194 protein-coding genes, 3 pseudogenes and 1 riboswitch (2 of these 198 only partly in view) are annotated in these 230,686 nt (G+C 61.3%); of the genes and pseudogenes, 107 read left to right on the forward strand and 90 right to left on the reverse strand.

Annotated features, from left to right (window positions below):
• Together K3819_RS01615 and gpmI are read right to left on the reverse strand one after the other, a co-directional pair.
• Window positions 1-1,032, reverse strand: partial view of a murein hydrolase activator EnvC gene (locus K3819_RS01615; protein ID WP_039764683.1) — the 5' portion only. 255 nt of this gene lie to the left of the window's left edge; the window shows 1,032 of its 1,287 coding nt (coding positions 1-1,032); it begins with the start codon at window positions 1,030-1,032; its stop codon lies beyond the left edge, outside the window.
• A 136-nt stretch (window positions 1,033-1,168) separates the two neighbouring features.
• Complete coding sequence (gene gpmI / locus K3819_RS01620; RefSeq protein WP_064592833.1) at window positions 1,169-2,695, reverse strand: 2,3-bisphosphoglycerate-independent phosphoglycerate mutase; 1,527 nt, start codon at window positions 2,693-2,695, stop codon at window positions 1,169-1,171.
• 152 nt (window positions 2,696-2,847) lie between these two features.
• On the opposite strand from gpmI, the gene K3819_RS01625 reads away from it, so the two are divergent.
• Genes K3819_RS01625 through secB form a run of 3 tightly spaced genes read left to right on the forward strand, consistent with a single transcriptional unit; the run spans window position 2,848 to window position 4,060 of the window.
• The gene (locus K3819_RS01625; protein ID WP_007952524.1) at window positions 2,848-3,261 is read left to right on the forward strand and encodes a rhodanese-like domain-containing protein; all 414 of its coding nucleotides are present in this window, start codon (window positions 2,848-2,850) and stop codon (window positions 3,259-3,261) included.
• A gap of 1 nt (window position 3,262) precedes the next feature.
• Window positions 3,263-3,517 carry a glutaredoxin 3 gene (gene grxC / locus K3819_RS01630; protein ID WP_007952522.1) on the forward strand — a complete coding sequence of 85 codons (255 nt, stop codon included), beginning with the start codon at window positions 3,263-3,265 and terminating at the stop codon, window positions 3,515-3,517.
• Between the two features lie 57 nt (window positions 3,518-3,574).
• On the forward strand, window positions 3,575-4,060 hold the full coding sequence (gene secB / locus K3819_RS01635; protein ID WP_007909233.1) for a protein-export chaperone SecB: 486 nt from the start codon (window positions 3,575-3,577) through the stop codon (window positions 4,058-4,060).
• Window positions 4,061-4,191: 131 nt separating this feature from the next.
• On the opposite strand, the gene K3819_RS01640 is transcribed toward secB, so the two are convergent.
• Window positions 4,192-4,647, reverse strand: a complete 456-nt coding sequence (locus K3819_RS01640) for a tRNA (cytidine(34)-2'-O)-methyltransferase (protein WP_007952520.1) — start codon at window positions 4,645-4,647, stop codon at window positions 4,192-4,194.
• Here K3819_RS01640 and K3819_RS01645 point away from each other — a divergent pair.
• Window positions 4,646-5,086, forward strand: a complete 441-nt coding sequence (locus K3819_RS01645) for a hypothetical protein (RefSeq protein WP_064592837.1) — start codon at window positions 4,646-4,648, stop codon at window positions 5,084-5,086. The genes K3819_RS01640 and K3819_RS01645 overlap by 2 nt on opposite strands.
• Before the next feature lie 410 nt (window positions 5,087-5,496).
• On the opposite strand, the gene ntrC is transcribed toward K3819_RS01645, so the two are convergent.
• From ntrC to glnA, 5 genes are all read right to left on the reverse strand, one after another.
• Window positions 5,497-6,933: a nitrogen regulation protein NR(I) gene (ntrC, locus tag K3819_RS01650; protein WP_007952518.1), complete on the reverse strand. Its 1,437-nt coding sequence runs from the start codon at window positions 6,931-6,933 to the stop codon at window positions 5,497-5,499.
• A complete protein-coding gene (gene glnL / locus K3819_RS01655; protein WP_007952516.1) occupies window positions 6,930-8,015 on the reverse strand; it encodes a nitrogen regulation protein NR(II) in 1,086 nt (361 codons plus the stop codon). Before glnL ends, ntrC begins: the two co-directional genes overlap by 4 nt.
• 230 nt (window positions 8,016-8,245) lie before the next feature.
• Complete coding sequence (locus K3819_RS01660) at window positions 8,246-8,869, reverse strand: DUF4124 domain-containing protein (protein ID WP_221398507.1); 624 nt, start codon at window positions 8,867-8,869, stop codon at window positions 8,246-8,248.
• The gene (locus K3819_RS01665) at window positions 8,866-9,375 is read right to left on the reverse strand and encodes a DUF4124 domain-containing protein (RefSeq protein WP_221398508.1); all 510 of its coding nucleotides are present in this window, start codon (window positions 9,373-9,375) and stop codon (window positions 8,866-8,868) included. The genes K3819_RS01660 and K3819_RS01665 overlap by 4 nt, the downstream gene beginning before the upstream one ends.
• 205 nt (window positions 9,376-9,580) lie before the next feature.
• Window positions 9,581-10,987: a glutamate--ammonia ligase gene (glnA, locus tag K3819_RS01670; protein ID WP_011332032.1), complete on the reverse strand. Its 1,407-nt coding sequence runs from the start codon at window positions 10,985-10,987 to the stop codon at window positions 9,581-9,583.
• Between the two features lie 327 nt (window positions 10,988-11,314).
• On the opposite strand from glnA, the gene thiI reads away from it, so the two are divergent.
• Together thiI and typA are read left to right on the forward strand one after the other, a co-directional pair.
• Window positions 11,315-12,769, forward strand: coding sequence for a tRNA uracil 4-sulfurtransferase ThiI (thiI, locus tag K3819_RS01675; protein ID WP_011332034.1), 1,455 nt, complete (start codon window positions 11,315-11,317; stop codon window positions 12,767-12,769).
• A gap of 139 nt (window positions 12,770-12,908) precedes the next feature.
• Complete coding sequence (gene typA, locus K3819_RS01680) at window positions 12,909-14,729, forward strand: translational GTPase TypA (RefSeq protein WP_007952502.1); 1,821 nt, start codon at window positions 12,909-12,911, stop codon at window positions 14,727-14,729.
• A gap of 217 nt (window positions 14,730-14,946) precedes the next feature.
• Here typA and K3819_RS01685 read toward each other — a convergent pair whose 3' ends face one another.
• Complete coding sequence (locus K3819_RS01685) at window positions 14,947-15,384, reverse strand: YkgJ family cysteine cluster protein (RefSeq protein WP_007961740.1); 438 nt, start codon at window positions 15,382-15,384, stop codon at window positions 14,947-14,949.
• Window positions 15,385-15,641: 257 nt separating this feature from the next.
• On the opposite strand from K3819_RS01685, the gene K3819_RS01690 reads away from it, so the two are divergent.
• The 5 genes from K3819_RS01690 to K3819_RS01710 all read left to right on the forward strand — a co-directional run bounded on the left by K3819_RS01690 (window position 15,642) and on the right by K3819_RS01710 (window position 24,963).
• Window positions 15,642-18,092, forward strand: coding sequence for a glycogen/starch/alpha-glucan phosphorylase (locus tag K3819_RS01690; protein ID WP_039764697.1), 2,451 nt, complete (start codon window positions 15,642-15,644; stop codon window positions 18,090-18,092).
• A 102-nt stretch (window positions 18,093-18,194) separates the two neighbouring features.
• A complete protein-coding gene (locus tag K3819_RS01695; RefSeq protein ID WP_221398509.1) occupies window positions 18,195-21,791 on the forward strand; it encodes a DUF2339 domain-containing protein in 3,597 nt (1,198 codons plus the stop codon).
• Window positions 21,788-23,152 (forward strand): DUF3999 domain-containing protein, encoded by a 1,365-nt coding sequence (locus K3819_RS01700; protein ID WP_221398510.1) that lies wholly within the window; start codon window positions 21,788-21,790, stop codon window positions 23,150-23,152. The genes K3819_RS01695 and K3819_RS01700 overlap by 4 nt, the downstream gene beginning before the upstream one ends.
• A 194-nt stretch (window positions 23,153-23,346) precedes the next feature.
• Window positions 23,347-24,357, forward strand: coding sequence for a class 1 fructose-bisphosphatase (locus K3819_RS01705; RefSeq protein WP_007952492.1), 1,011 nt, complete (start codon window positions 23,347-23,349; stop codon window positions 24,355-24,357).
• Between the two features lie 3 nt (window positions 24,358-24,360).
• Window positions 24,361-24,963 carry a DUF924 family protein gene (locus tag K3819_RS01710; protein ID WP_221398511.1) on the forward strand — a complete coding sequence of 201 codons (603 nt, stop codon included), beginning with the start codon at window positions 24,361-24,363 and terminating at the stop codon, window positions 24,961-24,963.
• A 13-nt stretch (window positions 24,964-24,976) separates the two neighbouring features.
• Here K3819_RS01710 and K3819_RS01715 read toward each other — a convergent pair whose 3' ends face one another.
• The 3 genes from K3819_RS01715 to K3819_RS01725 form a co-directional block, all read right to left on the reverse strand.
• The gene (locus K3819_RS01715; RefSeq protein ID WP_039764706.1) at window positions 24,977-25,309 is read right to left on the reverse strand and encodes a type II toxin-antitoxin system RelE/ParE family toxin; all 333 of its coding nucleotides are present in this window, start codon (window positions 25,307-25,309) and stop codon (window positions 24,977-24,979) included.
• On the reverse strand, window positions 25,306-25,578 hold the full coding sequence (locus K3819_RS01720; RefSeq protein WP_039764708.1) for a type II toxin-antitoxin system Phd/YefM family antitoxin: 273 nt from the start codon (window positions 25,576-25,578) through the stop codon (window positions 25,306-25,308). Before K3819_RS01720 ends, K3819_RS01715 begins: the two co-directional genes overlap by 4 nt.
• Window positions 25,579-25,709: 131 nt before the next feature.
• Entirely contained in the window at window positions 25,710-27,602 is a 1,893-nt protein-coding gene (locus K3819_RS01725) for a methyl-accepting chemotaxis protein (RefSeq protein WP_221398512.1), read from the reverse strand.
• 282 nt (window positions 27,603-27,884) lie between these two features.
• On the opposite strand from K3819_RS01725, the gene K3819_RS01730 reads away from it, so the two are divergent.
• Complete coding sequence (locus tag K3819_RS01730) at window positions 27,885-28,139, forward strand: hypothetical protein (protein WP_016772095.1); 255 nt, start codon at window positions 27,885-27,887, stop codon at window positions 28,137-28,139.
• 31 nt (window positions 28,140-28,170) lie between these two features.
• Window positions 28,171-28,740, forward strand: a complete 570-nt coding sequence (locus K3819_RS01735) for a lipocalin family protein (RefSeq protein ID WP_064592853.1) — start codon at window positions 28,171-28,173, stop codon at window positions 28,738-28,740.
• A 48-nt stretch (window positions 28,741-28,788) separates the two neighbouring features.
• Here K3819_RS01735 and K3819_RS01740 read toward each other — a convergent pair whose 3' ends face one another.
• Complete coding sequence (locus tag K3819_RS01740; protein ID WP_221398513.1) at window positions 28,789-30,153, reverse strand: formimidoylglutamate deiminase; 1,365 nt, start codon at window positions 30,151-30,153, stop codon at window positions 28,789-28,791.
• 145 nt (window positions 30,154-30,298) lie between these two features.
• Between K3819_RS01740 and hutC the strand changes: the two genes are divergently transcribed.
• The 20 genes from hutC to K3819_RS01840 all read left to right on the forward strand — a co-directional run bounded on the left by hutC (window position 30,299) and on the right by K3819_RS01840 (window position 54,572).
• Window positions 30,299-31,009, forward strand: a complete 711-nt coding sequence (gene hutC / locus K3819_RS01745) for a histidine utilization repressor (protein ID WP_170844914.1) — start codon at window positions 30,299-30,301, stop codon at window positions 31,007-31,009.
• A 9-nt stretch (window positions 31,010-31,018) separates the two neighbouring features.
• Window positions 31,019-31,588 (forward strand): HutD family protein, encoded by a 570-nt coding sequence (locus tag K3819_RS01750; protein ID WP_085611158.1) that lies wholly within the window; start codon window positions 31,019-31,021, stop codon window positions 31,586-31,588.
• A 420-nt stretch (window positions 31,589-32,008) separates the two neighbouring features.
• Window positions 32,009-33,691, forward strand: coding sequence for a urocanate hydratase (gene hutU / locus K3819_RS01755; RefSeq protein WP_039764719.1), 1,683 nt, complete (start codon window positions 32,009-32,011; stop codon window positions 33,689-33,691).
• A gap of 144 nt (window positions 33,692-33,835) precedes the next feature.
• Window positions 33,836-35,308 (forward strand): cytosine permease, encoded by a 1,473-nt coding sequence (locus K3819_RS01760; RefSeq protein ID WP_221398514.1) that lies wholly within the window; start codon window positions 33,836-33,838, stop codon window positions 35,306-35,308.
• 70 nt (window positions 35,309-35,378) lie between these two features.
• The gene (locus K3819_RS01765; RefSeq protein ID WP_085611155.1) at window positions 35,379-36,347 is read left to right on the forward strand and encodes an ABC transporter substrate-binding protein; all 969 of its coding nucleotides are present in this window, start codon (window positions 35,379-35,381) and stop codon (window positions 36,345-36,347) included.
• An 84-nt stretch (window positions 36,348-36,431) separates the two neighbouring features.
• Window positions 36,432-37,283 (forward strand): proline/glycine betaine ABC transporter permease, encoded by an 852-nt coding sequence (locus K3819_RS01770; protein ID WP_007952475.1) that lies wholly within the window; start codon window positions 36,432-36,434, stop codon window positions 37,281-37,283.
• Window positions 37,280-38,110, forward strand: a complete 831-nt coding sequence (locus K3819_RS01775) for a glycine betaine/L-proline ABC transporter ATP-binding protein (RefSeq protein WP_011332047.1) — start codon at window positions 37,280-37,282, stop codon at window positions 38,108-38,110. Before K3819_RS01770 ends, K3819_RS01775 begins: the two co-directional genes overlap by 4 nt.
• 72 nt (window positions 38,111-38,182) lie before the next feature.
• The gene (hutH, locus tag K3819_RS01780; protein WP_221398515.1) at window positions 38,183-39,706 is read left to right on the forward strand and encodes a histidine ammonia-lyase; all 1,524 of its coding nucleotides are present in this window, start codon (window positions 38,183-38,185) and stop codon (window positions 39,704-39,706) included.
• A 118-nt stretch (window positions 39,707-39,824) separates the two neighbouring features.
• The gene (hutH, locus tag K3819_RS01785) at window positions 39,825-41,357 is read left to right on the forward strand and encodes a histidine ammonia-lyase (RefSeq protein WP_221398516.1); all 1,533 of its coding nucleotides are present in this window, start codon (window positions 39,825-39,827) and stop codon (window positions 41,355-41,357) included.
• Window positions 41,358-41,414: 57 nt separating this feature from the next.
• Window positions 41,415-42,620 carry an imidazolonepropionase gene (gene hutI / locus K3819_RS01790; protein ID WP_221398517.1) on the forward strand — a complete coding sequence of 402 codons (1,206 nt, stop codon included), beginning with the start codon at window positions 41,415-41,417 and terminating at the stop codon, window positions 42,618-42,620.
• A gap of 10 nt (window positions 42,621-42,630) precedes the next feature.
• A complete protein-coding gene (gene hutG, locus K3819_RS01795) occupies window positions 42,631-43,434 on the forward strand; it encodes an N-formylglutamate deformylase (protein WP_221398518.1) in 804 nt (267 codons plus the stop codon).
• A gap of 193 nt (window positions 43,435-43,627) precedes the next feature.
• Window positions 43,628-44,575, forward strand: coding sequence for a choline ABC transporter substrate-binding protein (locus K3819_RS01800; protein WP_221398519.1), 948 nt, complete (start codon window positions 43,628-43,630; stop codon window positions 44,573-44,575).
• Complete coding sequence (locus K3819_RS01805) at window positions 44,575-45,492, forward strand: alpha/beta hydrolase (RefSeq protein ID WP_221398520.1); 918 nt, start codon at window positions 44,575-44,577, stop codon at window positions 45,490-45,492. Before K3819_RS01800 ends, K3819_RS01805 begins: the two co-directional genes overlap by 1 nt.
• Before the next feature lie 104 nt (window positions 45,493-45,596).
• Window positions 45,597-46,568, forward strand: coding sequence for a prolyl aminopeptidase (pip, locus tag K3819_RS01810; protein ID WP_007952436.1), 972 nt, complete (start codon window positions 45,597-45,599; stop codon window positions 46,566-46,568).
• Window positions 46,565-47,002 (forward strand): D-aminoacyl-tRNA deacylase, encoded by a 438-nt coding sequence (dtd, locus tag K3819_RS01815; protein WP_221398521.1) that lies wholly within the window; start codon window positions 46,565-46,567, stop codon window positions 47,000-47,002. The genes pip and dtd overlap by 4 nt, the downstream gene beginning before the upstream one ends.
• A gap of 321 nt (window positions 47,003-47,323) precedes the next feature.
• Window positions 47,324-49,138, forward strand: a complete 1,815-nt coding sequence (locus K3819_RS01820; protein WP_085611241.1) for a glucan biosynthesis protein G — start codon at window positions 47,324-47,326, stop codon at window positions 49,136-49,138.
• Entirely contained in the window at window positions 49,131-51,701 is a 2,571-nt protein-coding gene (mdoH, locus tag K3819_RS01825) for a glucans biosynthesis glucosyltransferase MdoH (RefSeq protein ID WP_064592875.1), read from the forward strand. The genes K3819_RS01820 and mdoH overlap by 8 nt, the downstream gene beginning before the upstream one ends.
• Before the next feature lie 246 nt (window positions 51,702-51,947).
• Complete coding sequence (locus tag K3819_RS01830; protein ID WP_039772466.1) at window positions 51,948-52,745, forward strand: transporter substrate-binding domain-containing protein; 798 nt, start codon at window positions 51,948-51,950, stop codon at window positions 52,743-52,745.
• 140 nt (window positions 52,746-52,885) lie between these two features.
• Entirely contained in the window at window positions 52,886-53,845 is a 960-nt protein-coding gene (locus K3819_RS01835; RefSeq protein WP_007952431.1) for an amino acid ABC transporter permease, read from the forward strand.
• Window positions 53,838-54,572 (forward strand): amino acid ABC transporter ATP-binding protein, encoded by a 735-nt coding sequence (locus K3819_RS01840; RefSeq protein ID WP_085611147.1) that lies wholly within the window; start codon window positions 53,838-53,840, stop codon window positions 54,570-54,572. The genes K3819_RS01835 and K3819_RS01840 overlap by 8 nt, the downstream gene beginning before the upstream one ends.
• Window positions 54,573-54,719: 147 nt before the next feature.
• Here the strand turns inward: K3819_RS01840 and K3819_RS29605 are convergent, their stop codons facing one another.
• The 11 genes and pseudogenes from K3819_RS29605 to ubiE all read right to left on the reverse strand — a co-directional run bounded on the left by K3819_RS29605 (window position 54,720) and on the right by ubiE (window position 62,796).
• Window positions 54,720-55,592 carry a methyl-accepting chemotaxis protein gene (locus K3819_RS29605; RefSeq protein ID WP_371807397.1) on the reverse strand — a complete coding sequence of 291 codons (873 nt, stop codon included), beginning with the start codon at window positions 55,590-55,592 and terminating at the stop codon, window positions 54,720-54,722.
• A gap of 30 nt (window positions 55,593-55,622) precedes the next feature.
• Window positions 55,623-56,636: pseudogene (locus tag K3819_RS29610) on the reverse strand (methyl-accepting chemotaxis protein); the annotation flags it as partial.
• 90 nt (window positions 56,637-56,726) lie between these two features.
• Window positions 56,727-57,434 (reverse strand): 16S rRNA (uracil(1498)-N(3))-methyltransferase, encoded by a 708-nt coding sequence (locus tag K3819_RS01850; protein ID WP_085611145.1) that lies wholly within the window; start codon window positions 57,432-57,434, stop codon window positions 56,727-56,729.
• Window positions 57,431-58,219: a twin-arginine translocase subunit TatC gene (tatC, locus tag K3819_RS01855; RefSeq protein ID WP_085611144.1), complete on the reverse strand. Its 789-nt coding sequence runs from the start codon at window positions 58,217-58,219 to the stop codon at window positions 57,431-57,433. The genes K3819_RS01850 and tatC overlap by 4 nt, the downstream gene beginning before the upstream one ends.
• The gene (tatB, locus tag K3819_RS01860; protein ID WP_085611143.1) at window positions 58,216-58,680 is read right to left on the reverse strand and encodes a Sec-independent protein translocase protein TatB; all 465 of its coding nucleotides are present in this window, start codon (window positions 58,678-58,680) and stop codon (window positions 58,216-58,218) included. Before tatB ends, tatC begins: the two co-directional genes overlap by 4 nt.
• A gap of 10 nt (window positions 58,681-58,690) precedes the next feature.
• Window positions 58,691-58,969 carry a twin-arginine translocase TatA/TatE family subunit gene (locus tag K3819_RS01865; RefSeq protein WP_007952423.1) on the reverse strand — a complete coding sequence of 93 codons (279 nt, stop codon included), beginning with the start codon at window positions 58,967-58,969 and terminating at the stop codon, window positions 58,691-58,693.
• Window positions 58,970-58,994: 25 nt separating this feature from the next.
• Window positions 58,995-59,327 carry a phosphoribosyl-ATP diphosphatase gene (locus K3819_RS01870; RefSeq protein WP_007952422.1) on the reverse strand — a complete coding sequence of 111 codons (333 nt, stop codon included), beginning with the start codon at window positions 59,325-59,327 and terminating at the stop codon, window positions 58,995-58,997.
• A complete protein-coding gene (hisI, locus tag K3819_RS01875) occupies window positions 59,320-59,721 on the reverse strand; it encodes a phosphoribosyl-AMP cyclohydrolase (protein WP_007909357.1) in 402 nt (133 codons plus the stop codon). The genes K3819_RS01870 and hisI overlap by 8 nt, the downstream gene beginning before the upstream one ends.
• An 80-nt stretch (window positions 59,722-59,801) precedes the next feature.
• Window positions 59,802-61,406: a ubiquinone biosynthesis regulatory protein kinase UbiB gene (ubiB, locus tag K3819_RS01880; RefSeq protein ID WP_221398523.1), complete on the reverse strand. Its 1,605-nt coding sequence runs from the start codon at window positions 61,404-61,406 to the stop codon at window positions 59,802-59,804.
• Entirely contained in the window at window positions 61,403-62,026 is a 624-nt protein-coding gene (locus K3819_RS01885) for an SCP2 domain-containing protein (protein WP_221398524.1), read from the reverse strand. Before K3819_RS01885 ends, ubiB begins: the two co-directional genes overlap by 4 nt.
• Window positions 62,026-62,796 carry a bifunctional demethylmenaquinone methyltransferase/2-methoxy-6-polyprenyl-1,4-benzoquinol methylase UbiE gene (ubiE, locus tag K3819_RS01890; protein ID WP_221398525.1) on the reverse strand — a complete coding sequence of 257 codons (771 nt, stop codon included), beginning with the start codon at window positions 62,794-62,796 and terminating at the stop codon, window positions 62,026-62,028. The genes K3819_RS01885 and ubiE overlap by 1 nt, the downstream gene beginning before the upstream one ends.
• A 165-nt stretch (window positions 62,797-62,961) precedes the next feature.
• On the opposite strand from ubiE, the gene K3819_RS01895 reads away from it, so the two are divergent.
• The 3 genes from K3819_RS01895 to K3819_RS01905 all read left to right on the forward strand — a co-directional run bounded on the left by K3819_RS01895 (window position 62,962) and on the right by K3819_RS01905 (window position 64,792).
• Window positions 62,962-63,237: a polyhydroxyalkanoic acid system family protein gene (locus K3819_RS01895; RefSeq protein WP_007952417.1), complete on the forward strand. Its 276-nt coding sequence runs from the start codon at window positions 62,962-62,964 to the stop codon at window positions 63,235-63,237.
• A gap of 258 nt (window positions 63,238-63,495) precedes the next feature.
• The gene (locus K3819_RS01900) at window positions 63,496-63,918 is read left to right on the forward strand and encodes a phasin family protein (RefSeq protein WP_039772451.1); all 423 of its coding nucleotides are present in this window, start codon (window positions 63,496-63,498) and stop codon (window positions 63,916-63,918) included.
• A gap of 10 nt (window positions 63,919-63,928) precedes the next feature.
• On the forward strand, window positions 63,929-64,792 hold the full coding sequence (locus K3819_RS01905) for a phasin family protein (protein WP_221398526.1): 864 nt from the start codon (window positions 63,929-63,931) through the stop codon (window positions 64,790-64,792).
• A gap of 70 nt (window positions 64,793-64,862) precedes the next feature.
• On the opposite strand, the gene K3819_RS01910 is transcribed toward K3819_RS01905, so the two are convergent.
• The 10 genes from K3819_RS01910 to K3819_RS01955 all read right to left on the reverse strand — a co-directional run bounded on the left by K3819_RS01910 (window position 64,863) and on the right by K3819_RS01955 (window position 77,745).
• The gene (locus K3819_RS01910) at window positions 64,863-65,483 is read right to left on the reverse strand and encodes a TetR/AcrR family transcriptional regulator (protein ID WP_007952414.1); all 621 of its coding nucleotides are present in this window, start codon (window positions 65,481-65,483) and stop codon (window positions 64,863-64,865) included.
• Between the two features lie 28 nt (window positions 65,484-65,511).
• Window positions 65,512-67,194 carry a class II poly(R)-hydroxyalkanoic acid synthase gene (gene phaC / locus K3819_RS01915; protein WP_064592889.1) on the reverse strand — a complete coding sequence of 561 codons (1,683 nt, stop codon included), beginning with the start codon at window positions 67,192-67,194 and terminating at the stop codon, window positions 65,512-65,514.
• A 151-nt stretch (window positions 67,195-67,345) separates the two neighbouring features.
• Entirely contained in the window at window positions 67,346-68,200 is an 855-nt protein-coding gene (phaZ, locus tag K3819_RS01920; protein WP_007952412.1) for a poly(3-hydroxyalkanoate) depolymerase, read from the reverse strand.
• A 155-nt stretch (window positions 68,201-68,355) separates the two neighbouring features.
• On the reverse strand, window positions 68,356-70,035 hold the full coding sequence (phaC, locus tag K3819_RS01925; RefSeq protein ID WP_039772445.1) for a class II poly(R)-hydroxyalkanoic acid synthase: 1,680 nt from the start codon (window positions 70,033-70,035) through the stop codon (window positions 68,356-68,358).
• 258 nt (window positions 70,036-70,293) lie between these two features.
• On the reverse strand, window positions 70,294-70,671 hold the full coding sequence (locus K3819_RS01930) for a gamma-butyrobetaine hydroxylase-like domain-containing protein (RefSeq protein ID WP_085611140.1): 378 nt from the start codon (window positions 70,669-70,671) through the stop codon (window positions 70,294-70,296).
• Window positions 70,672-70,747: 76 nt separating this feature from the next.
• The gene (hslU, locus tag K3819_RS01935) at window positions 70,748-72,085 is read right to left on the reverse strand and encodes an ATP-dependent protease ATPase subunit HslU (RefSeq protein WP_221398527.1); all 1,338 of its coding nucleotides are present in this window, start codon (window positions 72,083-72,085) and stop codon (window positions 70,748-70,750) included.
• A gap of 55 nt (window positions 72,086-72,140) precedes the next feature.
• Entirely contained in the window at window positions 72,141-72,671 is a 531-nt protein-coding gene (hslV, locus tag K3819_RS01940) for an ATP-dependent protease subunit HslV (RefSeq protein WP_003196958.1), read from the reverse strand.
• Window positions 72,672-72,928: 257 nt separating this feature from the next.
• Window positions 72,929-73,645, reverse strand: a complete 717-nt coding sequence (locus K3819_RS01945; RefSeq protein ID WP_039772438.1) for an SPOR domain-containing protein — start codon at window positions 73,643-73,645, stop codon at window positions 72,929-72,931.
• 1 nt (window position 73,646) lies between these two features.
• Window positions 73,647-75,383: an arginine--tRNA ligase gene (gene argS, locus K3819_RS01950; RefSeq protein WP_085611138.1), complete on the reverse strand. Its 1,737-nt coding sequence runs from the start codon at window positions 75,381-75,383 to the stop codon at window positions 73,647-73,649.
• Between the two features lie 142 nt (window positions 75,384-75,525).
• Window positions 75,526-77,745: a primosomal protein N' gene (locus tag K3819_RS01955; protein WP_007952400.1), complete on the reverse strand. Its 2,220-nt coding sequence runs from the start codon at window positions 77,743-77,745 to the stop codon at window positions 75,526-75,528.
• Window positions 77,746-77,925: 180 nt separating this feature from the next.
• Between K3819_RS01955 and rpmE the strand changes: the two genes are divergently transcribed.
• From rpmE to K3819_RS01970, 3 genes are all read left to right on the forward strand, one after another.
• Complete coding sequence (gene rpmE, locus K3819_RS01960; protein ID WP_064585593.1) at window positions 77,926-78,147, forward strand: 50S ribosomal protein L31; 222 nt, start codon at window positions 77,926-77,928, stop codon at window positions 78,145-78,147.
• A 41-nt stretch (window positions 78,148-78,188) separates the two neighbouring features.
• A complete protein-coding gene (locus K3819_RS01965) occupies window positions 78,189-78,971 on the forward strand; it encodes a thermonuclease family protein (protein ID WP_221399652.1) in 783 nt (260 codons plus the stop codon).
• A 184-nt stretch (window positions 78,972-79,155) separates the two neighbouring features.
• A complete protein-coding gene (locus K3819_RS01970) occupies window positions 79,156-80,424 on the forward strand; it encodes a malic enzyme-like NAD(P)-binding protein (protein ID WP_007952395.1) in 1,269 nt (422 codons plus the stop codon).
• A gap of 270 nt (window positions 80,425-80,694) precedes the next feature.
• Here K3819_RS01970 and K3819_RS01975 read toward each other — a convergent pair whose 3' ends face one another.
• On the reverse strand, window positions 80,695-83,139 hold the full coding sequence (locus tag K3819_RS01975; RefSeq protein ID WP_371857705.1) for a penicillin-binding protein 1A: 2,445 nt from the start codon (window positions 83,137-83,139) through the stop codon (window positions 80,695-80,697).
• A 218-nt stretch (window positions 83,140-83,357) separates the two neighbouring features.
• On the opposite strand from K3819_RS01975, the gene K3819_RS01980 reads away from it, so the two are divergent.
• The 11 genes from K3819_RS01980 to hemE all read left to right on the forward strand — a co-directional run bounded on the left by K3819_RS01980 (window position 83,358) and on the right by hemE (window position 99,195).
• Window positions 83,358-84,422: a pilus assembly protein PilM gene (locus tag K3819_RS01980; protein ID WP_007952389.1), complete on the forward strand. Its 1,065-nt coding sequence runs from the start codon at window positions 83,358-83,360 to the stop codon at window positions 84,420-84,422.
• Window positions 84,422-84,988: a PilN domain-containing protein gene (locus K3819_RS01985; RefSeq protein WP_064592903.1), complete on the forward strand. Its 567-nt coding sequence runs from the start codon at window positions 84,422-84,424 to the stop codon at window positions 84,986-84,988. Before K3819_RS01980 ends, K3819_RS01985 begins: the two co-directional genes overlap by 1 nt.
• Window positions 84,985-85,608, forward strand: a complete 624-nt coding sequence (pilO, locus tag K3819_RS01990) for a type 4a pilus biogenesis protein PilO (protein ID WP_085611135.1) — start codon at window positions 84,985-84,987, stop codon at window positions 85,606-85,608. Before K3819_RS01985 ends, pilO begins: the two co-directional genes overlap by 4 nt.
• Complete coding sequence (locus K3819_RS01995; RefSeq protein ID WP_039766425.1) at window positions 85,605-86,129, forward strand: pilus assembly protein PilP; 525 nt, start codon at window positions 85,605-85,607, stop codon at window positions 86,127-86,129. Before pilO ends, K3819_RS01995 begins: the two co-directional genes overlap by 4 nt.
• A 14-nt stretch (window positions 86,130-86,143) precedes the next feature.
• Window positions 86,144-88,222, forward strand: coding sequence for a type IV pilus secretin PilQ (pilQ, locus tag K3819_RS02000; protein WP_221398528.1), 2,079 nt, complete (start codon window positions 86,144-86,146; stop codon window positions 88,220-88,222).
• A 4-nt stretch (window positions 88,223-88,226) separates the two neighbouring features.
• Entirely contained in the window at window positions 88,227-88,745 is a 519-nt protein-coding gene (aroK, locus tag K3819_RS02005; RefSeq protein ID WP_011332081.1) for a shikimate kinase AroK, read from the forward strand.
• Between the two features lie 152 nt (window positions 88,746-88,897).
• Window positions 88,898-89,998, forward strand: a complete 1,101-nt coding sequence (aroB, locus tag K3819_RS02010) for a 3-dehydroquinate synthase (RefSeq protein ID WP_011332082.1) — start codon at window positions 88,898-88,900, stop codon at window positions 89,996-89,998.
• A gap of 10 nt (window positions 89,999-90,008) precedes the next feature.
• Window positions 90,009-91,610: an AAA family ATPase gene (locus K3819_RS02015; protein ID WP_221398529.1), complete on the forward strand. Its 1,602-nt coding sequence runs from the start codon at window positions 90,009-90,011 to the stop codon at window positions 91,608-91,610.
• A 350-nt stretch (window positions 91,611-91,960) separates the two neighbouring features.
• Window positions 91,961-96,406 carry a glutamate synthase large subunit gene (gltB, locus tag K3819_RS02020; RefSeq protein ID WP_221398530.1) on the forward strand — a complete coding sequence of 1,482 codons (4,446 nt, stop codon included), beginning with the start codon at window positions 91,961-91,963 and terminating at the stop codon, window positions 96,404-96,406.
• Between the two features lie 33 nt (window positions 96,407-96,439).
• The gene (locus tag K3819_RS02025; protein ID WP_007909438.1) at window positions 96,440-97,858 is read left to right on the forward strand and encodes an FAD-dependent oxidoreductase; all 1,419 of its coding nucleotides are present in this window, start codon (window positions 96,440-96,442) and stop codon (window positions 97,856-97,858) included.
• Window positions 97,859-98,127: 269 nt separating this feature from the next.
• Window positions 98,128-99,195: a uroporphyrinogen decarboxylase gene (gene hemE / locus K3819_RS02030; protein ID WP_007968321.1), complete on the forward strand. Its 1,068-nt coding sequence runs from the start codon at window positions 98,128-98,130 to the stop codon at window positions 99,193-99,195.
• 71 nt (window positions 99,196-99,266) lie between these two features.
• On the opposite strand, the gene K3819_RS02035 is transcribed toward hemE, so the two are convergent.
• The 3 genes from K3819_RS02035 to K3819_RS02045 form a co-directional block, all read right to left on the reverse strand.
• Window positions 99,267-99,911 (reverse strand): retron system putative HNH endonuclease, encoded by a 645-nt coding sequence (locus K3819_RS02035; protein WP_085611131.1) that lies wholly within the window; start codon window positions 99,909-99,911, stop codon window positions 99,267-99,269.
• A complete protein-coding gene (locus K3819_RS02040; protein ID WP_221398531.1) occupies window positions 99,908-101,176 on the reverse strand; it encodes an AAA family ATPase in 1,269 nt (422 codons plus the stop codon). The genes K3819_RS02035 and K3819_RS02040 overlap by 4 nt, the downstream gene beginning before the upstream one ends.
• Window positions 101,177-101,253: 77 nt before the next feature.
• On the reverse strand, window positions 101,254-102,531 hold the full coding sequence (locus K3819_RS02045; RefSeq protein ID WP_085611129.1) for an MFS transporter: 1,278 nt from the start codon (window positions 102,529-102,531) through the stop codon (window positions 101,254-101,256).
• 118 nt (window positions 102,532-102,649) lie between these two features.
• Between K3819_RS02045 and K3819_RS02050 the strand changes: the two genes are divergently transcribed.
• A complete protein-coding gene (locus K3819_RS02050; protein WP_039766450.1) occupies window positions 102,650-103,546 on the forward strand; it encodes a LysR family transcriptional regulator in 897 nt (298 codons plus the stop codon).
• On the opposite strand, the gene K3819_RS02055 is transcribed toward K3819_RS02050, so the two are convergent.
• From K3819_RS02055 to K3819_RS02060, 3 genes are all read right to left on the reverse strand, one after another.
• Entirely contained in the window at window positions 103,547-103,984 is a 438-nt protein-coding gene (locus tag K3819_RS02055; RefSeq protein ID WP_221398532.1) for an excinuclease, read from the reverse strand. It abuts the gene before it with no gap.
• A gap of 599 nt (window positions 103,985-104,583) precedes the next feature.
• Window positions 104,584-104,838 carry a hypothetical protein gene (locus K3819_RS29340; protein ID WP_108559205.1) on the reverse strand — a complete coding sequence of 85 codons (255 nt, stop codon included), beginning with the start codon at window positions 104,836-104,838 and terminating at the stop codon, window positions 104,584-104,586.
• 73 nt (window positions 104,839-104,911) lie between these two features.
• A complete protein-coding gene (locus K3819_RS02060; protein WP_221398533.1) occupies window positions 104,912-105,241 on the reverse strand; it encodes a DUF6124 family protein in 330 nt (109 codons plus the stop codon).
• Between the two features lie 340 nt (window positions 105,242-105,581).
• Between K3819_RS02060 and K3819_RS02065 the strand changes: the two genes are divergently transcribed.
• Together K3819_RS02065 and K3819_RS02070 are read left to right on the forward strand one after the other, a co-directional pair.
• Entirely contained in the window at window positions 105,582-106,184 is a 603-nt protein-coding gene (locus K3819_RS02065) for a helix-turn-helix domain-containing protein (protein ID WP_221398534.1), read from the forward strand.
• Window positions 106,168-107,046 carry a queuosine precursor transporter gene (locus K3819_RS02070; RefSeq protein ID WP_221398535.1) on the forward strand — a complete coding sequence of 293 codons (879 nt, stop codon included), beginning with the start codon at window positions 106,168-106,170 and terminating at the stop codon, window positions 107,044-107,046. Before K3819_RS02065 ends, K3819_RS02070 begins: the two co-directional genes overlap by 17 nt.
• A 52-nt stretch (window positions 107,047-107,098) precedes the next feature.
• Here K3819_RS02070 and queC read toward each other — a convergent pair whose 3' ends face one another.
• The 22 genes from queC to K3819_RS02180 form a co-directional block, all read right to left on the reverse strand.
• Entirely contained in the window at window positions 107,099-107,803 is a 705-nt protein-coding gene (gene queC, locus K3819_RS02075; protein ID WP_221398536.1) for a 7-cyano-7-deazaguanine synthase QueC, read from the reverse strand.
• A 174-nt stretch (window positions 107,804-107,977) separates the two neighbouring features.
• On the reverse strand, window positions 107,978-108,418 hold the full coding sequence (locus K3819_RS02080) for an excinuclease (RefSeq protein WP_085648021.1): 441 nt from the start codon (window positions 108,416-108,418) through the stop codon (window positions 107,978-107,980).
• Window positions 108,419-108,438: 20 nt separating this feature from the next.
• A complete protein-coding gene (locus K3819_RS02085) occupies window positions 108,439-109,674 on the reverse strand; it encodes a beta-ketoacyl-ACP synthase (protein ID WP_085648022.1) in 1,236 nt (411 codons plus the stop codon).
• Window positions 109,674-110,402, reverse strand: a complete 729-nt coding sequence (gene fabG / locus K3819_RS02090; protein WP_221398537.1) for a 3-oxoacyl-ACP reductase FabG — start codon at window positions 110,400-110,402, stop codon at window positions 109,674-109,676. The genes K3819_RS02085 and fabG overlap by 1 nt, the downstream gene beginning before the upstream one ends.
• The gene (locus tag K3819_RS02095) at window positions 110,395-110,874 is read right to left on the reverse strand and encodes a hotdog family protein (protein WP_064592921.1); all 480 of its coding nucleotides are present in this window, start codon (window positions 110,872-110,874) and stop codon (window positions 110,395-110,397) included. Before K3819_RS02095 ends, fabG begins: the two co-directional genes overlap by 8 nt.
• On the reverse strand, window positions 110,871-112,067 hold the full coding sequence (locus K3819_RS02100) for a beta-ketoacyl-[acyl-carrier-protein] synthase family protein (protein ID WP_221398538.1): 1,197 nt from the start codon (window positions 112,065-112,067) through the stop codon (window positions 110,871-110,873). The genes K3819_RS02095 and K3819_RS02100 overlap by 4 nt, the downstream gene beginning before the upstream one ends.
• A complete protein-coding gene (locus tag K3819_RS02105; protein ID WP_085648026.1) occupies window positions 112,064-112,546 on the reverse strand; it encodes a hypothetical protein in 483 nt (160 codons plus the stop codon). Before K3819_RS02105 ends, K3819_RS02100 begins: the two co-directional genes overlap by 4 nt.
• Window positions 112,546-113,271: a class I SAM-dependent methyltransferase gene (locus K3819_RS02110; RefSeq protein WP_221398539.1), complete on the reverse strand. Its 726-nt coding sequence runs from the start codon at window positions 113,269-113,271 to the stop codon at window positions 112,546-112,548. Before K3819_RS02110 ends, K3819_RS02105 begins: the two co-directional genes overlap by 1 nt.
• Window positions 113,268-114,515 carry an NAD(P)/FAD-dependent oxidoreductase gene (locus K3819_RS02115; RefSeq protein ID WP_221398540.1) on the reverse strand — a complete coding sequence of 416 codons (1,248 nt, stop codon included), beginning with the start codon at window positions 114,513-114,515 and terminating at the stop codon, window positions 113,268-113,270. Before K3819_RS02115 ends, K3819_RS02110 begins: the two co-directional genes overlap by 4 nt.
• Window positions 114,502-115,662, reverse strand: coding sequence for a sodium:proton antiporter (locus K3819_RS02120; protein WP_221398541.1), 1,161 nt, complete (start codon window positions 115,660-115,662; stop codon window positions 114,502-114,504). The genes K3819_RS02115 and K3819_RS02120 overlap by 14 nt, the downstream gene beginning before the upstream one ends.
• The gene (locus K3819_RS02125; protein ID WP_221398542.1) at window positions 115,659-117,998 is read right to left on the reverse strand and encodes an MMPL family transporter; all 2,340 of its coding nucleotides are present in this window, start codon (window positions 117,996-117,998) and stop codon (window positions 115,659-115,661) included. The genes K3819_RS02120 and K3819_RS02125 overlap by 4 nt, the downstream gene beginning before the upstream one ends.
• Window positions 117,982-118,584: an outer membrane lipoprotein carrier protein LolA gene (locus tag K3819_RS02130; protein ID WP_221398543.1), complete on the reverse strand. Its 603-nt coding sequence runs from the start codon at window positions 118,582-118,584 to the stop codon at window positions 117,982-117,984. The genes K3819_RS02125 and K3819_RS02130 overlap by 17 nt, the downstream gene beginning before the upstream one ends.
• Window positions 118,581-119,006 (reverse strand): thioesterase family protein, encoded by a 426-nt coding sequence (locus K3819_RS02135; protein WP_064592936.1) that lies wholly within the window; start codon window positions 119,004-119,006, stop codon window positions 118,581-118,583. Before K3819_RS02135 ends, K3819_RS02130 begins: the two co-directional genes overlap by 4 nt.
• Entirely contained in the window at window positions 118,999-120,543 is a 1,545-nt protein-coding gene (gene hutH / locus K3819_RS02140; protein WP_163973891.1) for a histidine ammonia-lyase, read from the reverse strand. Before hutH (K3819_RS02140) ends, K3819_RS02135 begins: the two co-directional genes overlap by 8 nt.
• Complete coding sequence (locus tag K3819_RS02145; RefSeq protein ID WP_221398544.1) at window positions 120,524-121,471, reverse strand: glycosyl transferase; 948 nt, start codon at window positions 121,469-121,471, stop codon at window positions 120,524-120,526. The genes hutH (K3819_RS02140) and K3819_RS02145 overlap by 20 nt, the downstream gene beginning before the upstream one ends.
• Window positions 121,468-122,202 carry a glycosyltransferase family 2 protein gene (locus K3819_RS02150; protein WP_221398545.1) on the reverse strand — a complete coding sequence of 245 codons (735 nt, stop codon included), beginning with the start codon at window positions 122,200-122,202 and terminating at the stop codon, window positions 121,468-121,470. Before K3819_RS02150 ends, K3819_RS02145 begins: the two co-directional genes overlap by 4 nt.
• Complete coding sequence (locus tag K3819_RS02155; protein WP_221398546.1) at window positions 122,195-123,874, reverse strand: acyl-CoA synthetase family protein; 1,680 nt, start codon at window positions 123,872-123,874, stop codon at window positions 122,195-122,197. The genes K3819_RS02150 and K3819_RS02155 overlap by 8 nt, the downstream gene beginning before the upstream one ends.
• Window positions 123,871-124,416, reverse strand: a complete 546-nt coding sequence (locus K3819_RS02160; protein WP_011332105.1) for a membrane protein — start codon at window positions 124,414-124,416, stop codon at window positions 123,871-123,873. The genes K3819_RS02155 and K3819_RS02160 overlap by 4 nt, the downstream gene beginning before the upstream one ends.
• Window positions 124,413-124,667 (reverse strand): acyl carrier protein, encoded by a 255-nt coding sequence (locus K3819_RS02165; RefSeq protein WP_007947135.1) that lies wholly within the window; start codon window positions 124,665-124,667, stop codon window positions 124,413-124,415. The genes K3819_RS02160 and K3819_RS02165 overlap by 4 nt, the downstream gene beginning before the upstream one ends.
• A gap of 9 nt (window positions 124,668-124,676) precedes the next feature.
• Window positions 124,677-124,937: a phosphopantetheine-binding protein gene (locus tag K3819_RS02170; protein WP_064592948.1), complete on the reverse strand. Its 261-nt coding sequence runs from the start codon at window positions 124,935-124,937 to the stop codon at window positions 124,677-124,679.
• Entirely contained in the window at window positions 124,918-125,727 is an 810-nt protein-coding gene (locus K3819_RS02175) for a 1-acyl-sn-glycerol-3-phosphate acyltransferase (RefSeq protein WP_221398547.1), read from the reverse strand. The genes K3819_RS02170 and K3819_RS02175 overlap by 20 nt, the downstream gene beginning before the upstream one ends.
• Window positions 125,703-126,428, reverse strand: coding sequence for a beta-ketoacyl synthase chain length factor (locus K3819_RS02180; protein ID WP_064592952.1), 726 nt, complete (start codon window positions 126,426-126,428; stop codon window positions 125,703-125,705). The genes K3819_RS02175 and K3819_RS02180 overlap by 25 nt, the downstream gene beginning before the upstream one ends.
• A 369-nt stretch (window positions 126,429-126,797) precedes the next feature.
• On the opposite strand from K3819_RS02180, the gene K3819_RS02185 reads away from it, so the two are divergent.
• A complete protein-coding gene (locus tag K3819_RS02185) occupies window positions 126,798-127,568 on the forward strand; it encodes a ParA family protein (RefSeq protein WP_007952339.1) in 771 nt (256 codons plus the stop codon).
• Window positions 127,569-127,575: 7 nt separating this feature from the next.
• Here K3819_RS02185 and trxC read toward each other — a convergent pair whose 3' ends face one another.
• From trxC to K3819_RS29620, 6 genes and pseudogenes are all read right to left on the reverse strand, one after another.
• Window positions 127,576-128,010, reverse strand: coding sequence for a thioredoxin TrxC (gene trxC, locus K3819_RS02190; RefSeq protein ID WP_221398548.1), 435 nt, complete (start codon window positions 128,008-128,010; stop codon window positions 127,576-127,578).
• A gap of 81 nt (window positions 128,011-128,091) precedes the next feature.
• On the reverse strand, window positions 128,092-129,555 hold the full coding sequence (gene selO, locus K3819_RS02195; RefSeq protein WP_221398549.1) for a protein adenylyltransferase SelO: 1,464 nt from the start codon (window positions 129,553-129,555) through the stop codon (window positions 128,092-128,094).
• 48 nt (window positions 129,556-129,603) lie between these two features.
• Window positions 129,604-132,957, reverse strand: coding sequence for a mechanosensitive channel MscK (mscK, locus tag K3819_RS02200; protein ID WP_085611112.1), 3,354 nt, complete (start codon window positions 132,955-132,957; stop codon window positions 129,604-129,606).
• Window positions 132,958-132,991: 34 nt separating this feature from the next.
• Window positions 132,992-134,734: a potassium/proton antiporter gene (locus tag K3819_RS02205; RefSeq protein WP_085611111.1), complete on the reverse strand. Its 1,743-nt coding sequence runs from the start codon at window positions 134,732-134,734 to the stop codon at window positions 132,992-132,994.
• 157 nt (window positions 134,735-134,891) lie between these two features.
• On the reverse strand, window positions 134,892-135,764 hold the full coding sequence (locus tag K3819_RS29615) for a methyl-accepting chemotaxis protein (RefSeq protein WP_371850982.1): 873 nt from the start codon (window positions 135,762-135,764) through the stop codon (window positions 134,892-134,894).
• A gap of 30 nt (window positions 135,765-135,794) precedes the next feature.
• A pseudogene (locus K3819_RS29620) lies at window positions 135,795-136,625 on the reverse strand (MCP four helix bundle domain-containing protein); the annotation flags it as partial.
• A 171-nt stretch (window positions 136,626-136,796) separates the two neighbouring features.
• On the opposite strand from K3819_RS29620, the gene K3819_RS02215 reads away from it, so the two are divergent.
• From K3819_RS02215 to K3819_RS02225, 3 genes are all read left to right on the forward strand, one after another.
• Window positions 136,797-137,027: a hypothetical protein gene (locus tag K3819_RS02215; protein ID WP_064592964.1), complete on the forward strand. Its 231-nt coding sequence runs from the start codon at window positions 136,797-136,799 to the stop codon at window positions 137,025-137,027.
• Window positions 137,024-137,326 (forward strand): cell division protein ZapA, encoded by a 303-nt coding sequence (locus tag K3819_RS02220; RefSeq protein WP_064592966.1) that lies wholly within the window; start codon window positions 137,024-137,026, stop codon window positions 137,324-137,326. The genes K3819_RS02215 and K3819_RS02220 overlap by 4 nt, the downstream gene beginning before the upstream one ends.
• A 99-nt stretch (window positions 137,327-137,425) precedes the next feature.
• Window positions 137,426-139,363, forward strand: a complete 1,938-nt coding sequence (locus K3819_RS02225; protein WP_221398550.1) for a methyl-accepting chemotaxis protein — start codon at window positions 137,426-137,428, stop codon at window positions 139,361-139,363.
• 129 nt (window positions 139,364-139,492) lie between these two features.
• On the opposite strand, the gene K3819_RS02230 is transcribed toward K3819_RS02225, so the two are convergent.
• Together K3819_RS02230 and putA are read right to left on the reverse strand one after the other, a co-directional pair.
• Complete coding sequence (locus K3819_RS02230) at window positions 139,493-141,295, reverse strand: acyl-CoA dehydrogenase (RefSeq protein WP_221398551.1); 1,803 nt, start codon at window positions 141,293-141,295, stop codon at window positions 139,493-139,495.
• A 259-nt stretch (window positions 141,296-141,554) separates the two neighbouring features.
• Window positions 141,555-145,508 carry a trifunctional transcriptional regulator/proline dehydrogenase/L-glutamate gamma-semialdehyde dehydrogenase gene (gene putA, locus K3819_RS02235; RefSeq protein ID WP_064592972.1) on the reverse strand — a complete coding sequence of 1,318 codons (3,954 nt, stop codon included), beginning with the start codon at window positions 145,506-145,508 and terminating at the stop codon, window positions 141,555-141,557.
• 456 nt (window positions 145,509-145,964) lie between these two features.
• On the opposite strand from putA, the gene putP reads away from it, so the two are divergent.
• The 5 genes from putP to K3819_RS02260 all read left to right on the forward strand — a co-directional run bounded on the left by putP (window position 145,965) and on the right by K3819_RS02260 (window position 152,241).
• Window positions 145,965-147,449 carry a sodium/proline symporter PutP gene (gene putP / locus K3819_RS02240; RefSeq protein WP_064592974.1) on the forward strand — a complete coding sequence of 495 codons (1,485 nt, stop codon included), beginning with the start codon at window positions 145,965-145,967 and terminating at the stop codon, window positions 147,447-147,449.
• Window positions 147,450-147,739: 290 nt separating this feature from the next.
• Window positions 147,740-149,755: a type VI secretion system tip protein VgrG gene (locus tag K3819_RS02245; protein ID WP_221398552.1), complete on the forward strand. Its 2,016-nt coding sequence runs from the start codon at window positions 147,740-147,742 to the stop codon at window positions 149,753-149,755.
• The gene (locus K3819_RS02250; RefSeq protein WP_221399653.1) at window positions 149,700-150,452 is read left to right on the forward strand and encodes a DUF4123 domain-containing protein; all 753 of its coding nucleotides are present in this window, start codon (window positions 149,700-149,702) and stop codon (window positions 150,450-150,452) included. Before K3819_RS02245 ends, K3819_RS02250 begins: the two co-directional genes overlap by 56 nt.
• Before the next feature lie 328 nt (window positions 150,453-150,780).
• Window positions 150,781-151,098, forward strand: coding sequence for a hypothetical protein (locus K3819_RS02255; RefSeq protein WP_221398553.1), 318 nt, complete (start codon window positions 150,781-150,783; stop codon window positions 151,096-151,098).
• Between the two features lie 303 nt (window positions 151,099-151,401).
• Window positions 151,402-152,241 carry a 23S rRNA (adenine(2030)-N(6))-methyltransferase RlmJ gene (locus tag K3819_RS02260; RefSeq protein ID WP_221398554.1) on the forward strand — a complete coding sequence of 280 codons (840 nt, stop codon included), beginning with the start codon at window positions 151,402-151,404 and terminating at the stop codon, window positions 152,239-152,241.
• 49 nt (window positions 152,242-152,290) lie between these two features.
• On the opposite strand, the gene msrA is transcribed toward K3819_RS02260, so the two are convergent.
• The 5 genes from msrA to aceE all read right to left on the reverse strand — a co-directional run bounded on the left by msrA (window position 152,291) and on the right by aceE (window position 162,294).
• Entirely contained in the window at window positions 152,291-152,956 is a 666-nt protein-coding gene (msrA, locus tag K3819_RS02265; protein WP_074689601.1) for a peptide-methionine (S)-S-oxide reductase MsrA, read from the reverse strand.
• A gap of 105 nt (window positions 152,957-153,061) precedes the next feature.
• Window positions 153,062-155,758, reverse strand: a complete 2,697-nt coding sequence (locus tag K3819_RS02270) for a bifunctional diguanylate cyclase/phosphodiesterase (protein WP_039766525.1) — start codon at window positions 155,756-155,758, stop codon at window positions 153,062-153,064.
• Window positions 155,759-155,996: 238 nt separating this feature from the next.
• Entirely contained in the window at window positions 155,997-157,394 is a 1,398-nt protein-coding gene (locus K3819_RS02275) for an alkaline phosphatase D family protein (RefSeq protein ID WP_221398555.1), read from the reverse strand.
• Between the two features lie 278 nt (window positions 157,395-157,672).
• Window positions 157,673-159,637, reverse strand: a complete 1,965-nt coding sequence (aceF, locus tag K3819_RS02280) for a dihydrolipoyllysine-residue acetyltransferase (RefSeq protein WP_221398556.1) — start codon at window positions 159,635-159,637, stop codon at window positions 157,673-157,675.
• An 11-nt stretch (window positions 159,638-159,648) separates the two neighbouring features.
• Complete coding sequence (gene aceE / locus K3819_RS02285) at window positions 159,649-162,294, reverse strand: pyruvate dehydrogenase (acetyl-transferring), homodimeric type (protein ID WP_064592997.1); 2,646 nt, start codon at window positions 162,292-162,294, stop codon at window positions 159,649-159,651.
• Window positions 162,295-162,556: 262 nt separating this feature from the next.
• Here aceE and K3819_RS29345 point away from each other — a divergent pair, with 262 nt between their 5' ends.
• The 16 genes from K3819_RS29345 to K3819_RS02360 all read left to right on the forward strand — a co-directional run bounded on the left by K3819_RS29345 (window position 162,557) and on the right by K3819_RS02360 (window position 180,685).
• Window positions 162,557-162,682 (forward strand): hypothetical protein, encoded by a 126-nt coding sequence (locus K3819_RS29345; protein ID WP_256574488.1) that lies wholly within the window; start codon window positions 162,557-162,559, stop codon window positions 162,680-162,682.
• The gene (gene glnE / locus K3819_RS02290) at window positions 162,679-165,618 is read left to right on the forward strand and encodes a bifunctional [glutamate--ammonia ligase]-adenylyl-L-tyrosine phosphorylase/[glutamate--ammonia-ligase] adenylyltransferase (protein WP_221398557.1); all 2,940 of its coding nucleotides are present in this window, start codon (window positions 162,679-162,681) and stop codon (window positions 165,616-165,618) included. Before K3819_RS29345 ends, glnE begins: the two co-directional genes overlap by 4 nt.
• A gap of 51 nt (window positions 165,619-165,669) precedes the next feature.
• Window positions 165,670-166,704, forward strand: coding sequence for a lipopolysaccharide heptosyltransferase II (gene waaF, locus K3819_RS02295; RefSeq protein WP_039766536.1), 1,035 nt, complete (start codon window positions 165,670-165,672; stop codon window positions 166,702-166,704).
• A 1-nt stretch (window position 166,705) separates the two neighbouring features.
• The gene (waaC, locus tag K3819_RS02300; RefSeq protein WP_074689605.1) at window positions 166,706-167,767 is read left to right on the forward strand and encodes a lipopolysaccharide heptosyltransferase I; all 1,062 of its coding nucleotides are present in this window, start codon (window positions 166,706-166,708) and stop codon (window positions 167,765-167,767) included.
• On the forward strand, window positions 167,767-168,888 hold the full coding sequence (locus K3819_RS02305) for a glycosyltransferase family 4 protein (RefSeq protein WP_064593003.1): 1,122 nt from the start codon (window positions 167,767-167,769) through the stop codon (window positions 168,886-168,888). The genes waaC and K3819_RS02305 overlap by 1 nt, the downstream gene beginning before the upstream one ends.
• Window positions 168,889-169,695: a lipopolysaccharide core heptose(I) kinase RfaP gene (rfaP, locus tag K3819_RS02310; protein ID WP_085654401.1), complete on the forward strand. Its 807-nt coding sequence runs from the start codon at window positions 168,889-168,891 to the stop codon at window positions 169,693-169,695.
• The gene (locus K3819_RS02315) at window positions 169,695-170,429 is read left to right on the forward strand and encodes a lipopolysaccharide kinase InaA family protein (protein ID WP_039766546.1); all 735 of its coding nucleotides are present in this window, start codon (window positions 169,695-169,697) and stop codon (window positions 170,427-170,429) included. The genes rfaP and K3819_RS02315 overlap by 1 nt, the downstream gene beginning before the upstream one ends.
• Window positions 170,426-171,178 (forward strand): lipopolysaccharide kinase InaA family protein, encoded by a 753-nt coding sequence (locus tag K3819_RS02320; protein WP_064593014.1) that lies wholly within the window; start codon window positions 170,426-170,428, stop codon window positions 171,176-171,178. The genes K3819_RS02315 and K3819_RS02320 overlap by 4 nt, the downstream gene beginning before the upstream one ends.
• Window positions 171,178-172,629 carry a lipopolysaccharide kinase InaA family protein gene (locus K3819_RS02325; protein WP_221398558.1) on the forward strand — a complete coding sequence of 484 codons (1,452 nt, stop codon included), beginning with the start codon at window positions 171,178-171,180 and terminating at the stop codon, window positions 172,627-172,629. Before K3819_RS02320 ends, K3819_RS02325 begins: the two co-directional genes overlap by 1 nt.
• 159 nt (window positions 172,630-172,788) lie before the next feature.
• Window positions 172,789-173,124 carry a YceK/YidQ family lipoprotein gene (locus K3819_RS02330; protein WP_221398559.1) on the forward strand — a complete coding sequence of 112 codons (336 nt, stop codon included), beginning with the start codon at window positions 172,789-172,791 and terminating at the stop codon, window positions 173,122-173,124.
• 271 nt (window positions 173,125-173,395) lie between these two features.
• A complete protein-coding gene (locus K3819_RS02335; protein ID WP_007952261.1) occupies window positions 173,396-175,153 on the forward strand; it encodes a carbamoyltransferase in 1,758 nt (585 codons plus the stop codon).
• The gene (locus K3819_RS02340) at window positions 175,137-176,267 is read left to right on the forward strand and encodes a glycosyltransferase (protein WP_221398560.1); all 1,131 of its coding nucleotides are present in this window, start codon (window positions 175,137-175,139) and stop codon (window positions 176,265-176,267) included. Before K3819_RS02335 ends, K3819_RS02340 begins: the two co-directional genes overlap by 17 nt.
• On the forward strand, window positions 176,267-177,163 hold the full coding sequence (locus K3819_RS02345; RefSeq protein ID WP_085611095.1) for an antimicrobial resistance protein Mig-14: 897 nt from the start codon (window positions 176,267-176,269) through the stop codon (window positions 177,161-177,163). Before K3819_RS02340 ends, K3819_RS02345 begins: the two co-directional genes overlap by 1 nt.
• Before the next feature lie 8 nt (window positions 177,164-177,171).
• On the forward strand, window positions 177,172-178,617 hold the full coding sequence (locus K3819_RS02350) for a PIG-L family deacetylase (RefSeq protein ID WP_221398561.1): 1,446 nt from the start codon (window positions 177,172-177,174) through the stop codon (window positions 178,615-178,617).
• Window positions 178,614-179,768, forward strand: a complete 1,155-nt coding sequence (locus tag K3819_RS02355; protein ID WP_085611093.1) for a glycosyltransferase family 4 protein — start codon at window positions 178,614-178,616, stop codon at window positions 179,766-179,768. Before K3819_RS02350 ends, K3819_RS02355 begins: the two co-directional genes overlap by 4 nt.
• Before the next feature lie 32 nt (window positions 179,769-179,800).
• Window positions 179,801-180,685: a glycosyltransferase gene (locus K3819_RS02360; RefSeq protein WP_085611240.1), complete on the forward strand. Its 885-nt coding sequence runs from the start codon at window positions 179,801-179,803 to the stop codon at window positions 180,683-180,685.
• 49 nt (window positions 180,686-180,734) lie between these two features.
• On the opposite strand, the pseudogene K3819_RS29350 reads toward K3819_RS02360, so the two are convergent.
• Window positions 180,735-180,863 (reverse strand): annotated as a pseudogene (locus K3819_RS29350) (acyltransferase); the annotation flags it as partial.
• A 58-nt stretch (window positions 180,864-180,921) separates the two neighbouring features.
• Complete coding sequence (locus K3819_RS02365; protein WP_085611091.1) at window positions 180,922-182,784, reverse strand: bifunctional O-antigen ligase/aminoglycoside phosphotransferase family protein; 1,863 nt, start codon at window positions 182,782-182,784, stop codon at window positions 180,922-180,924.
• A gap of 154 nt (window positions 182,785-182,938) precedes the next feature.
• Here K3819_RS02365 and msbA point away from each other — a divergent pair, with 154 nt between their 5' ends.
• The 5 genes from msbA to K3819_RS02390 all read left to right on the forward strand — a co-directional run bounded on the left by msbA (window position 182,939) and on the right by K3819_RS02390 (window position 188,968).
• Window positions 182,939-184,741, forward strand: coding sequence for a lipid A export permease/ATP-binding protein MsbA (gene msbA / locus K3819_RS02370; protein WP_064593039.1), 1,803 nt, complete (start codon window positions 182,939-182,941; stop codon window positions 184,739-184,741).
• Between the two features lie 200 nt (window positions 184,742-184,941).
• Window positions 184,942-186,363, forward strand: coding sequence for a bifunctional D-glycero-beta-D-manno-heptose-7-phosphate kinase/D-glycero-beta-D-manno-heptose 1-phosphate adenylyltransferase HldE (gene hldE, locus K3819_RS02375; RefSeq protein ID WP_064593041.1), 1,422 nt, complete (start codon window positions 184,942-184,944; stop codon window positions 186,361-186,363).
• A 129-nt stretch (window positions 186,364-186,492) separates the two neighbouring features.
• Complete coding sequence (locus K3819_RS02380) at window positions 186,493-187,467, forward strand: glycosyltransferase (protein ID WP_085611090.1); 975 nt, start codon at window positions 186,493-186,495, stop codon at window positions 187,465-187,467.
• A 15-nt stretch (window positions 187,468-187,482) separates the two neighbouring features.
• A complete protein-coding gene (locus K3819_RS02385) occupies window positions 187,483-188,154 on the forward strand; it encodes a hypothetical protein (RefSeq protein WP_256575317.1) in 672 nt (223 codons plus the stop codon).
• 13 nt (window positions 188,155-188,167) lie between these two features.
• Entirely contained in the window at window positions 188,168-188,968 is an 801-nt protein-coding gene (locus K3819_RS02390) for a hypothetical protein (RefSeq protein WP_221398562.1), read from the forward strand.
• Window positions 188,969-188,972: 4 nt separating this feature from the next.
• On the opposite strand, the gene K3819_RS02395 is transcribed toward K3819_RS02390, so the two are convergent.
• From K3819_RS02395 to K3819_RS02410, 4 genes are all read right to left on the reverse strand, one after another.
• A complete protein-coding gene (locus K3819_RS02395) occupies window positions 188,973-189,938 on the reverse strand; it encodes a metal ABC transporter ATPase (RefSeq protein WP_085611087.1) in 966 nt (321 codons plus the stop codon).
• A 31-nt stretch (window positions 189,939-189,969) separates the two neighbouring features.
• Window positions 189,970-190,782, reverse strand: coding sequence for an aldo/keto reductase (locus K3819_RS02400; RefSeq protein WP_103386579.1), 813 nt, complete (start codon window positions 190,780-190,782; stop codon window positions 189,970-189,972).
• Window positions 190,779-191,954 carry an FAD-binding oxidoreductase gene (locus tag K3819_RS02405; protein WP_085611085.1) on the reverse strand — a complete coding sequence of 392 codons (1,176 nt, stop codon included), beginning with the start codon at window positions 191,952-191,954 and terminating at the stop codon, window positions 190,779-190,781. Before K3819_RS02405 ends, K3819_RS02400 begins: the two co-directional genes overlap by 4 nt.
• 204 nt (window positions 191,955-192,158) lie before the next feature.
• Complete coding sequence (locus K3819_RS02410) at window positions 192,159-192,491, reverse strand: multidrug efflux SMR transporter (protein ID WP_085611084.1); 333 nt, start codon at window positions 192,489-192,491, stop codon at window positions 192,159-192,161.
• Window positions 192,492-192,594: 103 nt separating this feature from the next.
• On the opposite strand from K3819_RS02410, the gene K3819_RS02415 reads away from it, so the two are divergent.
• Window positions 192,595-193,497, forward strand: a complete 903-nt coding sequence (locus K3819_RS02415) for a LysR family transcriptional regulator (RefSeq protein WP_085611083.1) — start codon at window positions 192,595-192,597, stop codon at window positions 193,495-193,497.
• Window positions 193,498-193,508: 11 nt separating this feature from the next.
• Window positions 193,509-194,789, forward strand: a complete 1,281-nt coding sequence (gene waaA / locus K3819_RS02420; RefSeq protein WP_221398563.1) for a lipid IV(A) 3-deoxy-D-manno-octulosonic acid transferase — start codon at window positions 193,509-193,511, stop codon at window positions 194,787-194,789.
• Window positions 194,790-194,819: 30 nt separating this feature from the next.
• Here the strand turns inward: waaA and K3819_RS02425 are convergent, their stop codons facing one another.
• Window positions 194,820-196,253 carry a TolC family outer membrane protein gene (locus K3819_RS02425; RefSeq protein WP_039766588.1) on the reverse strand — a complete coding sequence of 478 codons (1,434 nt, stop codon included), beginning with the start codon at window positions 196,251-196,253 and terminating at the stop codon, window positions 194,820-194,822.
• A 196-nt stretch (window positions 196,254-196,449) separates the two neighbouring features.
• Window positions 196,450-196,555, forward strand: a riboswitch (TPP riboswitch).
• A gap of 146 nt (window positions 196,556-196,701) precedes the next feature.
• Between K3819_RS02425 and thiC the strand changes: the two genes are divergently transcribed.
• Together thiC and cytX are read left to right on the forward strand one after the other, a co-directional pair.
• Entirely contained in the window at window positions 196,702-198,591 is a 1,890-nt protein-coding gene (gene thiC / locus K3819_RS02430) for a phosphomethylpyrimidine synthase ThiC (RefSeq protein WP_221398564.1), read from the forward strand.
• Window positions 198,592-198,761: 170 nt separating this feature from the next.
• Window positions 198,762-200,054, forward strand: coding sequence for a putative hydroxymethylpyrimidine transporter CytX (gene cytX, locus K3819_RS02435; RefSeq protein WP_221398565.1), 1,293 nt, complete (start codon window positions 198,762-198,764; stop codon window positions 200,052-200,054).
• Here the strand turns inward: cytX and K3819_RS02440 are convergent.
• Window positions 200,023-200,769 carry an RsiV family protein gene (locus tag K3819_RS02440; RefSeq protein ID WP_221398566.1) on the reverse strand — a complete coding sequence of 249 codons (747 nt, stop codon included), beginning with the start codon at window positions 200,767-200,769 and terminating at the stop codon, window positions 200,023-200,025. The genes cytX and K3819_RS02440 overlap by 32 nt on opposite strands.
• Window positions 200,770-200,989: 220 nt before the next feature.
• Between K3819_RS02440 and K3819_RS02445 the strand changes: the two genes are divergently transcribed.
• The 10 genes from K3819_RS02445 (at window position 200,990) to K3819_RS02490 (ending at window position 211,674) form a co-directional block, all read left to right on the forward strand.
• Window positions 200,990-201,607, forward strand: coding sequence for an NUDIX domain-containing protein (locus K3819_RS02445; protein WP_064593070.1), 618 nt, complete (start codon window positions 200,990-200,992; stop codon window positions 201,605-201,607).
• Window positions 201,598-202,050, forward strand: coding sequence for a DUF1249 domain-containing protein (locus tag K3819_RS02450; RefSeq protein ID WP_085611078.1), 453 nt, complete (start codon window positions 201,598-201,600; stop codon window positions 202,048-202,050). Before K3819_RS02445 ends, K3819_RS02450 begins: the two co-directional genes overlap by 10 nt.
• Window positions 202,051-202,154: 104 nt before the next feature.
• Window positions 202,155-202,970, forward strand: a complete 816-nt coding sequence (cpdA, locus tag K3819_RS02455; RefSeq protein WP_221398567.1) for a 3',5'-cyclic-AMP phosphodiesterase — start codon at window positions 202,155-202,157, stop codon at window positions 202,968-202,970.
• Between the two features lie 95 nt (window positions 202,971-203,065).
• Window positions 203,066-203,674 carry a YqiA/YcfP family alpha/beta fold hydrolase gene (locus tag K3819_RS02460; RefSeq protein WP_064382909.1) on the forward strand — a complete coding sequence of 203 codons (609 nt, stop codon included), beginning with the start codon at window positions 203,066-203,068 and terminating at the stop codon, window positions 203,672-203,674.
• Between the two features lie 42 nt (window positions 203,675-203,716).
• On the forward strand, window positions 203,717-205,624 hold the full coding sequence (gene parE, locus K3819_RS02465; RefSeq protein WP_039766602.1) for a DNA topoisomerase IV subunit B: 1,908 nt from the start codon (window positions 203,717-203,719) through the stop codon (window positions 205,622-205,624).
• A complete protein-coding gene (locus K3819_RS02470) occupies window positions 205,624-206,613 on the forward strand; it encodes an esterase-like activity of phytase family protein (RefSeq protein ID WP_085611076.1) in 990 nt (329 codons plus the stop codon). The genes parE and K3819_RS02470 overlap by 1 nt, the downstream gene beginning before the upstream one ends.
• Before the next feature lie 324 nt (window positions 206,614-206,937).
• A complete protein-coding gene (locus tag K3819_RS02475; protein WP_221399654.1) occupies window positions 206,938-207,939 on the forward strand; it encodes an esterase-like activity of phytase family protein in 1,002 nt (333 codons plus the stop codon).
• Window positions 207,936-208,460: a TIGR02281 family clan AA aspartic protease gene (locus tag K3819_RS02480; protein ID WP_221398568.1), complete on the forward strand. Its 525-nt coding sequence runs from the start codon at window positions 207,936-207,938 to the stop codon at window positions 208,458-208,460. The genes K3819_RS02475 and K3819_RS02480 overlap by 4 nt, the downstream gene beginning before the upstream one ends.
• A 7-nt stretch (window positions 208,461-208,467) precedes the next feature.
• A complete protein-coding gene (gene parC / locus K3819_RS02485; protein ID WP_085611074.1) occupies window positions 208,468-210,732 on the forward strand; it encodes a DNA topoisomerase IV subunit A in 2,265 nt (754 codons plus the stop codon).
• Between the two features lie 231 nt (window positions 210,733-210,963).
• Entirely contained in the window at window positions 210,964-211,674 is a 711-nt protein-coding gene (locus K3819_RS02490; RefSeq protein ID WP_039766610.1) for a membrane integrity-associated transporter subunit PqiC, read from the forward strand.
• Between the two features lie 231 nt (window positions 211,675-211,905).
• On the opposite strand, the gene K3819_RS02495 is transcribed toward K3819_RS02490, so the two are convergent.
• On the reverse strand, window positions 211,906-213,414 hold the full coding sequence (locus K3819_RS02495) for an AhpA/YtjB family protein (RefSeq protein WP_074689624.1): 1,509 nt from the start codon (window positions 213,412-213,414) through the stop codon (window positions 211,906-211,908).
• A 134-nt stretch (window positions 213,415-213,548) separates the two neighbouring features.
• Here K3819_RS02495 and serB point away from each other — a divergent pair, with 134 nt between their 5' ends.
• On the forward strand, window positions 213,549-214,763 hold the full coding sequence (gene serB, locus K3819_RS02500; RefSeq protein WP_221398569.1) for a phosphoserine phosphatase SerB: 1,215 nt from the start codon (window positions 213,549-213,551) through the stop codon (window positions 214,761-214,763).
• Window positions 214,764-214,881: 118 nt separating this feature from the next.
• Here the strand turns inward: serB and K3819_RS02505 are convergent, their stop codons facing one another.
• Window positions 214,882-216,636: a molecular chaperone gene (locus K3819_RS02505; protein ID WP_085611073.1), complete on the reverse strand. Its 1,755-nt coding sequence runs from the start codon at window positions 216,634-216,636 to the stop codon at window positions 214,882-214,884.
• A gap of 222 nt (window positions 216,637-216,858) precedes the next feature.
• Between K3819_RS02505 and K3819_RS02510 the strand changes: the two genes are divergently transcribed.
• On the forward strand, window positions 216,859-217,260 hold the full coding sequence (locus K3819_RS02510; RefSeq protein WP_039766619.1) for a hypothetical protein: 402 nt from the start codon (window positions 216,859-216,861) through the stop codon (window positions 217,258-217,260).
• Between the two features lie 60 nt (window positions 217,261-217,320).
• Here the strand turns inward: K3819_RS02510 and asd are convergent, their stop codons facing one another.
• The 3 genes from asd to K3819_RS02525 are packed head-to-tail and all read right to left on the reverse strand — an operon-like array spanning window position 217,321 to window position 220,593.
• Window positions 217,321-218,181 carry an archaetidylserine decarboxylase gene (gene asd, locus K3819_RS02515; protein ID WP_007952166.1) on the reverse strand — a complete coding sequence of 287 codons (861 nt, stop codon included), beginning with the start codon at window positions 218,179-218,181 and terminating at the stop codon, window positions 217,321-217,323.
• An 18-nt stretch (window positions 218,182-218,199) separates the two neighbouring features.
• Window positions 218,200-219,015 carry a rhodanese-like domain-containing protein gene (locus tag K3819_RS02520; RefSeq protein WP_039766622.1) on the reverse strand — a complete coding sequence of 272 codons (816 nt, stop codon included), beginning with the start codon at window positions 219,013-219,015 and terminating at the stop codon, window positions 218,200-218,202.
• A gap of 39 nt (window positions 219,016-219,054) precedes the next feature.
• Window positions 219,055-220,593 carry an HDOD domain-containing protein gene (locus K3819_RS02525; RefSeq protein WP_085611071.1) on the reverse strand — a complete coding sequence of 513 codons (1,539 nt, stop codon included), beginning with the start codon at window positions 220,591-220,593 and terminating at the stop codon, window positions 219,055-219,057.
• A 167-nt stretch (window positions 220,594-220,760) separates the two neighbouring features.
• Between K3819_RS02525 and motA the strand changes: the two genes are divergently transcribed.
• Window positions 220,761-221,612, forward strand: a complete 852-nt coding sequence (gene motA / locus K3819_RS02530; protein ID WP_007952169.1) for a flagellar motor stator protein MotA — start codon at window positions 220,761-220,763, stop codon at window positions 221,610-221,612.
• A gap of 3 nt (window positions 221,613-221,615) precedes the next feature.
• A complete protein-coding gene (gene motB, locus K3819_RS02535; RefSeq protein ID WP_221398570.1) occupies window positions 221,616-222,680 on the forward strand; it encodes a flagellar motor protein MotB in 1,065 nt (354 codons plus the stop codon).
• Window positions 222,681-222,736: 56 nt separating this feature from the next.
• Here motB and rsgA read toward each other — a convergent pair whose 3' ends face one another.
• The gene (gene rsgA, locus K3819_RS02540) at window positions 222,737-223,768 is read right to left on the reverse strand and encodes a small ribosomal subunit biogenesis GTPase RsgA (RefSeq protein WP_085611069.1); all 1,032 of its coding nucleotides are present in this window, start codon (window positions 223,766-223,768) and stop codon (window positions 222,737-222,739) included.
• Window positions 223,769-223,875: 107 nt separating this feature from the next.
• Here rsgA and orn point away from each other — a divergent pair, with 107 nt between their 5' ends.
• The 6 genes from orn to K3819_RS02570 all read left to right on the forward strand — a co-directional run.
• Entirely contained in the window at window positions 223,876-224,418 is a 543-nt protein-coding gene (gene orn, locus K3819_RS02545) for an oligoribonuclease (RefSeq protein WP_085611068.1), read from the forward strand.
• An 83-nt stretch (window positions 224,419-224,501) separates the two neighbouring features.
• A complete protein-coding gene (locus tag K3819_RS02550) occupies window positions 224,502-225,113 on the forward strand; it encodes a trimeric intracellular cation channel family protein (RefSeq protein WP_085611067.1) in 612 nt (203 codons plus the stop codon).
• A gap of 169 nt (window positions 225,114-225,282) precedes the next feature.
• The gene (locus K3819_RS02555; RefSeq protein ID WP_085611066.1) at window positions 225,283-226,317 is read left to right on the forward strand and encodes a hypothetical protein; all 1,035 of its coding nucleotides are present in this window, start codon (window positions 225,283-225,285) and stop codon (window positions 226,315-226,317) included.
• A gap of 389 nt (window positions 226,318-226,706) precedes the next feature.
• The gene (locus K3819_RS02560) at window positions 226,707-229,022 is read left to right on the forward strand and encodes a DUF6543 domain-containing protein (RefSeq protein ID WP_221398571.1); all 2,316 of its coding nucleotides are present in this window, start codon (window positions 226,707-226,709) and stop codon (window positions 229,020-229,022) included.
• A gap of 343 nt (window positions 229,023-229,365) precedes the next feature.
• Window positions 229,366-230,352, forward strand: coding sequence for a hypothetical protein (locus K3819_RS02565; protein WP_221398572.1), 987 nt, complete (start codon window positions 229,366-229,368; stop codon window positions 230,350-230,352).
• Window positions 230,353-230,432: 80 nt separating this feature from the next.
• Window positions 230,433-230,686, forward strand: partial view of an RHS repeat domain-containing protein gene (locus K3819_RS02570; RefSeq protein ID WP_221398573.1) — the beginning only. Its footprint extends 4,510 nt past the window's final position; only the first 254 of its 4,764 coding nucleotides appear in the window; it begins with the start codon at window positions 230,433-230,435; the stop codon falls past the right edge of the window.

The following is a 230,686-nucleotide window of genomic DNA, read 5'->3' on the forward strand; positions in this document are numbered from 1 at the left end:
GTGTACGGCATGCACCTGGCTGCCGGCGGAGGCGCTGATCATCACGCCGTCCCACTTGGTGCGGGCATCGTCGCCACGGGTTTCGCCGAAGCGTGCCAGCAGTCGACCATCAACCGGCCATGGAAGTTTTCCCCGACTTGATGCAAAAGGGCCACCGAAGGTCTCGCCGCCGCTGGACACCAGAGCGCCGGGTGTCGATCTGACCGGTTTGCGTGGGGCGTCGGAGTTTTCCGCCTCGGCCTCACGCAAGCGCTTTTTTTCGGCTTCCTGCTGGGCGATGAGCGCTTTCTGCCGCGCTTCTTCTGCCTCACGAGCCTGGCGGGCCAGGGTTTCTTCAATGGTTTTAAGGACTTTAGACAGGTCTGCCTGATCCTGCTCGCGGGCGGCCAGTTTCTGGTCCCGGGCTTTCACGTCGTCATTGAGCTTGGCAAGGGCCTGCTGGCGCTCCTTGCGGACCTTGTCGAGCGCTTCGCGCCGAGTGTCGAGATCGCTTTGCTGCGCCAGCAACTGCGCCTGCTGCACGCCGATGTCTTTTTCGACGTTGGCCAGTTGGCGCAGGGTTTCGTTGAAGCTTTTAAGCTGCTCCAAGCGAGCCTGGCTCAGGTAGTCGTAATAGGTGAGGGTGCGGGCGAATTTCTCGGGATTCTGCTGGTTGAGCAGCAGCTTGAGGTATTCCTGGCGACCGTTCTGGTAGGCGGCGCGGGCCTGGATGGCGATCAGTCGCTGCTGTTCAGTGCGCGCGCTCTGGAGTTTTTTTTTCTCCGCATCGAGCCGCTGCAGCTCGGACTCGCTCTTCTTGAGCTCTTTCTGCAGGGCTTCGACCTGCTTCTCGAGCTTGCCCATCTCGGTTTCGGTGCCCTTGAGCTCCTTTTGTACCCCGGATTTTTCCTCCTGAAGCTTGCCCAGCAGTTTTTTCAGCTCGGCAATGTCCTGGCGCGTGGCGTCCAGTTGCTGTTGGGTTTGCGCGCGCTCATCCGCGAAGGCCGGTTGGAGCAGGCATGTCAGAGCGAGGGCGATCAGGACGCGAAGCATAGAGGCGGGCGGCACCAGGGTAAGGGACGGCCTAGTATGCCCGCCCGACGCGGCAAAAAAAACGCCTCAAAGCCAACTGCTTTGAGGCGTTCGTCATAAAAAGCCGTTTCAGGCTGATTACAGGGCGTTTTTGATATCAGACCAGAATCGAAGTGCCAGTCATTTCCGCCGGTTTTTCCAGGCCCAGCAGTTTCAGCATGGTCGGCGCCACGTCCGCCAGCACGCCGCCTTCGCGGACTTTCAGGTCACGCTTGCCGACATAGATGAACGGCACCGGTTCGGTGGTGTGCGCGGTGTGCGCCTGGCCGGTGGATTCGTCGGCCATCTGCTCGACGTTGCCGTGGTCGGCGGTGATCAGCGCTTCGCCGCCGACTTTTTCCAGGGCTTCGACGATGCGGCCGACGCAGGTGTCCAGGCATTCCACGGCTTTCACTGCGGCTTCGAACACGCCGCTGTGGCCGACCATGTCGCCGTTGGCGTAGTTGACCACGATCACGTCGTAGCGCTGGTTCTCGATGGCCTCGACGATGCGATCAGTGACTTCCGGCGCGCTCATTTCCGGCTGCAAGTCGTAGGTAGCGACTTTCGGCGACGGGATCAGGATGCGTTCTTCGCCCGGGAACGGTTCTTCGCGGCCGCCGGAGAAGAAGAAGGTCACGTGGGCGTACTTCTCGGTTTCGGCGATGCGCAGCTGGGTCTTGCCGTTTTTCGCCAGATAGTCGCCGAGCACGTTTTCCAGGCTGCCGGGGGCAAAGGCTGCGGGTGCCGGGATGCTGGCGGCGTACTGGGTCAGGCCCACGTACTGCACTTTTGGCTGGCGTGCGCGCTCGAATTCCTTGAAACCGTCTTCGACAAACACGCGGCTCAGCTCGCGGGCGCGGTCGGCGCGGAAGTTCATGAACACCACGGCATCGCCGTCTTCGACTTTCACCGGCTCACCGATGCTGGTGGCCTTGACGAATTCGTCGCTCTCGCCACGGGCGTAAGCGGCTTCCAGCCCTTCCTGGGCGGTGGCGGCGTTGAATTCGCCCTTGCCGTCAACGATCAGATTGTAGGCCTGGGCCACGCGATCCCAGCGGTTGTCGCGGTCCATGGCGTAGTAGCGGCCGATCAGGCTGGCGATGCGGCCCTTGCCGAGGGCCTGGAAGGTCGCGTCGAGCAGTTCGATCGACGAGGCGGCGCTTTTCGGCGGCGTGTCACGGCCGTCGAGGAAGGCGTGCAGGTAGATCTTTTCGGCGCCGCGCTTGAAGGCCAGTTCGGCCATGGCGATCAGGTGATCCTGGTGGCTGTGAACGCCGCCATCCGACAGCAGGCCCATGAAGTGCACGGCCTTGCCGGCAGCCACGGCCTTGTCCACGGCGGCGCAGATGGTCGGGTTCTCGAAGAACTCGCCGTCGCGGATCGCTTTGGTCACACGGGTGAAGTCCTGATACACCACGCGGCCGGCGCCGAGGTTCATGTGGCCGACTTCAGAGTTGCCCATCTGGCCGTCCGGCAGACCGACGTCCATGCCGCTGCCCGAGATCAAGCCATTCGGCACGGTGGCCCACAGGCGATCCAGCACAGGCTTTTTGGCCGCATAGACGGCGTTGGATTCGGGGCTGTCGCTGTGACCGAAGCCGTCGAGAATCATCAGGACCAAAGGTTTAGGCGTGGTAGTCATGGAATCCACTCGTGGCTAATAAGAAGAGGGCGATGGAAAAGGGAGTTGGAGTTTAAAGCGAAGTTCCGGCGGCGTCACCGCCGGACGGGGTTTGGCCGACCATAGTGGCTGTGTATACTGGCCGACATTTTAACGCCCTGGAACCTCCTTCGATGGTTGCTCACCTGATTGAATTTGCCACTAACCACTACATTCTTGTCGGTATCTTCGTCGTACTGCTGGCTTTGCTGCTGGCGCATACGGTGCAGGGCGGCGGTAAAAGCCTGAGCACGGGCGAGCTGACCGCACTGGTCAACAAGGAAGCCGGCGTGGTGGTGGATATCCGTCCGAGCAAGGACTACGCCGCCGGTCACATCGTTGGCGCGGTGAACATTCCCCAGGACAAACTGGCCGCCCGCATCGGCGAGCTGGAAAAACACAAGGCCAAGACCATCATTCTGGTCGACGCCCTGGGCCAGACCGCCGGCACCCACGCCCGCGAGCTGATGAAGGCCGGCTTCACCGCCGCCAAGCTGTCCGGCGGGATTTCCAGCTGGAAAGGCGACAACCTGCCGTTGGTGAAGTGACATGAGCGACGTCATCGTCTACTCCAGCGATTACTGCCCTTACTGCTCGCGCGCCAAGTACCTGCTCGCGAACAAAGGCGTGGCCTTCGAAGAGATCAAGGTCGATGGCAAGCCGCAGGTGCGCGCCGCCATGGCCCAGAAGGCCGGACGCACGTCCGTGCCGCAGATCTGGATCGGCGACACCCACGTCGGCGGATGTGATGATTTGTATGCCCTGGAGCGCGCCGGCAAGCTCGACGCGCTGCTCAAGGCCTGAACTGCTGCACCTGCAAACCAAGAACCCTAAAAGACCCAAGATCAGAAAGGATCTGAGATGACTGACCAACAGAACACTGCAGCCAGCGAAGAAGAAACCGCACCGCAATTCTCCTTGCAGCGCATCTACGTACGCGACCTGTCCTTCGAAGCCCCGAAAAGCCCTGCGATCTTCCGCCAGCAGTGGGACCCGGCGGTCGCTCTGGATCTGAACACCCGCCAGAAAGCCCTGGAAGGTGATTTCTACGAAGTCGTGCTGACCCTGTCCGTCACCGTGAAAAACGGTGAAGAAGTGGCCTTCATCGCTGAAGTGCAACAGGCCGGCATCTTCCTGATCAAAAACCTGGACGCGGCTTCCATGAGCCACACCCTGGGTGCGTTCTGCCCGAACATCCTGTTCCCGTACGCGCGCGAAACCCTGGACAGCCTGGTGACCCGCGGTTCGTTCCCGGCCCTGATGCTGGCCCCGGTGAACTTCGACGCCCTGTACGCGCAAGAGCTGCAGCGCATGCAGGAATCCGGCGAGACCCCGACCGTTCAGTAAATGATCTGAGCGTTGACGCAAGTCCAATGTGGGAGCGGGCTTGCTCGCGAAAGCGGTGTGTCAGGTGGCATAAATGTCATCTGATGCGGCCCCTTCGCGAGCAAGCCCGCTCCCACATTTGTTATGCGGTGTTATTTGAAGTCGTTCTGCCGCCACGCTTCGTACACGGCCACTGCCACGGTGTTGGACAGGTTCAGGCTGCGGCAGCCTTCGCGCATCGGCAGGCGCAGGCGCTGTTCGCCGGGCAGGGCGTCGAGCACTTCCGGCGGCAGGCCACGGCTTTCCGGGCCGAAGATGAATGCATCGCCGGGGACGAACGCGGCATCGTGAAACGGCCGCGAACCCTTGGTGGTGAAGGCGAACAGCCGTGGATGACCGAGGCTTTCCAGGCAACTGGCGAGGTCGGCATGGCGCTGCAAGGTGGCATACTCGTGGTAGTCGAGACCGGCGCGGCGCAAGCGCTTGTCGTCCATCTCGAAACCCAGCGGTTCGATCAAATGCAGGTGGCAGCCGCTGTTGGCGCACAGCCTGATAACGTTGCCGGTGTTCGGCGGAATTTCCGGTTGAAAAAGGATGACGTGAAACATGCACGGCTCCGAAGGTAAAGATGACGCGCATTCTACGCCGCAAGCGGATCCGCGTTCGAAACTATTCCCGCGGGTGATGGCCTCACTGGCGATCGTCGGTGTGATGGTCGGGATGATGATCGGCCGTTTGACCACGCCTGACCCGACCGTTTTGCAGCAGGTCGAGGTGATCGATGGCGGGCTGGCGGTCTGGTTCAACAACGAGCCGAAGCTGCATGGCGAGATCGTCGATGGCAGCGTTGCGCTGTTGTTCGAGGCCGAAGGCCAGGCGCAGAAAGGCCAGCTCAAGTTCAACGGCAAGGACGTGAACTGGCGGACGCGGTTGAGTGACGGGGGATTGTTGCTGACGCTGGTGGCGGCGCGGCCGCTGCAGGGCGATTGGGCCGGCCAGGCGGTCGATGACCGCTGGCGGCTGGAGATCCATCTCCGGGAGCAATAAAAGAGGGAATCCCCGGCCTGCCTGTACCAAGGTTCCCGAAACGGGCGGGCTCATCGCATCGCGTTCTGAGCCGGTGTAAAGAAGGAACCCCTGACCTGCCTGTATCAAGGGCCCCAAAAGGGTGGACTCGATGAGTCCGGTGTAAAGAGGGGAATCCCCGGCCTGCCTGTACCAAGGCCCCCGAAAGGGTGGGTGAATCGAATCACCTGATAGAGTTATTGCAGGGGGCGTGCCAGTTTTTCTCGTTTTGAAACAAAAAAGCCCGACATGACGACGAAGGCCCCGTAATACGGGGCCTTCGTCTTTTCACAGGATAGGATTTTCAGCTGTTTACAGTGCAAGCCTGGGCCAATGACCGTGCCCGATTAAGGGTCACGGTGCCTTGCGGCGGTGCAGGCTGGCGCTGAGTCTCAGCCTTCATCGCCCTCATCGTCATCCCCGCCATCGACCTTCATGCCGAGCTCCTTGATCTTGCGGGTCAGGGTGTTCCGGCCCCAGCCCAGCAGCACGGCAGCGTCGCGACGACGCCCGGCGGTGTGCTTCAGAGCCGTTTCGATCATGATTCGCTCGAACGCCGGCACCGCGCTGTCGAGCAGGCTCGACTGCCCGCGTGCCAGGGCCTGATCGGCCCATTGGCGCAGCGCCTGTTCCCAGTTGGTCACTGGCGCCGAGTCCTGCGGCAGGCTCAGCAGTTCCGGCGGCAGGTCGCTGATGTGCACCTCGCGCCCGGACGCCATCACGGTGATCCAGCGGCAGGTGTTTTCCAGCTGGCGCACGTTGCCAGGCCACGGCAGGTTCTTCAGGTATTCCTCGGTCTCGCTTTTCAGCAGCTTCGGCTCCACCGCCAGTTCTTGCGCGGCGCGGCTGAGGAAGTGCTTGGCCAGGGTCGGGATGTCTTCGCGACGGTCCGACAGGCGCGGGATGTGGATGCGGATCACGTTGAGGCGGTGGAACAAGTCCTCACGGAATTTCCCGGCGTGAACCAGGGTTTCCAGATTCTGGTGGGTCGCCGCGATGATCCGCACATCGACTTTGACCGGCACGTGCCCGCCAACGCGATAGAACTCGCCATCGGCCAGTACCCGTAGCAGGCGAGTCTGGGTGTCCGCCGGCATGTCGCCGATTTCATCGAGGAACAGCGTGCCGCCGTCGGCCTGTTCGAAGCGGCCGCGACGCAGGTTGGCCGCACCGGTGAACGCGCCTTTTTCGTGGCCGAACAGTTCGGATTCCATCAGGTCTTTTGGGATCGCCGCCATGTTGAGCGCGATGAACGGCGAGGCCGCGCGCGGGCTGTGGCGGTGCAGGGCGTGAGCCACCAGTTCTTTGCCGGTGCCGGATTCGCCGTTGATCAGCACGGTGATGTTGGAGTGGCTCAAGCGCCCGATGGCGCGAAACACTTCCTGCATCGCCGGCGCTTCGCCGATGATTTCCGGGGTGCGAGTCAGGGTCGGGGCGACTTCCAGGCCTTGCTGCTCCTGGGCGTGCTGATTGGCACGTTTGACCAGCGACACGGCTTCGTCGACATCGAACGGCTTGGGCAGGTATTCGAACGCGCCACCCTGATAGGAGGCGACAGCGCTGTCCAGATCGGAATGAGCGGTCATGATGATCACCGGCAACCGCGGGTGCTGCTCGCGGATCCGTGCCAGCAGGTCCAGGCCACTGGCGCCGGGCATGCGGATGTCGGAGATGATCACGTCCGGCTGCTGGCGCGCGAGGCGGCTCATCACGCCATCGGCGCTGTCGAAGCTCTGGGTGGTCATGCCTTCCTGTTGCAGGGCTTTTTCCAGAACCCAACGGATAGAACGGTCGTCATCGACGATCCACACGGTTTCACTACGGCTCATGTCGATGTGGCTCCTTGTTCCAGTGGCAGAAAGATCGAGAACGTGGTGTGGCCTGGATGGCTGTCACACTCGATCAGGCCCTGGTGCTGGCTGATGATGTTCTGGGTGATGGCCAGGCCGAGCCCGGTACCGTCCGGACGGCCGCTGACCATGGGAAAGAAGATGGTTTCCTGCAGTTCCGCCGGAATGCCCGGACCGTTGTCGATGATCTCGATCTTGGTCACCAGGCGATGACGGACGTGGCCGATGGTGAACTGGCGCATGGCGCGGGTGCGCAGGCTGATGCGGCCCAGGCGCAGCTCGTTCTGGCTGCTGATGGCCTGCATCGCGTTGCGCACGATGTTCAGCACCGCCTGAATCATTTGTTCGCGGTCGATCAGGACATCGGGGATGCTCGGGTCGTAATCGCGCACCAGCGTGATGCAGCCCTGGCTTTCGGCCTCGACCAGTTGGCAGACCCGCTCCAGCACTTCGTGGACGTTGCACAGGGCCAGCGACGGCAGTTTGTTCGAACCGAGCATGCGGTCGACCAGATTGCGCAGGCGGTCGGCCTCTTCGATGATCACGTTGGTGTAGTCGCGCAGGCTGTCTTCCGGCAGTTCCCGGGCCAGCAGTTGCGCGGCGCCACGAATGCCGCCGAGCGGGTTCTTGATCTCGTGGGCCAGGCCGCGCACCAGCATCTTGCTGGTTTCCTGTTTCGACAGTTGCGCCTCTTCCTTGGTGATGCGCAACAGGCGGTCACGGGGATGGACCTCCAGCAGGAGCAGGGTCGCGCCGTTGCTGAGGATCGGCGTCACCGCGTAATCCACGGTCAGGGTCTGGCCGGTGAGGGCAGTGAGCATCGCTTCGCGCTTGGTGAACGGGTGCGCCTGCTCCACCGCCTGACGCAACGAGTTGAGCGCCTCGGTGGACTCGGTGAACAGCTCGCTGATGAACTGCCCATGGCTGCGCTGGCCGCTGATGGCCAGCAGCATCTCCGCCGCCGGGTTCATGTACTCGAGGCGCAATTCGCTATCGAGCAGGATGGTGGCGGTGGTCAGGTTGTCGAGTAGCAAGCGATGCAGTGCGTCACTGATGGTCATGAGGACCTCTTTTGGAGCATGGCGCGCGCAGGGATACAGCGCTGATGCGAGGAAAATGCAAAAACCAAACCAAGGCTCCGAAAAGAAGCGTTCAACCCCTGAAACGGGCGTTTGACGCTCGTTTGCGTGGCAGTCAAACCGCTCTGGCGGGTACTTTCGAACCAAAATGGGTTGGAATGTGAGTACGGTGCAATGTATTGCACCAATATAGTGCGCAAAGCTGAACGGCGTCAGAAGAAACGCAGGAAAGGATTTTTCGGTTCGGCGGGTTTGTCTTTCAGCGGGCATTCCGGGCGCACGCCGTAGTCGGCGCTGACGCAGGGTTTGACCTGACGCTTCTGTGCCAGGGAAATGCGCTGCATGTGGAACGGCTGGTTGGCGGTTTTCTCCACCGTTCGACCCTGAGCATCGAGGATCTCCACCGACAGTTTGTGGCTGCCACGATCGATGTTGCTCAGCGGGAACACCGGGCTTGGGCCGGGTTCGCCGACGGCCTGGCCATCCAGCAGCAGGCGATACCGATGACCTTTTTGCAGGCCTGGCTCGCTGGTGACGCTGACGATCAGTTCGCCGGCGCTGCTGCGAATGGTCGCGTCCGGCTCGGGGATCAGCACCCGCAGCATGTCGTAGCGAAACAGCGTCGGCTCCCCTGATTGCTTCGACGGCGTGACCGGTGCAGCGGCGGTCGGGTTCGAGGCCATGCGATTGCTGGTGGCCAGCGGCACACGCTTGGCGTTGCCCCGTGGTTGATCGGTGTAGACCCGATTGCCCTGTGCGTCGACGTAAGTGAACACCTCGGCCGATGCGCCAAACGCGATCAGCGACAGGCACAAGGCAATCAATCCTCGCATCATGGCCTGTGCACCCGCTGCACGGTGAACACCACCGCCGGACTCTGCTGAATGATCGCCTCGCCATTGATTACCTGCACCGCGAGCCGATGCTCGCCCCGGTCAACGTTCACCAGTTGCAGGATCGGTACATTGCTCGGCTGGCCATAAGGCGCATCATCCAGCAGCAGACGCAATTGATGCGGCGGTTGCAGGCGCGGCTTGATCAGCACGCTGACCGTGAAGGTGCCGTTGTTGGCGCGCAGGGCTTCTTCGGTGGGCAGGCCGGTCAGCTCCAGCGCTTCGTAGGCATTGCGTGCTGGCGCCGGACTGGGGGTGACTGAAGAGGGCGGGCTCGGTGCCTGGGGCTGGACGCTGTTGAGTGGCGGCAACTCCACCGGCTGCGCCTGCACGCCGTCCGGCGCGTGATCGCTGTACACCCTGTTGCCGCTGGCGTCGGTGTACTTGTAGATCTGCGCGGCGGCGGGCAGGGCGATCAGCAGAAAAATACAGAGAAGGGTGCGACCCATGAAATCGACCGGAAACGAAAACGATGGGTTGCAGCATAGGCCAGTCGCCGCGGTTGGCCCAACTCGCTGCACATCCAGAAATGTATTCAAGCACCACAAGCCCGCTCCCACAGGGTGGTGCATCGCCAACAAATTCCGGCCAATAAAAAAGGCCTCCCGAAGGAGGCCTCTCTTTTGTCACGCCGCGTGGCGCGGCGCTACCGGATCAGCAGCTGTAGTACAGCTCATATTCCAGTGGGTGTACGAAGGTGCGGACCTTGATTTCTTCTTCGGATTTCAGCGCGATGTAAGCGTCGATGAAGTCGTCGGAGAACACGCCGCCCTTGGTCAGGAACGCACGGCCCTTGTCCAGCTCTTCCAGAGCTTCTTTCAGGCTGCCGCAAACTTGCGGGATCTCTTTCGCCTCTTCAGGCGGCAGGTCGTACAGGTTCTTGTCGGCAGCATCGCCTGGGTGGATCTTGTTCTGGATGCCGTCCAGACCGGCCATCAGCAGCGCTGCGAAGGCCAGGTAAGGGTTGGCAGCCGGATCCGGGAAGCGGGCTTCGATACGACGGCCTTTAGGGCTGTTGACGTAAGGAATACGGATCGAGGCGGAACGGTTGCGAGCCGAGTAGGCCAGCATCACTGGAGCTTCGAAGCCTGGCACCAGACGCTTGTAGGAGTTGGTGGCCGGGTTGGTGAAGCCGTTCAGGGCCTTACCGTGCTTGATGATGCCGCCGATGAAGTACAGGGCGGTGTCGGACAGGCCGGCATAACCTTCACCCGCGAAGGTGTTCTTGCCATCTTTGGAGATGGACATGTGAACGTGCATGCCCGAACCGTTGTCGCCGTACAGCGGCTTCGGCATGAAGGTCGCGGTGCGGCCGTAAGCGTCGGCAACGTTGTGCACAACGTATTTCAGGGTCTGGGTTTCGTCGGCTTTCTTCACCAGGGTGTTGAACTTGACGCCGATTTCGTTCTGGCCGGCAGTTGCCACTTCGTGGTGGTGAACTTCAACGGTCAGGCCCATTTCTTCCAGTGCGTTGCACATGGAGGTGCGGATTTCGTGGTCGTGGTCGAACGGCGGAACCGGGAAGTAGCCGCCTTTCACGCCTGGACGGTGGCCTTTGTTGCCGCCTTCCACGTCCTGGTCGGACATCCACGAGCCTTGCTCGGAGTAGATCTTGAACATCGAACCGGAGATGTCGGACTTGAACTTCACTTCGTCGAAGATGAAGAACTCTGGCTCTGGACCGGCGAATACGGTGTCACCGATACCGGTGGTCTTCAGGTATTCCTCGGCGCGGCGGGCGATGGCGCGCGGGTCGCGATCGTAACCTTGCATGGTCGAAGGTTCGATGATGTCGCAGACCAGGATCAGGGTCGGCTCTTCGGTGAACGGGTCCAGAACGGCGGTTTCGTCGTCCGGCAGCAGGATCATGTCGGAGGCTTCGATGCCTTTCCAGCCAGCGATGGAGGAACCGTCGAACATCTTGCCAACTTCGAAGAAGTCGTCTTCCAGCGCATCGCGAGCCGGCATGGTCACGTGGTGCTGAGTGCCTTTGGTGTCCGTGAAGCGCAGATCAATCCACTTGACGTCATGATCTTTGATGAGTTGAACCGACTTCGACATAGTGTCCTCCGGGTGAATTAGGGCGGGTAGTGGATGCCCTTAATAGTGGTGATGCCGGCGCGAATACTCTGCCAAGGCAACCTGCCTCACAAGGGAGCAAATTGCATGCCAGTGCCCCAGCATGGGTTTTTTGCCCCAAATTCACGCTTCTAAAGGTCGAAAGCGCCTTAAAGACGAAAATCTCGCCCTTTAATGTAGCGCTCAAATCGAAAAATGATCCGTTTTGGTGCGTGCAAAACCTTCTGCACATTAACTGGTTAAACCTTGAGCAATTTCCGCTATAATCCGCGCCCCCCTTTTTCGGCTGGCCCTGCGCGCGCTGTTTTCATGAAACTAATCGTAAAAGTCTTCCCCGAGATCACCATCAAAAGCCGACCTGTCCGGACGAAATTCATCCGCCAGCTGGCCAAGAACATCCGCACCGTGCTCCGCGACCTGGACCCGGCCGTGGTGGTGAACGGTGTGTGGGACAACCTCGAGCTGGAAACCCGCGTCACTGACCCCAAGGCCCTGAAAGAGATGGGCGAGCGCCTGACCTGCATGCCGGGCATTGCGCACTTTCTGCAGATCGACGAGTACCCGCTGGGCGACTTCGACGACATCACCGAAAAGTGCAAGCAGCACTACGGCGATGCATTGGCCGGGAAGATCTTTTCGGTGCGCTGCAAGCGTGCGGGCAAGCATGCGTTCAGCTCGATGGACGTCGAAAAATACGTCGGCAGCAAGCTGCGCCGTGAGTGCGGCGCTGCCGGAATCGACCTGAAACAGCCGGAAATCGAAGTCCGCATCGAAGTTCGCGACAAACGGTTGTTCGTGATTCACAGCCAGCACAATGGCATCGGCGGCTACCCGCTCGGTGCGCTGGAGCAGACGCTGGTATTGATGTCCGGCGGCTTTGACTCGACGGTGGCCGCGTACCAGATCCTTCGTCGCGGCCTGATGACGCACTTCTGCTTCTTCAATCTGGGCGGCCGTGCCCACGAATTGGGCGTGATGGAAGTCGCGCATTTCATCTGGAAGAAGTACGGCAGCTCGCAACGCGTGCTATTTGTCAGTGTTCCGTTCGAAGAAGTCTTGGGCGAAATTCTCGGCAAGGTCGACGACAGTCATATGGGCGTCGTATTGAAGCGTATGATGTTGCGTGCAGCGTCGAGCATTGCCGAACGCCTGCACATCGATGCGCTGGTCACCGGCGAAGCGATTTCCCAGGTGTCGAGCCAGACGCTGCCGAACCTGTCGGTCATCGATTGCGTCACCGACAAACTGGTCCTGCGGCCGCTGATCGTCGCCCACAAGCAGGACATCATCGACACGGCCGACCAGATCGGTACCGGTGATTTCGCCCGGCACATGCCGGAATACTGCGGCGTCATCTCGGTCAACCCGAAGACCGCCGCCAAGCGTGGCCGGGTCGAGCACGAAGAGCAGGAATTCGACATGGCGGTGCTTGAGCGTGCGCTCGCAAACGCCAGACTGGTGCCGATCGATCGGGTGATCGACGAATTGGGCCAGGATTTGCAGATCGAAGAAGTCAGCGAAGCGCTGGCCGGTCAGATCGTCATCGACATCCGCCACCCGGATGCCGCCGAGGATGACCCGCTGGAGCTCGCCGGCATAGAGGTACAGACGATGCCGTTCTACGCAGTGAACGCTCGTTTCAAGGAACTGGACCCTACTCGCCAGTACCTGCTGTATTGCGACAAAGGCGTGATGAGTCGCCTGCATGCCCACCATTTGCTCAGTGAGGGGCATGCCAATGTGCGCGTTTATCGACCGAGCTAAGTGCCCGGGGCTGTTTGCCTGTGGCCTGCGTCACCGGCCCCCCGACACCGCCGTCAAGCTGTAACGGCCATGCCGGACACTACTGTCAATCGCTGCCAAGACTTGTCAGCAAACCGAATCCTCTGATCGAGATACACAAGTGATCGAAAATCTACGCAACATCGCCATCATTGCCCACGTTGACCATGGTAAGACCACCCTGGTAGACAAACTCCTGCGTCAATCCGGCACCCTGGAGCGCAACGAGCTCAACGACGAGCGCGTGATGGACTCCAACGACCAGGAAAAAGAGCGCGGCATTACCATTCTGGCGAAAAACACCGCCATCAACTGGAACGGCTACCACATCAACATCGTGGACACCCCGGGCCACGCCGACTTCGGCGGCGAAGTTGAGCGCGTTATGTCCATGGTTGACTCCGTGCTGCTGCTGGTCGACGCCCAGGACGGCCCTATGCCGCAAACCCGTTTCGTGACCAAGAAGGCTTTCGAAGCCGGCCTGCGTCCGATCGTGGTCATCAACAAGGTTGACCGTCCGGGCGCGCGTCCTGACTGGGTTCTGGACCAGATCTTCGATCTGTTCGACAACCTGGGCGCCACCGAAGAACAACTGGACTTCCAGGTTGTTTACGCTTCGGCCCTGAACGGCATCGCCGGTCTGGACCACACCGCCATGGGCGAAGACATGACCGCGCTGTACCAGGCGGTAGTCGACCACGTTCCGCCTCCGGCTGTTGACCGTGACGGTCCGTTCCAGATGCAGATCTCCGCTCTGGACTACAACAGCTTCCTGGGTGTTATCGGTGTTGGCCGTATCGCTCGTGGTCGCGTCAAGCCGAACACTCCGGTTGTCGCTATCAGCGCCGACGGCAAGCGCCGCAACGGTCGTATCCTGAAGCTGATGGGTCACCACGGTCTGCACCGCGTTGACGTTGAAGAAGCAGCGGCCGGCGACATCGTCTGCATCAGCGGTTTCGACGAGCTGTTCATCTCCGACACCCTGTGCGACATCAACAACGTCGAGGCGATGAAGCCACTGACCGTTGACGAGCCAACCGTTTCCATGACCTTCCAGGTAAACGACTCGCCATTCTGCGGTAAAGAAGGCAAGTTCGTGACCTCCCGTAACATCAAGGATCGTCTGGACAAAGAGCTGCTGTACAACGTTGCACTGCGCGTTGAAGAAGGCGACTCGGCTGACAAGTTCAAGGTTTCCGGCCGTGGTGAGCTGCACCTCTCGGTACTGATCGAAACCATGCGTCGCGAAGGCTTCGAGCTGGCCCTGGGCCGTCCTGAAGTGATCATCCGTGAAGTTGACGGCGTGAAGCAGGAACCGTTCGAAAACGTGACCATCGACATCCCTGAAGAATCCCAGGGCAAGGTCATGGAAGAGATGGGTCTGCGTAAAGGCGACCTGAGCAACATGGTGCCGGATGGCAAGGGCCGTGTTCGTCTGGAATACAACATCCCTGCTCGCGGTCTGATCGGTTTCCGTAACCAGTTCCTGACCCTGACCAACGGTGCTGGCATCCTGACCTCGATCTTCGACCGTTATGCTCCAGTGAAGTCGGGCCACATGTCCGGCCGTCAGAACGGCGTTCTGGTTTCGGTTGAAACCGGCAAGGCGCTGACCTACTCCCTGGAAACCCTGCAGGCTCGTGGCAAGCTGTTCGTAGAACACGGCCAGGAGATCTACAACGGTCAGATCGTTGGTCAGAACTCCCGCGACAACGACCTGGGTGTGAACCCGACCAAAGGCAAGAAGCTCGACAACATGCGTGCTTCGGGTAAAGACGAAACCATCGCTCTGGTCCCACCTGTTCGCTTCACCCTGGAGCAGGCTCTGGAATACATCCAGGAAGACGAGCTGTGCGAAGTCACTCCTAAATCCATCCGTCTTCGCAAGAAGATCCTGGACGAAAGCGAGCGTACCCGCGCTGCCAAGAAAGCCAAGGCATAAGATTTAGCCAAGGCTGAAAAAAACGCCCCCGGTCGAGAGACCGGGGGCGTTTTTGTTTGTCCGGGATTTATGCAGTGTCTGTTCCGTCGCTATCGCGGGCAAGCCCGCTCCCACAGTGTTTTGAGTCGTACCTAAAGTTTGTGTACAGCAAAAAAACCTGTGGGAGCTGGCTTGCCAGCGAAGGCGGCCGATCAGCCGCCGAACATCTCAGGGCAGATCAGAATTTCTCGATCGAACGGGAGTTCTGCACCCGTTCCACTTCCTTCGGCTTGTACGCGCAATAACCCGGGCGCGGGCCGATCTTCGGGTGGTTGCGGCAAGTGTCCGGGCGCTTGTCATAAATGGTGCACAGGCGGCTCTTACGATCCAGGTAGTAGCAATCGTTGTTGCTCATGCGCTGCAGGGTGAAAATCCCCGACTTCTGGTTGAAGCGCTCGACCAGACCTTCCTTTTGCAGGCGCTTGGCGATGTTCTTCGGCGGGTCGCCCAGTTCGAACTCGTCGACCACGCCGATGCGCACCAGGTCCTTGATCTTGACCTCGACCGGCAGCGTGCAGCAGCTGGAAACGCACGAGCCGCACATCGGGGCCGAATATTTGGCCCAGGTATCGAGACGGTCGATCTCGGCTGCGGCGATCAGGTTGGGCTTCATCATCGGTGTTTACCAGGCGTGTGCATCAGGGCGCGCGATCATACCGGGACGGGTGGAATTTTGAACAACCTTTCGCCAGATTTTTTCTTCGCGCGTTTGCAGGGGCGACAATTCGGCACGGCCCCTGCATTCATTGAGGCATATAACAAAGTAATGCCGGTCGATCTCACACTCTCGGTAAAAACTGCCGAACCAGAGCCCTTACCGTCGGTCAGACCGTCTAGGCTCTGACAACTCCCCGCTCGCTCGAGGTCCTATCGATGACTCAAGAACCACTAGTTCGCGAAGCAGAGGTGGCCGCATTCCGCGACGCCGTCCTGACCAAACTCACCTATGCGGTGGGCAAAGACCCGGATCACGCCTTCGACCATGACTGGTTCGAAGCCATCGCCCTGGCGGCGCGCGATCACATGGTCGAGCACTGGATGGACCACACCCGGCAGATTTACCGCAAAGGCCAGAAGCGGGTGTATTACCTCTCGCTGGAATTTCTCATCGGCCGTTTGCTGTACGACAGTCTGAGCAACCTCGGTCTGCTGGATGTTGCCCGTGAAGCCTTGACCGAACTGGGCGTCGATCTCGAGCGCATCCGCATCCTGGAGCCGGATGCGGCGCTGGGCAACGGTGGTCTCGGACGGCTGGCGGCGTGCTTCATGGAAAGCATGTCGACCCTCGGTATTGCCGGCCACGGCTACGGCATTCGTTATGAGCACGGGTTGTTCCGGCAGGCCATCGTCGATGGCTGGCAACAGGAGCAGACCGAGCACTGGCTGGATTTCGGCAACCCCTGGGAGTTCGAGCGGCCGGAGGTGGTCTATCCGATCGGCTTTGGCGGCAGCGTCGAGACCGTCACCGACGCCAGCGGCAAATCCCGGCAAGTCTGGCACCCGGCGGAAACCGTCCGGGCCATTGCCTACGACACCCCGGTGGTCGGCTGGCGCGGGGCGAGCGTCAACACCTTGCGCCTGTGGCGGGCGCGGGCGATGGAAGACCTGCACCTGGAGCGCTTCAACGCCGGTGACCACCTGGGCGCCGTCGCCGAAGTAGCCCGGGCCGAAAGTATCTCCCGCGTCCTCTACCCGGCGGACAGCACTGAAGCCGGGCAGGAACTGCGCCTGCGTCAGGAATACTTCTTCGTCGCTGCGTCGCTTCAGGACTTGCTGCGCCGTCATCGCAACATGCACACCTCGGTGCTGACCCTCGGCGATCACGCGGCGATCCAGCTCAACGACACCCACCCTTCGATTGCCGTTGCCGAATTGATGCGTCAACTGGTCGACGTCTACGACGTGGCCTGGGACGCGGCGTGGCAAGTCACCGTCGACACGCTGTCGTACACCAACCACACGCTGTTGCCCGAAGCCCTGGAGACCTGGCCGGTGGGGCTGATGGAGCGCATGCTGCCGCGGCACATGCAGATCATTTACCTGATCAACGCCCAGCACATCGATTCGTTGCGGGCCAAGGGCATCCACGATTTCGACGTGCTGCGCGCGGTGTCGCTGATCGAGGAAGACAACGGCCGCCGAGTGCGCATGGGCAACCTCGCGTTCCTCGGCTCGCACAGCGTCAACGGCGTGTCCGGGCTGCACACGCAACTGATGCGCAAAACCGTATTTGCCGAGCTGCACAAGCTGTATCCGGAGCGGATCAACAACAAGACCAACGGCATCACCTTCCGCCGCTGGCTGTATCAGGCCAACCCGGAACTGACGTCGATGTTGGTCGATGCCCTTGGCGCCGACGTGCTGGACAACCCTGAAGAGCGTCTGCTCGATCTTGAGCCGTTCGCCGAAAAACCCGCCTTCCGCAAAGCCTTCGCCGAGCAGCGGCTGCACAGCAAAAAAGCCCTCGCTTACCTGATCCATGAACGGCTGGGGATCGCGGTCAATCCGGCGGCGATGTTCGACGTGCAGGTCAAACGGATCCACGAATACAAGCGCCAGTTGCTCAACCTGATGCACACCGTCGCGTTGTATCAGGCGATCCGCGCCGAGCCGGAAATCGACTGGGTGCCGCGGGTGAAAATCTTCGCCGGCAAAGCCGCGGCGAGTTATCACCAGGCCAAGCTGATCATCAAGCTGACCAACGACATCGCCCGGGTGGTGAACAACGACCCGACCGTGCGCGGCCTGCTCAAAGTGGTGTTCCTGCCCAACTACAACGTCAGCCTGGCGGAGAGCATCATTCCGGCGGCGGACCTGTCGGAGCAGATCTCCACCGCCGGTTTCGAAGCCTCGGGCACCAGCAACATGAAGTTCGGCCTCAACGGCGCGCTGACCATCGGCACCCTCGACGGCGCCAACGTGGAAATGTGCGAGAGCATCGGCGCCGAGCACATGTTTATCTTTGGCCTGAGCGCTCAACAGGTCGAAGCGCGCAAGCAGAACCACGAGTTCAGCGCGGTGCCGGACATTGCCGCGTCCCATCGCCTCAATGATGTGTTGCAGGCGATCCGCAGCGGGGTGTTCTCGCCGGACGACACGTCGCGCTACACCGGGCTGATCGATTCGCTGGTGGATTACGACCGGTTCTTCGTCTGCGCCGATTTCGACTCCTACTGGGAGGCGCAGATGCGCGTCGATGCGCTCTGGCACGACGCCAATAACTGGTGGCGTTCGGCGGTGCTGAATACTTCGCGCATGGGCTGGTTCTCCTCCGACCGGACGATCCGCGAGTACGCTACGGATATCTGGAAGGCACTGGAGTAACTTTTAGCGACAAATGTGCGCCCGGCCCCACGATTGTTGGGCCGGGCCGATATACTGAGCCTTGGTTCCGCCCCGCTACGGGGCTGCTCAGGGATATCGACCATGCAATGGATGTTCATGTTGATCGGGCTGCTGCTCGGCTGGCTGCTCGACGAGTCGTTCAGCGATGCGCTGTTGGGCGCGTTGCTGGGGCTCGCCATCGGCCAGGCGATGCGTATCGCGCGGCTCGGTTCACAGGCTGCCGAGCAACAGCGTCAGCTGGATCACGCGAAGATCGCGTTGCAGGGCGTCGAGCAGCGACTGTTTCTGCTGGAGGGTGCTCCGGCGTATTCGCCAGCGCCGCCGAGTGTCGCCCCGGCCAGCGCAACGGTCGTTGAGCCCGTCACGGTAGTTGAACAACCCTCTGCCGCAGAACCCGAGCTGGTCTGGGAACTGCCACCCGAACTCGAACCTGTTGCCGTCGCCGCCAGCGAATCCAGCCAGCCGCTGCCGGTCGATGTCTGGCGTCTGGACGCCGTTACGCCTGAACCTGAACCCCGACAACCCGCCGAGCCCCGTGGCCCGAACCTCATCGAACGCGGTATCAGCGCTGCGCGAAACTGGCTGTTCGGGGGCAACACTGTGCTGCGTGTCGGCGTGGTGCTGTTGTTCTTCGGTCTGGCGTTCCTGCTGCGCTACGCCACCGAAGGCATGGTGGTGCCGATCGAATTGCGTTACGCCGGAGTTGCGGCAGCAGCGTTGGGCTTGCTGGCGCTGGGCTGGTGGTTGCGCCATCGCAACAACAGCTACGCCTTGATGCTCCAAGGCACCGGGATCGCGGTGCTATACCTGACGGTGTTTGCGGCGATGCGTCTGCATCCGCTGCTCGATCCGTCTGCCGCGCTGGGCTTGCTGGTGGCGGTGACGGTGTTTTCGGCCATTCTGGCCATCACCCAGGATTCCCTGGCCCTGGCCTGCGTCGCCGCACTGGGCGGTTTCGCCGCGCCGATCCTGACCTCCACCGGGGCCGGCAACCACGTCGCGCTGTTCAGTTATTTCGCGCTGCTCAACGCCGGTATTCTGGCCATCGCCTGGTTCAAGGCCTGGCGCCTGCTCAACCTGATCGGCTTCGTGGGCACCTTCGGCATCGGTTTCGCCTGGGGCTTGCGTTTGTACACGCCGGAACTGCTGTGGAGCACCGAACCGTTCCTGCTTCTGTTCTTCCTGATGTACCTGGCCATCGGTCTGCTGTTCGCCCGGCGCAAGTTGCTGGACATGCCGGATGCCCCGGCGGACGGTGACCGCGAGGCGCTGCTGCACTGGTCGGCGCGCAAGGGCGATTACGTCGACGGGACGATGCTGTTCGGTCCGCCGCTGGTGGGTTTCGGCCTGCAATTCGCGCTGGTCCAGCATCTGGAATTCGCTGCCGCGTTCAGTGCGCTGGCGCTGGGCATGATCTACATGGCCCTCGCCAGAATGCTGATAGGCGGTCGGGCGATGTTGCTGGGCGAGACTTGCCTGGCGCTCGGGGTGATTTTCGCCAGCCTGGCGATTCCGCTGGGGCTGGATGCACGCTGGACGTCCGCGGCCTGGGCGGTGGAGGGCGCGGGGATTTTCTGGCTCGGTTTGCGTCAGCAACGGCCGTTGGCCCGGGCTTTCGCATTGCTGCTGCAACTGGGTTCGGCGCTGGCGTTTCTCAGTCAGTTGCGGGTTGGCGAAAGCAGCCTGCTCGACGCTGCGCCGCTGGGCGCATTGATGCTCGGCGCGGCCTTGTTGTTCAGCTTCTATCAATTGCGCAAGGCGTCGCCGGAGCAAACCTCGCTGTGGGAGCGTCAGGGCTTGCCGGTGCTGGCGTGCCTGGGGCTGACCTTCCTGTATTTGCTGGCGCCGCTGTTCTTCTTCATTCAGGGCACGGCGATCAGTTGGGCATTGGCCGGGCTGGCGACCTTGTTCGTCGGCTTGCGCCTGCAATCGCGCACGTTCCTGTTCACCGCGTTTGCCGTGCAACTGCTCGGCGGGGCGTTGTTCCTGTTGCGCCTGCAAGGGGCGGGCGAGGATTCGGCGGCGGTGTTCAGCGCTGGCTGGAGCGGTCTGTTCAGAGCCTCATTGATCGGTCTGGCGTTGATCGCCGGCATGCTGCTGGCGGCGCGCGACGAGATGGTGCGCAGCGATGTTCGTCTGCTGCGCGGGTTGTCGGTGGTGCTGCTGGCGGGTCTGGTGCTGATCAATCTGGCGGTGTTGTTCGTGCTGCCATGGCAGACCGCGAGCGCGGTATGGGCGGCCAGTGGCTTGCTGATCATCTGGCTCAGTCTGTACCTCAAGCAGCGCGTGAGTTTTGTCTTCGGTCTGCTGTTGCAACTGATCGGCGGCGCGGCGTTTCTGCTCGCCGGCCCCGAGTTGTTGGGGCCGTTGTCCAGCGAGGGGCTGCGACCGCTGGCCCATGGCGGATTCTGGACGCCGCTGGTGCTGGGTCTGGCGGCGATGATCGGGGCGTGGCGCCTGCAATTGGGCAATCACGCCTCGGCGTTTGACGTGCTGAGTCTGCAGCGCCTGTCCGACGTGTTGCTGGTGTGGGGCGCTGGTTGGTGGGCGCTGGCGTGGGTCAGCGAAGTGCTGCGGTTTGCGCCGCTGAATCTGCAGGGGCCGCTGTTGCTGCTGGTCGCTGCGCTGAGCGCCGCGTTGTGGGCGCTGCTGGCCTTGCGCCTGAAATGGCCGTCGCTCGGGTTGCTCTGCACCTTGCTGATTCCGGCGGCCGGGCTGGTGTTGCTGGCCGCGTGGCATTCGCGTTATCACCCGGCGGCGGATTTCGGCTGGCTGGCGTGGGCGGCGGTGTTCGTTGTGCATTTCATCAGCCTGCGACGTCTGGCACCGATGCTGCCGGCGCGGGCCTTGAGCACGGCCCATGTGCTCGGTTGCTGGCTGCTGATCGGCGTGCTGGCGCTGGAGTTGCGCTACGGCCTGCTGCTGTTGTCCGAGCAATACAACGCCTGGCGCTGGCTGGGCTGGGCGATTCTGCCGAGTGTGTATCTGTTGCTGATGGCCGCGCCGCGTCAGTGGCCATGGCCGGTGGCGGCGTTCCCTCGCGAATACCGTTTGTATGCGGCGGCGCCGCTGGCGGTGCTGATGCTGATCTGGTTCTGGCTGGCCAATGGCATCAGCGATGGCAATGCCGAGCCGCTGCCTTATGTGCCGCTGCTCAACCCGCTGGAATTGGGTCTGCTGTTTGCGCTGTTCGGTGTCTACGTCTGGTCGCGCAGCGCCGTTGCCGAGCTGTCGATCCGCCAGGATTACGCGGCATACGCGACGCAACTGATTGCTGGCGTTTCCCTGTTCGCGTTCTGCACCGCGCTGGTGACCCGCGCCGCGCACCATTGGGCGGGCATTCCGTTCGAGCTGGATCTGTTGCTCGACTCGATGCTGGTGCAGGCCGGCTTGTCCATCGTCTGGACGCTGATGGCGCTCGGGCTGATGATCGGCGGGCACCTGCGCCATCGCCGCGAAGTGTGGCTGATCGGCGCGGCGCTGATTGCGCTGGTGGTGGCCAAACTGATTTTTGTCGAATTGAGCAACCGTGGCGGACTGGCCCGGATTGTCTCGTTCATCGGCGTTGGTGTGTTGTTGCTGGTGGTGGGTTATTTTGCGCCGCTGCCGCCCAAACGCGTTGAAGCTGCACCGGTGTCGGACCAACCGGCCCCGGAAACCGAAGGAGTGTCGTCTTGAGTCGCAAGCTTAATCTCGGGTGGCTGTTGCTGGGCGTGGCCATGGCGGCCGGCGCCCAGGAAAAACCGGCGGACTTCGCCGCGCAGGTACCGTTGTCGGTCAGCGGTTCCGGCCCGTGGTATCGCCTCGAACTGCCGCTGAGCGTGCAGTTGCAGGCGCGCCAGACTGATCTCAGCGATCTGCGAGTGTTCAACGCCGCCGGAGAACCGCAGGCCTATGCGCTGGCCCGGGAATCAGCGCAGACCCGCGACGACGGTCAGTTGCATGAGGTGAAGTGGTTCCCCCTGTACAACTCGGCGGATGCCACCGAGCGCGCGCCGAGCGTACGCGTGCAATCCACCACCACCGGTACGCTGGTGGAAGTGCAGCCGTCCAGCCAGCTCGAAGCCGGGGAAGAAGTGCTGCGCGGCTGGCTGCTCGACGCCAGCGCGATCAAGGCGCCGTTGCAGCAACTGATCCTCGACTGGACCAGCGAGCGCGACGGCTTCCAGCGTTTCAGCATCGAGGCCAGCGACGACTTGCAGCACTGGCAAGCCTGGGGCGAAGGTCAGGTCGCGCGCCTGACCTTTGCCGACGAACGGGTCGAGCAACATGAAGTGGCGCTGCCCGGGCAATCGGCTCGCTATCTGCGTCTGCTGTGGGATTCGCCGGCCTCGGCGCCGGTCCTGACGTCGGCGCAACTGAAAAGCAGCGACCCGCGCAACCTGCCGCTGCCATTGGTCTGGTCGCCGGCACTGGCCGGCAGCAGCGGCAAGCCCGGGGAATACACCTGGCAGTTGCCGATGGGGCTGAACATCGAGCGGGTGCAGGTCGAACTGAAACAGGCCAACAGCCTCGCACCGGTGACGTTGTCGGGGCGTCGCGAAAGCAGCCTGCCGTGGCAACCGCTGAGCAGCGGCTTGCTCTATCGTCTGACCCAGAACGGCCAGGATGTGGTGCAGAACGAATTGCAGCTCTACGGCCAAACCGTGCAGCAGTTGAAACTGACGGTCGACGAACGCGGTGGCGGTCTCGGCGAGCAGGCGCCGAGCTTGAAATACGCGGTGCGCGCCACTCAGGTCATTTTCCTCGCGCGCGGCGACGGACCGTACAGCCTGGCGCTGGGCAATCCGACCGTGAAGACGGCGAACCTGCCGCTGACCACGCTGATCCCCGATTTCAAACCGGAGAAACTGGCCACACTGGGCAAGGCCACGGTGCAGGGTAAAGCGCTGGCGACTCAGACCTCGACGGCCACCACGGCTGCGACCACCGATATCAACTGGAAGAAATTCGGCCTGTGGGCGGTGTTGCTGCTCAGTGTGCTGTTTCTGGCGGCGATGGCCTTCAGTCTGCTGCGCAAGCCGTCGGCCAAGTCGTGAATATGACGGGTGTGACCTCCACACCCGTCGGGTTTGCATCTACGCTGAATCCGGTGCCTGAACTCTCTCGGTTCGATCACGTCTGATAGCAGGAATTGCCCCCGACGCACGTTACCGGCGTCATTGCTCGCTACGGTTTCAGACTCCCTGTAAACTGCGCGGGTTTTTAGCCCCCCATTCCACCGGAGCCGTCCATGTCCCGCGTTACCCTGAGTCGCTATTTGATTGAGCAGACCCGCAGCAACAACACTCCTGCCGATCTGCGTTTCCTGATCGAAGTGGTGGCGCGCGCCTGTAAAGAGATCAGCCACGCCGTGTCCAAAGGCGCCCTGGGCGGTGTTCTGGGCAGCATGGGCACGGAAAACGTGCAAGGCGAAGTGCAGAAGAAGCTCGACGTGCTGTCGAACGAAATCCTGCTCGAAGCCAACGAGTGGGGCGGTCACCTGGCCGGCATGGCGTCCGAAGAAATGGACAATGCCTACCAGATCCCGGGCAAATACCCGAAAGGCGCCTACCTGCTGGTATTCGACCCGCTGGACGGTTCGTCGAACATCGACATCAACGCCCCGGTCGGCACTATCTTCTCCGTGCTGCGTTGCCCGAACGAATACCTGAGCCAGAACGAAGCGCTGGATGAAAAGGCCTTCCTGCAGCCAGGCACTCAGCAGGTTGCCGCCGGTTATGCGATCTACGGCCCGCAAACCATGCTGGTGCTGACCCTGGGCCACGGCGTCAAAGGCTTCACCCTGGACCGCGAAATGGGCAGCTTCGTCCTGACTCACGAAGACATCACCATTCCTGAATCCACCCAGGAATTCGCCATCAACATGTCCAACCAGCGTCACTGGGAAGCTCCGGTACAGCGTTACGTTTCGGAACTGCTGGCCGGTGAAGAAGGTCCGCTGAAAAAGAACTACAACATGCGTTGGGTCGCGGCGATGGTTGCCGACGTACACCGCATCCTGACCCGTGGCGGTCTGTTCATGTACCCGCGCGACAGCCGCGAGCCGTCCAAGCCGGGCAAACTGCGCCTGATGTACGAAGCCAACCCGATGTCGTTCCTGGTGGAACAGGCGGGCGGCGCTTCCACCGACGGCCACCAGCGCATTCTCGACATCAAGCCTGAAGGCCTGCACCAGCGTGTAGCGGTGTTCCTCGGCTCGAAAGAAGAAGTCGCCCGCGCCACGGCTTACCACAAGGAATAAACCATGAACGCGCCCTGGCTGCCGTTGCTCGATTGGTGGTTCGGTCATGCCGAATCAGCCACTGAAGTTTCGGCGCAACAGGGCAAGTTGTGGTTCGGCAAGAAAGACAGCCAGGACCTCGAAGCGCGTGAGCGTTTCGGGGTCTTTGTCGATCAGGCCCTCGCTGGCGAATTGACCGAGTGGACGCAACATCCCGAAGGTTGGCTGGCGCTGGTGCTGCTGCTCGACCAACTCCCGCGAATGATCTTTCGCGACACACCCAAGGCTTTTTCCGGTGATCTACGGGCACAGAAACTGGTGGCTCAGGGGATTGCCGCAGACTTCGATCGGCAGTTGAAACCGATCCAGCGACTCTTCATCTACCTCGTCTTCGAACACTGCGAAAACCTCGCGGTGCAGAATGAAGCGGTCTCGCGATTCATCGAACTGGTGGCTGAACAGCCGGAAGCGGAGCGTGGGGTGTTTGCCGACAACCTGGATTATGCCGAGCGGCATCAGAAGGTGATTGCGCGGTTTGGACGGTTTCCGCATCGCAATGTGGTGTTGGGGCGGGAGTCTACGGTTGAGGAGCTGGAGTTTCTTTCGCAGCCGGGGTCGAGTTTCTGAAGCTGCATCAGACTCACGGATTGCCTTGAAGCAAACGCTTCATCAAGAGTGCAGGCAGGTTTTTTCTCGTATCGGCGATGATATGGATATAGATGGTTTGCTCTCGGACTTCATAAATGATGCGATTCAAGCCAGAGATGACTTGTCGATATTGACCAAGGTTCAGCCTTTCTATTTCTTCGGGAATGGAACCTGAATAGGGTAAGGATGCGAGACTGCGAATAGCGATCTTCAAGCTGGCATAAGTGCTATGCCAGGTTTGAGGTGAGAACTGTTTGATGAGGTAGGTGCGAAGATCTTTGAGATCTGTTTCGGCGGACTGAAGAATAACGACCTTCAAACTCATTGGGGGTCGATCCTGTCCAACTCTGCGAAAACGTCTTCAACGTCCCTGTACTTGCCTTCCTCAATTTCTCGATTTCCCATGGCAAGCAGTTTGAGCAGAGCCATTGTTTCTTCCTGCTCTTCAAAACTTTTGACGTCCATGACTACAAGCTTCGCTTCGCCGTTCTGGGTAATCACCAGCGGCTCACGGCTTTCGCTAATCGTTTTGACGATTTCGGCGGTATGGCTTTTCAGGTAGCTGATGGGTTTGATCTGGGATGAAAGCTTCACGGGCTGCGCCTCGCTGAGTGGACTAGGACTGAGTTTAGTCTTAATTCAGTCCTGAGTCAGTCCGAGGTGACAAGCGTGTCTAGCGTTGTTCCGTCTTCGCGGGTTCAAGCGCGAAGAAGGCTTCGAACGACTCAGATCCGGAAGCTGCCAACCAACTGCTTCAACCGCGCCGCCTGCTGCTCCAGATCCGCACAAGCCCGCAACGTCGCCTGCAAGTTCTCCACACCTTCCTGGTTCAGCGTGTTGATCTCGTTGATATCAACGTTGATCGACTCGACCACCGCCGTCTGCTCTTCCGTCGCCGTCGCCACCGACTGGTTCATGCCGTCGATCTCGCCGATGCGCTGGGTCACGCTGCCCAGGCGTTCGCCGGCCTGGTTGGCGATGCCGACGCTGCTTTCGCTCTCGCGCTGGCTCTCGGTCATGATGCCGACCGCCTGACGCGCGCCGACTTGCAGCTCTTCGATCATCTTCTGCACTTGCTGCGCCGAATCCTGGGTGCGGTGCGCCAGGTTGCGGACTTCGTCGGCGACCACCGCGAAACCACGACCGGCCTCACCGGCACGGGCCGCTTCGATCGCGGCGTTGAGCGCCAGCAGGTTGGTCTGCTGGGAGATGCTGGTGATCACTTCCAGAATCTGCCCGATGTTCACGGTGTTGCTGTTCAGGGTTTCGATGTTGCCGCAGGAGTCGCTGATCTTCGCCGACAGCTGCTGCATCGCGTGGATGGTTTTATCCACCACCTGCTGGCCGTCTTCGGCCAGGCTGCGTGCATCACTGGAGTGCTGCGAGGCGAGGGCGGCGTTCTGGGCGATTTCCTGGGCGGCGGCGCCGAGCTGGTTGATCGCGGCGGCCACGCTGTTGGTGCGCGAGGCCTGCTGGTCGGAGTTGAACATCGACGAGTTCGACGCCGCGACCACGCGCAGCGCGACTTCGTTGACCTGGCCGGTGGCCGAGGAGACTTCGCGGATCGAGGTGTGGATGCGCTCGACGAAACGGTTGAACGACAGCCCCAGCGCACCGAATTCATCGTGACCGTGGATGGTCAGGCGTTTGGTCAGGTCACCTTCGCCTTCGGCGATGTCGTGCATGGCACGGCCCATGGTCAGCAGCGGCTGCATCAGGACGCGGATCAGCATGCCGAGCAGGGCGATGATGATCACTACGGCAATGACCATGGCGATCAGCGCCGAGGTGCGGAATTCGCTGAGCATCGAGAACGCGGTGTCCTTGTCCAGCACCAGCGCGACGTACCAGTCGGCCGACGGCACGCCGTTGACGCGGGTGAAGGAGATCAGTTGGGTCTTGCCGTCGAACTCGACTTCTTTCAGACCCGGGCTGACTTTCGGCGCACCGTTGGGATAGGCCTCGGCGAGGGTCTTGAGCACCAGCTTGCTGTCCGGGTGGATCAGGATTTTGCCGTCGGCGCTGACGATGAACGCGTGACCGTGGCCGCCGAAGTTCAGCGAGTTGATGATCGCGCTGACGCTGGACAGATCAATGTCGGCGCCGGCCACACCGATCATCTGGCCCTGGCGCTGCACCGGGGTGGCGACCGTGATGACCAGTTTGCCCGACGAGGCGGCGATGTACGGTTCGGTGACGATGGTCTGTTGCGCAGCGTTGGCGGCCTTGTACCAGCCACGGGCGCGCGGGTCGTAATCCGGCGCGCGGTTGCCGGCCGGGACCGAGAACATCACGCCGTCGGCGCCACCGAAGTAGCTGAGCTGGAAATTGCCGGTGTAGGCGGGCAGGTCGATGATGCGTTTCAGGCTGGCCGGGGCGTTGCCGTCGGCGACAACCTGTTGCGCCATCGATTGCAGCAACTGGATGCGGCTTTCCAGCCAGGTCTGGATGTTGCTGGTGGTCAGGCTGCCCAGTTCCTGCATCGACGCTTCGGTGCTGCTTTGCAGGGCTTCGCGCTGGCGATAGTCGTTGAAAAAAATGAAACAGGCGAATGCAACGGCCACCACGAGGGCGGCAGCCAACAAGATCTTGTGGCTGAACTTCATGTTTCTGGTCATTAAGAGAGCTACCGCGAAGGGGCTGGTCAACAAAGGGCGGCAATTTGCCACACTATCGGGCTTTGCGCTGCTCTTATTTCGACCGCGGCGCGCCAAAGATTAGGCGGCTTTTGTGAAAGTCGACGAAATGCTCAATAGCCCCACAAAGTGTCTGATTTACCGATGAATGCCGGACGAGCGGGCGAACAAATAGCCGGTCTGCCAGGGAACCAGACGGGGGTTTTCTCTTCTAAGCTTCTGGTTGGCGCCATGCCATCCCCCTTCCGCTCCAGGAGTTACACCATGTCGCTGCGATCTATCGCCCTGCTGTCGTTTTGCGTGCTGTTGGCCGCATGCAGCAAGGTCAATCAGGAAAACTATTCGAAGCTCTCGGCCGGCATGGCCAAGTCCGAAGTCGAGACGCTGCTTGGCAAGCCCACCGATTGCTCGGGCGCGCTGGGCATGTCCAGTTGCACCTGGGGCGACAAGAACAGCTTTATCAGCGTGCAGTACGCCGGTGACAAAGTGCTGATGTTTTCCGGCCAAGGCCTGAAGTAAACCGGGGCCACGCGCCCACGGGAGAAAAACAATGAAGCGGTTATTGCTTGTCCTTTTGGCCGGCCTGGTATTGGCTGGCTGCGCCACATCCGGTGAAGATCCGCTGGCGCCGAAGACGGTCAACAGTGTCAATCTCAAGCGTTACCAAGGCACCTGGTACGAGCTGGCGCGTCTGCCGATGTATTTCCAGCGCAATTGCGCGCAATCAGAAGCCCGTTACTCGCTCAAGCCCGACGGCAATATCGCGGTGTACAACCGCTGTCTGACGGCAGACTGGAAGTGGGAAGAGGTCAAAGGCACGGCTTATCCACAGGTGCCGGGCAAGACCGACAAGCTGTGGGTCGAGTTCGATACCTGGTTCTCGCGCCTGATTCCAGGTGTGGCGAAGGGTCAATACTGGGTGCTGTACGTCAGCGATGACTACAAGACCGCGCTCGTGGGCGACCCGAGTCGTCGTTACCTGTGGTTGTTGTCCCGCACGCCGACCGTCAACGGTGTGGTGCGTGAGGAACTGCTGAGCAAGGCGCGTCAGCAGGGTTACGACACCACGCGCCTGATCTGGCGGGCGTCGGATCAGCAGATGGCCAAGACGTCCAACTGACGCGCAACAAAAAACCTGTGGAGGTCGCCCTCCACAGGTTTTTTTATGTCAGCCCAAAAGCTCCCGCAGAACCTGGGTGAAGGCGCGATTGCTGTCCTCTTCCCCGGCATGGCGCCCCTCCCGCACGACCCACTGACCATTGACCAGCACATCGCGCACCTGACGGTCGCCGCCGGCAAACAGCCAGCGATTGAGAATCCCGTCACCGCTGGCCGTGGCCAGATACGGATCGCTGCCATCGAGCACAATCCAGTCGGCACGCTTGCCGACCTCCAGCGCACCGATCGGCTGGCCCAGCGCCTGAGCACCTCCATCCAGCGCCGCGTCATACAACGTGCGGCCGACCATCGGCTGATCCGCGCCATACAAGCGATTGCGCCGCTGATCGCGCAGGCGCTGGCCGTATTCCAGCCAGCGCAGTTCTTCCACCACGCTCAACGACACATGGCTGTCGGAGCCGATGCCCATGCGCCCGCCCTGAGCGAGGAAATCCACCGCCGGAAAAATCCCGTCGCCGAGGTTGGCCTCGGTGGTCAGGCACAGGCCGGCGATGGCGCGACTCTTGGCCATCAGCGTGACTTCTTCCGGATTGGCGTGGGTCGCGTGGACCAGGCACCAGCGCTGATCGACTTCGGTGTTTTCGTACAGCCATTGCAGCGGGCGACGTCCGCTCCAGCTCAGGCAGTCGTCGACTTCCTTCTGCTGTTCGGCGATGTGGATGTGCACCGGGCATTGCTGGTTGCTGGCCGCCAGCACTTCGCTGATCTGCTGCGGCGTGACCGCGCGCAACGAGTGGAAGCACAAGCCCAGCGACTGCGCCTTTTGCTGTGCCAGCAACGGTTGCAGACGCGATTGCAGCTTCAGGTAACTTTCGGTGCTGTTGATGAAGCGGCGCTGGCCTTCGTTCGGCGTCTGGCCGCCGAAACCGCTGTGGCTGTAGAGCACGGGAAGTAACGTCAGACCGATGCCGGCCGAGCTGGCCGCCTGGCTGATACGCAGGGCCAGCTCGGCCGGATCGGCGTAAGGCTGGCCGTTGTTATCGTGGTGGACGTAATGGAATTCGGCGACCGAGGTGTAACCGGCCTTGAGCATTTCGATGTACAGCTGACGGGCGATCACACCGAGCTGGTCGGGGCTGATTTTTCCGACGAGCCGATACATCAGATCGCGCCAGGTCCAGAAACTGTCGTTGGGATTGCCGGCCACTTCCGCCAGTCCCGCCATCGCTCGCTGGAACGCGTGGGAGTGCAGATTCGGCATCCCCGGCAGCAGCGGACCGCTCAGTCGTTCGGCGCCGTCTGCAGTGGAATCGGCCTGGATTCGGGTCAACACGCCATCGGCGCTGACCTCGAGACGTACATTGTTGGCCCATCCGTTAGGCAGCAGCGCGCGTTCGGCAAAGAAGGCGGACATGGTTCAGCACCCCATCGTGTGTTATTTGTATATACATATACAGACGTTTGCCTGCCCGGTAAACTCCGGCAAGCTAGCCACTTTCACCAATGAACAGGGATCCACCGTGCCGACTCCGCCTCCAGTCTCCCCGTTGGCCGCGAACATGGGCGACAGTCCGGCGCCCTTGTACGCCCGCGTCAAACAGATGATCACCCAGCAGATCGACAGCGGTAACTGGCCGCCGCATTACCGCGTGCCGTCGGAAAGCGAGCTGGTCAGCCAGCTGGGTTTCAGCCGCATGACCATCAACCGCGCACTGCGGGAAATGACCGCCGACGGTCTGCTGGTACGCATGCAAGGCGTCGGCACGTTTGTCGCCGAACCGAAGAGCCAGTCCGCGCTGTTCGAGGTGCACAACATCGCCGACGAAATCGCCTCCCGTGGCCATCGCCACACCTGCCAGGTGATCACCCTGGAAGAAGAGGCCGCCGGCTCCGAGCGCGCGCTGGCGCTGGATATGCGCGAAGGGCAAAAGGTCTTTCACTCGCTGATCGTGCACTACGAAAACGATATTCCTGTGCAAATCGAAGACCGCTTCGTCAATGCGTTGGTCGCCCCGGAATACCTCAAGCAGGACTTCACCCTGCAAACGCCTTACGCCTACCTGAACCAGGTCGCGCCGCTGACCGAAGGTGAGCACGTGGTCGAAGCGATTCTTGCCGAAGCGTCCGAATGCAAATTGCTGCAGATCGAAAAAGGCGAGCCGTGCCTGCTGATCCGCCGTCGTACCTGGTCGGGCCGTCAGCCGGTCACGGCGGCACGCCTGATTCACCCCGGTTCCCGTCATCGTCTGGAAGGACGGTTCCATAAATAGAGAGCATAAATGAATGGTTTGAAGGTTTTACGCGCCGAAGGCTACCCGCGCATGCCGTGGAAAAACGGCGGCGGCAGCACCGAGGAAATCACCCGTGACGCCGGCGCCGGCCTCGACGGTTTTGGCTGGCGTCTGTCGATTGCCGACATCGCCGAATCCGGCGGCTTTTCGACCTTCGCCGGTTACCAGCGGGTCATCACGGTGTTGCAGGGCGACGGCATGACCCTGTGTGTCGACGGCGACGATACCCAACCGTTGTTACCCCTCGACCCGTTTGCCTTCAGCGGCGAAAGCCAGGTGTCCTGCACCTTGCTCGGCGGCGCGATCCGTGACTTCAACCTGATCTACTCGCCCCAGCGTTATAGCGCACGCCTGCAATGGCTGGACGGCGAACAGCGGTTTTTCAGTTCGGCGAGCACCGTGCTGGTCTTCAGCGTCAGCGAATTGCTGGAGGTCACGGTCGGTGACAGTGCGTCGCAACTCGGCCGCCATGACTGTCTGCAACTGGACGGTAACACCGGGCTGACCGAGATCGCCGTCAATGCCGGCTGCTGCGTGATCGAACTGTCCCCGCGCTGATCCTTCACACGCTCTTCGTGGGAAACGATCAAAAACCGCTGCTTTGAAAGCAGCGGTTTTTTTTCGTCCCGACGTTCCCGAAATGCGCACCAACTTGTTACCGAACGCCCCAGCGTGGCGCAGAACCACGCTTCCGTAACAACCTCTCGTCACCCTCAATCCACCCCGCGAAAAATTTCATGGACGCCAGAGCCCTTGATTCAGGCGCTCTGCAGCCCTGTTCGGAATTTTTATTGAACAGCCCTCCAACAAGTTGGCCGCTTGATTGCATATGCTTGTATGTACAAGTAAAGACGTATGCGTATGAGTCGATCGAGACTCTCCGCAGCGTCCACTGATTCGCTTGTCGCGCACTGAGGCGCACAGGCTGCTTGCCCACTGCCAGGGTTGGTTTGAATAGATCGCTGAGGAGTCTTTTTCGTGACTGACAACAAAACCACTAAGTTTCGTGACGTCGAAATCCGTGCCGCCCGCGGCAACAAGCTGACCGCCAAGAGCTGGCTGACCGAAGCGCCGCTGCGCATGTTGATGAACAACCTCGACCCGGAAGTCGCCGAGAACCCGAAAGAGCTGGTGGTCTACGGTGGCATCGGTCGCGCTGCGCGTAACTGGGAGTGCTACGACAAGATCGTCGAGAGCCTCACCAACCTCAACGAAGACGAAACCCTGCTGGTGCAATCGGGCAAGCCGGTCGGCGTGTTCAAGACCCACAGCAACGCCCCGCGCGTACTGATCGCCAACTCCAACCTGGTGCCGCACTGGGCGACCTGGGAACACTTCAACGAACTCGACGCCAAAGGCCTGGCCATGTACGGCCAGATGACCGCCGGCAGCTGGATCTACATCGGCAGCCAGGGCATCGTCCAGGGCACCTACGAAACCTTCGTTGAAGCCGGTCGCCAGCACTACAACGACAACCTCACCGGCAAGTGGGTCCTGACCGCCGGCCTCGGCGGCATGGGCGGTGCCCAGCCACTGGCCGCAACCCTCGCCGGTGCCTGCTCGCTGAACATCGAATGCCAGCAGATCAGCATCGATTTCCGCCTCAAGACCCGCTACGTCGACGAGCAGGCCAAAGACCTCGACGACGCGCTGGCCCGCATCGCCAAATACACTTCCGAAGGCAAGGCGGTTTCCATCGCCCTGTGCGGCAACGCCGCTGAAATCCTTCCGGAACTGGTCAAGCGCGGCGTGCGCCCGGACATGGTCACCGACCAGACCAGCGCCCACGACCCGCTCAACGGTTACCTGCCGGCCGGCTGGACCTGGGACGAATACCGCGCCCGCGCCAAGACCGAGCCGGCCGCTGTGGTCAAGGCCGCCAAGCAATCGATGGCCGTCCACGTCAAAGCCATGCTCGACTTCCAGAAGATGGGCGTGCCGACTTTCGACTACGGCAACAACATCCGTCAGATGGCTCAGGAAGAAGGCGTCGAAAACGCATTCGATTTCCCAGGCTTCGTACCGGCCTACATCCGTCCGCTGTTCTGCCGTGGCATCGGCCCGTTCCGCTGGGCTGCGCTGTCGGGTGATCCGCAGGACATCTACAAGACCGACGCCAAGGTCAAGGAACTGATCCCGGACGACGCCCACCTGCACAACTGGCTGGACATGGCCCGTGAGCGCATCAGCTTCCAGGGTCTGCCGGCGCGTATCTGCTGGGTCGGCCTGGGCCTGCGCGCCAAGCTCGGTCTGGCGTTCAACGAAATGGTGCGCAGCGGCGAGCTGTCGGCACCGATCGTGATCGGTCGCGACCACCTCGACTCCGGCTCGGTTTCCAGCCCGAACCGTGAAACCGAATCGATGCAGGACGGCTCCGATGCCGTTTCCGACTGGCCACTGCTGAATGCTCTGTTGAACACCGCGAGCGGTGCGACCTGGGTGTCCCTGCACCACGGCGGTGGCGTCGGCATGGGCTTCTCCCAGCACTCGGGCATGGTGATTGTCTGCGACGGTACTGACGAAGCGGCCGAGCGTATCGCTCGCGTGCTGCACAACGACCCGGGCACCGGCGTCATGCGTCACGCCGATGCCGGTTACCAGATCGCCATCGACTGCGCCAAGGAACAAGGGCTGAACCTGCCGATGATCACCGGCAAGTAGTGCTTGCCCTGTAGGAGCGAGCCTGCTCGCGATAGCGGTTTGTCAGTCAACGAAAATGTTGCATGAACCGCCCTCATCGCGAGCAGGCTCACTCCCACAGGAACCAAAACAGCAAAATCCAGAACAATCCACAGAGGTTGAATCATGGCGGGCAACACCGATCGTGCAGGCAGTAAACCGTTGATCGAAAGGCGTTCGATCGACTACATCCCGGAAGCGGAAAGACACGGTCGTCTGTTCAGTCAGTTCACCCTGTGGATGGGTGCCAACCTGCAAATCACCGCGATTGTCACCGGGGCCCTGGCCGTGGTGCTGGGCGGCGATGTGTTCTGGTCGTTGATCGGTCTGCTGATCGGTCAACTGCTGGGCGGCGGGGTGATGGCGCTGCACGCGGCGCAAGGGCCGAAGCTTGGCCTGCCGCAGATGATTTCCAGCCGGGTGCAGTTCGGCGTCTACGGGGCGGCGATTCCGATCGTGCTGGTGTGCCTGATGTACCTGGGCTTCACCGCCACCGGGACCGTGCTGTCCGGTCAGGCGCTGGGCCAGTTGTTCGGGGTCAGCGACACCGTCGGCATCCTGCTTTTCGCCAGCGTCATCGTCGTGGTCACGGTGCTCGGCTATCGGGTGATCCACTGGATCGGCCGCATCGCCAGTGTCATTGGCGTGATCGCTTTCGTGTACCTGTTCAGCCGTCTGATGAGTCAGGTGGACGTCGGCGCACTTCTGGAAATCCGCCACTTCAGCTGGAGCAGTTTCCTGCTGGCGGTGTCGCTCGCGGCCTCCTGGCAGATCGCTTTCGGCCCGTACGTGGCGGACTACTCGCGTTACCTGCCGAGCAAGGTGTCTTCGGTGAAAACCTTTTTCGCCGCCGGTGCCGGTTCGGTGATTGGTGCGCAGGTGGCGATGATCCTCGGTGTGTTCGCGGCCGCTTCGGCCAACGGGCAATTCGCCGGTCATGAAGTCGCCTACATCGTCGGTCTGGGCGGGACCGGTGCCACCGCCGCGCTGCTGTATTTCAGCATCGCGTTCGGCAAGGTCACCATCTCCACCCTGAACTCCTACGGCAGCTTCATGTGCATCGCGACCATCATCAGCGGCTTCCGTGGTCACCTGATGGTTACCCGGATGCAGCGTCTGGTGTTCGTGCTGGGGATCGTCGGCGCGGCGACCCTGATCGCGCTGCTCGGCCAGCACTCGTTCCTCGGTGCGTTCAAGTCCTTCATCCTGTTCCTGCTGGCGTTCTTCACGCCGTGGAGCGCGATCAATCTGGTGGACTACTACTGCATTACCCGCGAGCGCTACGACGTACCGGCGCTGGCGGATCCGAACGGTCGCTACGGCCGCTGGAACATCCTCGGTATCAGCGTTTACGTGTTCGGGGTGCTGGTGCAACTGCCGTTCATTTCCACCAAGTTCTATACCGGTCCATTGGTAGCGGCCCTGGGGGATGTGGATATTTCCTGGATCATCGGTCTCGTGCTGCCCGCAGCGCTGTATTACGTCTGCGCGAAAAAATGGCACGGCACCGTACCCGATCAACTGATTCTGCCCGTCGAGCAGGACAGCGTTGTACAACCTAAAACAAGCGGGGCCGGTCGCGCTGCGGCGCAGGCCTGATTTGGACGTGGACAGGGCTGGATGCCTCTTGACTGCCGTAAGCCAATTCATGATTAGGAGCGTCACAACAATGAAATCGAACAAGACCCTGCTGACCACATTGCTTTCCATGGGCCTGCTGGCCAGCGCCGGCGCGACCCAGGCCGCCGGCTGGTGCGAGTCCGGCAAACCGGTGAAATTCGCCGGCCTGAACTGGGAAAGCGGCATGCTGCTGACCGACCTTCTGCAAGTGGTGCTGGAAAAAGGTTACGACTGCAAGACCGACAGCCTGCCGGGCAACTCCATCACCATGGAAAACGCCCTGAGCAGCAACGACATCCAGATCTTCGCCGAAGAATGGGTCGGCCGCAGCGAGGTCTGGAACAAGGCCGAGAAGGCCGGCAAGGTCGTCGGTGTCGGCGCGCCGGTGGTCGGTGCGGTGGAAGGCTGGTACGTGCCGCGCTACGTGATCGAAGGCGATGCCAAGCGCAAGATCGAAGCGAAGGCACCGGACCTGAAAAACATCGCCGATCTGGGCAAATACGCCGCCGTCTTCAAGGACGCCGAAGAACCGTCCAAGGGCCGCTTCTACAACTGCCCGGCCGGCTGGACCTGCGAGCTGGACAACAGCGAAATGCTGAAAAGCTACGGCCTGGAAAACAGCTACACCAACTTCCGCCCGGGCACTGGTCCGGCGTTGGATGCGGCCGTGCTGTCGAGCTACAAACGTGGCGAGCCGATCCTGTTCTACTACTGGACGCCAACCCCGCTGATGGGCCAGATCGACGCAGTCAAACTGGAAGAGAAACCGGGCGTCGACAAGACCGTGACCATCAAGGTCGGTCTGTCCAAGACCTTCCACGAACAAGCGCCGGAGCTGGTGGCCGTGCTGGAAAAGGTCAACCTGCCGATCGACCTGCTGAACCAGAACCTGGGCCGCATGGCGAAGGAACGTATCGAGTCGCCAAAACTGGCGAAAATCTTCCTCAAGGAACATCCTGAGGTCTGGCATGCGTGGGTCAGTGAAGACGCTGCCAAGAAAATCGACGCGGCGCTGTAGGTCGAATTCCTCCCGGCCAACCGAGAGGCTGGCCGGGGTGTTCGCCGCAATCGCTTGATTGAGTTTCCTGATTGAGAGCCGCTTATGTTTCCCGAAAGCTTTACCTTTTCCATCGCCGACTGGGTCAACGGTTGGGTCGATGCGCTGGTCACCAACTATGGCGATGTGTTCCGCCACATCTCCGACACCCTGCTGTGGGCCATCGTCAATCTTGAAGGCCTGCTGCGCGCCGCACCGTGGTGGTTGATGCTGGCCATCGTCGGCGTCGTGGCCTGGCACGCAACGCGCAAAGTCGTGACCACCGCCGTGATCGTCGGTCTGTTGTTCCTGGTCGGCGCCGTCGGTCTGTGGGACAAGTTGATGCAGACCCTCGCGCTGATGATGGTGGCGACGGTCATTTCGGTGCTGATCGGCGTACCGCTGGGGATTCTCTCGGCGCGCAGCAATCGCCTGCGTTCGGTGCTGATGCCGCTGCTCGACATCATGCAGACCATGCCGAGCTTCGTGTACCTGATTCCGGTGCTGATGCTGTTCGGCCTGGGCAAGGTGCCGGCGATTTTCGCCACCGTGATCTACGCCGCGCCGCCGCTGATCCGTCTGACCGATCTGGGCATCCGCCAGGTCGACGGCGAAGTGATGGAAGCGATCAACGCCTTCGGTGCCAACCGCTGGCAGCAACTGTTCGGCGTGCAACTGCCGCTGGCCCTGCCGAGCATCATGGCCGGGATCAACCAGACCACCATGATGGCCCTGTCGATGGTGGTAATCGCCTCGATGATCGGCGCCCGTGGCTTGGGTGAAGATGTGCTGGTGGGCATTCAGACCCTTAACGTCGGACGCGGTCTCGAGGCCGGTCTGGCGATCGTGATTCTCGCAGTGGTCATCGACCGCATTACCCAGGCGTATGGTCGGCCACGGCATGAGGTGAGCAAATGAGCAACGCAACCGTGAGCAAGATCGAAGTCAAAAACGTCTTCAAGATTTTCGGCAACCGCGCCAAGGACGCTCTGGCGATGGTCGGCCAGGGCAAGACCAAGGATCAGGTGCTGAACGAAACCGGTTGCGTGGTCGGGGTCAACGACTTGTCCCTGAGCATCGGCACCGGCGAGATCTTCGTGATCATGGGCCTGTCCGGCTCCGGCAAATCGACCCTGGTGCGCCACTTCAACCGTCTGATCGACCCGACCAGCGGCGCGATCCTGGTGGATGGCGTGGACATCCTGCAATACGACATGGACGCCTTGCGCGAATTTCGCCGGCACAAGATCAGCATGGTGTTCCAGAGCTTCGGTCTGCTGCCGCACAAGACCGTGCTCGACAACGTCGCCTACGGCCTGAAAGTGCGCGGCGAGAGCAAGCAACTGTGCGCCGAGCGCGCGCTGCACTGGATCAACACCGTGGGCCTAAAGGGCTACGAAAACAAATACCCGCACCAGCTCTCCGGCGGCATGCGCCAGCGTGTAGGTCTGGCCCGGGCATTGGCGGCGGACACCGACATCATCCTGATGGACGAAGCGTTCAGCGCGCTGGATCCGCTGATCCGCGCCGAGATGCAGGACCAGTTGCTGGAGCTGCAAAAAACCCTGCACAAGACCATCGTCTTCATCACCCACGACCTCGACGAGGCCGTGCGCATCGGCAACCGCATCGCGATCCTCAAGGACGGCCGCCTGATCCAGGTCGGTACGCCGAAAGAGATCCTGCATTCGCCGGCGGACGAGTATGTCGACCGCTTCGTGCAGCGGCGGGCGGCGGTGGTTTAAACAGATTTGTGTTGGCTGGGCCGGCCCCGAAAGCGTCGGCAAAGCTGCATCAATGTTCGGATGAGGTTTTAGATGTCCCAGGCTGAAAAAATCGTTATCGCCGACGCCCCGATGCGTTGGCAGGATGTGGTCGCAGTCGCTCGTCATGGCGCGCAGCTCGAGCTGTCGGCCCAGACCTGGGCGCGCATTGAAAACGCGCAGGGCATCGTCCAGCGCATTGTTGTCAGCGGCGAACGCGCCTACGGCGTGAACACCGGGCTCGGTGCGCTGTGCAACGTTTCACTGAAAGACGAACAGCTCAGCCAGCTGTCGCGCAACACCTTGCTCAGCCATGCCTGCGGCGTCGGTCCGGTGCTGGCCGATGAGCAGACCCGCGCCATCCTGTGCGCTGCGATCCGCAACTACAGCCACGGCAAATCCGGCATTCATCGCCGGGTGGTCGAAGCGCTGCTGGCGCTGCTCAATCGCGGTATCACCCCGCAAGTACCGTCCCAGGGTTCGGTGGGTTACCTGACCCACATGGCGCACATCGGCATCGCGCTGCTGGGCGTGGGCAATGTCAGCTATCGCGGGCAGATCGTGTCTGCACAGCAGGCGCTGGCCGAAGAGGGCCTGCAACCGGTGCAGCTCGGGGCGAAGGACGGTCTGTGCCTGGTCAACGGTACGCCGTGCATGACCGGTCTCGGTTGCCTGGCGATTGCCGACGCCACGCGTCTGCTGCAGTGGGCCGACGTGATCGGCGCCATGAGTTTCGAAGCCCAGCGCGGCCAGATCGCCGCGTTCGATGCCGAAATCATTGCGCTCAAACCGCATCCGGGCATGCAGCAGGTCGGCGTCAATCTGCGCGCCTTGCTCGATGGCAGCGAAGTGATCGCCGCGAGCAAAGGCATTCGCACCCAGGATGCCTTGAGCATCCGCTCGATCCCGCAGGTGCACGGCGCCGCCCGCGATCAACTGGAACACGCGATCAAACAGATCGAAACCGAACTCAATGGCTGCACCGACAACCCGTTGCTGCTGGGCACGCCGGACGACTTCCGGGTGATGTCCCAGGCCAACCCGCACGGGCAATCGGTAGCGCTGGCGACGGATTTGCTGGCCATTGCAATGGCCGAAATCGGCTCGATTGCCGAGCGGCGTCTGGATCGTCTGATCAACCCGCACGTCAGCGGTCTGCCGGCGTTTCTGGTGGCCAATCCGGGGGTGAACTCCGGGATGATGATCGTGCAATACGTCGCCGCGTCGCTGTGCGCGGAAAACCGCCAGTTGGCGCAACCGGCGGTGCTCGACAATTACGTCACTTCGGGCCTGCAGGAAGATCACTTGAGCATGGGCACCAACGCCGCGCTGAAGCTGCACCGCGCGCTGGAAAACTGCACGCAGATCCTCGCCATCGAATACCTGCTGGCGGCCCAAGCGTTTGAATTCCTCAAGGAGCAACGCTTCGGCGCGGGCACCGATACCGCCTGGCGACTGCTGCGCGAAAAGGTCCCGGCCTACGATCAGGACCGCTGGCTGGCGCCGGATATCGCCGCTGCCGCAAGCGTTCTGAAAGACCCGGATCTGCTGCACAACGCATTACCGAATTTGCACTGAAAAACTACCCATACCAGCGTGCCAAGGCGCGGATCGTCCAAAAGACGAGAGGCGACGGATAACGGAATGCTCCGGAGCGACTGGTAGTTAATAACAATGCCTCAAAAGGAGCATTTAAATGACTGCGCTGAACCTGATCCCCGGCCAACTGAGCCTGGCCCAACTGCGTGACGTTTATCAGAACCCGGTCAAGCTGACCCTCGACAACAGCGCCAGCGCGCAGATCGAGGCCAGCGTGGCCTGCGTCGAGCAGATCCTTGCGGAAAATCGCACCGCCTACGGCATCAACACCGGTTTCGGCCTGCTGGCCTCGACCCGCATCGCCAGCGAAGACCTGGAAAACCTCCAGCGTTCGCTGGTGCTGTCCCACGCCGCCGGTGTCGGCCAGCCGATCAGCGATGAGCTGGTGCGCCTGATCATGGTGCTCAAGGTCAACAGCCTCAGCCGTGGTTTCTCCGGCATCCGTCGCGTGGTGATCGATGCGCTGATCGCGTTGATCAACGCCGAGGTCTATCCGCACATTCCGTTGAAAGGTTCGGTCGGTGCCTCCGGCGACCTGGCACCGCTGGCGCACATGTCGCTGGTGCTGCTGGGCGAGGGCAAGGCGCGCTACAAGGGCGAGTGGATGGAAGCGACCGAAGCGCTGAAAGCCGCCGGTCTGACCCCGCTGACGCTGGCGGCGAAAGAAGGTCTGGCGCTGCTCAACGGTACTCAGGTTTCCACCGCATTCGCGCTGCGCGGCCTGTTCGAAGGTGAAGACCTGTTCGCCGGCGCGCTGGCGCTGGGCGGTCTGACGGTGGAGGCGGTGCTCGGTTCGCGTTCGCCGTTCGACGCACGCATCCACGCTGCCCGTGGCCAGAAAGGCCAGATCGACGCCGCTGCCGCTTACCGCGATCTGCTGGGCGAGCGCAGCGAAGTCTCCGACTCGCACCAGAACTGCGAGAAGGTGCAGGATCCGTACTCGCTGCGTTGCCAGCCGCAAGTCATGGGCGCGTGCCTGACCCAGTTCCGCCAGGCCGCCGAAGTGCTGGCCATCGAAGCCAACGCCGTGTCTGACAACCCGCTGGTGTTCGCGGCCGAAGGCGACGTGATTTCCGGCGGCAACTTCCACGCCGAGCCCGTCGCCATGGCCGCTGACAACATGGCGCTGGCCATTGCCGAAATCGGTTCCCTGAGCGAGCGCCGCATCTCGTTGATGATGGACAAGCACATGTCGCAGCTGCCGCCGTTCCTCGTCGCCAACGGAGGCGTGAATTCCGGCTTCATGATCGCCCAGGTGACCGCTGCGGCCCTGGCCAGCGAAAACAAGGCGCTGTCCCATCCGCATTCGGTGGACAGTCTGCCGACTTCTGCCAACCAGGAAGACCACGTGTCGATGGCCCCGGCTGCCGGCAAGCGCCTGTGGGAAATGGCCGAGAACACGCGCGGGATTCTTGCGGTGGAATGGCTGGCGGCGGTGCAGGGCCTGGACCTGCGCAACGGCCTGAAGACCTCGACCAAACTGGAGCAGGCCCGCGGGATTCTGCGTCGCGAAGTGCCGTTCTACGAGAAGGACCGCTTCTTTGCGCCGGACATCAATGCGGCGACCGAACTGCTGGCTTCGCGGGTGCTGACTGAGCTGGTTCCGGCGAAACTGCTGCCGAGCCTTTAACCACCACTGATCGTTCCCACGCAGAGCGTGGGAACGATCGCAAGACGAGGACTTGGGATGAAAACCCTCTGGCAACACTGCCACGTCGCAACCATGGCGCAAGGCATCTACTCGATCATCGAGGATGCGGCCATCGTGACGTCCGGTGCACTCATCGAGTGGATCGGCCCGCGCAGCCAATTGCCGTCAGGCGAATACCCGGCGGTCAATGACCTGCAAGGCGCGTGGGTCACTCCCGGCCTGATCGACTGCCACACCCACACTGTGTTCGGCGGCAACCGCAGCGGCGAATTCGAGAAGCGCCTGCAAGGCGTCAGCTACGCCGAGATCGCAGCGGCCGGCGGCGGCATCGCCAGCACTGTGCGGGCCACGCGCGAAGCCTCGGAAGACGAGCTGTTCGCCAGCGCCGCCAAACGCCTGAAAAGCCTGATGCGCGACGGCGTGACCACGGTCGAAATGAAATCCGGCTACGGCCTCGATCTGGCCAGCGAGCGCAAGATTTTGCGGGTCATCAGTCGCCTCGCCGCCGAGCTACCGATCAGCGTGCGCAGCACCTGCCTGGCCGCCCATGCCTTGCCGCCGGAATACCAGGATCGCGCCGACGATTACATCGATCACATCTGCGCCGAGATGCTGCCCGCGCTGGCCGCCGAAGGCCTGGTCGATGCGGTGGATGCGTTCTGCGAATACCTGGCGTTCTCCCCGGAACAAGTCGAGCGGGTGTTCATCGCCGCGCAAAAACTCGGTCTGCCGGTGAAGCTGCACGCCGAGCAATTGTCGTCGCTGCACGGCTCCAGCCTCGCTGCGCGCTACCACGCACTTTCTGCCGATCACCTGGAGTTCATGGACGAAGCCGACGCCATCGCCATGGCCGAGTCCGACACCGTCGCGGTGTTGTTGCCGGGCGCGTTCTACTTCCTGCGCGAAACCCGGTTGCCGCCGATGGACGCCCTGCGCAAACACAAGGTGAAAATCGCCATCGCCAGCGACCTCAACCCCGGCACCTCGCCGGCGCTGTCGTTGCGCCTGATGCTGAACATGGCCTGCACCTGTTTCCGCATGACTCCGGAAGAGGCATTGGCCGGCGCCACGATTCACGCGGCGCAAGCCTTGGGCATGGCCGAGACCCACGGTTCGCTGGAAGTCGGCAAGGTCGCCGATTTTGTCGCCTGGCAGATCGACCGCCCGGCGGACCTGGCGTACTGGCTGGGTGGTGAACTGGACAAACGCGTCGTGCGTCACGGCGTTGAATCAAGTCTGTAGGAGAGCGGTTGTGGATAAGGTTCTGAACTTCAAACAAGGTCGCGTGCCGCTGCTGATCAGCATGCCCCACGCCGGTGTGCGCCTGACCCCGGCGGTCGAGGCCGGGTTGATCCCGGACGCGAAAAGCCTGCCGGACACCGACTGGCACATTCCGCAGCTCTACGATTTCGCCGCCGAACTGGGCGCCAGCACCCTGGCGGCCGAGTACTCGCGATTCGTCATCGACCTGAACCGGCCGTCCGACGACAAACCGCTGTACGCCGGCGCCACCACCGGACTGTACCCGGCGACGCTGTTCGATGGCATTCCGTTGTTCAAGGCAGGCCAGGAACCGTCGAAAGAAGAGCGTGCCACGTACCTGGAGCAGATCTGGACGCCGTATCACCGCACCTTGCGGGAAGAGCTGGCGCGGCTAAAAGCCGAGTTCGGTTACGCACTGCTGTTCGATGCGCATTCGATCCGCTCGATCATCCCGCACCTGTTCGATGGCAAGCTGCCGGACTTCAATCTCGGCACTTTCAACGGCGCCAGTTGCGATCCGCAGTTGGCCACGCAACTGGAAGCGATCTGCGCCCGCCATGGCGATTACAGCCATGTGCTGAACGGACGCTTCAAGGGCGGCCACATCACCCGTCACTACGGCAACCCGGCGGAAAACATCCACGCCGTGCAACTGGAGCTGGGCCAGTGCACCTACATGGAAGAGTTCGAACCGTTCCGCTACCGCGCCGATCTGGCGGAGCCGACGCGGGTGGTGCTGAAGGAATTGCTGCAAGGGCTGCTTGCCTGGGGCAAATCCCGCTATACCGCATAACTTTGTGGGAGCAAGCCCGCTCCCACAAGGGTTTTGGGTTTTCACGGGTTCCGCGTTCCAACGGGGTCGCCACCGTGCAAATCCCGGTCGCCACAGTTCGCTTTTCCCGCTCGTCTGCTGCGTAATGTTTCGGCAACGGTGCAAGAAGACACCGATCCGAACAATAACCCGCTGCCGCACGAGACGATCCCACATGAAAAGACTGTTCACTCGTTGTGCGTTAATCCTGACCGGCAGTGCGCTGCTCAGCGCCGGTGCCATGGCTTCCGATGATGCTTCCTGCAAAACCGTGCGCATGGGCGTGGTCAACTGGACCGATGTGATCGCCACCAGCGGCATGGCCGACGTGCTGCTCAACGGCCTCGGCTACGAAAGCAAGCAGACCAGCGCGGTGCAGCAAATCATCTTCGCCGGCATCCGCGACAAGCGTCTGGATATCTTCCTCGGCTACTGGAAACCGGCGATGGACAAGAACATCGCGCCATTCCTCGCCGCCAATCAGGTCAAGGTCATGGACAAACCCAGCCTGGCCGACGCCCAGGCGACGTTGGCGGTTCCGGATTACGTGGCGGCCGCAGGGCTGAAGACCTTCGGCGACATCGCGAAATTCAAGGATCAACTCGGCGCCAAGATCTACGGCATCGAGCCCGGCAGCGGCGCCAACACCACGATCAAGACGATGATCGAAACCAATCATTTCGGCCTGAAGGATTTCAAGATCATCGAATCCGGTGAGGCCGGCATGCTCGCCGCCGTGCAGCGGGCGGTGAGCCGCAAGGAATTCGTGGTGTTCGTCGGCTGGACCCCGCACCCGATGAACATCAACATGAAAATCACCTACCTGACCGGCAGTGAAGACGTCTACGGCCCCAACGAAGGCGCCGCCACCGTTTCCACCGTCACCGCGCCGGATTACGCCGAGCGCTGCCCGAACGTTCATCGACTGCTGGAAAACCTGACCTTCACCGCCGCCCAGGAAAGCCAGTTGATGGTGCCGATCATGGAGCGCAAGACCCCTCAGGAAGTGGCGAAGACCTGGCTGCGTGAGCATCCCGAAGACCTGCAACGCTGGCTGGCGGGTGTCAGCAGTTTCGACGGCAAGGACGGCGTGGCCACGGTTCAGGCCAGCCTGAAAAACTGATGGGCACTTATCCACTCTCGCCGTCAATGGCAGCCTTCGTTTCCAGAACCGAAGGCTTTGCCAGCGAGGACAGCAGCCTCGGCGGATTGCGCAAATCCTATGACGACATGTGCCGCGCCTTCACGCCCGAACGGCCGGCGGGTCTGGAGGTGGTGGATTTCCAGTTGAGCGGGGTGGCGGTGCGTTCGTATCGCCCGCCTGTCCGGCCATCGGCCAGTGGCTGGCCGTGCGTGTTGTACCTGCACGGCGGCGGTTGGGTGGTCGGCGGGCTGGATTCCCATGACTTCATCTGTTGCGAGCTGGCCATGGCGCTCGGGGCAATGGTGGTGGCGGTGGATTACCGGCTGGCGCCGGAGCATCCGTTCCCCGCCGGTTTCGAGGATTGCCTGAGCGTGTGGCGCGCGTTGCGCAGCGGGCCGTTCTGGTTCGATCCCGGACGGATGCTGGTGGCGGGCGACAGCGCCGGGGGCAATCTGGCGGCGGCGCTGTGCCTGGCGCTGCGCGATGCCGGCGAGCCGCTGCCGGGTGCGCAGGTCTTGATCTATCCGGGGCTGGGAGGCGACGAGCAGTTAGCGTCACGCAGCGAATGCGCCGATGCGCCGTTGCTCGCCAGCAGCGATGTCGATTGCTATCACGCCCTGTACCTGCGCGGCACCGTGAAGCCGAACGCTTATGCGATGCCGTTGCTGGCCGGGGACTTCAGTGGCTTGCCCCCGGCCTGGATCGCCGTGGCCCAGTTCGATCCGCTGCGGGACGACGGCGTGTGTTACGCCGAACGGCTGAACGCGGCGGGCGTCGACGCGGCGCTGTACTACGGCGAAGGGCTGGTTCATGGCTGCCTGCGAGCGCGGCATCAGGTCGCCGAGGTCGATCGTCTCTTTGAGAACCTGCTGGGGTTCATGGCTGACAAAATGTGACAGCGCACGGGCATGCTCATTGACGTAAATCGGGTTTATGATGCCGGACGGCAGAATAATAGAAGTCCCCCCAGGGATGACCTCGACCCCTTACGGAGCGCGCAATGCAGACTTTGTTTCCGCAGATCAAACCTCACGCACGGCACGATCTGGCCGTCGATGACACCCATACGCTGTACGTCGACGAAAGCGGTTCGCCGGAAGGTTTGCCGGTGGTGTTCATCCACGGCGGTCCCGGCGCCGGGTGCGACGCCCAGAGTCGCCGCTACTTCGATCCGAACCTGTATCGCATTGTCACCTTCGACCAGCGCGGTTGCGGTCGCTCCACGCCCCACGCCAGTCTGGAAAACAACACCACCTGGGATCTGGTCGAAGACCTTGAGCGTATTCGTAAACACCTGGGTATCGACAAATGGGTGCTGTTCGGCGGCTCCTGGGGTTCGACCCTGGCGCTGGCCTACGCGCAGACCCATCCGGAGCGCGTACATGGCCTGATCCTGCGCGGGATCTTTCTCTGCCGTCCGCAGGAAATCGAATGGTTCTACCAGGCCGGCGCCAGCCGTCTGTTCCCCGATTACTGGCAGGACTACCTCGCGCCGATCCCGCTGGACGAGCGCGACGACCTGCTCAGCGCTTTCCACAAACGGCTGACCGGCAACGACCAGATCGCCCAGATGCACGCAGCCAAGGCCTGGTCGACCTGGGAAGGGCGCACCGCGACCCTGCGTCCGAATCCGCTGGTGGTCGACCGTTTCTCCGAGCCGCAGCGCGCCTTGTCGATCGCGCGGATCGAATGCCACTACTTCACCAACAATGCCTTCCTTGAGCCAAACCAACTGATCCGCGACATGGGCAAGATCGCCCATCTGCCGGGCGTGATCATCCACGGCCGCTACGACGTGATCTGCCCGCTCGACAACGCCTGGGAACTGCATCAGGCCTGGCCGAACAGCGAGCTGCAGGTGATCCGCGATGCCGGCCACGCTGCCTCGGAACCGGGCATCACCGATGCATTGGTGCGCGCCGCCAGCAAAATGGCCCGTCGTCTGCTCGACCTGCCGCCCGAAGAAGCATGAAGGGGCTGTTGCAGCGCGTGAAAGGCGCGCGGGTCGAAGTGGCGGGCGAGGTGGTTGGCAGTGTCGATCAGGGTTTGCTGGTGCTGGTGGCGGTAGAACCCGACGACTCGCCGGCCAGCGCCGACAAACTTCTGCATAAGCTGCTTAACTATCGAGTGTTCAGTGACGCCGAGGGCAAGATGAATCTGTCCCTGGCGGATGTGGGCGGCGGGTTGCTGCTGGTCTCTCAGTTCACCCTCGCTGCCGACACCAAAAGCGGGTTGCGCCCGAGTTTCTCGACCGCCGCCCCTCCGGCGCTGGGCGAAGAATTATTCGACTATCTATTAAGCAAAGCGAAACAGATGCATGGCACAGTGGCATCAGGTAGATTCGGCGCGGATATGCAGGTGCACCTGGTCAACGATGGCCCGGTAACCTTCCTGTTACAGACATGAAAGTGCTTGAAACAACTTTTTAAGGGCTTTTCGACTGAAAACAGGGAATTTTCGCGATAAATACTTTGTTACCCCTGATGCGTTGTCACGCGGGCTACTAGATAATCGCGCGCTACGGGGATCAGCGTTCGTTGGTCCATTTTGACTTAGGTAGAGACTTGTCCGGATCCGATTGGGGAATCATTTTGACCCAGCGGAGTCGGAACAATGCTCGCCAACTTGGCAAGGGTGTCCTGCAAGGTCGGTTTTTTTGTACCGAATCCCTCACAGGCACTTCATCTGGCCGTTGGTTTATTGATCTGTTTTCGGCGAGGGTTGCTCGTGATTGTTAGTCCCTGTAATGCAGCAAAATTGTCTGCCAAACGCTTGCGCAGCGCTCTGGTAGCGGGCTCGGCAGTACTCTGCCTGCTCAGCGCCGGCCAGCTTTGGGCATTCAATCTTGACGATGTGTCGGCCAAGGCCAAAGAGCTGGCCGGGCAGAAGTTCGAAGCCCCGCGCAGCAACCTGCCGAACGAATTCCGTGAAATGAAATTCGCGGACTATCAGAAGATTCGTTTCCGCACCGAAAAAGCCGAATGGGCCGACCAGAAGACCCCGTTCAAGCTGTCCTTCTATCACCAGGGCATGCACTTCGATACGCCGGTGAAAATCAACGAAATCACCGCTAACACCGTCGAAGAGATCAAATACGATCCGAGCCGTTTCGATTTCGGCGACCTGCAGTTCGATCCGAAGGCCACCGAACAACTGGGCTACGCCGGTTTCCGTGTGCTGTACCCGATCAACAAGGCGGACAAGCAAGACGAAATCATGACCATGCTGGGCGCGAGCTACTTCCGCGTCGTCGGCAAGGGTCACACCTACGGTCTGTCGGCCCGTGGCCTGGCGATCGATACCGCTCTGCCGTCCGGCGAAGAATTCCCGCGTTTTCGCGAGTTCTGGATTCAGCAGCCGAAGCCGGGCGACAAGCACCTGGTGATCTTCGCCCTGCTGGATTCGCCTCGTGCGACCGGCGCCTACCGTCTGATCCTGCGTCCGGGCAGCGACACCATTGTCGACGTGAAGGGCCAGATGTACCTGCGTGACAAGGTTGGCAAGCTCGGCATCGCGCCGCTGACCAGCATGTTCCTGTTCGGCGCCAACCAGCCGTCGAAGGTGCTCAACTACCGTCGTGAACTGCACGACTCCAGCGGTCTGTCGATCCATGCCGGCAACGGCGAGTGGATCTGGCGTCCGCTGAACAACCCGAAACACTTGGCTGTCAGCCAGTTCAGCGTCGAGAACCCGCGTGGTTTCGGTCTGCTGCAACGTGGCCGTGACTTCAGCCACTACGAAGACCTCGACGACCGCTACGACAAGCGCCCAAGCGCCTGGATCGAGCCGAAGGGCGACTGGGGCAAGGGCACCGTTGATCTGGTCGAGATCCCGACTGCGGACGAAACCAACGACAACATCGTTGCGTTCTGGAACCCGGAAAAACTGCCGGAGCCTGGCCAGCCGCTGGACTTCGCCTACCGCATGCACTGGACCATCGACGAAGCCGCGCTGCACGCCCCGGACAGCGCCTGGGTCAACCAGACCCTGCGTTCGACCGGTGACGTCAAGCAATCGAACCTGATCCGTCAGCCGGATGGCAGCGTTGCCTACCTGGTCGATTTCGAAGGCCCGTCCTTGGCCGCTTTGGCCCCGGATGCGGACGTTCGCAGCCAGGTCAGCGTCGGCGACAACGCCGAGCTGGTCGAAAACAGCGTGCGCTACAACCCGGAAACCAAGGGCTGGCGCCTGACCCTGCGGATGAAGATCAAGGACGCGAGCAAGTCCACCGAGATGCGCGCAGCCCTGGTGCAGCCAGTGGTCACCGCTGATCTGGCCAAGTCTTCGGTACCGACGTCCAATTCGTCGGTAGCCAAGGCCGACAAGGTTGCCGCCAAGCAACAAGAGAAAGCCGACAAGGAAGCCAAGGCCGCCGAGGCCAAACAGGCCGACGCCAAGCCGGTTGCAGATGCCAAGGACAAGGCCAACAAAGACGCCAAGCAGCCAGCCGCTGCGGACGCGGCCCCAGCCACACCGGAATCGGCACCGACTGAAGAAGTCCTGACCGAGACCTGGAGCTATCAGTTGCCTGCCGATGAGTAACTCTCAAGTACAGCCAGAGACTCTGTCCGAGTACCTGGCGCATCTGCCGATGACCGACGAGCAGCGCGCGGAACTCGCGGGCTGCCAGTCCTTCAGCGAATTGCATGAACGCCTGTCGTCCAAGACCTTTGACGCACCGACCGAAGCCGCCCAGGCTTCGGTGGGCAAGCGCCTGATCCTGAGCACCGCCGAAGAGCTGCAAGACGCGGAAATGCTGGTGCTCGACGCCAGCGGCCGGGTCAGCATGAAGGCCACGCCGCCGATCCGTCGGACCAAGGTCGTGCCGGAGCCGTGGCGCACCAACATTCTGGTGCGTGGCTGGCGTCGCCTGACCGGCCGGACCAACCCGCCGCAACCGCCGAAGGACGCCAACGTGCTGCCGGCGGCGCGCTGGCGTACGGTCGGTTCGATCCGTCGCTACATTCTGCTGGTGCTGATGCTGGGTCAGACCATCGTCGCCGGCTGGTACATGAAAGGCATCATGCCGTACCAGGGCTGGTCGTTCGTCGATCTGGAAGAAGTCCTGCATCAACCGCTGCTGCAAACCGCCACGCAAGTGCTGCCGTATGCGCTGCAAACCAGCATTCTGATCATGTTCGGGATTCTGTTCTGCTGGGTGTCGGCCGGTTTCTGGACCGCGCTGATGGGCTTCCTCGAATTGCTCACCGGCCACGATAAATACCGGATCTCCGGTAAAAGTGCCGGCAACGAGCCGATTCCGAAAGACGCGCGCACCGCACTGGTGATGCCGATCTGCAACGAAGACGTGCCTCGGGTGTTCGCCGGTCTGCGCGCGACGTTCGAGTCGGTCGCCGCTACCGGTGACCTGGACCGTTTTGACTTCTTCGTCCTCAGCGACAGTAACGACACCGACATCTGCGTGGCCGAGCAGCAGGCCTGGCTGGACGTCTGCCGCGAAGCCAAGGGTTTCGGCAAGATCTTCTATCGCCGCCGTCGCCGTCGCGTCAAACGCAAGAGCGGCAACCTCGACGACTTCTGCCGTCGCTGGGGCGGTGACTACAAGTACATGGTCGTACTCGACGCCGACTCGGTCATGAGCGGCGAGTGCCTGACCAGTCTGGTGCGCCTGATGGAGGCCACGCCGGACGCCGGCATCATCCAGACCGCGCCGCGCGCTTCGGGCATGGACACGCTGTATGCGCGCATGCAGCAGTTCGCCACTCGCGTGTACGGTCCGCTGTTCACCGCCGGCCTGCACTTCTGGCAGCTGGGTGAATCCCACTACTGGGGTCACAACGCGATCATCCGCATGAAGCCGTTCATCGACCACTGCGCCCTGGCGCCGTTGCCGGGCAAGGGTGCGTTCTCCGGTGCGATTCTCTCTCACGACTTCGTTGAAGCTGCGCTGATGCGCCGTGCCGGCTGGGGCGTGTGGATTGCCTACGATCTGCCGGGCAGCTACGAAGAACTGCCGCCGAACCTGCTCGACGAACTCAAGCGTGACCGTCGCTGGTGCCACGGCAACCTGATGAACTTCCGTCTGTTCCTGGTCAAAGGCATGCACCCGGTGCACCGCGCGGTGTTCCTGACCGGCGTGATGTCTTACCTGTCGGCGCCGCTGTGGTTCTTCTTCCTGGTGCTATCGACCGCGCTGCTGGCGGTGAACACGCTGATGGAGCCGCAGTACTTCCTCGAACCGCGTCAGCTCTATCCGCTGTGGCCGCAATGGCACCCGGACAAGGCGATCGCGCTGTTCTCGACGACCATCGTGCTGCTGTTCCTGCCGAAGCTGTTGAGCATCATCCTGATCTGGGCCAAGGGCGCGAAAGAGTTCGGCGGCAAGTTCAAGGTGACCGTGTCGATGCTGCTGGAGATGCTGTTCTCCATGCTGCTGGCGCCGGTGCGGATGATTTTCCACACCCGTTTCGTTCTGGCCGCGTTCCTCGGCTGGGCCGCGACCTGGAACTCGCCGCAGCGTGACGACGACTCCACGCCGTGGAGCGAAGCGGTCAAGCGTCACGGTCCGCAGACCCTGCTGGGCTTCTTCTGGGCGCTGCTGGTGATCTGGCTGAACCCGAGCTTCCTGTGGTGGCTGGTGCCGATCGTCGGTTCGCTGATGCTGTCGATTCCGGTGTCGGTGATTTCCAGCCGCGTCGGTCTGGGCCTCAAGTCTCGTGACGAGAGCCTGTTCCTCATCCCCGAGGAATACAATCCGCCACAGGCGCTGCTGGCCACCGATCAGTACACCCACGAAAACCGCTGGCACGCACTGAATGACGGCTTCATCCGCGCGGTGGTCGATCCACAGCAGAACGCCCTGGCGTGCTCGCTGGCGACCTCGCGTCACGGTCAGGCCGAGCCGATCGAATGGCTGCGCCAGGAACGTGTGCGTCACGCGATCAAGGTCGGCCCGGCCGGGCTGAACAACCATGATCGCCTGCAATTGCTGAGCGATCCGGTGGCCCTGGCCCGTCTGCACGAGCAGGTGTGGGCCGAAGGTCACGCCGAGTGGCTGGACGCATGGCGGGCCTCGGTGAAAGCCGATCCCCATGCGCCGCTGCTGCCGCTCAAGCCGGTGAGCTTGCAGGCGCAACCGGCCTGATGAAGAAACCCCGCGAAAGCGGGGTTTTTTTTGCCTGCCGATTACCGTCTCGGATCACTCGTTCCCACGCTCTGCGTGGGAATGCAGCCCGGGACGCTCTGCGTCCCATCCGGCACCAACCGATCAAAAAACCTTGTGCAAACGGACGAGTGCGTTAGCATCCGTCCCCGAATTGGCGCACCCGGACAATCTTGTCCATTTCTGTCGGTTTTCGCGCCGCAAACGCAATGTTTTGGGGACTTGAAGATGAAGAAGTATCTGTCGATGCTGCTGGTCGGCGTCACGGCACTGGTTGCAGTCAATGCGGCGCAGGCCGGCGCAATCGACGACGCGGTCAAGCGTGGCTCGTTGAAGGTCGGCATGGATCCGACCTACATGCCGTTCGAAATGACCAACAAGCGCGGCGAAATCATCGGTTTCGAAGTCGACATCCTCAAAGCCATGACCAAGGCCATGGGCGTCAAACTGGAGCTGGTCTCCACCGGTTACGACGGGATCATCCCGGCGTTGATGACCGACAAGTTCGACATGATCGGCAGCGGCATGACCCTGACCCAGGAACGCAACCTGCGCCTGAACTTCAGCGAACCGTTCATCGTGGTCGGCCAGACCCTGCTGATCCGCAAGGAGCTGGAAGGCACCATCAAGTCCTATAAAGACCTGAACACCGCCGACTACCGCATCACCTCCAAGCTCGGCACCACCGGCGAGATGGTCGCCAAGAAGCTGATCTCCAAAGCCAAGTACCACGGCTATGACAACGAGCAGGAAGCCGTGCTCGATGTGGTCAACGGCAAGGCTGACGCCTTCATCTACGACGCGCCGTACAACGTGGTCGCGGTGAACAAGGTCGGCGCCGGCAAACTGGTGTTCCTCGACAAGCCGTTTACCTACGAGCCACTGGCCTTCGGTCTGAAGAAGGGTGACTACGACAGCATCAACTTCATCAACAACTTCCTGCACCAGATCCACGAAGACGGCACCTACGATCGCATCCATGACAAGTGGTTCAAGAGCACCGAGTGGCTCAAGGACATGGAATAAGCCCGGTCAGATAGACCGAGTCGCCCCATTCGCGAGCAAGCCCGCTCCCACAGAGATTGTGTGAACACCACAAATCCACTGTGGGAGCGGGCTTGCTCGCGAAGAGGGCCTCCAGAGCAACACAGAATCCGGAACCTGTAATGAAACAGAAAAAAGCCCAATGGCCCTGGCACGTTCTGACCGTGCTGGTGCTGGTCGGCCTGGCCGGCGCGCTGTATTACGCCACGTCGCTGATGTCCTACGAATGGCGCTGGAACCGTGTGCCGCAGTACTTCGCCTATCAGGCCGAGGAAACCCAGCGCGCGACCGACATTTCCACCGTCAGCGAACTGGTGCGCAAGGGCGGCAGCGCGCAGGTCACCCTGCGCAACGATGCCGGTGACGAGCAGCACCTGACCGTCGACGAAAACAGCCTGCAATTCGCTCAGGGCGACGATGTGGCCGAAGGCGACGTCGTGGGCGTGACGCGGCATTGGGCGGCGGGTCCGCTGTTGTGGGGGCTGTGGACCACGCTTTGGCTGTCGGTGGTGTCCGGCGTGCTGGGTCTGCTGATCGGTCTGGCCACCGGGCTGTGCCGGCTGTCGAGCAACCCGACCCTGCGCGACCTGTCGACGATCTATGTCGAACTGGTGCGCGGCACGCCGCTGCTGGTGCAGATCTTCATTTTCTATTTCTTCATCGGCACGGTGATGAACCTGTCCCGGGAGTTCGCCGGGATTGCCGCGCTGTCGCTGTTCACCGGCGCCTACGTGGCGGAAATCATCCGTTCCGGTGTGCAGTCGATTGCCCGCGGCCAGAACGAAGCGGCGCGTTCGCTGGGTCTGAGTGCCGGCCAGTCGATGCGTCATGTGGTGTTGCCGCAGGCGTTCAAACGCGTGCTGCCGCCGCTGGCCGGGCAGTTCATCAGTCTGGTCAAAGACACTTCGCTGGTGTCGGTGATCGCCATCACCGAGTTGCTGAAAAGCGGCCGGGAAGTCATCACCACGTCGTTCTCGCCGTTCGAGATCCTGTTCTGCGTCGCCGGCCTGTACCTGTTGATCAACCTGCCGCTGTCGAAAATCGCCAGCCGGCTTGAGCGGAGGCTCGCGCAAAGTGATTGAAGTCCGCGATCTGGTAAAAGTCTTCGACACCCGTGGGCAAGTGGTGCGCGCGGTGGATAACGTCAGCACGTCCGTGGCCAAGGGCGAAGTGCTGGTAGTGATCGGCCCGTCCGGTTCCGGCAAGTCGACCTTCCTGCGTTGCCTCAATGGTCTGGAAGAATTCGATTCGGGTTCGGTGAGCATCGACGGCCTGCAACTGGCTGACCCGAAAACCGACGTCAACGCCTACCGCCGCGAAGTCGGCATGGTGTTCCAGCATTTCAATCTGTTCCCGCACATGACCGTGCTGGAAAACCTGTGCCTGGCACAGAAAGTCGTACGCAAGCGCGGCCAGAAGGAAAGCGAGGCCAAGGCTTTGGCATTGCTGGAGAAGGTCGGCATCGCCCAGAAGGCCCGCGAATATCCGTCGCGCCTGTCCGGCGGTCAGCAGCAGCGCGTGGCGATTGCTCGGGCGCTGGCGATGGACCCCAAGGTCATGCTGTTCGACGAGCCGACCTCGGCGCTCGACCCGGAAATGGTCGGCGAAGTGCTGGATGTGATGAAGAACCTGGCCGTGGAAGGCATGACCATGGTCTGCGTCACCCACGAAATGGGCTTCGCCCGGGAAGTGGCGGATCGGGTGTTGTTCTTCGATCACGGTAAGTTGCTGGAAGATGCGTCGCCGGCGGCGTTCTTTGATGCGCCGAAGGATCCACGGGCTCAGGCGTTCCTGCGGCAAGTCCTGTAACTGCGGCGTCTCCCGGGACGCCTTCGCGAGCAGGCTCGCTCCCACATTGGACCGCGTCCGCTCGGACAACTCGGTCGACTGTGGGAGCGAGCCTGCTCGCGAATGGCCTCACCTCGGTTCACAGTGAACCGAGGCCAATGAATCACTTCAAACCTTGAACCGGCCCACCAGCGTTTGCAGGTGAGTGCCCAAACGCGCCAGTTCGACGCTGGAGGCCGCCGTCTCTTCACTGGCCGCCGAGGTCTGGTCCGAGACATCCCGCACGTTCAGCACGCTGCGGTTGATCTCTTCAGCCACGGCGCTCTGTTGCTCGGCCGCTGCGGCGATCTGCTGGTTCATCGCCTGAATCGCCGAAACGGTGCGAGTGATGCTCTCCAGCGAGCCACCGGCACGCCGGGTCAGCTCGACACTGCTGTCGGTCAAGGTGCGGCTGTTGTCCATGATCGTCGCCACTTGCTGGGTGCCGTTCTGCAGGCCGACGATCAGCTCTTCGATCTCTTCGGTGGACTTCTGAGTGCGCTGGGCCAGGCTGCGGACTTCGTCGGCAACCACCGCAAAGCCGCGACCGGCTTCACCGGCACGGGCGGCTTCGATGGCGGCGTTGAGAGCCAGCAGGTTGGTTTGCTGGGCCACGGACTTGATCACGTCGAGCACGCTGCCGATCTTGTCGCTTTCGCGCTTGAGCTCGCCCATGGCCTCGGTGGAATGGCCGACTTCGGCGGCCAGACGTTCGATCTGGGCGATGGCCTCGCCAACCACCTTGTCACCTTCACGGGCCTGCTGGTCGGCGGCGACCGCTGCTTCCGAAGCTTCCTCGGCGTTACGCGCGACTTCCTGCACGGTGGCGGCCATTTCGTTCATGGCGGTGGCGACCTGGTCGGTTTCGACTTTCTGATTGTTGACCCCGGCGCTGGTCTGCTCGGTCACCGCGGACAACTCTTCGGCGGCGCTGGCGATCTGGGTCACGCCGTCGCTGATGCCGCCGATCAATTCGCGCAGGCCTTGGGTCATGCTCTGCATCGAGCGCTGCAATTGACCGAGTTCGTCACGGCGCAGGGACACCAGATTGTGGGTCAGGTCACCGGCGGCCACGCGTTCGGCGACTTTCAGGGTCTGCTCCAGCGGAATGATGATCTGCCGGGTGATCGCCCAGGCCGCGAGCAGACCGAAGGCCAGGGCCAGCAGGGTGGCGATCATCAGCATGTTTTTGGCGTGCGCGGCATCGGTGTCGCGGACGATGGTCTGGGATTCGGTGAGTTTCTTGCTGACGTCGAGCAGGATGTCGCCCTGGGCCGACATGCGAGCCAGCGCCTTGGCGTTGTTCACCTGGGAGTCGCGGAACTGGCTGACGGCGGCGCGGTAAGCCTTCAGCGATTCGGTGGCCTGCTGCAGGTTGGCAATGTGTTGCTCGGGCAGTTTGCTCGGCAGGCTTTCCAGATTGTTCAGGGCGGCGGCGATGGCATCCAGCGCCGGTTGTTCGGCTTCGGCCTTGCCGCTGTAGGTGTAGCCGCGCACCTGATAGCGCGCCTGCTGCAGCAGTTTGCTCAGCTCGATCACGCTGTTGAATTGCGCGACGCTGTCGCCTTGCAGCAGGGATTTCTCGACTTCGCTGACCTTGGCCACCGCGTTATCGGCGCTGGCGCCGAGTTTGCTGCGAGCGTCTTCACGCTGCACGGTGGCCTGGGTCATGTCGCCAAAGGCGCGTTTGTACTCGGCAACCGCCGCCAGTTGCTGATCGATCATGGCCACGTCGGACGGTTGCTCGATCATGCCGCGGGCGCTTTGCAGGCCGGCGTCGAGTTTGCCGAGCAGGTCGTTGACCGCGCCGGGGCCCTGTTCGCCACGGCGGGCTTCATAGTCCAGACGCGCCAGACGCAGGTCCTTGGTCAGCTCGTTGAGGCTGGAGATGAAGCCGAGCTTGTCGCCCCGGCTGATGATCCCGCTCATTCCGGTCCAGCCGGTGAAGGTGATCAACAGGGTCAGCAGCAGCACCAGGCCGAAACCGATTCCAAGCTTACGTTTGACGCTGACGTTTCCAAGACTCTCGGCTAACCAACGGTACATGCGACGACTCCCTCGGACCACTAATTGGACTTATGGGGAGGGTATCGGCCGCATGATGGCAATCTGTAACGCCTTTTGTCCGGAGAGACTTCAGAACAGCCGGGCGAGCAGCGCGGTGACTGCGGTTTCGACCCGCAGGATTCGCTCGCCCAGTTGCACCGGTTGCAGCCCGGCCTTGGCCAACAGATCGATTTCGTAGGGAATCCAGCCACCCTCGGGGCCGATGGCCAGGGTTACCGGTTCGCTGAGGGCGCGGGGGCAGGGCGGGAAGTTGCCCGGATGACCGACCAGACCGAGGGTGCCGTCGGTGATGGCCGGCAGGCGATCTTCGACGAACGGCTTGAAGCGCTTCTCGATGATGATCTCCGGCAACACCGTATCCCGAGCCTGTTCGAGGCCGAGGATCAGTTGTTCGCGAATCGCTTCCGGCTCCAGGAACGGCGTTTGCCAGAAGCTTTTCTCGACCCGGTAGCTGTTGACCAGAATCACCTTCGACACGCCCATGGTCGCCACGGTCTGGAACACCCGGCGCAGCATCTTCGGGCGGGGCAGGGCGAGTACCAGGGTCAGCGGCAGTTTGGCCGGCGGCGGTTGATCGAGGGTGACCCGCAGCTCGGCTTCGCCCGCGTCAAGGCGCAAAAGCTCGGCCGAGCCCATCAGCCCGCCAGTGCGCCCGACCCGCAGGCTGTCGCCGACTTCCGAGCGGTGGACTTCCTGCATGTGGGTCAGGCGCCGATCACGCAGCACGACGCGGTCGGCCGCAATGAAGTCGGCCTCTTCGAGCAGCAGCAGGTTCATGGCTGAGTCGCTGGCGGCTGGTCGTTGTGATCGTCGGCGGTTTCTTCCGGGCGTTCGCGCTTGCTGACCAGACTGCCGAACAGGATGCCGACTTCGAACAGCATCCACATCGGCACGGCCAGCAGGGTCTGGGAGAAGATGTCCGGCGGGGTCAGGATCATGCCGACCACGAAGCAGCCGATGATCACGTACGGACGGATCTTCTTCAGGTATTTGACGTCGACCACGCCGATCCACACCAGCAGCACCACGGCCACCGGGATTTCGAACGCCACGCCGAAGGCGAAGAACAGCGTCATGACGAAATCGAGGTAACTGGTGATGTCGGTCATCATTTCCACACCGGCCGGGGTGGCCGAGGCGAAGAACTTGAAGATCAGCGGGAACACGAAGAAGTAGGCGAACGCCATGCCGGTGTAGAACAGCAGGATGCTGGAGATCAGCAACGGCACTGCGACACGCTTCTCGTGCTTGTACAGGCCCGGTGCGATGAAGCCCCAGATCTGATGCAGGATCACCGGGATCGCCAGGAACAGCGAGACCATCATCGTCAGCTTCAACGGCGTCAGGAACGGCGACGACACGTCGGTGGCAATCATCGTCGCGCCCACCGGCAGGTATTCGCGCAGCGGCGTCGAAACGAAGGTGTAGATCTGCTGGGTAAAGGCAAACAGCCCGGCGAAGATGATGAAGATCGCCGCCACGCAACGCAGCAGGCGGGTGCGCAACTCGGTGAGGTGCGAAACCAGCGGCATGTGCTGGTCGTTTTCGGGGAGATCGCTCATGGGGCTCGCGGCGGCAATGTTGGGTCGTGAGGGGCCGGCGTTGTTGGCGCGGCAGCTGGAGCAATGGGTTCGACAGGCTTCATGATCGGCGCAGTTTCAGCGGCTGCGGCAGAGACGTGCTCGACGCTCGCCGTCGGCGCATGAATTGTTTGTTCCACAACCGGAGGCACTGGCGTCTGATCTGCCACCGGCTGTACCGGCGTCGGCTCCTGCTGAACCGGCGTGAAAATCTTCCGCGCCTCCTGTTCCAGCGACAGGATGTGCTCGTTGTGCAGTTGCCGACGGATTTCGTCGGCACCGATTTCACGCTCAACTTCCTGTTTGATCGCGTTGAAGCTGCGCTTCAGCCGTCCGACCCACAGGCCGGCGGTGCGTGCAGCGCCCGGCAGACGCTCGGGGCCCAGCACCAGCAGGGCGACGAGGCCGACGAGCAGCAGTTCAGAGAAGCTGATACCAAACATTAGTCAGTGCTCACACGTCTTTGCGGATCGGCTCTTCGACTTTCTGCGCCTGCACGTCGATGGTGTGCGGCGGGTTGGCCTGAGCGGTGGCTTGCGGCTGTACCGGCGGTACCGGTTGCGCAGGCGTGACGGTCGGATCGGCCGGTTTTTCGTCGTCGTTCATGGCTTTACGGAAGCCCTTGATCGACTCGCCAACGTCGGTGCCGAGGTTCTTCAGTTTCTTGGTACCGAACACCAGTACCACGACCACCAGGATGACGATCCAGTGTTTCCAGTCAAAAATGCCCATGTTGCTGTTCCTCTTTTGAAGTTGTTCAGGCGGACGGGCGCGAGGCTTTCTCGACGTGTCCGGACAGGCCGAAACGGCGATCCAGTTCATCCAGCACCGCCTGCGGATGCTGCCCCAGCTGGGCAAGCATGACCATGCTGTGGAACCACAGGTCGGCGGTCTCGTAGATCACGTCGCTGCAGTCGCCGCTGACGGCGGCGTCCTTGGCGGCAATGATCGTTTCGACCGATTCTTCGCCGACCTTTTCCAGAATCTTGTTCAAGCCCTTGTGATACAGACTAGCCACATACGAACTGTCGGCAGCAGCGCCCTTGCGCTCTTCCAGCACCTGAGCGAGGCGGGTCAGGGTGTCACTCATGTTTGTGTCCTGCGGAGTAAATAGCGTGCGGGTCTTTCAGGACCGGGTCGACCGTTTTCCAGTCGCCGTTTTCGAAGACGCGGTAGAAGCAGCTTTGACGGCCGGTATGGCAAGCGATGTCGCCGATCTGTTCGACCATCAGGATGATGACGTCGGCGTCGCAGTCCAGACGCATTTCATGCAGCGTCTGTACGTGGCCGGACTCTTCGCCCTTGCGCCACAGCTTGCCACGGGAACGTGACCAATAGATGGCACGGTTTTCCGCCGCGGTCAGCTCCAGGGCTTCGCGGTTCATCCAGGCCATCATCAATACGCGTCCGGTCTTGTGATCCTGGGCAATCGCCGGCACCAGGCCATCGGCGTCCCACTTGATCTCGTCCAGCCAGTTTTTCATCTTCGACTCCGACAGCGAACCCACACTTCAATAGTCGGGTTCAGGCGTTGAAACAGTGTGCCAGCCGATCACGGAACTGGCTATCGGCGAACGACCAGATACAAGCCGACTGCCACCATGATCCCGGCGGGCCAATGCCCCAGTTCGTGCATCGGGCCCCCGGCGGCGAGGATCGTACCACCCGCCAGATGGGCGCTGCCGAGCAGGCGCAGGAACCAGTCGTCCTTGCGTTTTTTCCACGGTGGCGGCGGGTCGTTGGCGTGGGGCTGGGACATGCGTTCGAGCAGATCGCGGGCCATGTTGGCCAGGTGCGGCAGTTGTTCGAACTGGCTCTGGACGTTGCCGAGCAAGGCTTTCGGGCTGACGCGCTCGCGCATCCAGCGTTCGAGGAACGGCTGCGCGGTGTTCCACAGATCCAGATCCGGGTACAGCTGACGGCCCAGGCCTTCGATGTTCAGCAGGGTCTTTTGCAGCAATACGAGTTGCGGCTGCACTTCCATGTTGAAGCGGCGCGCGGTCTGGAACAGGCGCATCAGCACCTGGCCAAATGAAATATCTTTTAATGGTTTTTCGAAGATCGGCTCGCACACGGTACGGATCGCCGCTTCGAATTCATTCAATTTGGTTTCCGCCGGCACCCAGCCCGAATCGATGTGCAATTGCGCCACGCGGCGGTAGTCGCGCTTGAAGAAGGCGAACAGGTTGCGCGCCAGATAATCCTGGTCTTCCGGGGTCAGGCTGCCGACGATGCCGCAGTCGATCGCGATGTACTGCGGGCTCCACGGGTTGACGGTGCTGACGAAGATGTTGCCCGGGTGCATGTCGGCGTGGAAGAAACTGTCGCGAAACACCTGGGTGAAGAAGATCTCCACGCCGCGTTCGGCGAGCAGCTTCATGTCGGTGCGCTGGTCGGCGAGGGTCGCCAGATCCGTCACCTGAATCCCGTAGATGCGCTCCATCACCAGCACTTTCGGCCGGCACCAGTCCCAATAGACTTGTGGTACATACAACAGCGGCGAGCCTTCGAAGTTGCGCTTCAACTGGCTGGCGTTGGCCGCCTCGCGCAACAGGTCGAGTTCGTCGTAGATGGTTTTTTCGTAGTCGCTGACCACGTCCACCGGGTGCAGCAGACGGGCGTCGGCGGAGACTTTTTCGGCGGCGCGGGCGAGGATGAACAGCCACGCCAGATCCTGAGCGATGATCGGTATCAGGCCCGGGCGGATCACCTTGACCACCACTTCTTCACCGGTCTTCAGTTGCGCGGCGTGCACCTGCGCCACCGAGGCCGAGGCCAGCGGTTCGACGTCGAAGCGGCTGAACACTTCGCTGATCTTCTTGCCCAGTTGCTCTTCGATCAATTTGACCGACAGCTGCGAATCGAACGGCGGCACGCGGTCCTGCAACCGCATCAGCTCATCGGCGATGTCTTCCGGCAGCAGGTCGCGGCGGGTCGAAAGGATCTGCCCGAACTTGATGAAGATCGGCCCCAGGTCCTGCAACGCCAGGCGCAGGCGTGCGCCACGGCTCAGGTCCAGCGGCTTGCGCGGGAACCAGCGCCAAGGCAGGACATAGCGCAGCGCCAGCAGGAACCACGGCAAAGGCAGGTCGAACAGCAGGTCATCGAGGCGGTAGCGGATCACGACGCGCTGGATGCGCAACAGACGGCGGACGGCGAGCAGCTTCATGCGTTATCGCTTGGGTCGAGGGATCGGGAAAGGCGCTCGAATCGCGCCTCGAGACGTTCCAGATCGAGTTTGATCCGGTCCAGTTCGCTGAAACGGGCTTCGGCTTCGCGCTGCCCGACGAGGGTGCGCGATTCTTCGGCCAGGTATTCGGCGAGGTTCTGGTTGAGGCTGGCAAATCCTTGTTGATACCAGCGGGCGCGGCTGCGCAGGTGGCCGCCGACCAGTTGCGTGGCGACAGGTCCCAGCCAGCGCGAGAGTTCGTACTCCCAGTCCAGCTCCAGGTCCTGCAGCACGCCGGCCAGTTCCAGCAGCACGCCGCTGTCGCCGTCGAGTTCGACTTCCGGTGCGTGCAGCACCGCCGTCTTGTCCTTGCTCAGGGCCAGTTTCACCAGGCTCGAAGCCGGGGCGCGCAGGATGCAGTCGACGCCGGTTTCCCACTGGGACGCCAGCATCAGGCCTTCGTCGCTCGGCAGGATGAACAGTTGCAGCGCCGGGCTGCGGCAATCCACGGCAATCACTTTGCCGGTCAGGTGCGCCAGTCGCGGCAGCGCCGTGCTGTCGAGACGCAGCACACGGTTGAGGCCGAGTTCGACGCTGGCGAGCAGCCCGGTCAGCAGCATCAGGGCTTGATGCCGCGGTGCAGGGCGACGATGCCTGCGGTCATGTTGTGATAGGTCACGCGGTCGAAACCGGCGTCGACCATCATCGACTTCAGGGTTTCCTGATTCGGGTGCATGCGGATCGATTCGGCCAGGTAACGATAGCTTTCCGAGTCGTTGGTGATCAGCTTGCCCATCAGCGGCATGAAGGCGAACGAGTAGGCGTCGTAGGCCTTGGACATCAGCGCGTTGGTCGGCTTGGAGAATTCCAGCACCAGCAGGCGGCCGCCCGGCTTGAGTACGCGCAGCATCGAACGCAGGGCGTCTTCCTTGTGCGTCACGTTGCGCAGGCCGAAGGCGATGGTCACGCAGTCGAAGTGGTTGTCCGGGAACGGCAGTTTTTCAGCGTCGGCCTGGACGAACTCGACGTTGCCCGACACGCCGACGTCCAGCAGGCGGTCACGACCGACCTTGAGCATGGATTCGTTGATGTCGGCCAGCACCACCTGACCGGTCGGGCCGACCAGGTGCGAGAATTTCCTGGTCAGGTCACCCGTACCGCCGGCGATGTCCAGCACGCGGTTGCCGGCGCGTACGCCAGACAATTCGATCGCGAAACGCTTCCACAGACGGTGCATGCCGCCCGACAGAAGGTCGTTCATCAGGTCGTACTTGGCGGCCACGGAGTGGAACACCTCAGCGACTTTTTCCGCTTTCTGGCTTTCCGGAACGTTTTTGAAGCCGAAGTGAGTGGTGGGTTCGGCATCGCTGCCTTTGCGCTGATCAGTCATATCGCTGTCACCAAAAGAGAATGCGCGACATTCTAATCCCCAAGCCATGCTTTGTCTTGGAATGGCTAAAGGTAAGATGGGCAACCTTCGGGACGATTTGCCGCAGTGGCGGTCAAGATTCGTTGCAGGCATTCATAGCCCCATTCAAAAAGCAGGAGTCATTCAATGGCCCATATCAGTGTTGAGCGTGCCCACAGCCTGGGCAAGGAAGCGGCCCGCGAGAAAGCCGACAAACTGGCGCAGAAACTCTCCGATCAATATGGTCTGGAGCCGCAGTGGTCGGGCGATGTCCTGAACCTCAAGCGTTCGGGCGTGAAGGGCGCGGTGCATGTGGCCGAGGATTCGATCCGGGTCGACGTGGAACTGGGCCTGATGATGTCGGCCATGAGCGGCATGATCAAAGCCGAGATCGAAAAGGCGCTGGATAAAGCGCTGGTCTGATTTCTGTCTGAAATGAAATCCCCCTGTGGGAGCGGGCTTGCTCCGGGCGGCGATCCGACGAATGCGTTGTATCAGCCGGCATTTCCGTGACTGACACACCGCATTCGCGAGCAAGCCCGCTCCCACATTTGTTTTGTGGTGTGCCCACCTGTTTATGTCAGTTGTTAGGGTGCCGTTTCTAATTTTTCTCCCTACTTTGTGCCTGAGCCCGACACTCGTCAGGGCAGTTCCTCAAACCTTCTGCGCGTGAGGTGCACCATGGCCAAAGTCATTTTGAAGAAAAAAATCGACGCTTCGACTTCCGCTCTGAGCGACGTCAAATCCTATGCCCGCAAGATCTGGCTGGCAGGCCTGGGTGCCTACACCAAGGTCGGTCAGGAGGGCAGCGAGTACTTTCAGGAGTTGATCAAGGCTGGTCAAACTGTTGAAAAGAAAGGCAAAAAAGCCGTCACCGAAAAACTCGAAGCGGCCAACGCCGAGATCGATGAAGCCAAGAGCGAAGTCAGCTCTTTCAAAGGCCGGGTCGAAGTTCAGCTCGACAAGGTCGAGAAGGCGTTCGACACGCGTGTGGCCAGTGCCTTGAATCGTATCGGCATTCCGTCTAAACATGACGTTGAGACACTCTCTGCTAAGCTCGATGAGCTGACGGCATTGCTCGAACGCGTCGCGCGTAAATCTTAAGGAGAACGGGATGGCTGGTAAAAAGAACACCGATAAAGAAGGCAGCTCGTGGATCGGAAAAGTCGAAGACTATTCCCGCAAGATCTGGCTGGCTGGTTTAGGCGTGTACTCGAAGATCGACACTGACGGCAGCAAGCTCTTCGATACATTGGTCAAAGACGGCGAGAAAGCCGAGAAGCTCACCAAGGCTGCAGTCGGCAAGAAAGTCGATGCTGCCAAGGATTCTGCAAGCTCGGCAAAATCGCGCATCAGCGGCGTGAAAGATCGCGCACTGGGCACCTGGGATCAGCTGGAAGGGGCTTTCGACAAGCGCCTGAACAGTGCGATTTCGCGCCTGGGCGTACCGAGCCGCAACGAGGTGAAGGATCTGCACAAGAAGGTCGATACCCTGACCAGGCAGATCGAAAAACTCACCGGCCTGAAAGCTCAGCCTGTCGCGGCGAAAACCGCAGCAGCCAAGCCTGCGGCCAAAACCGCTGCCAAGCCACTGGCTAAAGCCGCCGCCAAACCGGCCGCAAAACCAGCAGCCAAAACTGCTGCCGCCAAGCCTGCAGCGAAAGCCGCGGCCAAACCGGTTGCTGCCAAGGCCGCCGCCAAGCCGGCTGCAAAATCAGCCGCTAAACCTGCGGCCAAGCCAGCAGCCAAACCAGCAGCGAAAACCGCAGCAGCCAAACCCGCTGCCAAGCCTGCCGCCAAATCGGCTGCGGCGAAAAAACCGGCAGTGAAAAAACCGGCCGCGCCGAAAGCTGCTGCTCCAAAACCGGTGACCACACCGCAAGCACTGGCAAGCACGTCGAACTCCGCCTCGGCTCCAACCCCGGCGCCTGCTCCGACTGCTGCATCGACTCCGTCGACGCCAACCAGTCAGTCCTGATTCTTCAGGGCTCAAAAAAACGCCCGGCCTGTGAAGGTCGGGCGTTTTTGTTTGGGTAAAAGCCGTCGGATTACTCGTGATCTTCGAGGTACTGCAAAGCCATCCTCTCCGTCGCCACCTTCACCGGCGGCAACAGATGCGGCGCCACCAGCATCATGATCTGGTATACCACCAGCCGCACTTCTCCTTCGCGATCAAGAATCCGTTGATAGTCCAGCGAGAACAGCAGCGTCATGGTGATCTGCTCCACCAGTTGCCCCAGCGCCTGGGTGTCGCTGACCAACTGCCCCGACGCCTTCAGCCGCGCCAGCAATGACGCCAGCGTACGCTTGAGCACGTTGAGGAACTGGCGAATGCCCTTGGCCAGTTTCGGCAGGCGGCCGGCCAGGTTCGACAGATCCTGGAACAGGAAGCGGTACTGCGCCAGCCGTTCGACGATCAGGTGCAGGAACAGCCAGTAATCCTCCGGCGCCAGTTCGACATCGGCGGGCGGGTCGAGCAGCGGGGCGAGGTCGTTCTGGAAGCGCTCGAACAGTCCGAGAATCAGCGGTTCCTTGCCGTGGAAGTGGTAGTAAAGGTTGCCGGGGCTGATCCCCATTTCATTGGCAACCTCCATGGTGGAGACGTTCGGCTCGCCCTTTTCATTGAACAACTGCAGGGCACATTCGAGGATCCGTTCGCTTGTTTTCATCCAGTCTTCTTAAAAGGGCTTGAGTCAGTCAGCGCACACGCACATAGGTGCCGGGTGCCGCTTCCATCGGTGGATAATTGGCGTTGCCGAGGGTCATCTGGGTTTCGTGCAGGGTGCCGGAGCGCTGCTGCACCCACTCCAGCCATTGTGGCCACCAACTGCCGTCGACTTTCTTGGCGTCGTAGTACCAGGCGCGCGGATCGCCGCTGAGCTTTCCGTTCTCGACGTAATGGGCTTTCGGGTTGCCCGGCGGGTTGAGGATGCTCTGCACGTGGCCGCTGTTGGACAGCACGAAGCGCCGCTCGCCGCCCAGCAACAGTGTCGAGCGATACACCGCGTCCCACGGCGTGATGTGGTCGTTCATGCCGGCTACGCTGAAGCTGTCGACCGTGACCTTCTGCAGATCGATCGGCGTGCCGCACACTTCCAGGCCCCCCGGATGGGTCAACGGGTTGTGCTTGAAGAAGTCCAGAATGTCGCCGTGAAACGCGGCGGGCAGGCGGGTGCTGTCGTTGTTCCAGTAGAGGATGTCGAACGCCGGCGGCTCCTTGCCCAGCAGGTAGTTGTTGACGAAATAACTCCAGATCAGATCGTTGGGGCGCATCCAGGCGAACACCTTGGCCATGTCGCGACCGTCCAGCACGCCTTTCTGATAGGAGCGCCGCTTGGCCGCTTCGAGCGTTTGCTCATCGGCGAACAGGGTGGCCGGGGTGTTCATTTCACTGTCGAGCAGGCTCACCAGATAGGTGGCGCTGGAGACCCGCCGCAACTGCCGCTTGGCCTGCAGATGCCCTTGCAGCGCGGCGATGGTCAGCCCGCCGGCGCAGGCGCCCATCAGGTTGACCTCACGGGCGCCGGTGATCGCCCGGCAGATGTTCATCGCTTCTTCCACGGCTTCGACGTAGGTCGACAGGCCCCATTCGCGATGCCGCACATCCGGGTTGCGCCAGCTGATCATGAAGGTCTGCAAGCCGTTCTTCAGGGCGAACTGGACGAAGCTGTTGCTCGGGCTGAGGTCGAAAATGTAGTACTTGTTGATTTGCGGCGGCACCACCAGCAGCGGTTTCGAATACTGTTTTTCGCTCATCGGCCGGTACTGGATCAGCTCGAGCATTTCGTTGCGAAACACCACTGACCCTGTGGTGGTGGCGACGGTCTTGCCGACTTCGAAAGCCTGTTTGGTGACCTGGCGTGGCAGGCCGTCGTTGTGCAGCAGGTCGTCGATCAGATGGCTGAGGCCGCGCACCAGACTGTGGCCGCCGGAGTTGAACAGCTCCTTCACAGCCAGCGGATTGAGCAGGGTGTTGGAAGGCGCCACGGCGTCGTTGAGCAGGGTGAAGGCGAAGTGCGCGCGGGCGCGGTCGTCGTCGCTCATGCTGCTCTCGTCGATCCAGCTCTTGACCTGTTTCTGCCAGGCCAGATAGGCCTGAAGGCTGCGCCGATAAAACGGATTGAGGCTCCACGCCGGATCGGCGAAGCGGCTGTCCTGCGGATTGGTCGGGTGCAGGGTTTCGCCGAGCAGCACGCGTCCGAGCGCGCCCCCCAGCTTCAAGGCGTGTTTTGCACTGTGGATCGGGTTGCGCAGACCGTGGGCCGCGACGCTGCGCAAGGTCGAGATCAGGTCCCGGCCGCGCAGACCGGTCATGGCACTCTGTGCATTGATGAACACGGCGGGGCTGGGCACGACGCCCGTCGCTGGTTTGTCACGCATGACTCAACACTCCTTCGTCTTCAGGCCAAAAACAAACACACCGAACCAGAACACCATAGACGCTGTTGCGGGTTGTTGCCCGCGTGGCTTCCTGCCACGCACCTGTGCGGACACGTTGCAAGACGCTGTCCAGAAATCCGTGCCAGGACGGTTATCCGCCCAGCGGTGTCGGGTGCGGATGCATCACCGCACGCTGACGTTCCTCCTGGAGGAATTTCATGATGATCGGCGCCACCGCCTCGGCCCGGGTAATCAGGAACAGATGCCCGTCGTCGATGATGTGCAGCTGCGCGTTGGGGATTCGCCAGGCGAGCATGCGCATGTTGATCAGCGGGATCAGCGGATCGTCATCACCGGCCAGCACCAGCGTCGGCTGATGGATCTTGTGCAGCCAGTGAATGCTGGTCCAGCCCAGGCCCGCGAACAGTTGCCAGTAGTAGCCGAGTTTGCCCGCCGAACGCACCTTGGCCGCATGGCTGGCGGCGAGTGTCGGGTCGCGGCGGAACGAGCCGCCGTAGATCATCGGGGCGATGCGGATCACATGGGACGGCTGGATGTAGCGCCTTGGGCTGGCCATCATCCACAGCACCTTCGGCTTGCCCGGCACCATCACCGCACCGGCGGCGGTCGCCGCCAGCACCAGCTTCTTGCAGCGCTCGGGATAGTCGTAGGCGAACTGCTGCGCCAGCGCGCCACCCCAGGACACGCCGATCACGTTGACCTGTCCGTAGTCGAGGTAATCGAGCATCCGCGCGGTGAGCTTCGCCAGCCCGGGAAAGCGATACGGACGGCTCGGCGTCGAGGAACCACCGACACCGGGCACGTCGAAGGCGATCACTTCCAGGTCCGGATCCAGCGCCGCGACAAAAGGAAACACCAGCTCCAGGTTGGCGCCGATGCCGTTGAATATCAGCAAGGGCGTCAAGTGAGGCTTGCCGGGGCGGACCGCCGTGCGGATGGTCTGGCCATCCAGCTCGACGGTTCGAAAGATGAACGGGTGCGGCATGCTTCAAGGCCCTGTGGGTCAATCTCAATGTCACCTCGTACCCGTTGTGGGAGCGGGCTTGCTCGCGAAGGCGTCGTGTCAGTCGCCATTGATGTTGGCTGATCAACCGCTTTCGCGAGCAAGCCCGCTCCCACAGGGGGAATGAGGTGTGTCGGTTACCGCTCGTGAACGTAAGTGCCCGGTGAAGCTTCGCCTGCCGGATACGCTTTGTTGCCCAGCTTGGTCGGCGCCTTTTTCAGCTCGCCCGACCGCGCGGCCTGCCACGCCTGCCAGTACAGCCACCAGGAGTCGGCGTGCTTGGTCGAATTTTCCTGCCAGTCATCGGCATTGGCGGTCATTTCGTCGCTGGTCATGTAGCGCGACTTCGGGTTGCCCGGCGGGTTCAGGATGCTCTGGATATGCCCGCTGCTGGACAGCACGAATTCGACCTTGCCACCGAACAGCTGCGCCGACTTGTAGCAGGACTTCCACGGCGTGATGTGGTCGTTGGTGCCGGCCAGCGAGAAGATGTCGGCGGTCACCTGCTTGAGGTCGATCGGCGTGCCGCACACTTCCAGTGCATTGGGGCGGATCAGTGGGTTGTTTTTGAACATCTCGATCAGGTCGCCGTGGAACGCGGCCGGCAGTCGAGTCGTATCGTTGTTCCAGAACAGGATGTCGAACACCGGCGGCTCGTTGCCGAGCAGGTAGTTGTTGACCCAGTAGTTCCAGATCAGGTCATTCGGGCGCATCCAGGCGAAGACCTTGGCCATGTCTTTGCCTTCGAGCACGCCGGCCTGATACGAATGGCGCTTGGCGGTCTCCAGTGTCTGCTCGTCGACGAACAGGGCGACGTCGCTGTCCAGCGTTGTATCGAGCACGCTGACCAGCAGGGTCAGGGCGTTGACCTTGTTCTCGCCGATTGCCGCGTAGTGGCCGAGCAGGGCAGTGCAGGTGATGCCGCCGGAGCAGGCGCCGAGCATGTTGACGTCCTTGCTGCCGGTGATCGCAGTGACCACGTCGACCGCTTCCTTCAGGGCTTCGATGTAGGTCGAGAGTCCCCACTCGCGCTGTTCCTTGGTCGGGTTGCGCCAGCTGACGATGAAGGTCTGCACATTGTTGCGCAGGCAAAAACGCGCCAGGCTCTTGTCCGGGCTCAGGTCGAATACATAGAACTTGTTGATCTGCGGCGGCACCACCAGCAGCGGGCGCTCGTGCACTTGTTCGGTGATCGGCTTGTACTGGATCAGCTCCAGCACGTCGTTGCGAAACACCACCGCGCCTTCGGTCACGCCCAGGCTCTTGCCGACCTCGAACGCGCCCATGTTGACCTGGCTCGGCATGCCGCCGTTGTGCACCAGATCCTTGGCCAGGTGCGAGAGGCCGTCGAGCAGGCTCTTGCCACCGGTCTCGAAGAAGCGTTTGACCGCCGCCGGGTTGGCCGCCGTGTTGGTCGGCGCCATGGCCTCGGTCATCAGGTTGATCACGAAGTGGCCGCGCGCGATGTCCTTGGGCGAGAGGCTGCTGTCGTCGATCCAGGCATGGAGTTCCTTGCGCCATGCCAGGTAGGTTTGCAGATAACGTTTGTACAGCGGGTTCTGACTCCACGCCGGATCGACAAAGCGACGGTCATCGCCCGCCGGTTGCAGGTCGGATTTGCCGAACAGCACGTTCTTCAGTTCAAGGCCGAACTGGGTGACGTGTTTGACACTATGGATCGGTTGTTTGATGGCCTGGGTCAGCACCATTCGAGCAGAGGCCAGCAGATCCTTTCCGCGTAGCCCAACGACAGGATTCAGCCCCAGGGTGTTCTCCGAGGCCTGGTACTTCAAATCATCGTTATTCTTGTTACTCATCTACGACGCTCCATTGTCCTGAGACGAGTACCCGGTTTTCTGCTGTGCAGTTCCACAGCCAATGCCAGGTACTACTGCTCGGGTGACCGTTGATTCTGCATAGCTGCTTTACAGTCGTAGAGCATTGCAGGGAACTTGCCAGTTCCATTGGTTACCCGAGATTGATTTTTTTCGCAAGCAGCCGATCCCGGGCCGCTTTAGCGGAGCATTCAAACAGATGAATCTAGAAAATGCCCTCTAAACAGTCCGAGGCGCGGACTAGAGCATCAGCTTGACGACGGACTGGTCCGGGTCGCGGGTTTTGCCGGCGGCTTTGAGTTCGGCCAGATAATCCGCCCAGAGTGCGTCATGACGTCGCCCCAGCTCGTAGAGGTAATCCCAGGTGAACAGACCGCTGTCGTGACCGTCGTCGAAGGTCAGTTTCAGTGCGTACTGACCGGCCGGTTCTACCTTGGTCAGGCCGACGTGCAGCTTGCCGAATTGCAGGATCGGTTTGCCGTGGCCCTGGACCTCGGCGGAGGGGGAATGCACGCGCAGGAATTCGGCGGGCAGGGTGTATTCCTCGCCGGTCGCGTATTTGAGCGACAGGGTTTTCGAGGCTTTGTGCAGTTTGATGTCGGTGGGGAGTTGGGTCATCGCCGGCGTTCCGTCAGGTGGAAAAAATTGTGGGAGCCGATGGCTCCCACAGTTTCACGACCACTGTAAGTATGGCTTACAGGATATAACGGGACAGGTCTTCGTTCTGCGCCAATTCGCCCAGGTGGCTGTTGACGTACTCGGCGTCGATCTCGATCGCCTTGTCGTCGTGGGCGCTGGCCAGATCGCCGGCACTGAACGACACCTCTTCCAGCAGACGCTCGAGCAGCGTGTGCAGGCGACGGGCACCGATGTTCTCGGTCTTCTCGTTGACCTGCCAGGCGATCTCCGCCAGACGCTTGATGCCTTCCGGCTGGAACTGGATGTTCAGGCCCTCGGTTTTCAGCAGTGCGCAGTACTGCTCGGTGAGCGAGGCGTGCGGTTCGCTGAGGATGCGTTCGAAGTCCTGCGGGCTCAGGGCCTTGAGTTCCACACGGATCGGCAGACGGCCTTGCAGCTCCGGCACCAGATCGCTCGGCTTGCTCAGGTGGAACGCACCGGAGGCGATGAACAGGATGTGGTCGGTCTTGACCATGCCCAGCTTGGTGTTGACGGTGCAGCCTTCGATCAGCGGCAGCAGGTCACGTTGCACGCCTTCGCGGGACACATCAGCGCCGCCGACATTGCCGCGCTTGGCGACCTTGTCGATCTCATCGATGAACACGATGCCGTGCTGCTCGACGGCTTCCAGGGCCTTGGCCTTCAACTCTTCTTCGTTGACCAGGCGACCGGCTTCTTCGTCGCGTACCAGTTTCAGCGCTTCCTTGACCTTGAGCTTGCGGGCCTTCTTCTTGCCCTTGCCCATGTTGGCGAACAGGTTCTGCAACTGGTTGGTCATTTCTTCCATGCCCGGAGGCGTGGCGATTTCGATGCCGGCCATCTCGGCGACTTCGATCTCGATTTCCTTGTCGTCCAGCTGACCTTCGCGCAGGCGCTTGCGGAACAGTTGGCGAGTGTTGGAATCCTGGGTCGGCGCTTCTTCGTTGCTGAAGCCCATGCGTACCGGCGGCAGCAGGGCGTCGAGGATACGGTCCTCGGCGGCGTCTTCGGCGCGGTGGCGAACGCGGGTCATTTCCTGCTCGCGCAGCATCTTGATCGCAGCATCGGCCAGATCACGGATGATCGATTCGACGTCACGGCCGACGTAGCCGACTTCGGTGAACTTGGTCGCTTCGACCTTGATGAACGGCGCGTTGGCCAGTTTGGCCAGGCGACGGGCGATCTCGGTTTTACCGACGCCGGTTGGGCCAATCATCAGAATGTTCTTCGGGGTCACTTCAACGCGCAGCTCTTCAGGCAGCTGCATGCGGCGCCAGCGGTTGCGCAGGGCAATCGCGACAGCGCGCTTGGCATCGTCCTGGCCGATGATGTGGCGGTTGAGTTCGTGGACGATTTCGCGGGGAGTCATGGACATAATAATTGACGGTCCTCAAGCAGAAACAAGCCGTGGCACAGGGGCCGCGTCAGGCTCATTCAGCGAGATCCTGCTCCTCAATGGTCTGGGTGTGGTTGGTGAATACACAGATGTCGCCGGCGATGCCGAGAGCGGTCTCGACGATTTCGCGGGCCGACAGGTCGGTCTTCTTCAGCAGGGCGCTGGCGGCGGCTTGCGCATAGGCGCCACCGGAACCCATGGCGATCAGGCCGTCTTCGGGTTCGACCACGTCACCGTTGCCGGTGATGATCAAGGATGCGTCCTTGTTGGCGACCGCAAGCATCGCTTCGAGGCGGCTCAGGGAGCGGTCGGTGCGCCATTCTTTGGCGAGTTCGACGGCGGCGCGAACCAGGTGACCCTGGTGTTTTTCAAGCTGGCCTTCGAAGCGTTCGAACAGGGTGAAGGCGTCGGCGGTGGCACCGGCGAAACCGGCGATGACTTCGCCGTGGTACAGGCGACGAACTTTCTTCGCGTTGCCTTTCATCACGGTGTTGCCGAGAGAAACCTGGCCGTCGCCGCCCATGACGACTTTGCCGTGGCGGCGGACTGAAACGATGGTGGTCAAGGGAAGAGTCTCCACACTGCGGGGCGAAAATGCCTTATGCCCATTCATATGGGGGTGGTGGAGAGGATTTCAACTGCGGGGCGGGAGAGGGGACGAGCGGTGATTTGTGCATGATCGTTCCCACGCAGAACGACATGATCGTTCCCACGCTCCGCGTGGGAATGCCTCAATGGATGCTCCGCGTCCCCGCGGCAAGGGACGCGGAGCGTCCCGGGCTGCATTCCCACGCAGAGCGTGGGAACGACCGGTGAGGAGGATCAGCGGCTCTGGCGTTGTTGTAACAGCAGGTTGCTGAAGCCCGCGCCCGCCAGTTGTTTCTGGGCGGTGGTCAGTTGTTCGCGGTTGCTGAACGGGCCGACCAGTACGCGATACCAGGTTTCGTCCTTGACCGTCCCGGATTCAACCGCGACTGCCTGGCCGAGCAGAATGATCTGCGCGCGGACCTTGTCGGCATCCGTCTCTTTGCGGAACGAGCCGGCCTGCAGGAAGAACTTGGTCACCGGTGCAGCCTTGGTCACCGGTGGCGCTGGCGGCGGGGTGATTCCGGCCAGCGCAGCCTGCGCCCGTGCGGTGTCGATCTTCGCCGCTTCGGCCGGGGTCACCGGCGTGGTCGGGATTGCCGGCACCTGTGGCGTCGGCAGGGTTTTCTCCGGCACGGCATCAGGCGGCACGATCACTTCCGATTCCGGCAGCAGGGTGTAGAAGTCGTACTTCGGCTTCACCGGTTGCGTCGGGCTCGGTGGGGTCTTGTTGGCCTCGGCGATCTTGGAGGCTTTCTGTTGCTGCTGTTGCTCGACCTTCTCGCGCTTGACCGTGTCGCTGCCCTTGCCCGGCTCCAGTTTCATCAGGAACACGATGAACGCGCCGACCGTCAGGCCGATGGCCATCCACAGCCAGCCCGGAATCGGCTGCTTCGCTGGAGCTTGGTAACGGCTGGCGCCACGCTTGGGTGCAGGTTTTTTCTTGGCAGCCAACTTACATGCGCTCCAGGGTTTCCAGGCCGAGCAGTTCCAGGCCTTGCTTGAGGGTACGGCCGGTCAGCGCGGCAAGGCGCAGACGGCTTTGCATTTGTGCCGGGGTGTCGGCGGCGAGGATCGGGCAGTTCTCGTAGAAGCTGGAGAACAGACCGGCCACGTCGTACAGGTAGGTGCAGAGAGTGTGTGGCGTGCCCTTTTCCGCAACGTTGTTCAGCACTTCACCGAACTGCGCCAGTTTGGCTGCCAGTTCCTGCTCGTGCGCCGCTTCGAGGACGATCTGGCCGTCGACTTCGCTGAAATCCTTGCCCAGTTTGCGGAACACGCCGGCCACGCGGGTGTAGGCGTACAGCAGGTACGGCGCGGTGTTGCCTTCGAAGTTGAGCATCAGGTCGAAGTTGAAGCTGTAGTCGCTGGTGCGGTGTTTCGACAGGTCGGCGTATTTCACCGCGCCGATGCCGACTACTTTGGCGATGGCGCGCAGTTCGTCTTCGGCCAGTGTCGGGTTCTTTTCCTTCACCAGGCTGTAGGCACGTTCCTGCGCTTCGGTCAGCAGGTCGATCAGCTTCACGGTGCCGCCGTCACGGGTCTTGAACGGACGGCCGTCGGCGCCGTTCATGGTGCCGAAGCCCATGTGCTCCATTTCCATCGGATGGGTCACGAAACCGGCCTTGCGTGCCACGGCAAACACTTGCTGGAAGTGCAGGGCCTGACGCTGGTCGACGAAGTACAACGCGCGGTCGGCCTTCAGTTTGCCGCTGCGATAGCGCACGGCCGCCAGGTCGGTGGTGGCGTACAGGTAGCCGCCGTCAGCCTTGACGATGATCACCGGCAGCGGCTCGCCTTCGGCGTTCTTGAATTCGTCGAGGAACACGCACTGGGCGCCGTTGCTTTCGACCAGCATGCCGGCGGCTTTCAGGTCGTTGACCACGTTGATCAGGTCGTCGTTGTAGGCGCTTTCGCCCATCACGTCGGCCATGGTCAGTTTGACGTTGAGCAGTTCATAGATCTTCTGGCAGTGCGACAGCGAGATGTCCTTGAACTTGGTCCACAGCGCCAGACATTCAGCGTCGCCGGCCTGCAACTTGACCACCAGACCACGGGCGCGGTCGGCGAATTCCGGGGATTCGTCGAAGCGTTGCTTGGCGGCGCGGTAGAAGTTTTCCAGGTCCGACAGCTCGTCGCTGGTGATCGGGTTTTCCTGCAGGTACGCCATCAGCATGCCGAACTGGGTGCCCCAGTCACCCACATGGTTCTGGCGGATGACATCGTCGCCGAGGAATTCGAGGACTCGGGCCACACCGTCGCCAATGATGGTCGAGCGCAGGTGGCCGACGTGCATCTCTTTGGCCAGGTTCGGCGCCGACAGATCGACCACGGTGCGTTGCGCCGGGCCGGCCTTGCGCACGCCAATGTGATCGTCGGCCAGGGCGGCGTCGAGGCGCGAGGCCAGCGCTTGAGTGTTCTGGAAGAAGTTGATGAAACCGGGGCCGGCGATTTCGGCCTTGGTGACGTTTTCGTCAGCCGGCAGGGCGGCGATGATTTTTTCCGCCAGATCGCGCGGCTTCATGCCCGCAGGCTTGGCCAGCATCATGGCGATGTTGCTGGCAAAGTCGCCGTGGGTCTTGTCCCGGGCGTTTTCCACCTGGATCGCCGGCGTCAGGCCTTCAGGCAACACACCTTCGTTGACGAGTTGGGTGAGGGCTTGTTGGATCAGCTGGCGAATGGTGTCTTTCATGGTCTTCTCTTTCGACCGCAAGCGCGGCGGCGCATCGATGCGCGGGTGGAAAAACTGGGCATTATCCGTTGCGAAGACGGGCTTGCCAACCTTAGCAGGCAGGATGTGGATGTGTGGTGACAATTCGGCCGGTTTTGCCCGGTCAGTACAGATCCACCGGGTCGACATCCAGCGACCAGCGCACCGCCCGGCCGCTTGGCATCTGTTCTAGCACCAGCAGCCAGCTCGCCAGCAATCGGTGCAGCGGCGCCCGGGCCGTGGCCTGCAACAGCAGCTGCGCGCGGAAGCGCCCGGCCCGGCGTTCCATCGGCGCCGGCACCGGCCCCAGCAGTTCAATGCCGGTCAGATTCTGTTCGGCCAGCAAGCGCTCGGCCTCGCTGCAGGCTTCATCAAGAAAGCCTTCGGCCTGCCCCGGCTTGTGCGCTTCGGCGCGCAGCAGGGCGAGATGGGCGAACGGCGGCAGGCCGGCGGCGCGGCGTTCGCTCAGGGCCTGTTCGGCGAAGGCGAAGTAACCCTGCTCGGTCAGTTGCACCAATAAAGGATGGTCGGCGAGGTGGGTCTGGATGATCACCTTGCCTGGCTCTTCTGCACGCCCGGCGCGCCCGGCGACCTGCACGATAAGTTGCGCCATGCGCTCGCTGGCGCGGAAGTCGCCGGAGAACAGCCCACCGTCGGCATCGAGGATCGACACCAGCGTCACCCGAGGGAAGTGGTGTCCCTTGGCCAACATCTGGGTGCCGACCAGAATGCACGGCTGGCCTTTCTGGATCGTGGCGAACAACTGATTCATCGCATCCTTGCGTGACGTGCTGTCACGGTCGACGCGCAACACCGGATAGTCCGGGAACAGAATCGCCAGTCGTTCTTCGGCCCGCTCGGTGCCGGCGCCCACAGGCCGGAGATCGACCTTGTTGCACTTCGGGCACTGGCGCGGCACGCGCTCGACGTAACCGCAGTGGTGGCAGCGCAGTTCGCCGTAACGCTGGTGCACGGTCATCCGCGCATCGCAGCGCTGGCACTCGGACATCCAGCCGCAGTCATGGCACAGCAGCGTCGGGGCAAACCCCCGGCGGTTGAGGAACACCAATACTTGCTGGCCGGCGGCGAGGGTCTGGCCGATGGCTTGCTGCATCGGCCCGGAAATGCCGCTGTCCAGTGGACGGCTTTTCACATCCAGGCGCAGGAAACGTGGCTGCTTGGCGCCACCGGCCCGCTCGTTCAGTCGCAGGAGTCCGTAGCGACCGGTGTAGGCGTTGTGCAGGCTTTCCAGGGATGGCGTCGCGGAACCGAGCACGATCGGGATGTTTTCCTGCCGCGCCCGCACCAGCGCCAGATCCCGCGCGTGGTAGCGCAGGCCTTCCTGCTGTTTATAGGAGCCGTCGTGTTCTTCATCGATGATGATCAGCCCCGGATTCTTCATCGGGGTGAACAGCGCCGAGCGGGTGCCGATAATAATGTCGGCCTCGCCGTCACGGGCGGCGAGCCAGGCGTCCAGACGATCGCGGTCATTGACCGCCGAGTGCAGCAGGGCGATCCGGGCGTTGAAGCGTTGTTCGAAACGGGCCAGGGTCTGCGGGCCGAGGTTGATCTCCGGGATCAGCACCAGCGCCTGCTTGCCGGCCTCGAGGGTTTCGCGGATCAACTGCAAATAGACTTCGGTCTTGCCGCTGCCGGTGACCCCGGCCAGCAAGAACGCATGATAACTGTCGAACCCGGCGCGAATTGCCTCATACGCGGCGCGCTGTTCGCTGTTGAGCGGCAGTTCGGGCTGGGCCAGCCAGTGTTCATGGCGCGCGCCGGGGGCGTGACGGCGCACTTCGACCTGCACCAGATCCTTGGCCAGCAACAGGTCGAGGCTGTCCTTGCTCAGCATCAGTTTGCTCAGCAACTGATGGGCGACGCCGTGAGGGTGCTGGGCTAAAGTCGCCAGGGCTTCACGCTGGCGCGGGGCGCGGGCGATGCGCGGGTCGTCGAGGCTGGCGCCGGGAGCCGCCGACCAGAACCGTTCCTGACGGGCTTCGGCCAGTTCGCCCTGGCGCAGCAGCACCGGCAGCGCCCAGCTCAGGGTGTCGCCGAGGCTGTGCTGATAATACTGGGCGGTCCACAGGCACAGCTTGAACAGCGCCGGCGGCAGCGGTGCGGTGGCGTCGAGCAAAGCCAGCGCCGGTTTGAGCTTTTCCACCGGCACTTCACTGGTGTCGGTGACCTCCACCAGAATCCCGATCATCTCCCGCCGGCCGAACGGTACCCGCAGGCGCATGCCCGGTTGCAACTGCGAACGCAGCACGCCGGCCGGGGCCCGATAGTCGAACAGGCGGCGCAGGGGCGATGGCAGGGCGAGGCGCAGAATGGCGTCGGGCACGCGGGATCTCGATAAGAAGCTAACAAGCAGCGGGGATGATGTTTGGGCCGGGAGCCTAGCAGACGGTCGGTCTCAGTGACAGCTTGCGTGATCGGGATTGTCTGGTAGAATCCGCGGCCTAATTACGTGCGGTATTCAACAATCGTGTTGGATGGCGGCACGCCAGCTGAGGAATACACCATGAAAGCCGATATCCACCCGAATTACCCAGAAATCGCTGTTACCTGCTCGTGCGGTAACAAGTTCGAAACTCGTTCGACCTTCGGCAAAGCCCTGGCGATCGACGTTTGCAACGAATGCCACCCGTTCTACACCGGTAAGCAGAAGACTCTGGACACCGGCGGCCGCGTGCAGAAGTTCGCAGACCGTTTCGCTACTTTCGGCGTTGGCAAAAAAGCCTGAGGCTGATCATTTTGGAAGGTCGTTTCGACTTCTCCAGACTGATGAAAAAGGCGTCCCTTGCGGGCGCCTTTTTTGTGTCCGCGATTTGGTTCTCCTCCGCTCAGGCCTTCTGCCCGGCGCCGGCCGGGCTGGACAGCGCCACGGTGCAGCGGGTGGTCGACGGCGACACCCTGCGCCTGAATGACGGGCGCAATGTGCGGATGATCGGCCTCAATACGCCCGAGCTCGGCAAGCAGGGCCGCAGCGACGAGCCGTTTGCAGTGGCCGCGCGCAAGCGTCTCGAAGCCCTGGTCGCCGAGAGCGACGGGCGGGTCGGCCTGCAACTCGGCGCCGAGTCCAAGGACCGTTACGGCCGCACCCTGGCCCATGTTTTCAGCGCCAAGGGTGAGAATCTCGAAGCGCAAATGCTCGCCGATGGCCTCGGTTTCCAGGTCGCGGTGGCGCCGAATGTCGATCTGGTCGATTGCCAGCAAGCCGCGGAACGCCGCGCACGACAGTCCGGGCTGGGCCTGTGGAAGCGCTCGCCTGTACTGAAAGCGGAGCAGATCGAGCGCTCGGGTTTCGCGCTGGTCAGCGGTCGTGTGAGCAAGGTGCAACGCAATCGCGGCGGAATCTGGATCGAGTTGCAGGACAAGCTTGTACTGCGCGTTGCACCCAATCTGCTGGAAAGCTTCGATAGCGCCGCTCTGCAGGCGTTGAAAGGCAAGCAGATCGAGGCCCGTGGCTGGGTGGTCGACCGTTCCCGGCGCGGTGGACTGAAATCAGGTCAGGCGCGCTGGCTGTTGCCGCTGACCGATCCTTCGATGCTCCAGTCGTCCCGCTGAAGAAAAAGTTGTAGACATTTTTTCTGTCGATTGTGAACAGTCTAGCCCTTGTGTGCCGTGGCTCTTGGCCCAAAGTCTTAGGGCAGGGCGCTTGACAGGGGTGACCGGGCAGTCTTGTGGGGACTTTGCGAGGCGCGTATCCTCGCTGACCAGTCTGTCCAACAGTAAAAAGCGGAATGCCAAAATGTCTGATCTGAAAACTGCCGCTCTCGAATATCATGCCAATCCTCGTCCAGGAAAGCTGAGTGTCGAGCTCACCAAGGCCACTGCTACCGCCCGCGACCTGTCGCTGGCCTACAGCCCCGGCGTAGCTGAACCAGTGCGTGAGATCGCCCGCGATCCTGAACTGGCCTACAAGTACACCGGCAAGGGCAACCTGGTTGCAGTCATTTCCGATGGCACCGCGATTCTGGGCCTGGGTAACCTCGGCCCACTGGCTTCCAAGCCTGTGATGGAAGGTAAAGGCGTGCTGTTCAAGCGCTTCGCCGGCATCGACGTCTTCGACATCGAAGTCGACTCCGAAAGCCCGCAAGCCTTCATCGACACCGTAAAACGCATTTCCATCACCTTCGGTGGCATCAACCTGGAAGACATCAAGGCACCTGAGTGCTTTGAGATCGAACGTGCTCTGATCGAGCAGTGCGACATTCCGGTCTTCCACGATGACCAGCACGGCACCGCGATCGTGACCGCTGCGGGCATGATCAACGCCCTGGAAATCGCTGGCAAAACCCTGGCCGACGCCAAGATCGTCTGCCTGGGCGCCGGCGCAGCCGCCATCTCCTGCATGAAACTGCTGGTGAGCATGGGCGCCAAGGTCGAGAACATCTTCATGGTTGACCGTACTGGCGTGATCCACGCTGGCCGTGACGACCTGAACCAGTACAAGGCTGTGTTCGCTCACCCTACCGAGAAGCGCACCCTGGACGACGCCATCGAAGGCGCTGACGTATTCGTCGGCCTGTCGGGCCCGAACCTGCTGAGCGCCGAGCAACTCAAGCGCATGGCGGCCAACCCGATCGTTTTCGCCTGCTCCAACCCTGATCCGGAAATCTCCCCGGAACTGGCTCACGCCACCCGTAACGACGTGATCATGGCCACCGGCCGTTCGGACTATCCGAACCAGGTCAACAACGTGCTGGGCTTCCCGTTCATCTTCCGTGGTGCCCTGGACGTTCGCGCCAAGCGCATCAACGAAGAAATGAAGATCGCTGCCGCCAACGCCCTGCGCGAACTGGCCAAGCTGCCGGTTCCTCAGGAAGTCTGCGACGCCTACGGCGGTATCTCGCTGGAATTCGGTCGTGAGTACATCATTCCGAAGCCAATGGACAAGCGCCTGATCACCGTGATCTCCGACGCCGTGGCCAAGGCCGCGATCGAGACTGGTGTGGCGACCCTGCCGTATCCGAAGAACTACCCGCTGAAAAGCGTGGATGACGTGTTCAACGGCTAAGTCGTTGTAGCGCTTCAGCCGAAAGCCCCGGTTCGCGAGAGTCGGGGCTTTTTTGTGCCTGTTGATTTTGGGGTGATCTTAAGGGCCTCTTCGCGGGCAAGCCCGCGCCCACAGGGTTTTGTGGCGTTCACAAATGGAGCGTACACCCGGTTACTGTGGGAGCGGGCTTGCCCGCGAAGAGGCCGGCCCAGACAACACAAAAATGAACAGGTAATAAAAAGCCCCGCACTTCAATCGAAGGCGGGGCTTTTTAGCGGTTCAGGATCGGGATCAGAACAAATCGATCGGCGCCTGTTCATCCGCCGGCAGCGGACTGCCCGGCACGGTGCCATTGCCGATCTCGTTGACCGACGGTGGCGTGTCTTCGGCCTTGAACAGCTCGAAATAGGCGCCTGGCGTGCTCGGCGATGCCGCGCGACCGCTGACCGGATCCACCCGCAGGCTGAGGATGCCTTCCGGCTCCGGCTGGACATGCGGTGGCTTGTCCTTGAGCGCGGCGGCCATGTAGTTCATCCAGATCGGCAGTGCCACGGTGCCGCCGAACTCCCGGCGACCGAGGCTTTCCGGCTGGTCGAAACCGGTCCACACGGTGGTCACGTAATCGGCGTTGTAGCCAGAGAACCACGCATCCTTGGATTCGTTGGTGGTACCGGTCTTGCCGGCGATGTCGCTGCGGCCCAGGGCCAGTGCGCGACGGCCGGTGCCGAGCTTGATCACGTCCTGCAACATGCTGTTGAGGATGTAAGTAGTACGGCCATCGACGATGCGCTCGGCAACTGCGGGGGCTTGCGGTACAGCGGCGTTGCCTGGCGCCTCCCCTGGAACCGGCGCTGCGTCGACGGTGATCGATTGCGTTGCCGGTGCCGCGATACCGTCGGTGGCCGCGCCGCCCTGCGGTACGGTCGGCGGGTTGGCGACGAACAGCGTGTCGCCGTTGCGGCTTTCGATCTTGTCGATGATGTACGGGGTGATCTTGTAGCCGCCGTTGGCGAAGGTGCTCCAGCCGGTGGCGATCTCCATCGGCGTCAGGGTCGCGGTGCCCAGCGCCAGGGACAGGTTTGGCGGCAGGTCCTGCTTGTTGAAGCCGAAGCGGGTGATGTAATCGATGGTCTTGCCCACGCCCATCGCCTGCAACAGGCGGATCGACACCAGGTTGCGCGACTTGTACAGCGCCTCACGCAGACGGATCGGGCCGAGGAAGGTGTTGGTGTCGTTCTTCGGACGCCAGACCTTGTCCAGGTACTCGTCGACGAACACGATCGGCGCGTCGTTGACCAGGCTCGCGGCGGTGTAGCCGTTATCCAGTGCGGCGCTGTAGACGAACGGCTTGAAGCTCGAGCCCGGCTGACGCTTGGCCTGCATCGCACGGTTGTAGTTGCTCTGCTCGAAGGCGAAACCGCCGACCAGCGAACGGATTGCACCGTTCTGCGGATCCAGCGACACCAGCGCGCCTTGCGCCTGCGGAATCTGGCTGAACTTCAGCGAATTGTTCGGCTGGCGCTGCACGCGAATCAGATCGCCGACCTGTGCCACATCCGACGGCTGACGCGGGTTGGCGCCCATGCTGTTGGTATTGAGGAACGGGCGCGCCCATTTCATGGTGTCCCACGCCACATGTTCTTCGCCGGTGCGGGTCAGTACTTGCAGGCCGTTCTTGTCGACCTGGGTGACGATGGCCGGTTCGAGGCTGCTGATGGTGCGCTGCTTGGTCAGTTCAGTGGCCCAGGCTTCGCGGGTCTTGCCCGGCAGACGTGATTCAGGGCCACGGTAGCCGTGGCGCTGATCGTAGGTCATCAGGCCTTCATGCAGCGCGGTATTTGCCATTTCCTGGAGGTTGCTCGGCACCGTGGTGGTGACGCGGAAACCTTCGGTGTAGGCGTCGCTGCCGTAGCGACCGACCATTTCGGCACGGGCCATTTCGGCGATGTACGGCGCGTTCACTTCCGGGGTCGGCACGTGATAGCTGGCGTTCAGCGGCTCGTTGATCGCAGCGGTGTAGTCGGCCTCGGTGATCTTGCCGAGCTTGTACATGCGCCCGAGGATCCAGTCGCGACGCTCCTTGCTGCGCGCCGGGTTGGCCAGCGGGTTGAAGCGCGACGGGGCTTTCGGCAGGCCGGCGATCATCGCCATCTGCGCCAGGCTGACTTCGCGGATCGACTTGCCGTAATACACCTGCGCCGCCGCCTCGATGCCGTAGGCGCGGTTGCCCAGATAGATCTTGTTCACGTACAGCTCAAGGATCTCGTCCTTGGTCAGCTGGCGTTCGATCTGCAGGGCCAGAAGGATTTCCGTGGTTTTGCGCGAGAAGCTGCGTTCGCTGGTCAGGAAGAAGTTCTTCGCCACCTGCATGGTGATGGTGCTGCCGCCGGACTGGATGTGCCCGCTCTTGACCAGTTGAGTCGCGGCACGCATCAGGCTGCTCGGATCGACGCCATAGTGATTGGCGAAGTTGTCGTCTTCAGCACTTAGTAACGCATTGATGAAATTGGGGGGAATGTCGGCGAAACGGATCGGTGTGCGGCGCATTTCGCCAAATTCTGCGATCAACTTGTTGTCGCTGCTGTACACCCGCAGTGGAATCTGCAACTGAATGCTTCTCAGCGCCTCCACAGATGGCAAACCCGGACTAAGGTAAAGAAACGCGCCGCTGAGACCTAAAAGCAGTCCGCAGAAAACGGCGACGATGGACCAACCGAAAAATTTCAGCAGACGAATCAAGGCTTTTGGACATCCACGGCAAAGAATGAATTGGGCGACAGGGTTCCGGGTAACACAGAACAACCCGCGCCGGCAGTAAAAGGCGGAAAAAATCGCTGGGCATTATAAGCACTTTTCCGCAGGGGGCGTCATTTGCGCTTCTGTCAAGACGGGGCGAGGGAACGCAATGCGCATTACAGAGTCCGTAACTCACGGAAAGTCATAGGGAATTGGTAGTGCTAGGACTCTTCAATAAAAAGGCCAATACGTTACTGGGGATCGACATCAGCTCCACGTCGGTGAAGCTGCTGGAGCTGAGCCGTCAGGGTGAACGCTACCGGGTCGAGGCGTATGCGGTGGAGCCGTTGCCGGCGAGTGCCGTGGTCGAAAAGAACATCGCCGAACTCGAGGGCGTCGGCCAGGCCCTGTCCCGGGTGCTGGTCAAGGCGCGTACCGGGTTGAAAACCGTGGCGGTGGCCGTGGCCGGCTCGGCGGTGATCACCAAGGTCATCGAGATGGACGCCGGGCTGTCCGACGATGAACTGGAAAACCAGCTCAAGATCGAGGCCGATCAATACATTCCCTACCCGCTGGACGAGGTCGCCATTGACTTCGAAGTCCAGGGCGTTTCGCCGCGCAACCCTGAGCGGGTCAACGTACTGCTGGCCGCCTGTCGCAAGGAAAACGTCGAAGTCCGCGAAGCGGCGCTCGCTCTCGCCGGGCTGACCGCACGGGTGGTAGATGTAGAGGCGTATGCGCTGGAGCGCTCGTTCGGCCTGCTGGCCACGCAACTGGCCGCGTCCCAGGATCGGTTGACGGTGGCGGTGGTCGACATCGGTGCCACCATGACCACCCTCAGCGTCCTGCACAACGGCCGGATCATCTATACCCGCGAACAGCTGTTCGGCGGTCGACAGCTGACCGAGGAAATCCAGCGCCGTTATGGCCTCACCCTTGAACAGGCGGGACTTGCCAAGAAGCAGGGCGGCCTGCCGGACGATTACGTCAGCGAGGTGCTGCAGCCATTTCGCGAGGCGCTGGTGCAGCAGGTGTCGCGCTCCCTGCAGTTCTTTTTCGCCTCCGGCCAGTACAACGCTGTCGACCACATTCTGCTGGCCGGCGGCACGGCGTCGGTGCCCGGCCTCGACCGGCTGATCGAAGAGCGCCTGAACACCCCGACCCAGGTTGCCAACCCGTTTTCCGACATGGCCTTGAGCAGTAAGGTCAACGCCGGGGCTTTGGCGAGCGATGCGCCGGCCCTGATGATTGCCTGCGGGCTCGCGCTCAGGAGTTTCGACTGATGGCGCGGATCAACCTTTTACCCTGGCGCGAGGAGCGTCGCGAGGAGCGGCGCAAACGCTTCCTGCTGGTCTTGATCGGTGTGGTGGTCGGTTCGGTGGGGGCGGTGCTCATCGCTGATCAGATCATCAGCGGCGCCATTGCCCGGCAGGTTGCGCGCAATGACTACATCGGCAAGCAGATCGCCGTGGTCGACGAGAGGATCAAGCAGATCAGCGACCTCAAGGCCCATCGCCAGCAACTGGTGGAGCGCATGCGCATCATCCAGGACTTGCAGGGCAACCGGCAGATCAGCGGGCGGATCTTCGATCAGCTGGCGCGCACCTTGCCCGATGGGGTGTATTTCACCGACGTGAAAATGGTCGGCAAGACCCTTTCGATCAGCGGCGCGGCGGAGTCGAACAATCGAGTGTCCGACCTGATGCGCAATCTCGACGCCTCCGACTGGTTCGATGCGCCCAACCTCAATGAAGTGAAAGCCACCACTGCCGGACAAGTGGATCAGGCCAACGTCTTTCAGCTGACCGTTCGCCAGACTCGACCCCGGCTCGAGGAGGACGACCAATGAAGCCGTCCGAGTGGCTGGAAAGCCTGCGCAATGTCGATTTCAACGACCTCGACACCAGCAACATCGGCTCTTGGCCGCCAGTGGTCAAAAGCCTGGCCGGCGGGCTGTTGATGGTGCTGGTCCTGGCGCTTGGCTATAACTTTTTCATCAGTGACCTGGAGAACCAGCTCGAACTCAAACGTGAGGAGGAAATCACCCTCAAGGAGCAGTTCGCGAGCAAGGCGCGCATGGCGGCCAATCTGGAGCTGTACACCCAGCAGATGAAAGAGATGGAAAACTCGTTCGGCGTGCTGTTGCGACAACTGCCCAGTGACACCGAAGTGCCGGGGTTGCTGGAAGACATCACCCGCACCGGACTGGGCAGCGGCCTTGAGTTCGAAGAGATCAAACTGCTGCCGGAGGTTACCCAGCAGTTCTACATCGAGTTGCCCATCCAGATCACCGTGACCGGGGCCTATCACGACCTCGCGACCTTCGTCAGTGGCGTGGCCGGGCTGCCCCGCATCGTCACCCTGCACGATTTCGAGCTGGCGCCAGCCAATCCTGAAGGCGGGCCGAAGCTGCGCATGAGCATCCTCGCCAAGACCTACCGCTATAACGACAAGGGGCTGCAGAAATGAGCCCGATCCGTTTTATCGCCCTGTCGGCATTGTTATTGGTGCTCGGTGGCTGTGGCGGCGATGACTTCAGCGACCTCGACGCCTACATGAATGAAGTGCGCCTGCGTCCGCCGGGCAAGATCGAGCCGACTCCGACCTTCCGCTCCTACCCGACGTTCACCTACAGCGCCGCCAATCTGCGCAGTCCGTTTTCGCGCCAGCTGCGGGTCGATCTGGCCGGACAGAAACACGGCTCGCGCGACGTGAAACCCGATCCCAACCGGGTCAAGCAATACCTCGAAGGCTTCAACATCGAGCAGTTTGAAATGGTCGGCACGATTGCCAACGCCTCCGGTTCCTTCGCCCTGCTGCGAGGCGCGGGCGGCGTCCATCGGCTCAAGGTCGGCGACTATCTGGGGCGCAACGACGGGCGCATCGTCGCCATCAGCGCTTCACAGGTCGAAGTGGTGGAAATCGTTCCCGATGGCCAGGGCGCCTGGCTTGAGCGGCCGCGCACCATTCCTTTGAAAGAGCATTCATAAGTGGAAGTCGAACAATGAACAGGATTTTCTCCACCCTCGGTTTTTCGCTATGGATAGCGCTGCTTTCGCCGATGGTACAGGCAGCCAATCTGAAGGCGCTGGACGTCGCGGCACTGCCGGGGGACCGGGTCGAGCTGAAGCTGTCGTTCGACGGCCCGCCCCCGCAGCCCAAGGGCTACACCACCGACTCGCCGGCACGGATCGCACTCGATCTGCCGGGGGTCGCCAGTCAGTTGGCAAGCAAGACCCGTGACCTGGGCAGTGGCAATGCCCGCACGGCCACGGTGGTCGAGGCCAATAACCGGACGCGGCTGATCATCAGCCTGACGCAACTGGCGCCGTACGACACCCGGGTCGAAGGCAATACGGTGTTCGTGGTGGTCGGGCAAGGCAGCAAAGCCGCTGCCCCACGTACGGCGGCTCGTGCCCCGCGTGCAGCACCGGCGGCAGCGCCGGTCCGCACGTTTGCGCCGACCGCCAGAGCCATTCGCGGCGTGGATTTCCAGCGTGGCACGGCGGGCGAGGGCAACGTGGTCATCGACTTGTCCGACCCGGCTATCGCCCCGGACATCCAGGAGCACGACGGCAAGATCATCCTCAATTTCGCCCGTACCCAATTGCCAGAACCGCTGCGGGTACGCCTCGACGTCAAGGACTTCGCCACCCCGGTGCAGTTCGTCAATGCCGGGGTCAGCGGTGATCGGGCGACGATCACCGTCGAACCCAGCGGTACTTTCGACTATTCCACTTACCAGACCGACAACAAGCTGACCGTCAGCATCCGGCCGATGACCGTCGATGACCTGCAAAAACGCAACGCCGATCGCAACAGCTATAACGGCGAAAAGCTCTCGCTGAATTTCCAGGACATCGATGTCCGTTCGGTGCTGCAACTGATCGCCGACTTCACCAACCTCAATCTGGTGGCCAGCGATACGGTGCAGGGCGGGATCACCTTGCGCCTGCAGAACGTGCCGTGGGATCAGGCGCTGGATCTGGTGCTCAAGACCAAAGGCCTGGACAAGCGCAAGGTCGGCAACGTGTTGCTGGTGGCGCCGGCGGATGAAATTGCTGCGCGCGAGCGGCAGGAACTGGAATCGCAGAAACAGATCGCCGAACTGGCGCCGCTGCGTCGTGAGCTATTGCAAGTGAACTACGCCAAAGCCGCCGACATCGCCAAGCTGTTCCAGTCTGTCACCAGCGCCGAGGCGAAGGTCGACGAGCGGGGTTCTATCACCGTCGATGAGCGCACCAACAACATCATTGCCTACCAGACCCAGGATCGCCTCGACGAGCTGCGGCGGATTGTGGCGCAGCTGGATATTCCGGTGCGTCAGGTGATGATCGAGGCACGGATCGTCGAGGCCAACGTCGACTACGACAAGAGTCTGGGCGTGCGCTGGGGCGGTTCGATTCAGAACAAGGGCAACTGGAACACTTCCGGGGTCAGCAACGGTTCGTCGACCACCATTGGCACGCCGGGCAGCACCAGCACCAACTCGCCGTTCGTCGACATGGGCACGGTCAACAACACGTCCGGGATCGGCATCGCGTTCATCACCGATAACGTCTTGCTCGACCTTGAGCTGACCGCGATGGAGAAGACCGGCAACGGCGAAATCGTCTCGCAGCCCAAGGTGGTCACCTCCGACAAGGAAACCGCGAAGATCCTCAAGGGCACCGAGATTCCGTACCAGGAAGCCAGCTCCAGCGGCGCTACGTCGGTGTCCTTCAAGGAGGCCTCGCTGTCACTGGAAGTGACGCCGCAGATCACCCCGGACAATCGCATCATCATGGAGGTCAAGGTCACCAAGGACGAACCGGACTACCTGAACAAAGTGCAGGATGTACCGCCGATCAAGAAAAACGAGGTCAACGCCAAGGTGCTGGTGAACGACGGCGAGACCATCGTGATCGGGGGCGTTTTCTCAAATACTCAGAGCAAGGTCGTAGATAAGGTGCCATTTCTTGGCGATGTGCCGTATCTTGGCCGCCTTTTCCGGCGTGATGTGGTTTCGGAGAAAAAATCCGAGCTGCTGGTATTTCTCACTCCGCGTATCATGAATAACCAGGCGATTGCTGTGAGTCGTTGATTCTGTGCGAAATTTGATTCTTGTAGGACCGATGGGGGCTGGAAAAAGCACCATCGGCCGATTACTGGCCAAAGAGCTGCGCCTGCCGTTCAAGGATTCCGACAAGGAAATTGAACTGCGTACGGGCGCCAATATTCCGTGGATCTTCGACAAGGAAGGCGAGCCCGGCTTTCGTGACCGTGAGCAGGCGATGATCGCCGAGCTGTGCGCGTTCGACGGCGTGGTGCTGGCGACCGGCGGCGGCGCGGTGATGCGCGATGCCAACCGCAAGGCCCTGCACGAGGGCGGGCGGGTGGTGTATCTGCACGCCTCCGTCGAACAGCAAGTCGGCCGCACCTCTCGCGATCGCAACCGGCCGTTGTTGCGCACTGCCAATCCGGAGAAAACCTTGCGCGATCTGCTGGCGATCCGTGATCCGCTCTACCGGGAAATCGCCGATCTGGTGGTGGAAACCGACGAGCGGCCACCGCGCATGGTCGTACTCGATATTCTCGACCGCCTGGCGCAGCTTCCGCCCCGTTAAAGCATCGCTCGAAATGCGCTATCCTCGGCGTCCTGTCACAGCCCGCCGAGGTTGTGGCGGATGGCGTGCGAGCGGCGTCATACCCGCTACAGGCTGCAGACAACCAATAATTCAGGGCAGGACGCCTGCTTCCATCTTCACTGTGGGGACACATGCAGACACTCAAGGTCGACCTAGGCGAGCGCAGCTACCCGATTCACATTGGCGAGGGACTGCTGGACCAGCCTGAGCTGCTGGCCCCGCATATCCACGGGCGGCAGGTGGCAATCATCTCCAACGAGACCGTTGCGCCGCTCTATCTCGAGCGTCTGACCCGCAGCCTGGCGCAGTTTTCAGTGGTTTCCGTGGTGTTGCCCGACGGCGAAGCCTTCAAGAACTGGGAAACCCTGCAGTTGATTTTCGACGGACTGCTGACCGCCCGTCATGACCGCCGCACCACAGTGATCGCCCTCGGTGGCGGCGTGATCGGCGACATGGCCGGTTTCGCGGCCGCCTGCTACCAGCGCGGCGTCGATTTCATCCAGATCCCTACCACGCTGCTGTCCCAGGTCGATTCGTCGGTGGGCGGCAAGACCGGGATCAACCATCCGCTGGGCAAGAACATGGTCGGCGCGTTCTATCAGCCGAATGTGGTGCTGATCGATACCGCGTCCCTGAAAACCCTGCCGGCGCGCGAGCTGTCGGCCGGTCTGGCGGAAGTCATCAAGTACGGTCTGATCTGTGACGAGCCGTTCCTGACCTGGCTCGAAGACAACGTCGATGCCCTGCGTGCGCTGGATCAAACGGCCCTGACCTATGCCATCGAACGTTCCTGCGCCGCCAAGGCGGCGGTGGTCGGAGCCGACGAGAAGGAAACCGGCGTACGGGCCACCCTCAATCTTGGCCACACCTTTGGCCACGCCATCGAAACCCACATGGGCTATGGTGTCTGGTTGCATGGCGAAGCGGTCGCCGCCGGCACCGTGATGGCGCTGGAAATGTCCGCGCGCCTGGGCTGGATCAGCGAGCAGGAGCGTGATCGCGGCATCCGGCTGTTCCAGCGTGCCGGTCTGCCGGTGATCCCGCCGGAAGAGATGACCGAAGCCGATTTTCTTGAACACATGGCAATTGACAAAAAAGTGATCGACGGTCGCTTGCGCCTGGTGCTGCTGCGCCGGATGGGCGAAGCGGTGGTGACCGACGATTATCCGAAAGAGGTTCTACAGGCCACGCTGGGAGCGGATTACCGCGCTCTGGCTCAGCTTAAAGGTTAATAAGATTCCGATGACTAGTTTGCATGCCGACGAGGCGTTCCTCGGCCATTTCCAGTTAAGTCACGACCCTTTCGCGCCGCGGGTGCCGGGCTTCAAATTCTTCCCGGCCCAGCGCAAGCCGGTGCTGGGTCAACTGCATCATCTGGCCCGTTACAGTCAGTTGCTGCTGGTGGTCACTGGCCCGCAGGGCAGCGGCAAGACCCTGCTGCGTCAGGCGCTGGTGGCCAGCACCAACAAGCAATCGGTGCAGAGCGTCGTCGTTTCCGCCCGTGGCGCCGGCGATGCCGCCGGTGTGCTGCGCCAGATCGCCCAGGCGCTGGACGTGGCGCAGGCCGAGGTCGGGGCGATCCTCGATCAGGTCGTTCAATTGGCGCTGACGGGGCAGGAAGTCTATCTGCTGGTGGATGATGCCGAGCAGCTCGACGAGTCCGCCCTTGAAGCCCTGATGGCGCTGGGCGCCGGCGCGCCGGAAGGTCGCCCGCACGTGTTCCTGTTCGGTGAGTCGTCGCTGATCGCGCAGCTCGAGGCCTTGCACCTTGAGGAAGAGCGCTTTCACGTCATCGAACTGCAGCCGTACACCGAAGAAGAAACCCGCGAGTATCTTGACCAGCGGCTCGAAGGCGCGGGCCGGGGTGTCGAACTTTTCACCGCGGATCAGATCTCTGATATTCACGAAAGCTCCGAGGGCTGGCCGGGCAATATCAACCAGGTCGCTCGCGATGCTCTGATCGAAGTCATGATTGCCAGCCGCTCTGCGGTCAAGCGTCCAAGTATGGGGTTCAACATGCCGAAGAAACACGTATTGGCGATTTCCGCCGTCGTTGTGGTCGCGGTCGCTGCCGCCTGGCTGATGCCGGGTCGCAACAAGGCACCGACCACCGGTGCGCCGGCCAACGAGCAGGCGCAACTGCCATTGGGCCAGGGTACACCGCAGGCGGGTGGCGCGCCGTCCGTCGAATTCAACGGCAATACCCAGCCGATGCCGCTACCGCTGGTCGGCAACTCGCAACCGGTGATGCGTGGCCCGTTGGCTGAAGCCGCGGGTGGCATCACTGAAGGCGACGACGGCGTGCCGGTCGAAGGCTCCAGCAACACGCCACCGACCGTGACCACTACCGCGCCACCCGCGGGCGTTCAGGCCGGCCCTGCGCCGACCCCGGTTCCGGTTCCGACCCCGGCGGCCAAACCGACCCCGGCACCGACCCAGGTCGCTACCGCCAAGCCTGCTCCGGCCGCTCCAGTGGCCAAACCGGCTCCGGTCCCTGCCAAGCCCGTTGCCGCCGCCAAACCTGCCGAGAAGCCGGTCACCGTCGCCAAGGCCGCCGGTGGCAGCTGGTACGCCGGTCAGCCGACCAGCAACTACGTGGTGCAGATCCTCGGCACCAGCTCCGAAGCGACCGCGCAAAACTTCGTCAAGGAGCAGGGCGGCGAGTACCGTTATTTCAAGAAAGTCCTCAACGGCAAGCCTCTCTACGTGATCACCTACGGCAACTTCGCCAATCGTGATGCAGCCGTTTCTGCCATCAAGGCCTTGCCAGCGAAGGTTCAGGCTGGTAAACCTTGGCCTCGCACTGTCGCCAGCGTCCAACAGGAACTGGCAACAACTCGCTGAAGATTCGGCGGCCTTACCCAGGCCGCCTCTCCAAGCACCTCAAAATCTCTACAAGTGCGCGCCGTCTCTACAGACCGCGTGCCTTGTGGTGTCTGCGTCACAGTAGTCTTTGAGTCGTTGCGGTCAAAATTAAAAAAGTTTTGACTAGCACAGCAGATCGCTTTAAACCTTTCACAAATGCGACATGAATTTGCGACATTTCGTCGTCAAATTTGTGAGCCTCTGTGTCGCTGTGTACAATGACCACCCTTTTGCCCCCGCTAAGCCGGCGTACGTTCGGCGCGAGATGCAAGTGGTTGAATTGAAAAGAAATTTGCCTCGAAAAGAGGCAGCCTGGTGAGAAAGTGTCTATGAAAGCAGGTCTGTACCAACCAGATGAATTCAAGGATAACTGCGGTTTCGGCCTGATAGCCCATATGCAGGGCGAACCCAGTCATACCCTTTTGCAAACGGCCATCGAGGCCCTGACCTGCATGACCCACCGCGGTGGGATTAATGCCGACGGCAAGACCGGTGACGGTTGCGGTCTGCTGATTCAAAAACCCGACGCCTTCCTGCGTGCCATTGCCCAGGAAGCCTTCAGCGTCGAGCTGCCCAAGCAATATGCCGTGGGCATGGTCTTCTTCAATCAGGATCCGGCCAAGGCCGAAGCCGCTCGCGAGAACATGAACCGCGAGATCCTGGCCGAAGGCCTGCAACTGATCGGCTGGCGCAAAGTGCCGATCGACACCAGCGTCCTCGGCCGCCTGGCCCTTGAGCGCCTGCCGCAGATCGAGCAGGTGTACATCGGCGGCGAAGGCCTGAGCGATCAGGACATGGCGGTCAAGCTGTTCAGCGCCCGTCGTCGCTCGTCCGTGGCCAATGCCGCCGACACCGACCACTACATCTGCAGCTTTTCCCACAAGACCATCATCTATAAAGGCCTGATGATGCCGGCCGACCTGGCCGCGTTCTATCCGGACCTGGGTGACCAGCGCCTGCAAACCGCAATCTGCGTGTTCCACCAGCGCTTCTCCACCAACACCCTGCCGAAATGGCCGCTGGCTCAGCCATTCCGCTTCCTCGCCCACAACGGCGAGATCAACACCATCACCGGCAACCGCAACTGGGCGCAGGCCCGTCGGACCAAGTTCACCAACGATCTGATGGATCTGGAAGAACTCGGCCCGCTGGTCAACCGTGTCGGTTCCGATTCCTCGAGCATGGACAACATGCTCGAACTGATGGTCACCGGCGGCATCGACCTGTTCCGTGGCGTGCGGATGATCATTCCGCCAGCGTGGCAGAACGTCGAAACCATGGATCCGGATCTGCGTGCGTTCTACGAGTACAACTCGATGCACATGGAACCGTGGGACGGCCCGGCCGGCGTGGTCATGACCGACGGTCGCTACGCGGTGTGCCTGCTCGACCGTAACGGTCTGCGCCCGGCGCGCTGGGTCACCACCAAGAACGGTTTCATCACCCTGGCTTCGGAAATCGGCGTCTGGAACTACCAGCCTGAAGACGTGCTCGCCAAGGGCCGTGTCGGCCCGGGCCAGATCTTCGCCGTGGACACCGAAACCGGGCAGATCCTCGACACCGATGCGATCGACAACCGTCTCAAATCCCGTCATCCGTACAAGCAATGGTTGCGCAAGAATGCCCTGCGTATCCAGGCGACCATGGAAGACAACGATCACGGTTCGGCTTTCTACGACGTCGATCAGCTCAAGCAATACATGAAGATGTATCAGGTCACGTTCGAAGAGCGCGATCAGGTACTGCGTCCGCTTGGCGAGCAAGGCTATGAAGCCGTCGGCTCGATGGGCGACGACACGCCGATGGCCGTGCTGTCCCAGCGCGTGCGCACGCCGTACGACTATTTCCGCCAGCAGTTCGCCCAGGTGACCAACCCGCCGATCGACCCGCTGCGTGAAGCGATCGTGATGTCGCTTGAAATCTGCCTCGGTGCCGAGCGCAACATCTTCCAGGAATCGCCGGAACACGCCTCGCGCGTGATCCTCAGCTCGCCGGTCATTTCCCCGGCCAAGTGGCGTTCGCTGATGAACCTCGACCGTCCGGGTTTCGAGCGGCAGATCATCGACCTCAACTACGACGAAAGCGTCGGCCTCGAAGCGGCGATCCGTAACGTCGCGGATCAGGCTGAAGAAGCCGTGCGTGCCGGTCGTACCCAGATCGTTCTGAGCGACCGTCATATCGCTCCGGGCAAGCTGCCGATCCACGCCTCGCTGGCCACCGGCGCGGTGCACCACCGCCTGACCGAAAAAGGCCTGCGCTGCGACTCCAACATCCTGGTGGAGACCGCCACCGCACGGGATCCGCACCACTTCGCGGTGCTGATCGGTTTCGGCGCCTCGGCGGTCTATCCGTTCCTGGCGTACGAAGTGCTGGGCGACCTGATCCGGACCGGTGAAGTGCTGGGCGACCTCTACGAGGTGTTCAAGAACTACCGCAAAGGCATCACAAAAGGTCTGTTGAAGATCCTGTCGAAGATGGGCATCTCGACCATCGCCTCGTACCGCGGTGCGCAGCTGTTCGAAGCCATCGGCCTGTCCGAGGAAGTTTGCGAGCTGAGCTTCCGTGGCGTGCCGAGCCGCATCAAGGGGGCGCGTTTCGTCGACATCGAAGCCGAGCAGAAAGCCTTGGCCGCCGAAGCCTGGAGTCCGCGCAAGCCGATCCAGCAGGGCGGTCTGCTGAAGTTTGTCCACGGTGGCGAATATCACGCGTACAACCCGGACGTGGTCAACACCCTGCAAGCCGCCGTGCAGCAGGGCGACTACGCCAAATTCAAGGAATACACCTCGCTGGTGGACAACCGTCCGGTGTCGATGATCCGCGACCTGTTCAAGGTCAAGACCCTCGACACGCCGCTGGACATCAGTGAAATCGAACCACTGGAATCGGTGCTCAAGCGCTTCGACTCCGCCGGTATCTCGCTGGGCGCGCTGTCGCCGGAAGCCCACGAAGCCCTGGCCGAAGCCATGAACCGCCTCGGTGCGCGTTCCAACTCCGGCGAAGGCGGCGAAGACCCGGCGCGCTACGGCACCATCAAGAGCTCGAAAATCAAACAGGTCGCGACCGGCCGTTTCGGGGTGACCCCGGAATACCTGGTCAACGCCGAAGTGCTGCAGATCAAGGTCGCCCAGGGCGCCAAGCCGGGCGAGGGCGGGCAACTGCCGGGCGGCAAAGTGAACGGGCTGATCGCCAAGCTGCGTTACGCAGTGCCGGGCGTGACCCTGATTTCGCCACCACCGCACCACGACATCTATTCGATTGAAGACTTGTCGCAGCTGATCTTCGACCTGAAACAGGTCAACCCGAAGGCGCTGGTCTCGGTGAAACTGGTGGCTGAAGCGGGCGTCGGCACCATCGCTGCCGGTGTGGCCAAGGCCTACGCGGACTTGATCACCATCTCCGGCTACGACGGCGGTACCGGTGCATCGCCGCTGACCTCGATCAAATACGCTGGCGCTCCGTGGGAACTCGGCCTGGCCGAAACCCACCAGACCCTGCGCGGCAACGACCTGCGCGGCAAGGTTCGGGTACAGACCGACGGCGGCCTGAAAACCGGCCTCGATGTGATCAAGGCTGCGATCCTCGGTGCCGAAAGCTTCGGCTTCGGTACTGCGCCGATGATCGCGCTGGGCTGCAAATACCTGCGCATCTGCCACCTGAACAACTGCGCCACCGGCGTCGCGACTCAGAACGAGAAGCTGCGCAAGGATCACTACATCGGCACCGTCGACATGGTGGTGAACTTCTTCACCTACGTCGCCGAAGAAACCCGTGAGTGGCTGGCCAAGCTGGGCGTGCGTTCCCTCGAAGAGCTGATCGGCCGTACCGATCTGCTGGAAATTCTCGAAGGCCAGACCGCCAAGCAGCATCACCTGGATCTGACTCCGCTGCTGGGCAGCGATCACATCCCGGCGGACAAGCCTCAGTTCTGCGGCGTCGAGCGCAACCCACCGTTCGACCAGGGCCTGCTGGCCGAGAAAATGGTCGAGATGGCGACGTCGGCGATCAACGACCTCAGCGGCGCCGAGTTCGATCTGGATATCTGCAACTGCGACCGTTCGATCGGCGCACGGATCTCCGGCGAAATCGCGCGCAAGCATGGCAACCAGGGTATGGCGAAAGCGCCAATCACCTTCCGCTTCAAGGGCACTGCAGGTCAGAGCTTCGGCGTGTGGAACGCCGGCGGTCTGAACATGTACCTGGAAGGCGACGCCAACGACTACGTCGGCAAAGGCATGACCGGTGGCAAGCTGACCATCGTGCCGCCGAAGGGCAGCGTTTATAAGACTCAGGAAAGCGCCATCATCGGCAACACCTGCCTGTACGGCGCCACGGGCGGCAAGCTGTTCGCCGCCGGCACCGCAGGCGAGCGTTTCGCCGTGCGCAACTCCGGTGCCCACACGGTTGTGGAAGGCACTGGCGATCACTGCTGTGAGTACATGACCGGTGGTTTTGTCTGCGTTCTGGGCAAGACCGGTTACAACTTCGGCTCTGGCATGACCGGCGGTTTCGCCTACGTGCTCGACCAGGACAACACCTTCGTTGACCGGGTCAACCACGAACTGGTGGAAATCCAGCGGATCAGCGGCGAGGCGATGGAAGCCTATCGCAGCCACCTGCAGAACGTGCTGAACGAGTACGTCGCGGAAACCGACAGCGAGTGGGGTCGTGAACTCGCCGAGAACCTCGATGACTACTTGCGCCGTTTCTGGTTGGTCAAGCCGAAGGCTGCCAACCTGAAGTCGTTGCTTTCCAGCACCCGTGCCAACCCGCAGTGATATGCGCCTGAAGAGTTTGATGAGGTTTTAACAATGGCTGAACGTCTGAATAACGACTTCCAGTTCATCGATGTCGGGCGCAAGGATCCGAAGAAGAAACTGTTGCGTCAACGCAAGAAAGAGTTCGTGGAAATCTACGAACCGTTCAAACCCCAGCAGTCGGCCGACCAGGCCCACCGCTGCCTGGGTTGCGGCAACCCGTATTGCGAATGGAAGTGCCCGGTGCACAACTTCATTCCGAACTGGCTGAAGCTGGTGGCCGAGGGCAACATCCTCCAGGCCGCCGAGCTGTCGCACCAGACCAACACCCTGCCGGAAGTCTGCGGCCGGGTGTGCCCGCAGGATCGTTTGTGCGAGGGTGCCTGCACCCTTAACGACGGCTTCGGCGCGGTGACCATCGGTTCGGTCGAGAAGTACATCACCGACACTGCGTTCGCCATGGGCTGGCGCCCGGACATGTCCAAGGTCAAGCCGACCGGCAAGCGTGTCGCGATCATCGGCGCGGGCCCGGCGGGTCTGGGTTGTGCCGACGTGCTGGTGCGTGGCGGCGTGACGCCGGTGGTGTTCGACAAGAACCCGGAAATCGGCGGTCTGCTGACCTTCGGCATCCCCGAGTTCAAGCTCGAGAAGACCGTGCTGAGCAATCGCCGCGAAGTCTTCACCGGCATGGGCATCGAATTCCGCCTCAACACCGAGGTCGGCAAGGACGTGACCATGGAGCAACTGCTCGCCGAATACGATGCCGTGTTCATGGGCATGGGCACCTACACCTACATGAAGGGCGGTTTTGCCGGTGAGGATCTGCCGGGCGTTTATGACGCACTGGATTTCCTGATCGCCAACGTCAACCGCAACCTGGGCTTTGAAAAGTCGCCGGAAGATTTCGTCGACATGAAAGGCAAGAAGGTCGTGGTGCTGGGCGGCGGCGACACGGCGATGGACTGCAACCGCACGTCGATCCGCCAGGGCGCCAAATCGGTGACCTGCGCCTATCGTCGTGACGAAGCAAACATGCCCGGCTCGCGCAAAGAGGTGAAGAACGCCAAGGAAGAAGGCGTGAAATTCCTCTACAACCGTCAGCCGATCGCCATCGTTGGCGAGGACAAGGTCGAAGGCGTGAAAGTGGTCGAGACCCGTCTCGGCGAGCCGGACGCCCGTGGCCGTCGCAGCCCCGAGCCGATCCCGGGCTCCGAAGAGATCATCCCGGCCGACGCCGTGGTCATCGCTTTCGGTTTCCGTCCAAGCCCGGCGCCGTGGTTCGAGCAGTTCGAGATCCAGACCGACAGCCAGGGCCGCGTCGTTGCGCCCGAGCAAGGTCAGTACAAGCACCAGACCAGCAACCCGAAAATCTTCGCCGGTGGCGACATGGTGCGCGGTTCCGACCTGGTGGTGACGGCGATCTTCGAAGGCCGCAATGCGGCTGAAGGGATCCTGGATTACCTGGGCGTCTGATTACATTTCAACCTGAAATGCGATCAAAAATGTGGGAGCGGCGGTGCGACGATTCGACTTGCTCGCGAATGCTTTGTATCAGTTACCTGATGTATTGACTGACACACCGCTTTCGCGAGCAAGACCGCTCCCACATTGGTTTCCGGGTGTTGCTGAAATCCGCCAAATCATTGCGACAAATTGACCCGATAGACAAAAGGCTGACCTGCATCCGTGCCTTTTGCGTCGCGCTCTGAGAAAATGCCCGCACTTTTTTTCCGGATGCCGACATGACTGCCCTGAAGAACGACCGTTTCCTCCGCGCCCTGCTCAAGCAACCCGTAGACGTCACCCCTGTGTGGATGATGCGCCAGGCCGGCCGCTACCTGCCGGAATACCGCGCCAGTCGAGCCCAGGCCGGTGATTTCATGAGCCTGTGCATGAATCCGGAATTCGCCTGCGAAGTCACGCTGCAACCGCTGGACCGCTATCCGCAACTGGACGCGGCGATCCTGTTCTCCGACATCCTCACCATTCCCGATGCCATGGGCCAGGGCCTGTACTTCGAGACCGGTGAAGGTCCGCGCTTCAAGAAAGTCGTCAGCACCCTGGCCGACATCGAAGCCCTGCCGATCCCCGATCCGCACAAAGACCTCGGTTACGTGATGGACGCGGTCAGCACCATCCGCCGCGAACTGAACGGCCGCGTGCCGCTGATCGGTTTCTCCGGCAGCCCGTGGACCCTCGCCACGTACATGGTCGAAGGCGGCTCGTCGAAAGACTTCCGCAAGACCAAGGCGATGCTCTACGACAACCCGCAAGCCATGCACCTGCTGCTGGACAAGCTGGCGCAGTCGGTGACCTCGTACCTGAACGGCCAGATCCAGGCCGGCGCGCAAGCGGTGCAGATCTTCGATACCTGGGGCGGCAACCTGTCGGCGGCGGCGTATCAGGAGTTCTCCCTGGCCTACATGAAGAAAATCGTCAGCGGCCTGATCCGCGAGCACGACGGTCGCAAAGTGCCGGTGATCCTGTTCACCAAGAACGGCGGCCTGTGGCTGGAAAGCATCGCCGAGGCCGGTGCTGATGCGCTGGGCCTGGACTGGACCTGCGACATCGGCAACGCCCGCGCCCGCGTGGGTGACAAGGTCGCGCTGCAAGGCAACATGGACCCGACCGTGCTCTACGCCAAGCCGGAAGCGATCCGCACCGAAGTCGGGCGCATCCTCGCCAGTTACGGCAAAGGCAGCGGCCACGTGTTCAACCTCGGCCACGGCATCACGCCGGAAGTCGATCCGGAGCACGCTGGCGCGTTCCTGCGTGCGGTGCACGAGTTGTCGGCGCAGTATCACGAGTAATCGGCGCTCAGCTCTAATAGTAGAAAACAAAAACGCCCGGCTTATGCCGGGCGTTTTTGTTTGCGATGGGTTTAGCGACCGAGGAGTTGTTCGGCGTAGCGGGCGATGATGTGGTCGAAGGGTTTTTGATTGGGAATCGCGGTATTTCTGATCGCCGTCACCAACCGCTCAAGCTCTTCCTCGCTGACGTGCATGACGAACTCATCATCGAAGAGGCGGCGGATTGTGTCCTGACGTCGATTTTTGAGATAGGCGATGTCTAACGCCAGCACTTCAATCATCTTGGCAGCAGGAGGGTCTTCAGCGTTTTTCGGTTGGATTTCGCCGGTTCGCAGATATCGGAAACGCTGTTCACAATTCTCGTCGGTGGGAGAAATGTGTTGGTTTTCGTCGAACCAGTTGCCTTTCTTATGGCCGCAGTGCAACGGGTTGCCGGGTTTGGTTTCTCGCAGGCAGGAGGCATGAAGGTTGTGAAAATCCAACGCTAGCTCTTCAAAATGCTCTTGTGGTCTGAAGTGCTCGATATGGCTGGTCGAGGCATCTATTTCCCGGCCGCAATAACAGCAGAAGAAGCCTTGCTCCTTAAGCAGAGCATTATGCAAATCCCGCTTTTGCGGGTTTTGTAGCGTTGGGTAAGTTGGACTCCACTCGTCGTTCGCCGAGTTTTTCCAATCTGTAAATGAAGCTGGTTCAGTTCCTTTGAGCACTCGCTTCATTTGCCGAGAATCTCCTTGCGCCTGATGAGTGCTTCGGCGCCGGCGAATTCCGGTAGGTCGGGGGCTTTCTTTTTCAGCGCCTCAAGTTGTGATTTTGCCTTTTTGAGGTCGTTGTCTTCCAACGTGGAAAAAAGCTCGGACAGCAGATCTTCGATTTCTGGTTCGCGCTGCGTAACGCCCATTACCTCTTCAAGCACGCTGCTGGAATCCAGACCGTAGGTGACCCGCGGATGAGTCGGATCTCCGTTCTGCAACACGATCACTTCCTCAGGTTTCAGGCTGCCGATGATTTGCGGGGAGTGGCTTGCAGCGATGAACTGGACTTTGGGGAATGCCTGTCTCAGCGATGGCACGATGCTGCGTTGCCAGGCCGGGTGAAGGTGGATGTCCAGTTCGTCGATGATGACCACCCCGGAGGTGTTCTTCAAAACGTCTTTGCCCATTTGGGGGTTGAGGATGCACATGCGGCGGGCGATATCTGCGAACAACGCAATCATCCCGCGTTGACCGTCGCTAAGCTCATTGAAAGGAATGGTTTTTCCATCCAAGTCGATTAACAAGCTTTGCAGCCTGAGGTCGTAGCGCAAATTTTGTGCGTGGGGTATAGCGCGCTCAATCGCAGTGTTTACCCAGTAAAGTTCGTCGTCGAACTCAAGTGACTGAGTATTGGAGTCAAGAAGGTTCTGCATCCGCTCCAGCGTTCTGCCGATTAACCAGCTTTCAAAATCTCTGAGATCCGCAACCGCATCGAACCAGTTAACGTAGGCATCGAAGCGCGAGACGCGCTGTTTTGCGGCGAACTCAGCAGATACTCCCACCCCCTGCCAGCGGCGATTGGATCGGTAGAAAGCAAGCACAGGCAAATCGACCTGAATGGCCAAATTTATTTTCTGTTGTAGTTTTTCTATCTCTGCGTCGAATACTGAATCTACAAGATGGGGCAAGTCTTCTGCATCTCGTTTCAGAACCCAGTCTGTAGCTCCGAAGAAGCTGCCTATGCCATGTACCAGTAATGGGAACTTGCGCTCGAAGCGGCTTCTGTTTTCAAAACGATCTATGACAAAACGAATGTCTTCATTTTTTATAGAGGTCTGACTTGGCTTCATAGCATTGCCAAGTTCGATGAACGAAACGGCAACCGCCTGCAACAACGACGTCTTCCCGCTCCCATTAACTCCCACCACCAGATTGAATCCCGGCTGAAAGTCGAACGTGGCATCTTCGTAGCAACGAAAATTCTGAATGTGGAGACGGTCCAGGCGCATTCTGGCTTCCTTTACCAAAGCAGGTGAATGCCGTCAGTGTACCTTGGCCCGTGATTACCGCTAGGGCGCAGTTGTGGCTAAACCTTTTCGCCACCCCCCAGCGGCGGCAACTTCGCCAGCTTCAACGCCACCAACAGTGCCACCAGCAACAGCGCGCCGATAAACAGCCCAATCCCGTTCCACCCGGCCATGTGCCAGAACACCCCGCCCGCTGTCCCGGCGATGCTCGACCCGGCGTAATAGCTGAACAGGTACAACGACGACGCCTGGCCCTTGGCCTTGAGCGCCCGGCGGCCGATCCAGCTGCTGGCGACCGAGTGGGCGCCGAAGAAGCCGAAGGTGAAGATCAGCATGCCGATGATCACCAGCGGCAGCGGTGTGAACATCGTCAGGGCGAGGCCGGCGAACATCAGGGCGATGGTCGCCCACAGCACTTTGCGGCGGCCCAGTTTGTCGGCCAGCGAACCGATTTTTGCCGAGCTGTAGATGCCCGACAGATACACCACCGACAACAGCCCCACGAACACTTGATCCATGTGATACGGCTCGGCCAGCAGGCGGTAACCGATGTAGTTGAACAGGGTGACGAACGCGCCCATCAGCACGAACGCTTCGAGGAACAGCAGCGGCAGGCCGGCATCGCGAAAGTGCATGGTGAAGCCGTCGAGCAGGCTACGCGGATGCAGCGAGCGGGAGCGGAAGTTGCGCGACTCCGGCAGGATCTTCCAGAACACTGCTGCGGCGATCAACGCCAGGCCGCCGATCACCATCATTGCCGTGTGCCAGCTGACGAAGTCGATCAGCACCCCGGTGATCAACCGCCCGCTCATACCGCCAATCGCGTTGCCGCCGATGTACAGACCCATCGCCAGACCGATGTGCTGCGGATGGATTTCCTCGCTCAGGTAAGTCATGGCCACCGCCGCCAGGCCACTCAATGACAGCCCGATTAGCGCACGCATGATCAGCACGCCATGCCAGCTCGGCATCATCGAACTGGCGATGGTGCACAGCGCCGCGGCAAACAGCGCGGCGACCATCACCGGTTTGCGCCCGACCCGATCGGAAATCGGGCCGGTGATCAGCAGACCGAACGCCAGCATGCCGGTGGCCACCGACAGGATCAGGCTGCTCTGCGCGGCGTTGATCGAATATTCGTGGGACAGCAGCGGCATCATCGGCTGCACGCAGTACAGCAGGGCGAAGGTGGCGAAGCCGCCGCTGAACAGCGCGAGTACCGTGCGCATGAACGCGGGCGTACCTTTCTCGATGTAGATCTCTTGCAGTTCGGTCAGTACATCGTCCGCCGCAGCGGGCGGAACTTCATGGGCCAGTGGAGCGACGGCGGTTTTCACATCAGACCTCGGAGGGCGCGGGCAGGCAGGCAATGAAAAAATCATATAGCTGGCTAATGTTTCTATCCAATATATTGTTCGACCTGTTTGATAGCTTTAACGACCTAATGGGGTGTTCATGGAATTGCGTCATCTGCGCTACTTCATCGCCGTCGCCGAAGAACTGCACTTCGGTCGCGCCGCACAGGTGCTGGGGATCTCCCAGCCACCGCTGAGCCAGCAGATTCAGGCGCTGGAACAGGAAGTCGGCGCGCGACTGTTCGAGCGTACCAATCGTCGGGTCGAGCTCAGCGAGGCCGGGCGGTTGTTTCTGGAGGAAGCGCGGCTGGTGCTGGCTCAGGTCGATAAAGCGGCGGACGTGGCCCGCCGCGCGCAGCTTGGAGAACTGGGGGAGCTGAAGATTGGCTTCACCTCATCGGCGCCGTTCAACTCGACCATTCCCCAAGCGATTTTTTCCTTCCGCCAACGCTTCCCGGCGGTGCATCTGAACCTGCGGGAGATGAGCAGCACCATGGTGGCCGACGCGTTGGTGGACGAATCGATCGAGGTCGGCATCATGCGACCGCTGGGCCTGCCGGATTCGCTGAGCGTGGTCGAACTCATGCGCGAGCCATTGGTGGCCGTGCTCAGCTCCAAACATCCGCTGGCGCAGGGCTCTGAAGAGGGGCTGTTCCTCTCGGCGCTGGCCCTTGAGCCGTTCGTGTTCTTCCCGCGCAGTTACGGCAGCGGACTGTATTCGCAACTGATCAGCCTGGCCCGCGATGCGGGGTTCAGTCCGCACTTCGCCCAGGAGGCCGGCGAAGCCATGACCATCATCGGGCTGGTGGCAGCCGGTCTGGGCGTGTCAGTGATGCCGGCGTCGTATCAGCGGATGCGCATCGACGGCGTGGTCTATCGACCGCTGCTCGATCCCGAGGCCGTGACGGCGGTGTGGCTGGTGCAGCGCAAGGACCAGAAATCGCCGATGGCCAAGGCGTTTGTCGAACTGCTCACGCGCAAGGTCGAAGCCGGTTGATCAGGGCAGCCGCACCAGATCACCCTTCAAGGCCACCCGCGTCACAAACACCCCGGCCCGACATTCGTAAGTGTTCAGATCCTTACGCACATGCTGGTCGTAGTAGCTGACGATATTGGTCACCGCATTCGCCCCGACACGCTTGGCCTCGGCTTGCAGCGCAATCAGATTCGACTGCAACACCCACTCGCAGGAGTCGTGATCGCTCTTGTTGAAGCCGTTGGTCTTCAAGTCACTGATCACTCCGCGCTGCAACAACCGCTGAGTGCCTTGAGGCCCGTTGCCGACCAGATAAAACTTCACACTGCCATCCAGCCGCCCGGCGCGCATCGCATCCGACACGACGGTTTCGAACGGCATGTACATCAGATTGGTGGCGTGGCTGGCGCTGGGGAGCAGGCTGAAAAGGGTGGCGGTGATCAGGGCTTTCGCTTGCATGGTTGTCTCCTGTGCCAGGGTGGGTCCTCTAAAACGAGAAATCGCACCCTTCGACCACGTAGTACTTCACCTTAGCCAGATCTTTGTTTAACGCAACGTGACGATCATCCCCATCTGAATTTTAGAAACTGACTCTGAGAGGTGTTGAACCAAGGAGTGGGAACTACAAAATCTCGCGTTATTGCCTACAGGTTTTTCGGAAAACGCTGACTGGCGGGACTTTACAATGAACGTTAATTTTTCTCACTTCGTTCGGCCGCACATAAGGAAGCAAAATCGAACAGTTTTCGCACTGGGACTCTGCCGATTACTTAACAACCGTTGAAGACATTGAGTACTACATGGCAGTTTGTCTGGAGGAAGGAAAAGGGGAGTTCAGATTCTTGAATCAGGCAGTTGCGACAGTTGTACGCGCCTGGCATCGGAACATCGGATTGGAAATCGAAAATTCTCCCCAAAGTGTTTTGTGAGACTCTGAGGATCCTGGGCATCCAGCCATCGCAGAGCCAGACAGGTGACAGGCGATGACAAGCCAACCTGTTTGTGAAAGGGCGCCGAGGCGCCCTTCGTCGTTTCTGAAGGTTTGATTGCATTAACTCCTAAGCCGAAACCTCATCCTGCAATCTGCGCCCGATCACATCCAACAAGTCGCAGCCATCGCGCAACGATGTGACCAATACCTTCGCCAACTCACTGTAAATGCCCTCACTGAACGCCAGGTTTTCGAGAAACTGTGTCGCTGTGCGTATGCGATAAACGGCTATTTCGTGAAGTACGTCAAGTGGTGCTTCAGTGTCGATGAGCAGTGAAGGTATTTCGCAGTCAATTCCGGTGATAGGTCTGTATCGATCCATGACAGAAGAACTCCATTAGGTAAAAGGCGCCAGTATTCGGTGATCAGTGTTTACTGAAATTGCAGGCTCATTTTCAAGGCGGATCAAGATTGTCCAGCACGCGATTGACCGGCAACTCGCTCAGTACGGTGAGCTGCTGAATAGCCAGCGTTACGTTCCGCTGCGGCCCTTCCACCTCGCCCGCGAGATTCGTAGCCATGACATTGAGCGAAGCGAGGTTTTCGCATGCATGGCAAAGCAATGACTCAGTGTCGACATCCGGCAGGATCGTGAAAATGTGGCTGACCGGCTCCGATTTACGCGAGCGGCGGGAGGTAACGGGGACATTAGTTCGGGTTTGGTCGGGCGTGTCTGGATTACGTATGCCTAGGGATTGCGGGTGGTCGGAATCAACTTTTTTCATTTCGGAACTCCCTCTGATTTTTAGTGAATAGCGATATCCATTTCAAGCTATTCATAGGTGCTCGGCGAAGTGCGTGGATAATGAATGTATTTATAACTAATAATTTCGTTTCTATTAATCATATAATTGAACGTTTGTGTAATTAAATGATTCTTTGTAGGTGTCTGTAAGTAAGCTCTCTTAATGTTGTGGGATTTGTCCTATGCATGATGTTTGGTATTCAACGTCGAATTAAACATGCTGCTGTGGATGTACAATTCATTCGCGTATGTCAGCGTTCTGCATGGCTCCGACGAGTAGTGGATGCGTTTCAACCTATCAAGTGATTGGCAGATATTTAATGCATAAGAAAGAAAGGACAGAAAAGCTAAAAAGGAATATTAAGTACCTGATAGAAAGCCGAGGTGAGACAAGAATTTCGCTTTGTAACTCCAGCGGGTTAACCAGGACAACCATCTACAATATTCTGGAAGGTAGAGTAGTTAACGTGCAGCAATCTACAATCCGCAAGATCTCGGATTTTTTCGGGGTGTCTTACAAAGAGATTGAAACTGTTGATTTTGAAGAGCGGGAGATAATTGAATCCACTGTTTCTTTGCACGGGAATATGAATCCAGCCGCCGTGCCGGTCATCAAGGAAAGCTTGTTGCTTCAGAGTTTGGAGAAAAGGATTGGCGAATTGGCTATATCGCACCCTTTGACCTATTACTTCGGAGCGGCGAGTAATCTGATAGGTGTGCTTTTGGAGAGTGAGATAGTCGGTGCCAATGAAGTGGGTGACCTTCTGATAGTTAGGAAAGGCGTATCGATTAGTAGGGGTGAAAAGCTTGTATATGACAAGCGTACTAGAAAACTCACCATCGTCGCCGACTCGGAGTTTGATGCTGATGTACTTGTCATAGGGGAATTGATAGAGGAAAGGTTTAATGTCGGAAAATATTGAGGCTGTAAGCAGCAAATATAAGCTGCTGGGGTTTGAGCCGGATAAGAAGCTCGCTGTAGTAATGGTTGTCTCAACCGGGAAGCTGATTAAGCTGAAATTGGCAGAGCTGATAAAAAGTGATTTGATAGATAATCTCAGCAGAGCCGAAGTCAAAAGTATATACAGGAAATATTATTCTACGAGTACAGCCGTGACCGCCTATGATATGACCGATCGGCATGAGCGATCCTGGATGGTCTACGTTGTATTAAACCTGTTGCTCTTGGTGTTGTATGTGTTCTCGAATATTGGTGCCACGAAGCTGATATATATCGAGCAATTTGACGTCGTTTTAACTCCAGGAGTTTTTCTCTATCCTCTGACCTTTCTTGTTGTCGATATGCTGAATGAGTTGTATGGGTTCAAGCTGGCAAGAAGGGCAATTTTTTTTGGATTTCTGAGCAATGCGCTGATTATTTTATTGTTGAGCGCGGCGAAAATGATGCCGGGAGTGCCGGATTGGAAACTTGATGCACCTTATGGTGAGGTGGTATCGCATGTTTCCTCGGTGTTGTTGGCCTCATCGGTTTCGTTTCTGTTTTCCGAATATATTAATTCATACCTCTTGTGCAAAATTAAGCAGTTGACAAACTCCAGGTATCTCTTTTTGCGTGTTTTTTTTAGTACGTTTTTTGCAGTATTGATCGATAGTGTACTTTTTTGCTTTATAGCTTTTTATGGTGTGCTGGAGAGTGATGAAATATTGTCAATCGTGATGGTGCAAATCACCATCAAGATGTTTTTTGCATTTTTCAATGTTTTTCCCGCGTACGGAGCAAGGTCGCTTTTTAGAAGGTTTGTTGCGGAGAGTAAGGTCGCGTAATAGGCATCAGGGGAGGGGCGTTATTACGCTCCTCCTCCTGTTCTTTGGGGAGTTAGCTTAAGCTTAAGCTCAATCGATATCTCAAACTGTTTGTGAATTTTTTCTTGTTTTTCAGGAAGTCGTCTAGCCCCTTCGAGCGAAGGCTACAAGCATCACATTCCTCACAGCCACTAGCCTTTATTCCGTTATAGCAAGACAGTGTGTGTTCGCGAACGAAATCGAGTTGGCCATGATAGTTGGCCAGCGCCCAGATTTCGGCCTTGGTCAGCCACATCAATGGCGTTTCAAGCTGCAGTTCATATTCCATGCCTAAGTTGATAGCTTCATTTAGCGTTTTAACGAAATCATCACGACAATCCGGGTAGCCAGAAAAATCTGTTTCGCAGACACCTGTAATCACAGTCTGAGCCCGAATTTGATACGCATAAACCGACGCCAGCGTTAAAAACAGAATGTTTCTTCCAGGTACGAACGTGTTGGGCAAATCGTTGCCGGATGAATTGGCGGACGGTACGGGGATGTTGGCACGCGTCAGGCTGCTGACGGTCAAGTCGTTGAGTACCTTCACGTCCAGCACGCTGTGCGCAGTCACACCCAGCTCTTTCGCTAGTCGACGTGCCACGTCGATTTCTGCGCGATGGCGTTGGCCATAATCAAACGTAATACAGTGAATTTCGTCGTACCTCGGCAAGGCATGGATCAAGCAGGTGGTTGAATCCTGACCGCCGCTGAAAACGATAACCGCTTTTTTACGCATTTTTTCGTCCTTGAGGTGTGCCGCTTGATCGCGGCACCACTGACCTTACAGAGTAGAAAATGCGCTGAATGTGGGACGTTTCCGAAAAGAAACGCTGAGCTTTCCTTGTGTGCAGTTTTTTGTGCAATAGATGAAAAAAAGGGCGCCGAGAGGCGCCCTTTGTCGTTCTAGCCGTTACTGAACCGTCGCCAGATCGCCCTTCAACGCTACGCCGGCCATGATGGCGCCCGCGTGGCATTCGTAGGTTTTCGCATCCTTGCGCTCGTTGCTCTTGTAGAAGCTGACGATGTTGGTCACGGCGTTGGCGCCGGCATTTTTTGCGGCCTGGTGCAGGCTGATGATCGCCGATTGCACGACCCACTCGCAGGCTTCCTGGTCGGTCTTGTTGAAGGCGTTGGTCTTTTTGTTGGTCACGGCGCCGGGGCTGACGACGGTAACTTTGCCGGCCGGGGCGTTGCCCGCCAGATAGAACTTCACGCTGCCGTCGATCTTGCCGGTGCGGGTCGCTTCGGCGACGGCCTTGTCGAACGGCAGATAGACCGCCGTGTCACGGGCCTGACTGACGGCCGGCAAGGCGCAGATGAGCAGGGTGGCAGCGAGTTTCTTGAAGTGCATGAAGGTCTCCTTGACCTGGATTAATTCGGTTGGGGCCAGCGGCGGAAGATCAGCGAGGTGTTGACCCCGCCGAAAGCGAAGTTGTTGTTCATCACGTATTCGTGGCTCATCTGGCGGAACTCGCCGCGCAGGTAGTCGAGCTTGCCGCAGTGCGGATCGACCTCGTCGAGGTTGAGCGTGTGCACGTACAGGTCGCGGTTGAGCATCTCGATGCTGAACCACGATTCCAGCGCCCCACAGGCGCCGAGGGTGTGGCCCAGGAAGCTCTTTTGCGAACTGATCGGCATGCGTTCGCCGAACAGAGCACTGGTGGCCAGGGTTTCGGCGACATCGCCCTGTTCGGTGGCGGTGCCGTGGCCGTTGACATAGCCGATGGCGTCCGGCGCAAGGCCTGCGTCTTCCAGCGCCAGTTCCATCGCCCGGCGCATGGTGATCTGTTCCGGGCGGGTGGTGTGCTGGCCGTCGGCGTTGCTGCCAAAGCCGACGATCTCGGCGTGAATGTGCGCGCCGCGCGCGAGGGCGTGTTCCAGTTCTTCAAGTACCAGCATGCCGCCGCCCTCGCCGATCACCAGACCGTCGCGGCCCTTGTCGTACGGGCGTGGCGAGGTGTGCGGTGCATCGTTTTTCAGGCTGGTGGCGTACAGCGCGTCGAACACCATGGCTTCGGTTGGGCACAGCTCTTCGGCGCCGCCGGCGAGCATCAGCGGCAGGCGTCCGAACTTGATCGCCTCGTAGGCGTAGCCGATGCCTTGGCTACCGCTGGTGCAGGCGCTGGAGGTCGGGATCAAGCGGCCGGTGAGGCCGAAGAAGATGCTGATGTTCGCCGCCGTGGTGTGCGGCATCATCCGCACGTAGGAGTTGGCGTTGAGACCTTCGGCCACCGAGTTGAGCAGCATGTTGCCGAACGCCTTGATTTCGTCGGTGCTGCCGGTGGAAGAACCACAGGCCACGCCCATGCGCCCGTCCTTGATCGACTCGTCGCCGAGCAGACCGGCATCGGCCAGCGCTTTTTCCGCCGCGCCGACGGCCAGCCGCGAAACACGGCCCATGCTGCGCAACTGTTTGCGGGTCCAGTGCGCCGGCACCTGGAAATCATCGATGGGCCCGGCCAGGCGGGTATTGAGCTCGCTGAAGCGATCCCACTCGTCCATCCGGCGAATGCCGCTGCGGTTGGCGGCGAAATTGCCAGCGATGGTGTCCCAGTCGCTGCCCAGCGAGGTAATGCCGGCCATGCCGGTGACGACGACGCGCTTCATCAACACAAGCCTCCGTTGACCGCCAGCACCTGGCGGGTGATGTACGACGCTTCCGCCGACATCAGGAAATTCACCGCACCGGCCACCTCTTCAGGCGTGCCCATGCGCTGTGCGGGGATCATTTTCAACAGTTCTTCCACCGGCACGTTTTCATCGAGCATCGCCGTATCGATCAGGCCCGGCGCAACGCAGTTGACCGTGATCTTGCGCTTGGCCAGTTCGATCGCCAAGGCTTTCGCGGCGCCGATCACGCCGGCCTTCGAGGCGCTGTAATTGACCTGACCACGGTTGCCGATCAGCCCCGACACCGAGGTAATGCACACGATGCGACCAGCGGCGCGGCGGCGGATCATCGGCATCATCACCGGGTGCAGGACGTTGTAGAAACCGTCGAGGTTGGTGCGCAACACCACGTCCCAGTCATCGTCGCTCAGGGCCGGAAACGCGCCGTCGCGGGTCAGGCCGGCATTGAGCACCACCCCGTAATAGGCGCCGTGGGCTTCAACGTCGGCTTCGAGGATGACTTTGCAGGTTTCGCGATCCGCCACGTCGAATTGCAGGATGCGCGCTTGGCGGCCCAGGGCCTGGATTTCAGCCTGCACCGCCTGCGCGTCGCTCAGACCACTGCGGCAATGCACGACGATGTCATGCCCGGCCTGAGCCAGACGCAGGGCGATGGCGCGGCCGATGCCACGGCTGGAGCCGGTGACCAGGATGGATTCAGTCATCGTTCGACTCCTTGTTGGTTGCGTCGCGGGATTGTTCCAGATAGTCCGCCGCCTGCGGCGGGCGGAACACGTTCAGCCGGGCGCTGGCCTCGATGCCGGGCGCGTTGATATGGCATTCGAATACGCCCATGCCGTTGTCGTCTTCCAGCGAGCGCAAGCCATGGATGGTCAGTTCGCTGCCGACCGGAAAGGCTGCGACATTGCATTCGAACTTGCGTGTGCCGAGCAGAAAGCCCAGCTCCACCGGGTTGCCTTTCTGCCGCGCATGGCAGCCGGCGAACGCGGCGACGCTTTGCGCCATCAGCTCGACGCCGACCCAGGCTGGCAGGCTGCCGTCGGGCAGGCTGAACAGGCCGCCGGTGCGGACGGTGAGGGTGGTGTGGATCTGTTCGTCGTCAAAGCTCAGGATCCGGTCGATCAGGATCATGTCGCCAGCGTGGGGCAGCAGTTCGGCGAGCGGCCAGTGGCTCATGGGGCGTCTCCGATAATCAGGCTGACGTTATTGCCACCGAAGGCAAACGAGTTGCTCATCAGGTAGCGGGGTGCAATGGACGCCAGGCGTTCGCTTGCGGTCACCCACTTCAGCGCTGGCAGGTCGGGATCGGCCTGGCCATCCCAGACGTGCGGCGGCAAGGCGTGGTCGGGGTTGTCGGCAGTGAGGCTCAACCAGCAGAACGCCGCTTCCAGTGCGCCGGCGGCGCCGAGGGTGTGGCCGGTCATCGGTTTGGTCGAGGAACACGGCACGCCTTCGGGAAACAGGGTGGCGACGGCCAGACTTTCCATCGCGTCGTTGTGCTGGGTCGCGGTGCCGTGCAGGTTCAGGTAGCTGATATCGCCGGCTTGCAGATGGGCTTGATCGAGCGCCTTCTGCATCGATTGCAGGGCGCCACGGCCGCTCGGTTCCGGTGCGGAAATATGGTGCGCGTCGGAGCTGGCGCCAGCGCCGAGCAGGGCGATGCCCGGCCCAGCACCGCGCTGTTTGCTCATCACGAACAGCACCGCCGCTTCGCCGATGTTGATGCCGTTGCGGTTGGCGGAAAACGGATTGCAGCGCTGGTCCGACACCGCTTCCAGCGCACTGAAACCGTTGAGCGTCAGTTTGCACAGACTGTCGACACCGCCGCACAGCACCGCGTCGCACAGGCCCAGATCGAGCAGGCGTCGGGCGCTCATCAGCGCGCGTGCGCTGGAGGTGCAGGCAGTGGAAATCACATAGGTCGGGCCGCTCAGTTGCAGCCAGTCGGCGAGGAAATTCGCCGGGGCGCCGAGTTCCTGTTGCCGGTAGTCGTAATCGGCCGGGAACTGTTGGTCGCGAATGTAGTGCGCAAGGCCTCGGCTGGCTTCGTCGATGCCCGAAGTGCTGGTGCCGAGCACCACGCCGATGCGCTCGCGGCCGTAAGTCTGGATCGCCTGCTCGATGTCATCGCGAATCTGCAACGCCGCTTCCAGCAACAGTTGATTGTTGCGGCTGCGCTGGTCGACCAGCGCCTCGGGAATGGGCGCCAGATCGCCGTGTACGGCGGCCACCGGCAGCTCGCGCTCCGGCACCCAGCCGGACTCGCGGCGCATGCCTGAACAGTCGCCGGCAAACAGGTTACGTGCCACGGCTGGCTTGTCGCGCCCCAGGGCGCAGATCACGCCGAGGGCATTGAGGTAGGCGGTCATGACGTCGGTTCACCGAGTGGCGTTACGCGATAGTGCGGGCCTTGTGGCAGGTTCAATTCGAAGCTCAAGGGTTGGGTGTAACGGATGTCCCAGCGCGCCGGCAGGGAACGTTGGCCGCCCTGTTGCTGCGCCTCGGGGTAGTTGCGCGACAGCTCGCCCGCCGGGGTCAGGGCGAACAGCAGCGCGGCGAACAGCTCCCGTGCTTCCGGGTTGGGCGGCAGCAGGCCGTCGGCCTGCCAGTGCCCGTCGATCAACTGCTGACGGGCCTGGGGAATGCCCAGCGGATCCATCATCGACCAGCGGATGCCGGGCCCTTCGCGCTGAATTACCAGCAACCAGTCTTGCTGTTGCCCGGCCAGGTGACGTTCGATATGCAGTTGCATCGGCAGCGGCAGGCTCGGGTTGCCGGCCGGCAGCGGCGCCTGACTGGCGCAGGCACCGAGCAGCAGGACGCAGGCGAGCAGCAGAACACGCAACATCAGACAGCCTCGTTCAAGGGTTTGCGGGCCACCACGTTGACCAGGGTTTCTTCCCGCTGTCCGAATGGTTTTGGTTTGTGCAATCCAAGCCGTTCGAGCAGACCGAAATCCTTCGACCGGCTCCACCACAGATACGGGTACGAAACGTTCTGTTCGGCGAACTCGAAACCCTGCTGGCGAATCATCTCCAGGTACTGCGCCGCGCTCTTTTGCACGTGCATCGGATGCCGGAACAGCCAGCGAATCACCCACGTATCAATGTAAGCCTCGGTGGACTCGGCGAACAGCAGGTAACCGCCCGGCTTGAGCACCCGATAGAACTCGGCGAGGGCTTTTTCCTGCTCCACCAGATGATGGAAGGTCTGGTGACAGAACAGCAGGTCGACGCTGGCGTCCGGCACATTGAGGGTCGCGCAGTCGCTGCCGATCAGCTCGACGTCGAAGCCCAGACGCGCGGCCTCGGCGGCGCTCAGTTCAAGGCTGTGCGGGTCGGCATCGACGCCGATCAGGCGCTGTGGCGCGAAGGTCTGGCGCAGGTGACCGAACGACTTGCCCTGACCGCAGCCGGCATCCAGCAGCACCGGACTGGCCGGCAACGATTCGCTGAACAGCCCGCGCAGATCGTTGATCGCCACGCGCAACACATGGTGCTGCCAGGTGTGGCTGCGCAGGAACCAGAAGCCGAAGCGGGTTTCCTCGACGTAGTTGTCGCTCAAGTAATTCATGTGTCGTCCCTTGCACAGAGTTCGGAGATCGTCTTCAGCCGACGGCGTGCTTCACTGACGAACGGGTTGCGTTCGTCCCAAGCGTAACCGGCGAGGATCGAGCAGATCATGCGGCGGATTTCCGGCGAGCCTTGCTCGTGGAAAATCACGTCCTGGAAAGTGCCGGCGTACCAGCCTTCGACGTAGCAGCGGAACGTGTCGACCCCGCGTTTCAGCGGCTCGGCGAATTCCCGTTGCCAGTCCACCGTTTCGCCCTGCAACTGTCGATGCAGCACAGCGGCGGCCATGCTCGCCGAACGCATGGCAATGGTCACGCCCGAGGAGAACACCGGGTCGAGAAATTCCGCCGCGTTGCCCAGCAGCGCAAAGCCCGGGCCGTGCAGGGTTTTGACGTTGGCCGCATAGCCACCGAGAGTGCGCGCCGGGGTGTCCCACACGGCGTTGCTCAGAACCTTGGCCAGGCTCGGGGTTTCGGCGATGAACCCGCGCAAACAGGCGTCGAGGTCGGCATCACGACCTGCGAAATGTTCAGCGGCAGCCACCACGCCGACGGAGCAGCGACCGTTGCTGAACGGGATCGACCAGAACCAGATATCGCGGTGCTGCGGATGGGTGGTGATGAGGATTTTTTCACGGTCGAAGCCGGGGTAATCAATGTGGTCTTCAACGTGAGTGAAGACGGCCTGGCGAACCGGGAAGTTCGACGGCGCTTCCAGGTCGAGCAGGCGTGACAGCACGCGGCCGTAGCCGCTGGCATCGAGGACAAAATCGGCTTCGACGCGGTACTCGCTGGCGTCTTCGCGGCGCACATTCAACTGCGGTCGCGGACGTTCGAAATCGACGCTGACAATCGCGTCGCCATAGCGGATTTCCGCGCCCTGCAATGCCGCCTGATCGGCCAGCAACTTGTCGAAGTCGGCGCGTTGCACCTGCAGAGTCGTGGGCTTGCCGGCGGTGAAGGTGTCGCCAAAATCGAAGGCGCTGTAGCGCTCGCCCCAGGCGAATGCCGCGCCGTTCTTGCGCTGGAACCCGGCGGCATTCACCGCCTCGAGCATGCCGGCTTCTTCGACGAAATCCAGGCAATGGCAGAGCAGGCTTTCACCGATGGAGAACCTCGGGAAATGCTGGCGTTCGATCACCAGCACGTCGTGCCCCTTGCGCTTGAGCAATGCGGCGGCGATGGCGCCGGAGGGGCCGGCGCCGATGATCACGACCTGACGGGATTCCATTTCAACGATTGGCACGTGAGCTCCTGGGTACGGCAATAGGGTTCAGCGACGCCCGGTGCAGGCCGATGAAGGCCGGCAGCAGCGTCGCGATCAGACCCATCAGCATCAGCGCAAAGTACAGCGCCGGGCTGATGAGCTGTTGTTGCAACAGCAGGTTGAGAAAAACGATTTCGCTCAAGCCGCGAATATTCAGCAGCACGCTTTCGCGCCAGCGGCTGGCGCCTGCGAACGACGCGCCGGCCCAGCCGAGGCCGAGCCAGTTGCCCAGGATTTTGCTGGCGACCGGCAACAGCAGCAGCGCCGCCCATTGCACGGCGCCGAGGCTGGCGAGGGCGCTGTGCACGTCGATCTGGACGATGCCGAAAGTCAGGATCAGCGGAATCGCGACCCATGTCTGCAAGCGGTTCATCCAGTGCGCCGGGATCGGCAATACCAGTGGCACCTTGAGCGCGGCCATGCACAGCAGATAGCCGATGCCAAAAATCAGCGCGTTGAGTTTGTAGTGTTCGGCCAGCACCAACAGCGCAAAAAAACCGAGGCTGTAGGTCAATGGCCGGCGGATGCCGAACATCCGCAGCAGCACCGGCACGCAGGCCAGCCCCAGCGGCAGCAACAGACTGCTCAGGTGCAGGCTGCCCTGGGCGAGGCCGAACAGCGTCCAGCAGGTCAGGTCGATCAGGATCGCGGTCTGCACCAGACGCCGGGTGGCGGCGGGCGGGTAGTCGATGTGGCGCAGGTACAGGTACAACACCGGGATCGCGGTGATGGCGAACACCAGACCGATGGCCAGCGAGTTGATCCACGGTTGTGTCGGCAGCAGCCAGTACGCCGTCGCCAGGCCGCAGGCGAACGGTACGGCGAAACTCGGCAGGGCGATCTTCACGCTCTGACGGTCCAGGCGCAGGTCGATCACGTCGCTGAGGATGTGCCCCAGCAACAGGGCGAAGCTCAGGCTGTAGAGATTTTTCAACCAGTCCGGCGCGATCAGTGCGGCGCCGTTGAGTTGCCAGCCCGGTTCGATCCAGAAGTACATCAGCAGCGGCAGGCCGAAGCTGGCCAGCAGCAATTGACTGACGATCGGGATCAGCCCGAAATGCCGGCCGACCCGGGTGGCGACGAAGAACAGCGCCAGGGCCATCAGCCAGAAAATCACCACCATCATGCTGCAGGCTCCGTGACGGCAACCGCATGGGTCTGACGCCCAGCCCACGGCGCGAGCATGAAGCTGAACGCCAGGCCGAGGCTCACCGACAGGCCGAAGTTACTCACCGCCGGGGTGCTCGACACCGCCAGCAGGCCGAACGACAGCCAGGTGGTGGCGGCTGCGAGCAAAGTGCCGAGCAGGCTGACGGCCGCGCCGCCGACCTGTTCGCGCATGAGGATCGCGTAGTCGACGCTGATCGCCGTCACCAGCAACAGGCCGAACAGGCTGAACAGGGTCAGCGGCTGACCGAGCCAGCCCAGGCTGGCCAGGCTGCACAACGCAGCGAGCAGCGGTAGAGCAACGATTCGCAGGGCGCCACCGAGACCGAACGGCAGCATCAGCACCAGCACGATCAACACGCAGGACGCGAGTTTCAGTTCCGCGGCGCTGATCTGGGTCTGGGCGAACACCTTGTTCAGATCACCGAGCCGGTCCACCAGCATCACGCCCGGCAGATCCAGCGCCTGCACCCGCAGCAGCGACGGATTGTTCAGGCCTTGCAGGCTGACCATCGCCGCCACGCCGTCCTCGGTCGGCCCCAGCCACAGCGTGCGGTACGGCTCGCCGAGCGGGCCGGCCAGCGCCGCATCGATGTCCTCGGCGGGCAGGGCCTGCAACTGTTGCAGTTCGGTTTGCAGCGCCGCCAGCGGTACGCCGACCTCCAGCAACGGCTGCCAGAATTGCGGCAACTTGCTCAGCGCTTCCCGCACCTGTTGCTGCTGAGCCGGCGGGCTGACCAGTTGATTGAGCGCCAGATAACCCTGCAGTTTGTCGAGATTGATCAGTTGATCCAGGCGCTCGCTCAGGGCTGCTTGCCGTTCCAGCAATTGCTGCTGATCGGCGGCGCGCACCAGGAAGAACTGGCTGGTCGGCTGGTAGCCGGTAATCCGCGCAATGGTCTGCGCCTCATCGGTCAGACGTTGCGGCGCACCGACCCACTGGCGGATGTCGTTCTTGCCCTCCAGTTGCAGCAGGCCGCCGACGCAGAAGGCGATCAGCAGGGCCAGCAACGCTGGCGTCCTGACGTGCTCGAGCAGAGTTTCCCGCAGTCGCACCAGACGCTCGGCCAGTTGCAGCGGCCATTGCGCCGGGCGCAGTTCGACGTTTTTCAGCAGCGCCGGCAACAGGCACACCGCCGACAGGTAGGCGCCGAGCAAACCGGCGGCGGAGAACACGGCGATTTGGGTCAGGGCCGGGAAGGGCGTCCAGGCCAGCGCCAGGTAACCGATGGCGCTGGTGATCAGGCTCAGCGTCAGCCCGGACAGGGTCAGGCGCAACGCCGGCCAGCTGTGCCAGGGCTTGAGGCTCCAGCTCTTGGACAGATAGTGCAGCGGGTAATCCACCGCCACCCCGATCAGGCTGGAGCCGAGCACCAGCGTCATCACATGCATGTGCCCGAACAGCGCGACACAGGCCACCGCGCCGAACAGCATGCCGACCAGCACCGGAATGAACGCCAGCAGCACCCGCCAGCGGCGGAAGGCGAGCAGCAACAGCAACAGGATGCCGATGGTGGCGCCGCCGCCGACCCAGGTCATTTCCCGGGTCGCCTGCTGCTGGCCGTTGGCGGCGTACAGCAGGCCGCTGGCGGCCAGCAATTGCACGTCGGCGCGAGCCGCTTGCTCACGGCTGTGTTGCAGCAGGGCGGCAACTTGCAGCGGTTGATTCATGTCGAAGGCGTTGCCGGTGGTGCGTGCGCGCAGCAGCACCCAGCTTTTGCCGTCGGCGTCGGCGATCAACGCGCCGCTGCCGATGTCCAGTTGCACCGCGCCATGTTGCGGCTGGCTGTTCTGGATGCGTCCGGTCAGGCCCAGCCAGTCGTCCTGACTCGGCACCAGACTGAACCCGGTGAAAGGGTCGAACAACGCCTGTACCCGTTGCTGGATAAAGGCGTCGGGATGTTCGATCAGCAGTTGTCGGTCATCCGCCGAGAGCATCGCCAGCCGTCCTTGCAGCAGTTGCGTGCGCAGGGCCGGCAGATCGGCTTGCAGGTTCCACTGGACCTTTTCGAACAGCCCGCTGGCCTGCCATTGCTCGCCCAGGGTCTGGGCCATGGCGACGGCTTGCTGGCGATCGGCGTGGCCGACCAGCACCAGCATGTCGCGGTTGAGCGGTTCCTGCATGCGTTGTTCGGCGCGCAGTTCGAGGGCGTCCGGGTGGGTGCCGGGCACCAGTTCCATCAGGTTGGCCGACAGCGGCGCGCCGTCGCGCCACTGCCAGGCGCCCAGTGCGACGACAGCCAGCAGCAGGATCAGGAACAGCCAGGGCAGCCTGCGTTCACTCGGCAAAGTCATGTTGCTCCGCGTCGCTCAGAGGTTGGCCGGCAGTGCTGTCCTGCATGCGCAGCACGGTGCTGTCGCCCTGGGTTTCCAGCAGTTCGATGGTGTTCACCAACGTGCCGCCGCTGATGTTGATCTGGTTGAAGACCTGCTTGAGCAGCACCGAGCGCGGGGTCAGGGTCAGTTGCCATTTCTGTGCATCGCCGCTCAGGGCCAGTTCGAAATCCCGTTGCAGACCGCTGCTGTCACCTTGCAGCACCGCCAGGAACAAGCGGTTCTGCTCGGCCCCGGCGCTCTTGTTCGGCAGCAGTTGCCAGCCGGTGGCATCACGCCGGGCGATACCCTTGGCGCTGATCCGGTAATCCTGTTGCAGCGGGGTTTTCAGCAGCCACAGCAGGCCGTGGTTTTTCGCCAGCACGAAGCTGCCCTTGCTGATCAGCGGCTGGGGCAGGGCGCGCAGGTGTTTTTCCTGGGTGAACTGGCCGTGGATCACGTCCGGCTTCGCCAGTTGCTCGCTCAACTGTTGCAGATCGAAGGCGTTGGCCAGCGACGACAGCGTCAGCAGCGCCAGGGCCCCAAGGGATTTCAACCACACATTCATCGCAGCATCCTTTCCACGGCATCGGTGAAGACTTTTGGCGAAGCCAGTTGCATCTCGCGGCTGCTCACTTCGACGGCGACCTGCACGGAACTGGCGCGGGTCAGGCGCTCGCCGGTCTCGGCGTCGGTGATGAGGTAGTTAATCTTCAGGCGGTTTTCCCACTCCACCAGACTGGCGCGCACGTTCAGCCGCTGACCGAACACCGCGCCGCGCACATAGCGCAGTTGCAGGTCGATCACCGGCCAGGCATAGCCCGAGTCGACCATCTGGTTGTAGTTGTGGCCGATCTTGTCGAGCAGTGCGCAACGCGCCACTTCCAGGTATTTCACGTAATGGCCGTGCCAGACGACGTGCATGGTGTCGACGTCAAAGAACGGCACGAGGATTTCCGTATCGGCGTGAAGCACTCCGGCACTACGCATGCAGCCTCCAGTGTTGCTCGGCGATGCGTTGCAGGCACAGGCGCAATTCGCCTTCCAGGGCGCGGTCTTCGATCACCGGCGGGAAGTCCTGGGCCAGTTGTTCATGCATGGCGGCCAGCGACGGTGGCAGCGGACGCGCGTCTGCATCGCGGCCGCGCAGCCACACGCCTTGATTGGCCGCGAGCAGCGTGGCGGCGGCGACCTGTTCGGTCAGCTCCAGTACGCGAATGGCGTCGCGGGCGGCGATGGTGCCCATGCTCACCTTGTCCTGGTTGTGGCACTCGGTGGAGCGTGAGAACACGCTGGCCGGCATGGTGTTTTTCAACGCTTCGGCGGTCCAGGCGCTGGCGCCGATCTGCACGGCCTTGAAGCCGTGGTTGAGCATCGCGCGGTCGGCGCTGGCGCCGGACAGGTTGCTCGGCAAGCCGTGGTTGTAACGTTCGTCCACCAGCAGCGCGAGTTGTCGGTCGAGCAGGTCGGCGACGTTGGCCACGAGGTTTTTCAGGCTGTCCATGGCGAACGCGATATGCCCGCCGTAGAAGTGTCCGCCGTGCAGCACGCGCTCGGCTTCGGCGTCGATGATCGGGTTGTCGTTGGCGCTGTTCAGTTCGGTTTCGATGAACGAGCGCAGCCAGTTCAGGCTGTCGGCCAGCACGCCGAGCACGTGCGGTGCGCAGCGCAGCGAGTAGCGATCCTGCAAACGGTGCAGCGGCGCGGTCGGCGCGTCGATCGCCAGATCCTTGCGCAGCCACGCGGCGACCTGCATTTGCCCCGGATGCGGCTTGGCGGCGAACAGGCGCTCGTCGAAGTGCTCCGGATTACCTTGCAGCGCCACCACGTTCAGCGCGGTGATGCGAGTGGCCAGTTGCAGCAGGTAATCGGCGCGGGCATAGGCCAGGCAGGCGAGGCCGGTCATTACGGCGGTGCCGTTCATCAGTGCCAGCGCTTCTTTCGGCCGCAGCACCAATGGTGTCCAGCCCAGTTCGCGATGCACATCGGCAGCCTGGCGGCGTTCGCCACGGAACATCACTTCACGCTCGCCGGACAGCGTCGCGGCGACGTAGGACAACGGCGTCAGATCGCCGCTGGCGCCCACCGAACCCTCTTCGGGGATCAGCGGCAGAATGTCGTGTTCAAGAAACGCATGCAGGCGTTCCAGCAGTTCTATGCGCACCCCGGACACGCCGTGGCACAGCGACTGCAAACGCGCCGCCAGCACCGCGCGGGTGGCCTGGGCGTCGAGCAGTTTGCCCAGTCCGCAACCGTGGAACGTGTAGAGATGACGCGGCAGCGCCTCGACGTGATGCAACGGCACCGCGACCACGCAGGAATCGCCGTAACCGGTGGTCACGCCGTAGATCACGCCTTCCTTGTCCAGCAGCGAATCGAGAAACCGCGCGCCCTTGGCGATGCGTTCGCGATAAGGCGCGTCGCTCTGCAACTGCACGGGCGCCTGACGGTTGGCCAGGGCCAGCACGTCTTCGATGCGCAAAGGGCGTTCGCCGAAGGTGACCGGCTCAGGAGTTGGCGTTGTCATCGGTTTTCCAGAATGGGTAAAAGTTGAACCATTGGCACGGTGCTTCGAGGCAATAGTGACTCAGGCGTTGCGCATAGCGGGTGGCCCACTGATGAATGACCTGTTCGCGCTCGCGGCGTGACCACACCACGGCGTCGGCGAAGGGTTCGAGGGTCAGGCGATAGTGGCCGTCGGGCTGTTTCAGGCACATCAGCAGGTTGACCGGGCATTTCAGCAGGCCGGCCAGCAGCCACGGCCCTTGCGGGAACGGCGCCGGGTGGCCGAGAAAGTCCACGGTCACGCTGCGCCCGCCATGCAGCGGCACGCGGTCGCCGGCAATCGCCAGCCACTCGCCGCGCTCCAGGCGTTCGTGCAGTTGCAGCATGATCACCGGGTCCAGTTCGCTGACCTGGATCAGCCGCAGGTTGGTCGCGCCGGCCTCGCCCAGCAGCCGATTGAATTGCTCGGCGTGCTTGGTGTGCACCAGCACGTTCATGGTGACCTTTTCGCCCAGCTCCGCCAGCGCCCGGCACACTTCGAGGTTGCCCAGATGCGCGCCCACCAGCAGTTGCCCGCGACTGCCGCGCAACTGATTACGCAACAGCGCCGGGTCGATGATTTCGATCTGCTCGATCTTCAGCTTGCCATTCCACACGTCGAGCTTGTCGAGCAGCGAATCGGCGAATGCCATGAACTGACTGAACACCCGCCACCGGGTCGGGCGCAATTCGTGGCGACCGCTCCAGTCGGCGAGGCGCTGCTGATACTGCCAGGCACTGCGCCGGGCGGTGCGACCGAACAGGAAAAAGTACAGGACGATGCCGTACAGCAACGGGCTCAGCAGGCGTCGGCCGAGGACCTTGGCGGCGAACGCGGTGAATTTCATGAGCAGAAAGCTGCCGCGTTCCTCGCGGTCGGCCCAGTGCTTCTTGTCGGTCTCGACGGTCATGCGCGCCACCGTCGCCAGAGGATCACGGGCAGGCGCAGCAACATGCCAAAGAACAGGCGCGTGTGCATGCTCGAGATCAGCACGTTGTCGTGGAACAGGCGAAAGTGCGACACGCCGTCCAGCGGGTAATGCACGCTGGTCTGCAACCAGCGCATCGGCTGATTGCGCCACGCCAGGCGCACCAGAATGTCCGAGTCGAAATCCATGCGCTTGCCGATCCGCGCCGAGTCGATCACGCCCAGCGTCGGTTGCAGCGGATACACCCGGAAGCCGCACATCGAGTCGCGGATCTGCAGCGACAGGGTGTTGATCCACACCATCACGTGGGTCAGATAACGCGCATACAAACGGCCCTTGGGCACGCTGGCGTCGTACAGCGGATAACCGCAGATCAGCGACTTGGGGTGAGCGCGGGATTCTTCGATGAACCGCGCGACATCCTGCAGGTCATGCTGACCGTCGGCATCGACCTGCAAGGCATGGCTGAAGCCCAGTCGCGCGGCTTCACGCAGACCGGTCATCACTGCGCCGCCCTTGCCCTGATTGGCAGTGAGGCGCACCAGATGAACCCGCTCGCGCTCGGCCAGCGCGTCCAGCACCGCCGCGCACGATTTGCTGCTGGCATCGTCCACCAGAATGCACGGCAGATCCTCGGCGAGCAGGGCGTCGACCACCGTGCCGATGGCGGTTTCGTGGTTGTAGACCGGGATCACGGCGCAAGGATTATGCATCGCCAGCCCCCAGCAGAATCCGCCCGCTGGAGCAGGTGGCGGTGTCGTTGCGGTAGGCGAAATACAACTTGCCGCGTTCCGGATCGAAGCGCAGGTGCAACTGGACTTCATCGCCGGGGCGCACCAGTTGCTGGAACTTCAGCACTTCCATGCCGGCGAACGCGCCGGGCAGGTTCAGCAGTTGCCGACCCAGGTTCAGTGCCCATTCGACCTGTACCACGCCGGGCAGCACCGGGGCCTTGGGGAAGTGGCCGCTGAAATAGGCCAGATCCGGCGGAACGCTCAACTGCAGGTTCCATTCGCCCTCGGTTTCGGCCTGCTCCAGAATCTCCGGCGCTTTTGGCCGTGGCGCCAGCAGCAGGGCTTCGACGTCGGCCTGAGGCAACTTGCCCTGCGAGTTCAGCGGCAACTGTCGCAGCAGGCGCCAGCGGCGGGGCAGGGCCAGGGCTTCGCAGTGGTCGCCGAGATGACGGCGCAGGGTTTCGGTCAGACTGCGCCGACCGTGTTCGCGCAGGGCAAACAGGCCCGATTCGCTGAGCACCAGCAGAGCGCCGAGGGACGCGCGGTTTTCCTGCACCACGCCCAGACGCGCTTCGGCGACCCAGTCGTGGGCCACCAGCGCCTGTTCTAGCATCGGCAGAGAAATACGTTTTTCTTCGAGTTTGACGATCCGGTCGAGCCGTCCGAGCAATTCAAAGCGGCCATCGGCCTGAATGCGTGCCGCATCGGCGGTGTGTTCGACATGCCCGGCGGGCAGGTAAGGCGAAGCGATCAGCAGGGCGCCGTCGCTGTCCTGGCTCAACTCGACACCGGCAAACGGCTGCCACAACGATTCGCCCTGGCGCCAGGCGATGCCGCCGGTTTCCGAGCTGCCGAGGATTTCTGTCGGCCACTGTCCCAGGCGTTGATGCAGGCTTTGTGCGGCGTCTGCCGGCAGTGCGCCACCGGAGGAAAACACCCGGCGCACGGCGCTCAGCGCCGGCCAGTCGAGGTTGTCGCCCATACGTTTGAGCAGCGCCGGACTGGCGACCCAGGCAAAGGTCGGGTGTTCGCGGCTGGCGCGTTGCAGGTCTTCCGGGAAGGCCAGTTGCTTGCGCAGGAACGGACGCCCGGCGCACAGCGGCCACAGCACGCGGAACAGCAAACCGTAGATGTGTTGGGTGGCGACGCTGCCAAGAATGCAGGCCTCACCGAGATCGGCGCCCCAGAGTTGCTCAAGGGCTTCGACTTCGTTGGCCAGTTGCCGCAGGGATTTGTCGATGCGCTTGGGCTCGCCGCTGGAGCCGGAGGTGCACAGGCTCAGGCGGCACTGGTCGAGGTCCAGTTCGGCGGCGGGCAGGGGCGGTTGCAGCAGATCACTCAGGCGGGCGTCATCGGCATGGTCGGTCAGCCACAGATCGACGTCGTTCGACCAGCGCTGACGGGTCTGCGCTTGCAGATCCGAAGGCAGCAATACGCTGACCCCGGCGCGCCAGGCACCGAGCAGGGCGATAGCCAGATCGGCGGCATCTTCAAGATGCACGGCCAGACGCTGCACGCCCTTGGCTTGCAGACCGGCGGCCAGGCCCAGGGCCTGTTCGCGCAGTTGTGCGTGATCGAGTGCCGGTGCGCTTGTTACAGCACGCGCCGGCAGGGCCTTGAGCAACAGCTGCTCAAGTTTTATCCAATTCATGGGCGACCTCTTACCCGTTGTCGTATCAGCCATTCAATGGCAAACATCAGGCCGATCAATCCGTAGGAGATCAGGCCGGTGTACAACATCCACCAGTTCAGCGGCGCCCACAGTGTCAGCAGGGCGGCGCACAAACCGTTGCAAAAGAAAAACACGCTCCAGGCCACGGTGACCTGGCGGGTGTAACGAATCGCCTTGGGCGGCAGTTGCGGCTCACGCAGGCGCGCCAGACGCTCGACCATCGGCGGGCCGTATTTCAGGCTCAGGCTGAACAGCACCAGCATGAAGCCGCTGATCAGCACCGGGTACCAGCGCAACAGCAAAGGGCTGTCGAACACCGCCAGCAGCAGGCAGAACACGATCGCCACGAAGGCCATCCACAGGCTGCCGGGCTTGCGTTCGCCGGTCAGCGCCCGGGCCAGCCACAGGCCGCCCAGCAGTAGGCCGAACTGCCATGGCGCGAAATGCTCCATGCCGAAATACACCGCAAAGGGATACAGCAGGCCTGCCAGCAGCAGGCCGAGGCCGATCAGTCGGCTCATGCGGCCGGTTGAACCAGACGGTAGACCGCCTCGACCACGTCGCTGACGGTGCGCACCGACTTGAATTCCTCGGCGGCGATTTTCTTGCCGGTCTGGCGCTTGATGTGATCGATCAGGTCGACGGCGTCGATGCTGTCGATTTCCAGATCCTGATACAGGTTGGATTCCAGGCTCACGCGGGCCGGGTCCAGTTCGAACAGCTCGACCAGGGCATCGCGCAGGGTGTTGAAAATGTCGTCACGAGTTTGCATGGTCCGGTCTCAAGCTGCCTGTTTTGCCGTGACGAACGCCGCAAGGCTCGCCACGTTGGTGAAATGGTTGCGGGTGTCCTTGGCGTCGGCATCGATCTTGATGCCGTACTTTTTCTGGATCGCCAGGCCGAGCTCCAGGGCGTCGACGGAGTCCAGGCCCAAGCCTTCGCCGAACAGCGTCTGGTCGTCGCCGATGTCCTCTGGGCTGATGTCTTCGAGGCCCAGGGCGTCGATGATCAGCTCTTTTATGTCACGGTTTAGATCGCTCATCTTCGGCGAGCTCCTTGATAAAGAATTGGTGCAAATAGTCGTTGAGCTTGCGCGAAGCCTGGGGCGGGGGGCCCTGCGCGGCGAAAGTCTGTGGGTCTATATCGGCCCCGACGTGAAAACTGAAGTGCACGCGGCGACTGGGAATGCGATACCAGGGCTCGGCTTTGGTCAGGGTGGTCGGATTGACCTTGATCACCACCGGGGTGAGGATTTTCGCACCGCGCAGCGCGATGGCCGCCGCGCCCCGATGAAAGGCCGGCGCCTGACCCGGCTGGGTGCGGGTGCCTTCGGGAAAAATGATCAGGGTCTGCCCGCTCTGCAATGCGCCGGCGGCGGCGTCGAGCATGTCCATGCTGCCGTCGTTGCTGATGTATTCGGTGCTGCGCAGCGGGCCGCGGGTGAAGGGGTTTTCCCACAGGCTTTTCTTCACCACGCAATTGGCCCCGCGCACCAGACCGATCAGGAATACCACGTCGATCAGCGACGGGTGGTTGGCGATGATCATCTGCCCCGGACGGCCGAGCCGTTCGGCGCCCTGGATGTCGTAGCTCAGCACGCCGGTACGGGCCATGAACCGGACGAAAAACCAGAACAGCCGACTGACGGTCTGGCGTGCCCGCTCGCGATGCGCAATGGCGTCGCCCGGCAGGCAACCGAGCAATGGAAATACCAGCAGGCGCAGGCACAGACCACCGAGCCCGAACAGGGCGAAGCTGGTGGCAGTGGCCAGCAGACGCCAGTAATAGGCGTCGCGGTTTTTTCCGATCACGGGTTGCGTTGCCAGGTCCATAGACGATTCTTCCAGGCATGTTGGCAATGGGGTTGCTGACCGAGCAGGGTTCGCAGCAGATTTAGTGCGTGGGGCCACTGCGGTTTTGACCGTGCTTGCGGGGCGCTGTTCAGGGTCAGCCGCCAGTCGGTACCGGGGGTGAGCAACAGCCCGACCGCGTAGGGAAACGGTACGTCGTCGATCCACGTCGAATAGGCTTCGGGCGGTTGTTCCTCGGTGATCACCAGCAGCACGGCGGGGGCTCCTTCGTTCAACAACGTCGCCGCTTCGAGCATGCCGTGTTCGAGGCCGTCGCCGGCCGCGGCGAGTGCGGTCATTTCGCTGGTTTCGCCGCGCATGATCGACCACAGGCCGATGATCGCGTTGTGCACCGACAGGCTGAACTGGGTCGGCGACAGCGGCTGTTCGTTGGCCAGATCACTGAGAATTTCAAAGGTGCGCGGGGTTTCGCCGTGCCGGGAGACGAACACCAGCGGCAGATTTTCCCGACCGTCGGCCAGCGGCCAGCCGACACTGAACGCCATCCGCGCCAGACGGCTGAGACGACGGCGCTGCATGGCCGGCAGAAACGAAACATCGGGTGCGGCATCGCTGCCTTCGAGCACGACCGGCTGTCGGCTCCAGGCTTGCCAGGCTTCCACACTGTCGAGCCCGGGAGCCCAGGCGCGCCATTGGGCGATGTTGAAGTTGATCACGGACATTTATCCCGCCCCTGCGGGCTGAGTTGACGCGGTTTCGCCAACGTCGCCGCTGAGCTGATTTAGCCTGAAATGGCATGGCGCGTGGCGCCGGGTGGCGCGCATTATCCCGGTGCGACGAGTGTGTAGCAAATGCTGGTTACGTTTTGAACGACGAAATGAACCGAATGGTACGCGGCAAGAGCTGTCACTTGGCCATTATCCAGATTGTCGGGTGTCTGTCTGTCAGGCGAATCCGCAATCAAGGAGTGTCTTTGCGCCGAATTCATTGGGAGATTGGCGCCTGACTTTGTAGTCCGCGTCCATCGAGGTAGCGAACCGGCACCGGGCACCACTACACTCGGTCATTCTTTGATACACGGAGGTTTTGTCATGCGGCGCGTGGTGTTCAATCAGAAAGGTGGCGTGGGCAAATCCAGCATTGCCTGCAATCTGGCGGCGGTAAGCGCCAGCGAGGGTTATCGCACGCTGTTGGTCGACCTCGATGCCCAGGCCAATTCCACTCAGTATCTGACCGGCCTCACAGGTGATGACATTCCGATGGGCATTGCCGATTTCTTCAAGCAGACCCTGTCTTCCGGACCGTTCTCGAAAAAGAACCAGGCGGATATCTACGAAACGCCCTTTGACAACCTCCACATCATTACCGCCACTGCCGAACTGGCCGACCTGCAGCCCAAGCTCGAGGCCAAACACAAGATCAACAAGCTGCGAAAGCTGCTCGACGAGTTGTCGGAGGATTACGACCGGATCTATCTGGATACGCCGCCGGCGCTGAATTTCTATGCGGTCTCGGCACTGATTGCCGCCGATCGGGTACTGATTCCCTTCGACTGCGACAGCTTCTCGCGTCAGGCCCTCTACGGTCTGATCGCCGAAATCGACGAGTTGAAGGAAGACCACAACGAAGGCCTGGAAGTCGAAGGCATTGTGGTCAACCAGTTCCAGGCCCGGGCCAGCCTGCCGCAGCAGATCCTCGACGAACTGATCGCCGAGGGCCTGCCGGTACTGCCCGTCTACCTCGCCAGTTCAGTGCGCATGCGCGAATCGCATCAGGCCAACACGCCGCTGATCCACCTTGATCCCCGGCACAAGCTGACGCAGCAGTTCGTTGAATTGCACAACCTGCTCGAAGACGCCTGAATCCTTGTCAGATGCCCTGGCTGCGCAGCCAGGCCATCAACTGCGGCAACGGGAAGGCCCCGCTCTGACGGGCTATTTCCCGGCCGTTGCGCAACAGAATCAGGCTCGGAATCGAACGAATCCCCAACTGTGCCGATAATTGCTGATTGGCCTCGCTGTCCAGCTTGGCCAGCCGGCACTTGCCCGCCAACTGCGCAGCCGCCTGCTCGAACACCGGCGCAAACGACTTGCACGGCCCACACCAGTCCGCCCACACGTCCACCAGCAACGGCAGATCGCCCTTGATCTGACTGGCGTAATCGCCTTGCTTGAGTTCGAACGGCTTGTTCAACAGCACCTCGGACTTGCAGCGCCCGCACTTCGGGTGGTCGTTGAGGCGCTCGGCGGGAATGCGGTTGAGGCCGTTGCAGGAGGGGCAGGGGATGAGGAGTGGGTCGGTCATGATCGGCTCAATGAATAAAACGGGATCGTACGACTGATCTGGAGCCGTACGGATCGATTATCAAGGTTCAGTCGTTCCCGCTTACGACGAACAACTGATCTCCAAATGCTTGCCCCACTCCGGCGGCCGTTGCGCGTAACTCTCCATTCCAGGCTGTTCCTCGAATGGATTGCTCAGCACCGCGTGCAGCCGTCGCACTTCTGAATAGTCACCCTGCTCGGCAGCATCAATCGCCTTCTGCGCCAGGTAATTGCGCAGGATGTACAGCGGATTCACCGCATGCATCCGCGCGCGGCGTTGTTCCTGATCGGCCGCGCCATCGCGTGCGACGCGGGCGACATAGCGCTCGCCCCAGGCATCGAAACCTTTGATATCGACGAAGTCATCGCGCAGGCGGGCGACGGCCTGCTCGGCTGACTCTTCGCCCAGGCGGCGGAAGAACAGCGTGTAGTCGACGCCGCTGTTCTGCATCAGTTGCAGCAACTGCTCCAGCAGTTGCTGGTCGTCGTCCTCGGCGGTGGTGAAGCCGAAGCGGCGGCGCATCAGGTCGAGGTAGTGCGCCTGGAACAGCGGCAGGTACAGGCCGAGGGTTTCGCGCAGGGCTTCGACGCTGATGAACGGCGTCAGGGCCTGGGCCAGGGCGCTGAGGTTCCACTGGCCGACCGGCACCTGATTGCTGAACGAGTAGCGGCCCTGATCATCGGAGTGGTTGCAGATGAAGTTCGCGTCGAAATCGTCGAGGAAGGCGAACGGGCCGAAGTCGAAGGTGATGCCGAGGATCGACATGTTGTCGGTGTTCATCACCCCGTGGCAGAAGCCGTATGCCTGCCACTTGGCAATCAGTTCGGCGTTACGCTCGACGATTTCGCGGAACATCGCCAGATACGGTTCCGGCTGCTCCAGGCATTCGGGGTAGTGCATCGCCAATACGTGCTCGCCGAGTTGCTTCTGCTGTTCGGGACGCTTGGTGTAATAGAAGTATTCGAAGTGGCCGAAACGGATGTGGCTCGGCGCCAGGCGCAGCACCATCGCGGCGCGTTCCTGTTTCTCACGCCAGACCGGGGTGTCGGAGCCGATCACGCAGGCGGCGCGTGAAGACGGGATGTTCAGCGCATGCAGCGCTTCGGAGGCGAGAAACTCGCGGATCGACGAACGCAGCACCGCGCGACCATCGCCCATGCGTGAGAACGGCGTCTGCCCGGCGCCCTTCAGATGCAAGTCCCAATGTTCGCCGGCCGCGTTGTAGACCTCGCCCAGCAACAACCCACGACCGTCGCCCAGTTGCGGGGTGTAACCGCCGAACTGATGCCCGGAATAGACCATCGCCCGAGGCTCGGCATCGGCCCACAGCTTGTGGCCGCCAAACAGCTCGGCAAATTCCTGGGTGTCGGCCACCGCCGGGTCGAGATCCAGCAGCGCCAGGGCCGCAGGGCTGGCCACCACCAGTCGCGGATTGTCGATCGGTTCGGGCAGCACATGGGCCGAGAACGCATCGCCCAGGCGGGCGAAGCGGTTGTCGAAGGTCAGTTCGTCGAGGGCTTTCAAGGACCGGCTCCAGCAGAATGTCCGAGCATTCTGCTGGGATTAGCCGGGTTAGTCGAGTTTGGCCGGCGGCGGTTCCTGCAACGGTTTCTGGTCGTCGCTGACCGGCACGATGGTTTTGGTTTCCGGCTCGATCGGCACCATCTTGTATTCCTGGCCGTGAAGGTTCTTCAGGTAAACCTCCATCTGGCGGAACGAGATGTTGATGTGCTGCTTCTTGAACTCACGGTTGATGAAGCGGTTGACCTCGTCGAGTACCGGGTTGCGGTCGCCGAGATCACGCACATGCATGCGCAGTTCGTGGTCGAGGGTGCTTTCGCCGAAATTGAGGAAGTACACATGCGGCTCGGGTTCCTTGAGCACGCGCGGGTTTTCCCGGGCGGCCTTGAGCAGCAGTTCCTTGACCAGATCCAGATCCGAACCGTAATCGACGCCCAGTTTCAGGGTCACCCGGGTGATGGTGTCGGTCAGCGACCAGTTGATCAGTTGCCCGGTGATGAACGTCTTGTTCGGGACGATGATGTCCTTGCGGTCGAAGTCGGTGATGGTCGTGGCGCGGATGCGGATCTTGCTCACCGTGCCCGACAGGTTGCCGATGGTGATGGTGTCGCCGATCCGCACCGGGCGTTCGAACAGGATCATGATGCCGGAGATGAAGTTCGCGAAGATCTCCTGCATGCCGAAACCGAGGCCCACCGACAGCGCCGCCACCAGCCATTGCAACTTGTCCCAGCTGACGCCGAGGGTCGACAGGGTCGAGACGAAACCGACCCCGGCGATCACGTACGACAGCAGCGTCGTGGTCGCGTAGGCACTGCCCTGGGCCAGATTGAGTTTCGACAGTACGAACACTTCAAGCAGGCCCGGCAAGTTGCGGGCGAGGGCAAAGGTGATGCCGATGATGATCAGCGCGCCGAGCATGTCGCCGATGCTGATCGGCACCATGCTCATGTTGGCGCCGGTGCCGCTGGTGTATTCGTAGAGGGTGATGTTGTCGAGGTACGAGAACACCGTGATCAGGTCGGCCCAGACCCAGTACAGCGCGGCGATGAAGCCGCCGAGCAGTGCCAGACGGATCAGGCGCAGGGACTGTTCGTTGACCTTTTCGATGTCCAGGGTTGGCTCTTCGATCACCGCTTCGCCGTCGCCGGCTTCCTTCGCTGCCTGACGTTTGGCCAGGGCGCGCTGGTAGGCCAGACGGCGTGCCGCGACCGCCAGACCTCGGACGAAAGTCGCTTCGATCACCAACCAGAACATCAGCAGGTACAGAGTGTTGATCAAGCGGTCGCTGAGCTTCAGCGCGGTGTAGTAGTAGCCGAAGCACACGGCGACGAACAGCGCGATGGGCAGCAGGGTAAACATCACGCCCACGGCCTTGCGAAACAGCGAGGCGTTTTCGTGGGTCGGGCTGCTGATCAACAGGCGGCTGAGCAGCCACGCCATCAGCGCATAGCAGGTCAGCACCACCGGCATGCCCAGTACATCGTCGGCCAGCGCCGCCGGTTGCAGTTCGGCAACCGCCACCACGGCCACCAATGCCATGACCACCAGTCCGAGGCGACGGACCCAGCCTTGCAGGAATTCGACCTGCGGCTTTTCCCAGCGGAAGTGCAACTCGGCCACACCGCCCGGCGCGAGGATCCGATAGGCGGTGTAGAACACCAGCCACGCCTGGGCCATTTGCAGCAGCGCCGCGCCCATGTTCGCGTTCTGCCCACGGGCGTCGATCTGCAACGCCAGCCCGCACAGGGCCAGGCCCAGCGCCACCGGCATCGCCAGCAGAATATTGATCAGGATCGCCTGCGGCGTGTGCCACTGGCTGTCACGTTTGAAGTGGCCGATGTCCTGATGAACCTTGTTCAGGCGCGAATAGAGTTGCTTGCGCCGCCACAGCAACGCGCCGATCAGCAGCGCCAGCGGCAGGAACAACAGCGGTCGCTGGGTCAGGCCGTCGGTCAGTTCGCTGAAGCTTGAGGCCAGCGGCAAGGTGTCGACCTGACGCTTCAGGCGCTCCGGCACGCCGCGCATCCATTCGGTGTCCAGCGGCTTGTTGCTCGGGATCCAGAACATCTGCTCGTCGAGGGTCGCGCGCAGGCTTTGCGCGGTGCTCAGCAGTTGTTTCTGGTTCAGTTGCAGGGTGATCGATTCGTTGAGCATCGCGCTCAGTTCGCGGCTTAGCCGTTCCAGCAGATCAACGCGGGTGTTGGCCAGCTCCAGCAGGCTCTTGCGCAGTTGCGGTGTGACTTGTTCCGGCGGCTGAGTGGACAGCAGGTTGTCGACGTAAGTCGCCGGATTGCTCAGCTGTTCGCGCTGTTGGTTGATTTCGAACTGGTACAGGCGAATGTCGGCGATCTGGTCCGCCAGATCGCGGTCGACCTTGAGGCGCGGCAGCGCTTGCTTCTGCTTATAGAGAATCTTCGACAGCAGCAGGCTGCCCTTGAGCACGTTGATCTGCTCGTCGAGGGCCGAGTCGCTCTGGGTCACGCTGTCCAGTTGCTGCTTGGTCTGCAGGTTCTGCTGGGTGAGTTCGTTGAGACGGTCGGTGCTTTTGAGCAGGTAGTCGGAGAGCTTGAGGTTGGCCGCGCTTTCCGTGGCGAGCAGGGCGCTGCTGCCGGACTTTTGGGCCTCGATCGACTGCTGCGTCACGGTTTCCTGCGACAGGGTCAGACGTTTCTGGTTGATCAGGGTTTGCAGTTCCTGGATCTCGCGATCCAGACGGTCGGACTTTTCCGAGAGCAGGTCATGCTGACTGTTGCCCAGATCCTGCAACTGGTTGTTGCCGGCCAGTTCCTGACGGCGCAGCGGGATCAGCGCGTTCAGGGCGGCCAGCTCGGCGTTGAGCAGGTCGCGCTGCTCGGCGCTGACGGTTTTGCCGGCGTCCTTGCCGGTCTTGAGGATGTTGTTGATCTGCTGGATGCGCGTCTGGCTGCTGGAAATCTCGGCCTGGGCGCGCTCGGGACGCGTCTGGGCGGTGATGATCAGGCTGTTGGCGTCGGCCAGGGCTTTCTGCAGATCGCTTTGCTGGGTCGAGCGCTCGGTGAGCATCTGCTCCAGCTGCTGGATGTTTTCCTTGGGAAAGCGCTGCGCTACCGGTACCACTGCGCTGGCCTTGAGGCGGGTCAGTTCGCGCGAATTCTCGATGGTCTGCTTCGGCGCAGTGGCCAGCTGCTGCTTGAGGTCAATCAGCTTCTGCTCGTAGTCACGCCGGTTGTTGAGCTGGTTCAGCGTGTTTTGCAGGACCGTCTGCAGGGCCTTCTTGTCGGCCTCGGGCAGTTTGCTGTCGGTGAGCTTGTCCAGGCTGGCCTGCACGGCGTCGCTGGACGGTGGTTCGGCGGCTTGCAGCGGGCCGACGGAAAGACTCAGGCCCAGCAGGGCCGCGAGGAAAAAGGAGCGCAGGGTAGGCATAGAGACCGGTCAAGCAAGTGAGAGTGGACGCAGTTTAGAGGAAGAGCCCGGGGCCCGGGCGACTTCCTTCGGGGAATCTGACGCCCACTTTGGCGATCTTGTTCCCGTCCATGACCGCAACCGTCCAGTGGGTGTTGTTCCATTCCACCTGGTCGCCAACGATTGGCGCACCGCCGACTTTCTGGGCAATGAAGTGGCCCAGGGTCATGTCCGGATCGATGCCTTCGGCGGGCAGGCCGTACAGGGCGGCAACCGCTTTGAGCTGGGCGTCTCCTTCGAGTACGAAGTCGCCGAAGAAGCGCAGATCGAGGCCGCGTTGCGGCGCCTGGCTGAACAGTTTTCCGAGGGCCGGAAGGTTGTGTTCATGGCCGATAACACACAGCAAATCATCGACTTCCAGCACCGTACTACCCGACGGATGGAGCAGTTGCTGGCCGCGAAACAGGGCGGCGATACGGGTGCCTTCGGGCATTTTCAGTTCGCGCAGGGGCGAACCGATGCACCATTTTTCCGCGCCGAGCTTGTAAACGAACAGTTCCCACTCGCTGGTGACGTGCACTTCGAGGGCGGCGCGAGAGATCGGCGCCGGCTCCGGCGGTACGGTCACCTTCAGCAGCTTGGCCACCCACGGCAGGCTCGTGCCCTGCACCAGCAGCGACACCAGCACGATAAAGAAGGCGAGGTTGAAATACAGCTGCGCATTCGGCAGTCCGGCCATCAGCGGGAACACCGCCAGAATGATCGGTACCGCGCCACGCAGGCCAACCCAGGAAATGAAGGCTTTCTCGCGACCGTGGAAGGCCTTGAACGGCAGCAGCCCGACCAGCACCGACAGCGGCCGAGCGAACAGAATCATCCACAGCGCCAGACCCAGCGCCGGCAGGGCGATCGGCAGCAGATCATGCGGCGTGACCAGCAGCCCCAGCACCAGGAACATGCCGATCTGCGCCAGCCACGCCATGCCGTCGAGCATGTGCAGGATGCCGTGACGGCTGCGCACCGGGCGGTTGCCGATCACCAGACCGCACAGGTACACGGCGAGGAAGCCGCTGCCGTGCAGGGCGTTGGTCAGGGCGAACACCACCAGACCGCCGGCGATCACCAGAATCGGATAGAGGCCGGTGGCGAGGTTGATCCGGTTGACCAGTTGCAGCATCAGCCAGCCACCGCCCAGACCGATCACACCACCGATGCCGAATTCGCGGATCAGATGGGTCAGCAGGCTCCAGTGCAGGCCGGTCTGGCCGCTGGCGAGCATGTCGATCAGGGTCACGGTGAGGAACACCGCCATCGGGTCGTTGCTGCCGGATTCGATTTCCAGGCTGGCGGTCACCCGTTCGTTCAGGCCCTTGCCACCGAGCAACGAGAACACCGCGGCGGCGTCCGTGGAGCCGACGATGGCGCCGATCAGCAAGCCTTGAATCAGATTGAGGTCGAACAGCCAGGCGGCGGCCATGCCGGTGAGGCCGGTGGTGATAAGAACTCCGACCGTCGCCAGCGACAAGGCCGGCCACAGGGCCACGCGGAAACTGGACACCCGGGTTCGCAAGCCGCCGTCTAGCAGGATCACTGCCAGCGCGAGGTTGCCGACCAGATAGGCCGTCGGGTAGTTATCGAAAATGATCCCGCCGCCATCGACCCCGGCAGCCATGCCGACCGCGAGGATGATCACCAGAATCGGGATGCCGAGACGGGAAGACAGGGAGCTGACAAGAATACTTGCGCCTACCAGCAACGCGCCGATCAAGAACAGGCTGTTGATGGTCGTCGCGTTCAAAGGCAGTACTCCAGAAGCGGAAAGACGGGCACAAACTGACCATGCAGTCTGCGTGCCAGCGATTCTAACCTGTTGAAATGTGATGCTGTCAAAAAGCTTTTTCAGCTTTGCGCAAGATCGTTCCCACGCTCCGCGTGGGAACGATCAATGCAGAGGGTTAGAGGCTGAACCGCCCAACCATATTGTTCAGATCCAGCGCCAATCGCGACAGCTCATTACTCGCCGCACTGGTCTGATTCGCGCCGGTCGCCGATTGCACCGACAGATCGCGGATGTTCACCAGGTTGCGATCCACTTCCCGCGCCACTTGCGCCTGCTCTTCAGCGGCGCTGGCGATCACCAGGTTGCGCTCGTTGATTTCGACGATGGCCGTGTTGATGGTGTCCAGCGACAGGCCGGCGCCACGGGCAATGTTCAGGGTCGACTCGGCGCGCTCGGTGCTGTTGCGCATCGAATCCACGGCGTGTTCGGTGCCGCTCTGGATGCTGCCGATCATGCGCTCGATTTCGCTGGTCGACTGCTGGGTGCGGTGGGCCAGGGCACGGACCTCATCAGCCACCACGGCAAAACCACGACCCGCTTCACCGGCACGGGCCGCTTCAATTGCCGCGTTGAGCGCCAGCAGGTTGGTCTGGTCGGCCAGGCCGCGAATCACGTCCAGCACCTTGCCGATGTCGCGGGATTCGTTGGCCAGATCGCCGATCAGGGTCGCGGTGCTCTGCACGTCGGCGCTCATGCGTTCGATGGCGCTGACGGTTTCCTGCACCAGATCACGACCGTCGCCGGCGGAGGTGGTGGCGTTCTTCGAGGCTTCCGAGGTGCTGACCGCGTTGCGCGCTACTTCCTCAACGGCGCTGGTCATCTCGTTGACGGCGGTGGCGGCCTGCTCGATTTCGTTGTTCTGCTGGGTCAGGCCACGGGCGCTTTCGTCGGTGACGCTGTTCAGCTCTTCGGCGGCGGAGGCCAGTTGCGTGGCCGAGCCGGAAATCCGTTGCAGGGTGTCGCGCAGCTTCGACTGCATCTTGGCCATGGCCGCCAGCAGGCGTCCGGCTTCGTCGGTGCCATCCACGTGGATTGGCTGGGTCAGGTTGCCCTCGGCGATGGTTTCCGCTGCATCCAGCGCCTTGGCGATCGGCTTGGTGATGCTGCTGGTCAACAGCCAGGCGAACAGCAAGGTCAGGCCGGTGGCAATCACCAACAGGGTCACCACCAGATTGAACGACATCGAATACTGATCCGTGGCGCCCTGATTGGTCTCGGCGATCTGTTGGGTGTTGATCTCCAGCAAACGCGCGAGAGCGGTATTCACCGCTTCGGAATTGGCGAGCAAATCGGTGTTGAGCATCTGCCGCAATTCGTCGACCTGATTGTTGCGCGACAGAGTCTTCATCCGGTCTTCGAGCTGACGGTACTGCGCCAGCAACTGCACGTACTGATCGTAAGCCGCGCGTTCTTGCGGGCCATCGATCAGCGGCTCGTAGGCGCGTTGCGCGTCGGCGATCTGCCGGTTGCGCAAATCGAACAGTTCGATGGTTTTTTGCTGGACGTCTGGCTCTCGGTTGATCAGCAACCGATACGACAGCACGCGCAGGCGCAGGGTCAACTGGGTGAATTCGTCGAGGGCCTTGATCGAAGGCACGCTGGCGGTGGCAATGTCTTCGCCTGCTGCGCGGATCTTGCTCATCTGATTCAGGGCGAACACGCCGAGAATCAGCATCAGGCCGCCGATCAGGGCGAAACCGGTGAACGCCCGGGGGGCGATGTTCATATTGCGAAGGGACATGGAGGCGGATACCAGGGAAGGGCCGCATCCGTGCGGGCTGAGACTGCTGTTGGGTGACTTATCGGTCATACGACTAAAGTCTTGAGGCGGTGTGCGTATTTGTCGCATGGGGCGTCGGGCGACGAAGTGCAGGAACCAGATCGGCAGATCACAGTCTCTAACACTCGCAAGAACGGTCGGCCGCCAGGAAAATCAAGGCCTTGCGCCGGTTTAACCCTGGCGTCAACGACGACTTTTCTTTATCGTACGCGCCCTTTGAAAAAGCCCTGGAAGATCAAAATGTTGGAAGCATCCCTCAGCCAATTGGAACAGCTCGTCAGCGACCTGGTGCAACAGAACCAGACCCTGTCGCAAACCAACCAGACCCTGTCCACGGAACTGGCCCAGGCCAAGGATGAAAACGAAAGCCTGCAACTGAGCCTGATGGAACAGGAAGAAAAGCACGGCGCCACCGCCGCGCGCATCCAGGCCCTGGTTGATCGCGTCAACGCAGGTCCTGTCAGCGCATGAACCACGGCACAGCAGGGGTAAAAGTCATCTCCATCATGGGGGAGGACTATTCGATCAAGGCACCGGCCGGGGAAGAACAGACCCTGCTGGACGCTGCGTTGATGCTCAAGGCCGCACTGGCCGACACCAAGAAGAAATACCCGACCCTGATCGGCGACCGCCTGCTGGTGCTGGCGGCGATGAATCTGTGCTCGCAGCAGATTGAAATGAAGAAGCAGCATCAGGAAGAACTCGAGCGTTACCAAGAGCAAGTCAGCGCCACGGTCGAGACCATCGCCAAGACCATCAATCAGGGTTGATGGGTTGCGCACAACCAAAGAATAAGATTGTCGATTGCGTTGTATACAATCGGCACGGCTGTTGCAGTGTTTCAGCCTCTTATTCTTTGGGGGTGCTCCATGCAGTTCTGGCGTCGCAGTATTCAATGGCAGCTGATCCTCGGTATGGGCACCGCCCTGCTGGTCAGCATTCTGATCGTGGTTGGCATTTATACCCTGGTGGTCAACCGCCTCGCCCAGAGCTATCTGGTCGAACAGGCGCTGCCGTCGAGCATCGAAGCGACGCGCAACGACATCGAACGAATCCTCGTTCAACCTCTCACCGCCGCCAAGGACATCGCCAGCAACACCATGGTCCGCGACTGGCTGGCCAATGGTGAAGACTCCGGCAAAACGGCGGGCTTCGCGCAGTATCTGGAAGGCATCCGCGCCGAACACAAGGCGTTTACCGCGCTGATCATCGGCACCGAATCCAATCACTACATCACCGAAAAAGGCCTGGATCGCACCCTGAGTCGCGACAAACCGGCCGATGCGTGGTTCTACTCCTTCCTCGACAGCAATCAGCCGCGAACCCTGAACATCGACAACGACGGGGCGACCGGAGAGCTGGCGCTGTTCATCGATTTGAAGGTGGAGCAGGCCGGCAAAGTGGTCGGTGTCGCGGGCCTTGGTCTGAGCATGAAAGAGCTGTCGGAGCTGATCCACAACTTCAGCTTCGGCGAGCGTGGGAAGGTCTATCTTGTGCGTTCCGACGGCTTGATCCAGGTCCATCCCGAGGCACAGTTCAGCGGCAAGCGCACTTTGAGCGAGCAGATTGGCGAGTTCGCAGCGCAAGCGGTCATGGGCCATAAAGTGGCGAGCAACAGCAGCTTCCAGCGCGACGGCGAAGATTTCCTCGCCTTCAGCCTGCCTTTGCGCGACCTCGGCTGGACCCTGGTGGCCGAAGTGCCACAGTCGCAGATCTACGCCGAATCCCGCCGGGCGATGTGGATGAGCAGCGGCATCGGCCTGGTGGTGGCGCTGGTTTGCCTGGCGCTGGTGATCTGGCTGGCCCAGGGGTTGGTGCGACCGATTCGCCAGGTAACAGCTGCATTGGTAGCAATCGGTAGCGGTGGTGGAGATTTGACTCACCGGTTAGATTCCAGCCGCGCCGATGAACTGGGCGACCTCGCCCGGGGCTTCAACCGTTTCCTCGACAGCCAGCGCGGGATGATCGGCGAAGTGCTGACCACCAGTGAACGCCTGCGTGTCGCGGTCGGCCAGGTGGCCAGGGTTGTGGATAACACCGCCGAACGCTCCGGTCGCCAGCAGGAAATGACCGACATGGTCGCCACTGCCGTCCACGAAATGGGCCTGACCGTGCAGGAGATCGCCCAGAACGCCGGCAACGCCGCGCTCGCCTCGCAAACCGCCCGCGATGAAGCGATGCAGGCGCGGGAAGTGGTTGGCGGTTCGATTCGCCATATAGAAAGCATGTCCGATGAAATTGGCGTCGCGGCCGGCGCGGTGGGTGAGTTGGCGCATCAGGTGGCGTCGATTGATCAGGTGCTGGCGGTGATTCGCGGGGTGTCGGAGCAGACCAATCTGTTGGCGCTGAACGCGGCGATTGAAGCGGCACGGGCCGGGGACATGGGGCGTGGTTTTGCGGTGGTGGCCGACGAGGTGCGCACGCTGGCGCGCCGGACTCAGGCGTCTACCGACGAAATTCAGCAGATGATCGGCAGCCTCAAGCAGGGGGCGGAGAATGCGGTGTCATCGATGCGCACCGGGCAGGCTGCGACGGGGACTGGAGTCGAATCGAGCCAGCGTACCGGGGCGTCTTTGACTGCGATCACCGGGCAGGTCGAGCGCATCAGCGACATGAACCATCAGGTGGCGACGGCGACCGAGGAACAGTCGGCGGTGACCGAGGAGATCAACCGCAACGTACAGGGCATTTCCGATCTGGCCCGGGCGACGGCGGGGGAGGTCCGCGCCTGTCGTGAGGATTGTCAGATGCTGCAGCGGTTGGCGGATGATCTGGCGCGGCAGATGGGTGGGTTCAAGTTGAGCTGATGTGTCGCCAGTTCCGGCCCTTTCGCGGGCAAGCCCGCTCCCACAGGTGCCGCAGAACCCTGTGGGAGCTGCGGTGAGACGATTCGACTTGACCGCGAAGACGGCATCAGCAGCGACACATAATCCGGATCAGAACCACGCATCCTGCATTGCCAGACACGTATCATCCCGCGCCTCCAGCAACGCCAGCTCATGCTGGCACCCCGGCACTTCCCACGTCAGGAAATACCGCGCCGCCTGCAACTTGCCCTGATAGAAGTCGGCATCCGCCGCATTTCCCTTGGCCAACCCTTCCTCGGCGCGAATCGCCTGTTCCAGCCAGCGCCAGCCAATCACCGCGTGCCCGAACACTTTCAGGTACAACGCCGAATTCGCCAGGCTGCTGTTGACCTTGCCCTGTGCCAGATCGGTCAGCAGACCGATGGTCACTGTCTGTAGGCGCGCGACCAGTTTCTCCAACGGCTCACGCAGTGCGGTCAACGATTCGTACGCGACTGCGCGCTCGGCGGTGTTGGCAATCAGGCGAATCAGTTGCTTGAGCCCGGCACCACCGTTCTGCGCCAGTTTGCGTCCCAGCAAGTCCAGCGACTGAATGCCGTGGGTGCCTTCGTGGATCGGGTTCAGGCGGTTGTCGCGGTAGTACTGCTCCACCGGGTACTCGCGGGTGTAACCGTGGCCGCCGAGAATCTGGATCGCCAGTTCGTTGGCCTTGAGGCAGAACTCGGAGGGCCAGGATTTGACGATCGGTGTCAGCAAATCCAGCAGTTCATGGGCCTGTTTGCGCTCGACCTCGGTTTCCAGCGTAGTGGTGTCATCGAACAGCCGCGCCGCGTACAGACCGAGATCGAAAGCACCTTCGACGTAGGATTTCTGCGTCAGCAGCATGCGTCTGACATCGGCGTGCTGAATGATCGCCACCGGCGCCGTCGTCGGATCCTTGCTGTCCGGCACTCGGCCTTGCGGGCGTTCGCGGGCGTATTCCAGTGAATACAGGTAACCGGCGTAACCGAGCATCACCGCGCCCATGCCGACGCCGATCCGCGCCTCGTTCATCATCTGGAACATGTAGCTCAAGCCGTGATGCGGCTTGCCCACCAGATAACCGACGCACTCGCCGTTATCGCCGAAGTTCAGCGCCGTTGACGTGGTGCCGCGCCAACCCATCTTGTGGAACAGCCCGGCGAGCAACACGTCATTACGTTTGCCCAAACTGCCGTCATCGTTGACCAGAAACTTCGGCACGATAAACAGCGAAATGCCTTTCACCCCGGCCGGTGCGTCCGGCAGTTTGGCCAGCACCATGTGCACGATATTTTCCGAGAGCGGGTGATCACCGCCGGAGATGAAGATCTTGTTGCCCTTGAGGCGATGAGTGCCGTCGGACGAAGGCTCGGCGCGGGTACGAATATCCGACAGCGACGAGCCGGCGTGGGGCTCGGTCAGGGCCATGGTGCCGAAGAAGCGGCCGTCGATCATCGGTTGCAGGAAGCGTTGCTTCTGCTCTTCGGTGCCGAAGCTTTCGATCAGGTTGGCCGCGCCCATGGTCAGGAACGGATAGGAAGTCGACGCCGCGTTGGCCGATTGGAAGTGGGCGAAGCAGGCCTGGGACAACAATGTAGGAAGTTGCATGCCGCCGGCGTCGAAACTGCGCGCCGCGTTGAGGAATCCGGCTTCGAGGAAGGCGTCCACCGCCGGTTTCACTTCGGGAATCAGAATCGCCTGACCGTTCTCATAGCGCGGCTCGTTCTCGTCGCCCTTGCGGTTGTGCGGCGCGAAGTATTTCTCGGCAATGTTGCGCGCTGTACCGATGGCGGCATCGAAGGTTTCGCGATTGTGCTCGGCAAACCGCTCGCGCCGGGTCAGGCCCTCGGCATCGAGGACTTCGTACAGCTCGAAAGCCAGATTGCGGGAACTGAGCAACGTCTCGGACATGGCGGCCTACCTTTTTTTGGAATGGGCCGAGTCTAGGCGTGCGAATAAAGGCTGAACAGGAAGATTGATAACGGTGATATTGGAGCCGAGCAGCGGCTTAACAAACTCCACAAAACAAATGTGGGAGCGGGCTTGCTCGCGAAGGCGTCGTGTCAGTCGATATCAATATCGAATGATCTACCGCTTTCGCGAGCAAGCCCGCTCCCACAGGGGAATTACATTCCAGGCGACCATTGCGGTCGCCTGGCGTTACAGCCGTTTAGCCGATGGTCATCAGGCTGGCGTTACCGCCCGCCGCCGCGGTGTTGACGCTCAACGCGCGCTCGATCACCAGACGCTCCAGCGCAATGTTGGTCTCGCCCTGGGACAGGCCCTGAACCCCGACGATGGCGCCGGGACGCTTGGCGATCTGCTGGCAGACCGCACGCAACTGGTCGGAATGGCCGTGATGCAGAACCGCATCGAACACCACGTCGTCCTTGTTCCAGTCGGAAACCAGTTTGATCCGCGCCTGAATTTCCTTCGGCAGGCGTGCGAACAATGCCTTGCTGGTGTCGGATTCCGGCCAGACCGCCGAACCGCCCACCGCCAGTACCGCAGCGAGCTGGGTCAGCAGATCACCTTCGATGTCCGCCAGGCACAGCACGTGTTCGCGTGGCAGGATGGCGTAGCTGTTCTTCTCGCCGGTCGGGCCGGCCAGCACGCGGGTGATACCGCTTTGCGACTGGGCTGCGTACTGCACGCACAGGGTGCTCAGATCGGCGAACTTGTTGCTGTCGGCCCAGGCTTTCAGAGCGGTCAGCGGTTTGCTCATGGCGTCGCGCAGACGAACGTCCGGCGCCACGGCAGCATCACCGCGAGCGAAGGACTGTTCGATGGCATCCGTAGGACGCGTCGACAGCAGACGGTACAGGTACAGCGGGCCACCGGCTTTCGGACCCGTACCCGACAGGCCTTCGCCACCGAACGGCTGGACGCCAACCACAGCACCCACGATGTTGCGGTTGACGTAGACGTTACCGGCGTTGACGTTGTCGATCACCTTGGCGATGGTCTCGTCGATGCGGGTGTGCACGCCGAGGGTCAGGCCGTAACCGGAGGCGTTGATCTGGGCGATCAACTGGTCGATCTCTTTACGCTTGTAGCGCACCACGTGCAGCACCGGGCCGAAGATCTCGCGTTGCAGCTCGTCGAAGCTTTCCAGTTCGATCAGGGTCGGCATGACGAAGGTGCCGCGTTTGACTTCCTCGGTATCGGCGATGGCCACCTGGTACACGTTGCGACCTTTGTCGCGCATGCCCTGGATGTGCTTCTCGATACCGGCCTTGGCTTCGGCGTCGATCACCGGGCCGATGTCTACCGACAGACGCTCCGGGTTGCCAAGACGGCTTTCAGCCATCGCGCCCTTGAGCATTTCGATGACGCGATCGGCGGAATCTTCCTGCAAGCACAGAACGCGCAGGGCCGAGCAACGCTGACCGGCGCTGTCGAAGGCCGACGACACCACGTCAATCACCACCTGTTCGGTCAGTGCCGAAGAGTCGACGATCATCGCGTTCTGGCCGCCGGTTTCGGCGATCAGAGGAATCGGACGGCCCTGGTTGTCGAGGCGACCGGCGATGTTGCGTTGCAGCAGACGGGCGACTTCGGTGGAGCCGGTGAACATCACGCCTTTGACGCGCTCATCGCCAACCAGACCGGCGCCGACGGTTTCACCGCGACCCGGCAGCAGTTGCAGCACGCCTTCCGGAATCCCGGCTTCGAGCAGCAGACGCACAGCTTGTGCGGCGACCAGCGGAGTCTGTTCGGCCGGTTTGGCCAGCACCGGGTTACCGGCGGCCAGTGCGGCGGCAACCTGACCGCTGAAGATCGCCAGCGGGAAGTTCCACGGGCTGATGCAGACCACCGGGCCCAGTGGGCGGTGGGCGTCGTTGCTGAAATCGTTGCGTGCCTGCACCGCGTAATAACGCAGGAAGTCGACCGCTTCGCGGACTTCGGCGATGGCGTTGGCGAAGGTCTTGCCGGCTTCGCGGGCCAGCAGGCCCATCAGCGGCTGGATCTCGCCTTCCATCAAGTCAGCGGCACGTTCCAGAATCGCGGCACGTTCGGCCGGCGGGGTGGCCTGCCAGATCGGTGCGGCGTTCAGGGCGCATTGAATGGCGTTGTCGACGTCTTCGACCGTGGCTTCCTGCACATGGCCGACCACGTCACGCAGATCGGACGGGTTCAGCACCGGTGCCGGCGCTTCGTTGCTGGAGGCGCAGCCGAGCATCGGCGCGGCTTTCCAGTTGTTGTGCGCAGTGGCCAGCAGGGCGCAGGACAGCGAGGCCAGACGATGTTCGTTGGCCATGTCGATGCCGGCGGAGTTGGCGCGCTCGGAACCATACAGGTCACGCGGCAGCGGAATGCGCGGGTGCGGCAGGCCGAAACCACCTTCCACGGTTGCCATCTGCTCGATCTGCGCAACAGGATCGGCCACCAGTTCCTGGATCGAAATCGACTGGTCGGCGATGCGGTTGACGAACGAGGTGTTGGCGCCGTTTTCCAGCAGACGACGTACGAGGTACGCCAGCAGGGTTTCGTGGGTGCCGACCGGAGCGTACACGCGGCATGGACGGTTCAGCTTGCCCTCGGAGACTTTGCCTACAACCTGCTCGTACAACGGTTCGCCCATGCCGTGCAGGCACTGGAATTCGTACTGGCCCGGGTAATAGTTCTGACCGGCAATGTGATAAATCGCCGACAGGGTGTGAGCGTTGTGCGTGGCGAACTGCGGGTAGATGACTTCCGGCACCGACAGCAGTTTGCGCGCGCAGGCGATGTAGGAAACGTCGGTGTACACCTTGCGGGTGTAGACCGGATAGCCTTCCAGGCCTTCGACCTGGGCGCGCTTGATTTCGCTGTCCCAGTACGCGCCTTTCACCAGGCGGATCATCAGGCGATGACGGCTGCGGCGAGCCAGGTCGATCACGTAGTCGATCACGTACGGGCAACGCTTCTGGTAGGCCTGGATGACGAAACCGATGCCGTTCCAGCCGGTCAGTTGCGGCTCGAAGCACAGGCGCTCGAGCAGATCCAGCGACAGCTCCAGGCGGTCGGCTTCTTCGGCGTCGATGTTCAGGCCGATGTCGTATTGCTTGGCCAGCAGGGTCAGCGACAGCAGGCGCGGGTACAGCTCGTCCATCACGCGCTCGTACTGGGCACGGCTGTAGCGCGGGTGCAGGGCCGACAGTTTGATCGAGATGCCCGGGCCTTCATAAATCCCACGGCCGTGGGACGCTTTGCCGATCGAGTGAATGGCTTGTTCGTACGAGGCCAGGTACTTCTGGGCGTCGTGTTCGGTCAGCGCCGCTTCACCGAGCATGTCGTAGGAGTAACGGAAGCCCTTGGCTTCGAACTTGCTCGCGTTGGCCAGAGCTTCGGCGATGGTTTCGCCGGTGACGAACTGCTCGCCCATCAGGCGCATGGCCATGTCGACGCCCTTGCGGATCATCGGCTCGCCGCTCTTGCCGATGATGCGGCTCAGGGATGAAGTCAGGCCGGCTTCGTTGTGAGTGGAAACCAGTTTGCCGGTCAACAGCAGGCCCCAGGTTGCGGCGTTGACGAACAACGACGGGCTGTTGCCCAAGTGCGGCTGCCAGTTGCCGGTGCTGATCTTGTCGCGGATCAGCGCATCGCGAGTGCCTTTGTCCGGGATCCGCAGCAGCGCTTCGGCCAGGCACATCAGCGCCACGCCTTCCTGAGACGACAGAGAAAATTCCTGCAACAGGCCCTGAACAATGCCTGCACGACCGCCGGCACTCTTCTGGTTACGCAGTTTTTCCGCGATGGTTGCGGCGAGTTTGTTGGTAGCTTCGGCCATCGGCGCCGGCAGGCGCGCCTGCTCGATCAGCATCGGCACCACTTCCGGCTCGGGGCGACGGTAAGCGGCGGTGATCGAGGCGCGCAGCACCGATTGCGGCAGGATGCTTTCAGCAAATTCGAGGAAGCATTGGTGCGCGTGATCGGTGTGGACTTCACCTGCGTCGTCGGTGTCCTTGGCGGACAAACCGTTCAGCTCGGTCAGGGTTGCACCACCCTCGAGTTTTTCCAGGTAATTGAAAATTGCCTGCTTGATCAGCCAGTGCGGTGTGCGATCAATCGAGGTTGCGGCGGCCTTCAGGCGCTCGCGGGTCGGGTCGTCAAGTTTGACCCCAAGGGTGGTGGTAGCCATATTTTTATCCTCATAGGTGCCGCAGTTGCGCGACAACAGCTGGCGGCAAGATTAGCCGCGAGCCGAAACAGGTGCAACCGGGTGCAACCCTTTTTTGTCGGAATATTCTGCAGCTCGTCAGGAAATAATTTCTGGTACGAAAGTGCTGCTCTCGCTTGGTGCTTTTGCTTCTAGAAAAGCGTTGTCACTGCGTTAAAAGGGAGCAAAAAGCCACTTCCGTAGGATAAATCCCACTGGGTGCAACTAATTCTCAAGAAACTGGTTGCACCTGTTTTGCTTTGTTGCATAGGATTCGCGCCCAAGGTGCAACCGGTGAAACCCGACGCACCGGCCAATGGCTTTCCTGGGGAAACATTGGTCATAAATGCGCGGCCGTGCGAATCGTCTGTCAGACGTCAGTCTGCAAACGGTGCAACCGCCGCCGCTACATAAAAACAAAGCCAGGGCACGTACGTAATGAGCGCAAGCAATCCAACCCTGATCACGTTCGTGATCTACATCGCAGCAATGGTGCTGATCGGCTTCATGGCCTATCGCTCCACCAACAACCTTTCTGACTACATTCTGGGTGGCCGCAGCCTGGGCAGCGTGGTGACGGCATTGTCCGCCGGCGCTTCCGACATGAGCGGCTGGTTGCTGATGGGCCTGCCGGGCGCCATCTACATGTCCGGCCTGTCCGAAAGCTGGATCGCCATCGGCCTGATCGTCGGTGCCTACCTGAACTGGCTGTTCGTCGCCGGCCGTCTGCGTGTTCAAACCGAGCACAACGGCGATGCGCTGACTCTGCCGGACTACTTCTCCAGCCGTTTCGAAGACAAAAGCGGTCTGCTGCGCATCATTTCGGCGGTGGTGATTCTGGTGTTCTTCACCATTTATTGCGCTTCCGGCATCGTGGCCGGTGCCCGCCTGTTCGAAAGCACCTTCGGCATGTCCTACGAGACCGCGCTGTGGGCCGGTGCTGCGGCGACGATTGCCTACACCTTCGTCGGCGGTTTCCTCGCGGTGAGCTGGACTGACACCGTACAAGCCACCCTGATGATCTTCGCCCTGCTGCTGACGCCGATCATCGTGCTGCTGGCTACCGGCGGCGTCGACACCACGTTCCTGGCCATCGAAGCACAGGACCCGAGCAACTTCGACATGCTCAAAGGCACCACTTTCATCGGCATCATCTCGCTGATGGGTTGGGGTCTGGGCTACTTCGGCCAGCCGCACATCCTGGCGCGCTTCATGGCTGCTGATTCGGTGAAATCGATCGCCAACGCCCGTCGCATCTCCATGACCTGGATGATCCTGTGCCTGGGCGGCACCGTGGCCGTGGGCTTCTTCGGTATCGCCTACTTCTCGGCGCACCCGGAAGTCGCGGGTCCAGTGACCGAGAACCACGAGCGTGTGTTCATCGAACTGGCGAAGCTGCTGTTCAACCCGTGGATCGCCGGTGTGCTGCTGTCGGCCATTCTGGCTGCCGTGATGAGCACCCTGAGCTGCCAGTTGCTGGTGTGCTCGAGCGCCCTGACCGAAGACTTCTACAAGGCTTTCCTGCGTAAATCCGCTTCGCAAGTCGAGCTGGTATGGGTCGGTCGCGCCATGGTGCTGCTGGTTGCACTGATCGCCATCGCGATGGCCGCCAACCCGGACAACCGCGTGCTGGGCCTGGTGTCCTACGCCTGGGCCGGTTTCGGTGCAGCGTTCGGTCCTGTGGTGCTGATCTCGGTGATCTGGAAGAAAATGACCCGTGACGGCGCTCTGGCCGGCATCCTGGTCGGCGCGATCACCGTGATCGTGTGGAAGCACTTCGAGCTGCTGGGTCTGTACGAAATCATCCCGGGCTTCATCTTCGCCAGCCTGGCGATCTACCTGGTCAGCCTGATGGGCCAGCCGAGCGCCGGTATGGTTCAGCGCTTTGAAGCGGCCGAGAAGGACTTCCATCTGAACAAGTGATGGGAATGAGCTGAGGCTCACAAGAAAACGGCCCGCGTCCTACAGGAAGCGGGCCGTTTTTTATTGCCTGCGATTTATCGGATTCACCCGAGCAACCTGTGGGAGCGAGCAGGCTCGCTCCCACAGGGTTTGGTGATATTTCTGAAAGAAATGTCTGTAGTCGAATGCGCCAATTCTTGAAGGGGAGATCGAAGTTTCAAGTAGGGAAAATCTGATTTTTCAGTCACCCAACCTGCACCCCTTGCCCCTCATGCAGAATCGCCCGCCCTCATTCTGCAGAGAGACATCGGATGTTCGCGCCTGCCAATCAACCGCGTTTCACGTTGACCGTCGAAGGCGCCCAGTTTGACCTCAAAGTCCTTGAGTTCACGGGCAAGGAAGCCATCAGCCAACCCTTCCGTTTTGACCTGGAGCTGGTCAGTGAGCGGCCGGACCTGGATCTGGAAAGTCTGCTGCACTGTCAGGCGTTTCTGAGTTTTGATGAAGACGGTTCCGGTATTCACGGTCAGATCTATCGGGTCGGGCAGGGGGATTCCGGCAAGCGTCTGACCCGCTATCACGTCAGTCTTGTTCCGCGTCTGGCCTATCTGGGTCACCGGATCAATCAGCGAATTTTCCAGCATCAGAGCGTGCCGCAGATCGTGACGCAGATCCTCAAGGATCACGCGATCCTGCGCGATGCCTTTGAGTTTCGCCTCGGCAGTGATTACCCGGCGCGTGAATATTGCGTGCAGTACGCCGAGAGCGATCTGGCGTTCATCCAGCGGCTGTGTGCCGAAGTCGGCATTCATTTCCATTTTCAGCACAGCCCGAACGGGCATCTGCTGGTGTTCGGCGATGACCAAACGGTGTTCCCACGTTTGGCTGAGCCGACGCTGTACCTGCCGGGCAGCGGCATGGCTGCATCGGCACCGGCGATCAAGCGTTTCACCGTACGCGTTGAAACCCGCACCAGCGTGGTCACCCGGCGTGATTACGACTTCAGCAAACCCCGGTTGGCGCTGCAAAGTCGCGCCGAAAGCGAGCAGCGCCCGGTGCTGGAGGATTACCACTTTCCCGGCCAGTTCACCGAGCGCGAAACCGGCAAGCAACTGGCCCAGCGCACCCTTGAGCGGCATGTCGCCGACTATCGTCAGGCCGAGGGCCGCAGCGATCAATCCGCTCTCGTCAGTGGACATTTCCTGCAACTGACCGAGCATCCGCGCCAGGATCTGAATGACCTCTGGCTGCTGACCGCGATCGAGCACCGTGGCCGACAGCCGCAAGTGCTGGAGGAATCAGTCACCAGCGAGGGTGACGAATTCCAGGGTTACCGTAATACCTTTCTCGCCACGCCGTGGGACGTGTTCTTCCGCCCGCGGATGGGCCCGGAAAAACCACGGATGCTCGGCTATCAACCCGCCGTGGTCACCGGCCCGCAAGACAGTGAAATCCATTGCGACGAGTACGGCCGGGTCAAGGTGCAACTGGCCTGGGATCGCGACGGCGAACTCAACGAGCATTCCAGCTGCTGGCTGCGGGTCGCCAGCGGCTGGGCCCATGACCGTTATGGCAGCGTGCTGATACCGCGGGTCGGCATGGAAGTGCTGGTGGGGTTCATCGATTCCGACGCCGACAAACCGCTGGTCATGGGTTGCCTGCCGAACGCAGCGACGCCGGTGCCGCTGGATCTGCCGGCCGACAAGACCCGCAGTATTTTCCGCAGCCAGAGTAGTCCCGGCGGCGGGGGCTACAACGAATTACGCATCGAGGATCGCAAAGGCGCCGAGGAAATCTACCTGCGGGCCCAGCGAAACTGGACCCAGCACGTATTGAACGATCAGCAGGTGCAAGTGGATAACCAGCGCAGCGTTGTCGTCACCGGTCTCGCCAAACACGAGCTGAAAGCCGATGAGCAGCGCATCACCCACGGCCAGCGCCAGACCGAGGTGAGGCAGGACGACCATCTCACGGTGACCGGCGACCGGCACATCCGTGTGAGCAATCAGGCGATCAACGCCAGTGCTCAATTCCACGTCAGCGCCGGCCAGCAAGTGGTGATCGACGGCGGGGCGAGCGCGACGATTCAGGCGGGCGGGCAGTGGATCAACATCGGCCCCGGCGGGATCTTCAGCAGCGTGCCGATCGTTGTGGGTGGTGCGCCGATGGCGGCGATGAGTGCGGCGCCGACGGTGCCGGGGTTGCCGGAAAAACTGGCGGCAGCCCCGGCTGCGATTCTGACTGCTGCGCAAATCATGAGCCTGAAAGGTGATGCGCCCTTCTGTGAAGAATGCGAGCGCTGCAAGGACGGTGTCTGTGCAGCCTGATCAATGGTTGAAGGATCAGCCGCTGAAACCCTCGGAGCAGTTGTTCGCGGTTTTCAGCAGCTCGAGTGCGGTAGAACCGCTGAAATCCTGGCCGCTGAAAGCGCAGATGCCGAAACCAGTCTGGGCGGAAACGATCTATGCCGAGTGGGATGCGGTGATGCCCTACGTGGGAATCGTCGACGCGGGCAGTGAGTTTCTGGATTGGGTGGCGACCACGGAGTCTCGCGACTGGGGTTGGCTGGCGGTTTCTTCGGCGGGGCTTGAGGTGGTGGTCGAGCACTTTCGCAGTTTGACTCATGTGCTGATGCCGGACGGGAAAGCGGTGTTCTTCCGGTTCTGGGATGGGCGGTTTTTGTTGCCGATCCTTGAGTCGTCCGAGGTGGATGCCGGGCAATTGCTGCCGGTTCTCACGCGAGGCTTTATCAACGGTCAGGCCGTCGAAATCGGGGGCAGGGCGCAGGTCTCGGGTCGGGAGTTTCCTTGGTGGCAGGTGCCGGAAAAGCTGCTGGCGCAGTTCGGCGATGATGCCCGGATCAACAACGTCTTGCAGTGGTTGAGCGAGGAGCAGCCGGCGTTGTTCGAGGCGTTTCCCGCCGATGTCTTGCGCTGCAAGGTTGTCAGGTTTTTTGCGGTTTCAGCGTCGGACGAATCGTCGGTTTTGGCGTTGCTGGACTACTTGCGGGACGAATCAGAGTGAAATTTCCGGGCAAAGGCTTCGGACGTTTCCTGCGAGTTGCGGCGGTTTGCGTGAACTGGTGGGCGCGGTGCTGCGGGGATAGTCTTTGGCTGTCTCCGCAAGTGTGGAGACAGGGCGTAGGAGCCCTGATTTCAGAGCAGTGCATAAGCGTCGTTGCCCGATTTGCGGCAGTCTTCGCTCGACCGTAAGATCCTTTGCGGCGGTTATGCGCGGGCACGCTTCGGCGTGGCTGAGTGCTCTGGTCTCAGTCCTCCTACCCCGCGCATGGCTGCCACCCAATCCGTAGGAGGAAACGGTGGACGTTCACTTCACTACCAGAGGTTAAAAAATGAGCAAGCTTCATCCCGATCCACCCTACGAACCCTTCATCCCCCACCCGAACAACCGTCTCATGGCGCTGACCAGCAACTGCAACGACATGCCCACCCTGTTCATCGACACCCACGCCCCGCTCGATATCCTGATGGACGCCGCCAACTACCGTATCCGCGCGGTGATCCAGGTCCTGGAAAACATGTGCATGCGCGGCTCGGTCGAGTGCGACTCGGTCGTCCTCAGCGACTTCGCCCAACTCTGCGTGATTCCGCTGCGTGACGGCTGTGATGTCTTGGATGTGATTGGCCGCAGGTTGCGTGACCGGCCTTAGATCCCATCCCCTCACCCTAGCCCTCTCCCCGAGGGAGAGGGGACCGACCAAGGTGAATAGGTGACGTACGCCGACCTGCAACTTCGGTGGTGAACTTGGCTTGGCCAAGCCTTAGGTCGCGGTGATTTTTCAGGTCGATGCAAACCGAAAGATCACCTCCGTCAGTCCCCTCTCCCTTTGGGAGAGGGTTAGGGTGAGGGGTTTCTCAAGGATGTACCCGACAGCAAGACCACCCACTCAGCCCCCAACCCCTGACTTGCCGCCCGGTAAAAGGTAAACTTCACGGCCCTCGCAGGAGCAGCCATGAATTATCGTCACGCCTTCCATGCCGGCAATCATGCCGATGTGTTCAAACACCTGACCTTGACCCGCCTCATTGCCCTGATGTCGCGCAAGGAGCAGCCGTTTGCCTATCTCGACAGCCACGCCGGCATCGGTCTGTATGACCTGCAGGGTGATCAGGCGAATCGTACCGGCGAGTATCTGGAAGGCATCGCGCGGTTGTGGGATCAGCCGGATCTGCCGGCGCTGACCGCCGACTACATGAAAGTGCTGCACGAGATGAACCCGGACGGCCAGTTGCGTTATTACCCGGGTTCGCCGGAGCTGGCGCGGCGTCTGACTCGTTCCCAGGATCGTGTGTTGCTCAACGAGAAGCACCCGGAAGACGGCGTACTGCTCAAGGACAACATGAAGGGCGACCGCCGTGTGGCCGTGCATCTGGGCGAGGGCTGGCACGTGGCGCGGGCGCTGCTGCCGGTGACCGAGAAGCGTGCGGTGATGCTGATCGATCCGCCGTTCGAGAAGCTCGACGAGATGCAGCGTTGTGCGGCGTCGCTGAAAGAGGCGATCTCGCGGATGCGCCAGACCGTGGCGGCGATCTGGTATCCGGTGAAGGATCAGCGTGCGCTGCGTCGTTTCTATCAGGATCTGGCCGGCACCGGTGCGCCGAAGTTGCTGCGGGTCGAGCTGCTGGTGCATCCACTGGATACGCCGAACAGCCTGAACGGCTCCGGCCTGGCGATTGCCAATCCGCCGTGGGGGCTGGAGGAAGAATTGCGTGAGCTGCTGCCGTGGCTGTCCAAGAAACTTGGGCAGACCCAGGGCGGATGGCAGCTGGATTGGTTGATCGCCGAGAGCTGATCAACCGTCAATCGCTCCCGCACATAGCGCGGGAGCGATCAGGGTGGGCTCAGTTCCCCGCCAGACTCGGCGGCATGCACACGCCAGTGCCGCCAATCCCGCAATAGCCTTCCGGATTTTTCGCCAGATACTGCTGGTGATAGGCCTCGGCGAAGTAAACGGTCGGCGCCTGTTCAATCTCGGTGCTGATCTCACCCAGACCCGCCTTCGACAATTCCGCCTGATAAACAGCCTTGCTCTTCAACGCCGCCTCCAGTTGCTCCGGATGGGTCGCGTAGATCACCGAACGGTACTGGGTGCCGATGTCATTGCCCTGGCGCATGCCCTGCGTCGGGTTGTGCAATTCCCAGAACATCGCCAGCAGCTCTTCGTAGCTGACCTTGGCCTTGTCGAACACCACCAGCACCACTTCAGCGTGGCCGGTCAGGCCCGAGCAGACTTCTTCGTAGGTCGGGTTCGGCGTGTAACCGCCGGCGTAACCGACCACGGTGCTGACCACGCCTTCGCGCTGCCAGAAGCGGCGCTCGGCACCCCAGAAGCAGCCCAGCCCGAAGATTGCGAAGTCGACGTCCTGAAAGAACGGGCCCAGCAACGGCGTCTCGGTGAAAACAAAGTGTTTTTCAGGCAGGGCCATCGGGGTTTCGCGGCCAGGCAGAGCTTGTTCTTTAGTCGGTAGCACGTTTTTGTTCACCAGAATTTCCGAGCGCAGAACCATGATCGTTCCTCTCAGTCAGGATGGGATGTCTATAAGCTGACCCACAGTGTGCCCAATGATGCCCGGTTAATCACCAGGCAAAATGTGCGGATAGTGTCCTGTGGGTTACAGAGAGAGCGGGCCGCGCGGGTAGCGCTTGAGCGCCTGGATCAGCTCGCCGCCCGGAATCGGCCGGTCGAACAGGTAGCCCTGGCCGACGTCGCAGCGGTGCCGACGCAGAAACGCCAGCTGCTCGGCGGTCTCGATGCCTTCGGCCACGACCTTGAGTTTCAGGTTGTGGGCCATGGCGATCACGGCGGAGGTGATCTCCATGTCGTCCTGATTGTCCGGGATTTCATGGATGAAGCTGCGATCGATCTTGATGATGTCGATCGGGAATTTCTTCAGGTAGCTGAGCGACGAGTAACCGGTGCCGAAGTCGTCCATGGCCAGGGTCAGGCCCAGACGCTTGAGCTGGTCGAGCTGCAAGTGGGTATCTTCAGTGGCTTCCAGCAGCAGGCCTTCGGTCAGTTCCAGCTCCAGGAGATTGGCCGGCAGCGCTTCTTCCTTGAGGATGTTGGCGATGGAGGCCACCAGATCCGGGTCGGAGAACTGCTTGGGCGACAGGTTGATCGCCACCTGCAGATTGCCCATGCCCGCAGCGGTCAGCGCTTTGCTCATGCGGCAGGCCTGGCGGGCGATCCACTTGCCGATCGGAATGATCAGACCGGTTTCTTCGGCGACGCTGATGAACTGGTCCGGGCGGATCATGCCGCGCTCCGGGTGATTCCAGCGCAGCAGTGCTTCCATGCCCAGCAGGCGACCACTGCGCAGGCACAGCTTGGGCTGGTAGAACACGTCCAATTCATTCTGGGTCAGAGCGCGGCGCAGGTTGTTCTCAACGAACAGTTTGTAACTGGCCTCGGCGTTCAGCGCTTCGGTGAACACCTGCACCTGATGTTTGCCGTTGGCCTTGGCCTTGTGCAGAGCGAGGCCGGCGTTGCGCATCAGGGTCTGCGGGTCGCGGCCGTGCAGCGGCGCGCAGGCCAGGCCTACAGAGCCGGTGACGCTGATGAGCTGGTTGTCGACGAACATCGGTTTATCCAGCGTCGCCAGCAATTGGTTGGCGATCTGCTGCCCGGTGGCAAGGTCAGTGTCGTCGAGCAACACCGCGAATTCGTTACTGGCGAACCGCGCCAGACTGCCGCTCGGGCTCAGGCTGTTACGCAGGCGCCGGGCCAGGCTGATCAACAGCTTGTCGCCGGTCTGGTGGCCGAGGCTGTCGTTGATCCGCTTGAAGTTGTCGATGTCCACCAGCAGCAGGCTGATCGGGGTATCGCTATCCCGGGCGAAGCGTTCATCCAGATTGCGGATAAATGCAGGCCGGTTGCCGAGGTTGGTCAGGTTGTCGGTGTACGCCAAGCGCTCGATGCGCTGCTGCGCCAGCTTGGTCTGGGTGATGTCTTCGTAGATGCCGATGTAATGCGTCAGCTCACGGTTGTCGCCGTAGACCTTGGAGATCGACAGTTGGCCCCAGTAGGGTTCGAGGTTCTTGCGGCGGCTCTTGAACTCGCCCTGCCAGCTGTTGCTCTTGGCCAGCGCCGACGGCGCGTCGAACAGCAGCTCGCTTAAGTTTTCCAGGGCTGGCAACTCCGACAGGCGCTGGCCGTGGACTTCCTCGGTGGTGTACTGGGTGATCGCGGTGAAGCTCGGGTTGACGTACTCGACCACGCCGTCGCAGTTGACCAGCAAAAAGGCGTTGGCACTCTGCTCGACCGCACGCTGGAACAGGTGCAGGGCGCTGGTGGCGGTGCGGCGGTTGTGATTATTGATGACCTGCGCGAACTGGTCGGCCAGTTCACCGGCAAAGGCGATTTCGTCGGATTGCCAGGCGCGGGTGACGCCGGTCTGCTCCAGGCACAACACGCCGACCACCTGGCCGTCGACGCGGATGCTGGCGTCGAGCATGGCGTTGACGTCGCGCGGGCGCAGGGCTTCGGCCATTTCCCGGGTACGCGGGTCGCGCATCGCGTTATGCGCGTCGATGGCGCGGCTGCCGTGCAGGGCTTCCATGTAATCGGGGAAGCCGCTGACGTCGATCACCTCCGGCAGGATGTATTCCTGGGTGGCGCGGTGGTACGCCGAAATCGGCACCAGCTTCTGACCTTCGAGGTTCCACAGGCTGGCACAGTCGATTTCGTAGATATCGCAGGCGCAGCGGGTGATCAGCTCGGCAGCTTCCTGGAGGGAGTTCTGGCTGCTGTAGCGCTGGCGGGCCAGCAGCAGGATCAGGTCCTGCTGGGCGCGCACCCGCTCCAGATGCTGCAGTTGTTCCTGCTGGGCACGCTGGTTGAGCTCAAGGGCGATTTGCAGGCGTGAATTCTGGGTTTCAAGGTCGACGGACGGCAGCGAAGGTGCCTCGTCAAACACGTTGTCGACCGCCAGCAGGTAACCGCGCAGCAAGTGGCGGTTGTGCTGTCTGTAGGCTTCACCGAGTTCGAGAATGCTCAGCGCACCGGCGGCGGTGTGCAGGGTGTAGCGCACCAGATAATGCGGGCTGTGACCGAGTTGTTGCTGGATCGCGTCGTGCAGCTGATAACGCGCTTCGGGCTCCATCAGGCTGGCATAGGGCGAGCCGACCAGAGCGCAGAGTTCGACGGCGGGCTGGCCGAACTGGCGTTCACAGTTGGGATCTAGAAACAACATGGCCCAACTGGCTTCATTCAAGCGCTCGAAACGCAGCATGCCGAGCCGCGAGGGCACAGGCAACTGCGTCACTACCTCGGCCACCATACGGCTGGCGGCATCGGGTTGGCTCTTCATGAAGGGAACTCGCTTGGAAATTTGCTGAACGCGCCGGGCTCGCGCCCTCTTTACTGTTGCCTGCGGCAAGGTTGCATCATTGCGGCACTGACTGACAAGAGACATGAAGGCCAAGTGCTATAAGAATATGTCGGCTGCAGTGAACATTTCTCCAGCACCCGCCGGAAACTAATGCTAGCAAGCGTGGAAATGGCCGTTCCAGAGCCCTCCGGCATCCGGAACGGTCGTACCGCTGGATTCATCGCAACGGAATATCGATGGATTGCAGGTGCCTGCCATCCCGATCGTGATAGTTGACCTGCATTCGCCCGGCTTCAACCACCATGTGCGCAAAGTTGTCCTGGCTGACGACCTCGCTGGTCAGTTCGTGCCGGTATTCGCCTGCCTCGGTCTGCGCCAGCGGCTGGTCGAGCGTGAAGGTCGCGGCGGTGGCGTAGGGCAGCAGTTTGCTGTTGCTCAGCGGTGAGGAAACGACCGTGTGCACTTCAAAGTCCGGGTCTTCGCTGTGGCTGAGGCGACTGGTCAGCGAGCCATGCACATCACCGGAAATGAACACGACGTTCCTGATCCGATGCTGGCGGATGATTTCCAGCAGGCGCAGACGCTGTTCGGGGAAGCCCATCCAGGCATCATCGCCGTTCATTTTGCGGTCGGGATAGAACATGACGCTGGTGACTACAAACTTGACCCGCGCCGGGCTATTGATCAACCACTTGCACAGCGCCTGTTCCTGTTCTTCATCGAGGATGCGCCGGTTGTCATTCGACAAGTTGCGGCAAGTTCGACTGTCCGTCACAAACCATTCGATATCGCCATCGCTGAATTGATACCAATAGTGCTTCAGTGTCGTGCGATCAATTGTTCCGCTAGTTGTTGTTGAACAGATCGGGCTATGACTCGCTTGATAAATATCGTAAGTCGCCATTGCGTTGCGATAGAGCGCTTTATCGGACTCATGGGCGTTCATTGGCCAGTTATCTTCTATTTCGTGATCGTCCAGGATCATGTAGGTCGAAGTGCCGGACATCAATCGTCGAATATTAGGCAGGGAAAACGCCGCGCGATACTTTGCAATGAACTCGTCATAGTCGCGATCCGGGGCGAACAGGTTCAAGTCGTCGGCGTAGATCTGATCGCCACACATCATGATTGCGCTGATTGCCGGTTGTGCACCCTCGATCAACTGGCTGATGGACGCGAAGATCCGGTCGCCCAGATGCGGGAGCACCGGGACGCCGGCGGTCATGCGCAGGTAACGGCAGGAGCCGAGGATGTAAGCGCGCGGCTGCAAAGGCTGGCTGCTGCGGGTGCGCAGGCGGTAAATCTCCCGTGGCCATTGCAGCGGCAACTCCGCCACGCTGTGGATGGTGTGGACGGGACTCATCGGGCTGAACCAGCCGGTCTGGTATTCGTATTCGGTGTCCGCCTTCAGATGATCGATTACGAATACTTCCGTCATGTCGCGGGTTGAATCAAGTTTGACAAACTGGGCGGGTTGCCATTGTTTCGAATCCAGTAGCCGGTAACGAATGCCGGCAAATACGGACGCATTATGTTGCAGTCCGCCACGAATGAAAATTCGCGCCTGGTTAGTTGTGGTGTGGCCAATGATCGGGCCGACAGTAGGTTTAAGCATGTTCGAATCCATTCGAATAAGTGTTGGTGATTAATGAAGTTTCCCGGTTTAGTGGTGTAACTTCAGTGCGCCAAGGTTAGTTGCCTGGTGCTGAAAAATATCGATAGGAAGTGGACTTGAGTCGTGGCCTATATCAGCGCAAGTTGTGGGAAAAGTTCGGGCGGCCGTTATTTCAGGCAAAAAAAAGCCCCGCCAAACTGACGGGGTTGAGGTACGAGCGTGTGGCGCTCGAAAACGTGGAACGCAGTCGGCCCTCCGTTGCCGGAGGGCCGAACGCTTTACAGCAGGATGGTGCGGATGTCCGCCAGCAGGTCGCTCAGGCGCTTGGTGAAGCGTGCAGCAGCGGCGCCGTTGATCACACGGTGATCGTAGGACAGCGACAGTGGCAGCATCAGTTTCGGCTGGAAGGCTTTGCCGTCCCAGACTGGCTGGATGGTTGCCTTGGAAACACCGAGGATCGCCACTTCCGGCGCGTTGACGATCGGCGTGAAGCCGGTGCCGCCAATGTGGCCGAGGCTGGAAATGGTGAAGCAGGCGCCTTGCATCTCGTCCGACGAAAGCTTCTTGGTCCGGGCTTTTTCAGCCAGGGAAGCGGCCTCGGCGGCCAGTTGCAGCAGGCTCTTCTGGTCGACGTTCTTGATGACCGGTACCAGCAGGCCATCCGGGGTGTCGACGGCGAAGCCGATGTTCACGTACTTCTTGCGGATGATCGCCTTGCCGCTTGGTGCCAGCGAGCTGTTGAAGTCCGGCAGTTCCTTGAGCAGGTGTGCGCAGGACTTGAGCAGCAGCGGCAGGATGGTCAGCTTGACGCCGGCCTTCTCTGCGACAGCTTTCTGTGCGGTGCGGAACGCTTCCAGCTCGGTGATATCCGCCGAGTCGAATTGCGTGACGTGCGGTACGTTCAGCCAGCTGCGGTGCAGGTTGGCAGCACCTACCTGCATCAGGCGGGTCATCGGCACTTCTTCGATTTCGCCGAAACGGCTGAAGTCGACGACCGGAATCGGCGGGATGCCCGCGCCACCGGTTGCGCCAGCAGCAGCGGCCGGTGCTTCCTTGGCCTTCTGCATCATGGCTTTGACGTAAACCTGCACGTCTTCTTTCAGGATGCGACCGTGCGGACCGCTGGCGCCGACAGCGCTCAGCTCGACGCCGAACTCGCGAGCCAGTTGACGCACGGCAGGGCCGGCGTGAACTTTCGCACCAGGCTTGGCTGGAGCAGCGGCCGGAGCGGCAGCAGCAGGTGCAGCGGCAGCCGGAGCAGCAGCGGCTGGCGCCGGAGCGCTCGGAGCAGCAGCGGCAGCTGGAGCCGCGGCAGCAGCCGGAGCGGCGCCTTTGACTTTCAGCTTGAGGATCAGGTCGCCGGTGCCGACTTCGTCGTCCAGCTTGATGGAAACGCTTTCCACCACGCCAGCGGCAGGCGACGGGATTTCCATGCTCGCCTTGTCGGATTCCAGAGTGATCAGCGACTGATCGGCTTCAACGCTGTCGCCAGCCTTGACCAGCACTTCGATGATCTTGGCTTTGCCGGCCGAGCCGATGTCCGGAACGTGGATGTCCTGAACGCTGTCGGCAACCGGTGCAGCTGGAGCGGCTGCAGGCGCGGGTGCAGCGGCAGCGGCCGGAGCAGCAGCCTGGGCCGGAGCGGCAGCAGCAGGGGCCGCAGCACCCGCCACTTCCAGGTCCAGGATCAGGTCGCCAGTGCCGACTTCGTCGTTCAACTTGACGCTGATGGCCTTGACCACGCCAGCGGCAGGCGACGGGATTTCCATGCTCGCCTTGTCGGATTCCAGGGTGATCAGCGACTGATCAGCCTCGACGGTGTCGCCGACCTTGACCTGGATCTCGATGATCTGGGCCTTGCCCGACGAACCGATGTCCGGCACGTGCACTTGCTGAACCGAAGCGGCAGAAGGCGCAGCGGCTGGTGCAGCCGGTGCAGGAGCGGCAGCCGGTGCAGCTTCGGCCTTGGCGGCAGGCGCAGCAGCCGCAGCAGGGGCCGCTTGCGCGGCGCCCTCGACTTCCAGCTCCAGCAGTTCGTCGCCTTCTTTCAGGCGATCGCCCAGCTTCACTTTCAGGCTCTTGATGACGCCGGCTTTCGGGGCCGGCACTTCCATGCTGGCCTTGTCCGATTCCAGGGTCAGGATGCTCTGGTCGGCTTCGATACGGTCGCCGACCTTCACAAACAGTTCGATTACTTCACCTTCACCGCTGCCGATGTCAGGTACGCGAATGAGTTCGCTCACAGAGTTTCTCCTCAGCAGTCCAGTGGGTTGCGTTTTTCCGGGTCGATGCCGAACTTGGTAATGGCCTCGGCCACGACTTTAGGTTCGATATCACCACGGTCAGCCAGTGCTTCCAGGGCTGCCAACACCACGAAATGACGGTCGACTTCGAAGAAATGACGCAGTTTCTTGCGGCTGTCGCTGCGGCCGAAACCGTCGGTGCCCAGGACTTTGAATTCCTTGGACGGTACCCACTGACGGATCTGCTCGGCGAACAGCTTCATGTAGTCGGTCGATGCGATGACCGGACCCTTACGGCCGCTCAGGCATTCTTCGACGTAGCTCTGTTTAGGCTTCTGGCCAGGTTTCAGACGGTTGCTGCGCTCTACGGCCAGGCCGTCGCGACGCAGTTCGTTGAAGCTGGTGACGCTCCACACATCGGCGCCGATGTTGAACTCTTCACGCAGGATCTTCGCCGCTTCACGGACTTCACGCAGGATGGTGCCGGAGCCCATCAGCTGTACGTGGTGCGCCGCATCGCGGGTGTCTTCTTCGAGCAGGTACATGCCTTTCTTGATGCCTTCTTCGGCACCGGCCGGCATGGCTGGCTGCTGGTAGGACTCGTTCATCACGGTGATGTAATAGAAGATGTCCTGTTGCTCTTCGGTCATCTTCTTCATGCCGTCCTGAATGATCACCGCCAGCTCGTAGCCGTAGGTCGGATCGTAGGTGCGGCAGTTCGGGATGGTGGCGGCCAGCAGGTGGCTGTGACCGTCTTCGTGCTGCAGGCCTTCACCGTTCAGGGTGGTACGGCCGGCGGTGCCGCCGATCAGGAAGCCACGGGTACGGCTGTCGCCAGCGGCCCATGCCAGATCGCCGATACGCTGGAAGCCGAACATCGAGTAGAAGATGTAGAACGGCAGCATTGGCTGGTTGTGGCTGGAGTACGAAGTACCGGCGGCGATGAAGGAGCTCATGGCGCCTGCTTCGTTGATGCCTTCTTCAAGGATCTGACCTTTCTGGTCTTCCTTGTAGAACATCACCTGGTCTTTATCGACTGGCTCGTAGAGCTGGCCGACGGACGAGTAGATGCCCAACTGACGGAACATGCCTTCCATACCGAAGGTACGGGCTTCGTCCGGGATGATCGGAACGATGCGCGGGCCGATTTCCTTGTCCTTGACCAGTTGCGCGAGGATCCGCACGAACGCCATGGTGGTGGAAATTTCACGGTCGCCGGAACCGTCGAGGATCGCCTTGAGGGTGTCCAGATCCGGAGTCGGCACGCTGAAGCTCTGGGCGCGACGCTGAGGCACGAAACCGCCCAGTGCGGCGCGACGCTCGGCCAGGTAACGGGCTTCGGCGCTGTTTGGCTCCGGCTTGAAGAACGGCAGGTTTTCCAGCTCTTCGTCTTTCACCGGGATGTCGAAGCGGTCGCGGAACAGCTTCAGGCTGTCGACGTCGACTTTCTTGGTGTTGTGCGCGGTGTTCTTCGCTTCGCCCGCACCGGTGCCGTAACCCTTGATGGTCTTGGCCAGGATGACGGTCGGTTGTTCTTTGTGGTTGACCGCTTCGTGGTACGCCGCGTAGACCTTGTATGGGTCGTGGCCGCCACGGTTGAGTTTCCAGATCTCGTCGTCGGACAGGTCTGCAACCATCGCCTTGAGTTCAGGCGTGTTGAAGAAGTGTTCGCGAACGAACGCGCCGTCTTTGGCTTTGTAGTTCTGGTACTCGCCGTCGATGACTTCATCCATGCGACGTTGCAGGATGCCGTCGACGTCTTTGGCCAGCAGCGGATCCCAGAAACGGCCCCAGATGACTTTGGTCACGTTCCACTGAGCACCGCGGAACACGCCTTCGAGTTCCTGGATGATCTTGCCGTTGCCGCGAACCGGGCCGTCGAGGCGCTGCAGGTTGCAGTTGATGACGAAGATCAGGTTGTCCAGCTTCTCGCGGCCGGCCAGGGAGATCGCGCCCAGGGATTCCGGCTCGTCGCACTCGCCGTCGCCCAGGAAGCACCAGACTTTCTGTTTGCCCGGCTGGATGAAGCCGCGGTGTTCCAGGTATTTCATGAAGCGAGCCTGGTAGATCGCCTGGATCGGGCCCAGACCCATGGATACGGTCGGGAACTGCCAGAAGTCAGGCATCAGCCAAGGGTGCGGATAGGACGACAGGCCCTGACCGTCGACTTCCTGGCGGAAGTTGTTCATCTGGTCTTCGGTAATGCGGCCTTCCATGAATGCGCGGGCGTAGACGCCTGGCGAGGTGTGGCCCTGGAAGTAGATCAGGTCGCCGCCGTGTTCGTCGGTCGGGGCCTGGAAGAAGTAGTTGAAGCCGATGTCGTACAGGGTCGCACTGGAAGCGAAGCTGGAGATGTGACCACCCAGGTCAGAATCTTTCAGGTTCGTACGCATTACCATGGCCATCGCGTTCCAGCGTACCAGCGAGCGAATGCGGCGTTCCATGAACAGGTCGCCAGGCATGCGTGCTTCGTGGGTAACGGGGATCGTGTTGCGGTAAGGCGTGGTGATGGCGTAAGGGAGCTGCGAACCGCTGCGGGTTGCCAGTTCACCCATACGGGTCATCAGATAGTGAGCACGGTCTTCGCCTTCTTTGTCGAGAACCGATTCCAGGGCGTCCAGCCATTCCTGGGTTTCGACGGGATCGAGGTCTTGCATGGCTTGCTCCAGGGCGGAAAGGCTTCCAGAATCGGTTGCCTGAGTTTGCGACTGGCCTTGTGGGCAGACGATTTAAAATTCTTGGATTGCCGACAGGTTGTTCCGGCGGCGTGTAGTTTTACTACAAATCATCCGGCATTTCAGCCTCTCGAATGTATAGACGAGTAGTAAAACTACAGATGAAAGGCTTGTGGCCTCCAGCTGCGTTGTGAGAATAATCGTTAAGGTTGGTCTTTAGCCATCCGAAAAAGGTGAAAGTTTGATGCTGGCTGCCAAAGAAAAAGAAATTTCAGCTATTTCTCACTTTTGTTCGACAGTCCTTCGCGTAGCGGTTTTTCATTCATCACTACAAGCGGCCATTTACACGCCGATCAAGGATAGACCATGACCCTGCCCGCGCTTGCCGAACTGCCCGCCATTCTCCTGCCGTTGGTCAGCCGATCGGAGCAGTCGTTCCGTGCGGCCGCCGCGCAACTGGAAGACGATCACGGCTTCTCTTCCTGGACGCCGGAACGCTGGGCGCAGTTCGCCCGCGTCAGCGCCGCCAGCGATTTCGTCATTGAACAGAGCGTTCGTGACCCTTTGATGTTGTTGTCGCTGGTGCAGTCAGGCGAACTCGACCGGGCATTCGCTCCCGGTGAGTTGTGCGGGCAGATGGCGGCTGCGGTCGGTACCGCGCAGACCGAAGACGAATTGGGCCGCGTCCTGCGCCGTCAGCGCACCCGGCATCAGGTGCGGATCATCTGGCGCGACCTCAACCGCCAGGCCGATCTGGTGCAGACCTGCCGCGATCTCTCGGACATGGCCGACGCCAGCATCGACCAGGCTTATCAATGGTTGTACCGCCGCCATTGCGAGCAGTTCGGCACGCCGACCGGCCGGCGCAGCGGCGAACCACAGCAAATGGTCATCCTCGGCATGGGCAAGCTCGGCGCGGTCGAGCTCAACCTGTCCTCGGACATCGACCTGATCTTCGCCTACCCCGAGGGCGGCGAAACCGTCGGCGTGAAACGCCCGCTGGATAACCAGGAATTTTTCATCCGCCTCGGCCAGCGCCTGATCAAGGCCCTCGACCCGATCACCGTCGACGGTTTCGTGTTTCGCGTCGACATGCGCCTGCGCCCGTACGGCTCGTCCGGTGCGCTGGTGCTGAGCTTCAATGCGCTGGAGCAGTATTACCAGGATCAGGGCCGCGACTGGGAACGCTACGCGATGATCAAGTCGCGGGTGGTGGCTGGCGATCAGGTGGCGGGCGAGCAATTGCAGGAAATGCTGCGGCCGTTCGTTTACCGGCGCTATCTGGACTTCTCGGCGATCGAAGCGCTGCGCACCATGAAGCAGCTGATCCAGCAGGAGGTGCGGCGCAAGGGCATGGCCGACAACATCAAGCTGGGCTCCGGTGGTATCCGTGAAGTCGAGTTCATCGCCCAGGCTTTTCAATTGATTCACGGTGGTCGCGACCTGAGTCTGCAACAGCGCCCTCTATTAAAGGTGTTGAGTACGCTCGAAGGGCAGGGCTATCTGCCGCCGGCGGTGATCAGCGAGCTGCGCGAAGGTTACGAATTCCTGCGTTACACCGAACACGCGATCCAGGCGATTGCCGACCGCCAGACCCAGATGCTCCCGGACAGCGCTCAGGATCAGGCGCGAATCGCGTTCATGCTCGGTTTTGCCGACTGGGAGGCGTTCCACGAGAAGCTGATGTTCTGGCGCGGCCGCGTGGCCTGGCACTTCGCGCAAGTGATCGCCGATCCGGATGAGGACGAAGGCGTCGAGAGTGAAGTGGTGGTCGGCGGTGAATGGCTGCCGCTGTGGGAAGAGGCTCAGGACGAAGAGGCGGCCTGTCGCCAGTTGGAGGAGGGCGGTTTCGCTGACGCGACCAAGGCCTTGAAGGCATTGGCGAGCCTGCGCGCCAGCCCGCAGTTGCGAGCGATGCAGCGTCTGGGGCGCGAACGTCTCGATGCCTTTATTCCGCGCCTGCTCGCCCAGGCGGTGGAGCATGAAAATCCCGATCTGGTGCTGGAGCGGGTTCTGCCGTTGGTCGAAGCGGTGGCCCGGCGTTCGGCTTATCTGGTGCTGCTGACCGAAAACCCCGGCGCGCTGCGGCGTTTGCTGACGTTGTGCGCCGCCAGCCCGTGGATCGCCGAGCAGATCACCCGTTTCCCGCTGCTGCTTGATGAATTGCTCAACGAAGGCCGGCTGTTCAAGCCGCCGCTGGCGCCGGAGCTGGCCGCCGAGTTGCGCGAGCGCCTGACCCGGATCCCGGAAGACGACCTCGAACAACAGATGGAAGCCCTGCGCCATTTCAAACTGGCGCACCGCTTGCGCGTCGCTGCCTCGGAAATCGCCGGCAGCCTGCCGTTGATGAAAGTCAGCGATTACCTGACCTGGCTGGCCGAAGCGATTCTGGAACAAGTGCTGGCCCTGGCCTGGCGTCAGACCGTGGCCAAGTACGGCACGCCGCTGCGCACCGATGGCACGCTGTGCGATCCCGGCTTCATCATTGTCGGTTATGGGAAAGTCGGCGGGATCGAGTTGGGGCATGGTTCGGATCTGGATCTGGTGTTCATCCACGATGGCGATCAGCAGGCCGAAACCGATGGCCCGAAACCGATCGATGGCACGCAGTTTTTCACCCGGCTCGGCCAGCGGATCATTCACTTGCTGACGGCGCAGACCAACTCCGGCCAGCTTTACGAAGTGGACATGCGCCTGCGTCCGTCCGGGGCGTCCGGGCTGCTGGTCAGTTCGCTCGGCGCGTTTGCGCGCTATCAGGAAAATGAAGCCTGGACCTGGGAACATCAGGCCCTGGTGCGGGCGCGGGTGCTGGTGGGCAGCCAGGATGTCGGCCAGGCCTTCGAGAGCGTGCGGGCCCAGGTGCTGGGCAAGGCGCGGGATCTGGCGAAACTGCAACAGGAAGTGAGCGAGATGCGCGCCAAGATGCGCGACAACCTCGGCAGCAAGAGCACCGCCGCCGGCACCGGGGCGAATGCCTTCGAGGCCACGGCGCCGTTCGACCTCAAGCAGGACGCCGGAGGTATCGTCGATATTGAATTTATGGTGCAATACGCGGCCCTGGCGTGGTCGCAGACCCACCCGCCGTTGCTGCGCTGGACGGACAATATCCGCATTCTGGAAGAGCTGGAGCACGAAGGGCTGATGCCGGCCGAAGACGCCAGCCTGTTGCGCGAGGCCTACAAGGCCTATCGTTCCGCCGCCCACCGGCAGGCCTTGCAGAAGGACGCCGGGGTGATACCGGGCGATCAGTTCGCGGACGAACGGCGGCAGGTGATGCGGATCTGGCGTGAGCTGGGGCTAAGCTGATTCTCGAGACGGGGAGGCGTGAAGCCTCCCCGGTTCGTTTATGGAAACCACATGAATATTCTGATCGTTGGGCCCAGTTGGGTCGGTGACATGGTGATGGCGCAGACACTGTTTCAGTGTCTCAAGCAGCGCCACCCGCAGTGCGAAATCGACGTGCTGGCCCCGGAGTGGAGCCGGCCGATCCTCGAACGCATGCCCGAAGTGCGCAAGGCCTTGAGCTTCCCGCTCGGCCACGGCGCGCTGGAGCTGGCGACCCGTCGGCGGATCGGCAAATCCCTGGCCGGCCAGTACGACCAGGCGATCCTGCTGCCGAACTCGTTGAAGTCGGCGCTGGTGCCGTTCTTCGCCGGCATCCCGAAACGCACCGGCTGGCGCGGCGAATTCCGCTACGGCCTGCTCAATGACGTGCGCACGCTGGATAAAGAGCGTTATCCGCTGATGATCGAGCGTTTCATGGCGCTGGCTTACGAGCCGAACGCCGAGCTGCCAAAACCTTATCCGCGCCCGAGCCTGCAGATCGATCCGGTGACCCGCGAGGCTGCATTGGCGAAGTTCGGCTTGACCCTCGATCGTCCGGTATTGGTGCTGTGCCCCGGCGCCGAATTCGGTGAAGCCAAACGCTGGCCGTCCGAGCATTACGCCAAGGTCGCCGAGGCGCGCATCCGTGAAGGCTGGCAGGTCTGGCTGTTCGGTTCGAAGAACGATCACGCGGTGGGCGAAGACATTCGCGCGCGGCTGATTCCGGGCCTGCGCGAAGAGTCCGTGAACCTCAGCGGCGGCACCTCGCTGGCCGAGGCCATCGACCTGATGTCCTGCGCCGACTCGGTGGTCTCCAACGATTCCGGTCTGATGCACGTGGCCGCCGCGCTCAATCGCCCGTTGGTGGCGGTCTACGGGTCGACCTCGCCGGGTTTCACTCCGCCGTTGGCCGAGCATGTGGAAATCGTCCGCCTGGGTCTCGATTGCAGCCCTTGCTTTGATCGCACCTGCCGTTTCGGCCATTACAACTGCCTGCGCCAGCTGATGCCGGACGCGGTCAACGATGCCTTGCAGCGTTTGCAGGGCTCTGTGGTCGAGGTTCATTAACTTGCGGGTATTGCTGATCAAGACTTCATCGCTGGGCGACGTGATTCACGCGTTGCCGGCGCTGACCGACGCCGCCCGGGCGATTCCCGGGATCAAGTTCGACTGGGTGGTGGAAGAAGGCTTCGCCGAGATTCCGACCTGGCACCCGGCTGTAGGCAAAGTGATTCCGGTGGCGATCCGCCGCTGGCGCAAAAACATCTGGAAAACCATCACCAGCGGCGAATGGAAGCGCTTCAAGCAGTCCGTTCGGGCGAACAAATATGACCTGGTGATCGACGCTCAGGGCTTGCTGAAAAGCGCCTGGCTGACCCGCTATGTCAAAGCCCCGGTGGCCGGTCTCGACAAGGGCTCGGCCCGCGAGCCGATCGCCGCGCGCTTTTATGACCGCAAGCTGGCGGTGGCCCGTGGGCAGCATGCTGTCGAGCGCGTGCGCCAGTTGTTCGCCATTGCTTTGGGTTACGACTTGCCCAAAGGCCTGGGCGATTACGGCCTTAACGTCGAGCGTCTGGTCGAGCTGCCGCGCAAGAATGCCTACGTGGTGTTCCTGCATGGCACCACCTGGGACACCAAACACTGGCCGGAAGCCTACTGGCGCGAGCTCACCGAACGGGTCGGCTACCTCGGCGTCGGGATCAAACTGCCGTGGGGCAATCCGCTGGAGAAGGCCCGGGCCGAGCGCATCGCCGCCGGTTTCAAACACGCCGAAGTGCTGCCGAAGCTGAACCTGGCCGGCGTCGGCAAGGTATTGGCCGGCGCCCAGGCCTGTGTCGCGGTGGACACCGGTCTCGGTCACCTCGCCGCCGCTTTGGATGTGCCGACGATTTCCCTGTTCGGCCCGACCAATCCGGGCCTGACCGGCGCCTACGGCAAGCTGCAGATTCACCTCGGCAGCGATTTCCCGTGCGCGCCGTGCCTGCAAAAGAAATGTACGTATCAACCGACCGCGCAGGATGCCCGTCAGTTTGACCTGAAACGCGAGTGGCCCCTGTGCTTCACGCGTCTGAATCCCGAGCGTGTTGCCAGCCGACTGAGCACGTTGTTGATGGCTGAGGAGCTGCGCTGATGCAATTGGCTTTTGTCCTGTACAAATATTTCCCGTTTGGTGGCTTGCAGCGCGACTTCATGCGCATCGCCCTCGAATGCCAGAAGCGCGGGCACCAGATCCGCGTCTACACCCTGATCTGGGAAGGCGACGTGCCGCCCGGTTTCGAAGTGCTGGTGGCGCCGGTCAAGGCGTTCTTCAATCATCGGCGCAACGAAAAGCTCAGCGCGTGGATGGAGGCGGACCTGGCCAAGCGTCCGGTGGATCGCCTGATCGGCTTCAACAAGATGCCGGGGCTGGACGTCTACTACGCCGCCGACGGCTGCTTCGAAGACAAGGCGCAGAACCTGCGCCATTCGCTGTATCGCCGCTGGGGCCGTTATCGCCACTTCGCCGAATACGAGCGCGCGGTGTTCGCCAAGGATGCGAAGACCGAAGTGCTGATGATTTCCGAAGTGCAGCAGCCGCTGTTCATCAAGTATTACGACACACCGCTGGAGCGCTTCCACCTGCTGCCGCCGGGCATCGCCCAGGATCGTCGCCGTCCGGCGGATGCCGACCGGATTCGCGCCGGTTTCCGCGCCGAATTCAATCTGAAGGACGACGAACTGCTGCTGGTGCAGATCGGTTCCGGATTCAAGACCAAGGGCGTCGATCGCAGCCTGAAAGCGCTGGCCGCACTGCCCGCCGAGCTGAAGAAACGCACCCGGCTGTTTGTAATCGGCCAGGATGACCCCAAATTGTTCCAGATGCAGAGTGCGACGCTGGGCCTGGGCGACAACGTGACGTTCCTCAAGGGGCGCAGCGATATCCCGCGTTTCCTGCTCGGCGCCGATCTGTTGATTCACCCGGCGTACAACGAAAACACCGGTACGGTGCTGCTTGAAGCGCTGGTCGCCGGGTTGCCGGTACTGGTCAGCGCGGTCTGCGGTTATGCCCATTACATCGCCGAGGCCGACGCCGGGCGCGTGCTGGACGAACCGTTCGATCAGGCGCAACTGACGCAATACCTGACCGACATGTTGAACGACGACGCTGCGCGGGCGGCCTGGAGCCGCAACGGTCTGGCCTTCGCCGAGACGGCCGACCTCTACAGCATGCCGCAGCACGCGGCCGATGTGATTCTGGCGGAGCACGCTTAAATGAAGTTGATGCTGGCTGAACCGTTCAAGAGCCTGTGGGCCGGACGCGACCCGTTCGCCGAGGTCGAGGGCTTGCAGGGCGAGGTGTACCGCGAGCTGGAAGCCCGCCGGACGTTGCGCACGGAAGTCGACGGCAATGGCTTTTTCGTCAAGATTCACCGCGGTATCGGTTGGGGCGAGATCTTCAAGAACCTGCTGACTGCCAAGCTGCCGGTGCTCGGCGCGGGCCAGGAATGGAAAGCCATCCAGCGCTTGCAGGAAGTCGGCGTGCCGACCATGACCGCCGTCGCGTACGGCGAGAAGGGCAGCAACCCGGCGGATCAGCATTCGTTCATCGTCACCGAAGAGCTGGCGCCGACCATCAGCCTCGAAGACTTCAGCATCGACTGGGTCAAGCAACCGCCGCAGCCAAGACTCAAGCGAGCGCTGATCGCCGAGGTCGCGCGCATGACCGGCATGATGCACCGCGCCGGGGTCAACCACCGCGACTGCTACATCTGCCACTTTCTGCTGCACACCGACAAACCGGTCACCCCGGAAGATTTCAAACTCTCGGTGATCGACCTGCACCGTGCCCAGACCCGTCCGGCGATCACCCAGCGCTGGCGTAACAAGGATCTGGCGGCGCTGTACTTCTCAGCGCTGGACATCGGCCTGACCCGCCGCGACAAATTGCGCTTCCTCAAAGGCTATTTCCAGCAACCGCTGCGCCAGATCCTGGCTGAAGAAGCGCCGTTGCTGAGCTGGCTCGAAGGCAAGGCCAACAAGCTCTACGCGCGCAAGCAACGTTACGGGGATGCGCTCTGATGGCGGGTTGGAATCTGGAGCCTGAGTACAGTGAACTTGCGCAGTATTTCGGTAGCCTCGAAGCGGTATTCGCCCTTCAGGGCGAGCGCCTGACCCGCGATCCCTTGTCCGAAGTCATTCGCGTGCAGCTCAACGGCGTCAACTATTACGTCAAGCGCTACAGCGGTGCCGGCAAGGGCCTGCGGCGTTATCTGGGCAAGCCCCGGGTGAAGATGGAATGGCAGAACCTCAAGCGCTTCGCCAAGTGGGGCATTCCCACCGCCGAAGTGGTGGCGTGGGGGCTGGAGCGCAACGGCATGGCCTACGATCGCGGGGCGATGATCACTCGTGAACTGCCGCGCACCGAAGACCTGTCGGCACTGGCCGAACGCAACGATCCCAAGCTCAGGGATCGCGCCTGGGTCGATGGGGTCAGCCGGCAACTGGCCGGTTATACGCGTGTGATGCACGACCACCGCTTTACCCATAACGATCTGAAGTGGCGCAACCTGCTGATCGACGATCAGGCGCAGTTGTATCTGATCGACTGCCCGAACGGCGATTTCTGGCGCGGTTTCTGGCTCAAGTACCGGATCACCAAGGATCTGGCCTGCCTCGACAAGGTGGCCAAGTATCACCTGTCGAACACCCAGCGCCTGCGCTTCTACCTGCAATACCGCCAGCGTGACCGGCTGAATGCCGCCGACAAGCAACGGATTCGCCACGTGGTGAGATTTTTCGAGGGACGTGAATGACTGATTTTCTCGCCGAAGAAGACCGTGCACTGCTTGAGCGCCACGGTCTAGGTACTTTTGACGCCCTGTGGGCCAAGCAGCTTGAGGCTGTAGATGAACCCAACACCGCCCGTGGCGGCTGGAGCAGCGTGTTTCGTCTGGAGCTGGAAGGCCAGGGTTACTACCTCAAGCGCCAGAGCAATTACCTGACCCGCACCTTGCATGCGCCGTTCGGCGAACCCAGTTTCGCCCGCGAATTTCGCAATATCAGCCGATATCGCAAACTCGGCATTCCTGCGCTGCAAGCGGCTTTTTTCGGTGAGCGCAAAGTCGACGGCGAAATCCGCGCGATCCTGCTGACGCGCGCGCTGGATGGCTGGAGCGACCTTGAGTCGCTGCTGGCGCGCTGGTCGCAACTCGGTGCAACGCAACAAACGGCGATCCTCAAGGCCTGCGGGCTGCTGGCTCGGCATCTGCACGGCGTACGCCAGGTGCACGGCTGTTTCTATCCCAAGCACATTTTTCTGCGGGCCAACGGTGACGAGTACCAGGCGCAACTGATCGACCTGGAAAAAACCCGACCGTTATTGTTCGGCATGCGTGACCGGATCAAGGACCTGGAGCCGCTGCAACGCCGCGCACCGGAGTGGAGCGACGCGCAATTGCGTGAGTTGCTGGCGGCTTACCTCGATCAGCCCGCCGACAGCTCGCTGCTCGACAGCTGGCTCGCCCGGCTGACCGCACGACGTAGTCACAAGGAGACCCGCTGATGCAGCTGTCCGAGCTGACCGGTGTCGGGCGAACCCCGCCACTGCCACTGTCGGTAGCCCTCGCCGATGCGGCCGGTCCTGCGGACTTGCAATTGTTGAGTCTGTTGCGCGTGTTGCCGGGGCAGCGTTATGTCGGTGCCGGTGTGTGGCGCGGGCGTCCGGTGCTGGCCAAGTTACTGGTCGGCAACAAGGCAGCGCGACATTTTCAGCGTGAACTGGAGGGCGTGAAACTGCTCGCCGCCCAGGGCATGACCACGCCGTTGCTGCTGGCTGATGGTCTGAAGGATGGCGAAGGCGGCTGGTTGCTGTTCGAGTTCCTTGAAGGCGCCGAGAGTCTGGGCGATGCCTGGAGCAAGGTCGAATCCCTGCCGGTGCTGGCCGACGAACAATCGGCGGTGCTGGCCGAAGCGCTCGGCGCCATCGGTCAATTGCACGGCAAAGGCCTGTGGCAGGAAGACCTGCACCTGGACAACCTGCTGCGCCACGGCGGCCAACTTTATCTGATCGACGGCGCCGGTATCCGTGTGGAAACTGCCGGCCAGCCATTGTCCCGGCAAAAAGTGCTGGAAAACCTCGGGGTGTTTTTCGCCCAGTTGCCCAAATCGCTCGAGCCGTTCACCGAAGAATTGCTGGTGTATTACCTGCTGAGCAACAGCGAGCACGCATTGCCGCTGGAAGCCCTGCAAAAACAGATCGACAAGGTGCGCGCCTGGCGCTTGAAGGATTACCTGATCAAGGTCGGTCGTGAATGCACGCTGTTCAGCGTCAAGCGTGGTGCATTTGCTCTGCGGTCGATTCGCCGCGAGGAAGAGTCCGCGATGCTGCCGGTGCTGGAGCAGGCCGATGCCCTGCTCGATCAAGGACATCTGTACAAGACCGGCGGCGCGGCCAGTGTCGGCAAGGTCGAGGTTGCCGGGCGTGCGCTCGTGATCAAACGCTACAACATCAAGAATTTTGCCCATTGGCTCAAGCGCTTCTGGCGTCCGAGCCGTGCCTGGCACTCCTGGCGCGAAGGCAATCGTCTGGCGTTCCTCGGCATCGCCACGCCAAAACCGCTGGCGGTGCTGGAAACCCGGTTTTTCTGGTTGCGCAGCAAGGCTTATCTGATCACCGAGTACCTGGCCGGGCCGGACATCATCGAGCGCTTTGCGCCTTATGTCGAAAGCGGCGCGGCGCCGGAAAACGAGTTGCAGGCACTGGACCGGCTGTTTGCACGGCTGATCGCCGAACGCATCAGCCATGGCGACTTCAAGGGGCACAACCTGTTCTGGCAGGAAGACCGCTGGGCGCTGATCGATCTGGACTCGATGTGTCAGCACGGCTCGCTGGGCAGCTTCGCCCCGGCTTATGCCCGGGACCGTGCGCGGTTCATGCGCAACTGGCCTGAAAGCAGTGCGCTGTATCAGGTGATTGATCAGCGTTTACCCAGGGATGTAGCGGGCACTGCGTGATTGTTTTCGTCAGCGTGTAAGACATTTCTGCTGTTGAAATCGGGTGAGGTTTGTAGCGACAAATCCTTGTGATTTGTCCTACGGCCTTTCCGGAAGCCATGAACTGCCCCTCGCAAAACCCCGATGTTAGTTTGCCCCGACGTTCCCGGAGGGCAAACCTTGAGCATCAAAAACGCTATCACGATCGGCGCATTTTCCCTGGCACTGTCCGGCTGCGGCACCGCCGTCACGGTGTTGCAGGACGACGACGGCGCCACGCGCGGCCTGCGCAAACAGAAGACCTACTGTCAGTCGATTCCGCGCATCTACAGCGGACTCGCCCATGATTTCTGCCTGCTGCACGCGCCGCCCGACCCTACTGGCATTCTGGTGCCGGTCGTCCTGCTCGACCTGACCCTGTCCGGCGTCTTCGACACGGCTTTTCTGCCGTATACGATCTATCGCCAGGCGGTGGACGGGAATATCAGTGTTTATTGGCGATCAAGTCGTGGTTGAGGCTTTTAAATTTTTGCGGCTTCCAGAAAGCGAAAAGCCCCGGTGATCTCACCGAGGCATTAACGTCGACCGGGATCTCCCAGTCCATTTGCAGAAGAGTCTAAGTTGAAGCTTCTGTTGCGTCAACGCACCGGCCGGCCAGTTCCGCTAGAGGTTTGTCGGCGCTTTTAAGCTATAATCCCGCCCTTTAGCTGTCTCTCGCCCGGTGCGAGGGCACATCATTTTTCAAGGCGCATCGCGCCTGAATGCAGACTAAAGAGGCTAGACCCCTGTGGCATTGACGATTCTTGGCCTGTCCGGCGCCCTTAGCCATGATCCTTCAGCAGCCTTGTACATCGACGGCAAGCTGGTCGCGGCGGCCGAGGAAGAGCGCTTCGTGCGCGATAAACATGCAAAGAACCGCATGCCCTACGAATCGGCGAAGTTCTGCCTGGAGCAGGCAGGCATCAAGCCGTCCGACGTTGACGTGGTCGCGATTCCGTTCGCTCCGATCAGCATTTTCGGCAAGGCCCGCTGGCAGTACGCCAAGCGTTACTGGTACGCCCCGGACCGTGCACTCGACGCGATCCTGATGGGCAACCGTCGCTACAAGCGCTATCGCAACAAGATCGTCTGGTGCCTGGAACAACTGGGCTTCGATCCGAAGAAAATCAAGATCGAGCCGGTGGAACACCACCTGGCCCACGCTTCCAGCGCCTACCACTGCTCGGGTTTCAAAGAGAAAACCGCGATCCTCGGCATCGACGGCAAGGGCGAGTACGCCACGACCTTCTTCGGTTATGGCGAGAACGGCAAGATCCACAAGATCAAGGAATTCTTCGATCCGGACTCCCTCGGCGGCCTGTACGGCGCGATCACCGAGTTCCTCGGTTTCGACATGCTCGACGGCGAGTTCAAGGTCATGGGCATGGCGCCGTACGGCGACGCCAGCAAATACGATTTCTCGCGCCTGGCTTCATTCGAAAACGGCGAACTGGTGATCAACACCGACTACGCCAACGTGATCGGCCTGCGTCGCTATAAAGAGAAGGGCAAGGGTTACTACTTCTCGCCGAAGCTGATCGAGTGGCTGGGTCCGAAGCGCGAAGGCGACATCGCCGACGAGCCGTACATCCACTACGCCGCCAGCATTCAGGCGCTGTTCGAAAAAATCGCGCTGCAGATGATCGACTACTATCTGGGTGACGTGCTTAAGGAAACCGGCAAACTGGCCTATGCCGGTGGCTGTGCGTTGAACGTCAAGCTCAACCAGAAAATCATCGCCCGCGACGACGTCAAGGAACTGTTCGTGCAGCCTGCCTCCGGCGATGCCGGCACCGCAGTCGGCGCAGCGGCCTATGTGTCCAACGCCCGTGGCGTGCCGGTCGAGAAGATGGAACACGTCTACCTCGGCCCGTCGTACAGCAACGAAGACGTGATCGCCGCATGTGCCCGTCACGAGAACAAGCCGACCTGGCGCAAGCTCGACAACATGCCGGAGCAGATCGCCAAAATCATGGTCGATGGCAACCCGGTGGCCTGGTTCCAGGGCCGCATGGAGTTCGGTCCGCGCGCGCTGGGCGGTCGTTCGATCATCGGTTGCCCGAGCGTGGCTGGCGTGGCTGACCGCATCAACCACCAGATCAAGTTCCGCGAGCGCTGGAGGCCTTTCTGCCCGTCGATGCTCGACACCGTTGCGCCTCAGATGATCAAGATCGATCACCCGGCGCCGTTCATGACCTTCACCTTCGAAGTGGCTGAAGAGTGGAAGACCCGGGTGCCGGAAGTCGTCCACGAAGACGGCACGTCCCGGGCCCAGGTGCTCAAGCGCGAATACAACCCGCGCTACTATGACATGATGAAGGCGCTGGAAGTGCTGACCGGCAACGGCGTGTCCCTGAACACCTCGCTCAACCGCCGTGGCGAACCGATGATCTGCTCGCCGACCGACGCACTGAACATGTTTTTCGGCTCGGATCTGCAGTACCTGATCATGGAAGACATCCTGGTGGTCAAAGAAGGCGCAAACGCTTATGACACGCTCGGCTGAACGCCATGTGCTGCAGTTCTCCCACGGCTATGATGGCCCGTTCCTGGACTGCGCGCGGCAGTACGCCAGCCTGTTCGCAGGCACCGGTTATCGGGTCACCACGGTCTTTCTGACCGGGGCGGCCGATAGCGAGGTGGCCGCAGCCTGCGCCTCCGATGAAGTGTTGTTCATGGAATACAGCTCCAAGGCCATTCGTGGCCTGAAGCTGGGCGCCATCGGCGATCTGCGCAAGATCGCCGCTTCCCGCAATTTCAGTTTCTGCATCGCCCATCGTTTCAAGCCGATCTACATCGCCTTGCTCGGTACTTCCCTGCCGGTGATTGGCGTGCATCACGCGTTTGGCGATTACCAACGCGGCACGCGCAAACTCTTTGCGCACATTTTCCGCAAGCGTCTGAGCCTGCTCGGCGTGTCCGATGCGGTGCGCGACGACATGCGCCGTTGCCTGCCGAAATGGCCGGCAGCGCGCATCCAGACCCTCTACAACCGCATCGATATCTCCGCGTTGCAGATGAGTCAGGTGTCCGCCCGTGAAGCCCGCGAAACCCTTGGTCTGTCGGCGGATGCCTTCATTGTCGGCAATGTCGGTCGTCTGCACCCGGACAAGGATCAGGTCACGCTGCTGCACGGTTTTGCCGCGGCGCTGCCCGGTCTGCCGGCCAACAGCCAACTGGTGATTCTTGGCGAGGGGCGGCTTGAGGATGAACTCAAGACACTTGCCCGTGAGCTGGGCGTCGGGGATCGGGTGCTGTTTCTCGGCCAGGTGCCGGACGCGCGCAATTACTTCCGGGCGTTCGATGTGTTTGCCCTGAGTTCCGATAATGAGCCGTTCGGCATGGTGCTGCTGGAGGCCATGGCCGCCGGCGTGCCGTTGCTGGCCACGGCGTGCGGCGGGGCGAAGGAAGTGGTCGAAGGCGTCGGGATCCTGTTTCCGCTGGGTGACGCCGAGCATCTGGCCCAAGGCCTGAAACATCTGGCCGGCATGGACGAGCAGCAGCGTCGTCAGTGCGCCGAGATGATGTTCGACCGCCTGCGCGAGCGCTTCTCCGACCGCGCCGTACGCGACACCTTCTGGCATTTGCCGCAAGTTATCGATCTGGCACCGAGGGGCTGATGCTCAACCGATTTCAAGGCTGGCGCGAACGTGGCTGGTCGCCCGTTGACGCCTCAACTTATGCACAGGCCTGGCAACGTTTCGGCGGCAGCGTCGCGACTCATCCCATGGTGGTCGAGCGTCTGGCGAATCTGGCGGGCATCCCCGTGCGTTATCTGGCCTGGGAGCAACAGGGCGAAGTCAAAGCCGCGATCCCGACCTGGGGCCGCGACCTGGCCTTGTCCAAGGACGTGCTCAAGCGCAACGGCAAGAAAGGCCTCTTCGACCTGGGCAACGCCGAGCTGATCCTGCCGGCCGCCGCCGATGCCCAGGCCCCGCTGCGCCATCGTGGGCGCTACCTGTCGGCGCTCAACGAAAACCGCTTCAGCGGCCTCAAGTTGCAGACCGAGCAACTGGCCATGGCCCGTACGCCCGAAGAACTGTCGAAGAAGTTTCGCTACAACCAGCGCCGTGAACTGCGCCTGCTGGAAGAGGCGGGCGGCGTGGTGCGGCCGGTCAGCGACTTCTCCAGTGCCGAACTGGCGGCGATCTACTGCGACCTGTTCCAGCGCCGCTGGGGTTTCCCGGCCACAGGTGCGGCGTGCATGGCCGAAGTCATCGAACTGCTGCGCGAGTTGTTGATCGGCTCGGTGATCTTCCTCAACGACGCGCCGATCGCCATCCAACTGGTGTACCGCGTCGAAGCCCCGGAGTGGATCAGCGTCGAGTACATCAACGGTGGCGTCGACCCTGAAACCCGCGAGTTCAGCCCTGGCAGCGTTCTGAGTTTCCTCAATACGCAATCTGCCTGGGAACATGCCCGGGCCCTGAACAAGCCGCTGCGCTTTTCCTTCGGTCGCGCCGACCGTGAATACAAGGATCGCTGGTGCAATCCTGTGCCGGTCTTCACTGTATGAGTCAACCCATGAGCCGCAAACAGCAACTGCTCAAGCGTCACCGGCGCAATAAACGAATCGGCCTGCTGATCGCACTGATCGTGTTGATCGCCCTTGGCTTGCTGGTGGCCTGGTGGCTGCCGCTGGTGCTGGCGGTCATTGGCTGGATTGCCCATGAGGCGTGGTTCGCCGATCACCTGTTCTATTCGCCGAAAGACGATTACCAATACAGTTTTCCGCCGTTCACCCCGCAGCCAAAAGTGCATTTGAGCGGTGAGCAATTGCGCCTTGACGAGGGCGTGATGCTGGTGGACGACGCCACGCTGATCCTCGCCGTGAAGGTTAAAAGCAGCTTCCTGGGACGCTTCTTTGATCCTCGGGTCGAGTTGGCCGGTGGCCCCCATCCCGACGTGCAGACGTTCGAGCGCGGCGTCAACGGTCTGCGTTATCTGAACCTCAGTGGACAGGCGCAGGCGCTGTCGCAAGGCCAGTTGCGTCTGCGCGGGCGCTTTTGCCGGGTGTTCGGCGAGCCGCTGCTGTGGGCGCTGGAGCAACCGGACTACCGCCAGCAGCGGGTGATGGTGATCGCCCCGCACGCCGACGATGCCGAGCTGGCCGCCTACGGTCTCTACAGCCAGGCCAAAGAAGCCTGGATCGTGACCCTGACCGCTGGCGAGATCGAAGCCGAACACTATCAACAGATGGGCCTGAACAAGGTCGAGGCGGCGCGGCTCAAGGGCCGCTTGCGTGCCTGGGACAGCCTGGCCGTACCGCGCTGGGCCGGTGTGCCGCAGGAACATTGCGTGCAGCTCGGGTATTTCTGCCTGCAACTGGCGGCGATGCAGGCTGCGCCGAATCAGCCCATTGGTTCGCGGGAAGCGGATCTGAGCGACACGCGAATGTTCCGTCAGTTGAATCCGTTTGCCTTGCCCGGCGATGCCGACGGCGCACCGACCTGGAACAATCTGCTGGCCGACCTGCGTGACGTGCTGTCCCGCGCGCGCCCGGATGTGATCGTGTTGCCGCACCCGACGCTGGATCCGCATCCCGATCACATCTGCGCCCAAGAGGCGGTGCTGGAAACCTTGCGCGGCCTCGAATGGCAGCCGACGCTGCTCGGTTACGCCAACCACTTGCACGACAACGACCGATGGCCGATGGGCGACAGCGGGCAGGGCATTGCCCTGCCGCCGACGTTCGATGCGACCCTCGCGATGCAGCCGCTGTGCCTGCCGCTGTCGCTCGAACTGCAGCGGGACAAGGCCATGGCGCTGGGCATGATGCATGACCTGCAGCCACCGGCCCCGTTCAAGCGTCGCCTGCGCCGGTTGTTTCAGCGACTGCTGGCCGGTCGGCGTCCGTCGGTTTATGGCGAGAACGAATTTTTCCGCAAAGCAATCAGACGCCAGGAGTTGTTCTGGGTACTGAAGCAGAGCGAAACAGGGGCGACGGCATCGCACCGGGGAGAGGTATGAGTCAACGCGCAAAGGTGCTGCAGCTGCAGCCCGATTACAACGTCAAATCCCATGATTTCGCCGACCTCGCCGAACAGATCGTCAAGGCGCTGCCGACCGACCGTTACGAAGTGACCGCCGCCTTCCTGCGCGGCAAACCCGGAGCGGGCGAGGCGGTCAGCCGTGCCGACCGTTCGGTGTATTTCGAGTTTTCCGACAAGTCCCTCAAGGGCATGCGCCTGCGGGCGATGTGGCAGCTGTACAAGTTCTGCCGCCTGGAAAAATTCGACGTGGTGATCTGCAACCGCTTCAAACCGGTGAACATGATGCTGACGCTCAACCGCTGGTTGAAGGTGCCGTTGTGCATCGGTATTTCCCACGGCTTCGGCGAGTACGACCGCTTCTACCGTCGTCGCCAGACTCAGCGCCTGATTGATCGGCACTGGCGTTTCGTCGGCGTGTCGCCGGCGGTCAAACAGTACCTGCTGGACTGCGATTGCGGTTTCACTGACCAGAACACGTACGCGATCACCAACGCCATCGACATCGAGCAGGCCGAGGGTTTGCAGCACAGCCGCGAACGCGCGCGCGAAATGCTGGGGATCGACCCGGCGGTGCGCCTGATCGGGGCACTGGGGCGGCTGGTGTCGGTCAAGGGCCACACTTACCTGTTGCAGGCTTTCGCCCAACTCAAAGACAAATACCCGAATACCCAACTGGCAATCATCGGTGCCGGACGCCTGCAGGCGCCGCTGGCGGCCGAGATCGAACAGTTGGGCCTGACTGGCCGGGCGCATCTGCTGGGCTTCAAGGAAAACGCCCTGCAATACGTGCGCGCGTTCGATATCTGGACCATGCCGTCGCTGGCCGAAGGCCTCGGTCTGGCCTTGCTGGAAGGCATGAGCGGGCACCTGCCGGTGATCGCCTCGAACGTGCCGGCCATGCTGCCGCTGATCGAAGGTGCCGGTGGCCTGTCGATCACGCCCAAGGACGTGCCGAGCCTGGTGGCGGCACTGGACACCTACCTCGCGCTGTCGGATGTCGAGCTCAAGGCCAAGGGCGAGCAGGCTTACCGCTACTTGCAGGAACAGCACGACATCGAGGTCTTCCGCCAGGAATACCTGAACCTGATCGACTCCGGCCTGGAGCAGGCCCGCAAGGAACAGCCATGAGCGAAGAAAGAGCCATGAGCGAGTCAGCAGCGATGAGCGATGCGCAACCCCTCGTCACCGTTATCATCGCGTCCTATAACCATGGGCCGTACATCGAGGAAAGCATCCTCAGCGTCATCAACCAGAGCTACCGGAACATCGAGCTGCTGGTGATCGACGACGGTTCGAGGGACGACAGCGTCGAGCGCATCAAGGCCTTGCAGGAAAAGCACGGCTTCGATTTTCGTGTGCAGCAGAACCAGGGCCTGACCAATACGCTCAATGGCGCGATCGCGCGGGCCAAGGGCAGCCTGATCGTGCCGTTCGGTTCCGACGACATCATGTACCCGGACCGGATCGCGACACAGGTCGCCTACATGGACGGCAAGCCGGAAGTGGGCATCTGCGCCGGCAACATCGAGTTGATGGATGCCGACGGCAATCTCTATCCGGAGAAGCGTCAGCGCCGGGACGTGCCGTTCCGGCGCCTGGATTTCGATGACATGTTTCTGGAGCGCAAGCCGTACCCGCCGGCGCCGACCCTGATGATCCGCCGCGAAGCACTGGACAAGGTGGGCGGGTTCGATCCGACGATTCGTCTGGAGGATCTGTACATCGAACTGAAAGTGACCCGCGCCGGGTACTTCATCGATGGGTTGAACGTGGTGATGGCGCGCTATCGCAAGCACGCCACCAACTCCTACAAGAACCACCGTTTCATGATCGAAAACATCCTGCGCACCTACGCGCGGTTCAGCGATCATCCGCTGTACGACGAAGTGCGCTACAAGTCGCTCAATTCGATGTTTCTGAAGACCGCCAACCGCGACCGCAAACTGGCGCGGGAGCTGCTGGCGCAGATTCCTTTCAAGGCCTGGAACAAGAAGACCTGGCGCGGGCTGGGCCGGTTACTGTTTTTGCCGCTGGAAAAAGACTGAGGTCGTTGTCGCTCGCACTCGGCGAGCGACTTTTTCCGCCAGTTGCTTGCACGCAGCCATGGAGCAGATAGGTGCTGTAGCTGATTTCCCTCAGCCAGCGGATGCTGCGTGGTTTCAAGGCACCGAACAAAGTGTTGTCAGAAGCCACGATCACGAAAAACAGCGACAGCAGAAACAGCGGCGGTGACGATGGCCGGCAGAGGCGGCCAGCGTAATGAACGGACTGGTCTGAATCATCAATGAACCCGAGCCGGCGCGTTGCCGGCCAGCACTTGCCTGTGCAGATTCTCTACGGCGGATTTCGACGCTGTTACGGCGTACCCCTGGAGCAGCGCCTCGAGGTGATCCTCGAACAGCCAGCGCTTGTCGACGGTGTAGCGTTGCATGTGGCGCAGATTACGCTGACGCAGTGACAGGCTGAGGGGCGAAGGGTAGATCCGCAGGTCGGCCAGATCGATCAGCCCGAACTCGCCATCCTCCAGCACCAGCACATTGCCCAGGTGCAGTGAGCGGAAATACACGCCTTGCTCATGCAGGCCGGCCATGAATTTGCCGAAACGTTCCACCAGCGCCTGTCGCACGGCTGGCGCGGTGATTCCCTGCAAGACCTGGCGCAGGGTGTGGCCCGGCAGCGGCGTGTAATGCACGGCGCTGCTGCCGTCGTCGAGGCGATACAGGTTCAGCACCTGGGGCGTGGGAATGCCCATTCGGCGCAATTGCTCGCTGTTGACGGCAAACCGCTCGGAATACGGATTGAAACTGCCCGAGGTGTACCAGCGGCGGCGGCGAAACAGCTTGAGAAAGCTGCCATCGGCCAGGCGCAGGACCTTCGGCCCGAGTCCGTCTTCCTCGATGACCTGGGCGCCGTTGCCGAGCTGTTGCAGAGCGGATGCCGAAAGCTTCTGTACCGGCATTGTCAAAAGGCGTCGGGCCCGTTGATTGATGCTCAGGGCTGCAATCAGCGCCAAAGGAATCCACAGCAGGAACCAGTGCTCCTTGGGGCGCGAAATGATCCCGCCACCCTCGGTCAGCCCGGCACCGATGCCGAACACCAGCCAGGTCGAGGCGATGATCAGCAGCGGCTGCACGCGCTGGCGCCAACTGCTCAGCAAGCCCCAGGCCTGAAAAAACAGCCACGGCAGCATGCCGAGGATGCCGACGTAATAAAGCACGCCCAGCGCAAAGCTGTGGGGTTCCTGGAAGTTGTAACCGACACCCGGGTCAATCGCCAGTGTGGCGTTGTAGCCGTGGCCGATCCATGGGTGTTCGGCGATTTTTTCCAGGGCTTGCTGCCAGATTTCGAAACGGTAGGAGTCACCGCGTTCGATGATCATCTTCGAGAACAGCACCGACATGGTTGCGCCGCCGACCGCCAATGTCCCCAGCAGCACCAGCGAGCGACGGTTCCAGCAAATCAGGCTCAGCCACAATGCCGCCATGGTCAGCGCCACCAGCGGGGTGCGCGAGCCGGTTCCGATCACGGCCATGAACATGATCAGCATCGCGGGAATGCTGAGCCAGTACAGCCGGCGATTCTTGCAGGTCATGCTCAGACTGAGCCAATAGGCGCAGAAAAATCCGAACAGATGGGAGCTGAGCAAAGGGTTGTCGAACGCGCCACCACCGATCAGGCGCTCGCCGGGTTCAGAGTGGAGCACGAATGGAATCAGGAAACTGATCGTTGCGACCAGGGCCACCAGCGCGGCGCCGAACAGCAATGGCGAAAGAATGTCGCTGCGGTAACGAACCAGCAGGAAACACCCGGCGAACAGCATCAGGGTATGCAGCGGAGGTTTGAACATGCCGCCTATCGGCTCGCCCTGCGGCCCCCAGCAAAGGCTCAGCAGTGCCCAGGCGGCAAACAGCAGCAACGCAATGAACACCGGCTCACGCAGCATTTCCTTGAGTTCCCGCGGGCGCAGGCACAGTGCAATCAGCGTCGGAATGCTGAACAAGCCGTAAAACAGCTTGTGATGAACACTGCGACCCGGCAGGAAAAACAGCGCGCACAAGAGCAGGAAGTAGCCGACGGGAAGTATCCACAGGCTGATGAAGTCGAAAATTCGATTGGACGTACTGCTGAAGCCGCGAAGTTGCATGCTGAGAGATTCAATCCTGAAGTTGATCGGCCATTTCGATGATGGCTATTTGACGCAGAAAAAGACGCCTAACAATAACAGCCTTTGGCCGATTGCCAGAACCCTGAAGAAGCTGTGCTAAAGTCAGCGTCCTTTTTATCGACTTTCGCGTGATATGACCGACTCCAGTCCCGCCGCAAGCCCTTCGAGCTTGAAAATCTACTTCCGCCTGCTCGGCTACGTCCGGCCGTACATCAGTCTGTTCCTGATCAGCATCGTCGGTTTTCTGATTTTCGCCTCGACCCAGCCGATGCTCGGCTACATCCTCAAGTACTTTGTCGACGGTCTGTCCAATCCCGAGGCGGTGCTGTTCCCCACCGTGCCTTACCTGCGGGATCTGCAACTGTTGCAGGCCGTACCGCTGCTGATCATCCTGATCGCCGCGTGGCAGGGGCTGGGATCCTATCTGGGCAACTATTTCCTGGCCAAGGTTTCGCTGGGCCTGGTGCACGATCTGCGGGTGCAGTTGTTCAACAACTTGCTGGTGCTGCCGAACCGGTATTTCGACAAGCATAACTCCGGTCATCTGATTTCGCGTATCACCTTCAACGTGACGATGGTCACGGGGGCGGCAACAGATGCGATCAAGGTCGTAATCCGTGAAGGCATGACGGTGATCTTCCTGTTCGCCTCCCTGCTGTTCATGAACTGGAAGCTGACGCTGGTGATGGTTGCGATCCTGCCGCTGATCGCCGTGATGGTGCGCACCGCCAGCAAGAAATTCCGCAAGCAGAGCAAGAAAATCCAGCTGGCCATGGGCGACGTGACGCACGTGGCGTCGGAAACCATCCAGGGCTATCGCGTGGTACGCAGCTTTGGCGGCGAAGCCTACGAGGAAAAGCGCTTCCTTGATGCCAGCCAGGGCAATACCGACAAGCAGCTGCGCATGACCCGCACCGGGGCCATCTACACGCCGCTGCTGCAACTGGTGATCTACAGCGCCATGGCGATCCTGATGTTCCTCGTGCTGTACCTTCGCGGCGATGCATCGGCCGGTGACATGGTCGCCTACATCACGCTTGCGGGCCTGCTGCCCAAACCGATCCGTCAGTTGTCCGAAGTCAGTTCGACCATCCAGAAAGGCGTGGCCGGGGCCGAAAGCATTTTCGAGCAACTGGACGTCGAGCCGGAAGTCGATACCGGCACTGTGGAGCGCGACTCGGTCAGCGGTCGCCTCGATGTACGCAACCTGAGCTTCACCTACCCGGGCACCGAGCGGCAGGTGCTCGATGACATCAGTTTCTCGGTCGAGCCGGGGCAAATGGTGGCGCTGGTGGGGCGTTCGGGCAGCGGCAAGTCGACCCTGGCCAACCTGATTCCGCGCTTCTATCACCACGACAAGGGCGAAATCCTGATCGACGGCGTGGAAGTCGAACAGTACAAGCTGCTGAACCTGCGCCGCCATATTGCCCAGGTCACCCAGCATGTCACGCTGTTCAGCGACACCGTAGCCAACAACATCGCCTATGGCGATCTGGCCGGGGCGCCGCGCGAAGACATCGAGAAAGCCGCGCGTGATGCCTACGCGATGGACTTCATTTCTCAGCTGCCTGAAGGCCTGGATACTCAGGTCGGCGAAAACGGCGTGCTGCTTTCCGGCGGCCAGCGCCAGCGTCTGGCGATTGCCCGTGCCTTGCTCAAGAACGCGCCGTTGCTGATTCTCGACGAGGCCACCTCGGCCCTCGACACCGAGTCCGAGCGACACATTCAGGCGGCGCTGGATCAAGTGATGAAGGGCCGCACCACGCTGGTGATCGCTCATCGCCTGTCGACCATCGAGAAGGCCGACCTGATTCTGGTCATGGACCAGGGCCGGATCGTCGAGCGCGGCACCCACGACAACCTGCTGGCACAGAACGGCTACTACGCGCGTCTCAACGCCATGGGTCTCGACGCTCCGGCCGAAGACATCGCCTGATCCGGCCTCGATAACGCCGGGCGCGCAATATGCATCCGGCGTTTTTTCTCGCTGCACCGGTCTGTCGTCGGTTGAGAGCCTCCTTGCTTGAAAAATGCACAAAAAGGCCAGTGGTTTAATCCTGTTGCAGCCGCCGCACAAGCCTTCGCCAACCCTGTGTTAATATCGCGCCCCTGTTCATTTTGTATGTGGGTTGCTCCATGAAGTTGTCCATGCCGCGATTCGATCAAGCCCCTGTCTTGGTGGTCGGCGATGTCATGCTCGACCGTTACTGGCATGGTGGTACCTCACGGATTTCCCCTGAGGCGCCGGTTCCTGTCGTTAAAGTCGAGCAAATCGAAGACCGCCCGGGCGGTGCCGCCAACGTTGCCTTGAACATTGCCGCGCTGGGTGCGCCGGCGTCGCTGGTCGGTGTGACCGGTGACGACGAAGCCGCCGACAGCCTGAGCAACAGCCTCAAGGGTGCGGGCGTGCGAGCCTTGTTCCAGCGCATCGCGCACCAGCCGACCATCGTCAAGCTGCGGGTCATGAGCCGGCACCAGCAATTGCTGCGTATCGACTTCGAAGAACCGTTCGCCACCGACGCCCTGGCCCTTGGCGCGCAGGTCGACGACCTGCTCGAAGGCATCAAGGTGCTGGTGCTGTCCGACTACGGCAAAGGTGCCCTGAAAAACCATCAGGCGCTGATCCAGGCTGCGCGTGCCAAAGGCATTCCGGTGCTGGCCGACCCGAAGGGCAAGGATTTCTCGATCTACCGTGGCGCCAGCCTGATCACCCCGAACCTCAGCGAATTCGAAGCCATCGTCGGCGGTTGCGCCGATGAGCACGAGCTGGTGGCCAAGGGCGCGACGCTGATGCATGACCTGGATCTCGGCGCGCTGCTGGTCACCCGTGGCGAACACGGCATGACCCTGTTGCGTCCGGATCATCCGGCGCTGCATTTGCCTGCGCGGGCCCGTGAAGTGTTCGACGTGACCGGTGCCGGCGACACGGTGATTTCCACCCTGGCGGCCGCGATTGCCGCTGGCGAAGAACTGCCGCACGCGGTAGCGCTGGCCAACCTGGCGGCGGGCATCGTGGTCGGCAAGTTGGGTACGGCGGCGATCAGCGCCCCGGAACTGCGTCGCGCCATTCAGCGTGAAGAAGGTTCCGAGCGCGGTGTGTTGGGCCTGGAGCAGTTGCTGCTCGCGGTGGCCGATGCCCGTGCACACAACGAAAAAATCGTTTTCACCAATGGCTGCTTCGACATCCTGCATGCCGGTCATGTGACCTACCTGGAGCAGGCGCGGGCTCAAGGGGATCGTTTGATTGTCGCGGTCAACGACGATGCTTCGGTCAGCCGTCTCAAGGGGCCTGGCCGTCCGATCAACAGCGTCGACCGGCGCATGGCTGTGCTGGCGGGGCTTGGGGCGGTGGACTGGGTCATCAGTTTCCCTGAAGGCACGCCAGAAAACCTGCTGCGCGAGGTCAAGCCGGACGTGCTGGTCAAGGGCGGGGATTATGGGATTGACCAGGTGGTCGGCGCCGACATCGTGACGGCTTATGGCGGCACCGTGAAAGTGCTGGGACTGGTGGAAAACAGTTCGACGACCGCGATTGTCGAAAAAATCCGCAGTCGTTGATAGATGGATCTTTATCGTTTTCTACTGCGTGTGAACGGATTTTGCCTTGGGGATCTAACCGTTTCCGTTGATGTTGGCAGGTTTGAATCCGCTGCGCTTGCCTGCTTACGTCGTGTGGTCATTTAACCTATGAAAGTCATGCTCCTGGTGATGAACGAACAGCGGGTCATTCTCGACCGGCTCTACGACATCGTGCAGCAGAACTGTGATGAATGCGTCATCTATCGACTCAGCAAACAGCAACAGATGAACCTGGGGCCTTTTTTGGCCTCGGTTGATTACCAGACCTTTGATCGTGTCGTGATCTTCTCCAGAGTCAAGCGCCTGGTCCCGCAGTTGCGGGTGCTCAAGTGCATTCCCGGGCTGGTCTTTCTCGAACACGACGCCTACCAGAACTACATGCCCGCCAGTAAATATCGTGGCGTTTATTCGCGTCTCTACAGGCGCCTGCCGAGTTGCCGGGCGCTGGTATCCGGGGCGGTGGTCGCACGCAAGATGCTTGCTGAAGGCATCGACACGGTGTTCGTCTCCAAGGGTTATGACGAGCAGATGCTGCGCAACACCGGGTCCGAGCGCGACATTCCCATCGGTTTTCTCGGCAGCCTGAAGAGCACCGAGTACGCCCAGCGCAAGGCTCTGCTCGAATCGCTGGCGCAGCGTACCGGTATGCTGGTGACCCGCACCCGCTCCGGCACCGAATACCTGGAAACGCTCAATCGCATCAAGATTTTCGTCAGCGCCGACATCGGCATGAACGAGTTCATGATCAAGAACTACGAGGCCATGGCCTGCGGTTGTGTGCTGCTGGCCTGGAGTCAGGGCGAAGAAGACAAGTTGCTCGGTTTCGAAGACATGCACAACACCGTGTTCTATCGCAGCGAAGACGAGGCGGTGGAAAAGATCAAACTGTTGCAGGGCGATCCGGAGCTGTCGCAGCGTATCGCCAGCAATGGTCAGGCCTTTGCAGAAAGTCGCTATTCCTTCGCCCGTGTCGGCCAGGCCCTCGCCACTGAAATACAGCGCGAGATGCGCCCATGGCAGCCGCCGTCAGCATTCACGCGGTTCTGGGTGAAACTGCGTTTCGGCATGAAGGTGCCGGTCTGAATGAAGGATGAACACATGGCGCTGGATGCGCTCCCCGGCGGTAACCAGTCGGTGCTGGGCGCGTTGCCCGAGCCATTGCGCGAATGCCTGAGCCGCGCGCACCGGGTCGTCCTGATCGCGAATAACCCGGCCATCACGGCGGCGGATTTTCAGGCACTGAATATCAGCGCCAATGACGTCGTCGTCAGTTTCAACACCTGCATCAAGGCGCCGCTGCTCAACGAGCAAAGCTTGAACGTCTTCGTGCATGGCTATAACGCGCCGGACGCCTATTTTTTTGGTCTGCCTTACGGCCCGGACGTGCAACGGTTGTTCGAGCATGCGGGCGAACGTTGTTTCACCATGCTGGTCGGCTGCGCCGCACCGATGTGTCCGTTGCCACGGGTGACCATGTATTGGGATCGCATCCCGCTGCCGCCCCTGTGGAACTATCCGGTCGACCGTCCGGGCGGCAAGCGCTACGTTGGGCCTTCGACCGGTTTCAATACGCTGGTGGTATTAGACTGGTTGCGCGGTCACGCCGGTTATTCCTATCAGCTCATGACCCTGGGGTTTTCCAACGAATCGGGGAAACTGTGGGGTGGGCATGCCTGGGATTACGAGCGCGACTGGCTGCAGCAGTCGGACGTCATTGTGGTGCCTTTGCAACCCCGTCGCTGGTGGCAAAAGCTCTTTCGCCAAAAATAAAAGGTGCTGTTGAGTGTTGAAAATTGCCGTCGCTTTTTTCGGGATCCCGAGAAATTCGCAGATTTGCTTCCCTTCCATTGAACAGAACGTTCTGGCGCAGTTTCCGGCGGGCAGCGACGTACAGTGCTTCTATCATTTGTACAAAATCGATGAAGTACAGAACTTGCGCTCAGGCGAAAAAGGCGAGTTGGCGGCTGACAACTATCAGCCGTTCGAATCGATGATCGGGGCCCTGACTTCGACTGACGGGGTGCTGGAGCGTTGGGATTTCGAGCAGGTCAAAGCGCAGGGCGATACCTGGGCCGATGACTATGCGTCGCTGCGCAACCTGATCTATCAGCTCAATTCACTGCACACCGTGACCAGCATGATCGAAACCTTCAAACCGGATTTCGTCGTGTTCGTGCGCCCGGACATTTTCTTCCACAACCCGCTGCCCGCCTATGTCTTCAATCATCCAGAGGCTCGGAGGCACTCTGCCTACATTCCGGACTGGCAGTGGTGGGGCGGGTTGAACGACCGCTTTGCCATTTGCGGGCGCGATACCTATGTCGCCTATGGCAAGCGGATCGAGCGCATTTTCCAATTCTGCAAAGCGACGGGAAGAAAGCTGCACTCCGAGCGCTTGCTCAAGTACGCGCTACAGCAGACCGGTGCCAAAGTCTGCACGCTACCGACCCAAGCCTCTCGGGTGCGAATCACCGGCGCTTTTGCCGAAGAGTCGTTTTCGCCCAAACGCGGCATGGGCAAGCGTGAAAACCGTTATTTCCATTTCTTCGCGACCTTGCGCACCTGGATCGATCGTCGGCGCTAATCGGCTATTTGCTCGCGCGTTTCTTGCCAATACCAACCAGACGCAGCGCCTTCAGACTCAATTGCTTGAGTCCCGCGCGAGGAGGCTTCGCCGGTTGCAGGCCCTGTTGCACGACCCAATCTTTCCAGCGAATCCGCTCTTCACGCACGACCCAGCCCGTCTGGGTCGCAAAGCTTTCGGCCAGATATAGTCCGCGGGTGCTGGCCGGCAGGAGCTTGTCGCGCTTGAGGGTATACAGCTCGGCCAAGGGCGCGCCGTCCTTGAGCGGCATCAGGTAGAGATCGGGGCGCTTGCGGTCCAGCCGAGCCACCAGTTGATCTCCCTCCAGACGCTCGTCGACGTGGAACAGGCTCAGGGATTTTGCCTCCTTGGGCACGTCCAGCCGCAGGTCGTAGATCAACTGCAGTGACGCGGTCGGCAAGTGCACGTAGGCCCGTGGCCGTTCGAGCAATTGCAGATTGGCGCAGCGCACCGGCCGCGCCGAGCCGGACAACGGCGTCAGGCGAAAGGGCAGGGCCTCGCGATAATGCAGCGCCGATGCGTACGGCGCCGGCAGCCAGGTGTCGTTGAAACGCCCGCCGAGCCAGCCTTCCGGGGTTTCCAGCAGGCACTCCTCGGCGATTTCCTGAATCGCCGTGTGCAGCGGGATATTCAGCTCATGGGCTGGCACGTAGCCGGAAATCAGTTTGAGCACCACGTCGCCGCGATCCTGCCGGCGCTGGCGTACCAGCACCCAGTAATCACGATTCTGCCAGTGCAGGGTCAGGCGCACCGAGACGCCGAGGTTGGCCAGCTCCAGCGCAAAGCGCTCGGCATCGGCCACGCTGACCGGCTTGCGCCGCTGCAGGGTCTGGGTGAAATTCAACGGCATGCCCACGCTCTGGTAGGTCAGGCCTTCCGGCGTGGCTTCGACGAACAGCGGCAGCGTCTTGAAGTTGCTCGGGTTCTTTCTGATGAGCGTACGCGGCATGTCGGCTCCTGCTTAAGGCCGCGAGGCGGCGTCAGTGACCACGAAGGACCTGGGCAACGGTCGCAACGTTGTGGGCGAGGTGCAGCGGATTGATGGTCCCGACAATGGCACTGGCCACGCCGGGCTGGGCGAACAGCAATTCGAAGCTGGCGCGCACCGGGTCCACACCGGGACTCAGGCACACATGACCGCTGGCCAGGGCCTTTTTCACCAGAATGGCTTTGCCGTGGGCAGCAGCATAGTCAATGACCGCCTTCTCGTTTTGTTCGTTCAGATTGTAGGTGACCATCGCGCAGTCGCCTTGCTCCAGTGCTTTGAGGCCACCGTCGACGGTTTTGCCGGAAAAGCCGAAGCCGCGAATCTTGCCCTCGGCCTTCAGCGCCGCGAGGGTTGCGTAGACTTCGCTGTCGTTGAGGATCGCCAGATCGTTGCCATCGGAGTGCACCAGCACCAGGTCGATAAAATCGGTTTCAAGACGTTGCAGACTGCGCTCCACCGACATCCGGGTGTGAGCGGCGCTGAAGTCGTGGCTCGATTGGCCGTCGACAAATTCTTCGCCGACCTTGCTGACGATCACCCAGTCCTGACGCTGGCCACGCAGCAGTGGGCCGAGGCGTTCTTCGCTGCGGCCATAGGCCGGGGCAGTGTCGATCAGGTTGATGCCCAGCTCCCGCGCCTGCTTGAGCAGCATGCGCGCGGCGTCGTCGTCGGGGATCTGGAAGCCGTTGGGATATTTCACACCCTGGTCGCGGCCAAGTTTGACGGTGCCCAGGCCCAGCGGCGAAACCAGCAGCCCGGTGCTGCCCAGCGGGCGATGCAAATCGTGCAGGGTCGGCAGGCTCATGGCAGCAGTTGCTCCCAGGCGGGAACGCCCATCGGTGGTTTTGGCAGCTCGGGCAACGGAGCTGCGTGGCTTGGCTGGATGCCGTCGCGTTCCAGGGAGGCAATCACCCGGTCAGCGAAGTCCGGGGCCAATGCGAGCTTGGTTGGCCATCCGACCAGCAGGCGACCTTCTTCGGCGAGGAACGCGTTGTCCGGACGGGTCAGGCCGGTTTGCAACGGTTCGGCACGATCGACGCGCAGTGTCGCCCATTGCACGGTGCTCAGGTCGATCCAGGGCAGCAGCTGTGCGATTTCCTTTTGTGCAGTGGCGATCTGCTCGGCGGGCTCACGGGCCACGCCTTCGGATTCGGCAATGTCGCCGCCCAGATACCAGACCCACTGACCGTCGGCGGCCGGGTGGGTGGTCACGGTGATGCGCGGCTTGGTGCCGCCACCGAGGCAGTGCGCGTACAGCGGCTTCAGGCCAGGGCCCTTGGCGATGATCATATGCAGCGGCCGGCGTTGCATCGCCGGATGAGTCAGGCCCAAGGCAGTCAGCAGGTCGGCAGTACCGGCGCCGGCGCTGAGGACGATGCGCTGGGCGCGGATCTCGCGGCCATCGACTTTCAGACCGACCAGCACACCGCTTTCCAGTAACGGCTCGATGCCGTGGCCGGCGAGCAGACCGTCACCCGACAAATCCGCCAGACGCTGGATCAGGCTTGGCACGTCGATCACCAGCTCGGCGAGACGGTAGACCTTGCCCTTGAAACGCTTGTCCTGCAGGGCCGGTGGCAGTTGATCGCCCTTGACCTGATCGACCCGGCCACGCACCGCTTTGCTGGCGAAGAAACTGGTGAGGTTGCCGGCCAGGGTGCCCGGCGACCACAGGTAGTGGGCCTCGGACAGCAGGCGCACGCCGGTCAGGTCCAGTTCGCCGTTGCCGGCCAGGGCTTCACGCCAGCGGCGCGGCATATCGGCGATGGCTTCCGAGGCGCCGGTCAGCGCACCGTGCAGCGCGTACTTGGCGCCGCCGTGGATGATGCCCTGGGACTTCACACTCTGCCCGCCGCCGAGGCTGGCACTTTCCACCAGCACGGTCGAGAAACCCTGGCGACGCAGGCGCGCGTTCAGCCAGAGACCGGCGACACCCGCGCCGACAATCAGCACGTCGGTGGAAATTGGAGATGGCATGCAACGACCTCAGTGTTCAAGACGAGGGCGCAGTATACAGACTCGGGGATAAGGGGATTTGTCGATGATCAACAGAGGGGAAGGTGTCGGGCAATGTGGGAGCGGGCTTGCTCGCGAAATCGGTCTATCAGTTAACAACAATGTTGCCTGACACACCGTCTTCGCGAGCAAGCCCGCTCCCACACGGGGTTATGCATTAATCAGTTAATGGCCGGCGGTTTTGGAAAAGAGTTGAATCACCACCACGCCGAGCACGATCAGCGCCATCCCAAGCATTGCCGGGACATCCAGCTTCTGCCCATAGATGAACAGCGCCGCGACACTGACCATCACGATGCCCATGCCGGCCCACACCGCGTAGGCCACGCCCACCGGTACGCTGCGCACCACCAGGGTCAGCATCCAGAACGCAATGGCGTAGCCGACGATGACCAGCAGCAGTGGCAACGGCGTGCTGAAGCCTTTGACGGCTTTCATCGAAACGGTCGCGATCACCTCGGCGCAGATGGCGATGGCCAGATAGACGTAAGCGTTCATGTTCAAGTCCTCGTGTGTAGCGTTGCTTTCTGAGGCGGCATTCTAGTGACTCCCCAGATGGGGTAAAGTCATTACCTATCTGTTTACAAGATGGGTTGGCCTGATGAGCATGCAATGGAATCTGGAGCAGTTGCGGGTGTTTGTCGGCGTTGCCGAGCAGCGCTCGTTTTCCGCCGTGGCACGTCAGCAGCGCAAGGCGCAGTCGGCGATCAGCAGCGCGATTGCCATGCTCGAGGACGACCTCGGTGTCAGCCTGTTCGAGCGTAGCAGCGGCCGCCAGCCGAGTCTTACCGAAGCAGGGGAGGCGTTGCTGGAGGAGGCGCGTGAAGTGTTGCGCCAGTGCGAGCGCCTGAATGGCCGGGCCGTGGCCATGATGCGCGGGCAGGAAGCGCAGCTGCGGGTGGCCCAGGACGAAGCGATGCCCTATCAGGCGCTGGTGGAAAGCTTCGCCGCGCTGGCCGAGCAATTCCCGAGCCTGGAAGTCCAACTGACCAGCGCCGCCCAAGGTGAGGTTTCGCGCAAACTGGTGGAGCGCCGGGCCGATCTCGGGCTGTTGTTCTATCACGATGAAATCCCTGAAGCGCTGGAGCGCCGGGTGCTGGGCAGTGTGGAAATGGTCACGGTCTGCGGCGTCAAGCATCCCTTGGCAGCGCAGGCTTACGTCACCTGCCAGCAACTGGCGCAGCATCGGCAGTTGTTGATGTCGACCCAGACCAGCATTTATCCCGGCAACGAACCGGCCAGTCCGCAGGTGTGGCGTGCCGACAGTTTCTACGTGATGGCCGAATGGCTGGTGCGCGATCTCGGCTGGGCCTGGCTGCCGCGCCACGTGGTGCAATACTCGGCGTATCAGGGATTGATGGTGGAACTGGACAGCGAATGGACGCCGCCGGCATTGGTAGTGGAACTGGTCTGGCGCCGTGATGAACCGCTCGGGCCGGCGGCGCGCTGGCTGGCGGAGCGATTTGCCATACACCTGCGGGCGATCGGCGGCAAAAGCCGATAAACTCCGCCGCCATGAATAGAACTCTCTATACCTCGCTGTTTTACCTGGGGCTGCCATTGGTGGCGATTCGGCTGTGGCTGCGTTCGCGCAAGGCGCCGGCGTATGCCAAGCGGATTGGCGAACGTTTCTCCTATGGCCTGCCGACCTTGCAGCCCGGAGGTATCTGGGTTCACGCCGTCTCGGTGGGCGAGAGCATCGCGGCTGCGCCGATGATCCGCGCGCTGCTGCAACGTTATCCACAACTGCCGATCACCGTGACTTGCATGACGCCGACCGGGTCGGAACGCATTCACGCAATGTTCGCCAACGAGCCACGCATCCAGCACTGCTACTTGCCCTACGACTTGCCCTGCGCAGCCGCGCGTTTCCTGGATCGCGTGCAGCCGAAACTGGCAGTGATCATGGAAACCGAACTGTGGCCCAACCACATTCACCAATGCGCCAAACGCGGGATTCCGGTGGCATTGGCCAACGGACGCCTGTCCGAGCGTTCGGCCAAAGGCTATGGCCGGTTCAGCAAGCTGACCGCGCCGATGCTCGCCGAAATGAGTCTGTTCGCCGTGCAGACTGAAGCCGAAGCCCAGCGCTTCCGCGATCTGGGTGCGCGTGCGGAAACAGTCGAAGTCACGGGCTCGATCAAGTTCGACCTGACCATCGACCCGCAACTGCTGCAACGCGCCGCTGAACTGCGGGGCCAATGGCAGGCGCAGGAGCGCCCGGTGTGGATCGCTGCCAGCACCCATGAAGGCGAAGACGAGGTGGTGCTGAATGCTCACCGTCGTTTGCTGGCCAACCATCCCGATGCGCTGCTGATTCTGGTACCGCGTCATCCGGAGCGCTTCAACTCGGTGTTCGAATTGTGCCAGCGTGAAGGTTTTGCCACGGTGCGCCGTTCCACTGGCGCGAGTGTCGATGCGCAAACTTCGGTGCTGCTCGGCGACACCATGGGCGAGCTGCTGTTTCTCTATGCCCTGGCCGACAGCGCGTTCGTCGGCGGAAGCCTGGTGCCCAACGGCGGGCACAATCTGCTGGAGCCGGCAGCGTTGGCGAAACCGGTGATCAGCGGCCCGCACCTGTTCAACTTCCTCGATATCGCCGCGCAACTGCGCAGCGCCGGGGCCTTGGCCGAGGTGGATGACGCCGAAGGTCTGGCGACAGAGGTGCAGCGTCTGTTCGAACTGCCGCGCGACGCACAGCGCATGGCCGAAGCCGGATTGAGCGTGATGCGCCGCAATCAGGGTGCGTTGCAGCGCTTGCTCGATGGACTGGGAAGGTTGATCGACCGCGCATAAAAAACGCAGCCTCAGGGCTGCGTTTCTTGTTTAAGGTCGGGCCTTGAGCTGCGCTTCCGCTGCCTTGGCCAGATCCGGCGGCAGGAAATCCTTGTCCGGGTTGTAGTCGGCTTTCAGATAACGCGTCAGATCCTGCAAATCACCCGGGTTCAATGTCCCCGCCGCCTGCTTCAAACGCAGGTTGTCGAGGATGTAGTCGTAGCGGGTGTTGTTGTAGTTGCGCACCGAGGTGTAGAGCTGACGCTGGGCGTCGAGTACGTCGACGATGTTGCGCGTCCCCACCTGATAACCGATTTCCGTGGCTTCCACCGCGCTCTGGTTGGAGATGATCGACTGGCGGCGCGCCTGCACCTGCTCGACGTCGGTGTTCACCGCGCGGTGCAGGTTGCGGGTGTTCTCCACCACTTGCCGGCGCAGGCCTTCACGCTGTTGTTCGGTCTGGTCCAGCCGCGAGTACGACTCGCGCACTTGCGAGCTGGTCAGCCCGCCGCTGTAGATCGGGATGTTCAGTTGCAGGCCCACAGTGCTCTGCTCGACGTTGCCACTGTACGGCGTACCGAACGCGTTCGGGTTGGAGAAGCCGAGGGCGTCGTTGTCGCCTTTTTCGTATTTGGCCACGGCGTCGAGGGTCGGCAGGTGCCCGGCCTTGCGCTGTTTCAGGGTCTGTTCGGCGGAGCTGACCGCGTAGTTGCTGGCCAGCAGATTGAGGTTCTGTTTCGCGGCGGTATCGACCCAGGCCTTGGCGTCGTTCGGCGCCGGCGGCAGGATCGGCAACGTGTGGACGATGCCCTGGATCGAGTTGTACTGGCGGTTGGTCAGGGTGATCAGCGCTTGGAACGCATCATCGACCTGACGCTGGGCGACGATCCGGTTGGCCCGTGCGGTGTCGTAACTGGCTTGCGATTGCAGCACGTCGGTCTTGTCCGACAGGCCCACGTCGAAGCGCTCGTTGGACTGGTCGAGCTGGCGCTTGAACGCGGCTTCCTCGGCCTTGGTCGAGGCCAGGTTGTCCTGGCTGCGCAGCACGTTGAAGTAGCTTTCGGCGGTTTGCAGGATCAGGTTCTGCTCGGTGGCCGAAAGTTGCAGCGCGGCCTGCTCGTTGACGTCCTTGGCGGCCTGGTACTGGAACCAGCGATCGGCGCGGAACAGCGGTTGCGCCAGCGTCGCCTGATAGGAGTGCGCGCTGCGATTGGCGATGGCCGAGGGCTGGTCGATCGAAGTGCGCACGTTGGCGACTTCAGCGCCGCCGGACAGGTTCGGCAGCAGCCCGGCCCGGGCCTGGGGCACCACTTCTTTCTGCGCACCGTACTGGGCGCGGGCGGCGGCCAGGTCGGCGTTGTTGTCGACCGCTTCCTGGTAGACGCTGACCAGATCGGTCCTGGTCGATAAAGGCGCTTCTGCTGCCCAGGCCGTTGCGGTGGACGCACAAGACACGGCGACAGCCAGTGAGAGTTTGCGCAGCATGAGGCGATCCCTAGCATGAATATTATGGAAATAATCCGGGCGCCAAAGGTAAGGCGCGGCCCATGCAGCGTCAAGGCGCGGCATGGCGTAGCGAGTGTAGTAGCGCCGACGGCAGGCAACAATCTGCCAATTGCGCCATTCATCATGGTGTTTGCCGCGGTGTTGGCGTTCTTTGCCGGTTGTGTCTAGACTGGCCGGGTTCTTGTCGGGGTGCCTTGCTATGAGGCTGAGATCGAATAATTTCGGATCCCGTTGAACCTGATCAGGTTAGCGCCTGCGTAGGGAACAAGATTTCTCGTCACCCGGCGAGTCCTCTTGTGCTTCGTCCGGGAAATTGTTCGACAATCGAACGCACGACGACGATGCACAGCACCAGTCCTGGTGCGTCCGTGCCTTTCAGGTTCTGCTCCGACAATCCACTGCCTGGATGCTGTCTGGAGAGCCCGTGATGACTACAAAATCTAAAAACGCGATCAACCTGAGTGACTCGGCCAAGGTCGACGAGCAGTCGGTTCAACCGTTCACCCGTTCGCAAAAAGTCTACGTTCAGGGCTCCCGCCCGGACATCCGCGTGCCGATGCGCGAAATTACCCTTGATGTGACCCCGACCGACTTCGGCGGCGAAATCAACGCGCCGGTCACCGTCTACGACACCTCGGGCCCGTACACCGATCCGAACGTGGTGATCGACGTGCGCAAAGGTCTGGGCGACGTGCGTTCGGCATGGATCGACGACCGTGGCGACACCGAGCGTCTGCCAGGCCTGAGTTCGAATTTCGGTCAGGAACGCCTGGCCGATCCAGAGCTGACCAAGCTGCGTTTCGCCCACGTCAACAACCCGCGCCGCGCCAAGGCCGGGGCCAACGTCAGCCAGATGCACTACGCGCGCAAAGGCATCATCACCGCCGAGATGGAATACGTCGCCATCCGCGAAAACATGAAGCTGCAAGAAGCCCGCGCTGCCGGCCTGTTGAACCAGCAGCACGCCGGTCACAGCTTCGGTGCGAGCATTCCGAAAGAAATCACCCCTGAGTTCGTCCGCGAAGAAATCGCCCGTGGTCGCGCAATCATTCCGGCCAACATCAACCACGTCGAACTCGAGCCGATGATCATCGGCCGCAACTTCCTGGTGAAGATCAACGGCAACATTGGCAACAGCGCGTTGGGTTCGTCCATCGAAGAAGAAGTGGCAAAACTGACCTGGGGCATTCGCTGGGGTTCGGACACGGTGATGGACTTGTCCACCGGCAAGCACATCCACGAAACCCGCGAGTGGATCATCCGTAACTCGCCGGTTCCGATCGGCACCGTGCCGATTTATCAGGCACTGGAAAAAGTGAATGGCGTCGCCGAAGACCTGACCTGGGAGCTGTTCCGCGACACGCTGATCGAGCAGGCGGAGCAGGGCGTCGACTACTTCACCATCCACGCCGGCGTGTTGCTGCGCTACGTGCCGCTGACCGCCAAGCGTGTGACCGGCATCGTGTCCCGTGGCGGTTCGATCATGGCCAAGTGGTGTCTGGCGCACCACAAAGAGAACTTCCTCTACACCCACTTCGACGAAATCTGCGAAATCATGAAGGCCTACGACGTCAGCTTCTCGCTGGGCGACGGTCTGCGTCCGGGCTCGATTGCCGACGCCAACGACGAAGCGCAATTCGGCGAACTGGAGACCCTCGGCGAGCTGACCAAGATCGCCTGGAAGCACGACGTGCAATGCATGATCGAAGGCCCCGGCCATGTGCCGATGCAGTTGATCAAGGAGAACATGGACAAGCAGCTGGAGTGCTGCGACGAGGCGCCGTTCTACACCCTCGGCCCGCTGACCACCGACATCGCACCGGGTTACGACCACATCACCTCGGGTATCGGTGCGGCGATGATCGGCTGGTTCGGTTGCGCGATGCTCTGCTACGTGACGCCGAAGGAACACCTGGGTCTGCCGAACAAGGATGACGTGAAGACCGGGATCATCACCTACAAAATCGCGGCCCATGCGGCGGATTTGGCCAAGGGGCACCCGGGCGCGCAGATCCGCGACAACGCCTTGAGCAAGGCGCGTTTCGAATTCCGCTGGGAAGACCAGTTCAACCTCGGTCTGGACCCGGACACCGCCCGTTCGTATCACGATGAAACCCTGCCGAAGGATTCGGCGAAGGTCGCGCATTTCTGTTCGATGTGCGGGCCGAAATTCTGCTCGATGAAGATCACTCAGGAAGTCCGCGAATACGCGGCCAACCAGCGGATCGATGCGGTCGACGTGGACGTCGCCCAGGGCCTGGCGGAACAGGCCGAGCGGTTCAGGAAGGAAGGCAGTCAGCTGTACAAAAAAGTTTGATCCCGCACTGATCGTTCCCACGCTCTGCGTGGGAATGCCTCTAGGGACGCTCCGCGTCCAGTGACGCGGAGCGTCACGGGCTGCATTCCCACGCGGACGGTTCGACGCCTCGACGTGGGAACGATCACACGGGTCAGCACAACAACAAATGTCCCTCTGAGATAACACCCTTGAGCATTCAACCCGGTACTTATTCCCCCGACCTCGCCGTGCCCGCCGACAAGCGTTTATTCGGCGGTCGGGATCTGTTCTCCCTTTGGTTTTCCCTTGGCATCGGCCTGATGGTATTGCAGACCGGCGCGTTGCTGGCGCCGGGGCTGGGCCTGTCGGGATCGCTGCTGGCGATTTTTCTCGGCACCCTGGTTGGCGTCCTGTTGCTGGCCGCCGTTGGCGTGATCGGCAGTGACACCGGCCTGTCGTCGATGGCCGCGCTGAAACTCAGCCTCGGCAGCAAAGGTGCGAGCCTGCCGGCGCTGCTTAATCTGCTGCAACTGATCGGTTGGGGTTCGTTCGAAATCATCGTCATGCGCGATGCGGCCAGCCTGTTTGGCACCCGTGCGTTCAGCGAAGGTTCGCTGTGGGCCAGTCCGATGCTGTGGACGCTGTGTTTCGGTGCGCTGGCGACCTTGCTCGCGGTCAGCGGGCCGTTGACGTTCGTGCGCAAGATCCTGCGCAAGTGGGGCATCTGGCTGATTCTGGCCGCGTGCATCTGGCTGACGTGGAACCTGTTCGCCAAGGCCGATCTCGCCGCCTTGTGGGCTCAGGCCGGGGATGGCTCGATGCCGCTCGCCGTGGGTTTCGACATCGCCATCGCGATGCCGCTGTCGTGGCTGCCGCTGATTGCCGACTACTCGCGTTTCGGCAAACGGGCGAAGAATGTGTTCGGTGGCACCGCCATCGGTTTCTTCATCGGCAATTTCTGGCTGATGAGCCTCGGCGTCGCCTACACCCTGGCCTTTGCGCCAAGCGGTGAAGTCAACGCGCTGCTGCTGGCACTGGCCGGCGCCGGTCTGGGGATTCCGCTGTTGCTGATTCTGCTGGACGAGTCGGAAAACGCTTTCGCCGACATTCACTCGGCAGCGGTTTCCAGCGGGATTCTGTTGCGTCTGAAAGTCGAGCATCTGGCGCTGGCCATCGGTGTGATCTGCACTCTGATCGCCTTGCTCGCGCCGTTGGCGCAGTACCAGAACTTCCTGCTGCTGATCGGCTCGGTGTTCGCGCCGCTGTTCGGCGTGGTGCTGGTGGATCACTTCATCCTGCGCAAGCGCAGTGCTCAGGTGGCGTCGGCCGCCTTGCGCTGGCCGGCACTATTGGCCTGGCTGGGTGGCATCAGCACCTATCACCTGCTGGCCAATCTGTATCCGGATGTCGGCGCGACCCTGCCGGCGCTGGTGCTGGCAGGGCTGCTGCAACTCGTGCTCGGCCGGGCTTTCAGTTACGGCCGGGAAACAGCTCGGGCTTGAGAATGCCGTTCAGGCGCGGGTAAGGGATCTTCAGTTCGACGTGGCCCAGCGCATAAGGCGCAATGGTGGTCACGTCGTACTTGAGGATCACGCCGCCGTAGGTCAGCGCCACGTTCGGGGTTTTGACGAACGGCCAGCTCTTCACGAATTCCGGTTCCTGATCGAGCTTGGTGCTGATCAGCCAGCTGTTGTGCGCCACTTGCGCCGCTTTCCAGAACGCCTCTTCCTGACCCGGCAGCAGCATGTCCACCAGGGTCAGCACCTTGTGCTGCTGACGCGAATAGTTGATGAAACCGCGTCCCGGCGTACCGTGGGCACCGCCGGTGTCCAGGTAGCTCGAGGTTTCGATGATCACCAGACCGTCATGCTGCTCGCGTACTTTCGCCTGCAAATAGCTGCTGTTGCGCGGGCCGGCGTTGGCCAGGAACTGCTCGCGATACGCTGCCAGCGTCGGCGCCACCGGGGCGTTCGGTGCGGTGCGGGTCATTTGCAGCAGGCGTTTTTCGATGATGCCGTCCAGCGCCGGTTCTGCCGGGAAGCGCAACGTATCGATGTTCACCAGCGGACAGTCCTGGTTGGAACAACCCGGTTTCAGCGTTTCCGAGGCGTCGCGGGTGGTTTCCAGCGGCGTGCGATAGTTGGGCTGGAACAGGCTGGCGCAGGCGCCCAGGGTCAGGGCGATGGCGGCCACGGAGGCAATTTTGAAAAGCGACATGGGCGTCCTTTCTGAAGCAGGGGAAGGCAAAAAGTTACCGCTTCGACTCTCAACGAAGCGGTCAGTTCGCCACTAAGCTAATTAGAGTGGGTTTCGCCTCCACCGTCCATCCCGCTGACAGTAAAGGGGCTGCATCAAACGTCACGGGCGCGTTAGGATGGCGCGAAGTCGAGGTCGCAAGAAGGCGCCTCGTGTTGGATTTGCAGTAAAGAGGATGCTCATGACCGATTTTGCCAAAGCCATTCCGAGCGCCGTCGATATCGTGCGACGCGAGCAGTGCTACAAGGGCTTCTACAAGCTCGACCGTCTGCACTTGCGCCACGAACTGTTCGCCGGTGGCATGAGCCGCGAAATCAATCGTGAAGTGTTCGTGCGCCACGATGCCGTGTGCATGCTGCCTTACGATCCGCAGCGCGATGAAGTGGTGCTGATCGAGCAGTTTCGCGTCGGGGCTCTGGGCAAGGCGGACAACCCGTGGCTGGTGGAACTGGTCGCCGGTCTGATCGACAAGGACGAACAGCCGGAAGAAGTTGCTCACCGCGAGGCACAGGAGGAAGCTGGGCTGGACATCAAGGCCCTGTGGCCGATGACCAAATACTTTCCGTCACCGGGCGGCAGCAACGAATTCGTGCATCTGTACCTGGGGCGTTGCAGCACCGAAGGCGCGGGCGGCCTGCATGGGCTGGAGGAAGAAGCCGAAGATATTCGCGTCACGGTCTGGGCTTTTGAAGATGCCCTGCAGGCCGTACGTGACGGACGGATTGCCAATGCGGCGAGCATCATCGCCTTGCAGTGGCTGGCGCTCAATCGCGCCGAAGTGAGGGGGCTATGGTCGTAAACAAGTTGCGCGATCGCTACCGCGTCGACCTTGCGGGGCTGCAAGCCGCCTGCGAGGCGAACTATGCGCGCCTGATGCGACTGTTGCCGGACATGCGCAGCGACCCCGAAGCGCGGCGCATCGCGGTGACCCAGGGCGACCAGATGCTTGGCGTGCTGGCGCTGGAAGTGCTGCAGACCTGTCCCTACACCACGACCTTGCAGGTGCGCCAGGAACACAGCCTGCCGTGGCTGCCGGTGCCGCAACTGGAAGTGCAGGTCTATCACGACGCACGCATGGCCGAGGTGATCAGCGCCGAGCATGCGCGACGTTTTCGCGGCGTCTATCCTTACCCGAATGCGGCCATGCACCAGCCGGACGAAAAAGCCCAGCTCAATCTGTTCCTGGGTGAATGGCTGAGTCATTGTCTGGCGTGCGGACACGAATACGCGGCAGTCCGATAACCAGCGCAAGTTGTGAACTGCGTCCGGTTCGCCGGTTTCTCTTTGTGGTGTCCCCCCGCATAATTGCCGCTCCTATCCAGCCCGTGATCCCCGGGGAGAACGCCTTGCCGAGCGTATCGACTTTGACCACCGCCGACACGGCGTTGCTGGTGCAACTCTCTGACAGCCATCTGTTCGCCGAGGCGGACGGAGCGCTGCTGGGCATGAACACCCGCGAGAGTCTGCAAAAAGTCATCGAGCTGGTGCTCGAACAGCAACCGCGGATCGACCTGATCGTTGCCAGCGGCGACCTGTCCCAGGACGGTACGCTGGAGTCCTACCAGCAATTCCGGCAGATGACGGCGCAGATCGACGCACCGGCCCGCTGGATCCCCGGCAATCACGACGAACCGCAGATCATGGCTCAAGCGACTGTGAAGAGCGCGTTGCTGGAGTCCGTGGTGGATGTCGGCAACTGGCGCGTGACCCTGCTCGATTCGGCGGTGCCCGGATCGGTGCCGGGGTATTTGCAGGATCACCAACTGCAACTGCTTGCCGGCTCCCTGAGCGAAGCGCCGGATCGCCATCATCTGGTGTGCTTTCACCATCATCCGGTGTCGATCGGCTGCGCCTGGATGGAGCCGATCGGCTTGCGCAATCCGGAAGCCTTTTTTGAGGTGCTCGATCGGTTTCCGCAGGCCCGCGCCGTGCTGTGGGGGCATGTGCATCAGGAAATCGACCGTGAGCGCAACGGCGTACGGCTGATCGCCTCGCCGTCGACCTGCATCCAGTTCGAGCCGGGCAGTGAAGACTTCAAGGTCGGCGAGCAGGCACCGGGGTATCGCTGGTTGCGCTTGTTGCCGGATGGGCGGCTGGAGACCGGCGTGGAGCGTGTCACCGGTTTTGATTTTCAGGTGGATTACGGCTCCAACGGTTACTGATGACGGGTGCAGCGCTGATTTCCTCGGGTGCTGGCCCAACACCCCCTGACTCCCTGTAAACTCCGCTTTCTTAAGCCGACGCCCAGGGAGCTCAAATGTCCGGTTCGATTCTCTATATCCATGGTTTCAACAGCGCGCCGGCCTCGAAGAAGGCCTGTCAGCTGGTCGAGGTGATGGAACGGCTGGGTCTGAGCGATCAACTGCGTGTGCCGGCGCTGCATCACCACCCGCGTGAAGCCATCGGTCAGCTGGAACAGGCAATCGCCGAACTCGGCCGGCCATTGCTGGTGGGAAGCTCGCTCGGCGGCTACTATGCGACTCACCTGGCCGAGCGCCATGGCCTGAAAGCCTTGCTGGTCAACCCGGCCGTCAGTCCGCACCGGATGTTCGACGGATACCTGGGCACCCAGAAAAACCTGTACACCGACGAAACCTGGGAGCTGACCCACGACCACGTGACGGCCCTGGCCGAGCTGGAAGTGCCGGCGCCGCAGGATCCGCAGCGTTATCAGGTATGGTTGCAGACCGGGGATGAAACGCTGGATTATCGCCTTGCCCAGCAGTATTACCGGGCCTGTGCCTTGCGCATTCAGGCCGGCGGCGACCACAGCTTCCAAGGATTTGTTACACAATTGCCGGCATTGCTCAGCTTTGCCGGGATTGGCGCCGATACCTATCAGGCAATCGATTTCACCGCACTGTGAAGTCTTGCCCCATTTTCATTGAATCACTGACGACGAGACCCTATGGCCACTCCCAGCGCTAGCTCCTATAACGCCGACGCCATCGAAGTCCTCTCGGGCCTCGACCCGGTGCGCAAGCGCCCCGGCATGTACACCGACACCAGTCGGCCGAACCACCTCGCCCAGGAAGTCATCGATAACAGTGTCGACGAAGCCCTGGCCGGCCACGCCAAATCGATCCAGGTCATCCTCCACGCCGACCATTCGCTGGAAGTCTGCGACGACGGCCGTGGCATGCCGGTTGACATCCACCCGGAAGAGGGGGTGTCGGGCGTTGAACTGATCCTCACCAAGCTCCATGCGGGCGGCAAGTTTTCCAACAAGAACTACCAGTTCTCCGGCGGTCTGCACGGGGTGGGTATTTCCGTGGTCAACGCCTTGTCGACCCAGGTACGGGTGCGGGTCAAGCGTGACGGCAACGAATACGAAATGACCTTCGCCGACGGCTTCAAGGCCACCGATCTGCAAGTGATCGGCACCGTCGGCAAGCGCAATACCGGGACCAGCGTGTACTTCGCGCCGGACCCGAAATACTTCGACTCACCAAAATTCTCCATCAGCCGCCTCAAGCACGTGCTCAAGGCCAAGGCCGTTCTGTGCCCGGGGCTGTTGATCAGTTTCGAAGACAAAGGCACCGGCGAAAAGGTCGAGTGGCATTACGAAGACGGCCTGCGCTCCTATCTGGTGGATGCGGTCAGCGAATTCGAGCGCCTGCCGGATGCGCCGTTCTGCGGCAACCTGGCCGGCACCAAGGAAGCGGTCGAGTGGGCGCTGCTGTGGCTGCCGGAAGGCGGCACCTCGGTCACTGAAAGCTACGTCAACCTGATCCCGACGGAGCAGGGCGGCACCCACGTCAACGGCCTGCGTCAGGGCTTGCTCGACGCGATGCGCGAGTTCTGCGAATTCCGCAGCCTGCTGCCGCGCGGCGTGAAGCTGGCACCGGAAGACGTCTGGGAACGCATTGCTTTCGTCCTGTCGATGAAGATGCAGGAACCGCAATTCTCCGGTCAGACCAAGGAACGTCTGTCTTCCCGTGAAGCGGCGGCGTTTGTCTCCGGTGTGGTCAAGGACGCGTTCAGCCTGTGGCTCAACGCCAACCCGGAAACCGGTCTGGCCCTGGCAGAGCTGGCAATCAGCAACGCCGGCCGTCGCCTGAAAGCCAGCAAGAAAGTCGAGCGCAAACGCATCACCCAGGGCCCGGCATTGCCGGGCAAACTGGCCGATTGCGCCGGGCAGGACCCGATGCGTTCCGAGCTGTTCCTGGTGGAAGGTGATTCCGCCGGCGGTTCGGCCAAGCAGGCGCGAGACAAGGAATTCCAGGCGATCCTGCCGTTGCGCGGCAAGATCCTCAACACCTGGGAAGTCGACGGCAGCGAAGTGTTGGCCAGCCAGGAAGTGCACAACATCGCCGTGGCCATCGGTGTCGATCCGGGCGCCGAGGACATGAGCCAGCTGCGCTACGGCAAGATCTGCATCCTCGCCGACGCCGACTCCGACGGTCTGCACATCGCGACCTTGCTCTGCGCCTTGTTCGTCCAGCATTTCCGCCCGCTGGTGGATGCCGGTCATGTCTATGTGGCAATGCCGCCGCTGTACCGCATCGATCTGGGCAAAGAAATCTACTACGCCCTCGACGAAGCCGAGCGCGACGGGATCCTCGACCGTCTGGTGGCCGAGAAGAAGCGCGGCAAGCCGCAGGTCACCCGATTCAAAGGTCTGGGTGAAATGAACCCGCCGCAACTGCGCGAAACCACCATGGACCCGAACACCCGGCGCCTGGTGCAGTTGACCCTCGGGGACGACTTCGCACAGACCTCGGAAATGATGGACATGTTGCTGGCGAAAAAGCGCGCCGGCGACCGCAAGACCTGGCTCGAATCCAAGGGTAACCTCGCCGAGGTTCTGGCCTGATGCGGTTTGGCTGGGCCTTGGCGGGTGCATTGCTGCTGGGTTCGATGACGGTGACGGCAGAGCCTGTGCAAGAGCTGCGCGTGCTCGCCGAACACCCGGTCGAAGGCATGCGCGGCGGCAACCTGTCGGGGCTGGCCTTGTGCGGCAATGACCTGTGGACCGTTTCGGACCGCGACGATGATCAGATCTACCGTCTCGATATCCGCGACCGGGTCTGGCAGGCTACGGCCGTACGCATCGATCCGCCGAAAGTGCCGGACAGCGGCTTGCCGTGGGGCATCAGTTCGCGCACCTGGGCGGCGTCGTTCATTCGGGGCGGGGATCTGGATTTCGAAGGCATCAGCTGTGACAGCGCAGGCAACCGCTACATCGTCAGCGAGGCCCACGCGGCCGTGCTGCAAGTACCGCCGCAGGGGCCGTCGTCGTGGCTGAAAATCTCGCCGATGATGGTGCGCGAGGCGCGGGCCAGCGGCATGTTGCTGCAGTTCAACGCGATATTTGAAGGTCTGGCGATCAGTCCGGCGGGCGATCAGATGTGGCTGGCTGCCGAGCGGCAAAGTCGCGGTTTGTTGCTGATCAAACGCCAGCAGACGGTATGGGATTGTGACGGTCGCTGCGTGCTGCTCAGTGAAGGCGGCATGGAAATGCAACCGCCGCAGTTCCCGAAAGCCCGTCCGGTCAATCGGGATTTTTCCGATATCTCCCTGTTCAACGGCAAGCTGTTTACCCTTGAGCGCAACGCGTACCAGATCTGTCGTCGCGATGCGCAGACGGCCAGGGTCGAGCTCTGCTGGTCGTATGCGGCCGAGCTGTTGCAGGCCAATCGGCGTTATTCGCAGAACTTCGGCCTGGAAGAGGCGCTGGTGGTCGATGCTCAGGGGGCCTGGATCGGCGTCGACAACAATTTCGGCCCGCGCGCCGATGGCGAGGTTCGCCCGATCATCTGGCGTTTCGCCGCGCCGGACGGTGGCTGGAGCGCCAAGCCTTAGGCCTTCGTTATCGCGTTGCTGATTGTTCGCCATCCGCAGCAGAACCGGAAAACCCTGTAATACTTGAGTCAGGAAAAATTAGCCTGTTATTGAAGCACTGGCGGGGCGTTACCGCCGGACAGGCTTGTGATGGGCATACCGATGATTAAAAGCGCTTAATGATTTAAAGCTTTGCTGCACTGGCCAGTGGTTGAAGTCCTTGGCCCAAGTGCAGGCAATGAAGCTCTGAAGCAATGCTGTCGAGACAGTAGTGAGGTCGTTGAATTCCGACATGTCGTGCAAGGCTCGGGGAAACTTGAAACGCCGACTGCGGGAGATTCAATGATGAAACTCAATTATGTTGTTGCGGGTATTTTGTTGGTCTGTAGTTCAATGGTAGTGGCTGCTGACCCTGAATTGCGGATGCTTTCGGAGCATCCGGTGGATGGCATGCGCGGTGGTAACCTGTCTGGCCTCGCCAGGTGCGGTGAGCAGTTGTGGACGATTTCGGATCGAGATGACGATCGCATCTATAGGCTCGATACACGAGCCACGGTGTGGAAGGCCGAGGCTGTTTTGATTAATGTTCCACCAGCGCCTGACGATGCTGGACGGACTCTGAGCATGAAAGCCCAGAGCTTTTTCAGATCGCTTGCGGGTAATGGTGCGTTGGACTTTGAAGGCATCACCTGCGACTCTGGCCGGAATCTGTACGTTCTCAGCGAAACGTATTCAGCCATTCTCAAGGTCACATTTACTGGAGCCTCGGCCTGGTTTTTGACCATCTCGCCGAACATGCAGATAAAGTCGAGGGAAGCCGGGTTGTTGGCGCACGCCAATGCGCTGTTTGAAGGCTTGGTGATTACTGGCATTGGCAGTACTCAAATCTGGCTGGCAGCAGAGCGGCAAAAAAGAGGGTTGGTAAAAATCGAGCGGCGTATCATTTATTACGAATGGTATTGCGCTGTCGGTTGTGTGGTGATGGCCGAGGGAGGGCTGGCGCCGCAACCGCCCCAATTCCCGGGCTCAAAATTAGTCGAGAAGGACTTTTCGGATATTGCTCTATTCAATAAGAAGCTGTTTCTGCTGGATCGCAATGCTTTCAAAATCTGTCGCCATGAAATGCTGACGGGCAAACAGGAGCGTTGCTGGTCATTCGCTGCGGATGCACTGGTTCCGAGCCGTCAATACAACGCCAAACACGGAATGAGTGAGGCCTTGCTGGTCGATGCTCAAGGCGCGTGGATAGGTGTCGACAACAATTACTCAACCCGCGCCGATGGAGAGTCTCGCCCGATTGTGTGGCGCTTTGCGGCTCCTGCGGGCGGCTGGGATGCGAGCCTTTGAGTCAGCAACCACCAGGCAAGCGCGCCGGCCGGGTGCTGATGATTCTGGCCTGGTGCGCGGCGCTGTTTCTGGCCACGCGGTTTTTCGGCCAGTGGGAAGAGCGCCAGCGCAATCCCAATGTGGAAATGGCTTCGCAGCAGGGCAACGGCTTTATCGAAGTGAAACTGATCGGCAACGCCCAGGGACATTTTGTCGCCAGCGGCCTGATCAACGGTCGACCGGTGGAGTTCATGCTCGACACCGGCGCGACCGATGTGGCAATCCCGGCCGAGGTGGCGAAAAACCTCAGGCTGGAAGAAGGTTTCGGTGTGACCCTGAGCACGGCCAATGGCCTGAGCCAGGGCTATCGCACTCGTATCGACCGCCTGCAACTGGGCGACATCGTGTTGCGGGATGTCCGCGCACTGGTGGCGCCCGGCCTGCATGGCGATCAGGTGCTGCTCGGCATGAGCGCCCTGAACAAACTTGAATTTACCCAGCGCGGTGGCACCATGCTGCTGCGCCAGACAACGAACCGATGAGGCCCGCATGAGCGACTCCCTTGATCTCAGCCTGGACGGTGTAGAACGCCGCTCGCTGGCTGACTTCACCGAAAATGCCTACCTCAACTACTCCATGTACGTGATCATGGACCGTGCCCTGCCGCATATCGGCGACGGCCTGAAACCGGTACAGCGGCGTATCGTCTACGCCATGAGCGAGCTGGGGCTGGATGCCGATTCAAAGCACAAGAAGTCGGCGCGTACCGTCGGCGACGTGCTCGGCAAGTTCCACCCCCACGGTGACTCGGCGTGCTACGAAGCGATGGTGCTGATGGCCCAGCCGTTCAGCTATCGCTACACGCTGGTGGACGGCCAGGGCAACTGGGGTGCGCCGGACGATCCGAAATCCTTCGCCGCCATGCGTTACACCGAAGCGCGGCTGTCGCGTTATTCCGAAGTACTGCTCAGCGAACTGGGCCAGGGCACCGCAGACTGGGGCCCGAACTTCGACGGCACCCTGCAGGAACCTCTGGTGTTGCCGGCACGTTTGCCGAACATCCTGCTCAACGGCACCACCGGCATCGCCGTGGGTATGGCCACCGACGTACCGCCGCACAACCTGCGCGAAGTCGCCACCGCGTGCGTGCGCCTGCTTGACGAGCCGAAAGCCACGGTCGAACAGCTCTGCGAGCACATTCAGGGCCCGGACTATCCGACCGAAGCAGAAATCATCACCCCGCGCGCCGACCTGTTGAAAATGTACGAAACCGGCAAGGGCTCGGTGCGCATGCGCGCCGTGTACCACGTCGAGGACGGCGACATCATCGTCACCGCGCTGCCGCACCAGGTCTCCGGGGCCAAGGTGCTGGAACAGATCGCTGCGCTGATGCAGGCCAAACCGTCGAAAGCGCCGCAGATCGCCGATCTTCGCGACGAATCCGACCACGAAAACCCGTGCCGCATCGTGATCATCCCGGTCAACAGCCGTGTCGATCACGAAGCACTGATGCAGCACCTGTTCGCCAGCACCGAGCTGGAGTCGACCTACCGGGTCAACGTCAACATCATCGGTCTGGACGGCAAGCCGCAGCTGAAAAACCTCCGTACGCTGCTGGTGGAGTGGCTGGAATTCCGCGTGCTGACCGTGCGTCGCCGCTTGCAATTTCGCCTCGACAAGGTCGAGCGCCGCCTGCACCTGTTGGACGGTTTGCTGATTGCCTACCTCAACCTGGATGAAGTGATCCATATCATTCGCACCGAGGAGCATCCGAAAGCCAAGCTGATCGAGCGTTTTGCCCTCAGCGAAATCCAGGCCGACTACATCCTCGACACCCGTCTGCGTCAGTTGGCGCGACTGGAAGAGATGAAGCTGCGTGACGAGCAGGACGAACTGCTCAAGGAACAGGCCAAGCTGCAAGCCCTGCTGGGCAGCGAAGCCAAGTTGAAGAAACTTGTGCGCAGCGAACTGTTGAAAGATGCCGAAACTTACGGCGATGACCGTCGGTCGCCAATCGTTGAACGTGCGGAAGCCAAGGCGCTGACCGAGCACGATCTGCTGCCGAACGAGAAAGTCACCGTCGTGCTGTCGGAAAAAGGCTGGATCCGTTCGGCCAAGGGCCACGATATCGATGCGACCGGCCTGTCGTACAAGGCCGGCGACGGCTTCAAGACCTCGGCGGCGGGGCGTTCGAACCAGTCGGCCGTGGTCATCGACTCCACGGGCCGCAGTTACTCGCTGGCCACCCACACCCTGCCATCGGCGCGGGGCCAGGGCGAGCCGTTGACCGGCCGTCTGACGCCGCCGCCGGGTGCAACGTTCGAATGCGTGCTGATGCCTGAAGAGGACTCGCTGTACGTGATCGCCTCCGACGCCGGCTACGGTTTTGTGGTGAAAGGCGAAGACCTGCAAGCCAAGAACAAGGCCGGCAAGGCGCTGTTGAGCCTGCCGAACAACGCCAAGGTGATTGCGCCGCGTCCGGTCGCTGACCGCGAGCACAACTGGCTGGCCTCGGTGACGACCGAGGGTCGCCTGCTGATCTTCAAGATCAGCGATCTGCCACAATTAGGGAAGGGCAAGGGCAACAAGATCATCGGTATTTCCGGTGAGCGTGTGGCCAGTCGCGAAGAATATGTCACGGACATCGCCGTTCTTCCGGAAGGCGCCACCTTGGTGCTGCAGGCCGGAAAACGCACCTTGTCGCTGAAGGCCGATGACCTCGAACACTACAAAGGTGAGCGTGGTCGCCGTGGTAACAAACTGCCACGTGGCTTCCAGCGGGTGGATGCGCTGCTCGTCGAAAACCTCAATTAAGCGGCCAGGAAGCGGTCGCACTCATTTCTCCTTCGGAGAAAATGACTGAGAACGCCTCTCTAGAGCGTCCGATCTACGATTTAACCCGTAGATCGGCGCTTTGGCGCTGGAGTCGGAACGCATATTCACGGATGATATGGCCTTTCCAAGCGCCGGCGTGGCCGAGCGTTATTCATATTTATTGAGTATTTTCACTGTGGTCAGCCTTGTGGCGGCCACCTGGACGGGATGATGACTTCTCTGCGCCCCCTTATTTTCCTGCTCGCCGGCGTTCTTGGCCTGGCGGGTTGCAGCGTTCACCAGCCGGTGTCGCTGTATCAGCTGGACAGCGGAAGTCCGGCCCAGCCTGCGCAAAGCGCGGGCATGGCAGTTTTGCTGGGCCCTGTGATCGTTGCCGATTACCTGCAACGGGAAACCCTGTTGCAGCGTCAGCCGGACGGCAGCCTTCAGGCCTCGACCGATGGTCGCTGGGCCGGTAGCCTTTCATCGGACATCGATCAGTTGCTGTTGCGTCAGGTTGCCGGGCATCTGGACAGTCAGCGCGTGGTGCTGGCGCCAGCGACCCTGGGCTTCACCCCGGATGTGCAGGTGCTGTTGACCATCACTCGTCTGGATTCCGGTGCCAAGCAACCGGCGATTCTGGACGCGCAATGGCGCCTGATCGACCGCCGTGGCCAGGTGCGCGACAACCGCATCGTCCATCTGCAGGAGCAACATGCCGGTACCACCGCCGCACAGGTGCAGGCGCAGGGCGTGTTGTTGCAGCGTCTGGCCGAGCAACTGTCGGTAGCGCTCAAACCGTTGGCCAATCAGCCACCGGTCGCCGAGGCGCCACGCAAGTCGGCACCGAAACCGGCAGCGCCGGCGGCGGAAGCCGAAAAGCAGCCGAAGATACCGATGGCTTCGCCGATTCGTACCGATATGGAAGTGTTCCGCTTCTAAGGCTGGAATGAGTCAGGACAGAGCCCGCCTTGTGCGGGCTTTGTTGTGTCTGTTGGCGGGATATCTACGGTATGGCAGCCGGCCTCTTCGCGAGCAGGCTCGCTCCCACAGGAAGTGTGGGCGCCGCTGATCAAGTGTGTGCGAGCCTGCTCGCGAAGGGGCTGGCACAGGCAACAAAAAAGCCCGCAGACAATCGCGTGTCTGCGGGCTTCATCGTTTCTGGGCTAAGGCTTAGGCCCGGCGCTCATGCATCCGCGCCAGTTGCCGCTCAAGCATTGACGGATAAGGCTCCATCAACCGCTCCACACAGCAAGCCCCCTCAGGGCTGGCAATCGGCCGGATTCGTGCGCGCTGGCGAATCAGCGCGTCGTCACCGATCTTGCGCTCCACCAGCAGCAGGTTGCGGCTGTGTTGCGACAGGGCCAGGGCGTCCTGGGCGGAATCGGTCAGCAACAGGTCGATCTGGCTCAGGCCGAACAGTTCGTCGCCGAGTGTCAGGCCCAGCTGCAATTGCAAGGTGATGCCGCTGTCGGCGACTTCGATCTGCAACTGGTGGCCCAGCGCCCGCAGCAGCTCGCCGCAGCAGATGGCGTTGGTCAGGTAATCGTCGCCGCTGTCTTCAGTGTGGAACAGCATCAGGGTGCTGCCGTCGTTCAGGGTTTCGATTTCGCCCTGATACAGCGAAGCGGCCTGCTCCAGACAGTCGCGGTAGCGATCCTGCAACTCTTCCAGACGTGCGCGCGGCAAACGGCGCAGTTGTTCCTGCGAGCCCAATTGCACCGCCAGCACCGCCGTGTGTTGCGGCACGCTCGGGGTCGGTCTGCGCACGGCCGGTTGCGCGGTATCGCTCAGCGATTCGTCACGCAGGTCGGCGAACGGGTCTTCGTCATCGTCGTCTTCAACGGTGCTGACCACATGGCGTGGCGCAGGTTTCTGCGCAGCCATCGGGCGGCTTTCGTCGAAACTCGGATCACGCAGGTTGCGCACTTCGAATTCCGGCTCGTCGTCCTCGAACTCGGGCTCCGGCTCGGGCTCCGGTTCGGCCGGCTCCGGGGCGTAGTTGGCGTGCAACTGGCGTGCAAGATCGCCGATCTCGTCCTGACGCTCGATACCCGGCGTGTATTCGTCGATACGGCGCAGCCACACGCGCAATTGCAGCAGCGGTGTAGAGATGTGCCGGCCCAGACGCAGGCTCAGGGCCAGGGACAGTGCCAGCAGGATCGCACTCAGGATGCCCATGCTTTGCAGGCTGATGGTCATCGGCTGCTGGAACTGATCCATGTCCAGGCTGATGCGCAGTTGCCCGGCGGTCACGTCCTGAAAGGTGATCTTGCTCTCGTACATGCCCTCGGCTTCGCCGAGCAGGCCGTGCTTGGGCCGCTGACCGGACTCGGCGAGGATGCGGTTGTCCACACTGTAGATGGCGGCGTGGGCCACCAGTTTGTTCTTGGTCAGGTTGTTGAGCAGCACGTTGAGGCTGAGGATGTCGTTGGACACCAGCAGTTCGGTGGCGGAGGTGGCGGTCTGCGTGGTCAGGCTTTCGCCCAGCGCATCGGCCTGCTCGTGCATGGCCTGCTTGAACTGCAGGCCCATCACGCAGGCATATATCACCAGGGCCAGGGCGACCAGGATCACGTTATGGCTGGCAATGCGCAATGCAATCGGTACACGGCGGTGGCGCAGTGCACGGAAGATCAGCAGAAAGAAGTTATCGGTTTTAACTGGCGTGGGCCGGTTCACTGAGCTCGGCTCTTTTGTCCGTGAAGTTGACGCGCAGTATAGCGACAGGCCCTAGACCGGCAAAGCGCTGGCGGTGCCCGATGGTCACTGAAAGTGGGTAGAATGCGGTTTTTTTCCAGTTGCGGGGGTGCGCGTTGCGCGAAATCGTCCTGATTAACATCACGGGAGTCGACCGTCCGGGTCTGACAGCGGCCATTACCGGTGTTCTGGCCCAGGGTGGTGTGAATATCCTCGACATCGGTCAGGCGGTGATCCACGACATGCTGTCGTTCGGCATCCTTGTGGAAATCCCCGACTCCGAGCAGGGCAAGTCGGTGCTCAAGGACATCCTGTTCAAGGGCTATGAGCTCGACCAGCAGGTACGTTTCACCCCGGTGTCCGAAGAGGATTACCAGCAATGGGTGGGCAATCAGGGCAAGAAACGCCACATCGTTACCCTGCTGACCCGCAAGGTCACCGCCGGCCAGTTGCAGGCTGTGAGCTCGATCACCGCCAAATACGGCCTGAACATCGACCATATCGACCGTCTGTCGGGTCGCATGCCGCTGGACACTCCGGCTGACAAGGGCAAGGGCTGCATCGAGTTCTCCGTACGTGGCGAAGCCGCCGATCCGCAGGCCCTGCGCGCCGAGTTCCTCAGCGTGGCTCAGGAACTGAATGTCGACATCGCCTTCCAGGAAGATTCGCTGTTCCGTCGCAACCGCCGTCTGGCGGTGTTCGACATGGACTCGACCCTGATCGAAGCCGAGGTCATCGACGAACTGGCCAAGGCCGCCGGCGTTGGCGACCAGGTTTCGCACATCACCGAGCGGGCGATGGCCGGCGAGCTGGACTTCCGCGCCAGCTTCAAGGAGCGTCTGGCGCTGCTCAAGGGCCTGGATGTCAGCGTGCTGGATTCGATCGGCGCCTCGCTGCGCCTGACCGAGGGCGCCGAAACCCTGTTCGCCGAACTCAAGCGCCTGGGCTACAAGACCGCGATTCTGTCGGGCGGTTTCACCTATTTCGCCAAGCAATTGCAGGCCAAACTCGGCATCGATTACGTGTTCGCCAACGAACTGGAAGTGGTCGACGGCAAGTGCACCGGCGTGGCGATCGAGCCGATCGTCGATGCCCAGCGCAAGGCCGATCTGCTGAAGCAGCTGGCTGAAAAAGAAGGCTTGCGTCTGGAGCAGACCATCGCCGTGGGCGACGGTGCCAACGACCTGCCGATGCTGGCGATTGCGGGTCTGGGCGTGGCGTTCCGCGCTAAACCGCTGGTCAAGCAGTCGGCGAAGCAGGCGATTTCCACCCTCGGGCTGGATGGCGTTCTGTACCTGCTGGGCTTCCGGGATCGCGACGGACAGCTCTGAAAGCTCTGTCGCCTGAGCTGGCCCCTTCGCGAGCAAGCCCGCTCCCACAATTGAAATGCATTCCACTGTGGGAGCGGGCTTGCTCGCGAAAGGGGCGCCCAGGATTATCCGACTCCACTCAAAGGGATTTCCACAACGAGTCGAAATCCTCTTCGCTGCCGCCATTCTGCGCGGCCTCCAGCGAGCGATAGGCAAACTGATTGAAGCTGTGGGTGCTGGCCACCCGCCGATCCAGCCCGGCGCGGTGCTCTTCGCCCAGGGTGTTGATCAGCACTTTGTTGCCTTCCTGAAACGGCAGCCGTGGCGCCAGTAACGTCGCCGGCAAGTCGATCGCACTGATTTCCGGCAATAACAACCCTCGCAGGTAATGACTGTGATCATCCCGGGTGCGCACCAGCTGCAAGCCGCAGGGCTGAGCGTGGGGCGCCACCAGTTCGATGCCCATTTGCGTACCGGCGCCGCGCACCTGGCGGATCCAGCGCACCACGGCAATGCTCCAGCCCTGATTGAGGCTGTCCTGAATCCCGACCATTTCCCCGGCCTGCAATTCGGCAGGTACTTCTTTTGGCCAGGCCAGGCAATAACCGCCGGGGCTGTGGTTGATGACGGGCAAGGCATAGGTCGGGTAGTGCGGCGGGCTGTCGGTGTCGCTTTCGTCGTCGGCCAGCGGTTCGTAGCGGATTTCCTCGTAGGGCAACAATTCGTCGGACGTACCCTGTGGCGCGGCATCGAACGCCTGGCTCCAGCTGTCCTTTTCGCCCTGAACCACCGCGCGGCTGAAATTCGCCGCACGGGCGCCGGGGTGCTTGAGCAATTCGCTGAAAGTGCGTTCGCCGCCGAGGTAGAAGTGCAGGGCGCTCATGCCGACGCACACGGTCAGGTTGCCCTGGCCGACGGTGCGCTGAAAGCTGCGCTCGGCGGCTTCGCCCCAGGTCGCGTGCAGGTGTTGCAGGGTATCGAGGGTCAGACCCGACGGCACGGGCAGCGGCGTCGTTGTGTCCTGATGCTGAAGGTGGGCCTCGATGGCATTCACCAACGGTTGCGGATCGAAACCGAGCAACCCTGCCTGTTGCTCGCTGCGAAACTGCGAGCGGTAACGCGGGCCGGCGTCGATGTCTGCCGAGACCGCGAACAATCCCGCGCCCGGATTGGCGGGCTGCAGCTTCAGCCACGCGCTCCAGGGCTCGACCACTTGGGCCAGGCGTGCGATCTGGTTCTGGCGCAACTGATTGCAGCGAGCGCTGCCCAGCAACAGGGCCGCGAGGTAGGTCTGTTCGACACTCAACTCGCCGGTCAGGCTGGCGAGGTCGTCGCGTACCCGGCGATGCTGCAGTTGCAGCTCGCAGGCGCAGCGAAACAATTGATGCAGTTCGAACCACAGCTGTTCCGGCGCCGGGCTGTACAGCTGCGTGGCGCGAACCAGTTGCCCTTTCAGCGCGTGGGCCGCCCGCTGCAGCGCTTCGCTCACCAGGGCTGCGCGATCCCGGGAGTACTTGGGCGCGATCCGCAGAATGATGTGTTTGTAACCGATGGCCAGCTGACTTTGCAGGGCCTGGCACAGATTGCTGATCTTGCGTGAGCGCTCATCGAGCATGATCGCCTGATGCAGAAAATGCCGTTCCAGATGCTGGCAGACGAAATACACCTCGGGCCGCAACAGCTCAAGTAAATGCAGACGGTTGTCGCTGGGGGTCAGCAGTTGATTGAGTTCGTTGAGGCCTTGGTACAGCAGGCGCGCGGTTTCGCCGATGTTGGCCTTGGGCAGGTCGGCGATCCAGCGTTTGAGGTCGCGCGGGGTGGCTTCACAGAAGGACAGGCGCAACTGCGTGGGCGTCGGGGCGCTCAGTGGTGGTCGGGATCGTGGCTCACTCATGCCGTGACAAGCTCCGGCGGCGAATAGGGCAATGCCAAAAACTCTAGCAGTTGTGGTCTGTTTCGCAGGTGTTTGTCAGGGTTTTTTACCGTTGGTCTGCTGGCCTGGTGCCATTCCCGCAGGCGCTACTAGTCTCTCAGGCGTGCGATCGGAAACGCACGGTTGCACGGCCTGCCGTCAACGTCGGGGCAGGTCTCCCGAAACTTCAAGGAGATGAGGTTCATGTCTAAATACGCAGTGGCAAATCAATGGGGCGGTAGTTCGGCACCTTGGCATCCGGGTGGAACCTGGGTGCTGGGCGCGCGGGACAACCAGAACGTCGTCGCGATCGAGATCAAGTCCGGCGACGGTGGCAAAACCTTTACCGGCACCATGACGTACGCTGGTGAAGGCCCTATTGGCTTCAAGGCTCAGCGCACTGGCCAGAACCAGTACAACGTCGAAAACCAGTGGGGTGGCAACGATGCCCCCTGGCATCCAGGTGGCAAGTGGGTGATCGGCGGGCGGGATAACCAGAACGTTATCGCGTTGAGCGTCACGTCGAGTGACGGCGGGAAAAACCTCAGCGGCACCAATACCTACGCCAACGAAGGGCCGATCGGCTTCCGTGGGCAGATAGAGTAACGGCGCCACCCAGGTCGTGTCCGCCCCTTCGCAGACGTGCGAAAGGGCGGATCAACCGGTTCAGGCGTTCGACAGTGCCAAGGCCTGGCCCATCTGTACCGGCGAGCCGGCCTTCAGTTCTTCAACCCACTTCACCTGATCCGGCCCGAACAGCACGATCGCGGTCGAACCCAGTTTGAAGCGCCCCAGTTCCGCACCTTTTTCCAGATGAATCGGCGCACGGGCGGCTTCGTCGTAACGGAAGGTTTTCAGTTCGCGCTTCGGTGGCGTGACCAGACCGGCCCACACGGTTTCGATCGAGGCCACGATCATCGCGCCCACCAGCACCACGGCCATCGGCCCGCGCTCGGTGTCGAAGATGCACGCTACGCGCTCGTTGCGGGCGAACAGTTCCGGAACGTTTTCAGCGGTGGTCTGGTTGACCGAGAAGATCCGGCCCGGAATGTAGACCATTTCGCGCAGGGTGCCGGCCAGCGGCATGTGCACGCGGTGGTAGTCCTTCGGCGACAGGTAAACAGTCGCGAATTCACCGCCCATGAACGGCGCCGCATTGGCCGCGTCGCCGCCCAGCAGTTCCAGCACGCTGAAGCTGTGGCCCTTGGCCTGGAAGATTCGGCCGTGTTCGATCGGGCCGAGCTGGCTGATCGCACCGTCGGCCGGGCTGAGGATCGCGCCCGGGGTCTGGTCCAGTGGACGTGCGCCGTCTTTCAGCGCGCGGGTGAAGAAGGCGTTGAAATGCTCGTAAGCGGTCACGTCTTCAACCAGTGCCTGCGACATGTCCACTTGATAACGCTTGGCGAACCAGGTGGTGAAGGCATTCTTGAACCAGCGCACGCGGCACTCGGCGACGCAGCCGGCCAGGCGCGACAGCAAGTGATGGGGCAGCAGGTACTGGCTGATGATAAACAAACGCTCTTTCATGACTGTCCTTAAAAATCCTTAAAGCTCGACGGGGGTGTCGGGGTGGTTGCCCCATTCGCCCCAGGAACCGGCGTAGCCCTTGACCCGCGGATAACCGAGGGCCTTGGCCACCAGATAAGTGAAACCGGACCGGTGATGGGTCTGGCAGTGGGTAATGATTTCTTTGTCTTTGGTGATCCCGAGGCTTTCCAGGATCTGCGGCATGTCGGTACGGATGCGCAGCTGGCGCGCCTGATCCATGCCCGCCGTCCATTCGAAATTGACCGCGCCGGGGATGTGTCCACCCTTGGCCGCCAGCACCTTCTCTCCGGAATACTCCAGCGGCCCGCGAGCGTCCCAGATGGCCAGGTCAGCGGCGCCGAGACGGCTTTGCAGGTATTCGCGGGTGGCGGTCGGTTCCTCGTGCAGGGTCAGGGCAACCGGGCCGCCCGCCGCCGGAGGAATCTGGATCGACATCGGCGAACCTTCCGCCAGCCACGCCGGCAGACCGCCGTCGAGGTAGTGGTACTTGTCGTGACCGATCACGTCGAGCAGCCAGATGAAGCGCCCGGCCCAGCCGCCGCCTTCGTCGTCATAGACCACGTAGACCGCATCCTTGCGATGACCCAGCTCACCGAACAGTTCTTCGAGTTTTTCCTTGCTCGGCAACAGCCCCGGAGCCGGCGCCTGACCCAGCTGGGTGCGTTTCGGATCGACGAAGCGTGCGCCGGGAATGTGTCCCTCGGCGTAGCGGGCGGCACTGGTCAGATCCACCAGAATCAGATCGCGGGATTCGAGGCGCGGCAGCAGGTCGCTCGGCTCGATCACCAGGGCCAGGCCAGAGAAATCAGACATGTGAGGTCTCCAGAGCACAAAGGGGAAGGATTGTAGCTGTCATTGGCCGCGCTGGCTAAAACTGTGCAGGGCTTTCTCGATGCACTGCGCGGTTTTGCCGAAGGCTTGCACAGTGATGTCGGCGAACGGCCCTCCACCCTGGTCGGCGACCACGATCATGATCACCCGGCCGTTGTTTACCAGCGAGCGCAGGAACAGGTGTTCGCCGCGAAACAGCGTGCGCAGCGAGGGCGGCAACAGGGCGGAAAACTGGGCGTTGTTGTCCGGGGTGATCCGCACTTGCGCCTGCTGCGCGAGCAAGCGTTGCAGCACCGAACTCTGGCTGACGACGAAATTCAGCGCAGCGGCTTCCTTCGGCAACCCCGAGGTTTGATGGACGCGCAGATTGGCGTGGCTGCGGTCAGCCATCAGGATCATTACCCGACGCATGCCGCTGGCGACCAGCGCATCGCGGGCGGCGACGGTCAGGCTCATGGCGTTGGTGAAGCGGCTTGGCACGGCCAGCAGCTCGGCGCATTGCCGGCGCCACTGGCTCAGGTCGTCAGCGGACGGCGCCGCAGCCGGCAGCATTCCGGCGGGCAGGCGACGGGTGCCCCACGGCCACAGCAGCGAAACCGCCGGGTGCCAGAGGTCGGGCATGAAATGATGACGAGCGCTGACGGCGGCCTGCTGGTGCAACTGTTGTTGTACCTCGTCCATCGAGATTTGCAGGTAGAGGCTGGTCAGGTACTGCCAGCGCTCACTGTGCGGACTGTCCCAGGCCTGTTGCGCCGAGAGTGCCAGGCCGTTGGCCAGCAACACGGTGTTGGCCGGCTGATTGAGCCAGCGGCGCAGGGTCGGGTCGTCGTCGAGGCGATTTTGCTGACGCAGCGGATGATCGACGTCGCGGGCGATACGCAGGACCTTGACCAGTTCGCGCTGTTCGGTCAGCAGCAGCCGATAGCCTTGCTGGACCCAGATCGGCAAACGCCAGGCTTCCACCAGCGCTTCGCCGATTTTCAGCAAGCGCACGCCGAACAATTGTTTCTCGACATCGCAGGCTGATTCGCCCTTGTGGATAACCCGTACTTCCCACTCTTCAAGCAGTTTGGGAAAGGTCAGCGCCAATGGCCACAGCGGCGACAGAAACAACAGGCTGCCCCAATGAATGTCCTGCCAGAGTCGCGCCAAGCGACCGGCGAAAAAACCGTTGGCCTGTTGCGTGGCGTGCTGGCTGATCATCTGCAACTGGCGCAGGGCCTGGGGGATCTGTGCGGCAGGTTCGGCGGGCAGGCGAGCCAGCAGTTCTTCGGTGCGGGCAAGGCCTAGGCGATTGATCGCCACTTCGAGGTTTTCCGCCGGCGCGCTCATGTTGCCGTGGGTGTGGCGGTTGGCTTCGCGGATGATGCTCAGGGCCAGCGCTGGGCTGTCCTGCATCAGGTCGGCGATGTCGCGCAGCGAGCTGCGGTCATCGCGAATCGCCCGGCAGACCCGGTCATGGGCATCTTGCGGCACCGGCAGGCGAACGCTGTCGAGCAGCTTCACCCAACCATCGAGTGTGGTCGGTTTTACGTGTGGGACGTTCGTTTCATTAGCCATGTCTGGACGAGATCTTCACTGACTGTAGACGCGCCCGGCATGGGCTAAATTGGCTTTTCGCCTGAACTGGCTATAGTCTGGCGCAGTTTTGCCGATAAGTAGAAGAAGAGATTTTTTAACTTCCGAATATGACCTTGAACCCGACTTAAACAAGTACCTTTCTACCTATGGCTAAAATTATCGGCATCATCGTCGTATTCGCGAGCGTGCTCGGCGGATACGTGCTCTCCCACGGCAAGATTGCCGCCCTGATCCAGCCCTTCGAGGTGATGATCATCGGTGGTGCTGCACTCGGTGCATTCCTGCAGGCCAACCCCGGCTACATGACGATGCACGTGCTCAAGAAATCCCTGAGCATGTTCAGTTCGCGTTTCAGCCACACGTTCTATCTGGAAGTGCTGGGCCTGATCTACGAGATCCTCAACAAGAGCCGCCGCGAAGGCATGATGGCCATCGAAGGCGACATCGAAGACGCCGCCGCGAGCCCGATCTTCGCCAAGTACCCGGCGGTACTGAAAGACGAACGCATGACCGCGTTCATCTGCGATTACCTGCGCATCATGTCGTCCGGCAACATGGCTCCCCACGAGCTGGAAGGCCTGTTCGACATGGAACTGTACAGCCTGAAGGAAGACCTCGAGCATCCGTCCCACGCGGTGAACGGCATCGCCGACGCCATGCCGGGTTTCGGTATCGTCGCGGCGGTACTGGGTATCGTGGTGACCATGGCCTCCCTGGGTGAAGGCGATCAGAAATCCATCGGTCTGCACGTAGGTGCGGCACTGGTAGGTACCTTCTTCGGTATTCTCGCGGCATACGGTTTCTTCGGCCCGCTGGCGCACTCCCTGGCCCACGATGCCAAGGAAGAACTGAACGTCTACGAAGCCATCAAGGCCTCGCTGGTGGCTTCGGCTTCCGGCATGCCGCCGTCGCTGGCTGTCGAGTTCGGTCGCAAGGTGCTGTACCCGGCTCACCGTCCAAGCTTTGCCGAGCTGGAACAAGCCGTTCGCGGTCGCTAAGTCATGGAAAATAACCAGCCGATAATCATCAAGCGCGTCAAGCGCATCGCCGGCGGGCATCACGGCGGGGCGTGGAAGATCGCCTTCGCCGACTTCGCGACGGCGATGATGGCGTTCTTCCTGGTGTTGTGGCTGCTGTCCACCGCGACCCCGGAACAGAAGATCGCCATCGCCGGTTACTTCAAGGACCCGGTCGGTTTCTCCGAGAGCGGCACGCCGTACATCATCGACCTGGGCGGCACGCCCACCCTGGCGCCGGAAAACACTCTCAACCCTGAAGTGAAGTCGCAGCCGCAACCGGACAAGGTCACGGTCGACACCGAACAGGTTGAAGGCATGGCCGAGCAGGTCGAGAAGGAACGTCTGGAACTGTTGCTGCAAGAACTGCAGAACAAGGTCGACGAGAACCCGCAACTGCAGAAGTTCAAGGACCAGATCCTCTTCGAAATCACGCCGAACGGCTTGCGCATCCAGATCATGGACGCCGAGAACCGGCCGATGTTCGACTCAGGTTCCGCACGGCTGAAGCCGTACTTCGAAGACATCCTGCTGGCCATGGCCGACACCATCAAAGCGGTGCCGAACAAGATCAGCATCAGCGGTCACACCGACGCCAAGCCTTATGTAGGCAATGGCGACTTCGGCAACTGGGAGCTTTCGGCCAACCGTGCCAACGCCGCCCGGCGTGCGCTGGTGGCGGGCAGTTACCCGGACTCGCAAGTGGCGCGTGTGGTGGGTTACGCCTCGTCGGCACTGTTCGACAAGGAGAACCCGTTCAACCCGGTCAACCGCCGTATCGACATCGTGGTGCTGACCAAGAAGGCCCAGGCCGCCATCGAAGGTGCGCAAGGTGCCGACCCGTCGCAACCGGCAGATCAAGGCCAGAAAGGCGCCGCGCCGGCCACTCCGGTCGACCCGAACGCCTTGCCGGCGGATCAGCAGCCGGTACCGGCCCATGAGTTGCGCGAACGGCTGAACCTGTTCGACGACCCGCTGCCGAAGCCGACCGAGCCGGGCGCAGCGGCACCAGCTCCGGCGCCTGCACCGGCCCCCGCGCCGAAACAGTGACCCACAAAAAAGCCGCGAGATGATCGCGGCTTTTTTGTGTCTGGTTACTTGAAAGTCTAGTAACCGTTTTCCGGCAAACTGGCGATGATCGAGCGGTAGCTGTTCATTCGCTGCTGCTGCACGCGGCCGTCTTCCAGGGCCTTGAGCAGTGCGCAACCGGGTTCGCGATCGTGCTTGCAGTCGCGGAAGCGGCAGGTGCCGAGCAGGTCGTTGAACTCGATGAAACCGGCTTCGACGTCGGCGCGGCTTACGTGGCCGAGGCCGAATTCACGGATGCCCGGGGAGTCGATCAGTTCGCCGCCGCCGGGGAAGTGGAACAGACGTGCGGTGGTCGTGGTATGCGTACCTTGACCGGACAGCTCGGACAGCGGGCCGACGCGGGTCTCGACTTCCGGCAGCAGGCTGTTGACCAGCGACGACTTGCCGACACCGGACTGGCCGACGAACACGCTGATGCGTCCGTCGAGCTGCTTTTGCAATTGCTCCATGCCGTTGCCGTGGTGCGCCGAGACTTCCAGCACCGGATAACCCAGCGTGCGGTAGACCGCCAGCAGCGCATTCAGCGCCGGGGCGTTCTGCTCGTCGATCAGGTCAAATTTGTTCAGCAGCAGCAACGGACGGATGCCGGCGTGTTCGGCGGCGACCAGATAACGGTCGATCAGGTTGGCATGGGGTTCGGGCAGCGGGGCGAAGACGATGACGATCATGTCGACGTTGGCGGCCACCGGCTTGAGCTGGCCACGACTGTCCGGACGGCACAGCTCGGTGGTGCGCGGCAGTTGCGCGACGATCACGCCGATGCCCTGGTTGCCGGCGCGCCATACTACCCGGTCGCCGGTGACCAGCGCCGGCAGGTTGGCCCGCAGGTGGCAGCGGAAGACCTGGCCGGCCAGCTCACCCTCAACGGCCTCGACCTCGACCTGCACACCGAAGTGGGCGATCACCAGGCCGTGCTGTTCCGGGCCGAGGTCGCCGCCTTCGAGCGCCTCGACGGCCGAGGACTCGCGTTTGGCGGCGCGGGCGGCGCGCTCGCCCTGAATCTTTTCGATGCGCCAGTTTTGACGACGATTGAGTTGGCGTTTGGCCATGGGTGTTCCGTCTGAAGAATACAGCGATTAGGTAAAACGGCCGCGAGTTTAGCACGCCCGGCAGGCTGCCTAGGCTAAACTGCGCAGCATTGCTCAGGAGCCGAAAAATGCAAAACCCGCAGAATCTGATCTGGATCGACCTCGAAATGACCGGTCTGGATCCGGAAAACGACGTCATCATCGAAATGGCCACCATCGTCACCGACAGTGACCTGAACACCCTGGCCGAGGGCCCGGTGATCGCCATCCACCACAGCGACGAAGTCCTCGCCCGCATGGATGAGTGGAATACCCGCACTCACGGCAACTCCGGCCTGACCCAGCGCGTACGCGACAGCCACATCAGCATGGCCGAGGCCGAGGCTGAAACCATCGCCTTCCTCGAAAAGTGGGTGCCGAAGGGCAAGTCGCCGATCTGTGGCAACAGCATCTGCCAGGATCGCCGCTTCCTTTATACCCACATGAAGTCGCTGGAAAGCTACTTCCACTACCGCAACCTCGACGTGTCCACGCTCAAGGAACTGGCCGCGCGCTGGGCGCCGGACGTGCGTGACAGCTTCAAGAAGGGCAGCACTCACCTGGCGCTGGACGACATCCGCGAATCCATCGCCGAGCTGCAGCACTACCGCAAGCATTTCATCAAGTTCTGAGATCGGCACCCACGCCGAGGCGCCCTCTTTTGGTGCCTCGGTGAAGTGAGTAGACTGCGCGCCTTCCTGCCAGGATCGCCACCATGTTGCTGATGCTCTACCTCGTCGCCATTACTGCCGAAGCCATGACCGGCGCCCTGTCTGCGGGCCGTCGCGGCATGGACTGGTTCGGCGTGGTGCTGATTGCTTGCGTCACCGCATTGGGCGGCGGTTCGGTGCGCGACGTGCTGCTCGGGCACTACCCGCTGACCTGGGTCAAACACCCGGAGTACCTGGTGCTGACCACGATCGCGGCGATGATCACCGTGTTCACCGCACGCTGGATGCGTCACCTGCGCTCGCTGTTTCTGGTGCTCGACGCGGTGGGTCTTGTGGCGTTCACCCTGATCGGCTGCATGACCGCCCTGGAAATGGGCCACGGCATGCTGGTGGCCTCGGTCAGCGGAGTGATCACCGGCGTGTTTGGGGGCATCCTGCGCGATATCTTCTGCAACGATATTCCGCTGATTTTTCGGCGCGAACTTTATGCGAGTGTCTCGTTCGCTGCAGCGTGGTGCTACATGCTGTGTCTTTATTTAAGTGTGCCAGGCGAACAAGCCATTCTGATCACTCTGTTTGGTGGTTTTTTGTTACGCCTCCTTGCGATCCGTTTTCATTGGGAAATGCCGAAGTTCGTTTATAACGATGAGCATTGATACTTGATGCTGAAAGTCAGTGCATTGCCGGATAAGTCTGTCAGCGGCTTAAGGCGTTGCAAGTGTATATTTCTTACATCTTTCGCTTTGCTGTTTGTTTGAAAGGTCTGTAATTTTTTCTTGGCATATTCGATGCCAATATTAAATTAACTCTTCAACGGAATAGACTATGAGCGAAAGCATGGACGCTACACCCGATCAGCAAACCAATCTGCCCAATCTTGCAGGCCTTGCACTTGTGAATGTCAAGTTCGATGCCAGCGACAGTACTCGAAGCAAGTCGTTGTTCGCTAACGGCCGAATGCAGCTGAAAGTGCAAGTGCTGGTGTCCGGGGTAGACGCGGACGGAAACGCCATGCACGTACCTGCAGACGTCATGGAAAGCATAGAACTGATCCATTACAGCACTGGCAAGACGTTGTCTGATGGCTGGGTCGCGAGCACCGTGCAAGGGCAATTTACCCTTGAGCAGCGACCTTCATACATGGCAGAAGAGGTTCGCGACGAGGTTCTTGAGTATGACAGCGTCCATCCTCAGGTACGCACCTTCTGGGTATCCTCATCGAGCGCCGGAACCACCCGGATCGGTGCACGTCTGTCGCTGAACGGTGTGAGGATTCTCACTAACGGATCCACCCTTTTCAGCGTTCATGACAGCAGCGTAACTATCGAAGCACAAACGCCTGTGGGGTACTCCATAGACGAGTTTCGTTGGTATCAAACCCGGCAGGGCGACGAGATGCCCGGCAATCGCATCTGGAATTATCGTTTGGGGCTGTATCCGCGGGGGCAGCAGGTCAAATTGGTGGATTGGGTTGTGGACGGAGTAGAAAAGGGCGTTAACCATAACTTTGCGGGCGGCAACAGACTTAATGAATCACAAACCAATTATATGGAAGCCATTCTTGTTCGCCCTGAAGAAAAAAGTGTGAGCGTGACCTTGCCGGATAGAGGAGATCCTTTTGTATTCACTGTTTTTCCGGACGCCCATACATGGAATCATGCACATTACAAGGTAGATACTCGGAGCGACGGAGAACTGACCGTCGTGCAAGGCCTGTCCGAATACTCGGATGCGCAGAGAGGTAAACTAAAGTACGGAAATAAACTTTACTTACTCGCCATTGATGAATACGGCACAGAGCACAGGCTGGCGCTGCGCATGAACTTTCATGAGCGCAACATCTATCTGGAACGAGGCTGATGACTGGCTTCTTTTCTGCAGGTTTGCCGGGTGTAGTAGATATCTATGCTGTTTTGCCTGCACTTGCCAATAAGCTGTGATTTTCAATCTCGGGTAATAGCACGTACTGTGCTTTTACCTCTTTCTGGCGTTGCTCCTTCAGTGATGGGGGGCAACGCGACGACAACTGAGGATGAGCATTCATGGCTGGCAAACCGCCAAAGGTCAAACCTGTACCCACTCCAAACAGAACACCCGAATCCAGTGGAGATGGTACTTATCGGCCACCGTCCCCCCCTCCATCAATACCGCATTTGACCCAGTCGTATCGTCTGGATCCGTCGCAATCTTCCAGCCGTGTGACTGAACAGGTCGCAATGTCGCAGACGGTCGGTGTGAAGGTGAGCTCGATGTTATCCGCGATCGACGAGTTTGCGGCGCTTGCTGCTACGCCTTCGCTGGCAGATTACTGGATACCCACACCCCGAAGCCTCGGCGAGCCCGATGCGCAGGGCATCCGCCTGTTCAAGCAACGCCAGTACGTCGCTGTAGACGATGTCCATTTCGTGCAAGTGGCACGGGATGCCGAGAGTGGGCTTTTTCGCGCCACACTAGCCCGTGAACTCAACCCCTCCGGCCCGTTACTGAAACCTGACGGCGAAGGACGGTTATGGCTGGCGCGGGACAACAGCGACTCGCCTGATCACGTGGCAAGGCTCAATTCGTTGCGGGAGCGAACGGCTGAACTGCTGCGCTCCATGGGGCATCCAGTCGACGATTTTTTCGATGTCACGATTGCACGCATCGTTGCAGCAAGTGGTATGGGTGAAGCGCTGGTGCGCGATCCCCGTTTTTACCCCTGGTCACTGGACTTGTTGCATGACACCGTCAGGCGCTTCCGCCTCGATCAGAAAATCCGGGAACTCTTCACCTACATGCACCAACCCGATCCGTTGTTGCGGGCCCGGATCGATCCGCATCTTCTGGCTCTTGTGCGGTTGCGCGAGGGCGATCTTGTCGGGCGAAGCGCGCGACGGGATCGTAACGCCCTCTTTCAGGATAGTGAGCACGCGTTCGAACTCGACTGTGATGAAAATACGTTGCAGATGCGGCGGATTTTTCCTGACATGCCCAAGGCATTGGCCCAGGCATTGTGGCGCGATGCAAGTGCTGCCGATCAGCTGCACATGCATGACAAACCGGGAATGACGCGGTCAATGGCAGAAGAAGCGCTGGTAGCGCTGCGCGATTTTCGTCTGGCCAGAGCCTGTGAAGGTTTATATCTGGATTCGGTATCCAGCCTGGACAGTGACCGACTGGCGATGCATATGATCGAGCATCTTGCCGGTTGGCCGCAAAACGTTCGTATCGAGATCCGCCAGGGTTTGGTGGAGGACGGTATCGGCGGTGTCCGTACGCCATTCCATCACGTTCTGATTCGGCAGGACGCAGGCTATGTTATCCACAGCACCGAGGGCCTGTCGTCAATGGTTGAAGGCGATCTTTATTCGACAGTCTGGGGACTGTTGCACCCCGAGCAACGCCAGGCGTTCGGTGTGACGGAGGGAGGAGGGCAAGCGCTGCAGCATCTGATTCGTGCACAACCGCTGCCGCCGCGCCAGGTTGTGAGCGAAGCTCTGGGGCTTGGGCCGCTTCCGGGGGCTGTCGCTCCCGCCGCCGTGCAATACAGACAAACGGGAGGGTTGCGAGGCGGAGCCGATAACAACCCGCTTCCGGCAAAATCTGTTACAGACCGCGTACGTGATCTTTATCCGCAGCTAAAGGATGAGGAAGTGACGACGTTTATCAACGAGCGTTTGAAAAGTGATCCATCAGGCGTTTTGTTTCGCCTGGAGACAGAGCTTGCGACGTTGCGTGACGAATTGGCGACTTGGACTGCTGACGGGGTTCCACCCCATGGGCAGACGTCGGAAACACAAGTCGCGCCGACACCCGCCGACAGACGCCAGGCTCGTGAGCAGTTCAGCGCAAAATTGCAAGATATCTGGCAACGCAAGTCGGTCTCGACATGGGAGGAGGGAGCGCATCATTTTTCTCACTATGTCGATTTTTCGGGTGAGTTGCCAGGATTGTCCACCCGTTTTGAGCATATAACTGAGTTGATATTGACCGCAAATGAACCAGGCGCACGGATAGGTGCATTTCTTGACAGCTTTCCCAATCTTGAGTGTTTGGGAGTCGTTCGCATAAAAATGGAGGAATTCCCGTCAGGAATATTTCAACTGCGCCAGTTAAGGGAGCTTACGCTGGACGGATGCTCGCTAAAATTATCCGAGGTCACAGTTGAAGGGCTGTCCAGAATCGAAACGCTGACCCGATTGAATCTGGCAAACAACCCTCTGACAATTGCTCCGCATGTAGGCTACATGTCGGGTTTAACCGGATTGATGCTGAGCAATGCAAATCTTTCCAACATTCCTTCAGGTATGGGTTCGCTCAGGAAACTTGGGGTCGTGGCATTGCATGATAATAATATTTCCGACGTGGGATATGAATTGTTCGAGATCCCAGATACACAGGATCTGTTCGTTGGTTTATCGAATAATCCGCTGAGTGACGCAACGAGACAACGGATCAATGAGTATCTTGAAAAGTCCAGTATGGATCGAAAGGTGGAAATTCAGATGGATGAGTTGGCCTCAGACTCTGACTCCGATAGTGAATCTATAGAAAGCGGGTTCTCGACAGGTTCAGACAGTGATTGAATGTTGGTGGAAGTAACGGTTTCTTCGTTTACCTAACATAATCTGAAAAGAATCAACGGCTTTGTGGCTCCCCTTCTGACTCTGTGCGGTTGAGGTCAGGAGGGGGCAGGACTCGTTGAGTGCTGGAATCAAAGGAGCAGGAGCAGTGTCATAAAATTCGCTTCATGTGAGTTGCGTGTTTTTTTTTGAGTGTATTAGCACCTGTGTGAATTGTTAGTGGTGATGTTGAAATATTGCTTGCTAATAATTTGTCGAATGTCGTGGCTGTTTTTATTTAAATAGCGCCTCAATACTTTGCTAAGTCCTTTAAGGGCGAAACTATTAATCAGCAAGGTATTGTTATATGTTTGATGAGCAAATTGGTATTTCCCGTATCGAGGTAAAACTCGACGCCACACGGTCTGGCCAGCATAAAGTGCTTTACGCCAACGGTCGCATGCAGGTGCGAGTGTTGGTGCTACTGCACGGGATCGATAACAATGGCGATGGCGCATCCCTGTATGGGCATCCCGCGTTACAGTCATTGAGGTTGATCGCCTATAACGGTGCGCGGCCTCTTGAGGGGGACTGGAGTGTATCGCTGCAGGAAAATCGTTACGCCCATGAAATGTCAGGCGGTGCACCGCGGATTGCCGAAGTTCCACGTGCCACGCACAACCGGATAAGTGACGACTCTGATCCGGTGCAGATTTTCCAGTTTTGGGTTTCGGCAAGCAAGCCCGGAATCATGGAAGTGGCCGCCGAAATTGTCATGGATGGGGTGTTATTGCGAAGTAACGGAGTTGGCTTTGACAGCATTGTTACGCTGGAGGCAGTTCCGCCTAAGAACTATTCGTTGAAGAGCTTTACGTTCAGCGAATATGGTGCAAAACAGCAGAAGGTGCGTTATGACTGGCTTCAAAGTTTTCATATAGGACTGAATGCGGAGGGCAGGCAAATTCACCTGCTTGACTGGTACAGCAGCGAGGTGAAACTTGATCCTTATGATTCCGAAGATGCGGTACAGGTCTATGCGTCCGGAAATATTCCCGGAACTCGGGATGGACGCAGAAATTTTTACGGCTATATGGCACCCATCTACGGGTTGAAAGCAACGTTTCGCAGTCCCGTTGGCACTATGCACGCGCCGATTAACAACGTGCCCGGACAGTTGACGTTGATTCAATATACTTCCGCGGACCTCCAAGTAGGACGAGAAAGCGAAGATGCATTTGAGTTTGCCGTGATTGATGAATTTGGTACGGAGCACAGACTGTGTATCGACGGTGATAAAGAGCAGCGCGCTTTTATTCTGAGTGCTTCCAGGCGGCCAATGAAAAACGTCAACTGATTTTGCGATGCGGCCAGCGATTTTTAGCTGGTCAACCTGGCTTGCCCCTATCTTCATCTGGAATAAAGGAGATTTTTTCTATGGAAAGTAATTTATCTTCCGCTGTTCATTCAAACGCTTTTAACTTCGGTGAATTTGTTTCCGGGGGCGTTGATCCGCGCACGGGCATGTACACGTGTTCCTTTTCGTTGGGAAAGTTGCGCTCGGCGGACCTCAATGGCCCTGAGCTTGCACTTTCAATGGGCTTCAATCCGCTCAATCAGGCGGACTCCGGTTTTGGCATTGGCTGGTCGTTGACCGTGACAAATTATGACGTGCGCAGCAAAATCATGAC

This window comes from Pseudomonas sp. 3-2 (assembly GCF_019710535.1).
In the GTDB taxonomy this organism is placed as follows: Bacteria; Pseudomonadota; Gammaproteobacteria; order Pseudomonadales; family Pseudomonadaceae; genus Aquipseudomonas; species Aquipseudomonas pharyngis.

Coding starts and splice junctions, on each gene's coding strand:
- gpmI (WP_064592833.1), bottom strand. CDS start 2,695: ATGACTACCACGCCTAAACCTTTGGTCCTGATGATTCTCGACGGCTTC.
- K3819_RS01625 (WP_007952524.1), top strand. CDS start 2,848: ATGGTTGCTCACCTGATTGAATTTGCCACTAACCACTACATTCTTGTC.
- grxC (WP_007952522.1), top strand. CDS start 3,263: ATGAGCGACGTCATCGTCTACTCCAGCGATTACTGCCCTTACTGCTCG.
- secB (WP_007909233.1), top strand. CDS start 3,575: ATGACTGACCAACAGAACACTGCAGCCAGCGAAGAAGAAACCGCACCG.
- K3819_RS01645 (WP_064592837.1), top strand. CDS start 4,646: ATGCACGGCTCCGAAGGTAAAGATGACGCGCATTCTACGCCGCAAGCG.
- K3819_RS01640 (WP_007952520.1), bottom strand. CDS start 4,647: ATGTTTCACGTCATCCTTTTTCAACCGGAAATTCCGCCGAACACCGGC.
- ntrC (WP_007952518.1), bottom strand. CDS start 6,933: ATGAGCCGTAGTGAAACCGTGTGGATCGTCGATGACGACCGTTCTATC.
- glnL (WP_007952516.1), bottom strand. CDS start 8,015: ATGACCATCAGTGACGCACTGCATCGCTTGCTACTCGACAACCTGACC.
- K3819_RS01660 (WP_221398507.1), bottom strand. CDS start 8,869: ATGATGCGAGGATTGATTGCCTTGTGCCTGTCGCTGATCGCGTTTGGC.
- K3819_RS01665 (WP_221398508.1), bottom strand. CDS start 9,375: ATGGGTCGCACCCTTCTCTGTATTTTTCTGCTGATCGCCCTGCCCGCC.
- glnA (WP_011332032.1), bottom strand. CDS start 10,987: ATGTCGAAGTCGGTTCAACTCATCAAAGATCATGACGTCAAGTGGATT.
- thiI (WP_011332034.1), top strand. CDS start 11,315: ATGAAACTAATCGTAAAAGTCTTCCCCGAGATCACCATCAAAAGCCGA.
- K3819_RS01685 (WP_007961740.1), bottom strand. CDS start 15,384: ATGATGAAGCCCAACCTGATCGCCGCAGCCGAGATCGACCGTCTCGAT.
- K3819_RS01690 (WP_039764697.1), top strand. CDS start 15,642: ATGACTCAAGAACCACTAGTTCGCGAAGCAGAGGTGGCCGCATTCCGC.
- K3819_RS01695 (WP_221398509.1), top strand. CDS start 18,195: ATGCAATGGATGTTCATGTTGATCGGGCTGCTGCTCGGCTGGCTGCTC.
- K3819_RS01705 (WP_007952492.1), top strand. CDS start 23,347: ATGTCCCGCGTTACCCTGAGTCGCTATTTGATTGAGCAGACCCGCAGC.
- K3819_RS01710 (WP_221398511.1), top strand. CDS start 24,361: ATGAACGCGCCCTGGCTGCCGTTGCTCGATTGGTGGTTCGGTCATGCC.
- K3819_RS01715 (WP_039764706.1), bottom strand. CDS start 25,309: ATGAGTTTGAAGGTCGTTATTCTTCAGTCCGCCGAAACAGATCTCAAA.
- K3819_RS01725 (WP_221398512.1), bottom strand. CDS start 27,602: ATGACCAGAAACATGAAGTTCAGCCACAAGATCTTGTTGGCTGCCGCC.
- K3819_RS01730 (WP_016772095.1), top strand. CDS start 27,885: ATGTCGCTGCGATCTATCGCCCTGCTGTCGTTTTGCGTGCTGTTGGCC.
- K3819_RS01735 (WP_064592853.1), top strand. CDS start 28,171: ATGAAGCGGTTATTGCTTGTCCTTTTGGCCGGCCTGGTATTGGCTGGC.
- K3819_RS01740 (WP_221398513.1), bottom strand. CDS start 30,153: ATGTCCGCCTTCTTTGCCGAACGCGCGCTGCTGCCTAACGGATGGGCC.
- hutC (WP_170844914.1), top strand. CDS start 30,299: ATGGGCGACAGTCCGGCGCCCTTGTACGCCCGCGTCAAACAGATGATC.
- K3819_RS01750 (WP_085611158.1), top strand. CDS start 31,019: ATGAATGGTTTGAAGGTTTTACGCGCCGAAGGCTACCCGCGCATGCCG.
- K3819_RS01760 (WP_221398514.1), top strand. CDS start 33,836: ATGGCGGGCAACACCGATCGTGCAGGCAGTAAACCGTTGATCGAAAGG.
- K3819_RS01765 (WP_085611155.1), top strand. CDS start 35,379: ATGAAATCGAACAAGACCCTGCTGACCACATTGCTTTCCATGGGCCTG.
- K3819_RS01770 (WP_007952475.1), top strand. CDS start 36,432: ATGTTTCCCGAAAGCTTTACCTTTTCCATCGCCGACTGGGTCAACGGT.
- K3819_RS01775 (WP_011332047.1), top strand. CDS start 37,280: ATGAGCAACGCAACCGTGAGCAAGATCGAAGTCAAAAACGTCTTCAAG.
- hutH (WP_221398515.1), top strand. CDS start 38,183: ATGTCCCAGGCTGAAAAAATCGTTATCGCCGACGCCCCGATGCGTTGG.
- hutH (WP_221398516.1), top strand. CDS start 39,825: ATGACTGCGCTGAACCTGATCCCCGGCCAACTGAGCCTGGCCCAACTG.
- hutI (WP_221398517.1), top strand. CDS start 41,415: ATGAAAACCCTCTGGCAACACTGCCACGTCGCAACCATGGCGCAAGGC.
- K3819_RS01800 (WP_221398519.1), top strand. CDS start 43,628: ATGAAAAGACTGTTCACTCGTTGTGCGTTAATCCTGACCGGCAGTGCG.
- K3819_RS01805 (WP_221398520.1), top strand. CDS start 44,575: ATGGGCACTTATCCACTCTCGCCGTCAATGGCAGCCTTCGTTTCCAGA.
- pip (WP_007952436.1), top strand. CDS start 45,597: ATGCAGACTTTGTTTCCGCAGATCAAACCTCACGCACGGCACGATCTG.
- dtd (WP_221398521.1), top strand. CDS start 46,565: ATGAAGGGGCTGTTGCAGCGCGTGAAAGGCGCGCGGGTCGAAGTGGCG.
- mdoH (WP_064592875.1), top strand. CDS start 49,131: ATGAGTAACTCTCAAGTACAGCCAGAGACTCTGTCCGAGTACCTGGCG.
- K3819_RS01830 (WP_039772466.1), top strand. CDS start 51,948: ATGAAGAAGTATCTGTCGATGCTGCTGGTCGGCGTCACGGCACTGGTT.
- K3819_RS01835 (WP_007952431.1), top strand. CDS start 52,886: ATGAAACAGAAAAAAGCCCAATGGCCCTGGCACGTTCTGACCGTGCTG.
- K3819_RS29605 (WP_371807397.1), bottom strand. CDS start 55,592: ATGCAGAGCATGACCCAAGGCCTGCGCGAATTGATCGGCGGCATCAGC.
- K3819_RS01850 (WP_085611145.1), bottom strand. CDS start 57,434: ATGAACCTGCTGCTGCTCGAAGAGGCCGACTTCATTGCGGCCGACCGC.
- tatC (WP_085611144.1), bottom strand. CDS start 58,219: ATGAGCGATCTCCCCGAAAACGACCAGCACATGCCGCTGGTTTCGCAC.
- tatB (WP_085611143.1), bottom strand. CDS start 58,680: ATGTTTGGTATCAGCTTCTCTGAACTGCTGCTCGTCGGCCTCGTCGCC.
- K3819_RS01865 (WP_007952423.1), bottom strand. CDS start 58,969: ATGGGCATTTTTGACTGGAAACACTGGATCGTCATCCTGGTGGTCGTG.
- K3819_RS01870 (WP_007952422.1), bottom strand. CDS start 59,327: ATGAGTGACACCCTGACCCGCCTCGCTCAGGTGCTGGAAGAGCGCAAG.
- hisI (WP_007909357.1), bottom strand. CDS start 59,721: ATGAAAAACTGGCTGGACGAGATCAAGTGGGACGCCGATGGCCTGGTG.
- ubiB (WP_221398523.1), bottom strand. CDS start 61,406: ATGAAGCTGCTCGCCGTCCGCCGTCTGTTGCGCATCCAGCGCGTCGTG.
- K3819_RS01885 (WP_221398524.1), bottom strand. CDS start 62,026: ATGCTGCTGACCGGGCTGCTCGCCAGCGTCGAACTCGGCCTCAACCGT.
- ubiE (WP_221398525.1), bottom strand. CDS start 62,796: ATGACTGATCAGCGCAAAGGCAGCGATGCCGAACCCACCACTCACTTC.
- K3819_RS01895 (WP_007952417.1), top strand. CDS start 62,962: ATGGCCCATATCAGTGTTGAGCGTGCCCACAGCCTGGGCAAGGAAGCG.
- K3819_RS01900 (WP_039772451.1), top strand. CDS start 63,496: ATGGCCAAAGTCATTTTGAAGAAAAAAATCGACGCTTCGACTTCCGCT.
- K3819_RS01905 (WP_221398526.1), top strand. CDS start 63,929: ATGGCTGGTAAAAAGAACACCGATAAAGAAGGCAGCTCGTGGATCGGA.
- K3819_RS01910 (WP_007952414.1), bottom strand. CDS start 65,483: ATGAAAACAAGCGAACGGATCCTCGAATGTGCCCTGCAGTTGTTCAAT.
- phaC (WP_064592889.1), bottom strand. CDS start 67,194: ATGCGTGACAAACCAGCGACGGGCGTCGTGCCCAGCCCCGCCGTGTTC.
- phaZ (WP_007952412.1), bottom strand. CDS start 68,200: ATGCCGCACCCGTTCATCTTTCGAACCGTCGAGCTGGATGGCCAGACC.
- phaC (WP_039772445.1), bottom strand. CDS start 70,035: ATGAGTAACAAGAATAACGATGATTTGAAGTACCAGGCCTCGGAGAAC.
- K3819_RS01930 (WP_085611140.1), bottom strand. CDS start 70,671: ATGACCCAACTCCCCACCGACATCAAACTGCACAAAGCCTCGAAAACC.
- hslU (WP_221398527.1), bottom strand. CDS start 72,085: ATGTCCATGACTCCCCGCGAAATCGTCCACGAACTCAACCGCCACATC.
- argS (WP_085611138.1), bottom strand. CDS start 75,383: ATGAAAGACACCATTCGCCAGCTGATCCAACAAGCCCTCACCCAACTC.
- rpmE (WP_064585593.1), top strand. CDS start 77,926: ATGAAAGCCGATATCCACCCGAATTACCCAGAAATCGCTGTTACCTGC.
- K3819_RS01965 (WP_221399652.1), top strand. CDS start 78,189: ATGAAAAAGGCGTCCCTTGCGGGCGCCTTTTTTGTGTCCGCGATTTGG.
- K3819_RS01970 (WP_007952395.1), top strand. CDS start 79,156: ATGTCTGATCTGAAAACTGCCGCTCTCGAATATCATGCCAATCCTCGT.
- K3819_RS01985 (WP_064592903.1), top strand. CDS start 84,422: ATGGCGCGGATCAACCTTTTACCCTGGCGCGAGGAGCGTCGCGAGGAG.
- pilO (WP_085611135.1), top strand. CDS start 84,985: ATGAAGCCGTCCGAGTGGCTGGAAAGCCTGCGCAATGTCGATTTCAAC.
- K3819_RS01995 (WP_039766425.1), top strand. CDS start 85,605: ATGAGCCCGATCCGTTTTATCGCCCTGTCGGCATTGTTATTGGTGCTC.
- pilQ (WP_221398528.1), top strand. CDS start 86,144: ATGAACAGGATTTTCTCCACCCTCGGTTTTTCGCTATGGATAGCGCTG.
- aroB (WP_011332082.1), top strand. CDS start 88,898: ATGCAGACACTCAAGGTCGACCTAGGCGAGCGCAGCTACCCGATTCAC.
- K3819_RS02015 (WP_221398529.1), top strand. CDS start 90,009: ATGACTAGTTTGCATGCCGACGAGGCGTTCCTCGGCCATTTCCAGTTA.
- gltB (WP_221398530.1), top strand. CDS start 91,961: ATGAAAGCAGGTCTGTACCAACCAGATGAATTCAAGGATAACTGCGGT.
- K3819_RS02025 (WP_007909438.1), top strand. CDS start 96,440: ATGGCTGAACGTCTGAATAACGACTTCCAGTTCATCGATGTCGGGCGC.
- hemE (WP_007968321.1), top strand. CDS start 98,128: ATGACTGCCCTGAAGAACGACCGTTTCCTCCGCGCCCTGCTCAAGCAA.
- K3819_RS02035 (WP_085611131.1), bottom strand. CDS start 99,911: ATGAAGCGAGTGCTCAAAGGAACTGAACCAGCTTCATTTACAGATTGG.
- K3819_RS02040 (WP_221398531.1), bottom strand. CDS start 101,176: ATGCGCCTGGACCGTCTCCACATTCAGAATTTTCGTTGCTACGAAGAT.
- K3819_RS02050 (WP_039766450.1), top strand. CDS start 102,650: ATGGAATTGCGTCATCTGCGCTACTTCATCGCCGTCGCCGAAGAACTG.
- K3819_RS02055 (WP_221398532.1), bottom strand. CDS start 103,984: ATGCAAGCGAAAGCCCTGATCACCGCCACCCTTTTCAGCCTGCTCCCC.
- K3819_RS29340 (WP_108559205.1), bottom strand. CDS start 104,838: ATGGATCGATACAGACCTATCACCGGAATTGACTGCGAAATACCTTCA.
- K3819_RS02060 (WP_221398533.1), bottom strand. CDS start 105,241: ATGAAAAAAGTTGATTCCGACCACCCGCAATCCCTAGGCATACGTAAT.
- K3819_RS02065 (WP_221398534.1), top strand. CDS start 105,582: ATGCATAAGAAAGAAAGGACAGAAAAGCTAAAAAGGAATATTAAGTAC.
- K3819_RS02070 (WP_221398535.1), top strand. CDS start 106,168: ATGTCGGAAAATATTGAGGCTGTAAGCAGCAAATATAAGCTGCTGGGG.
- queC (WP_221398536.1), bottom strand. CDS start 107,803: ATGCGTAAAAAAGCGGTTATCGTTTTCAGCGGCGGTCAGGATTCAACC.
- K3819_RS02080 (WP_085648021.1), bottom strand. CDS start 108,418: ATGCACTTCAAGAAACTCGCTGCCACCCTGCTCATCTGCGCCTTGCCG.
- K3819_RS02085 (WP_085648022.1), bottom strand. CDS start 109,674: ATGAAGCGCGTCGTCGTCACCGGCATGGCCGGCATTACCTCGCTGGGC.
- fabG (WP_221398537.1), bottom strand. CDS start 110,402: ATGACTGAATCCATCCTGGTCACCGGCTCCAGCCGTGGCATCGGCCGC.
- K3819_RS02095 (WP_064592921.1), bottom strand. CDS start 110,874: ATGAGCCACTGGCCGCTCGCCGAACTGCTGCCCCACGCTGGCGACATG.
- K3819_RS02100 (WP_221398538.1), bottom strand. CDS start 112,067: ATGACCGCCTACCTCAATGCCCTCGGCGTGATCTGCGCCCTGGGGCGC.
- K3819_RS02105 (WP_085648026.1), bottom strand. CDS start 112,546: ATGTTGCGTGTTCTGCTGCTCGCCTGCGTCCTGCTGCTCGGTGCCTGC.
- K3819_RS02110 (WP_221398539.1), bottom strand. CDS start 113,271: ATGAATTACTTGAGCGACAACTACGTCGAGGAAACCCGCTTCGGCTTC.
- K3819_RS02120 (WP_221398541.1), bottom strand. CDS start 115,662: ATGATGGTGGTGATTTTCTGGCTGATGGCCCTGGCGCTGTTCTTCGTC.
- K3819_RS02125 (WP_221398542.1), bottom strand. CDS start 117,998: ATGACTTTGCCGAGTGAACGCAGGCTGCCCTGGCTGTTCCTGATCCTG.
- K3819_RS02130 (WP_221398543.1), bottom strand. CDS start 118,584: ATGAATGTGTGGTTGAAATCCCTTGGGGCCCTGGCGCTGCTGACGCTG.
- K3819_RS02135 (WP_064592936.1), bottom strand. CDS start 119,006: ATGCGTAGTGCCGGAGTGCTTCACGCCGATACGGAAATCCTCGTGCCG.
- hutH (WP_163973891.1), bottom strand. CDS start 120,543: ATGACAACGCCAACTCCTGAGCCGGTCACCTTCGGCGAACGCCCTTTG.
- K3819_RS02145 (WP_221398544.1), bottom strand. CDS start 121,471: ATGACCGTCGAGACCGACAAGAAGCACTGGGCCGACCGCGAGGAACGC.
- K3819_RS02150 (WP_221398545.1), bottom strand. CDS start 122,202: ATGCATAATCCTTGCGCCGTGATCCCGGTCTACAACCACGAAACCGCC.
- K3819_RS02155 (WP_221398546.1), bottom strand. CDS start 123,874: ATGAATTGGATAAAACTTGAGCAGCTGTTGCTCAAGGCCCTGCCGGCG.
- K3819_RS02160 (WP_011332105.1), bottom strand. CDS start 124,416: ATGAGCCGACTGATCGGCCTCGGCCTGCTGCTGGCAGGCCTGCTGTAT.
- K3819_RS02165 (WP_007947135.1), bottom strand. CDS start 124,667: ATGCAAACTCGTGACGACATTTTCAACACCCTGCGCGATGCCCTGGTC.
- K3819_RS02170 (WP_064592948.1), bottom strand. CDS start 124,937: ATGAGCGATCTAAACCGTGACATAAAAGAGCTGATCATCGACGCCCTG.
- K3819_RS02175 (WP_221398547.1), bottom strand. CDS start 125,727: ATGGACCTGGCAACGCAACCCGTGATCGGAAAAAACCGCGACGCCTAT.
- K3819_RS02180 (WP_064592952.1), bottom strand. CDS start 126,428: ATGTCCGTGATCAACTTCAACATCGCCCAATGGCGCGCCTGGGCTCCC.
- K3819_RS02185 (WP_007952339.1), top strand. CDS start 126,798: ATGCGGCGCGTGGTGTTCAATCAGAAAGGTGGCGTGGGCAAATCCAGC.
- trxC (WP_221398548.1), bottom strand. CDS start 128,010: ATGACCGACCCACTCCTCATCCCCTGCCCCTCCTGCAACGGCCTCAAC.
- mscK (WP_085611112.1), bottom strand. CDS start 132,957: ATGCCTACCCTGCGCTCCTTTTTCCTCGCGGCCCTGCTGGGCCTGAGT.
- K3819_RS29615 (WP_371850982.1), bottom strand. CDS start 135,764: ATGGCCAAGATGCAGTCGAAGCTGCGCGACACCCTGCAACGGATTTCC.
- K3819_RS02215 (WP_064592964.1), top strand. CDS start 136,797: ATGTTGGAAGCATCCCTCAGCCAATTGGAACAGCTCGTCAGCGACCTG.
- K3819_RS02220 (WP_064592966.1), top strand. CDS start 137,024: ATGAACCACGGCACAGCAGGGGTAAAAGTCATCTCCATCATGGGGGAG.
- K3819_RS02225 (WP_221398550.1), top strand. CDS start 137,426: ATGCAGTTCTGGCGTCGCAGTATTCAATGGCAGCTGATCCTCGGTATG.
- K3819_RS02230 (WP_221398551.1), bottom strand. CDS start 141,295: ATGTCCGAGACGTTGCTCAGTTCCCGCAATCTGGCTTTCGAGCTGTAC.
- putA (WP_064592972.1), bottom strand. CDS start 145,508: ATGGCTACCACCACCCTTGGGGTCAAACTTGACGACCCGACCCGCGAG.
- putP (WP_064592974.1), top strand. CDS start 145,965: ATGAGCGCAAGCAATCCAACCCTGATCACGTTCGTGATCTACATCGCA.
- K3819_RS02245 (WP_221398552.1), top strand. CDS start 147,740: ATGTTCGCGCCTGCCAATCAACCGCGTTTCACGTTGACCGTCGAAGGC.
- K3819_RS02250 (WP_221399653.1), top strand. CDS start 149,700: ATGCGCCCTTCTGTGAAGAATGCGAGCGCTGCAAGGACGGTGTCTGTG.
- K3819_RS02255 (WP_221398553.1), top strand. CDS start 150,781: ATGAGCAAGCTTCATCCCGATCCACCCTACGAACCCTTCATCCCCCAC.
- K3819_RS02260 (WP_221398554.1), top strand. CDS start 151,402: ATGAATTATCGTCACGCCTTCCATGCCGGCAATCATGCCGATGTGTTC.
- msrA (WP_074689601.1), bottom strand. CDS start 152,956: ATGGTTCTGCGCTCGGAAATTCTGGTGAACAAAAACGTGCTACCGACT.
- K3819_RS02270 (WP_039766525.1), bottom strand. CDS start 155,758: ATGAAGAGCCAACCCGATGCCGCCAGCCGTATGGTGGCCGAGGTAGTG.
- K3819_RS02275 (WP_221398555.1), bottom strand. CDS start 157,394: ATGCTTAAACCTACTGTCGGCCCGATCATTGGCCACACCACAACTAAC.
- aceE (WP_064592997.1), bottom strand. CDS start 162,294: ATGCAAGACCTCGATCCCGTCGAAACCCAGGAATGGCTGGACGCCCTG.
- K3819_RS29345 (WP_256574488.1), top strand. CDS start 162,557: ATGCTGGCTGCCAAAGAAAAAGAAATTTCAGCTATTTCTCACTTTTGT.
- glnE (WP_221398557.1), top strand. CDS start 162,679: ATGACCCTGCCCGCGCTTGCCGAACTGCCCGCCATTCTCCTGCCGTTG.
- waaF (WP_039766536.1), top strand. CDS start 165,670: ATGAATATTCTGATCGTTGGGCCCAGTTGGGTCGGTGACATGGTGATG.
- K3819_RS02305 (WP_064593003.1), top strand. CDS start 167,767: ATGCAATTGGCTTTTGTCCTGTACAAATATTTCCCGTTTGGTGGCTTG.
- rfaP (WP_085654401.1), top strand. CDS start 168,889: ATGAAGTTGATGCTGGCTGAACCGTTCAAGAGCCTGTGGGCCGGACGC.
- K3819_RS02315 (WP_039766546.1), top strand. CDS start 169,695: ATGGCGGGTTGGAATCTGGAGCCTGAGTACAGTGAACTTGCGCAGTAT.
- K3819_RS02320 (WP_064593014.1), top strand. CDS start 170,426: ATGACTGATTTTCTCGCCGAAGAAGACCGTGCACTGCTTGAGCGCCAC.
- K3819_RS02325 (WP_221398558.1), top strand. CDS start 171,178: ATGCAGCTGTCCGAGCTGACCGGTGTCGGGCGAACCCCGCCACTGCCA.
- K3819_RS02340 (WP_221398560.1), top strand. CDS start 175,137: ATGACACGCTCGGCTGAACGCCATGTGCTGCAGTTCTCCCACGGCTAT.
- K3819_RS02345 (WP_085611095.1), top strand. CDS start 176,267: ATGCTCAACCGATTTCAAGGCTGGCGCGAACGTGGCTGGTCGCCCGTT.
- K3819_RS02350 (WP_221398561.1), top strand. CDS start 177,172: ATGAGCCGCAAACAGCAACTGCTCAAGCGTCACCGGCGCAATAAACGA.
- K3819_RS02355 (WP_085611093.1), top strand. CDS start 178,614: ATGAGTCAACGCGCAAAGGTGCTGCAGCTGCAGCCCGATTACAACGTC.
- K3819_RS02360 (WP_085611240.1), top strand. CDS start 179,801: ATGAGCGATGCGCAACCCCTCGTCACCGTTATCATCGCGTCCTATAAC.
- K3819_RS02365 (WP_085611091.1), bottom strand. CDS start 182,784: ATGCAACTTCGCGGCTTCAGCAGTACGTCCAATCGAATTTTCGACTTC.
- msbA (WP_064593039.1), top strand. CDS start 182,939: ATGACCGACTCCAGTCCCGCCGCAAGCCCTTCGAGCTTGAAAATCTAC.
- hldE (WP_064593041.1), top strand. CDS start 184,942: ATGAAGTTGTCCATGCCGCGATTCGATCAAGCCCCTGTCTTGGTGGTC.
- K3819_RS02380 (WP_085611090.1), top strand. CDS start 186,493: ATGAAAGTCATGCTCCTGGTGATGAACGAACAGCGGGTCATTCTCGAC.
- K3819_RS02385 (WP_256575317.1), top strand. CDS start 187,483: ATGGCGCTGGATGCGCTCCCCGGCGGTAACCAGTCGGTGCTGGGCGCG.
- K3819_RS02395 (WP_085611087.1), bottom strand. CDS start 189,938: ATGCCGCGTACGCTCATCAGAAAGAACCCGAGCAACTTCAAGACGCTG.
- K3819_RS02400 (WP_103386579.1), bottom strand. CDS start 190,782: ATGAGCCTGCCGACCCTGCACGATTTGCATCGCCCGCTGGGCAGCACC.
- K3819_RS02405 (WP_085611085.1), bottom strand. CDS start 191,954: ATGCCATCTCCAATTTCCACCGACGTGCTGATTGTCGGCGCGGGTGTC.
- K3819_RS02410 (WP_085611084.1), bottom strand. CDS start 192,491: ATGAACGCTTACGTCTATCTGGCCATCGCCATCTGCGCCGAGGTGATC.
- K3819_RS02415 (WP_085611083.1), top strand. CDS start 192,595: ATGAGCATGCAATGGAATCTGGAGCAGTTGCGGGTGTTTGTCGGCGTT.
- waaA (WP_221398563.1), top strand. CDS start 193,509: ATGAATAGAACTCTCTATACCTCGCTGTTTTACCTGGGGCTGCCATTG.
- K3819_RS02425 (WP_039766588.1), bottom strand. CDS start 196,253: ATGCTGCGCAAACTCTCACTGGCTGTCGCCGTGTCTTGTGCGTCCACC.
- thiC (WP_221398564.1), top strand. CDS start 196,702: ATGACTACAAAATCTAAAAACGCGATCAACCTGAGTGACTCGGCCAAG.
- K3819_RS02440 (WP_221398566.1), bottom strand. CDS start 200,769: ATGTCGCTTTTCAAAATTGCCTCCGTGGCCGCCATCGCCCTGACCCTG.
- K3819_RS02445 (WP_064593070.1), top strand. CDS start 200,990: ATGACCGATTTTGCCAAAGCCATTCCGAGCGCCGTCGATATCGTGCGA.
- K3819_RS02450 (WP_085611078.1), top strand. CDS start 201,598: ATGGTCGTAAACAAGTTGCGCGATCGCTACCGCGTCGACCTTGCGGGG.
- K3819_RS02460 (WP_064382909.1), top strand. CDS start 203,066: ATGTCCGGTTCGATTCTCTATATCCATGGTTTCAACAGCGCGCCGGCC.
- parE (WP_039766602.1), top strand. CDS start 203,717: ATGGCCACTCCCAGCGCTAGCTCCTATAACGCCGACGCCATCGAAGTC.
- K3819_RS02470 (WP_085611076.1), top strand. CDS start 205,624: ATGCGGTTTGGCTGGGCCTTGGCGGGTGCATTGCTGCTGGGTTCGATG.
- K3819_RS02475 (WP_221399654.1), top strand. CDS start 206,938: ATGAAACTCAATTATGTTGTTGCGGGTATTTTGTTGGTCTGTAGTTCA.
- parC (WP_085611074.1), top strand. CDS start 208,468: ATGAGCGACTCCCTTGATCTCAGCCTGGACGGTGTAGAACGCCGCTCG.
- K3819_RS02490 (WP_039766610.1), top strand. CDS start 210,964: ATGACTTCTCTGCGCCCCCTTATTTTCCTGCTCGCCGGCGTTCTTGGC.
- K3819_RS02505 (WP_085611073.1), bottom strand. CDS start 216,636: ATGAGTGAGCCACGATCCCGACCACCACTGAGCGCCCCGACGCCCACG.
- K3819_RS02510 (WP_039766619.1), top strand. CDS start 216,859: ATGTCTAAATACGCAGTGGCAAATCAATGGGGCGGTAGTTCGGCACCT.
- asd (WP_007952166.1), bottom strand. CDS start 218,181: ATGAAAGAGCGTTTGTTTATCATCAGCCAGTACCTGCTGCCCCATCAC.
- K3819_RS02520 (WP_039766622.1), bottom strand. CDS start 219,015: ATGTCTGATTTCTCTGGCCTGGCCCTGGTGATCGAGCCGAGCGACCTG.
- K3819_RS02525 (WP_085611071.1), bottom strand. CDS start 220,593: ATGGCTAATGAAACGAACGTCCCACACGTAAAACCGACCACACTCGAT.
- motA (WP_007952169.1), top strand. CDS start 220,761: ATGGCTAAAATTATCGGCATCATCGTCGTATTCGCGAGCGTGCTCGGC.
- motB (WP_221398570.1), top strand. CDS start 221,616: ATGGAAAATAACCAGCCGATAATCATCAAGCGCGTCAAGCGCATCGCC.
- rsgA (WP_085611069.1), bottom strand. CDS start 223,768: ATGGCCAAACGCCAACTCAATCGTCGTCAAAACTGGCGCATCGAAAAG.
- orn (WP_085611068.1), top strand. CDS start 223,876: ATGCAAAACCCGCAGAATCTGATCTGGATCGACCTCGAAATGACCGGT.
- K3819_RS02550 (WP_085611067.1), top strand. CDS start 224,502: ATGTTGCTGATGCTCTACCTCGTCGCCATTACTGCCGAAGCCATGACC.
- K3819_RS02555 (WP_085611066.1), top strand. CDS start 225,283: ATGAGCGAAAGCATGGACGCTACACCCGATCAGCAAACCAATCTGCCC.
- K3819_RS02560 (WP_221398571.1), top strand. CDS start 226,707: ATGTTATCCGCGATCGACGAGTTTGCGGCGCTTGCTGCTACGCCTTCG.
- K3819_RS02565 (WP_221398572.1), top strand. CDS start 229,366: ATGTTTGATGAGCAAATTGGTATTTCCCGTATCGAGGTAAAACTCGAC.